General features: G+C 41.3%; 261 protein-coding genes, 1 tRNA gene, 1 pseudogene, 3 riboswitches and 1 other annotated feature (2 of these 267 cut by a window edge). Of the genes and pseudogenes, 213 read left to right on the top strand and 50 right to left on the bottom strand.

Features of this window, described 5'->3' with window-relative positions:
- Both MHI20_RS05725 and MHI20_RS05720 read left to right on the top strand, forming a co-directional pair.
- A protein-coding gene (locus MHI20_RS05725; RefSeq protein ID WP_024718794.1) for an MFS transporter crosses the window boundary here: on the top strand, positions 1–144 show its end. 1,197 nt of this gene lie to the left of the window's left edge; 144 of the gene's 1,341 nt are visible here — the last part of the coding sequence; its start codon lies beyond the left edge, outside the window; it ends in the stop codon at positions 142–144.
- A 128-nt stretch (positions 145–272) separates the two neighbouring features.
- Entirely contained in the window at positions 273–419 is a 147-nt protein-coding gene (locus tag MHI20_RS05720) for a GapA-binding peptide SR1P (RefSeq protein WP_008342524.1), read from the top strand.
- A 104-nt stretch (positions 420–523) separates the two neighbouring features.
- Here MHI20_RS05720 and MHI20_RS05715 read toward each other — a convergent pair whose 3' ends face one another.
- The 3 genes and pseudogenes from MHI20_RS05715 to sigK all read right to left on the bottom strand — a co-directional run bounded on the left by MHI20_RS05715 (position 524) and on the right by sigK (position 2,487).
- Positions 524–1,225 (bottom strand): FadR/GntR family transcriptional regulator, encoded by a 702-nt coding sequence (locus tag MHI20_RS05715; RefSeq protein ID WP_178930350.1) that lies wholly within the window; start codon positions 1,223–1,225, stop codon positions 524–526.
- Positions 1,226–1,449: 224 nt separating this feature from the next.
- Positions 1,450–1,551 (bottom strand): annotated as a pseudogene (locus tag MHI20_RS05710) (RNA polymerase subunit sigma-70); the annotation flags it as partial.
- A gap of 207 nt (positions 1,552–1,758) precedes the next feature.
- Entirely contained in the window at positions 1,759–2,487 is a 729-nt protein-coding gene (sigK, locus tag MHI20_RS05705; RefSeq protein WP_058014952.1) for an RNA polymerase sporulation sigma factor SigK, read from the bottom strand.
- 229 nt (positions 2,488–2,716) lie between these two features.
- On the opposite strand from sigK, the gene MHI20_RS05700 reads away from it, so the two are divergent.
- From MHI20_RS05700 to MHI20_RS05685, 4 genes are all read left to right on the top strand, one after another.
- Positions 2,717–3,838 (top strand): response regulator aspartate phosphatase, encoded by a 1,122-nt coding sequence (locus MHI20_RS05700; protein WP_007501361.1) that lies wholly within the window; start codon positions 2,717–2,719, stop codon positions 3,836–3,838.
- A gap of 166 nt (positions 3,839–4,004) precedes the next feature.
- Positions 4,005–4,745, top strand: a complete 741-nt coding sequence (locus MHI20_RS05695; protein ID WP_035390873.1) for a polysaccharide deacetylase family protein — start codon at positions 4,005–4,007, stop codon at positions 4,743–4,745.
- Between the two features lie 72 nt (positions 4,746–4,817).
- A complete protein-coding gene (locus MHI20_RS05690; protein WP_169476094.1) occupies positions 4,818–5,546 on the top strand; it encodes an SGNH/GDSL hydrolase family protein in 729 nt (242 codons plus the stop codon).
- Between the two features lie 78 nt (positions 5,547–5,624).
- Positions 5,625–5,774 (top strand): hypothetical protein, encoded by a 150-nt coding sequence (locus tag MHI20_RS05685; protein ID WP_003217499.1) that lies wholly within the window; start codon positions 5,625–5,627, stop codon positions 5,772–5,774.
- Positions 5,775–5,910: 136 nt separating this feature from the next.
- On the opposite strand, the gene MHI20_RS05680 is transcribed toward MHI20_RS05685, so the two are convergent.
- Positions 5,911–6,051: a sporulation histidine kinase inhibitor Sda gene (locus MHI20_RS05680; protein ID WP_003217327.1), complete on the bottom strand. Its 141-nt coding sequence runs from the start codon at positions 6,049–6,051 to the stop codon at positions 5,911–5,913.
- Positions 6,052–6,413: 362 nt separating this feature from the next.
- Between MHI20_RS05680 and MHI20_RS05675 the strand changes: the two genes are divergently transcribed.
- Genes MHI20_RS05675 through MHI20_RS05640 form a run of 8 tightly spaced genes read left to right on the top strand, consistent with a single transcriptional unit; the run spans position 6,414 to position 11,431 of the window.
- Positions 6,414–6,935, top strand: a complete 522-nt coding sequence (locus MHI20_RS05675; RefSeq protein ID WP_008356191.1) for a YqeG family HAD IIIA-type phosphatase — start codon at positions 6,414–6,416, stop codon at positions 6,933–6,935.
- A gap of 2 nt (positions 6,936–6,937) precedes the next feature.
- Positions 6,938–8,038 carry a ribosome biogenesis GTPase YqeH gene (gene yqeH, locus MHI20_RS05670; RefSeq protein WP_041091339.1) on the top strand — a complete coding sequence of 367 codons (1,101 nt, stop codon included), beginning with the start codon at positions 6,938–6,940 and terminating at the stop codon, positions 8,036–8,038.
- Positions 8,039–8,059: 21 nt separating this feature from the next.
- Positions 8,060–8,902, top strand: coding sequence for a shikimate dehydrogenase (gene aroE, locus MHI20_RS05665; RefSeq protein ID WP_335350359.1), 843 nt, complete (start codon positions 8,060–8,062; stop codon positions 8,900–8,902).
- Positions 8,896–9,186, top strand: a complete 291-nt coding sequence (gene yhbY / locus MHI20_RS05660; protein ID WP_008342507.1) for a ribosome assembly RNA-binding protein YhbY — start codon at positions 8,896–8,898, stop codon at positions 9,184–9,186. The genes aroE and yhbY overlap by 7 nt, the downstream gene beginning before the upstream one ends.
- 13 nt (positions 9,187–9,199) lie before the next feature.
- Complete coding sequence (locus MHI20_RS05655; RefSeq protein WP_039167215.1) at positions 9,200–9,769, top strand: nicotinate-nucleotide adenylyltransferase; 570 nt, start codon at positions 9,200–9,202, stop codon at positions 9,767–9,769.
- Positions 9,759–10,322: a bis(5'-nucleosyl)-tetraphosphatase (symmetrical) YqeK gene (yqeK, locus tag MHI20_RS05650; protein ID WP_340937110.1), complete on the top strand. Its 564-nt coding sequence runs from the start codon at positions 9,759–9,761 to the stop codon at positions 10,320–10,322. Before MHI20_RS05655 ends, yqeK begins: the two co-directional genes overlap by 11 nt.
- A gap of 12 nt (positions 10,323–10,334) precedes the next feature.
- Complete coding sequence (rsfS, locus tag MHI20_RS05645) at positions 10,335–10,691, top strand: ribosome silencing factor (protein ID WP_008342502.1); 357 nt, start codon at positions 10,335–10,337, stop codon at positions 10,689–10,691.
- Positions 10,688–11,431 (top strand): class I SAM-dependent DNA methyltransferase, encoded by a 744-nt coding sequence (locus tag MHI20_RS05640; RefSeq protein ID WP_144668045.1) that lies wholly within the window; start codon positions 10,688–10,690, stop codon positions 11,429–11,431. The genes rsfS and MHI20_RS05640 overlap by 4 nt, the downstream gene beginning before the upstream one ends.
- 48 nt (positions 11,432–11,479) lie before the next feature.
- Here the strand turns inward: MHI20_RS05640 and comER are convergent, their stop codons facing one another.
- Positions 11,480–12,328: a late competence protein ComER gene (comER, locus tag MHI20_RS05635; RefSeq protein WP_268417192.1), complete on the bottom strand. Its 849-nt coding sequence runs from the start codon at positions 12,326–12,328 to the stop codon at positions 11,480–11,482.
- 90 nt (positions 12,329–12,418) lie between these two features.
- Between comER and MHI20_RS05630 the strand changes: the two genes are divergently transcribed.
- The 3 genes from MHI20_RS05630 to MHI20_RS05620 all read left to right on the top strand — a co-directional run bounded on the left by MHI20_RS05630 (position 12,419) and on the right by MHI20_RS05620 (position 16,003).
- A complete protein-coding gene (locus MHI20_RS05630) occupies positions 12,419–13,048 on the top strand; it encodes a helix-hairpin-helix domain-containing protein (protein ID WP_340937106.1) in 630 nt (209 codons plus the stop codon).
- Between the two features lie 65 nt (positions 13,049–13,113).
- The gene (locus MHI20_RS05625) at positions 13,114–13,683 is read left to right on the top strand and encodes a ComE operon protein 2 (RefSeq protein WP_277687662.1); all 570 of its coding nucleotides are present in this window, start codon (positions 13,114–13,116) and stop codon (positions 13,681–13,683) included.
- A complete protein-coding gene (locus MHI20_RS05620) occupies positions 13,676–16,003 on the top strand; it encodes a DNA internalization-related competence protein ComEC/Rec2 (RefSeq protein WP_340939253.1) in 2,328 nt (775 codons plus the stop codon). The genes MHI20_RS05625 and MHI20_RS05620 overlap by 8 nt, the downstream gene beginning before the upstream one ends.
- Positions 16,004–16,042: 39 nt before the next feature.
- Here MHI20_RS05620 and MHI20_RS05615 read toward each other — a convergent pair whose 3' ends face one another.
- Positions 16,043–16,177 carry a YqzM family protein gene (locus tag MHI20_RS05615; RefSeq protein ID WP_008342491.1) on the bottom strand — a complete coding sequence of 45 codons (135 nt, stop codon included), beginning with the start codon at positions 16,175–16,177 and terminating at the stop codon, positions 16,043–16,045.
- A gap of 238 nt (positions 16,178–16,415) precedes the next feature.
- Between MHI20_RS05615 and holA the strand changes: the two genes are divergently transcribed.
- Positions 16,416–17,435, top strand: a complete 1,020-nt coding sequence (gene holA, locus MHI20_RS05610; protein WP_017358025.1) for a DNA polymerase III subunit delta — start codon at positions 16,416–16,418, stop codon at positions 17,433–17,435.
- Between the two features lie 134 nt (positions 17,436–17,569).
- Here the strand turns inward: holA and rpsT are convergent, their stop codons facing one another.
- A complete protein-coding gene (gene rpsT, locus MHI20_RS05605) occupies positions 17,570–17,836 on the bottom strand; it encodes a 30S ribosomal protein S20 (RefSeq protein WP_008342485.1) in 267 nt (88 codons plus the stop codon).
- Positions 17,837–18,034: 198 nt separating this feature from the next.
- On the opposite strand from rpsT, the gene gpr reads away from it, so the two are divergent.
- The 12 genes from gpr (at position 18,035) to mtaB (ending at position 32,038) form a co-directional block, all read left to right on the top strand.
- Entirely contained in the window at positions 18,035–19,150 is a 1,116-nt protein-coding gene (gpr, locus tag MHI20_RS05600) for a GPR endopeptidase (RefSeq protein WP_008342483.1), read from the top strand.
- A 66-nt stretch (positions 19,151–19,216) separates the two neighbouring features.
- Positions 19,217–20,425 (top strand): stage II sporulation protein P, encoded by a 1,209-nt coding sequence (locus tag MHI20_RS05595; protein WP_340937103.1) that lies wholly within the window; start codon positions 19,217–19,219, stop codon positions 20,423–20,425.
- Between the two features lie 13 nt (positions 20,426–20,438).
- The gene (locus MHI20_RS05590) at positions 20,439–20,771 is read left to right on the top strand and encodes a YqxA family protein (protein WP_268373590.1); all 333 of its coding nucleotides are present in this window, start codon (positions 20,439–20,441) and stop codon (positions 20,769–20,771) included.
- A 165-nt stretch (positions 20,772–20,936) separates the two neighbouring features.
- A complete protein-coding gene (lepA, locus tag MHI20_RS05585) occupies positions 20,937–22,775 on the top strand; it encodes a translation elongation factor 4 (protein WP_008342476.1) in 1,839 nt (612 codons plus the stop codon).
- Positions 22,776–22,889: 114 nt separating this feature from the next.
- On the top strand, positions 22,890–24,029 hold the full coding sequence (gene hemW / locus MHI20_RS05580) for a radical SAM family heme chaperone HemW (protein WP_268360721.1): 1,140 nt from the start codon (positions 22,890–22,892) through the stop codon (positions 24,027–24,029).
- An 81-nt stretch (positions 24,030–24,110) separates the two neighbouring features.
- Complete coding sequence (gene hrcA / locus MHI20_RS05575) at positions 24,111–25,142, top strand: heat-inducible transcriptional repressor HrcA (RefSeq protein ID WP_008342473.1); 1,032 nt, start codon at positions 24,111–24,113, stop codon at positions 25,140–25,142.
- A gap of 63 nt (positions 25,143–25,205) precedes the next feature.
- A complete protein-coding gene (grpE, locus tag MHI20_RS05570) occupies positions 25,206–25,763 on the top strand; it encodes a nucleotide exchange factor GrpE (RefSeq protein WP_008342471.1) in 558 nt (185 codons plus the stop codon).
- A 24-nt stretch (positions 25,764–25,787) separates the two neighbouring features.
- Positions 25,788–27,629 (top strand): molecular chaperone DnaK, encoded by a 1,842-nt coding sequence (dnaK, locus tag MHI20_RS05565; RefSeq protein ID WP_039167239.1) that lies wholly within the window; start codon positions 25,788–25,790, stop codon positions 27,627–27,629.
- Between the two features lie 165 nt (positions 27,630–27,794).
- Entirely contained in the window at positions 27,795–28,928 is a 1,134-nt protein-coding gene (dnaJ, locus tag MHI20_RS05560; protein ID WP_017367628.1) for a molecular chaperone DnaJ, read from the top strand.
- 22 nt (positions 28,929–28,950) lie between these two features.
- The gene (gene prmA / locus MHI20_RS05555) at positions 28,951–29,886 is read left to right on the top strand and encodes a 50S ribosomal protein L11 methyltransferase (RefSeq protein ID WP_017358022.1); all 936 of its coding nucleotides are present in this window, start codon (positions 28,951–28,953) and stop codon (positions 29,884–29,886) included.
- Between the two features lie 23 nt (positions 29,887–29,909).
- Positions 29,910–30,680: a 16S rRNA (uracil(1498)-N(3))-methyltransferase gene (locus MHI20_RS05550; protein WP_035390848.1), complete on the top strand. Its 771-nt coding sequence runs from the start codon at positions 29,910–29,912 to the stop codon at positions 30,678–30,680.
- On the top strand, positions 30,680–32,038 hold the full coding sequence (mtaB, locus tag MHI20_RS05545) for a tRNA (N(6)-L-threonylcarbamoyladenosine(37)-C(2))-methylthiotransferase MtaB (protein ID WP_017367626.1): 1,359 nt from the start codon (positions 30,680–30,682) through the stop codon (positions 32,036–32,038). The genes MHI20_RS05550 and mtaB overlap by 1 nt, the downstream gene beginning before the upstream one ends.
- A 40-nt stretch (positions 32,039–32,078) precedes the next feature.
- Here the strand turns inward: mtaB and MHI20_RS05540 are convergent, their stop codons facing one another.
- Entirely contained in the window at positions 32,079–33,008 is a 930-nt protein-coding gene (locus MHI20_RS05540; RefSeq protein ID WP_039167243.1) for a Na/Pi symporter, read from the bottom strand.
- A gap of 184 nt (positions 33,009–33,192) precedes the next feature.
- Here MHI20_RS05540 and rpsU point away from each other — a divergent pair, with 184 nt between their 5' ends.
- From rpsU to MHI20_RS05415, 25 genes are all read left to right on the top strand, one after another.
- Complete coding sequence (rpsU, locus tag MHI20_RS05535; RefSeq protein ID WP_003152957.1) at positions 33,193–33,366, top strand: 30S ribosomal protein S21; 174 nt, start codon at positions 33,193–33,195, stop codon at positions 33,364–33,366.
- Between the two features lie 14 nt (positions 33,367–33,380).
- Positions 33,381–33,830, top strand: a complete 450-nt coding sequence (locus MHI20_RS05530; protein ID WP_007501319.1) for a GatB/YqeY domain-containing protein — start codon at positions 33,381–33,383, stop codon at positions 33,828–33,830.
- Between the two features lie 141 nt (positions 33,831–33,971).
- Positions 33,972–35,285 carry an NfeD family protein gene (locus MHI20_RS05525; protein ID WP_058336632.1) on the top strand — a complete coding sequence of 438 codons (1,314 nt, stop codon included), beginning with the start codon at positions 33,972–33,974 and terminating at the stop codon, positions 35,283–35,285.
- A gap of 27 nt (positions 35,286–35,312) precedes the next feature.
- Entirely contained in the window at positions 35,313–36,305 is a 993-nt protein-coding gene (gene floA, locus MHI20_RS05520; protein WP_008356247.1) for a flotillin-like protein FloA, read from the top strand.
- 31 nt (positions 36,306–36,336) lie between these two features.
- A complete protein-coding gene (locus tag MHI20_RS05515) occupies positions 36,337–36,834 on the top strand; it encodes a hypothetical protein (protein ID WP_340937092.1) in 498 nt (165 codons plus the stop codon).
- A gap of 206 nt (positions 36,835–37,040) precedes the next feature.
- The gene (gene yqfC, locus MHI20_RS05510) at positions 37,041–37,322 is read left to right on the top strand and encodes a sporulation protein YqfC (RefSeq protein WP_039169927.1); all 282 of its coding nucleotides are present in this window, start codon (positions 37,041–37,043) and stop codon (positions 37,320–37,322) included.
- A gap of 18 nt (positions 37,323–37,340) precedes the next feature.
- Positions 37,341–38,531 carry a sporulation protein YqfD gene (yqfD, locus tag MHI20_RS05505; protein WP_041506935.1) on the top strand — a complete coding sequence of 397 codons (1,191 nt, stop codon included), beginning with the start codon at positions 37,341–37,343 and terminating at the stop codon, positions 38,529–38,531.
- 3 nt (positions 38,532–38,534) lie between these two features.
- Positions 38,535–39,494, top strand: coding sequence for a PhoH family protein (locus MHI20_RS05500; RefSeq protein ID WP_008342419.1), 960 nt, complete (start codon positions 38,535–38,537; stop codon positions 39,492–39,494).
- Between the two features lie 114 nt (positions 39,495–39,608).
- A complete protein-coding gene (locus MHI20_RS05495) occupies positions 39,609–41,720 on the top strand; it encodes an HD family phosphohydrolase (protein ID WP_396466850.1) in 2,112 nt (703 codons plus the stop codon).
- Complete coding sequence (gene ybeY, locus MHI20_RS05490) at positions 41,721–42,200, top strand: rRNA maturation RNase YbeY (protein WP_007501310.1); 480 nt, start codon at positions 41,721–41,723, stop codon at positions 42,198–42,200. It begins immediately after the preceding gene.
- The gene (locus MHI20_RS05485) at positions 42,178–42,564 is read left to right on the top strand and encodes a diacylglycerol kinase family protein (RefSeq protein ID WP_024718818.1); all 387 of its coding nucleotides are present in this window, start codon (positions 42,178–42,180) and stop codon (positions 42,562–42,564) included. Before ybeY ends, MHI20_RS05485 begins: the two co-directional genes overlap by 23 nt.
- A 112-nt stretch (positions 42,565–42,676) precedes the next feature.
- Positions 42,677–43,075 (top strand): cytidine deaminase, encoded by a 399-nt coding sequence (locus MHI20_RS05480; protein WP_008342410.1) that lies wholly within the window; start codon positions 42,677–42,679, stop codon positions 43,073–43,075.
- On the top strand, positions 43,068–43,973 hold the full coding sequence (gene era, locus MHI20_RS05475; protein WP_007501305.1) for a GTPase Era: 906 nt from the start codon (positions 43,068–43,070) through the stop codon (positions 43,971–43,973). The genes MHI20_RS05480 and era overlap by 8 nt, the downstream gene beginning before the upstream one ends.
- Before the next feature lie 147 nt (positions 43,974–44,120).
- A complete protein-coding gene (locus MHI20_RS05470) occupies positions 44,121–44,264 on the top strand; it encodes a YqzL family protein (protein ID WP_008342408.1) in 144 nt (47 codons plus the stop codon).
- 35 nt (positions 44,265–44,299) lie between these two features.
- The gene (gene recO / locus MHI20_RS05465; RefSeq protein WP_008342406.1) at positions 44,300–45,070 is read left to right on the top strand and encodes a DNA repair protein RecO; all 771 of its coding nucleotides are present in this window, start codon (positions 44,300–44,302) and stop codon (positions 45,068–45,070) included.
- Positions 45,071–45,399: 329 nt separating this feature from the next.
- Complete coding sequence (glyQ, locus tag MHI20_RS05460; protein WP_003217487.1) at positions 45,400–46,287, top strand: glycine--tRNA ligase subunit alpha; 888 nt, start codon at positions 45,400–45,402, stop codon at positions 46,285–46,287.
- On the top strand, positions 46,280–48,325 hold the full coding sequence (gene glyS, locus MHI20_RS05455) for a glycine--tRNA ligase subunit beta (RefSeq protein WP_277518756.1): 2,046 nt from the start codon (positions 46,280–46,282) through the stop codon (positions 48,323–48,325). Before glyQ ends, glyS begins: the two co-directional genes overlap by 8 nt.
- A gap of 166 nt (positions 48,326–48,491) precedes the next feature.
- On the top strand, positions 48,492–49,130 hold the full coding sequence (locus MHI20_RS05450; RefSeq protein ID WP_024423017.1) for a helix-turn-helix transcriptional regulator: 639 nt from the start codon (positions 48,492–48,494) through the stop codon (positions 49,128–49,130).
- Positions 49,131–49,155: 25 nt separating this feature from the next.
- Positions 49,156–49,977, top strand: coding sequence for a pyruvate, water dikinase regulatory protein (locus tag MHI20_RS05445; protein WP_008342399.1), 822 nt, complete (start codon positions 49,156–49,158; stop codon positions 49,975–49,977).
- Between the two features lie 261 nt (positions 49,978–50,238).
- The gene (locus MHI20_RS05440) at positions 50,239–50,739 is read left to right on the top strand and encodes a YaiI/YqxD family protein (RefSeq protein ID WP_268373600.1); all 501 of its coding nucleotides are present in this window, start codon (positions 50,239–50,241) and stop codon (positions 50,737–50,739) included.
- A gap of 33 nt (positions 50,740–50,772) precedes the next feature.
- A complete protein-coding gene (dnaG, locus tag MHI20_RS05435; protein ID WP_008342393.1) occupies positions 50,773–52,602 on the top strand; it encodes a DNA primase in 1,830 nt (609 codons plus the stop codon).
- 204 nt (positions 52,603–52,806) lie between these two features.
- On the top strand, positions 52,807–53,928 hold the full coding sequence (gene rpoD / locus MHI20_RS05430) for an RNA polymerase sigma factor RpoD (RefSeq protein WP_008342392.1): 1,122 nt from the start codon (positions 52,807–52,809) through the stop codon (positions 53,926–53,928).
- A 301-nt stretch (positions 53,929–54,229) separates the two neighbouring features.
- Entirely contained in the window at positions 54,230–54,589 is a 360-nt protein-coding gene (gene cccA, locus MHI20_RS05425) for a cytochrome c550 (RefSeq protein WP_008342390.1), read from the top strand.
- Positions 54,590–54,709: 120 nt separating this feature from the next.
- Entirely contained in the window at positions 54,710–55,426 is a 717-nt protein-coding gene (locus MHI20_RS05420) for a tRNA (adenine(22)-N(1))-methyltransferase (protein ID WP_335350351.1), read from the top strand.
- Entirely contained in the window at positions 55,419–56,540 is a 1,122-nt protein-coding gene (locus tag MHI20_RS05415; RefSeq protein ID WP_048001530.1) for a Nif3-like dinuclear metal center hexameric protein, read from the top strand. The genes MHI20_RS05420 and MHI20_RS05415 overlap by 8 nt, the downstream gene beginning before the upstream one ends.
- Before the next feature lie 36 nt (positions 56,541–56,576).
- Here the strand turns inward: MHI20_RS05415 and MHI20_RS05410 are convergent, their stop codons facing one another.
- Together MHI20_RS05410 and vrrA are read right to left on the bottom strand one after the other, a co-directional pair.
- A complete protein-coding gene (locus tag MHI20_RS05410; protein WP_338705561.1) occupies positions 56,577–57,521 on the bottom strand; it encodes a 4-hydroxy-3-methylbut-2-enyl diphosphate reductase in 945 nt (314 codons plus the stop codon).
- 156 nt (positions 57,522–57,677) lie between these two features.
- Positions 57,678–58,391 (bottom strand): VrrA/YqfQ family protein, encoded by a 714-nt coding sequence (gene vrrA, locus MHI20_RS05405; RefSeq protein WP_268418703.1) that lies wholly within the window; start codon positions 58,389–58,391, stop codon positions 57,678–57,680.
- A gap of 155 nt (positions 58,392–58,546) precedes the next feature.
- Between vrrA and MHI20_RS05400 the strand changes: the two genes are divergently transcribed.
- Together MHI20_RS05400 and MHI20_RS05395 are read left to right on the top strand one after the other, a co-directional pair.
- The gene (locus tag MHI20_RS05400; protein ID WP_024718822.1) at positions 58,547–59,866 is read left to right on the top strand and encodes a DEAD/DEAH box helicase; all 1,320 of its coding nucleotides are present in this window, start codon (positions 58,547–58,549) and stop codon (positions 59,864–59,866) included.
- A gap of 9 nt (positions 59,867–59,875) precedes the next feature.
- On the top strand, positions 59,876–60,769 hold the full coding sequence (locus MHI20_RS05395; protein ID WP_017358005.1) for a deoxyribonuclease IV: 894 nt from the start codon (positions 59,876–59,878) through the stop codon (positions 60,767–60,769).
- Between the two features lie 49 nt (positions 60,770–60,818).
- Here MHI20_RS05395 and MHI20_RS05390 read toward each other — a convergent pair whose 3' ends face one another.
- On the bottom strand, positions 60,819–61,073 hold the full coding sequence (locus MHI20_RS05390) for a DUF2624 domain-containing protein (protein ID WP_008342377.1): 255 nt from the start codon (positions 61,071–61,073) through the stop codon (positions 60,819–60,821).
- A 140-nt stretch (positions 61,074–61,213) separates the two neighbouring features.
- On the opposite strand from MHI20_RS05390, the gene MHI20_RS05385 reads away from it, so the two are divergent.
- The 5 genes from MHI20_RS05385 to MHI20_RS05365 all read left to right on the top strand — a co-directional run bounded on the left by MHI20_RS05385 (position 61,214) and on the right by MHI20_RS05365 (position 65,332).
- Positions 61,214–62,095, top strand: a complete 882-nt coding sequence (locus tag MHI20_RS05385; RefSeq protein WP_017367617.1) for a YitT family protein — start codon at positions 61,214–61,216, stop codon at positions 62,093–62,095.
- Positions 62,096–62,230: 135 nt separating this feature from the next.
- The gene (locus MHI20_RS05380; protein ID WP_110487678.1) at positions 62,231–63,007 is read left to right on the top strand and encodes a metal ABC transporter ATP-binding protein; all 777 of its coding nucleotides are present in this window, start codon (positions 62,231–62,233) and stop codon (positions 63,005–63,007) included.
- The gene (locus MHI20_RS05375) at positions 63,007–63,867 is read left to right on the top strand and encodes a metal ABC transporter permease (RefSeq protein WP_007501274.1); all 861 of its coding nucleotides are present in this window, start codon (positions 63,007–63,009) and stop codon (positions 63,865–63,867) included. The genes MHI20_RS05380 and MHI20_RS05375 overlap by 1 nt, the downstream gene beginning before the upstream one ends.
- Complete coding sequence (locus MHI20_RS05370) at positions 63,845–64,273, top strand: Fur family transcriptional regulator (RefSeq protein WP_003217433.1); 429 nt, start codon at positions 63,845–63,847, stop codon at positions 64,271–64,273. Before MHI20_RS05375 ends, MHI20_RS05370 begins: the two co-directional genes overlap by 23 nt.
- Before the next feature lie 141 nt (positions 64,274–64,414).
- Positions 64,415–65,332 carry an ROK family protein gene (locus MHI20_RS05365; protein WP_340937071.1) on the top strand — a complete coding sequence of 306 codons (918 nt, stop codon included), beginning with the start codon at positions 64,415–64,417 and terminating at the stop codon, positions 65,330–65,332.
- A gap of 227 nt (positions 65,333–65,559) precedes the next feature.
- Here the strand turns inward: MHI20_RS05365 and MHI20_RS05360 are convergent, their stop codons facing one another.
- The gene (locus MHI20_RS05360) at positions 65,560–66,138 is read right to left on the bottom strand and encodes a 5' nucleotidase, NT5C type (RefSeq protein ID WP_008342361.1); all 579 of its coding nucleotides are present in this window, start codon (positions 66,136–66,138) and stop codon (positions 65,560–65,562) included.
- Between the two features lie 139 nt (positions 66,139–66,277).
- On the opposite strand from MHI20_RS05360, the gene MHI20_RS05355 reads away from it, so the two are divergent.
- Positions 66,278–66,640, top strand: coding sequence for a DUF308 domain-containing protein (locus tag MHI20_RS05355; RefSeq protein ID WP_008342359.1), 363 nt, complete (start codon positions 66,278–66,280; stop codon positions 66,638–66,640).
- 47 nt (positions 66,641–66,687) lie between these two features.
- Here the strand turns inward: MHI20_RS05355 and ispG are convergent, their stop codons facing one another.
- Both ispG and MHI20_RS05345 read right to left on the bottom strand, forming a co-directional pair.
- The gene (ispG, locus tag MHI20_RS05350) at positions 66,688–67,803 is read right to left on the bottom strand and encodes a flavodoxin-dependent (E)-4-hydroxy-3-methylbut-2-enyl-diphosphate synthase (RefSeq protein WP_008342357.1); all 1,116 of its coding nucleotides are present in this window, start codon (positions 67,801–67,803) and stop codon (positions 66,688–66,690) included.
- Between the two features lie 106 nt (positions 67,804–67,909).
- Positions 67,910–68,212, bottom strand: a complete 303-nt coding sequence (locus tag MHI20_RS05345) for a hypothetical protein (RefSeq protein ID WP_007501268.1) — start codon at positions 68,210–68,212, stop codon at positions 67,910–67,912.
- Between the two features lie 190 nt (positions 68,213–68,402).
- On the opposite strand from MHI20_RS05345, the gene MHI20_RS05340 reads away from it, so the two are divergent.
- On the top strand, positions 68,403–68,948 hold the full coding sequence (locus tag MHI20_RS05340; protein WP_045034379.1) for a GNAT family N-acetyltransferase: 546 nt from the start codon (positions 68,403–68,405) through the stop codon (positions 68,946–68,948).
- Between the two features lie 240 nt (positions 68,949–69,188).
- Here MHI20_RS05340 and MHI20_RS05335 read toward each other — a convergent pair whose 3' ends face one another.
- A complete protein-coding gene (locus tag MHI20_RS05335; RefSeq protein WP_007501266.1) occupies positions 69,189–69,941 on the bottom strand; it encodes a DUF1189 domain-containing protein in 753 nt (250 codons plus the stop codon).
- A gap of 143 nt (positions 69,942–70,084) precedes the next feature.
- Between MHI20_RS05335 and MHI20_RS05330 the strand changes: the two genes are divergently transcribed.
- From MHI20_RS05330 to pstB (MHI20_RS05290), 9 genes are all read left to right on the top strand, one after another.
- A complete protein-coding gene (locus tag MHI20_RS05330) occupies positions 70,085–70,570 on the top strand; it encodes a DUF456 domain-containing protein (RefSeq protein WP_007501265.1) in 486 nt (161 codons plus the stop codon).
- A gap of 183 nt (positions 70,571–70,753) precedes the next feature.
- Entirely contained in the window at positions 70,754–71,362 is a 609-nt protein-coding gene (sodA, locus tag MHI20_RS05325) for a superoxide dismutase SodA (RefSeq protein WP_007501264.1), read from the top strand.
- A gap of 123 nt (positions 71,363–71,485) precedes the next feature.
- Positions 71,486–72,772, top strand: coding sequence for an MFS transporter (locus MHI20_RS05320; protein WP_113767109.1), 1,287 nt, complete (start codon positions 71,486–71,488; stop codon positions 72,770–72,772).
- A 122-nt stretch (positions 72,773–72,894) separates the two neighbouring features.
- Positions 72,895–75,030, top strand: a complete 2,136-nt coding sequence (locus MHI20_RS05315) for a peptidoglycan D,D-transpeptidase FtsI family protein (protein ID WP_017358000.1) — start codon at positions 72,895–72,897, stop codon at positions 75,028–75,030.
- Positions 75,031–75,244: 214 nt separating this feature from the next.
- Positions 75,245–76,162, top strand: a complete 918-nt coding sequence (locus MHI20_RS05310; RefSeq protein ID WP_017367609.1) for a phosphate ABC transporter substrate-binding protein — start codon at positions 75,245–75,247, stop codon at positions 76,160–76,162.
- A 79-nt stretch (positions 76,163–76,241) separates the two neighbouring features.
- Positions 76,242–77,168: a phosphate ABC transporter permease subunit PstC gene (gene pstC / locus MHI20_RS05305; RefSeq protein ID WP_017357999.1), complete on the top strand. Its 927-nt coding sequence runs from the start codon at positions 76,242–76,244 to the stop codon at positions 77,166–77,168.
- Complete coding sequence (gene pstA / locus MHI20_RS05300; protein WP_007501259.1) at positions 77,168–78,052, top strand: phosphate ABC transporter permease PstA; 885 nt, start codon at positions 77,168–77,170, stop codon at positions 78,050–78,052. The genes pstC and pstA overlap by 1 nt, the downstream gene beginning before the upstream one ends.
- A 23-nt stretch (positions 78,053–78,075) precedes the next feature.
- Complete coding sequence (pstB, locus tag MHI20_RS05295) at positions 78,076–78,888, top strand: phosphate ABC transporter ATP-binding protein PstB (RefSeq protein ID WP_007501258.1); 813 nt, start codon at positions 78,076–78,078, stop codon at positions 78,886–78,888.
- 15 nt (positions 78,889–78,903) lie between these two features.
- The gene (gene pstB / locus MHI20_RS05290; protein ID WP_017367606.1) at positions 78,904–79,686 is read left to right on the top strand and encodes a phosphate ABC transporter ATP-binding protein PstB; all 783 of its coding nucleotides are present in this window, start codon (positions 78,904–78,906) and stop codon (positions 79,684–79,686) included.
- 44 nt (positions 79,687–79,730) lie between these two features.
- On the opposite strand, the gene MHI20_RS05285 is transcribed toward pstB (MHI20_RS05290), so the two are convergent.
- Both MHI20_RS05285 and MHI20_RS05280 read right to left on the bottom strand, forming a co-directional pair.
- Positions 79,731–80,231, bottom strand: coding sequence for an endolytic transglycosylase MltG (locus MHI20_RS05285; protein ID WP_008342335.1), 501 nt, complete (start codon positions 80,229–80,231; stop codon positions 79,731–79,733).
- Positions 80,228–80,575 (bottom strand): hypothetical protein, encoded by a 348-nt coding sequence (locus MHI20_RS05280; RefSeq protein WP_003217285.1) that lies wholly within the window; start codon positions 80,573–80,575, stop codon positions 80,228–80,230. Before MHI20_RS05280 ends, MHI20_RS05285 begins: the two co-directional genes overlap by 4 nt.
- 451 nt (positions 80,576–81,026) lie before the next feature.
- Between MHI20_RS05280 and rpmG the strand changes: the two genes are divergently transcribed.
- The 11 genes from rpmG to MHI20_RS05225 all read left to right on the top strand — a co-directional run bounded on the left by rpmG (position 81,027) and on the right by MHI20_RS05225 (position 90,790).
- Positions 81,027–81,176: a 50S ribosomal protein L33 gene (rpmG, locus tag MHI20_RS05275; protein ID WP_008360061.1), complete on the top strand. Its 150-nt coding sequence runs from the start codon at positions 81,027–81,029 to the stop codon at positions 81,174–81,176.
- Between the two features lie 49 nt (positions 81,177–81,225).
- Positions 81,226–81,786: a 5-formyltetrahydrofolate cyclo-ligase gene (locus MHI20_RS05270; protein ID WP_110487388.1), complete on the top strand. Its 561-nt coding sequence runs from the start codon at positions 81,226–81,228 to the stop codon at positions 81,784–81,786.
- 84 nt (positions 81,787–81,870) lie between these two features.
- Positions 81,871–82,335: a hypothetical protein gene (locus MHI20_RS05265; RefSeq protein ID WP_113767108.1), complete on the top strand. Its 465-nt coding sequence runs from the start codon at positions 81,871–81,873 to the stop codon at positions 82,333–82,335.
- Between the two features lie 100 nt (positions 82,336–82,435).
- The gene (locus tag MHI20_RS05260) at positions 82,436–82,609 is read left to right on the top strand and encodes a hypothetical protein (RefSeq protein ID WP_017367602.1); all 174 of its coding nucleotides are present in this window, start codon (positions 82,436–82,438) and stop codon (positions 82,607–82,609) included.
- Positions 82,610–82,696: 87 nt separating this feature from the next.
- Positions 82,697–84,235: a rhomboid family protein gene (locus tag MHI20_RS05255; RefSeq protein ID WP_045034375.1), complete on the top strand. Its 1,539-nt coding sequence runs from the start codon at positions 82,697–82,699 to the stop codon at positions 84,233–84,235.
- Between the two features lie 70 nt (positions 84,236–84,305).
- A complete protein-coding gene (locus MHI20_RS05250; protein ID WP_008342322.1) occupies positions 84,306–84,509 on the top strand; it encodes a YqgQ family protein in 204 nt (67 codons plus the stop codon).
- 13 nt (positions 84,510–84,522) lie between these two features.
- Complete coding sequence (locus MHI20_RS05245; RefSeq protein ID WP_045034374.1) at positions 84,523–85,476, top strand: ROK family glucokinase; 954 nt, start codon at positions 84,523–84,525, stop codon at positions 85,474–85,476.
- A gap of 212 nt (positions 85,477–85,688) precedes the next feature.
- A complete protein-coding gene (locus tag MHI20_RS05240) occupies positions 85,689–87,608 on the top strand; it encodes an LTA synthase family protein (RefSeq protein ID WP_025207626.1) in 1,920 nt (639 codons plus the stop codon).
- Between the two features lie 84 nt (positions 87,609–87,692).
- Positions 87,693–88,814, top strand: a complete 1,122-nt coding sequence (locus tag MHI20_RS05235) for a M14 family metallopeptidase (RefSeq protein WP_041506951.1) — start codon at positions 87,693–87,695, stop codon at positions 88,812–88,814.
- 330 nt (positions 88,815–89,144) lie between these two features.
- A complete protein-coding gene (locus MHI20_RS05230; protein WP_041506952.1) occupies positions 89,145–90,398 on the top strand; it encodes an MFS transporter in 1,254 nt (417 codons plus the stop codon).
- Positions 90,399–90,475: 77 nt separating this feature from the next.
- A complete protein-coding gene (locus tag MHI20_RS05225) occupies positions 90,476–90,790 on the top strand; it encodes an MTH1187 family thiamine-binding protein (protein ID WP_017367597.1) in 315 nt (104 codons plus the stop codon).
- 24 nt (positions 90,791–90,814) lie between these two features.
- Here the strand turns inward: MHI20_RS05225 and MHI20_RS05220 are convergent, their stop codons facing one another.
- Positions 90,815–90,988, bottom strand: coding sequence for a DUF2759 domain-containing protein (locus MHI20_RS05220; protein WP_003217333.1), 174 nt, complete (start codon positions 90,986–90,988; stop codon positions 90,815–90,817).
- A 160-nt stretch (positions 90,989–91,148) separates the two neighbouring features.
- Here MHI20_RS05220 and MHI20_RS05215 point away from each other — a divergent pair, with 160 nt between their 5' ends.
- The gene (locus MHI20_RS05215; protein WP_017357989.1) at positions 91,149–91,787 is read left to right on the top strand and encodes an MBL fold metallo-hydrolase; all 639 of its coding nucleotides are present in this window, start codon (positions 91,149–91,151) and stop codon (positions 91,785–91,787) included.
- Between the two features lie 48 nt (positions 91,788–91,835).
- On the opposite strand, the gene MHI20_RS05210 is transcribed toward MHI20_RS05215, so the two are convergent.
- Positions 91,836–92,078, bottom strand: coding sequence for a DUF2626 domain-containing protein (locus MHI20_RS05210; RefSeq protein WP_003217440.1), 243 nt, complete (start codon positions 92,076–92,078; stop codon positions 91,836–91,838).
- A gap of 212 nt (positions 92,079–92,290) precedes the next feature.
- Between MHI20_RS05210 and MHI20_RS05205 the strand changes: the two genes are divergently transcribed.
- A complete protein-coding gene (locus MHI20_RS05205; RefSeq protein WP_007501232.1) occupies positions 92,291–92,671 on the top strand; it encodes a Spx/MgsR family RNA polymerase-binding regulatory protein in 381 nt (126 codons plus the stop codon).
- Positions 92,672–92,726: 55 nt separating this feature from the next.
- Here the strand turns inward: MHI20_RS05205 and MHI20_RS05200 are convergent.
- Positions 92,727–92,797, bottom strand: a tRNA-Gln gene (locus MHI20_RS05200).
- Positions 92,798–92,895: 98 nt separating this feature from the next.
- Here MHI20_RS05200 and MHI20_RS05195 point away from each other — a divergent pair.
- The 9 genes from MHI20_RS05195 (at position 92,896) to MHI20_RS05155 (ending at position 98,437) form a co-directional block, all read left to right on the top strand.
- Positions 92,896–93,768 carry an STAS domain-containing protein gene (locus MHI20_RS05195; RefSeq protein ID WP_041506953.1) on the top strand — a complete coding sequence of 291 codons (873 nt, stop codon included), beginning with the start codon at positions 92,896–92,898 and terminating at the stop codon, positions 93,766–93,768.
- A 456-nt stretch (positions 93,769–94,224) separates the two neighbouring features.
- Complete coding sequence (gene comGA, locus MHI20_RS05190) at positions 94,225–95,295, top strand: competence type IV pilus ATPase ComGA (protein ID WP_024718839.1); 1,071 nt, start codon at positions 94,225–94,227, stop codon at positions 95,293–95,295.
- Positions 95,276–96,316, top strand: coding sequence for a competence type IV pilus assembly protein ComGB (gene comGB, locus MHI20_RS05185; protein WP_041506954.1), 1,041 nt, complete (start codon positions 95,276–95,278; stop codon positions 96,314–96,316). The genes comGA and comGB overlap by 20 nt, the downstream gene beginning before the upstream one ends.
- 16 nt (positions 96,317–96,332) lie before the next feature.
- Complete coding sequence (comGC, locus tag MHI20_RS05180) at positions 96,333–96,626, top strand: competence type IV pilus major pilin ComGC (RefSeq protein WP_008342186.1); 294 nt, start codon at positions 96,333–96,335, stop codon at positions 96,624–96,626.
- Positions 96,619–97,065 (top strand): competence type IV pilus minor pilin ComGD, encoded by a 447-nt coding sequence (gene comGD, locus MHI20_RS05175; protein ID WP_041506955.1) that lies wholly within the window; start codon positions 96,619–96,621, stop codon positions 97,063–97,065. The genes comGC and comGD overlap by 8 nt, the downstream gene beginning before the upstream one ends.
- The gene (gene comGE / locus MHI20_RS05170) at positions 97,049–97,363 is read left to right on the top strand and encodes a competence type IV pilus minor pilin ComGE (RefSeq protein WP_041506956.1); all 315 of its coding nucleotides are present in this window, start codon (positions 97,049–97,051) and stop codon (positions 97,361–97,363) included. Before comGD ends, comGE begins: the two co-directional genes overlap by 17 nt.
- Positions 97,305–97,802 (top strand): competence type IV pilus minor pilin ComGF, encoded by a 498-nt coding sequence (gene comGF, locus MHI20_RS05165; RefSeq protein ID WP_041506957.1) that lies wholly within the window; start codon positions 97,305–97,307, stop codon positions 97,800–97,802. The genes comGE and comGF overlap by 59 nt, the downstream gene beginning before the upstream one ends.
- Positions 97,799–98,182 carry a competence type IV pilus minor pilin ComGG gene (locus MHI20_RS05160; protein WP_041506958.1) on the top strand — a complete coding sequence of 128 codons (384 nt, stop codon included), beginning with the start codon at positions 97,799–97,801 and terminating at the stop codon, positions 98,180–98,182. The genes comGF and MHI20_RS05160 overlap by 4 nt, the downstream gene beginning before the upstream one ends.
- Before the next feature lie 60 nt (positions 98,183–98,242).
- Positions 98,243–98,437 (top strand): YqzE family protein, encoded by a 195-nt coding sequence (locus MHI20_RS05155; RefSeq protein ID WP_008342191.1) that lies wholly within the window; start codon positions 98,243–98,245, stop codon positions 98,435–98,437.
- A 34-nt stretch (positions 98,438–98,471) separates the two neighbouring features.
- Here the strand turns inward: MHI20_RS05155 and MHI20_RS05150 are convergent, their stop codons facing one another.
- On the bottom strand, positions 98,472–98,798 hold the full coding sequence (locus MHI20_RS05150; RefSeq protein ID WP_045034370.1) for a DUF3889 domain-containing protein: 327 nt from the start codon (positions 98,796–98,798) through the stop codon (positions 98,472–98,474).
- Between the two features lie 252 nt (positions 98,799–99,050).
- On the opposite strand from MHI20_RS05150, the gene tapA reads away from it, so the two are divergent.
- Genes tapA through tasA form a run of 3 tightly spaced genes read left to right on the top strand, consistent with a single transcriptional unit; the run spans position 99,051 to position 101,059 of the window.
- Complete coding sequence (gene tapA / locus MHI20_RS05145; protein ID WP_146271109.1) at positions 99,051–99,578, top strand: amyloid fiber anchoring/assembly protein TapA; 528 nt, start codon at positions 99,051–99,053, stop codon at positions 99,576–99,578.
- A 49-nt stretch (positions 99,579–99,627) separates the two neighbouring features.
- A complete protein-coding gene (gene sipW, locus MHI20_RS05140; RefSeq protein ID WP_058336655.1) occupies positions 99,628–100,200 on the top strand; it encodes a signal peptidase I SipW in 573 nt (190 codons plus the stop codon).
- Between the two features lie 58 nt (positions 100,201–100,258).
- The gene (tasA, locus tag MHI20_RS05135; protein ID WP_008342195.1) at positions 100,259–101,059 is read left to right on the top strand and encodes a biofilm matrix protein TasA; all 801 of its coding nucleotides are present in this window, start codon (positions 100,259–100,261) and stop codon (positions 101,057–101,059) included.
- 67 nt (positions 101,060–101,126) lie between these two features.
- Here tasA and sinR read toward each other — a convergent pair whose 3' ends face one another.
- The 4 genes from sinR to MHI20_RS05115 all read right to left on the bottom strand — a co-directional run bounded on the left by sinR (position 101,127) and on the right by MHI20_RS05115 (position 104,327).
- Positions 101,127–101,462: a transcriptional regulator SinR gene (gene sinR, locus MHI20_RS05130; protein WP_017357978.1), complete on the bottom strand. Its 336-nt coding sequence runs from the start codon at positions 101,460–101,462 to the stop codon at positions 101,127–101,129.
- Between the two features lie 33 nt (positions 101,463–101,495).
- Complete coding sequence (locus tag MHI20_RS05125) at positions 101,496–101,660, bottom strand: anti-repressor SinI family protein (protein ID WP_008342197.1); 165 nt, start codon at positions 101,658–101,660, stop codon at positions 101,496–101,498.
- Between the two features lie 184 nt (positions 101,661–101,844).
- Positions 101,845–102,642, bottom strand: coding sequence for a YqhG family protein (locus tag MHI20_RS05120; protein ID WP_007501215.1), 798 nt, complete (start codon positions 102,640–102,642; stop codon positions 101,845–101,847).
- 14 nt (positions 102,643–102,656) lie between these two features.
- Positions 102,657–104,327 (bottom strand): DEAD/DEAH box helicase, encoded by a 1,671-nt coding sequence (locus MHI20_RS05115; protein WP_340937043.1) that lies wholly within the window; start codon positions 104,325–104,327, stop codon positions 102,657–102,659.
- A 250-nt stretch (positions 104,328–104,577) separates the two neighbouring features.
- A riboswitch (glycine riboswitch) is annotated at positions 104,578–104,685 on the top strand.
- A gap of 3 nt (positions 104,686–104,688) precedes the next feature.
- Positions 104,689–104,784: riboswitch (glycine riboswitch) on the top strand.
- Between the two features lie 104 nt (positions 104,785–104,888).
- Between MHI20_RS05115 and gcvT the strand changes: the two genes are divergently transcribed.
- Genes gcvT through gcvPB form a run of 3 tightly spaced genes read left to right on the top strand, consistent with a single transcriptional unit; the run spans position 104,889 to position 108,802 of the window.
- A complete protein-coding gene (gcvT, locus tag MHI20_RS05110; RefSeq protein WP_340937041.1) occupies positions 104,889–105,986 on the top strand; it encodes a glycine cleavage system aminomethyltransferase GcvT in 1,098 nt (365 codons plus the stop codon).
- Positions 105,987–106,002: 16 nt separating this feature from the next.
- A complete protein-coding gene (gene gcvPA / locus MHI20_RS05105; RefSeq protein ID WP_338703635.1) occupies positions 106,003–107,349 on the top strand; it encodes an aminomethyl-transferring glycine dehydrogenase subunit GcvPA in 1,347 nt (448 codons plus the stop codon).
- Positions 107,342–108,802 carry an aminomethyl-transferring glycine dehydrogenase subunit GcvPB gene (gene gcvPB / locus MHI20_RS05100; RefSeq protein ID WP_256688506.1) on the top strand — a complete coding sequence of 487 codons (1,461 nt, stop codon included), beginning with the start codon at positions 107,342–107,344 and terminating at the stop codon, positions 108,800–108,802. Before gcvPA ends, gcvPB begins: the two co-directional genes overlap by 8 nt.
- Before the next feature lie 40 nt (positions 108,803–108,842).
- On the opposite strand, the gene MHI20_RS05095 is transcribed toward gcvPB, so the two are convergent.
- Positions 108,843–109,223 (bottom strand): rhodanese-like domain-containing protein, encoded by a 381-nt coding sequence (locus tag MHI20_RS05095; RefSeq protein WP_024718853.1) that lies wholly within the window; start codon positions 109,221–109,223, stop codon positions 108,843–108,845.
- Positions 109,224–109,442: 219 nt separating this feature from the next.
- Between MHI20_RS05095 and MHI20_RS05090 the strand changes: the two genes are divergently transcribed.
- The 3 genes from MHI20_RS05090 to MHI20_RS05080 all read left to right on the top strand — a co-directional run bounded on the left by MHI20_RS05090 (position 109,443) and on the right by MHI20_RS05080 (position 111,980).
- Entirely contained in the window at positions 109,443–110,279 is an 837-nt protein-coding gene (locus tag MHI20_RS05090; RefSeq protein WP_017357972.1) for a lipoate--protein ligase family protein, read from the top strand.
- Positions 110,280–110,364: 85 nt separating this feature from the next.
- Complete coding sequence (mntR, locus tag MHI20_RS05085; RefSeq protein WP_003215946.1) at positions 110,365–110,799, top strand: transcriptional regulator MntR; 435 nt, start codon at positions 110,365–110,367, stop codon at positions 110,797–110,799.
- A 305-nt stretch (positions 110,800–111,104) separates the two neighbouring features.
- Positions 111,105–111,980: a patatin-like phospholipase family protein gene (locus tag MHI20_RS05080; protein ID WP_041091753.1), complete on the top strand. Its 876-nt coding sequence runs from the start codon at positions 111,105–111,107 to the stop codon at positions 111,978–111,980.
- Here the strand turns inward: MHI20_RS05080 and MHI20_RS05075 are convergent.
- Together MHI20_RS05075 and MHI20_RS05070 are read right to left on the bottom strand one after the other, a co-directional pair.
- Positions 111,977–112,372 (bottom strand): SA1362 family protein, encoded by a 396-nt coding sequence (locus MHI20_RS05075; RefSeq protein WP_008342206.1) that lies wholly within the window; start codon positions 112,370–112,372, stop codon positions 111,977–111,979. The genes MHI20_RS05080 and MHI20_RS05075 overlap by 4 nt on opposite strands.
- Before the next feature lie 38 nt (positions 112,373–112,410).
- Positions 112,411–113,367, bottom strand: a complete 957-nt coding sequence (locus MHI20_RS05070; RefSeq protein ID WP_007501199.1) for a DUF1385 domain-containing protein — start codon at positions 113,365–113,367, stop codon at positions 112,411–112,413.
- 221 nt (positions 113,368–113,588) lie between these two features.
- Here MHI20_RS05070 and MHI20_RS05065 point away from each other — a divergent pair, with 221 nt between their 5' ends.
- The 29 genes from MHI20_RS05065 (at position 113,589) to MHI20_RS04925 (ending at position 139,110) form a co-directional block, all read left to right on the top strand.
- Positions 113,589–114,116 (top strand): YqhR family membrane protein, encoded by a 528-nt coding sequence (locus MHI20_RS05065; RefSeq protein WP_057079319.1) that lies wholly within the window; start codon positions 113,589–113,591, stop codon positions 114,114–114,116.
- 109 nt (positions 114,117–114,225) lie between these two features.
- Positions 114,226–114,669, top strand: a complete 444-nt coding sequence (gene aroQ / locus MHI20_RS05060; RefSeq protein ID WP_007501195.1) for a type II 3-dehydroquinate dehydratase — start codon at positions 114,226–114,228, stop codon at positions 114,667–114,669.
- Complete coding sequence (locus tag MHI20_RS05055) at positions 114,666–115,727, top strand: M24 family metallopeptidase (RefSeq protein WP_007501193.1); 1,062 nt, start codon at positions 114,666–114,668, stop codon at positions 115,725–115,727. Before aroQ ends, MHI20_RS05055 begins: the two co-directional genes overlap by 4 nt.
- 25 nt (positions 115,728–115,752) lie before the next feature.
- A complete protein-coding gene (efp, locus tag MHI20_RS05050; protein ID WP_007501192.1) occupies positions 115,753–116,310 on the top strand; it encodes an elongation factor P in 558 nt (185 codons plus the stop codon).
- A 375-nt stretch (positions 116,311–116,685) separates the two neighbouring features.
- Positions 116,686–116,967: a YqhV family protein gene (locus MHI20_RS05045; protein ID WP_017367580.1), complete on the top strand. Its 282-nt coding sequence runs from the start codon at positions 116,686–116,688 to the stop codon at positions 116,965–116,967.
- Positions 116,968–117,033: 66 nt separating this feature from the next.
- Positions 117,034–117,957 (top strand): stage III sporulation protein AA, encoded by a 924-nt coding sequence (gene spoIIIAA, locus MHI20_RS05040; protein ID WP_024718857.1) that lies wholly within the window; start codon positions 117,034–117,036, stop codon positions 117,955–117,957.
- Complete coding sequence (gene spoIIIAB / locus MHI20_RS05035; protein WP_340937024.1) at positions 117,951–118,466, top strand: stage III sporulation protein SpoIIIAB; 516 nt, start codon at positions 117,951–117,953, stop codon at positions 118,464–118,466. The genes spoIIIAA and spoIIIAB overlap by 7 nt, the downstream gene beginning before the upstream one ends.
- A 19-nt stretch (positions 118,467–118,485) precedes the next feature.
- Complete coding sequence (spoIIIAC, locus tag MHI20_RS05030) at positions 118,486–118,692, top strand: stage III sporulation protein AC (RefSeq protein WP_003153142.1); 207 nt, start codon at positions 118,486–118,488, stop codon at positions 118,690–118,692.
- Entirely contained in the window at positions 118,689–119,102 is a 414-nt protein-coding gene (spoIIIAD, locus tag MHI20_RS05025; RefSeq protein ID WP_087978339.1) for a stage III sporulation protein AD, read from the top strand. Before spoIIIAC ends, spoIIIAD begins: the two co-directional genes overlap by 4 nt.
- Positions 119,103–119,121: 19 nt before the next feature.
- Entirely contained in the window at positions 119,122–120,315 is a 1,194-nt protein-coding gene (gene spoIIIAE, locus MHI20_RS05020; RefSeq protein ID WP_017357967.1) for a stage III sporulation protein AE, read from the top strand.
- A 14-nt stretch (positions 120,316–120,329) separates the two neighbouring features.
- Complete coding sequence (gene spoIIIAF / locus MHI20_RS05015; RefSeq protein WP_340937023.1) at positions 120,330–120,962, top strand: stage III sporulation protein AF; 633 nt, start codon at positions 120,330–120,332, stop codon at positions 120,960–120,962.
- A 28-nt stretch (positions 120,963–120,990) separates the two neighbouring features.
- Positions 120,991–121,626, top strand: coding sequence for a stage III sporulation protein AG (gene spoIIIAG / locus MHI20_RS05010; protein ID WP_370539206.1), 636 nt, complete (start codon positions 120,991–120,993; stop codon positions 121,624–121,626).
- Positions 121,626–122,258, top strand: a complete 633-nt coding sequence (locus MHI20_RS05005; protein WP_340939237.1) for a SpoIIIAH-like family protein — start codon at positions 121,626–121,628, stop codon at positions 122,256–122,258. Before spoIIIAG ends, MHI20_RS05005 begins: the two co-directional genes overlap by 1 nt.
- Positions 122,259–122,452: 194 nt before the next feature.
- Positions 122,453–122,935: an acetyl-CoA carboxylase biotin carboxyl carrier protein gene (accB, locus tag MHI20_RS05000; protein WP_340937020.1), complete on the top strand. Its 483-nt coding sequence runs from the start codon at positions 122,453–122,455 to the stop codon at positions 122,933–122,935.
- An 11-nt stretch (positions 122,936–122,946) separates the two neighbouring features.
- On the top strand, positions 122,947–124,296 hold the full coding sequence (gene accC, locus MHI20_RS04995) for an acetyl-CoA carboxylase biotin carboxylase subunit (protein ID WP_024718863.1): 1,350 nt from the start codon (positions 122,947–122,949) through the stop codon (positions 124,294–124,296).
- 25 nt (positions 124,297–124,321) lie between these two features.
- On the top strand, positions 124,322–124,729 hold the full coding sequence (locus MHI20_RS04990; RefSeq protein WP_017357965.1) for an Asp23/Gls24 family envelope stress response protein: 408 nt from the start codon (positions 124,322–124,324) through the stop codon (positions 124,727–124,729).
- Positions 124,730–124,938: 209 nt separating this feature from the next.
- The gene (gene nusB, locus MHI20_RS04985) at positions 124,939–125,334 is read left to right on the top strand and encodes a transcription antitermination factor NusB (protein ID WP_012010530.1); all 396 of its coding nucleotides are present in this window, start codon (positions 124,939–124,941) and stop codon (positions 125,332–125,334) included.
- A gap of 11 nt (positions 125,335–125,345) precedes the next feature.
- The gene (folD, locus tag MHI20_RS04980; protein WP_340937018.1) at positions 125,346–126,197 is read left to right on the top strand and encodes a bifunctional methylenetetrahydrofolate dehydrogenase/methenyltetrahydrofolate cyclohydrolase FolD; all 852 of its coding nucleotides are present in this window, start codon (positions 125,346–125,348) and stop codon (positions 126,195–126,197) included.
- Between the two features lie 70 nt (positions 126,198–126,267).
- Positions 126,268–127,626, top strand: a complete 1,359-nt coding sequence (gene xseA / locus MHI20_RS04975) for an exodeoxyribonuclease VII large subunit (protein WP_024718864.1) — start codon at positions 126,268–126,270, stop codon at positions 127,624–127,626.
- Positions 127,610–127,870: an exodeoxyribonuclease VII small subunit gene (locus tag MHI20_RS04970; RefSeq protein WP_003215880.1), complete on the top strand. Its 261-nt coding sequence runs from the start codon at positions 127,610–127,612 to the stop codon at positions 127,868–127,870. Before xseA ends, MHI20_RS04970 begins: the two co-directional genes overlap by 17 nt.
- Positions 127,854–128,750, top strand: coding sequence for a polyprenyl synthetase family protein (locus tag MHI20_RS04965; RefSeq protein WP_414642589.1), 897 nt, complete (start codon positions 127,854–127,856; stop codon positions 128,748–128,750). The genes MHI20_RS04970 and MHI20_RS04965 overlap by 17 nt, the downstream gene beginning before the upstream one ends.
- Before the next feature lie 151 nt (positions 128,751–128,901).
- The gene (gene dxs / locus MHI20_RS04960) at positions 128,902–130,803 is read left to right on the top strand and encodes a 1-deoxy-D-xylulose-5-phosphate synthase (RefSeq protein ID WP_007501165.1); all 1,902 of its coding nucleotides are present in this window, start codon (positions 128,902–128,904) and stop codon (positions 130,801–130,803) included.
- Positions 130,800–131,654, top strand: coding sequence for a TlyA family RNA methyltransferase (locus MHI20_RS04955; RefSeq protein WP_144668104.1), 855 nt, complete (start codon positions 130,800–130,802; stop codon positions 131,652–131,654). Before dxs ends, MHI20_RS04955 begins: the two co-directional genes overlap by 4 nt.
- A gap of 161 nt (positions 131,655–131,815) precedes the next feature.
- Entirely contained in the window at positions 131,816–132,265 is a 450-nt protein-coding gene (gene ahrC, locus MHI20_RS04950; protein WP_007501163.1) for a transcriptional regulator AhrC/ArgR, read from the top strand.
- A gap of 34 nt (positions 132,266–132,299) precedes the next feature.
- On the top strand, positions 132,300–134,033 hold the full coding sequence (gene recN / locus MHI20_RS04945) for a DNA repair protein RecN (RefSeq protein WP_058336661.1): 1,734 nt from the start codon (positions 132,300–132,302) through the stop codon (positions 134,031–134,033).
- Positions 134,034–134,231: 198 nt separating this feature from the next.
- The gene (gene spoIVB, locus MHI20_RS04940; protein ID WP_007501161.1) at positions 134,232–135,509 is read left to right on the top strand and encodes a SpoIVB peptidase; all 1,278 of its coding nucleotides are present in this window, start codon (positions 134,232–134,234) and stop codon (positions 135,507–135,509) included.
- 283 nt (positions 135,510–135,792) lie between these two features.
- The gene (gene spo0A / locus MHI20_RS04935) at positions 135,793–136,596 is read left to right on the top strand and encodes a sporulation transcription factor Spo0A (protein WP_008342226.1); all 804 of its coding nucleotides are present in this window, start codon (positions 135,793–135,795) and stop codon (positions 136,594–136,596) included.
- Positions 136,597–137,045: 449 nt separating this feature from the next.
- Positions 137,046–138,146 (top strand): Rap family tetratricopeptide repeat protein, encoded by a 1,101-nt coding sequence (locus tag MHI20_RS04930; RefSeq protein WP_024718885.1) that lies wholly within the window; start codon positions 137,046–137,048, stop codon positions 138,144–138,146.
- A gap of 226 nt (positions 138,147–138,372) precedes the next feature.
- Positions 138,373–139,110 carry a glycerophosphodiester phosphodiesterase gene (locus MHI20_RS04925; RefSeq protein ID WP_113767106.1) on the top strand — a complete coding sequence of 246 codons (738 nt, stop codon included), beginning with the start codon at positions 138,373–138,375 and terminating at the stop codon, positions 139,108–139,110.
- A 33-nt stretch (positions 139,111–139,143) separates the two neighbouring features.
- Here MHI20_RS04925 and MHI20_RS04920 read toward each other — a convergent pair whose 3' ends face one another.
- The gene (locus MHI20_RS04920) at positions 139,144–139,380 is read right to left on the bottom strand and encodes a DUF2627 domain-containing protein (RefSeq protein ID WP_017357960.1); all 237 of its coding nucleotides are present in this window, start codon (positions 139,378–139,380) and stop codon (positions 139,144–139,146) included.
- A gap of 149 nt (positions 139,381–139,529) precedes the next feature.
- Between MHI20_RS04920 and MHI20_RS04915 the strand changes: the two genes are divergently transcribed.
- The 9 genes from MHI20_RS04915 (at position 139,530) to MHI20_RS04875 (ending at position 149,954) form a co-directional block, all read left to right on the top strand.
- On the top strand, positions 139,530–141,602 hold the full coding sequence (locus MHI20_RS04915) for a sigma-54 interaction domain-containing protein (RefSeq protein WP_144668106.1): 2,073 nt from the start codon (positions 139,530–139,532) through the stop codon (positions 141,600–141,602).
- A 125-nt stretch (positions 141,603–141,727) separates the two neighbouring features.
- The gene (gene yqiS, locus MHI20_RS04910; protein WP_035702808.1) at positions 141,728–142,621 is read left to right on the top strand and encodes a phosphate butyryltransferase; all 894 of its coding nucleotides are present in this window, start codon (positions 141,728–141,730) and stop codon (positions 142,619–142,621) included.
- 25 nt (positions 142,622–142,646) lie between these two features.
- Entirely contained in the window at positions 142,647–143,741 is a 1,095-nt protein-coding gene (gene bcd / locus MHI20_RS04905) for a branched-chain amino acid dehydrogenase (protein ID WP_007501155.1), read from the top strand.
- A 33-nt stretch (positions 143,742–143,774) separates the two neighbouring features.
- Positions 143,775–144,896, top strand: a complete 1,122-nt coding sequence (buk, locus tag MHI20_RS04900) for a butyrate kinase (RefSeq protein ID WP_412836547.1) — start codon at positions 143,775–143,777, stop codon at positions 144,894–144,896.
- Complete coding sequence (gene lpdA, locus MHI20_RS04895; RefSeq protein WP_113767104.1) at positions 144,886–146,310, top strand: dihydrolipoyl dehydrogenase; 1,425 nt, start codon at positions 144,886–144,888, stop codon at positions 146,308–146,310. The genes buk and lpdA overlap by 11 nt, the downstream gene beginning before the upstream one ends.
- 17 nt (positions 146,311–146,327) lie before the next feature.
- Positions 146,328–147,320 (top strand): thiamine pyrophosphate-dependent dehydrogenase E1 component subunit alpha, encoded by a 993-nt coding sequence (locus MHI20_RS04890; RefSeq protein WP_039165916.1) that lies wholly within the window; start codon positions 146,328–146,330, stop codon positions 147,318–147,320.
- 12 nt (positions 147,321–147,332) lie between these two features.
- On the top strand, positions 147,333–148,316 hold the full coding sequence (locus MHI20_RS04885) for an alpha-ketoacid dehydrogenase subunit beta (RefSeq protein WP_007501148.1): 984 nt from the start codon (positions 147,333–147,335) through the stop codon (positions 148,314–148,316).
- A 19-nt stretch (positions 148,317–148,335) separates the two neighbouring features.
- A complete protein-coding gene (locus MHI20_RS04880; protein WP_340936998.1) occupies positions 148,336–149,592 on the top strand; it encodes a dihydrolipoamide acetyltransferase family protein in 1,257 nt (418 codons plus the stop codon).
- A gap of 68 nt (positions 149,593–149,660) precedes the next feature.
- Positions 149,661–149,954: a YesK family protein gene (locus MHI20_RS04875; protein WP_008342236.1), complete on the top strand. Its 294-nt coding sequence runs from the start codon at positions 149,661–149,663 to the stop codon at positions 149,952–149,954.
- A gap of 14 nt (positions 149,955–149,968) precedes the next feature.
- Here MHI20_RS04875 and MHI20_RS04870 read toward each other — a convergent pair whose 3' ends face one another.
- Entirely contained in the window at positions 149,969–150,862 is an 894-nt protein-coding gene (locus MHI20_RS04870; protein ID WP_058336666.1) for a YegS/Rv2252/BmrU family lipid kinase, read from the bottom strand.
- A 167-nt stretch (positions 150,863–151,029) separates the two neighbouring features.
- Here MHI20_RS04870 and MHI20_RS04865 point away from each other — a divergent pair, with 167 nt between their 5' ends.
- The 6 genes from MHI20_RS04865 (at position 151,030) to MHI20_RS04840 (ending at position 155,550) form a co-directional block, all read left to right on the top strand.
- On the top strand, positions 151,030–151,467 hold the full coding sequence (locus MHI20_RS04865) for a BrxA/BrxB family bacilliredoxin (protein ID WP_007501138.1): 438 nt from the start codon (positions 151,030–151,032) through the stop codon (positions 151,465–151,467).
- A gap of 196 nt (positions 151,468–151,663) precedes the next feature.
- A complete protein-coding gene (locus MHI20_RS04860) occupies positions 151,664–152,428 on the top strand; it encodes a transporter substrate-binding domain-containing protein (protein WP_008342238.1) in 765 nt (254 codons plus the stop codon).
- Between the two features lie 126 nt (positions 152,429–152,554).
- Positions 152,555–153,208, top strand: a complete 654-nt coding sequence (locus tag MHI20_RS04855; protein ID WP_008342239.1) for an amino acid ABC transporter permease — start codon at positions 152,555–152,557, stop codon at positions 153,206–153,208.
- A complete protein-coding gene (locus tag MHI20_RS04850; RefSeq protein WP_008342240.1) occupies positions 153,201–153,923 on the top strand; it encodes an amino acid ABC transporter ATP-binding protein in 723 nt (240 codons plus the stop codon). The genes MHI20_RS04855 and MHI20_RS04850 overlap by 8 nt, the downstream gene beginning before the upstream one ends.
- Before the next feature lie 111 nt (positions 153,924–154,034).
- Complete coding sequence (locus tag MHI20_RS04845; protein ID WP_007501130.1) at positions 154,035–154,988, top strand: aromatic acid exporter family protein; 954 nt, start codon at positions 154,035–154,037, stop codon at positions 154,986–154,988.
- 52 nt (positions 154,989–155,040) lie between these two features.
- Entirely contained in the window at positions 155,041–155,550 is a 510-nt protein-coding gene (locus MHI20_RS04840) for a L,D-transpeptidase (RefSeq protein WP_024718897.1), read from the top strand.
- Between the two features lie 39 nt (positions 155,551–155,589).
- Here the strand turns inward: MHI20_RS04840 and prli42 are convergent, their stop codons facing one another.
- Positions 155,590–155,682 (bottom strand): stressosome-associated protein Prli42, encoded by a 93-nt coding sequence (prli42, locus tag MHI20_RS04835; RefSeq protein WP_017357951.1) that lies wholly within the window; start codon positions 155,680–155,682, stop codon positions 155,590–155,592.
- Positions 155,683–155,783: 101 nt separating this feature from the next.
- Here prli42 and mce point away from each other — a divergent pair, with 101 nt between their 5' ends.
- The 4 genes from mce to MHI20_RS04815 are packed head-to-tail and all read left to right on the top strand — an operon-like array spanning position 155,784 to position 159,279.
- A complete protein-coding gene (mce, locus tag MHI20_RS04830) occupies positions 155,784–156,206 on the top strand; it encodes a methylmalonyl-CoA epimerase (protein ID WP_024718898.1) in 423 nt (140 codons plus the stop codon).
- Positions 156,199–157,662 carry an acyl-CoA carboxylase subunit beta gene (locus MHI20_RS04825; RefSeq protein WP_024718899.1) on the top strand — a complete coding sequence of 488 codons (1,464 nt, stop codon included), beginning with the start codon at positions 156,199–156,201 and terminating at the stop codon, positions 157,660–157,662. The genes mce and MHI20_RS04825 overlap by 8 nt, the downstream gene beginning before the upstream one ends.
- A gap of 16 nt (positions 157,663–157,678) precedes the next feature.
- The gene (locus MHI20_RS04820; protein ID WP_024718900.1) at positions 157,679–158,800 is read left to right on the top strand and encodes a tripeptidase T; all 1,122 of its coding nucleotides are present in this window, start codon (positions 157,679–157,681) and stop codon (positions 158,798–158,800) included.
- A gap of 14 nt (positions 158,801–158,814) precedes the next feature.
- Positions 158,815–159,279 carry a chemotaxis protein CheW gene (locus MHI20_RS04815; protein ID WP_024718901.1) on the top strand — a complete coding sequence of 155 codons (465 nt, stop codon included), beginning with the start codon at positions 158,815–158,817 and terminating at the stop codon, positions 159,277–159,279.
- Positions 159,280–159,405: 126 nt separating this feature from the next.
- On the opposite strand, the gene MHI20_RS04810 is transcribed toward MHI20_RS04815, so the two are convergent.
- The gene (locus MHI20_RS04810; protein WP_007501121.1) at positions 159,406–160,224 is read right to left on the bottom strand and encodes a membrane protein insertase YidC; all 819 of its coding nucleotides are present in this window, start codon (positions 160,222–160,224) and stop codon (positions 159,406–159,408) included.
- Positions 160,225–160,249: 25 nt separating this feature from the next.
- Complete coding sequence (locus MHI20_RS04805; protein WP_008342247.1) at positions 160,250–160,531, bottom strand: hypothetical protein; 282 nt, start codon at positions 160,529–160,531, stop codon at positions 160,250–160,252.
- Positions 160,532–160,651: 120 nt separating this feature from the next.
- On the opposite strand from MHI20_RS04805, the gene MHI20_RS04800 reads away from it, so the two are divergent.
- The 9 genes from MHI20_RS04800 (at position 160,652) to MHI20_RS04760 (ending at position 170,205) form a co-directional block, all read left to right on the top strand.
- Positions 160,652–161,908, top strand: a complete 1,257-nt coding sequence (locus MHI20_RS04800) for a DNA polymerase IV (RefSeq protein ID WP_007501120.1) — start codon at positions 160,652–160,654, stop codon at positions 161,906–161,908.
- A 98-nt stretch (positions 161,909–162,006) separates the two neighbouring features.
- A complete protein-coding gene (gndA, locus tag MHI20_RS04795) occupies positions 162,007–163,416 on the top strand; it encodes an NADP-dependent phosphogluconate dehydrogenase (RefSeq protein ID WP_025207592.1) in 1,410 nt (469 codons plus the stop codon).
- Between the two features lie 258 nt (positions 163,417–163,674).
- The gene (locus MHI20_RS04790; protein ID WP_201297802.1) at positions 163,675–164,520 is read left to right on the top strand and encodes a GRP family sugar transporter; all 846 of its coding nucleotides are present in this window, start codon (positions 163,675–163,677) and stop codon (positions 164,518–164,520) included.
- A 13-nt stretch (positions 164,521–164,533) separates the two neighbouring features.
- Complete coding sequence (locus MHI20_RS04785) at positions 164,534–165,319, top strand: SDR family oxidoreductase (protein ID WP_340936982.1); 786 nt, start codon at positions 164,534–164,536, stop codon at positions 165,317–165,319.
- 578 nt (positions 165,320–165,897) lie between these two features.
- Complete coding sequence (locus MHI20_RS04780) at positions 165,898–166,209, top strand: PTS sugar transporter subunit IIB (protein ID WP_017367558.1); 312 nt, start codon at positions 165,898–165,900, stop codon at positions 166,207–166,209.
- A gap of 3 nt (positions 166,210–166,212) precedes the next feature.
- A complete protein-coding gene (locus MHI20_RS04775; protein WP_017357943.1) occupies positions 166,213–166,545 on the top strand; it encodes a PTS lactose/cellobiose transporter subunit IIA in 333 nt (110 codons plus the stop codon).
- Between the two features lie 25 nt (positions 166,546–166,570).
- Positions 166,571–167,917 carry a PTS cellobiose transporter subunit IIC gene (gene celB / locus MHI20_RS04770; protein ID WP_277518713.1) on the top strand — a complete coding sequence of 449 codons (1,347 nt, stop codon included), beginning with the start codon at positions 166,571–166,573 and terminating at the stop codon, positions 167,915–167,917.
- Positions 167,901–169,307 (top strand): glycoside hydrolase family 1 protein, encoded by a 1,407-nt coding sequence (locus MHI20_RS04765; protein ID WP_277518712.1) that lies wholly within the window; start codon positions 167,901–167,903, stop codon positions 169,305–169,307. Before celB ends, MHI20_RS04765 begins: the two co-directional genes overlap by 17 nt.
- A 175-nt stretch (positions 169,308–169,482) precedes the next feature.
- A complete protein-coding gene (locus MHI20_RS04760; protein WP_008342268.1) occupies positions 169,483–170,205 on the top strand; it encodes a GntR family transcriptional regulator in 723 nt (240 codons plus the stop codon).
- Positions 170,206–170,255: 50 nt separating this feature from the next.
- Here the strand turns inward: MHI20_RS04760 and zwf are convergent, their stop codons facing one another.
- Positions 170,256–171,731 (bottom strand): glucose-6-phosphate dehydrogenase, encoded by a 1,476-nt coding sequence (gene zwf / locus MHI20_RS04755; RefSeq protein WP_058336671.1) that lies wholly within the window; start codon positions 171,729–171,731, stop codon positions 170,256–170,258.
- 222 nt (positions 171,732–171,953) lie between these two features.
- Between zwf and rnz the strand changes: the two genes are divergently transcribed.
- Both rnz and MHI20_RS04745 read left to right on the top strand, forming a co-directional pair.
- Complete coding sequence (gene rnz, locus MHI20_RS04750; protein ID WP_041091778.1) at positions 171,954–172,883, top strand: ribonuclease Z; 930 nt, start codon at positions 171,954–171,956, stop codon at positions 172,881–172,883.
- Positions 172,884–173,022: 139 nt separating this feature from the next.
- On the top strand, positions 173,023–174,330 hold the full coding sequence (locus MHI20_RS04745; protein ID WP_039165881.1) for an aminotransferase class I/II-fold pyridoxal phosphate-dependent enzyme: 1,308 nt from the start codon (positions 173,023–173,025) through the stop codon (positions 174,328–174,330).
- 44 nt (positions 174,331–174,374) lie between these two features.
- Here MHI20_RS04745 and MHI20_RS04740 read toward each other — a convergent pair whose 3' ends face one another.
- On the bottom strand, positions 174,375–175,139 hold the full coding sequence (locus MHI20_RS04740; protein ID WP_041091946.1) for an alpha/beta fold hydrolase: 765 nt from the start codon (positions 175,137–175,139) through the stop codon (positions 174,375–174,377).
- Positions 175,140–175,258: 119 nt separating this feature from the next.
- A complete protein-coding gene (gene namA, locus MHI20_RS04735; RefSeq protein WP_024718910.1) occupies positions 175,259–176,275 on the bottom strand; it encodes an NADPH dehydrogenase NamA in 1,017 nt (338 codons plus the stop codon).
- A 140-nt stretch (positions 176,276–176,415) separates the two neighbouring features.
- On the opposite strand from namA, the gene MHI20_RS04730 reads away from it, so the two are divergent.
- Together MHI20_RS04730 and MHI20_RS04725 are read left to right on the top strand one after the other, a co-directional pair.
- A complete protein-coding gene (locus MHI20_RS04730; protein WP_340936969.1) occupies positions 176,416–178,029 on the top strand; it encodes a M20/M25/M40 family metallo-hydrolase in 1,614 nt (537 codons plus the stop codon).
- A 117-nt stretch (positions 178,030–178,146) separates the two neighbouring features.
- Positions 178,147–178,638: a DinB family protein gene (locus MHI20_RS04725; protein ID WP_340936968.1), complete on the top strand. Its 492-nt coding sequence runs from the start codon at positions 178,147–178,149 to the stop codon at positions 178,636–178,638.
- A 35-nt stretch (positions 178,639–178,673) separates the two neighbouring features.
- Here the strand turns inward: MHI20_RS04725 and proC are convergent, their stop codons facing one another.
- Positions 178,674–179,501, bottom strand: a complete 828-nt coding sequence (proC, locus tag MHI20_RS04720; protein ID WP_340936966.1) for a pyrroline-5-carboxylate reductase — start codon at positions 179,499–179,501, stop codon at positions 178,674–178,676.
- 41 nt (positions 179,502–179,542) lie between these two features.
- Positions 179,543–179,754: a binding site (T-box leader), on the bottom strand.
- Between the two features lie 168 nt (positions 179,755–179,922).
- On the opposite strand from proC, the gene MHI20_RS04715 reads away from it, so the two are divergent.
- Both MHI20_RS04715 and MHI20_RS04710 read left to right on the top strand, forming a co-directional pair.
- Entirely contained in the window at positions 179,923–180,885 is a 963-nt protein-coding gene (locus MHI20_RS04715; RefSeq protein WP_327872545.1) for an MBL fold metallo-hydrolase, read from the top strand.
- Positions 180,886–181,662, top strand: a complete 777-nt coding sequence (locus tag MHI20_RS04710; RefSeq protein ID WP_007501086.1) for an SDR family NAD(P)-dependent oxidoreductase — start codon at positions 180,886–180,888, stop codon at positions 181,660–181,662.
- Positions 181,663–181,678: 16 nt separating this feature from the next.
- Here the strand turns inward: MHI20_RS04710 and MHI20_RS04705 are convergent, their stop codons facing one another.
- Both MHI20_RS04705 and MHI20_RS04700 read right to left on the bottom strand, forming a co-directional pair.
- Complete coding sequence (locus MHI20_RS04705; RefSeq protein ID WP_231947209.1) at positions 181,679–182,101, bottom strand: VOC family protein; 423 nt, start codon at positions 182,099–182,101, stop codon at positions 181,679–181,681.
- An 8-nt stretch (positions 182,102–182,109) separates the two neighbouring features.
- On the bottom strand, positions 182,110–183,438 hold the full coding sequence (locus MHI20_RS04700) for a CoA-disulfide reductase (protein ID WP_340936957.1): 1,329 nt from the start codon (positions 183,436–183,438) through the stop codon (positions 182,110–182,112).
- A 188-nt stretch (positions 183,439–183,626) separates the two neighbouring features.
- On the opposite strand from MHI20_RS04700, the gene coaA reads away from it, so the two are divergent.
- A complete protein-coding gene (gene coaA / locus MHI20_RS04695; RefSeq protein ID WP_008342294.1) occupies positions 183,627–184,586 on the top strand; it encodes a type I pantothenate kinase in 960 nt (319 codons plus the stop codon).
- A 29-nt stretch (positions 184,587–184,615) separates the two neighbouring features.
- On the opposite strand, the gene MHI20_RS04690 is transcribed toward coaA, so the two are convergent.
- The 4 genes from MHI20_RS04690 to MHI20_RS04675 form a co-directional block, all read right to left on the bottom strand.
- The gene (locus MHI20_RS04690) at positions 184,616–185,851 is read right to left on the bottom strand and encodes an MDR family MFS transporter (protein ID WP_008343828.1); all 1,236 of its coding nucleotides are present in this window, start codon (positions 185,849–185,851) and stop codon (positions 184,616–184,618) included.
- Positions 185,852–186,082: 231 nt separating this feature from the next.
- Complete coding sequence (locus tag MHI20_RS04685; protein ID WP_017367544.1) at positions 186,083–186,427, bottom strand: YolD-like family protein; 345 nt, start codon at positions 186,425–186,427, stop codon at positions 186,083–186,085.
- A 15-nt stretch (positions 186,428–186,442) separates the two neighbouring features.
- Positions 186,443–187,675: a DNA polymerase IV gene (locus tag MHI20_RS04680; RefSeq protein WP_073414018.1), complete on the bottom strand. Its 1,233-nt coding sequence runs from the start codon at positions 187,673–187,675 to the stop codon at positions 186,443–186,445.
- 141 nt (positions 187,676–187,816) lie between these two features.
- A complete protein-coding gene (locus MHI20_RS04675; protein WP_024718948.1) occupies positions 187,817–188,266 on the bottom strand; it encodes a YfmQ family protein in 450 nt (149 codons plus the stop codon).
- A gap of 282 nt (positions 188,267–188,548) precedes the next feature.
- Here MHI20_RS04675 and MHI20_RS04670 point away from each other — a divergent pair, with 282 nt between their 5' ends.
- Together MHI20_RS04670 and MHI20_RS04665 are read left to right on the top strand one after the other, a co-directional pair.
- Positions 188,549–189,028, top strand: coding sequence for a GNAT family N-acetyltransferase (locus MHI20_RS04670; protein WP_007501073.1), 480 nt, complete (start codon positions 188,549–188,551; stop codon positions 189,026–189,028).
- Positions 189,025–189,999: a bifunctional GNAT family N-acetyltransferase/GrpB family protein gene (locus tag MHI20_RS04665; protein WP_340936949.1), complete on the top strand. Its 975-nt coding sequence runs from the start codon at positions 189,025–189,027 to the stop codon at positions 189,997–189,999. The genes MHI20_RS04670 and MHI20_RS04665 overlap by 4 nt, the downstream gene beginning before the upstream one ends.
- Positions 190,000–190,016: 17 nt before the next feature.
- Here the strand turns inward: MHI20_RS04665 and MHI20_RS04660 are convergent, their stop codons facing one another.
- Positions 190,017–190,724, bottom strand: a complete 708-nt coding sequence (locus MHI20_RS04660; protein ID WP_340936948.1) for an expansin EXLX1 family cellulose-binding protein — start codon at positions 190,722–190,724, stop codon at positions 190,017–190,019.
- A 212-nt stretch (positions 190,725–190,936) separates the two neighbouring features.
- On the opposite strand from MHI20_RS04660, the gene MHI20_RS04655 reads away from it, so the two are divergent.
- The 3 genes from MHI20_RS04655 to MHI20_RS04645 all read left to right on the top strand — a co-directional run bounded on the left by MHI20_RS04655 (position 190,937) and on the right by MHI20_RS04645 (position 193,078).
- Positions 190,937–191,263 (top strand): iron-sulfur cluster biosynthesis family protein, encoded by a 327-nt coding sequence (locus tag MHI20_RS04655; protein ID WP_340936947.1) that lies wholly within the window; start codon positions 190,937–190,939, stop codon positions 191,261–191,263.
- A 12-nt stretch (positions 191,264–191,275) separates the two neighbouring features.
- Entirely contained in the window at positions 191,276–191,515 is a 240-nt protein-coding gene (locus MHI20_RS04650; RefSeq protein WP_008343836.1) for a YqkC family protein, read from the top strand.
- 300 nt (positions 191,516–191,815) lie between these two features.
- Positions 191,816–193,078, top strand: coding sequence for a response regulator aspartate phosphatase (locus MHI20_RS04645; RefSeq protein WP_025207573.1), 1,263 nt, complete (start codon positions 191,816–191,818; stop codon positions 193,076–193,078).
- A 24-nt stretch (positions 193,079–193,102) separates the two neighbouring features.
- Here MHI20_RS04645 and MHI20_RS04640 read toward each other — a convergent pair whose 3' ends face one another.
- On the bottom strand, positions 193,103–194,032 hold the full coding sequence (locus MHI20_RS04640; protein WP_025207572.1) for an alpha/beta hydrolase: 930 nt from the start codon (positions 194,030–194,032) through the stop codon (positions 193,103–193,105).
- Between the two features lie 119 nt (positions 194,033–194,151).
- On the opposite strand from MHI20_RS04640, the gene MHI20_RS04635 reads away from it, so the two are divergent.
- Positions 194,152–194,376 (top strand): YqkE family protein, encoded by a 225-nt coding sequence (locus tag MHI20_RS04635; protein WP_041091974.1) that lies wholly within the window; start codon positions 194,152–194,154, stop codon positions 194,374–194,376.
- A 175-nt stretch (positions 194,377–194,551) separates the two neighbouring features.
- On the opposite strand, the gene MHI20_RS04630 is transcribed toward MHI20_RS04635, so the two are convergent.
- The gene (locus MHI20_RS04630) at positions 194,552–195,478 is read right to left on the bottom strand and encodes an aldo/keto reductase (RefSeq protein ID WP_268356526.1); all 927 of its coding nucleotides are present in this window, start codon (positions 195,476–195,478) and stop codon (positions 194,552–194,554) included.
- A 168-nt stretch (positions 195,479–195,646) separates the two neighbouring features.
- Here MHI20_RS04630 and MHI20_RS04625 point away from each other — a divergent pair, with 168 nt between their 5' ends.
- From MHI20_RS04625 to lysA, 22 genes are all read left to right on the top strand, one after another.
- Positions 195,647–196,204: an NUDIX hydrolase gene (locus MHI20_RS04625; protein WP_340936938.1), complete on the top strand. Its 558-nt coding sequence runs from the start codon at positions 195,647–195,649 to the stop codon at positions 196,202–196,204.
- Positions 196,201–197,382, top strand: coding sequence for a TIGR00375 family protein (locus MHI20_RS04620; RefSeq protein WP_268360833.1), 1,182 nt, complete (start codon positions 196,201–196,203; stop codon positions 197,380–197,382). Before MHI20_RS04625 ends, MHI20_RS04620 begins: the two co-directional genes overlap by 4 nt.
- On the top strand, positions 197,369–197,821 hold the full coding sequence (locus tag MHI20_RS04615; RefSeq protein ID WP_008343848.1) for a GNAT family N-acetyltransferase: 453 nt from the start codon (positions 197,369–197,371) through the stop codon (positions 197,819–197,821). The genes MHI20_RS04620 and MHI20_RS04615 overlap by 14 nt, the downstream gene beginning before the upstream one ends.
- Positions 197,822–198,426: 605 nt before the next feature.
- Complete coding sequence (locus tag MHI20_RS04605; RefSeq protein ID WP_024718936.1) at positions 198,427–199,557, top strand: S8 family peptidase; 1,131 nt, start codon at positions 198,427–198,429, stop codon at positions 199,555–199,557.
- 116 nt (positions 199,558–199,673) lie between these two features.
- Positions 199,674–200,318, top strand: coding sequence for a stage II sporulation protein M (spoIIM, locus tag MHI20_RS04600; RefSeq protein WP_017367532.1), 645 nt, complete (start codon positions 199,674–199,676; stop codon positions 200,316–200,318).
- Between the two features lie 121 nt (positions 200,319–200,439).
- The gene (gene fur, locus MHI20_RS04595; protein ID WP_003215577.1) at positions 200,440–200,892 is read left to right on the top strand and encodes a ferric iron uptake transcriptional regulator; all 453 of its coding nucleotides are present in this window, start codon (positions 200,440–200,442) and stop codon (positions 200,890–200,892) included.
- A 117-nt stretch (positions 200,893–201,009) separates the two neighbouring features.
- Positions 201,010–201,237, top strand: coding sequence for a YqzK family protein (locus MHI20_RS04590; protein ID WP_024718934.1), 228 nt, complete (start codon positions 201,010–201,012; stop codon positions 201,235–201,237).
- Positions 201,238–201,243: 6 nt separating this feature from the next.
- Entirely contained in the window at positions 201,244–202,134 is an 891-nt protein-coding gene (xerD, locus tag MHI20_RS04585; protein WP_007501057.1) for a site-specific tyrosine recombinase XerD, read from the top strand.
- A 153-nt stretch (positions 202,135–202,287) separates the two neighbouring features.
- Positions 202,288–203,472 (top strand): phosphopentomutase, encoded by a 1,185-nt coding sequence (gene deoB / locus MHI20_RS04580; RefSeq protein WP_058214176.1) that lies wholly within the window; start codon positions 202,288–202,290, stop codon positions 203,470–203,472.
- A gap of 11 nt (positions 203,473–203,483) precedes the next feature.
- A complete protein-coding gene (locus tag MHI20_RS04575) occupies positions 203,484–204,296 on the top strand; it encodes a purine-nucleoside phosphorylase (protein ID WP_019743098.1) in 813 nt (270 codons plus the stop codon).
- A gap of 158 nt (positions 204,297–204,454) precedes the next feature.
- Entirely contained in the window at positions 204,455–205,609 is a 1,155-nt protein-coding gene (locus MHI20_RS04570; protein ID WP_201297801.1) for a D-alanyl-D-alanine carboxypeptidase family protein, read from the top strand.
- Positions 205,610–205,766: 157 nt separating this feature from the next.
- Entirely contained in the window at positions 205,767–206,120 is a 354-nt protein-coding gene (gene spoIIAA, locus MHI20_RS04565; protein WP_008344431.1) for an anti-sigma F factor antagonist, read from the top strand.
- Positions 206,117–206,557, top strand: a complete 441-nt coding sequence (spoIIAB, locus tag MHI20_RS04560; protein ID WP_007501052.1) for an anti-sigma F factor — start codon at positions 206,117–206,119, stop codon at positions 206,555–206,557. The genes spoIIAA and spoIIAB overlap by 4 nt, the downstream gene beginning before the upstream one ends.
- Before the next feature lie 12 nt (positions 206,558–206,569).
- Complete coding sequence (sigF, locus tag MHI20_RS04555) at positions 206,570–207,337, top strand: RNA polymerase sporulation sigma factor SigF (RefSeq protein ID WP_007501051.1); 768 nt, start codon at positions 206,570–206,572, stop codon at positions 207,335–207,337.
- A 114-nt stretch (positions 207,338–207,451) separates the two neighbouring features.
- A complete protein-coding gene (locus MHI20_RS04550; RefSeq protein ID WP_024718931.1) occupies positions 207,452–208,072 on the top strand; it encodes a stage V sporulation protein AA in 621 nt (206 codons plus the stop codon).
- Positions 208,062–208,478 carry a stage V sporulation protein AB gene (locus MHI20_RS04545; RefSeq protein WP_007501049.1) on the top strand — a complete coding sequence of 139 codons (417 nt, stop codon included), beginning with the start codon at positions 208,062–208,064 and terminating at the stop codon, positions 208,476–208,478. Before MHI20_RS04550 ends, MHI20_RS04545 begins: the two co-directional genes overlap by 11 nt.
- Before the next feature lie 20 nt (positions 208,479–208,498).
- Positions 208,499–208,951, top strand: coding sequence for a stage V sporulation protein AC (gene spoVAC / locus MHI20_RS04540; RefSeq protein WP_024718929.1), 453 nt, complete (start codon positions 208,499–208,501; stop codon positions 208,949–208,951).
- A 12-nt stretch (positions 208,952–208,963) separates the two neighbouring features.
- Entirely contained in the window at positions 208,964–209,980 is a 1,017-nt protein-coding gene (spoVAD, locus tag MHI20_RS04535; RefSeq protein WP_024718928.1) for a stage V sporulation protein AD, read from the top strand.
- On the top strand, positions 209,980–210,330 hold the full coding sequence (spoVAE, locus tag MHI20_RS04530; protein ID WP_007501045.1) for a stage V sporulation protein AE: 351 nt from the start codon (positions 209,980–209,982) through the stop codon (positions 210,328–210,330). The genes spoVAD and spoVAE overlap by 1 nt, the downstream gene beginning before the upstream one ends.
- A 6-nt stretch (positions 210,331–210,336) precedes the next feature.
- Complete coding sequence (locus MHI20_RS04525) at positions 210,337–210,945, top strand: stage V sporulation protein AE (RefSeq protein ID WP_226650633.1); 609 nt, start codon at positions 210,337–210,339, stop codon at positions 210,943–210,945.
- Positions 210,899–212,371 (top strand): spore germination protein, encoded by a 1,473-nt coding sequence (locus MHI20_RS04520; protein WP_007501043.1) that lies wholly within the window; start codon positions 210,899–210,901, stop codon positions 212,369–212,371. Before MHI20_RS04525 ends, MHI20_RS04520 begins: the two co-directional genes overlap by 47 nt.
- 115 nt (positions 212,372–212,486) lie before the next feature.
- Positions 212,487–213,812: a diaminopimelate decarboxylase gene (gene lysA / locus MHI20_RS04515; RefSeq protein WP_024718927.1), complete on the top strand. Its 1,326-nt coding sequence runs from the start codon at positions 212,487–212,489 to the stop codon at positions 213,810–213,812.
- Between the two features lie 40 nt (positions 213,813–213,852).
- Here lysA and MHI20_RS04510 read toward each other — a convergent pair whose 3' ends face one another.
- Complete coding sequence (locus MHI20_RS04510; protein ID WP_008344446.1) at positions 213,853–214,737, bottom strand: DUF1002 domain-containing protein; 885 nt, start codon at positions 214,735–214,737, stop codon at positions 213,853–213,855.
- Positions 214,738–215,058: 321 nt separating this feature from the next.
- Between MHI20_RS04510 and MHI20_RS04505 the strand changes: the two genes are divergently transcribed.
- Positions 215,059–215,496 (top strand): peptidylprolyl isomerase, encoded by a 438-nt coding sequence (locus MHI20_RS04505; RefSeq protein ID WP_007501040.1) that lies wholly within the window; start codon positions 215,059–215,061, stop codon positions 215,494–215,496.
- 30 nt (positions 215,497–215,526) lie between these two features.
- Here the strand turns inward: MHI20_RS04505 and MHI20_RS04500 are convergent, their stop codons facing one another.
- Positions 215,527–216,789: an MFS transporter gene (locus MHI20_RS04500; protein ID WP_340939228.1), complete on the bottom strand. Its 1,263-nt coding sequence runs from the start codon at positions 216,787–216,789 to the stop codon at positions 215,527–215,529.
- 250 nt (positions 216,790–217,039) lie between these two features.
- Between MHI20_RS04500 and MHI20_RS04495 the strand changes: the two genes are divergently transcribed.
- The 7 genes from MHI20_RS04495 (at position 217,040) to MHI20_RS04465 (ending at position 221,388) form a co-directional block, all read left to right on the top strand.
- Positions 217,040–217,621, top strand: a complete 582-nt coding sequence (locus MHI20_RS04495) for a TetR/AcrR family transcriptional regulator (protein ID WP_017367527.1) — start codon at positions 217,040–217,042, stop codon at positions 217,619–217,621.
- 200 nt (positions 217,622–217,821) lie between these two features.
- Positions 217,822–218,058: a DUF2164 domain-containing protein gene (locus MHI20_RS04490; protein WP_017359788.1), complete on the top strand. Its 237-nt coding sequence runs from the start codon at positions 217,822–217,824 to the stop codon at positions 218,056–218,058.
- Positions 218,059–218,292: 234 nt separating this feature from the next.
- On the top strand, positions 218,293–218,637 hold the full coding sequence (locus tag MHI20_RS04485) for a hypothetical protein (protein WP_008344451.1): 345 nt from the start codon (positions 218,293–218,295) through the stop codon (positions 218,635–218,637).
- A gap of 113 nt (positions 218,638–218,750) precedes the next feature.
- A riboswitch (FMN riboswitch) is annotated at positions 218,751–218,892 on the top strand.
- A 252-nt stretch (positions 218,893–219,144) separates the two neighbouring features.
- A complete protein-coding gene (gene ribE / locus MHI20_RS04480) occupies positions 219,145–219,795 on the top strand; it encodes a riboflavin synthase (RefSeq protein ID WP_138278694.1) in 651 nt (216 codons plus the stop codon).
- 11 nt (positions 219,796–219,806) lie between these two features.
- A complete protein-coding gene (ribB, locus tag MHI20_RS04475; protein ID WP_017359786.1) occupies positions 219,807–220,430 on the top strand; it encodes a 3,4-dihydroxy-2-butanone-4-phosphate synthase in 624 nt (207 codons plus the stop codon).
- 26 nt (positions 220,431–220,456) lie between these two features.
- On the top strand, positions 220,457–220,921 hold the full coding sequence (ribH, locus tag MHI20_RS04470) for a 6,7-dimethyl-8-ribityllumazine synthase (protein WP_007501031.1): 465 nt from the start codon (positions 220,457–220,459) through the stop codon (positions 220,919–220,921).
- A 113-nt stretch (positions 220,922–221,034) separates the two neighbouring features.
- A complete protein-coding gene (locus tag MHI20_RS04465) occupies positions 221,035–221,388 on the top strand; it encodes a GNAT family N-acetyltransferase (protein WP_039165807.1) in 354 nt (117 codons plus the stop codon).
- Between the two features lie 24 nt (positions 221,389–221,412).
- On the opposite strand, the gene MHI20_RS04460 is transcribed toward MHI20_RS04465, so the two are convergent.
- Together MHI20_RS04460 and MHI20_RS04455 are read right to left on the bottom strand one after the other, a co-directional pair.
- On the bottom strand, positions 221,413–221,937 hold the full coding sequence (locus MHI20_RS04460) for a DUF309 domain-containing protein (RefSeq protein ID WP_039165804.1): 525 nt from the start codon (positions 221,935–221,937) through the stop codon (positions 221,413–221,415).
- Between the two features lie 88 nt (positions 221,938–222,025).
- Positions 222,026–222,118, bottom strand: a complete 93-nt coding sequence (locus MHI20_RS04455) for a YjcZ family sporulation protein (RefSeq protein ID WP_008359694.1) — start codon at positions 222,116–222,118, stop codon at positions 222,026–222,028.
- Between the two features lie 210 nt (positions 222,119–222,328).
- Here MHI20_RS04455 and MHI20_RS04450 point away from each other — a divergent pair, with 210 nt between their 5' ends.
- The 9 genes from MHI20_RS04450 to resB form a co-directional block, all read left to right on the top strand.
- The gene (locus MHI20_RS04450) at positions 222,329–223,087 is read left to right on the top strand and encodes a segregation/condensation protein A (protein WP_007501021.1); all 759 of its coding nucleotides are present in this window, start codon (positions 222,329–222,331) and stop codon (positions 223,085–223,087) included.
- Complete coding sequence (gene scpB, locus MHI20_RS04445) at positions 223,077–223,670, top strand: SMC-Scp complex subunit ScpB (protein ID WP_008344462.1); 594 nt, start codon at positions 223,077–223,079, stop codon at positions 223,668–223,670. The genes MHI20_RS04450 and scpB overlap by 11 nt, the downstream gene beginning before the upstream one ends.
- A 113-nt stretch (positions 223,671–223,783) precedes the next feature.
- Entirely contained in the window at positions 223,784–224,263 is a 480-nt protein-coding gene (locus tag MHI20_RS04440; RefSeq protein ID WP_024718922.1) for a YpuI family protein, read from the top strand.
- 110 nt (positions 224,264–224,373) lie between these two features.
- Positions 224,374–225,525 (top strand): D-alanyl-D-alanine carboxypeptidase family protein, encoded by a 1,152-nt coding sequence (locus MHI20_RS04435; RefSeq protein ID WP_017367523.1) that lies wholly within the window; start codon positions 224,374–224,376, stop codon positions 225,523–225,525.
- Positions 225,513–226,100 carry a nucleoside recognition domain-containing protein gene (locus MHI20_RS04430; RefSeq protein WP_007501015.1) on the top strand — a complete coding sequence of 196 codons (588 nt, stop codon included), beginning with the start codon at positions 225,513–225,515 and terminating at the stop codon, positions 226,098–226,100. Before MHI20_RS04435 ends, MHI20_RS04430 begins: the two co-directional genes overlap by 13 nt.
- Before the next feature lie 4 nt (positions 226,101–226,104).
- Positions 226,105–226,641 (top strand): spore maturation protein, encoded by a 537-nt coding sequence (locus MHI20_RS04425; RefSeq protein WP_017359781.1) that lies wholly within the window; start codon positions 226,105–226,107, stop codon positions 226,639–226,641.
- Between the two features lie 134 nt (positions 226,642–226,775).
- Positions 226,776–227,510, top strand: coding sequence for a 23S rRNA pseudouridine(2605) synthase RluB (gene rluB / locus MHI20_RS04420; protein ID WP_008344472.1), 735 nt, complete (start codon positions 226,776–226,778; stop codon positions 227,508–227,510).
- A 90-nt stretch (positions 227,511–227,600) separates the two neighbouring features.
- Positions 227,601–228,131, top strand: coding sequence for a thiol-disulfide oxidoreductase ResA (gene resA, locus MHI20_RS04415; RefSeq protein WP_017359780.1), 531 nt, complete (start codon positions 227,601–227,603; stop codon positions 228,129–228,131).
- A gap of 1 nt (position 228,132) precedes the next feature.
- Positions 228,133–228,799, top strand: the start of a protein-coding gene (gene resB, locus MHI20_RS04410) for a cytochrome c biogenesis protein ResB (protein WP_335352591.1). The gene runs 1,013 nt beyond the window's last position; only the first 667 of its 1,680 coding nucleotides appear in the window; its start codon is at positions 228,133–228,135; its stop codon lies off the right edge, out of view.

Here is a 228,799-nt window from a genome sequence, read left to right as displayed (position 1 = left end):
GGTTCTTTTCACATCAGTATGATTTTTTTAGGTATTAGTATGATACTGGCTTCTTTTATTATTGTGTTTTTAGTTAAACAGTCAGGAAAAGCACTAGTTGTAAAAGCAAGTACAGAAAAATCCAGTATAGAAAAGTCTATTTAAACGAGGGTCATAAAAAAACTATGATGGAAGTAGTAAGGGGAAATATTGTGGTGATTTAGCTGTCAGGAGAAGTTCTGAAAGAAAACGAGACAATACATGAGGATAAAACGATTGGAGCTGAAATTTTCATGGAAAAAGAGACAAATGTACCACAAAATACGATCGTTTGCCGGGAGTGTGGAGAAATCATTGACATCGCTTATGGCTCTGAAGGGGTTAAAGTCTTATACGGAATATGCGAAGGGTGCCGAGCATCGGAAAATAAACGAACTTAAAAAGACAAAGACGCATAACAGCAAGGCTTCTACTTGTTGTATGCGTCTTATTTTTCGATTAAATAAAAAGAAGCTTCTCATATCGTATTTGGAAGTGGAAGATCCTAGCTTTTCCAATATCGATCATATAGGTTTTGCATGTGGGCAGTCATACGTTTCACAGCTTCTGCTGCGTTCCGTTCTTCGAGTGCTTCTATAATCAGTTTATGCTCCTGAAAGTTGACCTCACGATAGTCAGAACGGGTAACGGTTCGATCACGTATAAACCTCCACATTTCCTGCTGCTTCATAGCATTCGTAATGGAAGACATAAAGGTAATGAATAAATCATTATGTGACGCTTTTGCAATTCCCATATGTAGCTGCTCGTCAGTTGCCGGGACGTATACACCTGAATGTGTTTCTTCTTCCATTTTTTTGATGGTTTGTTTCAGTTCTAAAATATCTTCGTCAGTCGCTCTCAAAGCAGCAAAATGAATAATTAAAGGCTCGATATGCATTCTAGCTTCCACGATATCCTCAGGTGATGCCGATGTCATAGAGATGGACCCTTCATTGTGTATGGTCGTACTCTTAACGAAAACACCTTCTCCTTGACGTGAATAAATAATACCATTCATTTCCAGTGCGCTGAGGGCTTGTCTAACAGGTGCGCGGCTGACACCAAATTGTTCGCATAATTCCCTTTCTGAAGGAAGTTTATCTCCTATTTGAAAAGAGCCTAACTGTATTTCAGAAAGGATCTGATTATAAATTTGTATGTATAATTTTTTATTGGAAACTGGATTGAATGTAATAGAAATCACCCCTCTTTATTTGTCATACAAGTATATTAATTATATACTTTTCAGATTTGAAGGGCAAAAAAATATACCGAAACCATATTTAAAATTAAAAGATAATCCATAAATGGTAAGAGCCTAAACAAATAAAAACAGACCTTATAAGGCCTGTTCTGTTGCAAAATGTTTTCTATTAAAATTCCCTGCTCATTTCGCCTTCTCTTTCTTTAACTTCAAACCGGACCGGTCATGTAGAGCTGAATGGTATCAGTCACATCTTCATTTTCAGATGTTAAGAAGGCAATTAATGAAATTTCGTTGCCTTCTTTAGCCTGACTGATGTCATGCAATGGAGATTGTCATAAATGTACAACACAAATATGGCTGATAGTCAGTTCTAGATGCAGTTTCTTATACAGCGTATCAACGAGAAGCTTGAATAGAGGCATAAAAAGCAATGCAGAGAGACAGTAGTATAGAGCTAAAATAAAAAAACAGACCTAATGCGGTCTGTTTTTTATCACACAAAATGAAGTGGTTCTTTTACATCTTTCAAATCACTTCCCCTTCTCCCGCTTCCGTTTCTCCTTCTCCGCTCGGTAAAACTCATGAAACATCTTCATCAGCGCTCGCTTCTCAATCCGGGACACATAGCTCCGCGATATTCCGAGCTCCTTGGCTATTTCCCGCTGCGTTTTTTCTTTCTTTAAATCAAGGCCGAACCGGCCGACGATGACTTCTTTTTCCCGGCCGTCGAGAATGTCGATATATTCTTTTACTTTTTCAAGCTCCATGTTGAGCTGAATGGTATCAATCACGTCTTCATTTTCTGATTTTAAGACGTCAATTAATGAAATTTCGTTGCCTTCTTTATCCTGACCGATGGGGTCATGCAGAGAGACGTCCTTTTTTGTTTTTTTGAGTGCGCGTAAATGCATCAGGATTTCGTTCTCGATACACCGCGCCGCATATGTTGCCAGCTTTGTTCCTTTTCCAGAGGAATAGCTTTCGATGGCTTTAATGAGTCCGATCGTCCCGATGGAGATGAGGTCTTCAGCGTCTTCCCCGGTATTTTCAAATTTCTTGACAATATGGGCGACGAGCCGAAGGTTATGTTCAATCAGCATGTTTCTTGCGTGTTCATCGCCCTCTGCCATAAGGGCTAAGTATTTTTTTTCATCATCTCCCGAAAGGGGTTGTGGAAAGGCATTGTTTTTGACATAGGACACTAAAAACACCAATTCTTTGACCATCAATCCCATCGCTGTAAATACTCCTGCCACGATTTTCACCTCCACCATGTTTAGGCCGTTGCCTATATCCTCAAATGTATGTGAAGGAAGGATTGTCTGTGTCTGTACGATGAAAAAATCATCTTTTTCGAAAGAAACGTGCTTATGCGTATGTTTTTGCTGCACCTCTCATATGTTTGCGGTTTCTTTGCGGTGCTTGGCGGTCTAGAAGCGTGCTAAAATATGTAATATTAGACCGAAAAGGAAGGGGTTTTTTCGGAACATGGGGAAGGTTCTTTCTTCACATGTCGGTATGAAAATTAATGAATGGTATCGAATGATACGGCAGTTCAGTGTTCCAGATGCGGAAATCTTGAAAGCGGAAGTAGAAGCGGAAATTGAACGTATGGAAGAGGACCAGCATTTACTGATTTATTATCAGCTCATGTGTTTTCGGCACCAAATTATGCTCGACTATATACACCCTTCAAAATATCAACCTTTCTCAGTATCTAACCTTGTCGATAAAATCGAAAATTCCAATCATGAGTTATCTGATATGCTGCATTATTACCATGCATTTTTTCGTGGCATGCATGAGTTTAGTCAAAAAGAATATTTGGAGGCCGTCAAATATTATCGCATGGCAGAAAAACAGCTGTCTATGGTATTTGATGATATTGAGCAGGCCGAGTTTCATTTTAAGGTAGCAGAAGCCTACTATATAATGAAACAAACGCATGTCTCCATGCACCATATTTTAAAAGCGCTTGAAATATACGATCAGCATGATGCATATTCCATTCGCATTATTCAGTGCCTCTTTGTCATCTCGGGAAATTATCAAGATTTAAAACGTAAAGATCGAGCACTGCCTCACTTGAAAAAGGCGAAACAACTCGCATCCGAAATTGACCACCCGCGCATCTATAGCTCAGCACTCTATAATTTAGGGAAATGTTACGGGGAGTTAGGATATCGAGAAGAAGCAGAACGATATTTAACCGAATCGGCTGACCTCGCCAAAAAAGAGCTGCTTCCCACGCTGCCTCATACACTTTATACACTGGCCAAGCTACTTTTTAGACAAAATGAGCAGACTGAAGCAAGGCGCATATTAGAGGATGGGAAATTGGCCGCAAAGAAGCATGAAGACCAGCTGTTCTGTCATATGTTTGAGTATCTGGATGCTTTATATGTTCAGGAAATCAATGAAGAACAACTGCAAAAAACCATTGATTATTTGGAAAAACTTAGCCTATACTCTTATATAGAGGATATCTCACTAGAAATTGCGACAGCCTTAGAAACCTCTCAACAATACCAGAAGTCCAACCAGTATTATCAAAAATTGTTATGGGCTCAAAATCAAATCCAAGAAGGAGAGTGTCTGTATGAATTCTAAGCAACGTTCGACAGTTGAAGAGAGAAACCAAACGTGAGACAAAAAGCGGGCCTGATGGGCCGGCTTTTTTTATGTGAAAAAGAAGCGTAGACGTTCACGAAACTTGAATGAATTCGTCAGAAAGCGGGCAATTTAATGTGTAATGATGTTCTGTGGAGGCGGTCTGATGAAAGGGTTGCATATCTTGTTATGTATATTGGTAATATGCGCTTTTGTTCCTGGTAACATAGAGGCGCGTACATTAAAAAGAATCGACCTAGAAAAAACGGGACGAGCCTTTTGGGACATGAGAGAGGAACGGAAAAAGATTGCGTTAACCTTTGATGATGGGCCTCATCCGGTATACACAAATCAAATACTAGATGTACTGAGAGAGCATGAAGTGAATGCCAGCTTTTTTGTCATCGGAAGCCGTATTCATGCATATCCCCTGCTCGCAGAGCGGATTGTGAGCGAAGGAAATGAGCTTGGCAATCACACGATGAACCATACGTATTTTGACCTTTTGTCATCGAAAGAAATCAAGCAAGAATTAAAAGAATCAGCGGCTCATATCGCTTCTCTCCAGCCTGGTGGACCCTTATTATTTCGTCCTCCTGGCGGGCGCTTGACGATGAAGTCATTCCGCATTCTTTCTAAGCAAGGATACGATGTCGTGATGTGGTCCTTTACGCAAGATCCGAAGGACTGGTCTAGGCCAGGTACACACAAAATTGCCAGCCGTATTATTGAGAATATTCAGGGCGGTGATATCATCCTTTTACATGATGGCGGAGGAAATCGTAAGCAGACAGTAGAAGCGCTGAAACAAGTCGTACCTGAACTAAAGAAAAGGGGCTATGAGTTTGTGAAAGTAAGCGAACTGGTGCACCATAACAGAGATTATCTGCCGGTTCAATTACAATAAGAAAACAGTCATTCATTGAAACCAAAAGTCTTGTCGTTTACTATATGAAGAGGGCTTTTGGAGGTGAATGTTGTGAAGAAATTTGTTTTCCTTTTCATCCTGTTATGTGTTGCTGCTGGGTGCTCAAAACCAGTGCAGGAAAGCGTGATTGCATTTGGTGACAGTAACACAAGAGGATCGAACTGGGATTTTCGAGATTATCCCACATCTGAAAAATGGGTGAATCTCATGAAAAACGTCGAGCGTGGCCAAATCAAGGTACAGAATGCCGGGATTGGCGGGCAGACAACAGAAGATGCGAAGCTTCGCTTTGAGCAGGATATTTTAAAACAAAAACCAACTTACGTCCTCATCATGTTCGGTACAAATGATGCGGCGATTCTAGACGGGAAACATCCCCGTGTGACCAAAAAACGATTTAAAGAAAACTTATCCTACTTCATTTCTGAAAGTAGGAAAGAGGGAATTACCCCGATCCTCATGACGTGCGTGCCTGTGGTGGAAGGAGGCAAAAAGGGCTTGTATTATTATTCTAGATATAAGTCATCTTATTTTGCTGAGAGAGGCGGGGCGAGAGCTTGGCAAAACTCATACAATGACATCACAAGACAAGTAGCTGAAAAACAGCAAGTGCCGCTTGTCGACAATTGGAAAGCGTTCATCCGAGAAGCGGGTGAAGATAGTGACAACGCCTTGATTCAGTCTGGCCTCATTGACCCTTCTGGCAATCATATGACACCAAAAGGGGCAAGAATCATTTATAACGAAATCAAAGAGCGTGATGTCATTAAACATTTTTAAATGCAGGCCATCTGCCTAAACAAGACGATCCATCCAGCATAGTCTAACAGTATATCTTCTTAGAAGGAGGTAACTGATATGTGGGGATGTCCTTATCCTTACCCTGCGTGTTCGCCTTATCCAGCTCAAGGAGCAGGAATCGGTTACGCTTTTCTTGTTGTGTTCCTTGTCGTCATTTTGGTCGTAGGTGGAGGGTTATGGTTTTGGAATGAACAGCCTTGCAAATAAGACACCTCTTCTTTGATCAGAAGGGGTGTTTTTTACGGAAAATAGTAGTAAGCCTATAGCGCAAGTGATATAATATCAGTCACCTGAGTTTAAAAAAGGAGAGTGCTCGGGAGGCATGGTTCCTGGATATATGGAATTAAGAGGAAACAGAGAGCATATGCCCGAGCGAACGTCTTTTCATTTCTGTCTCAATTAATTCAATGAAGTCGCGATTTAAGTTCATTTCATTTGCTTTATAATACGATTCTATAAGTAAATCATCTGACAGCTTTTTCATACTAGAAACCCATATGATGGGAAAAACACCTCCCCTGAAAAAGTTGGCATAAAACTTGAGGAAAAGACATATCATCATAGGTTGATCGAATGTCTTTGAAGTACCTTTAATCTACCATGAATGGGAAACAAGAACAATCGTTCTGTTATCCACATGGTTAAGTGGATAACTTGTGGGTAGAGTGTTTATAATTGAATGAAAGCATGATGAAATATAGGTGGATAATGTGTGTAAAATTATCCACACCTGTTGAAGGTCCTCATCATATGTCGAAAACTTTTTCATTGTATTCGATAGACAGACAAATTGTGATTTGATTCGACACAATCGCTGAAAAACCAATGGAAGAAAGGGTGCAAATTGTGCTAAAGAAGTATTTCTTACCGGATGAATTTGTGAAAAGTATTTTCCACATTTCGCCGCAAAAACTAAAAGAACGAAATGTAAAAGGAATTATTACGGATTTAGATAACACACTAGTAGAATGGGATCGTCCTAGTGCGACCCCGCGTTTAATTGAATGGTTTCAAGAGATGAAAGATCACGGGATACAGGTGACGATTGTATCGAACAATAATGAAAAAAGGGTCAAGCTTTTTTCTGAGCCTGTTCATATCCCGTTTATTTATAAAGCGAGAAAACCGATGGGAAGAGCCTTTAATAAGGCCGTCGCTGATATGCAATTGAAGAAAGAAGATGTGGTTGTCATTGGCGATCAGCTTATGACAGATGTGCTTGGCGGAAACAGGCATGGCTTCCATACCATTTTGGTTGTACCTGTTGCGGCATCGGACGGATTTTTCACGAAGTTTAACAGGCAGATTGAACGTAGAATTTTAGGAGCCTTAAAGCGTAAGGGCCACATTCAGTGGGAGGAAGAGTAATAATGGAAAAGGTTGTTTGTATTGGCTGCGGTGTAGCCATTCAGACGGAAGATAAAGATCAATTAGGATATGCGCCGGCAGCATCTCTATTGAAAGAAGATGTGATCTGTCAGCGCTGTTTTAGGTTAAAGAACTACAATGAAATTCAGGATGTATCTTTAACAGAAGACGACTTTTTAAATATTTTACACAGCATTGGCGAGACTGATTCTCTGATCGTCAAGGTCGTTGATATTTTTGACTTTAACGGAAGCTGGATTAATGGACTGAGCCGTATTGTTGGGGGTAATCCCATTTTACTTGTCGGCAACAAGGTAGATATTTTACCGAAATCCGTGAAAAAAGACCGTCTTGTTCAATGGATGAAGCGGGAAGCAAAAGAAAATGGGCTCAATCCGATCGATGTGTTTTTAATCAGTGCGAGCAGAGGACAAGGTGTGCCTGAGGTCATGGAGGCCATTGATCATTACCGTGAGGGCAGAAATGTCTATGTTGTCGGCTGTACAAATGTTGGGAAATCAACATTTATTAACCGCATTATCAAAGAGGTGTCTGGAGAAGAGAATGTGATCACCACATCCCAATACCCAGGGACAACACTTGATGCGATTGAAATCCCGCTTGATGACGGGTCTGCTTTATTCGATACACCGGGGATCATCAACCGCCATCAAATGGCGCACTATGTCGGCAAAAATGACTTAAAGATTTTAACGCCGAAAAAAGAATTGAAACCGAGAACGTTCCAGTTAAATGAAGCTCAAACGCTTTACTTTGGCGGACTGGCTCGATTTGATTATGTAAAAGGCGGCAGAACATCCTTTGTTTGCTACATGCCTAATGAACTCAACATTCACAGGACAAAGATGGAGAATGCAGATGAGTTATATGAAAAGCATGCAGGTGAGCTGCTTTCACCGCCATCAAAAGAGGGAATGGAAGATTTCCCGCCGCTCGTTCCGCACACTTTCACCATCGATCAGCCAAAAATGGACATTGTCTTTTCAGGATTAGGCTGGGTGACGGCGAATGATGCTGGGAAACAAATCAAAGTGTATGCGCCAAAAGGCGTGCACGTGTTTATGAGACGTTCGTTAATTTAAATGTTCAGAGGGGGAGAGACCTTGAAACCTTTATACGGAGTAATCGGTAACCCTGTTGGCCATTCAATGTCTCCAGATATTCATAATGCAGCATTAAAGGATGCTGGAATTGATGGACATTATCATGGCTTTCAAGTAGAAGAAAACGACCTGAAAGATGCCATTAGTGGTATGAAAGCCTTAGGAATCAGCGGCTTTAACGTCACTGTTCCGCACAAGGTAGACATCATGCAGTACCTTGACAAAATTGATGTGACAGCTGAACGCCTGCGTGCCGTCAATACAGTTCGCCTCGAAAATGGTCAGCTCGTTGGGTACAATACAGATGGAGAGGGTTTTCTTCATTCATTGCTTGAAGCCTTGGATCAGCCGTTATCAGAGCTGTCATTTCTCCTGCTTGGTGCTGGTGGAGCAGCAAGAGCGATTTACACGACAATTGCTGAGTATGCACCGAAACAATTTGATATCGCCAACCGCACCATTGAAAAAGCTGAGGCTTTAATTGAAAGTGCCGATGGGAAAATCACATCTCATGCCATTACATTAAATACAGCAGAAGAGCGGCTTGGGGAATATGATGTCATCATCCATACGACCTCGATTGGTATGTATCCGAATGTTGAAGAAACCCCCATTTCTTTAGCGAACGCAAAAAAAACAGCGGTCGTTTGTGATATTGTGTATAATCCAATAGAAACAAAGCTGCTAAGCGAAGCAGCCGGGTTAGGTTTGAAAACAGTCGATGGCGTCGGCATGTTTGTTGGTCAGGCGGTAAGAGCCTTTGAACTGTGGACGGGCATTACACCTGACGCCCGAAAAATGAAGTCAATTGTCATAGAGAAATTAGGAGGAACACCATGTTAAAAGGTAAGCAAAAACGTTTTTTACGTGCGCAAGCACATCATTTATCACCTATTTTTCAAGTTGGAAAAGGCGGGGTAAATGACAATATGGTCAAGCAAATTTCCGAGGCGCTTGAAGCAAGAGAACTTTTGAAAGTCAGCGTATTGCAAAACTGCGACGAGGACAAAACAGAGGTTGCAAAAGCACTTGTAAAAGGTGCAAAAGCTGAACTCGTTCAAACGATCGGAAATGTGATTGTCCTTTATAAGGAATCAAAGGAAAATAAACAAATTAAGCTGCCGTAAAGGTGGATATGATATGAAAAAAATAGGATTGTTCGGTGGTACGTTTGATCCCCCGCATAATGGGCATTTGCTGATGGCAAGTGAGGTGCGTTTCCAAGTAGGGCTTGATGAAATTTGGTTTATCCCAAATCACCAGCCCCCTCATAAAACGGGCCGAAAACGAGCAGAGAGTCATCACCGCGTAAAAATGGTGGAAAAAGCGATTCAGACAAATCCTCATTTTCGAGTTGAGCTTATTGAAATGGAGCGGGAGGGCCCATCTTATACAGTAGATACGGTTGAGCTGTTAAAGAAGCGCCATCCTGAAGATGAGTTCTTTTTTATGATTGGAGCGGACATGGTCGAGTATTTGCCAAAATGGCACAGAATCGATGATTTGCTTCAGATGATCACCTTTATTGGGATGAAAAGACCAGGTTATGAAGGAAGTACGGCGTATCCTCTTTTGTTTGCAGATGTTCCGGCTTTTGATGTATCATCGACATTGATTAGGCAGCGAATGAAGCAGGGGAAACCTGTTGATTATTTGATTCCGAAAGCGGTTGAGTGTTATATAAAGGAGCATCATTTATATGAATCGTGAAGAAGCTTTAAACTGTGTCAAACAGCAGTTAACAGAGCATAGATATACACATACAATTGGGGTAATGGAGACGGCCTTTTCATTAGCTGAACGTTTTGGTGCAGATGTGAAAAAAGCAGAGGTCGCGGCTATTTTCCACGATTATGCTAAATTTAGACCGAAAGAAGAAATGAAGGGCATCATCCAGCAAGAACAGATGAACCCTCTATTGCTTAAATATTCATCTGAGCTTTGGCATGCCCCAGTTGGTGCCTATTTGGTCAAAAAAGAAGTTGGAATTGACGACCAAGATATTTTAACAGCCATTGAATTCCATACATCCGGCAGACCGAACATGACATTGCTTGAAAAAGTGATTTATGTCGCCGACTATATAGAGCCAGGACGCCATTTTCCTGGTGTGGAGGAAGTAAGAGAGTTAGCAGAGCAGGATTTGGACCTTGCCTTGATTCAATCTTTAAAAAACACCGTCAGCTTTTTAATGAAAAAGAATCAGCCAGTTTTCCCAGATACACTTGCTACTTATAACTCACTTGTGCAAAAGAACAACTAAGGAGGAATTTTGATGGATGCATCATCAATTTTAAACATCGCAGCAGGAGCGTGCGATGATAAACGGGCAGAGGACATTATCGCCCTGAATATGCAAGGGATCTCACTTGTTGCAGATTATTTTCTCATTTGTCACGGGAATTCTGACAAACAAGTACAGGCCATTGCAAGAGAAGTGAAACACCTTGCAGAAGAAGGCGGCATCGAAGTTAAAAAGATGGAGGGCTTTGACGAAGCAAGATGGGTCTTGATTGATTTAGGAGATGTCATTGCTCATGTGTTCCACAAAGAGGAAAGAGGATACTATAACTTAGAGAAGCTTTGGGGAGATGCGCCGAGAGAAACGCTTTCGCTTGGCATTAACTCATGATTTATCAAGGGTTTGCAGGTGTGTATGATGAGCTCATGACACATGCCCCTTATGATGAATGGGTTCAGTGGATACAGCGGTATATTAAGCCGAATAGTGCCATTATCGATGTAGGTTGTGGAACTGGAGAGATCTCTCTTCGGTTAGCTGCAAAAGGCCACATGGTCACAGGAATTGACCTAAGTGAAGAGATGCTGGCATTTGCGCAGCAAAAAGCACAGGCTCATAAGCAGTCTATTCAATTTTTACATCAAGATATGAGAGAGCTTGAGGGGTTTGAACAAACCTTTCAAGCAGCGGTTATTTGCTGTGATTCTTTGAATTATCTAAAAAACGAAAATGACGTCAAAAAAACCTTTAAAAACATGTTTCAGCTTTTAGAGACAGGTGGGGTTTTATTATTTGATGTTCATACCCCTTATAAAATGGAAGAGGTATTTCCTGGCTCTACTTATGCCGATCAAGATGAAGAAATCAGCTACATTTGGCAGAGTGATAAAGGGGATGACCCATATTCGGTTATTCATGATTTAAGCTTTTTTGTAAAAGACGGAGACGTGTATGAGCGTTATGATGAAACGCACGAACAACGTACATTTCCTTTTGAGACATATGCAGCGTTCCTTGAGTCCGCTGGCTTTGAACAGATTGAAGTGACCGCTGATTTTACAAATGAAGCACCTCAAGAATGTGCAGAAAGATATTTTATTTCAGCGAAGAAACCAAAAACCATCGTTTAATGGACGATGGTTTTTTTAAAACCCTTTTTTCGCTTGTTGCGAACATGTTTAATTTCTGAGATCATCAGTAAACACACTCGGTGGGTATTGATGCGCAACCGCTTCTACATCCTCATCGAACTTGTCATGAGTGTTCTGGAAAAGCTGATGGAACATATCTTGAACACCTGCTTCAAGTGCTTTAATGCCCTCGCCGGTGACGCCGCCTTTTACACACACCTTCTCTTGCAGTGTAGGCAGGGTATACACCCTTTTTTCAATCAAACGGCCAAGTCCTACAAGCATATCTTCTGATAAGGTGGTGGCTTCTTCTTTTGAAATATCCGTTTCTTCAACAGCGGCTTCAATCATTTTCTGAACAAGAAAGCTAATAAAGGCAGGACCGCAGCTGACAATATCTGAGGCTGCCCGTGTGATTGAATGATGAATTTCTATTGGTGTTGAAATGCGGGAAGCGAGTTGTCTGAGCGCTGCTTTTGTCGCGACATTGCATGATGAACCAAATGTTAAAAGTGATGCGCCTGATAATGCGCGGTTGGTGATGCTTGGGATCAGTCTGGCTGTTTGACAAGGAACAATGTCTTGAAGCTGTTCAGGATGAACCGGACTTGTAATGATGACAATGGTTTGCTGTTCTTTTAAAAGTGGGCTCAGCTCTTTTAAAAGCGGATAAATATCAAGTGGTTTGACACAAACAAAGATGAAATCTTTATCTGTTACAGCTCCTGAAAGCTGTTTCGTCACTTCGACCTCTGGGTGATTCTTTTTTATATTGAACGCTTTTTCGATGGTCCGATTTGTAATGGTGATGGATGAGGGATTGACTGCTTTTGATTCAATAAATGCCTCAGTAAGTATGGTACCCATGTTTCCTGTACCGATTAACCCTATATTCAAACGTTCTCCCTCCTTAGACGCATAGGATCTGTTATCTTCTAAACAGTATGTGAAGTAGCGTGAAAATATGATTGAAAGAAGCGTGAACAAGTGAAGCAGCTCATTTCGTTGAAAAAATACAGTCTTTATCTGATAGCGGGAATCATCATCCTTATCATCATCTGTTTCTGCTTTTTAGTAGGAAAAGAGAAAGGCAGCGCCGAGCCAAGTGTATTGAAAGAACAACATGAAACGCGGGTCACATTAGAAGAAAAACAAGAGAGTGCAGAAAAAGAGCCAACATCCATCGTAGTAGAGGTCAAAGGAGCTGTACGGAAGCCGGGCGTTTATGCATTTATGGCTGAGGACAGAGTTGAAGAAGCGATTAAAAGAGCAGGTGGTTTTACGAGCAAGGCAGATACAGTTGACATCAATCAAGCAGCAAAATTAGAGGACAGTATGATGATTTATGTACGAAAGAAGGGGGAAGGTGACAAGCAGGGACAAACAGCAGCGGCTAATACGCCGCCGGGAAATGAACAGAGTCAAGGGGTGAATGTCAATCAAGCTGATACAGCGGAATTGCAGACCATTAACGGAATAGGCCCAGCCAAAGCGGACGCCATCATTGCGTATAGAGAAGAACATGGAGAATTTCAGCAAATTGAAGATTTGCGGAATATTTCGGGTTTTGGAGAGAAGACCATTGAACGACTAAAAAATCAACTGACGGTTAAGTAGAATTGACGGTATAGAAGAAAGGCATGTACACTTAATACCATACATCATTCTGGAGGGATCAGCTCGTGGAGAGAATTTCATGGAATCAATATTTTATGGCTCAAAGCCATTTGCTTGCTTTGCGAAGCACCTGTGAGCGGCTAGCTGTTGGGGCAACGATCGTAAGAGACAAGCGCATCATTGCAGGTGGATATAATGGATCCATTGCCGGCGACGTACATTGTGCAGATGTAGGATGCTATGTGATAGATCATCACTGCGTTCGTACAATCCATGCGGAGATGAACGCTATTTTACAATGTGCCAAATTTGGTGCACCAACGGCTGATGCTGAAATATATGTGACGCATTTTCCTTGCTTGCAGTGCTGTAAAGCGATTATTCAAGCAGGTATTCGAACAGTGTATTATTCGAAGGATTATAAAAATCATCCATATGCTGTTGATTTATTTGAACAGGCCGGAGTTCAAACAGAACAGGTTGAACTAGATGAGATGATTATTGACTTAAAAAACCAAGAAAAATTAGCCTTTGTTGCGGATTTAATAGGCAAACTAAGTGAATCAGGACTTAGCGAAACAGAAATTCGTCAAATGCATGAAAAGGCGAATCAATTATTTACTTCCTATGTTTAAGTATTTGCCGTTCGGGGCGATTTCAGCAGCTGCTGGAATTGCTCTGGCCGCGTATCATCTTCATTTGTATTTTCTCCTTTTTCTTCTTGTATGTCTTCTTTTCAGTCTGCTGAAAAAAACACCCCAGCTCTTTCTAATGGTCAGTTTGTGTGGAATGATCTATATGCTCATTTTTATGGTGCATCAGTCTTTTGAAACGGATCATCCTGTACAAGAAAAAGCATTTTCTGATTCGATTGTGATTGAAACGATTCCGAAAATAGATGGCAATCGCTTTTCAGCGACTGTTTCATCAGAGAATCGTCGACTAGCGGCATTTTATACGATTCAAACGGAGCGTGAAAAAGAAGCGCTAAAAGATGTTGGGCCAGGTATGAGCTGTCATATGACAGGTGAGATGCGGTTGCCCAAACATGCAACCATACCGAATGGCTTTCAATATGATCAATTTCTAAAAACAAAAGGCATTGATGCTATTTTCCTAACGCAGTCTATGAAAAGCTGCACGAAACATGACAGCCCTTCACATTATCTTTCATCTATTAGGCAGAAGGGGTTGAAATTTCTAGAAGATCACGTTCCGAAGAGTTCTGTTGGGATTGTGCAGGCACTTATTTTTGGCGATCGTGATTTAATAGACCCTGATACATTAAGAGATTATCAAATGCTTGGCATCATTCATTTATTAGCCATTTCAGGACTTCATGTTCAAACATTGCTCGCTTGTCTATTTTGGTGTCTACTCCGCGCTGGCGTGACAAGAGAGACAGCGCGTATTCTTTTATTATCCTTTTTGCCGGTTTATGCTTGTTTAACAGGTGCTGCACCGTCTGTGTTAAGAGCCTGTCTCATGGCTGGAATTTATTTAGTCATCACAAGCCTGCCAAAAGAAATGAAACAGCCTTCTGCGGTCGTGTTAAGTGCAGCGTTCTTGCTTTTATTAGCCATTCAACCACTTTATATATTTGATGTCGGTTTTCAACTGTCATTTGTGGTGACCTTATTTATTTTGCTATCCACTAGTATTTTATCAAAAGCAAAAAGTTCGGTGATGCAGTTATTCCTCATTTCCTTGATTGCACAGCTTGCTTCGCTTCCTGTTCTTTTATATTATTTTCAACAATTTTCCTTGCTGAGTGTTCCTTTAAATATGATGTTTGTTCCTTTTTATACAATGGTTGTCATGCCTCTGTCCTTATTCTTTTTTCTTTTATCTATCATTTATCTTCCGCTTGGACAAACACTGTTTCAGTTGCTTGATTGGGTGATCCAGTTTAGTCATCAATTGTCTGCACATATGGCTACTTACGATGGTCTTACTCTCATTTTTATGAAATCGACATGGTGGCATGTGCTCCTAGAGGTTTCCTCCATTGTTTTTCTATTCATTGTGATGGAATGTAAAACTTCTATCAAATCTTATCTTGTGCCTATTTTGATTCTCGTTTGTGTGCTGGCTGTACACTATTTCACGCCGAATTTTCTTCAAAAAGGAGAGGTCACAATGTTAGATGTAGGACAAGGGGATAGTTTGTTTATTCAGCTACCTTATCGAACTGGGCATATATTAGTCGATACAGGAGGCAGACTTTCTTTTGAAGAAGAGCCATGGAAAAAAAGACGTAAAGTATCTACAATTGGGGATCAAACGCTTATTCCATTTCTGCATTCTAAAGGCATAGCAAAACTTGATGTCCTCATCCTTACCCATGCAGATCAAGATCATATGGGAGAAGCGATGCGGTTAATAAAGCGAAATAAAGTCAAGCGCCTTGCAATCCCAAAAGGCTTTGCTCGAAATCCAGAGGATGCGCAGCTTTTAAAGGAAGCGGCTGATCAAAGGATTCCTGTAGATGAGTTGGAAAGAGGGGATCAGCTGAGAATTGGAGGACAAAAATTTGACGTTCTGCATCCCGCACGTGACCAGGTGACGAGTAAAAATAATGATTCACTGGTCCTCACCTTTACGCTTGGCGGCAAGCGTTTTATGCTGACTGGGGATCTTGAACAAGAAGGGGAACGAGACATCATTCAAGCTTACCCCAAGCTACGAGCGGATGTCTTGAAGGTTGGGCATCACGGGAGTAAAGGATCAACAAGTGAAGAATGGCTTCAGCATTTGAACCCGTCATATGCACTGATTTCAGCAGGTGAACGAAATCGGTATCACCATCCTCATCAAGAAGTTTTGAAAAAATTAAATGAGCATCAAACAAAGGTGTATCGTACAGATATCGATGGAAGTGTGACCTATGAATTTCTTGAAGAGGATGGAACATTTTACGCTCATCCTCCATATGATATCTTACAAAATCAATAAAAAAACTGCCAAAACGGCAGTCATCTTGCATTCATGTAGTTAAGATCCAACGAGGTGTATCACTGTTGCCAAAATAAACATTGAGGCGAAAAATCCGAATGTGACGATAAAACCAACAGCTGAGTCGGTCACATCATTCCGCTTGCTTTGAACATTCTTTTCAAATTCATTCATTTTCATCCCTCCTGGCTATTTTTAGTATACTTGAACTCATTTGGAATTGCTAGAAGGTAAAGTAACCGTTTTCCATTTTCATGATCATTTTGTGAATATCGTCTGACTGTAAGCTGACCCGGGAGCTTACGTGAGACGTTTACTATAAATGAGGAGGCGGCACTTTCAGCTTCCTCTTTACTAATGTCTCTACACGCTTTAGGATAGAGGAGGAAGTGAAAGAGAGGGATTTAAGCGAATGGTCTTTGAAGTATGGAACAATTTAAAAAAAGGGGATATCCATCCCGTTTATTGCTTATATGGAAAAGAAACGTATTTACTTCAAGAGACAGCTGCAAAATTGAGACAAGCTGTCGTCGACGAAGAAACAAAGGATTTTAATTACTCTGTCTTCGATATGGAAGAGGTGCCGCTTGAGCAGGCTGTGACGGACGCAGAAACATTTCCGTTTATGGGAGAGCGGCGTCTCGTTGTGATCAAAAACCCTTATTTCCTCACTGCAGAAAAGAAAAAAGAAAAGATCGAGCATCAGCTTTCTGTGTTAGAAGCTTATTTAGAAAAGCCAGCACCCTACACGATTCTCGTGTTATTAGCACCATATGAAAAACTGGACGAACGTAAGAAAATCACCAAATTGTTAAAAAAGAAAGCGGCTGTGGTTGAGGCGAAAGAGTTAAATCCGAAAGAAACAACGGATTTCACCATCACGCTGGTGAAAACAGAAGGAAAAACAATCTCGGCTGAAGCGGCAGAACAGCTTGTCATGTTATGTGGCGGGAGCCTGTCCTCACTTTTTCAAGAGGTTCGAAAGCTAAGTACATATATTGGGCAGCGAGAGGAAATTGAGCTGGCGGATGTCAATCAGCTCGTTGCACGAAGTTTGGAGCAGAATATTTTCGAACTGATTAACCAAATCGTGAACAGGCGCCGGTCTGAAGCGATGCAAATGTTTTATGACCTCCTAAAGCAAAATGAGGAACCCATTAAAATATTGGCACTCATTTCAAATCAATTTCGGTTGATATTGCAGACAAAGTACTTTGCTCAACAGGGATACGGGCAAAAACAAATTGCGTCAAACCTGAAAGTCCACCCTTTTCGGGTCAAACTCGCGATGGATCAGGCAAGACTGTTTTCAGAAGAAGAGCTAAAGTACATCGTCAAAGAGCTCTCCACGATTGATTATGAAATGAAAACGGGTAAAAAGGACAAGCAGCTATTATTAGAATTGTTCCTGCTTCGGTTATTAGGGGCTTGAACATAAAAAAACGACCTTCTCAAAAGAGGGTCGTTTTTGTTTAGATGTATAATTGCCAGTCTGTCCTTATGGCTGAGCCGTTCAGGACGGACGTACAGTTAAACAGGTGCCTCATCACTGAGGCGTTGCAAACATTATGCAGAAAGTCCGTTTACTTGTTTCGCAAGTCTTGATTTGTAACGCGCAGCTGCGTTTTTGTGTACAAGACCAGTTTTAACGGCTTTGTCAATGCGTTTTGCAGCAGAAGAAAGAGCAGCTTTTGCTTGCTCAGCATCGTTGTTAGCTACAGAAACTTCAACTTGTTTAATCGCAGTACGCATCGCAGACTTGATTGTTGCGTTGTGTGCACGGCGTTCGTTATTCGTTTTTGTACGTTTGATCGCTGATTTAATATTTGGCATGTGTTTCACCTCCTAAGATACAACCTAAACACAATTGTCTTAAGGTTAAATCTTCACAATAGAACAAATTGTATTCTATCAAACACACCTTTAGAATGCAATATAAATGTAAAGTATTTTTCGTTGATGAAGCGCTCGAATGTTTCTTGAAAGAGATGGAAAGACTACTGTTAATTACTTGATGGAAGGAGCCTTTTCATGAAGAAACAGAAACTCGATTTAAGCGCTTATCAAATCCGGACCGATTTGGCCGTTGAAACAAAAGAGATACTAGAACAAGAGAACGATCCGAATGTGGTCAAAAAGGACGGTATTCAAGGAATTGTTGAGAAGGAGAAGGAAGAGCACGGCATCCGCATCCGCACTGTGGAGATTACGACAGAAGGAGAAGAGTTGACCGGAAAAAAGGCAGGGACATACTTGACGCTTGAGGCGCAAGGAATTCGGGAGAAAGACTCTGAGATGCAAGAAAAAGTGGTCGAAGTTTTTGCCCATCATTTTGCTCAGTTTCTAAAAGATCACGGCATTCAGGCAGATGCGAGCTGTCTTGTCGTAGGACTCGGAAACTGGAATGTCACGCCTGATGCTTTAGGGCCGCTCACAGTTGAGAATTTGCTGGTGACACGCCATTTATTTGAATTACAGCCTGAGAATGTGCAGGAAGGCTATCGCCCGGTGTCTTCACTATCGCCTGGAGTCATGGGACTGACTGGTATAGAAACAAGTGACATTATACAAGGTGTCATTGAACGATCTAAACCAGATTTTGTGATCGCCATCGATGCACTAGCTGCACGTGCAGTAGAACGGGTGAATACAACGATTCAAATTTCTGATACAGGTATACATCCAGGATCGGGTGTCGGAAATAAACGAAAAGAATTAAGCAAAGAGACCTTGGGGATTCCAGTCATTGCCATTGGTGTACCGACAGTGGTCGATGCAGTGACGATCGCAAGTGACACGATTGATTACGTGTTAAAGCATTTTGGTAGAGAACTGAAAGATGATAGACCTTCCCGATCTTTAGTACCAGCGGGTCTGACATTTGGGAAGAAAAAAGTGCTGAATGAAGAAGATTTGCCAGATGATGAAACGCGTCAATCCTTTTTAGGAATCGTCGGAACGCTTCCTGAAGAAGAAAAAAGACAGTTGATCCATGAAGTGCTTGCGCCGCTTGGACAAAATCTAATGGTCACACCGAAGGAAGTGGATACATTCATTGATGACATGGCGAACGTACTCGCCAATGGGTTAAATACAGCACTTCATCAAAAAATCTCTCAAGACAACATGGGTTCCTATAATCATTAATCAGTTCTACTTTCTCTAGCTCGCTCATAGTGTAATTACTAGAAAGCGTGCTGGAGGGAGTAAATCATGAAAAAAAGACCTCGCCGTCCTCGACAATTGGTCGTTGCGATTAATGGAACAAAAGTAGTGAAGAGTATTTTTTTGTTTATTGTCTCTCTGGTGGTTGTGTTTGTCATGTCAGGGGCTTTGACGTCTTTAAAACCTGAGCTTAGGCCTCAAGCATCATTATATGGTGTGGCAGATGAGCTGTCAGGTGCATTCTTTGCAACTCTAATGGGGATGGAAAATCAATATTTTGCCTCAGCAGTCCCTGAAGATCAAAAAGGCTTTCATTTCTCCGGGCTGTCACTCAAACTTGCCACAAGTATCAATTTAGAAGACCCCCGCAGTTTTCTAGGAAGAGAGCTGCCAGGCTTTGAACATTTTGATACAAAAATCATCCTAGCAGGTGAAGGTACAGACTATACGAATATGCCAATGGAATCGCCGCCTCCAAGTGAAGTCATCAAAGATGAAAAAGAAGCAAATCTAGCTGAGCTGGACAAGCTTGATGAAGATGAACCGAAAACGCCTGCAAAAGAGCCGGACCAGTCGACAGGAAAACGAAAAGCTGTGTACATTTATCACACACATAATACGGAATCATATTTACCATTTTTAAAAGGAGAAACAAACCCAAACAATGCGCGCCACTCAAAAGTGAACGTCACCCTTGTCGGGGAGATGTTTGGTAAAGCGCTCGATCAGCAAGGAATCGGCAACACAGTGGATAAAACAGAAATTGAAAAAAGACTGCTGAAAAAAGGGTTGAAGTACCCACAATCGTATAATGAATCCAGATTGGTTGTAAAAGAAGCTCTCGCTAAAAATGATGACCTAGATTACTTAATCGATATTCACCGGGATTCAAGAAGAAAGAAAGATACGACAGTAGAAATCAAAGGCAAGAAATATGCGAGAATCGCGTTTGTTGTAGGGAAGAAGAATCAAAGTTATGAGAAAAACTTAAAGCTGGCGACAGAGTTCCATCATTTGATGGAGAAAAAATATAAAGGACTTAGTGTCGGTGTGTTTGCCAAAGGAGAAATTGGTGATAATGGAATCTATAATCAAGATTTATCTGACAAAGCCCTTCTATTAGAATTTGGCGGTGTGGATAATAATATGGAAGAACTGAAAAACGCATCCAATGCAGCAGCTGATGTGTTCAGTGGAATTTTCTGGGACGCAGAAAAGGTAGACGGCAAAGCAAAGGATGAGAAAAAACGGTCTTAAGGTGGTGGAGGACATGGGCTCATTTATCGGAAAAACCATTGTTTTATCGCTCGTATTGCTATTCGGTGTCTTTTTAGGAATGCAGCAAGCCAATAATGGCATGTTGCAAATGAAAGGGTATCATGATCCGCAATTAAAAGGGGCCTTCACTGTCCAAACGAATGATGATCAAGAAAAAGAAGCTTCTATCCTCGGAACAGCTGTCACACAAAAAGACTTAGCAGAAAAGCAAAAGCAGCTAGAAGAAATGGAGAGCTTTAATGCCTTCTCTAAGGCCGGAAAAGCATTATCAGATGGTATGACGCATGCAGCCCGTACACTTTATGATTGGGTGAATGGTAAATAAACTGTTGCAAGCATCATGTTGGATGTTATTTCATAAGATATCACACCTTTTCGTGAAAGCCGCTAACCGATGAGCGGCTTTTCTTGATTTCGATTGAATCTTTACAGCCCTATTGATATAATCTAACCTAGCGCAACCCGCGTTTTATAGTAGGAGTGATAGATTGTGACAGATAAAGAAAAACGATTAGAACGGCAATCAAGAATTCGAAATTTCTCCATTATCGCCCATATTGACCATGGGAAATCCACATTGGCTGACCGTATTTTGGAAAAAACAGCGGCGATTACGCAACGAGAAATGAAAGAACAATTACTTGATTCCATGGACTTAGAGCGTGAACGCGGCATTACGATCAAATTAAACTCTGTCCAGCTGAAATATCAGGCGAAGGATGGAGAAGAATATATAATGCACCTGATTGATACACCAGGGCATGTCGACTTCACCTATGAGGTATCTCGAAGCCTAGCTGCCTGTGAAGGTGCAATTCTTGTGGTGGATGCAGCACAAGGCATTGAAGCACAGACACTTGCGAACGTTTATTTAGCTCTTGATAACAACTTAGAAATCCTGCCGATCATTAACAAAATTGATCTGCCGAGTGCAGAACCTGAACGTGTAAGACAAGAAATTGAAGATGTCATCGGGTTGGATGCATCTGAAGCTGTTCTTACCTCTGCTAAGGCGGGCATCGGGATCGAGGATATTTTAGAACAAATCGTCGAAAAGGTGCCGGCACCAGCTGGAGATCCAGAAGCACCACTTCAAGCCCTCATTTTTGATTCTCTCTACGATGCGTATCGTGGCGTCATTGCTTACATACGAATTGTCGAAGGAACCGTCAAACCGGGTCAAAAAATCAAGATGATGGCGACAGGCAAAGAATTTGAAGTGCTTGAAGTCGGCGTATTTACACCGAAAGCAATGCCAACAGACGAACTCACTGTTGGAGATGTTGGCTATTTAACAGCTGCTATTAAAAATGTTGGCGATACACGTGTAGGGGATACGATCACAAGTGCGGTAAACCCTGCGAAAGAAGCTCTACCTGGATATAGAAAGCTGAACCCAATGGTGTACTGCGGCCTTTATCCAATTGACACAGCGAAATATAACGACTTGCGTGAAGCGTTAGAAAAGCTTGAATTAAACGATTCTTCACTTCAATATGAGGCAGAGACATCCCAAGCACTGGGCTTCGGTTTCCGCTGCGGCTTCCTTGGCATGCTTCATATGGAAATCATCCAAGAACGGATTGAGCGTGAATTTAAAATCGACCTTATTACGACAGCGCCAAGTGTTATTTACGATGTGTATATGACAGACGGAGAAAAAATCGTCGTAGATAACCCGTCCAATTTGCCTGATCCGCAAAAGATTGAGCGAATTGAAGAGCCATACGTGAAGGCAACAATGATGGTGCCAAATGATTATGTTGGTTCTGTGATGGAGCTTTGCCAAGGAAAGCGCGGCAATTTCATTGATATGCAATATCTTGATGCAAACCGCGTGAGCATTGTGTACGAAATTCCTCTGGCAGAGATCGTATACGAATTCTTTGATCAATTAAAGTCCAATACAAAAGGGTATGCATCCTTTGATTACGAGCTGATCGGCTATCGCCCATCCACTCTAGTGAAAATGGATATCATGCTTAATGGCGAAAAAATCGATGCGCTTTCCTTTATTGTTCACCGCGATTATGCATATGAACGCGGAAAGATCATTGTAGAAAAGCTGAAAGAATTGATTCCGCGCCAGCACTTTGAAGTACCAGTTCAGGCAGCGATCGGTCAAAAGATTGTTGCTCGGTCTACCATTAAAGCAATGCGCAAGAACGTACTAGCGAAGTGTTATGGTGGAGATATTTCCCGGAAAAGAAAGCTTCTTGAGAAGCAAAAAGAAGGGAAAAAGCGCATGAAGCAAGTGGGTTCTGTAGAAGTCCCACAAGAAGCATTTATGGCCGTGCTGAAAATGGACGACAGCACACCGAAAAAATAACATCCTCAAGGCAACCTGCTTTACAATGCTCGCCTTGACGTTTATAGTCGAAAACAAACGAAGAGGCCGCAGCGATAAACTGCGGCTCTTTACCTGTAAAGAAGGTGTCAACAAATGAAAGCAGCATACATTCACATTCCATTTTGTGAGCACATTTGTCACTATTGTGATTTTAATAAATTTTTCATTAAAACCCAGCCGGTCGATGAATACTTAGCCGCTCTTGAAAAAGAAATGCAGCACACGATCGATCAAAAAGGGGAGCAAGAACTAAAGACGATCTTTATTGGCGGGGGAACCCCGACATCACTGACAACCAGCCAGTTAGATCAGCTTATGGACAGCATTCACCGCGTATTAAAACCAACCAAAAACTTAATCGAGTTTGCAGTAGAAGCAAACCCAGACGAACTATCGCTTGAGAAATTGAATGTCTTAAAATCAGCAGGCGTTAATCGGCTGAGCTTTGGTGTTCAAACATTTGAAGATGACCTGCTCAAAAAAATCGGACGGGTTCATCAAAAGAAAGATGTTCTCACATCTTTCGAGCGAGCAAGAGCAGTTGGGTTTGACAACATTAGTCTTGATCTTATGTTTGGTTTGCCTCATCAAGAGAAGCATCATGTCATGCATTCACTAGAGACCGCTTTTTCATTAGGTGCAGAACATTATTCGGTTTATTCGCTGATTGTCGAGCCAAAGACGGTCTTTTACAATTTGATGCAAAAAGGGAAACTGCATTTACCACCGCAAGAACGTGAGGCTGAAATGTATGAGCTCGTCATGGATGAAATGGAGCGGCACGGACTCAAACAATATGAGATTAGCAATTACGCCAAACCAGGTTTTGAAAGCCAGCATAACCTCACCTATTGGAGCAACGAAGATTACTTTGGTTTTGGCGCAGGAGCGCACGGGTATGTAGATGGCGTCCGCAATGTGAACGCTGGACCAGTGAAGCATTACTTAGAGCTCATTGAACAAACAGGGTTTCCATATAAGGAAACGCATCAGGTGACAAAAGCAGAACAGATCGAAGAAGAAATGTTCTTAGGTTTGCGGAAAATTGAAGGCGTGAAAAGTGCTCACTTTCAAGCGAAATTTGGAGCATCACCAGAAGAACTCTTTCCCGCCGTTCTTGAAGAATTAGCAGAAAAAGGTCTCATTGAACAGGATGAGATTGGCATTCGTTTAACAAGAAAAGGAAAATTGTTAGGGAATGAAGTATTTCAAGCGTTTCTCGGTGAGTTATAATTGACATTTTAATTTGAGTTTGGTAATTTTGTTTATACAATTAGCACTCGTTGAAAGAGAGTGCTAACAGGGGTGATGATGATGTTAACAAATCGTCAGCTTTTGATTCTACAAGTCATTATTAATGACTTTATTCGTTCGGCGCAGCCAGTTGGATCAAGGACTCTTTCCAAAAAAGAAGACATTACATTCAGCTCTGCGACGATTAGAAACGAAATGGCTGATTTGGAGGAACTCGGTTTTATTGAAAAGACCCATTCTTCATCAGGAAGAATTCCTTCCGAAAAAGGATATCGTTATTATGTAGATCATTTGCTCTCTCCGCGAAAACTGTCATCTAAAGAGCTTGTGCTCATCCAGTCAGTATTTCAGGAGAAAATTTTTGAGCTGGAAAAAACAGTTCAAAAATCGGCGGAAATTTTATCAGATCTCACAAACTACACATCGATTGTCCTTGGTCCAAAGCTAAGTGAAAATCGATTGAAGCAAATTCAGCTTGTCCCTGTCCAGCCTAATAAAGCAGTAGCGATTATGATTACAGACAGCGGGCATGTTGAAAACAAAACCATCACCTTCTCTGAGCATCTTGATGTCTCCGATATTGAGAAGCTGATGAATATTTTAAACAGCCGCTTAGCCGGAGTCCCGATGGATCAGCTGAAGGACAGGATGTATAAAGAAGTAGTGATGCTCCTTCGCACGCATTTAAAAGACTATGATCATATTTTAGATGCGCTTGGTAACACATTCACTTCAACACAAAATGAATCAAAACTTTTCTTTGGCGGGAAGATTAATATGTTGAACCAGCCAGAGTTTCATGACATTGACCGCATTCGTTCACTCATGATGCTGATTGAACAAAAGAACGATGTCATGCAGCTGTTTCATCCAAATCAGCAAGGAATCACCATTAAAATCGGTTCAGAAAACAATTTGGAAGCAATGGAGAACTGCAGTTTAATCACAGCAACTTATGCGATTGATCAAAAATCACTCGGCTCCATCGCTGTCATTGGTCCAACCCGTATGGATTACGGGCGAGTCGTTAGTCTTTTGCATCATGTATCAAAAGACTTGTCAAACGCACTTTCCAATTTGTATGATGAGTAGGGTGATAAAAGGTGGGGGCACAGCCCCTTCGTATAATTGAATCTTTTGAGGGAGGTGAACACAATGTCAGAAGAAAAACAGACACCTGAGCAAGCAGCAGAGGTTGAAGCACAAGAAGAAGCAGTTCAAGCAGAAACTGAGGAAGTAAAGCACGATGAACAGTCTGCCTTCCAAGAGAAGATTGATGAATTGCAGCAGCTTCTAGATGAAAAAGAAAACAAAATTCTGCGTGTTCAAGCAGATTTTGAAAACTATAAACGCCGTGCTCGAACTGAAGTGGAGACCGTGCAAAAATATCGTTCTCAACATGTTGTCAGCGACCTTCTCCCAGCTCTCGACAACTTTGAAAGAGCGCTTGGAATCGATCCAGACAATGAGCAGACGAAAAGTTTGTTAGAAGGTATGCAAATGGTTTACCGCCAGCTGGTAGAAGCGTTGAAAAATGAAGGCGTTGAACCAATTGAAGCTGTCGGCAAAGAGTTCGATCCAAACCTTCATCAAGCCGTCATGCAAGTTGAAGATGAAAACTACGATTCAAACATCGTTGTAGAAGAATTGCAAAAGGGCTATAAACTCAAAGACCGAGTTATTCGTCCATCAATGGTAAAAGTAAATCAATAACTACATAATGGGAGGTCATCGAATATGAGTAAAATCATTGGTATTGACTTAGGAACAACAAACTCATGTGTTGCAGTACTCGAAGGCGGCGAGCCAAAAGTTATTGCAAACGCTGAAGGAGCACGTACAACACCATCTGTTGTCGCTTTTAAAAATGGAGAGCGCCAAGTAGGTGAAGTAGCAAAACGTCAATCAATTACAAACCCAAACACTATCATGTCTGTTAAAAGACATATGGGTACAGATTATAAAGTAGAAGTTGAGGGCAAGAACTACACGCCGCAGGAAATCTCTGCAATCATCCTTCAACACCTTAAATCTTACGCTGAAGCTTATCTTGGCGAAGAAGTAACAAAAGCGGTTATTACAGTTCCTGCTTACTTCAACGATGCAGAGCGCCAAGCAACAAAAGATGCTGGTAAAATTGCTGGTCTTGAAGTAGAACGTATCATCAACGAACCAACAGCAGCTGCACTTGCTTATGGTTTAGATAAAACAGATGAAGATCAAACGATTCTTGTATATGACCTTGGTGGCGGTACATTTGACGTATCAGTCCTTGAGCTTGGAGACGGCGTCTTTGAAGTACGCTCAACTGCTGGGGACAACCGTCTAGGTGGAGACGATTTTGACCAAGTCATCATCGATCATCTAGTGGCTGAGTTCAAAAAAGAAAACGGCATTGATCTTTCTAAAGATAAAATGGCGCTTCAGCGTTTAAAAGATGCTGCTGAAAAAGCGAAAAAAGATCTTTCTGGTGTATCTTCTACACAAATCTCACTGCCATTTATCACAGCTGGAGATGCAGGTCCTCTTCACCTAGAATTAACGCTAACGCGTGCTAAATTCGAAGAGCTTTCTGCAGACCTTGTAGAGCGTACAATGACACCTGTACGTCAATCACTGAAAGATGCTGGTCTATCTGCTAGCGAGATTGATAAAGTTATCCTTGTTGGTGGATCAACTCGTATTCCTGCAGTACAAGAAGCAATCAAAAAAGAAACAGGTAAAGAGCCTCATAAAGGCGTAAACCCTGATGAAGTGGTTGCACTTGGTGCGGCAATTCAAGGTGGAGTTATCACAGGAGATGTCAAAGATGTTGTTCTTCTTGACGTCACACCACTTTCTTTAGGAATTGAAACAATGGGCGGCGTATTCACAAAGCTGATTGAACGTAATACAACCATTCCAACAAGTAAATCTCAAGTATTCTCAACGGCTGCTGACAACCAAACTGCTGTAGACATTCACGTCTTACAAGGTGAGCGTCCAATGGCAGCAGACAACAAAACATTAGGTCGTTTCCAATTGACTGACATTCCACCAGCACCACGCGGCGTACCACAAATCGAAGTATCTTTTGATATCGATAAAAACGGTATCGTCAACGTACGTGCGAAAGATATGGGTACTGGAAAAGAACAAAACATCACAATCAAATCTTCTTCAGGTCTTTCTGATGATGAGATCGAAAAAATGGTCAAAGAAGCAGAAGAAAATGCTGAAGCAGATGCGAAGAAAAAAGAAGAAATCGAAGTGCGCAATGAAGCAGATCAATTAGTGTTTACAACAGAAAAAACATTAAAAGATCTTGAAGGCAAAATCGATGAAGAGCAAGTGAAAAAAGCGAATGAAGCAAAAGATGCGCTAAAAGCTGCGATCGAAAAAGGCGAGCTTGAAGACATCAAAGCGAAAAAAGATGAGCTGCAAACAATCGTTCAAGAACTAACGACAAAGCTCTATGAAGAAGCTGCAAAACAAGCACAAGCTCAGCAAGAAGGCGGCGCTGAAGGTGCTCAAAAAGCAGATGACAATGTAGTGGATGCAGAATACGAAGAAGTAAACGACGATCAAGAGAAAAAATAATCACCTTTACTTTTGAAAAAGACTGCTGAAACGTACTCGTCAGAAAGTCAAAGTCAGGATCTCTTGACTTTGACTTTTTTCTTTTCAACGATGAAAAGGAATTGAAAAAGATCAATTTAAAATGATACAATCGTATTTATGTGAGAAAATCGGGAGTGTGAAGAGATGAGTAAGCGTGATTACTATGAAGTGCTTGGCGTGAGTAAGAGCGCCTCAAAGGACGAAATCAAAAAGGCATACCGCAAGCTTTCAAAAAAGTATCACCCTGATATTAATAAAGAAGCTGGCTCAGATGAGAAATTTAAAGAAGTAAAAGAAGCCTATGAAACCCTTTCTGACGATCAAAAACGTTCACATTATGACCAGTTCGGTCACACCGATCCAAACCAAGGATTTGGTGGCGGCGGATTTGGCGGTGGAGGAGACTTTGGCGGCTTCGGCGGATTTGATGACATCTTCTCTAGTATTTTTGGCGGCGGAGCCAGAAGAAGAGATCCAAATGCACCGCGTCAAGGAGCGGACCTTCAATATACAATGACCCTTTCATTTGAAGAAGCGGCATTTGGGAAAGAAGCAACGATCGAGATTCCCCGCGAAGAATCATGTGAAACGTGTCATGGATCAGGTGCAAAACCTGGAACACAGGCGAAGACATGCTCACATTGCGGCGGGTCAGGTCAACTAAATGTCGAGCAATCCACGCCATTTGGTAAAGTAGTCAACCGCAGAGTATGTAACTACTGTAGCGGAACTGGTAAACAAATTGAACATAAGTGTTCAACATGTGGTGGATCTGGTAAAGTGCGTAAGCGTAAGAAAATCAATGTGACGATCCCAGCAGGTGTGGACGATGGTCAGCAGCTTAGAGTATCTGGTCAAGGTGAACCAGGTGTAAATGGAGGACCTCCAGGCGATCTATTTGTTGTTTTCCATGTGAGGGCACATGAATTCTTCGAACGAGATGGAGATGACATCTACTGCGAAATGCCGCTTACCTTTGCGCAGGCTGCACTAGGTGATGAAATTGAAGTGCCGACATTACATGGGAAAGTCAAATTAAAAGTTCCTGCGGGCACACAAACGGGCACGAAGTTTAGACTCAAAGGAAAAGGTGTAAAAAATGTACGCGGTTATGGTCAAGGCGATCAGCATATCGTTGTACGCGTCGTAACACCGACGAATTTAACTGAAAATCAAAAAGATATCATTAGAAAATTTGCTGAAGTGAGCGGAAATAAACCGGACGAACAAGAAATGAGCTTTTTCGATAAGGTGAAACGCGCATTTAAAGGCGAGTAAGACGGATAAGGAGTTGGTAGTATTGAAGTGGTCAGAAATTAGCGTCCATACAACAAATGAAGCGGTGGAACCGATCACCAATATTTTGCATGAAGCAGGTGCAAGCGGTGTCGTGATTGAGGACCCGCTTGATTTAGTCAAGGAACGTGAAAATGTATACGGTGAGATCTACCAGCTCGATCCGAATGATTATCCTGAGGAAGGGGTCATCGTCAAAGCCTACCTTCCGATGAATAGCTTTTTGATGGAAACGGTAGATGAGATCAAAGAAGCCATCAATAATCTTCTTCTATACGATATTGACCTTGGACGAAATACACTGTCAATTTGTGAAGTAAACGAAGAAGAATGGGCGACTGCATGGAAGAAATACTATCATCCTGTGAAAATCTCTGAGAAATTTACCATCGTCCCAACATGGGAAGAGTACACACCCGTTCATTCTGATGAATTGATCATCGAAATGGACCCTGGAATGGCATTTGGAACCGGTACACATCCAACAACGGTTCTTTGCATTCAGGCGCTTGAGCGCTATGTGAAGGAAAACGACACGGTGATTGACGTTGGAACAGGATCTGGCATTTTAAGTGTTGCTGCTGCAATGCTCGGTGCAAAAGACATTCATGCATTTGATCTCGACACCGTTGCAGTGGAAAGTGCAAAGCAGAACATCGAATTAAATGGTGTGAGCGAGCAAGTAACGGTAAAACAAAATAATTTACTTGATGGGATTTCAGGTGAACGCGATGTGATTGTGGCCAACATCCTCGCAGAGGTCATCATGCGCTTTACAGATCAAGCGTATGATCTATTGAAGAAAGACGGTTACTTTATTACATCAGGCATTATCGGACAAAAGAAATTACAAGTCAAAACTGCTTTAGAAGAAGCCGGTTTTGAGATTGTTGAAGTGCTGTCAATGGAAGATTGGGTCAGCATAATAGCGAAAAAATAAAGCGAGTAGGTGTCAGGACACGTATGCAACGATATTTTATCGACCTCACAAAAGAAGAAGTGACGGAAAAGGGAAACATCGTCATAAAGGGTGAAGATGTTCATCACCTTGCAAACGTCATGCGGATGAAAGCAGGGGAGGACATCCTTTGCTTAACGACAGACGGCTTTGAAGCGCTCAGTAAAATTGATACAATAACAAAGGAAGAAGTGATTTGTCACTTGGAAGGCTGGACGAATCAGAATCGAGAACTTCCGATCAAGGTGACGATTGCAAGCGGTCTGCCAAAAGGGGATAAGCTTGAATGGATTATCCAAAAAGGCACCGAGCTTGGCGCAAGTGCTTTTATTCCGTTTCAAGCGACTCGTTCGATTACAAAACTTGACCAAAAAAAGTCATTAAAAAAACGAGATCGCTGGGAAAAAATTGCGAAAGAAGCTGCCGAGCAGTCTTACCGGAATATCATTCCGCGCGTTCATCCAGTATCAACATTTAAAGAGCTGATTCAACTGGCCGGTGAATTCGATAAATGTGTCGTTGCATACGAAGAATCATCGAAAGAAGGCGAGCAAAGCCGGTTTCAAACGGTGCTCCAACAGATGAAGGGCGGACAAACCTTATTAGTGGTTTTTGGTCCAGAAGGCGGTTTAGCAGAAAAGGAGATTGAAGAACTTGAAGCGCATGGTGCAGTCATTTGCGGGCTTGGACCACGCATTTTAAGAACAGAAACAGCTCCTCTTTATGCGCTTTCTGCTATATCTTATCAAACAGAGTTATTAAGAGGTGAATCATGATGGGAACAGTAGCGTTCCATACACTTGGCTGTAAGGTCAATCACTACGAAACAGAAGCCATCTGGCAGCTGTTTAAAGAAGCTGGCTATGAAAGAAAAGACTATGAATCAAAAGCAGACGTATATGTCATTAATACATGTACCGTCACCAATACAGGCGATAAAAAAAGCCGCCAAGTCATTAGAAGAGCCATTCGTCATAATCCGGATGGTGTCATTTGTGTAACAGGCTGTTACGCACAAACGTCTCCGGCAGAAATCATGGCGATTCCTGGTGTTGATATTGTGGTTGGCACACAAGACAGGCATAAACTGCTTGGTTATATTGAAGAATACAGAAGAGAAAGACAGCCGATCAACGGAGTTGGCAATATCATGAAAGCACGGGTCTTTGAAGAACTAGATGTTCCTGCGTTTACTGACAGAACACGTGCTTCATTAAAAATCCAAGAAGGCTGTAACAATTTCTGTACATTCTGCATTATCCCTTGGGCTCGCGGATTACTGCGTTCTCGCGATCCAGAAGAAGTCATCAATCAAGCGCAGCAGCTTGTCGATGCTGGCTACAAAGAAATTGTATTAACAGGTATTCATACAGGTGGATACGGTGAAGATTTAAAGGATTATAACTTTGCTAAGCTTCTGAAAGAATTAGATGAACGTGTGGCGGGATTAAAACGAATCCGCATTTCATCCATTGAAGCAAGTCAAATTACAGACGAAGTGATTGAAGTGCTCGATCAGTCAGATAAAATTGTGAGACACTTGCACATTCCGCTTCAATCTGGCTCTAATACTGTACTGAAAAGAATGCGCCGTAAATACACAATGGAATTCTTTGCAGAGCGTTTAACGAAGCTCAAAAAAGCATTGCCAGGTCTTGCTGTCACTTCAGATGTGATCGTTGGATTCCCAGGAGAAACAGAAGAAGAATTTATGGAGACATACAATTTTGTCAAAGACCATCAATTCTCTGAGCTCCATGTGTTCCCTTACAGCAAACGGACAGGTACGCCTGCTGCAAGAATGGAAGATCAAGTAGATGAGAATGTGAAAAACGAACGCGTTCACCGCCTCATTGCTCTTTCTGATCAGCTTGCGAAAGAATATGCATCGGCATATGAAGGCGACGTCTTAGAGATTATTCCAGAAGAATCCTTCAAAGAACAAGACGGAACGCACAATCTGTATGTAGGATATACTGATAACTACATGAAGGTCGTATTTGAAGGAACAGAGGACATGATCGGCCGTTTGGTAAAAGTGAAGATTACAAAAGCAGGTTATCCTTATAACGAAGGACAGTTCGTCCGTATAAGTGATGACGTGCAGACGGATCAAGTGAGAATGACCTCATAATGAATGAAAAACCGGCAGCCATTAGGCAAGCCGGTTTCTTTTATGTTGACTGATTTGGAAGAAGGAACAAAATCAAGGCGTGAAAAGGGCGGATGAACGGGAAAAAGAGGAGAGAACTTGCAACATTAAACAGCAGACTAAAGTGCGCAATCTGCTGGGCAGGAGAGCTTGCTAAAAGTGCAACAAACTCTGTGATAAAGGTGAGAAAAGGAAGACATAAAAGAACACCTAGAACATTAAACACGACGTGTGCATACGCGGTTTGGCGGGCTGCATAACCGCCAGAGATAGCAGCCATCACGGCAGTAATACATGTTCCGATATTGGACCCTAAAACAAAGCTGATGCCTTCTTTTAGGGCGACAGTCCCTTCATTCATAAATCCCATCAAAATACCGATACATACAGAACTTGAATGAACAATGGCCGTGAACACTGTACCAGAGAGAAGAGCTGTCCAATCGGAATGCTGCATCATTTCAAGGAAACGCAGTGTCTCTGGCTGACTGGTCATCATACCTGCAATTTTTGAAAAACCTTGAATACAAAAAAAGATCATGCCAAGCCCAAATAAACTTTTTCCTGCATATCGAAAAGACTTCCTGCCCAAAATGATACATAAAAGACCAGCTGCAATCAGAACCCACATAAACACGTCCATCTTAATGGCAATAAATTCTGTCGTAAATGTTGAGCCGATATTCGTTCCAAGAATCATGGGTATGGATTTTTTAAACGTGAGAATGCCTGTACTCACAAAGCCGATAACGATGACCATAAACGCCGAACTGCTTTGAAGAACCCCTGTAAACACAATACTGACCAAGAATGCTTTGACTGGATGATCTGTAAAGAGAAGAAGTGATTTCTCAATACGAGACGACGTGAGTGCCATTAATCCTTTCCTAAGCAAACCCATTGCCCATAAAAAAATGAAAATAAGTGCACAAAAATAAATGATCGCCATCATAGAAAAGTCCTCCTCTTACCAATGAATATATGGACTTGTCTACCTGCTCATGACGAAAATATATTTCCAAATCACTTAGTTGACCTCAACCTAGGCTTATATTATAATGTCTAGGTACATGTTTTGCATATGTATATCTTTTTTTAATGCAGTCGATTGGTGTATTCGGAGGGAGGGAAAGAGAATGTCAAAAACGGTCGTTAGAAAAAACGAATCGCTTGAAGATGCTCTTCGTCGCTTTAAACGCAGTGTATCCAAAACTGGAACATTGCAAGAAGCAAGAAAGCGTGAATTTTATGAAAAGCCTAGCGTAAAGCGTAAGAAAAAGTCTGAAGCTGCTAGAAAACGTAAATTCTAAAGAGGGTGGATTTTATGAGTCTTCTTGAGCAATTAAATTCTGATATGAAGCTTTTTATGAAAAACCGAGAGAAAGACAAGCTTATTGTCATTCGTATGGTAAAGGCTTCACTGCAAAATGAAGCAATAAAGCTTAAGAAAGACAGTTTGACCGGAGATGAGGAACTAACCGTCCTTTCCCGCGAGATTAAGCAACGTAAAGACTCCCTCCATGAATTTTCGAAAGCTAATCGCTTAGATTTAGTAGATAAAGTTCAAAAAGAGATTGACATTTTAGACGTTTATTTACCTGAACAGCTTTCTGAAGAAGAACTGCAGGCGGTTGTGAAAGAAACAATCGCCGAAACTGGTGCTTCATCGAAAGCTGATATGGGTAAAGTGATGAGCGCTATTATGCCAAAAGTAAAAGGTAAAGCTGATGGTGCTGTGATTAACAGACTTGTCAGCGAGCAACTGTCTCAATAAAAAAGTATCCTTCTCATGTTAGAAGGGTACTTTTTTTATGCCTCCATAAACCTGTCATATAAAAATGAAACCTATGATACATTTGTAACGTATGTAAAGGAACGGTAAAATGAAAGAAAGAGAGGGGGGATCACCAAATAGATGAAAAAAATGAAAATTTCTATTGCTCTCTTCAGTTGTTTTATAATATGCTTGTTATTAGGGGTTCAATTGACCGCGAAATCAGCAGATCAGAAAGTTCATGTTATCCCAATTGAAGATACAGTAGAAAAAGGACTTTCTAAATTCATTGAACGATCATTTGAGCAGGCAAAGTCGGAACGGGCGAAGCACATCATTCTCGACATCAATACACCAGGTGGTGCAGTCGATGCGGCGCTTGAAATAGCCGATACCATTCGTGCATCCGACATCCCAGTGACAGCGTTTGTGAATCATAGAGCGCTTTCAGCCGGGGCATTCATTGCCCTAAATGCCGATCAAATTTATATGACCCCAAACGGAAAGATGGGGGCTGCTGCGATCATTGACGGTGAAGGCAACGCTGCCGATCAAAAATCTGAATCTCTATGGCTTGCTGAAATGAGTGACGCTGCTGAAAAGCAGGGGCGTGATCCAAAATATGCTCTTGCGATGGCAGATGTAGATATAGACGCAAAAGAAGCTGGTGCACCAAAAGGAGAACTGCTGACCTTTAACACAGATCGGGCGCTTCAGTTCGGTTATGCAGAAGGAGAAGCGAAAAATATGGATGACTTGCTTCAGAAGCTGAACTTAGCAGGTGCCTCTGTTCAATACGATGAAGTGAGCTTTGCTGAAAAGGTGGCGCGTTTTCTCACGCATCCGATCGTCATTCCTATCCTTTTATCCATCGCGAGCTTAGGATTAATTGTTGAATTATATTCTCCCGGCTTTGGGGTCCCAGGCACCATGGGAGTCACAGCGCTTCTTCTATTCTTTTATGGTCATCTCGTGGCAGGTTTTGCAGGATATGAGACATTGTTCCTGTTTTTGGCAGGGATTGTGTTGATCATTCTGGAATTATTTTTGCCAGGGGGAATCGTGGGTGTCATTGGACTAATCTGTGTCGTTGTCAGCTTATTTTTAGCAGCTGGAAGCTTTACAGAAATGGCGATTTCCATCTTGATTGCCACTGCTGTTTCAATCATAGCAGTTATTTTATTGACAAAGGTGTTGGGGAAACGTATGAAATTTTTTAAAAAGTTCATTTTAACCGATTCAACCAATAAAGAAAGTGGTTATGTCTCAAATGAAACAAGAGATGATCTTGTAGGACAAATCGCAGTGACAGCAACAGCACTTCGTCCATCTGGTACGATTGTATTCGGAGACGAGCGCATTGATGTTGTGTCAGAAGGTGCTTTTATCGATAAGGATGAACAAGTAAAAATTGTGAAAGCGGAAGGCTCACGCATTGTCGTGAGGAAAGTATAGATATACTGATTTTATAGGAGGAATAAAATGGATCCATCTACTTTACTATTATTCGTGATTATCGCAGCAGGTTTGATCGTTCTATCGATCTTCTTCACCTTTGTACCGGTGATGCTGTGGATTTCTGCCCTAGCGGCTGGCGTAAGAGTGAGCATTTTTACACTTGTAGGAATGAGGCTTCGCCGAGTGATTCCAAACCGAGTGGTCAACCCGCTCATCAAAGCGCATAAAGCAGGTCTTGATGCGACGATTAACCAATTAGAAAGCCACTATCTTGCAGGTGGTAACGTAGACCGCGTGATCAACGCACTGATCGCAGCTCAGCGTGCGAATATCGAATTGAACTTTGCTCGCTGTGCGGCAATCGACCTAGCAGGCCGTGACGTACTTGAAGCTGTCCAAATGAGTGTAAACCCTAAAGTCATTGAAACACCATTTATCTCAGGTGTTGCGATGGACGGGATTGAAGTAAAAGCAAAAGCACGTATTACAGTTCGTGCAAACATTGACAGACTTGTCGGTGGTGCAGGGGAAGAAACGATCATTGCTCGTGTAGGTGAAGGGATTGTTTCGACAATCGGTTCATCAGATAATCATAAAAAGGTTCTTGAAAATCCTGATATGATTTCTCAAACGGTTCTTGGTAAAGGATTAGATTCAGGTACAGCATTTGAAATTCTCTCGATTGATATCGCAGATGTTGATATCGGTAAGAACATCGGGGCAATTCTGCAGACAGACCAAGCAGAAGCCGACAAAAACATTGCACAGGCGAAAGCAGAAGAACGCCGCGCGATGGCTGTTGCACAAGAACAAGAAATGCGTGCGAGAGTTGAAGAAATGCGCGCGAAAGTAGTAGAAGCAGAGGCGGAAGTACCACTTGCAATGGCCGAAGCACTACGTGAAGGTAATATTGGAGTTATGGACTACATGAACATTAAGAATATCGATGCTGATACGGATATGAGAGATTCATTTGGCAAAATGACAAAAGGTCCATCTGATAATGAAAACAAATAAGCATCCTCTCACGCTTTAAGGAGGGAGCCCATTGGACATTCTATTTGAAAATCCGCTATTAATCGCGATTATCATCGGTATCATTTCTGCGGTTTTTGGGAAAATCGGTAAACAAGAGGAGAACGAACAAAAGAACCAGCAAAACAAACCGGCTCCTCAGCATAAACCAGTGCCGCAAAAGCAAACAAAACAAACAAGTCCAGATCCGGTCGTAACGGACCAACTTGACGATTTTGGCGATGTACATGATCATGGCGGGATGAAGAAACAAGGTTCACAATCCTTACAGGATCGTTATACCGCTACACTTGCCGAAATGGAAGAAAGAAAAAGCGAGCTGAATAAAGAGTTTCAATCGCTTGAAAGAGAACTTACAAGGCCAAAAGCAGCATCTGCTGGAATGAAGCCGAAAATGATTGAGAAACTCAACCAAGATACGGTCGTTCAAGGGATGATCCTTGGTGAAGTATTTGGAGAGCCTCGTGCCAAAAAGCCGCATCGAACGATGAAACGACCATATAAAAGATAAAGAAGTAAGCCCCCTCATCCTTAAGGGGGCTTTTTTGTTGTGTAATGGAGACTTTTCTTAGTCAAAATGATGAAACGGCTGTTTTACGGGATTCATTAGCATGATATGAACCGCTGAGGAATAGGATGATATAGAGGCTTTCTCATCAGTCTCACCATCTTTCAGTTTGATCTCATACACATGAGGTGGGAAGGGGTTCTTATTGAATGGGAAAAAGAAAAAATCGACTTAAAGCATGGCTGACAAGAACACTTGAAATCCCTCCGGACGTGATGATGGATCTTCCCCGTATTACGATGGTTGGCAGAATCCATATTTACATAGAGAACCATAAAGGGCTTTTACTTTTCAGTGATCAAGAGGTAAGGCTGATGCTCAAGCAAGGACAGTGCATTATTTCAGGAAAAGACTTTGTGATTAAAACGATTTTGCCAGAAGAGATCTTATTAGAGGGGAAAATCGATGAGGTCCGTTATATTGATTCTTAACTGACGGAGGGGAGAAACGTGAAGAACAAATGGTTTGCTTATTTTATTGGCAGAGTGGAAGTGGAGATAAGAGGAAGCGGTATTGAGCGGTTAATCAATGAGTGCACGAGACAGGGGATCACAATTTTTCAAGTGAGCCGCCGTCAAGACAGCGTGCGCTTATTTATTCGCCTCTCAGATGTACATGCCTTTAGAAAAGTGCGCAGACATCATGAGGTGAAATGTTCATTTCATCAAAAGAAAGGATTCCCGTTTCTTCTTTTATGGTCGAGAAGAAATATTGGATTCACCCTCGGGATGGCTTTTTTCCTAGTGACGATATTGGCTCTTTCAAATATGGTGTGGAAAATTGAGATTAAAGGTGCGAATCCAGAAACAGAACACCAAATGAGAAAGCATCTGGACGAAATAGGGGTACAAAAAGGGCGTTTTCAGTTTCTTATGGGGACACCTGAAAAAATACAAAAGTCATTGACGACCAATATTCAGAGCATTACATGGGTCGGAGTTGAACTGAACGGAACGACGTTTCAAATGAAAGTGGTCGAAAAAAATGAACCTGAAAAGGAGAAATATACGAGTCCTCAGCACATCGTTGCCAAGAAAAAGGCGGTCATCACGAGAATGTATGTAGAAAAGGGGGAACCGCTTGCCCAGGTCGATGAACATGTGAAAAAAGGGCAGATGCTCGTCTCAGGTTTAATTGGGAGTGAAGATCAGAAAAAAACGGTCGGAGCCAAAGCGAAAATATATGGTGAAACATGGTACCGATCTGAAGTTTCTGTCCCTCTCCGAACATCTTTTGATGTCTTTACGGGTAAAATGAAGACAAAGCACAAGCTATCCTTGTTTGGAGGCTCCATCCCATTTTGGGGATTTTCCTTTAAAAAAGATGATTTTCAGCAGCCGAAAACAGAAAAAGAAGTTCACCCGCTTCATTTTTTGAATATGCAACTACCGTTCTCCTATGAAAAGGAAATCACACGAGAAAGTGAAAAAATAAATCGAGAATACACAAATAAAGAAGCGGTTCAAGCAGGGATTAAAATGGGTAAAAAAGAATTAGAAGAAAAGCTAGGTCAAACAGGTGAGGTGAAAAGTGAAAAAGTTTTGCACGAGACAACAGGGAATGGTAAAGTTAAGTTAATCATCCTTTACCAAGTAATAGAAGATATTGTTCAACCAACACCTATTGTTCAGGGAGACTAGAGAATGACAGAACATTTACTTGAGATTCAACAAAAATTGGATAGCCCAAACGAAGCCATTGCTTTATTTGGCAATCAAGATGCTTATCTGAAACTGATGGAAAACGAGCTGAATGTCTCCATTATCACACGTGGAGAGAAAGTGTATGTTTCTGGTCAGGAAGCATCGAGAGATACTGTGAGCCGTTTGATAACATCTCTCTTACATCTCATTCGTAAAGGAATTGAGATTTCTGAACGGGATGTCGTCTATGCCATTAAAATGGCGCAAAAAGACAAGCTCAATTATTTTGAAAATATGTATGAAGATGAAATTACGAAAAATGCCAAAGGAAAGTCGATCAGAGTCAAAACGATCGGCCAGCGTGAATATGCTGCGGCAATGAAAAAAGATGATCTGGTCTTTGGGATTGGACCTGCTGGTACAGGTAAAACGTATTTGGCAGTGGTCAACGCCGTACATGCCCTGAAAAATGGACATGTCAAACGGATTATCCTGACAAGACCAGCTGTTGAAGCAGGAGAAAGTCTTGGCTTTTTGCCAGGAGATTTAAAAGAAAAAGTCGATCCTTATTTAAGACCGCTATATGATGCTTTGCACGATGTGCTTGGTAGTGATCATACGGAACGTTTAATTGAGCGAGGTGTCATTGAAATTGCCCCTCTTGCCTATATGAGAGGGCGGACGCTTGATGATGCATTTGTGATTTTAGATGAAGCGCAGAATACAACGCCAGCTCAAATGAAAATGTTTTTGACGAGACTAGGCTTTGGTTCTAAAATGGTCATTACAGGAGATATTACACAAATTGATCTGCCTAAAGGTATGCAGTCAGGTCTTGCGGCTGCAAAGGACATGCTTGCTGAGATCAAGGGTATCTCATTCATTGAATTAGATCAGACAGATGTGGTCAGACACCCGCTTGTGGCGAAGATCATTGGAGCATACGAAAAGCAAAAATGAACTGAGTGACCCGATCGCCTTAATCGGGTCATTTTGTTTCGATCGTGGTTTAAAGTAAAAAAGGAGGTACTTTCCTTGAGAAAGAATCAGAAAGGCAGTAAGCGCAAAAGGCTGCTGTCTAAAAAAGAACCTCAGAAAATGGAGCGCTCACGCTATTTAAACGTACTGCTATACGCTGGTTTAGCAGCCATCATGTTTGTGGTGCTCTTCTTCCATGTAAAGCCTGAATCGCTCGACCTAGATTTGTTTTCAGTGAGCGAACAGACCATCTATTCTCCGTCTACCGTTGATGACCAAGAAGCAACAGAAGAAAAGAAACAAGAAGCAACGGATCAAGTAGAAGACCAATATACACTCAAAAAAGCGTATTCTGATAATCGTGTTGACCTCATTTCATCCCTCTTTGAAGCCATTAAAGAAGAGAAGAAAGCAGCTGATGACAAAGAGAACCCGCCAACAGATCAAGAGATGGTGAAGCGTGTAAAAGAGAAACTCACAACCGATATGCAGGAAGCTGTTTCGGATCAATCGATTAAAGCACTGCTCCAAGCAAGTGACGAAAACCTTTCTTTTACAAAGGACTCCATCATCACAGTGGTCAATTCTCTCATGAGTAAAGAAATCACAGCTTCTAAGCTGCAAGATGAAAAGAAACAAGTGAAAGCAGAGCTTGAAAACAATTCGATTCCGTCAAAATATTTAAATGCAGCGAAAGAAATTGGTGAATTTGCGATTATTCCAAACTATGTATTTGACCCGGTGGCAACAGAGAAGAAAAGACAAGAAGCAGCTGATAATATCCAGCCAGTTCAAATCAAGCAAGGGCAAATTTTAGTGGAAGAAGGCGAGCTCATTGACCGTGAAGTGTATCGTAAATTAGAACTGACGGGTCTTTTAAACAGTTCCAATTTGTTTAAGCCTGTAAGCGGTCTTATCATCTTAATCGGTCTCTTCTTAGCGGCGATTGTCCACTCACTGGAATCGAGGAAAAAGTCGCTCGTCCATAAGAATAAATCGTTACTGCTGTACTCGCTCATTTTCACCATTATTTTAATCATCATGGAAGTATTCAGTCTCTTCCAGGAAACGAAGTATACGACCATAGGCTATGTCGTGCCTGTTGCACTTGGTACGATGCTGATTAAGCTGCTGATCAATGAGCGGCTGGCAATCTTCTCCGGCCTTGTATTTGCCCTTTGCGGCAGTATGATGTTTAATCAAGGAGTAACAGGTGTCTTTAACTATGTCATCTGTGCTTATTATCTAATAAGCGGGATGGCAGGAATTTTATTTTTGAGAAAACATAATGCGAGATCGAAAATTTTGCAGGCGGGGCTTTGGGTAGCTTTGGTGAATGTACTTGTCGTGCTGTCCATTACGCTGATTCAAAATTCTTCTCCATCAGGGCTTGAAATAGGTGTGAACCTCATCATGGCGATTGTGTCAGGGTTTGCATCGGCTATTCTGGTTATTGGGTTAATGCCAGTCTTTGAGAGCATGTTTGGCATTCTTTCGACCATGAAGCTTATTGAATTATCGAACCCGAATCATCCGCTGCTGAAAAAGATCTTAACAGAGACGCCAGGTACATATCATCATAGTGTCATGGTGGCGAATTTAGCGGATGCTGCATGTGAAGCAGTCGGTGCAAATGGATTGTTAGCGAGGGTTGGAGCTTATTATCATGACATTGGAAAAACGAAAAGACCCCAATACTTTATTGAAAACCAAATGAACATTGATAATCCGCACGACAAGCTTTCTCCTCAGCTGAGCAAGAATATTATTATTGCCCATACGACAGATGGTGCTGAAATGCTGAGAGAAAAGAAGTTTCCAGAGGAACTTGTGGACATTGCAGAACAGCATCACGGAAAGTCCCTGCTGAAGTTCTTTTACTATAAGGCAAAAGAACGGGATGATCAGGTGACAGAAGAAGAATTTCGTTATCCTGGTCCAAAACCGCAATCGAAAGAAGCGGCCATTATTTCTGTAGCTGACAGCGTGGAAGCGGCGGTTCGTTCGATGCATAATCCAAACCCTGAGCGGATTGAAAAGCTTGTGAAGGGCATTATTTCAGATAAGATGCAGGATGGACAATTTAGTGAATGTGATCTGACATTTAAAGAATTAAATATTATTAGCCAAACAATTTGTACAACATTAAAGGGGATTTTCCATTCTCGGATTGAATATCCAGATGCCCCGAAGCAGAAGGTGAAGTAAATGACATTGTTAATCGATTTAATAGATGAAACAGGACAAGTATCGAAAGAGCAGCTTGAAGAAGTGGAAAAACTTCTTCAATTTGCTGCGGATGCTCTTGAAGTAAAAGATCAAGCAGAAGTATCAGTATCGATCGTTTCAAATGAAGAAATTCATCAAATTAATAAAGAATACCGAGGAAAAGATGCACCAACAGATGTAATTTCATTTGCCCTTGAGGAAGAAGGCGAAGGGGAAATTGAAATCATTGGAGCTGATGACATTCCGCCTGTACTTGGTGACATTATCATTAGTGTTGATCGTACGAAAGAGCAAGCAGAGGAATATGGACATTCCTTCATGAGAGAGCTAGGATTTTTAACGATTCATGGTTTTCTTCATTTGCTTGGTTATGATCATATGACAGAAGAAGATGAAAAAGAAATGTTCGCCAAACAGACAAAAATCTTGGATGATTATGGCCTTTCGAGATCATCGTAAGAAGCGAACGCCGCTTGTCCGTTTTTTTCGGAGTTTTTATTATGCATTTAGAGGAATATGGCGAACTTTCTTGAATGAACGGAATTTTCGGTTTCACACAGTCGCAGCCATCATCGTGGTGATTTGCGGCTTTTGGTTTCACATTCATCCGGTTGAATGGATGATCATTCTGCTTTTATGCGGCGGGATGTTTGCGTTAGAACTTGTGAATACAGCAATTGAACATACAGTAGATCTTTTCACAGAAGAGAAGCATCCTCTTGCTGAGAGAGCGAAGGACGCGGCAGCAGGCGCTGTTTGCGTTTACGCCGCCATTTCGGTTATGATTGGGTTGATGATCTTCTTACCGAAGATCATGCAATAGAACAATATTACTATTTATTAACATTTTTAGAAATGGGCGTGAAAATGTCACGTGAATTATGTAAAATATAAATGTGACAGTGGTACCATTTCTTCTGAAAGTGGGAACTAGAATGAACAAACAAGAGTTGATTTCAGAAGCAGTCAAAGCAAGAGATTTTGCATATGTACCCTATTCTAAATTCAAAGTCGGTGCAGCATTATTATCGCATGACGGAAAAGTGTATGGCGGCTGCAATATTGAAAATGCAGCATATGGTATGTGTAATTGTGCGGAAAGAACAGCACTTTTTAAAGCTTACTCAGAGGGCATCACATCTTTTCAAATGCTTGCAGTAGTGGCTGATACAGATCGACCTGTTTCACCATGCGGCGCATGCAGACAGGTCATTTCAGAGCTATGTGCACCTGATATGCCAGTGATTCTAACGAACTTAAAAGGACATATATACGAAACGACAGTAAACGAACTATTGCCAGGCGCATTTTCACCGGAGGATTTAAATGACTAACGAAAGCTTCAAATCAGGATTTGTATCAATTATTGGAAGACCAAATGTAGGGAAATCGACCTTTCTTAATCGTGTGATTGGGCAAAAAATTGCGATTATGAGTGATAAGCCCCAAACGACTCGAAACAAAGTGCAAGGTGTTCTGACAACAAACACGTCACAAACGATTTTTATCGATACACCAGGAATTCATAAACCGAAGCACAAACTTGGCGATTTTATGATGAGGGTGGCTCAAAATACACTCAAGGAAGTCGACCTGATCTTGTTTATGATCAACGCACAGGAAGGCTATGGAAAAGGTGATGAATTCATCATTGAACGACTAAAGCAAACATCGACACCGGTGTTCCTTGTCGTCAATAAAATTGACCAAATTCATCCGGATGAACTGTTCCTTTTAATTGATGAATACCGCACACGTTACCCATTTAAGGAAATTGTGCCAATTTCAGCACTTGAAGGCAACAACATTGATACGCTTCTTCAGCAAATTGAAGGTTATCTTCCAGAAGGCCCTCAATTTTATCCGGCAGATCAAGTAACAGATCACCCAGAGCGATTTATTATTTCTGAATTAATTCGTGAAAAAGTGCTGCATTTAACGAGAGAAGAGATCCCTCACAGTATTGCGGTTGCGATTGAATCGATCAAGCCAGATGAAAACGGCAAGATTCATGTTGCAGCGACCATCGTCGTAGAACGTGATTCACAAAAAGGGATTGTGATTGGTAAGCGCGGCAGCTTATTAAAAGAAGTGGGACAAAAAGCGCGCAGAGACATTGAAGCACTTTTAGGCTCAAAGGTGTATTTAGAGCTTTGGGTAAAAGTGCAGAAGGACTGGCGTAATAAATCCACACATCTTCGTGATTTCGGATTTAGAGAAGACGAATATTAAAAACCGATACAGTTGTTAGTAGATCTGACAATGGTGCGGTTCGATTAGTAAAAATTGTTTATCATGAAATGGAGGTAGCCTGGTCAAGATAAAGTTAATATGTTGGATGTAGCGTTGCTGCTTCTAATAAAGAAAGGTGGGGTTTTTATGTTGAATTTTACATGGAACGTATTTTCACAAACAGGAAGCGTTGACACGTATCTGCTTTTCAAAGAGTTAGAAAAGGAGAACCTGGAAAGACCCGATGTACTTGAAGAAGAAATAGCACGACTTGATTTTCCAATCTTATAATTCTTGACCCCCTCCAACGCTCGGAGTGTAGACAAATGCTCATTAAAAGTGAAGGAATCGTCCTTAGAACAACAGATTATGGCGAAACAAACAAAATTGTCACGCTGCTCACTAGAGAACATGGGAAAATTGGTGTGATGGCAAGGGGCGCTAAGAAATCGAACAGCCGCCTGTCAGCCATAAGCCAGCCGTTTTTATACGGAACCTTCCTGATCCAATCATCAACAGGACTTGGAACGCTCCAGCAAGGTGAAATGATGGAAAGCATGCGAACCATTCGGGAAGATTTATTTCTGACCGCATATGCCGCATATATGACAGAATTACTTGATAAAGGAACAGAAGAAAAGAAGCCAAACCCTTACTTGTTTGAACTTCTTCTTCAATCTTTACGCCATCTCAATGAAGGCACAGATGCTGATATTATTTTATTTATCGTAGAGGTTAAAATGCTGTCAGTGATGGGGTTGAAGCCTGAACTGGACCAATGTGTACACTGCGGTCAAAAAGAAGGGCAGTTCCACTTCTCAATTAGAGATAACGGATTCATCTGTAAGCAATGCTTTTCTAAAGATCCATATAAACTGCCCTTATCCCCAGCAGCAGCAAGACTGCTCCGTTTGTTTCATTATTTTGATTTATCAAGGCTTGGTCAGGTTGACGTGAAACCACAAACGAAACAAGAAATTCGTCAAGTGCTCGATCATTATTATGAAGAGTATTCAGGTCTTTATTTAAAATCAAAAAAATTCATGAATCAAATGGAATCCATGAAAAAGCTAATGGACGGTGAAAACAAAAGTTGACATCTCTCGTGACTTTTTGTAAGATCATCTAAGATCAAATATGTTGCATTGACAGAAAGAAGTACTTACGTATCAGCCATAAAAGCGACCTTAGGGCGGTGTGAGCTAAGGATGGACACGTAACGAAAGGCATTCTTGAGCAACGTAAAACAAAGCGGCTGGGTGCTACGACACCAGCAAATAGGGTGGAACCGCGGGAAAAACTCTCGTCCCTATGTTTGCAAGGAACCTTGTGAGCATAGAGACGGGAGTTTTTGTGTTTTGCAAAAAGGTTCTAGGCCCCACCGCCATACATAGCGGATGGTGTAAAAAAGATGGAGGTGCGATCATTGAATATTCAAGACATGATTTTGACGCTGCAAAAGCATTGGTCAAATGAAGGCTGCGTATTAATGCAGGCATATGACACAGAAAAAGGTGCTGGAACGATGAGTCCATACACGTTCCTCAGAAGCATTGGGCCAGAGCCATGGAAGGTAGCCTATGTAGAACCTTCAAGACGCCCGGCTGACGGCAGATATGGAGAAAACCCAAACAGATTGTATCAACATCATCAATTTCAAGTGATCATTAAGCCATCACCTGACAATATTCAAGAACTGTATCTGGAATCATTGAAGGCGCTTGGCATTGACCCGCTGAAACATGATATTCGTTTTGTTGAAGACAACTGGGAAAACCCATCTCTTGGCTGCGCAGGACTTGGCTGGGAAGTTTGGCTTGATGGAATGGAAATTACGCAATTTACGTATTTCCAGCAAGTCGGCGGTTTAGAATGTAAGCCAGTTTCTGTTGAAATCACATACGGAATTGAGCGTCTTGCTTCTTACATCCAGGACAAAGAAAATGTATTTGATCTTGAATGGACAGATGGCTTTACTGTAAGAGATTTATTCTTAATGGCTGAATACGAGCATTCTGTGTATACGTTTGAAACATCTAATACGGATATGCTGTTCGATTTATTTACAACATATGAAAAAGAAGCACATAGCCAAATGGACAAAGGGCTTGTTCACCCAGCATATGATTATGTACTCAAATGTTCTCACACATTTAACCTGCTTGATGCCAAAGGCGCAATTTCTGTGACTGAGCGAACAGGCTATATCGGAAGAGTACGTCAGTTAGCGAGAAAAGTAGCCAAAACATATTACGAAGAACGAGAAAAACTAGGATTCCCTATGCTAAAAGAGGAGGCGGCTTCTCATGAATAAACAAGATGTATTACTTGAAATCGGCTTAGAAGAGATGCCGGCTCGTTTCATGCCAGAAAGCACAAAGCAGCTAGGTGACAAAGTAAAAGCTTGGTTCGTAGCGCAAAATATTTCATTCGAAGACGTTGCTTTATATAATTCACCAAGACGTCTAGCTGTACTCGTCAAAGGTGTTGCAGAAAAACAAGAGGACATCAAAGAAGAAGCAAAAGGACCGGCTAAAAAGATTGCTCAAGATGCTGAAGGCAATTGGACAAAAGCTGCCGAAGGTTTTGCCCGCGGGCAAGGCGCATCAACTGATGATCTGTATTTCAAAGACATCAAAGGTGTAGATTATGTTCATGTCCAAAAGTTTCAAGAAGGTAAGCAAGTCAAAGACCTTCTTCCAGCATTGGGGGACATTGCCGCTTCATTGAGTTTTCCAAAGAACATGAGATGGGGAAGCGAGGATTTACGCTATATCCGTCCAATTAAATGGATTGTTTGTTTATTTGGTCAAGAGATCATTCCTGTCGAAATTGCAGGAGTGAAAAGCGGACGGGAGACTAGAGGACATCGTTTCCTAGGGACGACAGCCAGCATTGACACACCAGCTTCTTATGAGCAAACATTAAGAGATCAATTTGTCATTGTTGATTCAGATAAAAGAAAACAATTAATTACTGAGCAATTACATGCCCTTTCTTCCGAAAAAGGCTGGGTCATTCCAGTTGATCCTGAGCTTCTAGAAGAAGTGAACGATCTCGTTGAATATCCAACCGTTCTATTTGGTTCTTTTGAAGAAGAATTTCTTGCGCTGCCAGAAGAAGTGCTTGTTACGACAATGAAAGAGCATCAGCGTTATTTCCCTGTGAAAAATGAACAAGGGGAATTACTGCCGCACTTTATTACGGTCAGAAACGGGAACAGTGAGGCACTTGAAAATGTGGCAAGAGGGAACGAAAAGGTCCTTCGTGCACGTTTATCAGATGCGGCATTTTTCTATAAAGAAGACGAAAAACTTGTCATTGAAGACAACATTCAAAAGCTTGATAAAGTCGTATTCCATGAGAAACTTGGCACGATTGGCGACAAGCTGAAAAGAGTAACAGACATTGCCGTCCGCCTTGCTAGTCATGTGGGTGCAGATGAAGAAACGTCTAAACGCGCTGCAAGAGCAGCCAGTATTTCTAAATTTGACCTTGTGACTCAGATGGTCTATGAATTCCCAGAACTGCAAGGAATCATGGGTGAAAAATATGCTAGAGCACTTGGCGAACATGAAGAAGTGGCAAAGAGTATCAACGAGCACTATATGCCGCGTTTTGCCGGTGACGATGCGCCGTCAACACTTATTGGGGCGATTGTTGCAGTGGCAGATAAGCTAGATTCTATTTGTTCATTCTTCTCAATTGATGTCATTCCAACAGGCTCTCAAGATCCTTATGGATTAAGAAGACAAGCGAGCGGTATCGTTCAAATCCTGCTCGACCGCCAATGGAATCTTTCATTTAAAGAGCTTTTAGCACTAGCTCAAGTAGATGCAAAACATGAAGCGGCTCTCATTGAATTTTTAACACACCGTTTGAAATATGTTCTTCAAGCAGAACATATCCGTCATGACGTGGTGGAAGCAGTCCTTGATGTTGAAAATATTGAACCATATGCGGTTGTGAAAAAAGCGGCTGTTCTTGAAGAGAGCGTGAAACAGGAGAGTTTCAAAGAAACGGCTGAGGCACTAGGCCGCGTCATTTCAATCAGTAAAAAAGGGGAAGACGCACAGATTCAGCCTGAACTGTTTGAAAATGAACACGAACAAAAGCTATTTGAAGCGTATCAGCAAGCGGAAAAAGCCGTCAACGAGTATATGGCAAAAGGTCAGTACCAATCAGCACTTGAAGCGCTAGATACATTAAAAGCACCAATTGTTCATTATTTCGACCATACCATGGTTCATGCGGATGATGAAAAACTGAAACAAAATCGTTTGGCACAAATGGTCAAACTTGCAAAAGTCATTCAATCATTTGCGAATATGAACAATTTAATTGTAAAATAAATACCTAAGAACGGTTGCCTTTTTCGAAGGGCAATCGTTTTTTACTCATTTAATTCACGGTTTTTGAGTGGATTTTTGTTTCATTCGGACGAAGATGCGCTATAATATGATGAGTTATGAAATTGATATACATAAAGTAAGGATTCGCTCTCTCTATTTAAAGGTGGTGAGTACAATCGAGTTAAATAAACGGCAAGAGCAGATTTTACAGATTGTCAAAGAGAATGGTCCGATCACTGGAGAGCATATCGCCGATCGGCTGAACTTAACAAGGGCTACCCTCAGACCGGATTTAGCCATTTTAACGATGTCTGGCTTTTTAGAAGCAAGACCAAGGGTCGGCTACTTTTTTACAGGCAAAACAGGCACGCAGCTTCTGGCAGATAAGCTGAAAAAACTTCAAGTGAAAGATTTTCAGTCCATTCCGGTCGTGATACACGAGAATGTTTCGGTTTATGATGCGATTTGTACGATGTTTTTAGAGGATGTGGGCACATTATTCGTTGTGGACGATCACTCTATTTTAACAGGCGTGTTATCAAGAAAAGACCTCCTTCGAGCAAGTATTGGGAAACAAGAGCTTCCATCTATACCTGTCCATATTATTATGACAAGAATGCCGAACATTACCGTTTGCCGCAAAGAAGATTTTATTATGGATGTGGCCAAGCACTTGATTGAAAAGCAAATAGATGCACTTCCTGTTATAAAAGATACGGATAAAGGCTTTGAAGTGGTCGGCAGAATTACGAAAACAAACATGACGAAAATACTTGTTAGCTTATCAGAGAACGAAATTATCTAATTACAGAAGACTGCGAGGGGATGTTATGAGTAATCGCGTAATTTTTGTTGTATCAGATTCAGTAGGAGAAACGGCAGAGCTCGTGGTCAAAGCGGCACTTAGCCAATTTGATGGCGGCTCATCCGACCATTCAAATATTAGAAGAATCCCATATGTAGAGGATGTCGGTACGATTAAAGAAGTGATTTCATTGGCGAAAGCAGATAATGGGATCGTTTGCTTTACTCTTGTTGTGCCAGAAATGCGCCAATTCTTAATAGAAGAAGCAGAAGCGAATGGCGTCGTGTACTATGACATTATCGGTCCACTTATTGATAAAATGGAGACGGCATATGGAAATGAAGCGAAACATGAGCCAGGTCGTGTACGTCAATTAGATGAGGACTATTTTAAAAAGGTAGAAGCCATTGAGTTCGCTGTGAAATATGATGATGGGCGGGACCCAAGAGGTATTCTAAAAGCTGATATTGTGCTGATTGGTGTATCGCGTACGTCTAAGACACCACTTTCTCAATACTTAGCACATAAACGCTTGAAGGTAGCAAACGTTCCGATAGTTCCTGAAGTTGATCCGCCAGAGGAGTTATTCTCAGTTGATCCCAAAAAATGCATCGGCCTGAAAATTAGTCCAGACAAACTAAATCATATCCGTAAAGAACGTTTAAAATCACTCGGTTTAAATGACCGTGCCATTTATGCGAATATCGAGCGGATTAAAGAGGAACTAGAATATTTTGAAAAAGTGGTTGACCGCATTAACTGTCAAGTTGTGGATGTATCGAATAAAGCAGTTGAGGAGACAGCAAATGTCATTCATCAAATGCTGACCAAAAGAGGTTCCGAATAAACTCAGGATGCTCCTCCTGGGTTTTTCCTATGGTGGGAAACGGGTAAACAAAAACAATGGCATATTTGCTGCATTTGTATTATAATAAAAAATTGTGATAAAATGATTGATTTTAGGTTTAAGTTAAGTCAAGAACGAATAAACTAATATTGGCAGAAGTCAAGTGATTCTGAACATAACTTTTCGACAAAATGAGTTTTACTGTTGATTGCTTTATGGGGGAAAAGTATGGTCTTTTTGCTTCTCTAAAGCAGGAATAAGGTGGAGGGATGGAGAATTAGTCACCTGAATGAACGTAAAAAAGAAAGGACGATTTATGTCGATGCAGATGCTTGTCCTGTAAAAGACGAAATCCTTTCTGTCGCATCTCAAATTCAAGTACCTGTGACTTTCATTGCTTCATATGAGCATTTTCAAACCAAACGATCACCACTTGAAGATTGGCGGTTTGTTGATACACATAAGGAAGCAGCAGATTTAGTCATTGCGAACTTAGCTGTCAAGCACGATATTGTTGTCACCCAGGATATTGGTCTGGCCTCCTTACTGCTTCCAAGACAAGTCATTGTTCTGTCTGAAAGAGGACGAATGTACACAAACGAAACAATTGATTTTGATTTGGAACGCAGGCATGTTTCCAGTAAACAGCGAAGAAAAGGTGTATACGGAAAAGGTCCCAAAAAGCTTTTAGAAGAGGATAAAAAGCGATTTATTGCCCAACTACAAAAAATCCTGTCGAATCATGAAGGATTTTTGAATTAAAAGGCGAATAATGTACGACGGAGTGTTATTAGGATGAGCAAACGTATACCAGATGAACTTTTGGAGCAAATCCAAAAAAACGCAGACATTGTCGAAGTGATTGGAGAATACGTACAGCTTAGAAAACAAGGTCGGAATTACTTCGGTCTTTGTCCATTCCATGGTGAAAATACTCCTTCATTCTCTGTTTCAGCAGATAAGCAAATCTTCCATTGTTTTGGCTGTGGTGCAGGAGGCAATGTATTTTCGTTCCTCAGACAAATGGAAGGCTACTCATTTATTGAAGCCGTTTCACATGTTGCTGATAAGTACCATATTGATTTGCCGGATCATGTAGCGAATGCGCAGATCAGTTCCTCACAGCAAGAGGATACAGCAGATCATAAAATGATTGAGGCGCATGAGCTTCTTAAGAAATTTTACCACCATTTGCTGGTAAATACAAAGGAAGGTCAAAACGCACTCGATTATTTAAGGTCTAGGGGCTTTACGGATGAAACAATTGCCAAGTTTGAGATCGGGTATGCTCTCGACTCGTGGGATTTCGTGACCAAGTTTTTAGAAAAACGAGGGTTTGATCCTGCGATGATGGAGAAGGCTGGTCTTTTGATTCAACGAGAAAACGGCACAGGTTTTTTTGACCGCTTTAGAGATCGTGTCATGTTTCCAATTCATGATCATCACGGGACGGTCGTCGCTTTTTCTGGAAGATCACTTGGTGATCAGCAGCCAAAGTATATGAATAGTCCTGAAACGCCACTTTTTCATAAAAGTAAGCTGCTTTATCACTTTCATGACGCGCGTATGCATATTAGAAAACGCGAACGTGCAGTCCTTTTCGAAGGATTTGCTGACGTCATCTCGGCTGTCACAAGTGGTGTTGGCGAAAGTGTTGCAACAATGGGTACGTCTTTAACAGAAGAGCACGTAAAGCTTCTTAGGCGGAACGTTGAAGAGATCATTTTATGTTATGACTCTGACACGGCCGGGTATGAAGCGACCATGAAAGCATCAGATTTGCTTGGAAAAAGAGGATGTAAAGTTCGCGTTGCCATGATACCAGATGGACTTGATCCAGATGATTACATTCGTAAATATGGCGGCGAGAAATTTAGGAATGACATCATAGATGCAAGTGTGACATTAATGACATTTAAGATGAATTTTTTCCGAAGGGGAAAGAATTTGTCTGACGAAGGAGACCGCCTGACTTACATGAAGCAGGTTCTCCGAGAAATTAGCCGATTAAACGGTTCCTTGGAACAAGAGATTTACATGAAGCAGCTGGCTGGGGAGTTCTCCATTTCACTTGACTCATTAAAGGAGCAATTGGAGCTTTTTGAAAAGCAGCAGCGACAAGAGGCCAAGAGCTCGCAAGAAGAAAATGGACTTGAAAAGCGGCGTGCACATCTGTCAACACAGGTAAGACGAAAACGTCTAAGGCCGGCATATGAAAACGCAGAGCGAATGCTCCTTGCACATATGTTGAAAAATGATGACGTGATCCGAAAAGTGCTTGATAGGATAGGGTTTGAATTTAATATAGATTCGCACAGAGCGCTGGCAACATACATTTATGCATTGTATGAAGAAGGCAAGGAGCCGACCCCGCAGCATCTGATGAACCGTATAGAAGATGATGTGATCAATCAGCTCCTGACGGATATATTCATGATTCAAGTTGGAGACGAACTAAGTGAAGCTGAATTAAGTGATTATGTAAAAAAAGTGTTGAATCATCGGAATTTGTCAATGATAAAGGAAAAAGAACTAGAACGTGCAGAGGCGGAGAGGCAAAAAGATTTCTTCAAAGCGGCAACACTTGCAAAAGAAATTATTCAGTTGAACCGTTCGCTGAAGTAATACGTCTACTATTTATGACAAGACTTACGGCTGGCAATGAATCCTTTAATGGGAGGAGCATAAGACCGCAAGCATCTTGCCTTCATCATTATTTATTTTTATTCCTATTTGCTCATTCTGTTTGATAGAGAGAGAAAGGCAGAGCAGAAGCAAATCGCAAGTTACTTTAGAATTCGTTGCAAGCTTTGGAAGGAGGGATCCATAATGGCTGATAAACAAGCCCACGAAACTGAAACTGAATTAACCTTTGAACAGGTGAGAGATAAGCTCACTGAAACGGGTAAAAAACGGGGCGTTTTAACATACGAAGAAATTGCAGAGCGTATGTCTAGCTTTGAAATTGAATCAGACCAGATGGATGAATACTATGAATACTTAGGCGAACAGGGTGTAGAACTCATCAGTGAAAATGAAGAGACTGAAGACCCAAATGTTCAGCAGCTGGCTAAGGCAGAAGAGGAATTTGACCTGAATGATTTAAGCGTACCACCAGGTGTCAAAATTAATGATCCTGTTCGTATGTACTTAAAAGAGATCGGGCGCGTCAATTTGCTATCTGCTAAAGAAGAGATTACGTATGCTCAAAAGATTGAAGAAGGCGATGAGGAATCAAAAAGAAGATTAGCGGAAGCGAACCTTCGTCTCGTTGTCAGCATTGCGAAACGTTATGTTGGTCGTGGTATGCTGTTCCTTGACTTGATTCAAGAAGGAAACATGGGGCTCATGAAGGCGGTTGAGAAGTTTGATTACCGCAAAGGATACAAATTCTCAACGTATGCGACTTGGTGGATTAGACAGGCGATCACACGTGCGATTGCCGATCAGGCGAGAACAATCCGGATCCCGGTTCATATGGTGGAAACCATTAATAAATTAATCCGTGTTCAAAGACAGCTTCTACAAGATCTAGGTAGAGAACCAACGCCAGAAGAAATTGCGGAAGACATGGATTTAACACCAGAGAAAGTAAGAGAAATTCTTAAAATTGCGCAAGAGCCAGTATCTTTAGAAACACCTATTGGTGAGGAAGATGACTCGCATCTTGGTGATTTTATCGAAGACCAAGAGGCGACTTCTCCATCAGACCATGCTGCCTATGAGCTCTTAAAAGAGCAGCTTGAAGATGTATTAGATACGCTAACGGACCGTGAAGAAAATGTGCTGAGACTGCGTTTCGGACTAGATGACGGAAGAACACGCACATTAGAAGAGGTAGGAAAGGTGTTTGGCGTAACAAGAGAGCGTATTCGCCAAATTGAAGCGAAAGCTCTTCGTAAATTAAGACACCCAAGCAGAAGTAAACGATTAAAAGACTTCTTAGAATAGAAACCGGACGGATCTTGAGAGAGATCCGTTCTTTCTTCATCAAAATGAAAACGCTTTTTTGATCTGATTATATTTTACTGAATAACAAATGAATTTGCAACGTTCTTAGAGAAAAGATGTATAAAAAATACATCTAAATGTGCTGAAGGCTTCTTTTCTCATTTTGAATCATTTTTGTCTAATCTGTGAACTTGACCAAAGTTTTGTATCATAATTCGTTTACTTTTTGTAAAATTAAAGTAGAATTAGAATTGTTTGCATAGTCTCAAAGGGGTTTTTCACAAAGGGGAGGATGAAAGAAATGAAACGGAATCCACTTATACCATTCTTATTGATTGCCATTTTAGGTATTGGACTCACTTTTTTCTTATCAATGAAGGGGCTGAAAGATGAAGACAAAATTGCCTCTGGGGGCAAAGAGCAAAAGCAAGAAGAGACCGCAAATGCAACGCCGGAAGAATTGTATAAGCAGAACTGTATTAGCTGTCATGGGGAAAACTACGAAGGTGGCGCTGGTCCTGCATTAAAAGGTGTTGGCGACAAGCTTGAAGTAGCAGACATCAAGAAGAAAATTCAAGAAGGCGGAAATGGGATGCCGGGCGGGCTAATCCCGAATGAAAAGCTCGATGAAATGTCAGAATGGGTATCCAAAATTAAATAATAAAGCGCAAAAAGCTCTTTTTCATCAGAAGAGCTTTTTTCATTTGAAAACGACTTTTAAAAAGTCCATAATTTATATAAGATAGACAAGTATGAACATTAAAGAAAAGTAGTGATATGGATGAATGAAATGAATTTGTCAAAACGATTAAAAAGAGTCGCAGACTTTTTACCAAAAGAGGCGGTCTTTGCTGATATCGGCTCAGATCATGCCTATTTGCCATGTTATGCGATATTACATCATAAAGCATTGAAAGCCATTGCTGGTGAAATTACTGATGGACCGCTTCAATCTGCGAAGCAGCAAGTACATAGGCTTGAATTAGATGAGCAGATTTCAGTCAGAAAAGGAAATGGCCTTGAAGTGATTGAAAAAGGCGAGGTGAATGCTGTTACAATTGCAGGAATGGGCGGGGCACTCATTGCAAGCATTCTAAATGAAGGTAAACACAAGCTCACAGGGCAGGAGCGGCTTATTCTTCAGCCTAATATTCATGCCCACCATATTCGTTTATGGCTCTATCAAGAGGGGTATGAACTGATGGCTGAAGTGATTTTAGAAGAGGATGGCAAAATATACGAAATCATCATTGCCGAAACAGGAGACAAAGATAAAGCTTATGAAGGCATGTCGATTGAAACAGGCATGCTCGTTGGTCCGTTTCTTGCCAAAGAGCAAAATGATGTCTTCCGGCGCAAATGGATGAATGAGCTTCAGCACATGGAGCATATAGAAGGCCAGATTCAACAAGCAGCGCAGACGGAAGAGAACAGAGAACGTCTCAAAGAGCTGAATGCGAAAATAAAAATTCTAAAGGAGGTTTTGACTGTTGGCTAAAACAGTGAACGGGCATGAAATCATCCAATTATTTGAGCAATTTTCACCAAAGGCATATGCGGTGGAAGGTGATAAAATCGGGCTCCAGATTGGAACGCTGAATAAAAAAGTGACCAATGTCATGATCACCTTAGATGTATTAGAAAATGTGGTAGATGAGGCAATTGAGCGGAAGGTGGATCTCATTATTGCCCACCATCCGCCAATTTTCCGTCCATTAAAACATGTGGCGACAGATCAGCCGGCAGGACGGATCATTGAGAAATGCATCAAACATGATATTGCGGTGTATGTAGCACATACAAACCTGGATGTGGCTGATGGAGGAGTCAATGACTTGCTTGCAGAGGCTTTAGAGCTCGGGGAAACAAAAGTGCTAGTTCCAACATACGAAGATCCAATTAAGCAGCTAGCCTTGTATGTTCCAGTGGAATTTGAAGAGGCCATCAGGACGGCTTTAGGAAATGCGGGAGCTGGCCATATTGGCAACTACAGTCATTGCGCTTTTTCAAATGAAGGGACAGGCAGTTTTCTACCATCAGAAGAAGCTGTGCCATTTATTGGTGAGACGGGTAAATTGGAATTTGTGAAAGAAGTACGAATCGAAACCATTTTCCCAGCAAGTATTGAAAAACAAGTGATTCGTGAAATGATCAAAGCACACCCTTATGAAGAAGTGGCTTACAGTGTACACACGACAGATCTTCCTCCTATTCAAAAAGGCCTTGGTCGTATTGGTGAATTAAAAGAACCTATGACACTTAAAGACTTCACTCAATTTGTGAAAACGAAGTTAGATGTGAATGGAGCACGTTTTGTAGGAGATCAGGAAGCGGTCGTGAAAAAAGTAGCTGTGCTTGGAGGAGACGGAAATAAATATATCCATCAAGCGAAAAGAATGGGTGCAGATGTGTACGTGACTGGCGACCTTTATTTCCATGTCGCTCACGATGCCATGATGCTCGGACTGAATGTAGTGGACCCAGGTCATTACGCAGAAAAGATCATGAAAGAGGGCGTGAAGACAAAGCTAGAATCGCTATGTACAGATAAAAAATATGATGTGCAGTTCTTTGTATCAGAATCAAACACAAACCCGTTTCAATTTGTGTAAACAAAAACGTCAGAGCATAGCAGCTCTGACGTTTTTTTATTTCTTTGTTTTCACGCGAGGTAATATCTTAGAAAGAGGAACCGTCCGTTCAATTTTCCATGTTGATTCATCATCAGGTTCGTAGTTTTCTAAGAAACGAATGACTTCTTTTGTAATAGGTGTAGGTGTGGAAGCACCTGCAGTAACGGCAACGGTTTTTACCCCTTGGAGCCATTCAAGCTTTAGCTCACTTAGATCACCAATTCGGTAAGCCTGCGTTCCTGCAATCTCCATTGACACTTGCGCCAGACGATTTGAGTTATTGCTTTTTGGATCGCCGACCACAATGGTCAGATCGGCTTGGCCTGCTTGTTGTGACACAGCTTCCTGACGTACCTGTGTCGCAAGGCAGATCTCTTGATGGTACTCGACGTGAGGATATTTTTCTTTAATGAGCTCCATCAGATCATGAACATCCCACTGAGACATTGTCGTCTGATTGGTGATGAGCAGTTTATCTGACGTTAAATCGAGCGCTTTAATATCAGCTTCTGTTTCGACAAGGTGCACTTTGTCAGGTGCAACACCGACGGCTCCTTCTGGCTCAGGGTGACCCTTTTTCCCGATATAAATAATGTCATATCCATCAGCTGTTTTTTCTGAAATGAGTTCATGTGTTTTCATGACATCTGGACAGGTCGCATCAATGGCGACAAGGCCTTTTTCTTCTGCAATTTGACGGACTTCAGGAGATACGCCGTGAGCGGTGAAAATCACTGTGCCACTTTCAACCTGTTTTAAAATATCCAGACGGTTTGGTCCGTCCAGTGTGTATATTCCATCTTCTTCGAAGGCATCTGTGACATGTTTGTTGTGCACAATCATACCTAATATATAAATTGGGCGTGGCAAGTTTTTATCAAGTGCGGCATTTTTAGCAATGACCATTGCATCTACAACGCCATAGCAATAGCCACGCGGCGAAATTTTAATTACATTCATTTATTCGTCCTCCTGTAGGGAAGTGCTGCTAGAGAAGAACAATATAAAAAGCCGTGAAAAACGGCTTTTGATCATTCTCTTCCTTCATTATAGCCAAAGTAAGCGCATATATCAAAGATTGTTATACATGGGAAACACTTCGCCTTTAAAAGATCACTAGACATATAGTTTCGGAATGGAACTGCCCGATCTTTTTTTCGGTTTTGCTTCAGGAGCAGCTGATGTGTGTACAGTGGTTTTTTTGACAAGGATGTCCTCTGGTTCTTCTTCATTTCCTTCTTCTATTTCATCATCAACTGGTTCGTGCGGAACGTCTGTTTCTGCAGTGATTTCTTTTGGTTCTTCGTCTGCATCATTCGTATTTGTTTCATCGTCATCCGCACTGCCAAGCTGGCTATAGAGTTTAATCATGGCAGGCAAATTTCTGACTAAAGGACCGTATTGCTGAATCATAGGCGTGAATTGCTGCGCCATTCCGAGTACTTTTTGAACATTTCCTAACATGCTTGAAAGGTTCGCAGGGTTTGCGAAGCTCTGGATTCCTTGTAATCCCGCACCACCTCCAGCGCCGGAGATCCCTGCTCCTCCAGCTCCAGGAAGAAATTTTGCCAGCATGCCCTTAATTCCGGCTCCGCCGCCTAGTGCACGGCTTTCGCCTCCAGGAATGCCACCCATCCCGCGTAGACCGCCGCCTTGTACAGACGGAGAGCGAGGCATCATTTGTTGAAATTGGTTGCCTTGCCCTTGAAAAGGCTGTTCGATCGGAGCCTGCTGTCTCCGTTGAAAAATTCCGGGCTGTCCGCCATTTCCAAGGTGCCGGCGTGAGGGGCGATGCGGCTGAAAATCGCCCATAGGCCTTTGCCCTAACATACTTGTACCTCCCTTACTGCATTCTCTTTCTCTTCATAGGTTATGCAGGGAAGTATCATTTGGTTTCCTGTGAGAAAAGCGGACATGGTTTTTTTGCGGAAAATCAGCTATAATGAGGAGATGAGCAAAAAGGCATTGCCTTAAGGAGTGAAAACATGAAAGAAACGAAATTTACGACATATGAATTAAAGTCTTTTATTATAGATGCTATTCATGAACTGGGCTTTTATGAGCCGACTGATATTCAAAAAAGAATCATACCTGCTGTTTTAAAAGGTGAAAGCGTGATTGGACAGTCTCAAACAGGGACAGGGAAAACCCATGCGTATTTATTGCCGCTTATTCATTCAATTGATCCAAGCAAAGAGCAAGTACAAGTGGTCATTACTGCACCAACACGAGAATTAGCGAATCAAATTTTTAAAGAAGCACAAACGATCTTAAAAAATACGCCTCCAGAAGAAGAAATCAAGGCAAAGCTTTACATTGGCGGAACGGACAAGCAGAAATCCATTCAAAAGCTAAAGAATCAGCCGCACTTAGTGGTCGGCACTCCTGGACGTATTGCTGATCTTATTCATGAGCAAGCGCTGAATGTGTACAAAGCAACATCTCTTGTCATTGATGAAGCCGACCTTATGCTGGATATGGGCTTTTTAGAAGATGTGGATCGTATTGGTTCACAAATGCCAGAACAGTTGCAAATGCTCGTGTTCTCAGCAACTATTCCAGAAAAATTAAAACCTTTCCTCAAAAAATATATGGATAATCCGAAATATGCACATGTTGAACCGAAACGCATTACGGCTGAAAACATTCAGCATATTTTAGTTCCATCTAAACAACGTGATAAATTAAAATTACTTCATGAAATGGTGACGAATGTACAGCCTTATTTAGGGATCATCTTTGCCAATACGAAATCAACTGTTGATGAAATTGCCTCATTCCTACAGGAAAAAGGAATGAAAATTGGGGTACTTCATGGTGGTTTAACGCCTCGTGAACGTAAAAAAGTGATGAAACAAATTGAAGATTTGGAGTTCACATATATTGTGGCATCTGATCTTGCTGCCCGCGGGATTGATATTAAGGGCGTCAGCCACGTGATTAACTATGAGCTCCCATCCGATCTTGATTTTTATGTTCACCGTGTGGGAAGAACGGCTCGCGCTGGTTCATCTGGCATTGCAATGACCATTTATGATCTTGCTGATGAGGATGCACTCGTTCAAATTGAAAAAATGGGTGTTGTGTTTGAAAACAAAACGATTGTTCATGGCGAATGGCGAGATGCAGATGATCGTTTGAAGCGTCAAAGACGTAAAAAAGCACCAAATGAAATTGAAGAAAAAGCAAAACGTCTTGTCAGAAAACCGAAAGCCGTCAAACCTGGATATAAAAAGAAAATGACACGTGAGATGGATAAGATCAAAAGACAAGAACGTAGAAAGTCAAAGCGTAACGGAAAGTAGGGGGACACATTGTTGAAGATTGGATCACATGTATCCATGAGCGGAAAACATATGCTACTTGCAGCGAGTGAGGAAGCTGCCTCTTATGGTTCAAATACTTTTATGATTTATACAGGTGCACCACAAAATACGCGCCGTAAAAAAATTGAAGATCTCAATATTGAAGCTGGACAAGCGCATATGAAAGAGCATGGTATGACAGATATCGTCGTTCATGCACCGTATATTATCAATATTGGGAACACAGTGAATCCAGCGACATTTGAGCTTGGAGTGGACTTCCTTCGCTCTGAGATAGAGCGTACAGAAGCGCTAGGTGCAAGACAAATTGTTCTTCATCCGGGTGCGCATGTTGGAGCAGGTGCAGATGCTGGAATTCAAAAAATCATTGAAGGTCTCAATGAAGTCATTGTGAAGGGGCAGGAGGTTCAAATTGCGCTGGAAACAATGGCAGGAAAAGGATCAGAGTGCGGAAGAAGCTTTGAAGAGCTTGCCCAAATTATTGACGGTGTGACACATAACGAAGCACTTTCTGTTTGCTTTGATACGTGTCACACGCACGATGCAGGTTATCCCATTGTGAGTGATTTTGATGGAGTATTAGAAGAATTTGATCGAATTGTCGGGATCGACCGAATCAAAGTTCTTCATATTAATGACAGTAAAAATGTACAAGGCGCAAGAAAAGACCGACATGAAAATATCGGTTTTGGAGAAATTGGTTTTGATGCCCTGAGCTATATCGTTCATCATCCACAGCTTCAAGATGTGCCGAAGATTCTAGAAACGCCTTATGTAGGTGAAGATAAAAAGAACAAGAAACCACCTTATAAATTCGAAATTGCGATGCTGAAAGAAAAGCAATTTGATGAAGGTTTACTAGATAAGATTACGGGTCAATAAAAAGTGCATGCAATGTGATGAGGTGCCGCTAAATGCGGCCCTTTTTTGCCTAATTTGTGAATTGATTAAACAGATCATTGACGGTCTGTGCTGTCTGTTTAGACGTAATCGCTTCCACTTGCTTAAGCAGCCGGTTGCGCTCTGCATCATTAAAAATATTGACGTTTTTCCCATTCATGAGTTTGGCGACCTCTGCAGCCTGATTGGATGTTAAGCTGACCCCATACTGTTTCGCATACCTTAACAAGTCATTTGCTGTGATCTGATTCAGACGCTGCAACACAATTTTTTGAATTAAAATCAATTCCATTCCTCCCCTCTGTATCAATGTATGGGCGAAAACGGAAAATGTGCAAAAAATTTTATTTTACTCTGTGAAATGATAAAATAGTAAAGTGAATAAAATGTTCATTGAAAACTAAACATGTGTAGAAGGGAGAACGTATGGCAAATAGTAAACAGCATAAAAAGGAATCAGTGCCTCATTTTATTTTGAGAATTTTTCTGATTCTAGTAGGAGCTGCATGTGCAGCAGTCAGCATTGAATTATTTTTAGTGCCAAACAATATTATTGATGGAGGCATCATCGGTATTTCGCTTATTTTGGATTATCTTTTTACGGATAACCCATTCATTAATTTTGCGACGATTGTTGTCATTTTAAATATTCCATTTATGATATCAGGATACAAACATATTGGGAAAACCTTTTTGGTTTCCACTGTGATTGGGATTGTCAGCTTGGCCGTGATTGAATCTTCACTTCATCATGTAGAAGCATTTACGACGCAGCCGATTTTAGCTACTGTATTTGGAGGGCTGTTACTCGGGTTTGGCGTTGGGCTTGTGATACGGAATGGAGGCTCAATGGACGGAACGGAAATCTTAGGAATTCTTCTGACGAAAAAAATTCCTTTCTCCGTCGGTGAGTTTGTCATGATCGTCAATGTGTTCATTTTTATTTGGGCGGGCTTTGTCTTCGGACCGGAGCAAGCTATGTATTCTGTCATGACATATTATTTGGCAATGAAAACAATTGATGCTGTTATTCAAGGGCTTGATGAAACAAAAGCGGTCATTATCGTTTCGGATTATTATGATGAAATTTCAGATGCGATCCTTCATCGTCTCGGCAGGGGAACCACCAAACTTAGAGGAAAAGGCGGCTATACCGATGAAGAAAAAGATGTCATTTACGCCGTCGTGACAAGACTTGAAATTACGAAGCTGAAATCTATCGTGTTTGAAATTGATGGTCAAGCCTTTATTACGATTATGGATACGCATGAAACAAAAGGCGGTAAATTCAAAACAGCCATTCATTAGCTTTTATTTTACTTTTTTATCTTTCTTTTATATAATGAAATGTATGTATGGACAAAGAAAATGGCTTTTGCCATTTTCTTTTTGTTGTATAAATCGTAATCATTCTTTTTATATTGGATTAAAGGTGGAAGATTTATGGCAAAGCCAATTATTGAAATGAAGGACATTTCGTATTCATATGGACAGCGAAATGTCATCGATCACATTCATTTAACAGTAGAGGAAGGAAACTTTCTAGCACTTGTTGGACCGAATGGATCTGGTAAAACAACCTTATTAAAATGCCTGCTTGGCTTGATTAAACCCCAGCAGGGAGAATTGAAGCTCTTTGGCACACCTGCTCAAAAATTTAAAGACTGGGATCAAATTGGATTTGTTTCTCAAAAGGCGAATAGCTTTAATACAGGTTTTCCTGCTTCTGTATACGAGGTCGTGGCAAGTGGTTTAACGGCGAAGATTGGTTTATTCAAACGCATGAGTAAGCAGGATAAGCTTCAAGTAGATGAGGCCATACGTTCAGTTGGTATACAAAACTTAAAACATCAAAACATTGGTGAGCTTTCAGGCGGTCAGCAGCAGCGTACATTTATTGCCCGTGCACTCGTCAGTCAGCCGAAGCTGCTTATTTTAGATGAGCCGACTGTGGGTGTAGACCAAAGAACAGTAGAGGGCTTTTATCAGCTGTTAGAAACATTGAACAAAGAAAAAGGAATGTCTTTAATTCTCGTTACACATGATGTAGGAACCGTTTCTGACAAAGTCACGCATGTGGCTTGTTTAAATCAGACACTTCATTTTCATGGAGATGCGGAAACGTTTGATTCGATGGATGATCAGGCGCTTTCTCAGTTTTACGGACATGACATTCAAGTGATTCATCACGATCATCACCATCATGGGGGACATGAATAATGCTATTTCCATTTTTTCATTATGAATTTTTACAAAATGCGTTTATCGCAGGTATGCTGATCGGCTTTATTGCGCCCTTACTTGGTGTATTTATTGTCGTGAGAAGGCTCTCTCTCATCGCAGATGCGCTTAGTCACGTGTCACTTGCTGGGATAGCGGCAAGTTTATTCCTTGATAAAAAGTTTGGACTTTTGACAGGGGTTAGCCCGCTTTACTTAGGAATGGCTTTTTCTGTGGCTGGCTCATTGTTTATCGAACGTCTGCGCTCTGTGTATAAACATTATCAGGAGCTGGCGATTCCCATTATTTTATCAGGTGGTATTGGGATCTCTGTTATTTTCATTTCACTTGCAAATGGTTTTAATACAGATTTGTTCAGTTATTTGTTCGGAAGTGTCAGTGCGGTTTCAAGACTCGATCTCTGGATTATTGTTGGGATCTCACTTGTCGTTGTATTAGTGGTTGTGCTCTTGTATAAAGAATTGTTTTTGCTTTCTTTTGATGAAGAACATGCGAAGGCTTCTGGTATTTCAGCTAAGTGGATTCATTTTATTTTTATTTTAGTCGTTGCACTTGTCATCGCAGCATCGATGCGTATTGTCGGTACACTCCTAGTGTCCGCACTCATGACACTGCCTGTTGCGGCAAGTATTCGGATTGCCAAAGGATTTAAACAGGCGATTTTCCTTTCCATCTTATTTGGGGAATTGTCTGTTATGGTCGGCTTGATTTTAAGTTATTATCTTGATTTAGCGCCGGGTGGAACCATTGTGATGTTGTCTATTTTGATTTTAATCGGGTGTATTAGTATTGGGAAATTCAGAAGGGGGAATCATCATGAACGTACAAGAAGCGCTTGATTTATTAAAGGAAAAAGGCTATAAATATACAAGCAAACGTGAAGATATGCTTCAATTGTTTTCTGATTCTGATAAATACTTGACCGCTAAAAATGTATTAACAGCTTTAAGTGAAGATTACCCAGGGCTTAGTTTTGATACGATTTATCGAAACCTGTCTTTATATGAAGATCTTGGGATATTAGAGACAACGGAATTATCAGGGGAGAAACTGTTCCGTTTTAAATGTTCGTTTTCCCATCATCATCATCACTTTATTTGTTTGACGTGTGGTAAAACAAAGGAAATCGACGCTTGCCCTATGGACAAGCTTGATGCTGATCTAGAGGATTATCACATTAGCGGACATAAATTTGAAATTTACGGAACGTGTCCTTCTTGCGAACCGAAAGAAGTTCATTCATGAAAGAAGCCAGCCGATGGGCTGGCTTTTTGTTTTGCGATCTTGAAAACGTTTTACAAAGGATAGCTGTTTCATTAAAATGAGAACAATAGATCATCTATAGAAGCAGATTTGAGTCTTTAGAAATAGGGGGAGTGGTCAAAGGTGGCACATTATGTTGTTTTCGATGTAGGCGGAACAAAAACAAAGCATGGGGTCATGGATCGAAATGGTGAGCTGATCACGAGCGGCGACTACGAAACAAACTGCCGACAGCTTGAGCCGTTTTTAGAGGACATGGAGAACGTGGTGAAAGAGTATCAAAGGACTTGGGATATCAAAGGGATTGCGATGAGTCTTCCGGGTTTTGTTGACAGTCAAACGGGTTATACGGAATTTGCAGGAGCGATTATTGCTTTAAATGGTCAAAATGTCAAAACGCTTTTGGAAGAAAAAACATCACTTCGTGTAGAAGTAGAAAATGATGCGAACTGTGCAGCTCTGGCTGAAAAATTTAGTGGTCATGCGAAAGAGTGTGACAGCTTTATATGTATGACGCTTGGGACTGGTGTCGGCGGTGGTATTTTTGCTGGTGGCGAGCTTGTGCGCGGTGCCTCTTTTCGCGGCGGTGAATTTGGTATGATGCTGACAGAAACAGAAAATGGTCAGTTTACCACACTCAACAGCAGTGCTTCGACAGCTGGATTGATACGAAGCTACAAAGAGCAGCAGGGCATTCCACAAAGTCAGCAAATCGACGGTCAAGAAATCTTTGAAAAAGCCAAGCATGATCCGGCCATTGAGAAGATGATCGATCAGTGGTACAAACGAATCGCAATTGGTATTTACAATGTGGCAACAGTTCTCAATCCAGAGAAAATCCTCATTGGCGGGGGCGTGAGTGCAAGGCCCGATTTGATTCCAAACATTGAGAAACATTTACATACTTTGCATGCATGGAAAAACATACAGGTGACACTGGAAACGTGCTATTACTTCAATCAGGCAGGTATGATGGGTGCACTTTATCATTTTTTAATAAAAGAAGGACATCATCGTACAATCAAAAAGTCGATACATTAAACGGATCGGCTTCAGCGTGTAGACAAACCGTCGCATTCTTTGTCAGTCCTGCGTGCTGGTGCTCACGAATGTCAAATTCGCTCCGCGCCAGTACTCGTCCTTCCTAGGGCTGCAAAGGTTTTCTATCACGCTGAAACGAAGACAAAGGGCTAAAATCAAGTTCATTTTAGCCCTTTGTCAACAATCTGAAGCCGATACATTAAAAACGTATCGGCTTTTGATCTGTTTTAGTAAGCAGTTTGCAGTCGCTTTTCATACTGTTTGATCCATTGGGATGCTTCTTGCCAGTTATTAACGCGAATGATCCGTTCATCAATTGGCATTTGATTATACGGTGAGTTAAACAGAATCACTGGAATGTCAGCTTCTTTTGCAATCATTGTGGCATTGCCATGGTGATCTTCAAAAAACACATCGATCTTATGTTTTTGAACAGCTTCCACCTTATGATGTCCGCCAACAAGCTCGATATCGTCGTAATGGACATGATTCTCCTCAAACCATTTGTAGGTGATGTCTGAGTGATGCTGCCTTCTGGCTGTGATATAAATCAATTGATGATGATGTTTCATTTGATTGAGGATTTCTTTTGCACCCTCGGCAGGCTTTGCCTGTTTATAAATAAGAGGCTCATACTCATTCATCCAGCCCCAAAATTCTTCATTTGAAATCTTTAAAAGCTTCGTCAAATCATATTCCGTCATATCATCTAGTGTGATGTCACATTGAAACGACTCATTTAAGTAGGGGACAAAGGTGTCCTGCGCCGTGACTGTGCCATCGATATCAATTCCTAAACGTAACATGCCCACACTCCTCATATTTATCCTCTTAAAGTGTAACATAATCAATTCACAATTCCAGCAAGTTTTAGCAAACATGAAACAGACATTTTTGCTCATACTAAAAAAGCTCCTTTCTATTAACCAAAAGGGGGAATTGATCATGGAAAGAGACGAAGATTTCAGAAGAAATGATCGTGAAATCGACACACACTTTAGTAATGATGATGGCTATTTAGAGGAAACAGCTGCTGAAATTGCAGAGCCATATCAAGCATCAAGAGATCGTGAAGACAGAAGAGAACGTGACCATGTAGGTGACGATTCAGGCAGTAAGGGGATAGGCTATACAGCACTCGCGATTGCGATTATCTCATTATTTGTCTTGCCGGTGCTATTAGGCGTAGCGGCAATCGTCGTTGGTTATATTGCAAGAAGAAAAGGAGCACATGCGCTTGGCGCGTGGTCAATCGGGATCGGAATCGTTTCCGTCATCCTCGGCATCTTTATCACCCCGTTCTTTTAACAGGACAGGAACAGAAAACGCCTGACAGTGATGTCAGGCGTTCTTTGTTATGCGTTCGCTTGTTTTGCTTTTTCAGCTTCCATTTTTGCATAATGTTCTTCAGCGATTTTATCGATTTCTTTTTTCAGTTCTTCGACCATTGTTTCTTCTGGCACTTTCCGAACGATTTCACCTTTGCGGAATAAGAGGCCTTCACCTCTAGCGCCAGCGATGCCGATATCAGCTTCACGCGCTTCACCCGGACCGTTTACAGCACATCCGAGAACAGCTACTTTGATTGGTGCTTTAATTTTAGAAATATATTCTTCGACTTCATTTGCAATGCTAATGAGGTCAATTTCAATTCGTCCACAAGTTGGACATGAGATGAGTGTTGCTGCATTAGATGCAAGGCCAAATGATTTTAATAATTCACGTGCCACTTTGACCTCTTCGACCGGGTCAGCACTTAATGAAATACGGAGTGTGTTACCAATCCCCATATTCAAGATTGCGCCAAGACCAGCTGCACTTTTGACCGTACCTGCAAATAACGTACCTGATTCTGTAATCCCAAGATGAAGAGGATAATCAAAGGCTTTTGCTGCTTTTTCGTATGCCTCAATCGCAAGGTTTACATCAGATGCTTTCATACTGACAATGATGTCATGAAAGTCTAGGTCTTCTAAAATTTTAATGTGATGCAGTGCACTTTCAACCATACCATCTGCGGTTGGATAGCCGTATTTATCAAGAATCTTTTTCTCGAGCGAACCGGCGTTTACCCCAATACGAATTGGAATGCCTTTTTCTTTTGCCGCTTTCACAACAGCTTCGACTTTTTCTCGTCTTCCGATGTTTCCTGGGTTGATACGAATTTTGTCTGCACCTGCTTCAATGGCTTTCAGTGCAAGCTTATAGTCAAAATGAATGTCGACAACAAGGGGGATGTTGATTTGTTTTTTAATGTCCGCAATCGCATTTGCTGCACGCTCATCTGGGCATGCGACACGCACGATTTGACAGCCAGCTTCTTCTAAACGTTTAATTTCAGCTACTGTCGCTTCGACATCATGTGTTTTGGTTGTCGCCATACTTTGAATGACGACTTCATTGTTTCCACCTATAGTTAAAGGTCCCACTTTGACGGGACGCGTTTTTGTACGATGTGTGACTTCACTCACTTGTCAATCGCTCCTTAGTGTACATGCAATTCGTTTGCAGTGTACGACGTGTTTTACATCTCATATTGTAACAGTCTCTTTGTATGAATGACAAGGAATTAACGTTTTATCTCTTATAGACCGGAAACTTGTATGTGCTGCCTGCCCGAATTTCGTTCGCTTTGACGCCTTGATTCAGTGCTTCAAAGTCTTCGATCACTTCATCTAATGGCTTACTTGTATGCACGATAGAGACGACGGTTTGTCCTTGTTTAACAGTGACAGTTTTATATGCCTGTTTTTCAGCTGTTTGAAAGGCGCTGGCGGGAACAGCAGGGCCTTCCTGAACGGGGATCGTTCCATTTTTTAAATCAAAAAAGATAATAAAGAGGACAAACAAACTGACTAGTAAAAAAATAATTCGCCGCATTTTACTCACCGCTTTTAAGAGTTTACTTCAGATTATGCATGTCCCTGAGTTGATAGAACAAAAAAGAGTGAAAAAGCTAGGAAGGGTGGTTCTAGTGAGTTCTAGTAAGACTTGTAAGTGAAAAAAGTTTGGAAAAAGCAATCCTAAGCCCTTTCTTTATTATGATAAAATCAAAACAGGGGGAGAGTATATGAAGAAAATCAGTCAGCATATATATGTAAGAACACTAACAGAAAGTGATGCAGAAGCACTATTAACACTTGAACGAGAAAACCGCACTTATTTTCAGCAATTTACTCCTTTGGTTCAGGATGATTTTTTTACTGTACCTCGTCAAAAGGAACGGATTAACCGCAGTATGCAAAGGCGTGCAAAAGATGAAGCCTATATGCACGGTATTTTCTTAAATGAAACAGATGCATTAATTGGAACGATCTCACTCAATTCTGTTGAAAGAGGACCAATTCAAGGGGCTTTGCTTGGATATGTACTTGATGAAAAGCAAGGCGGGAAGGGGTATATGACAGAGGCGATTCGTTTGATTATCGATTATGCCTTTTATGAACTGTACCTTCACCGCATTGAGGCTGGCGTAAAACCATCTAACATTGGTTCCATTCGTGTGCTTGAGAAGACAGGGTTTGAAAATGAGGGACTTCATCGTAAAAAAGTAAAGATCAATGATAAGTGGGAGGATCACTATTTGTTTGCGATCATCCATCCAGATGAGTCATAGGGTCAAAACAAATATAAAAGCTCCCCAAAATGAGGGAGCTTACAGCGTGTAGACAAACCCTCGCATTCTTTGTCAGTCCTGCGCGCTGGTACTCACGAATGACAAATTCGCTCCGTAAAAGTAGCTGTCCTTCCTAGACTGCAAAGGTTTTCTATCACGCTGAAAAGAAGACAAAGGGCTAAAATCAACAACATTTTAGCCTTTTGTCAACAATCTGAAAGCTCCTCAAAATGAGGGAGCTTATTTTTTTGCAGGTATTTCTTTAACGACAAGATATAAGAAAATAAAGTTAATCACCCAATTTAATAAAAATGAGTTCGCAACCGGCGTGTTTAATGCACTCATGATGGCGAAAAAGACGGTTGTTAATGTGAGTGAATAGGCAGAGAGCTTCCAAAGCATTTGAAAGGACAGCTCTTTTTGCTGCATTCGTTTAATAAATGTGCCAAGCATGGCTAGGAATGTTGCGCTGATGAACATGAGAGCAGCAGTAGATAGGTACAGCAGGACACAAATGACAGGGATAATGATCGCTTGATTCTGGTTTGTGACGCTGGCAAGTTCATCTTTTGTGAGTGTTCCGCCAAGCAGCTGGTATGGAATATCTGTCATTTGTCCGTCAATGGCAATCACTGCTTTTTCTTTCAATAACGCAATGGCTGTTTGTTTTGATTCAAGCTCACTTGATTTTATTTTTTCAGCGGGATCAAAGATAATCGTGATGCCATTTTCTTCTTTTTCGATCGGCGTGCTTTGATCCGCTTGAAGCGTTCCTTTTTCAATGGAAAAGTCGGGTAAATCTTTTTTAATCACATGTTGAAATCCTGACATCGCATTTGAAATCTCTTGGCTCATATGATAGCCCTGGGGGACAGCTGCGATGATCGAAAGGATAAAGATGAATAAAATGGCCTTTCCAATCCCAGTAAAACGTGCTCTGGCAATATCTTTTGGTGAATAAATTCCTTTTAACAATAAACTAAATACGTTCAACCGATTCACTTCCTACATTCTTTTCTATTTCTCACATTGTATCAATGTCTATCCATCCAGTACAAGTACGGCCTTCATTACTGGTTAAGATAGAAGGAATGAGGCATAATGTATACAGCATATAAAAAGGAGGCGGCAGCGGATTGGACGTGCTGTATTGGATTTTGATCGGCTGTGCATTTATCATTGCGTTTGTGGGACTTGTCTATCCAATCATTCCTAGTGTGGTTTTCATGGTTCTTGGGTTTATTTTATATGGGCTCTTTTTTAGCTTTGAGAAATTGACGCTCACCTTTTGGCTCATTCAAGCCATGTTTACAGCTGTGTTATTTGCCGCAGATTATGTCTCCAATCTGATTGGGGTGAAACGCTTTGGCGGCAGCCGGGCGGCCATTTGGGGAAGTACCATTGGGCTTTTAGCCGGTCCTTTTGTGATTCCGATTGCTGGAATTATCATTGGTCCATTTATCGGCAGTGTCATCGCAGAGCTGCTCGTTCATCAAAAAGATCTGAAGACAAGTGTGAAAGTTGGGCTTGGCTCATTAATTGGTTTTGTGTCAGGCGTATTTGCAAAAGGGTTGATTCAAGCACTGATGCTGGGAATCTTTTTGTTTTATGTGCTTCGCTAAATGGAAAATCGGTGTTTAAAACTCTTTCTGAAGGGTTAAATACAAAATAAACACTGAAATGTTTCAGATCATGAGCAATAACGTTGAAACAAGCCGTTTCTTTTGATACTCTTTGATTAGGGTGAATTGCTTGCTTACTAAGGAAGCATTTCAGTACATACATTTCTAAGGAGGAATTTAACCATGGCTTTTAAACTTCCAGAATTACCATATGCTTACGATGCATTAGAACCACATATCGACAAGGAAACAATGACGATTCACCACACAAAACACCACAACACTTATGTAACAAACTTAAACAAAGCAATCGAAGGTGTATCAGCTCTTGAAGATCAATCAATTGAAGAGCTAGTGGCTAACTTGAACTCTGTGCCTGAAAACATTCGTACAGCTGTACGTAACAATGGCGGAGGACATGCGAACCACTCATTATTCTGGACGCTTCTTTCACCAAACGGTGGCGGCGCACCAACTGGTGAACTTGCAGATGCGATCGAAAAAGAATTAGGCGGATTTGAAAAATTCAAATCTGATTTCGCTGCAGCAGCTGCAGGACGCTTTGGTTCTGGTTGGGCATGGCTTGTTGTGAACAATGGCAAACTTGAAATCACAAGCACACCAAACCAAGATTCTCCTTTAACTGAAGGAAAAACACCAATCCTAGGACTAGACGTTTGGGAGCATGCTTACTACCTAAACTACCAAAACCGTCGTCCTGATTACATTTCAGCATTCTGGAATGTTGTGAACTGGGATGAAGTGGCTCGCCTTTACAGCGAAGCTAAATAAATGATTTGATTTGAAAAGACCTGCTTCTCTCTGAGAGCGGGTCTTTTTATATTTTCCCTCCTTTTTTTACATATCTGCCTTTTGATGAGACAGACTATTGTGTAGAAAAGGAGAATGAATGATATGAGCAGATTAAAGAAAATGTTCGGGGACATGGATGTCACAAGAGATTTATTGCTCCTCCTCACGATTGGCGGATTATACGCACTTGCGATTGCGCTTTCGAATACGTTTGTGAACGTGTATTTATGGAAACAGTCTGGGCGATTTACAGATCTTGCGATTTATAACTTGGCGATAGTTGTCCTTCAGCCCATTACCTTTTTATTTGCTGGTCGGCTCGCTAAAAAAATAGATCGTGCATTTGTCCTTCGTTTCGGTGTCATCTTCTTAGCCGCTTTTTACTTAATTGTTCTCATGGCAGGAGAGCAAGCGGCAGCTCGGCTCGTGTTACTAGGCAGTGTGCTTGGAATCGGCTATGGTTTTTACTGGCTTGCCTTTAACGTGCTCACTTTTGAGATCACTGAACCTGAAACAAGGGATTTCTTTAATGGATTTTTAGGAGTGCTTACCTCTACAGCCGGTATGATTGGGCCGCTCATTGCAGGAATTGTGATTTCTCAATTAACGGATGATACAGGCTATACAGTGATTTTCACTTTATCGCTTTTTTTGTTTTCACTAGCGGTGGTGATGAGTTTTTTCCTCAAGAGGAGACAATCAAAAGGAAAATTTATCATTAAGCAAATTTGGAAAGAGCGCCATGCGGACGAGAATTGGCGTAAGATCACAACTGCTCACTTTTTTCAGGGGCTCCGTGAAGGCGTGTTTGTCTTTTTAATCAGTGTCTTTGTGTTTATTGCAACAAACAGTGAGCTTGCTTTAGGCACATTTGGTCTAGTCAATTCAGGTGTTGCCTTTTTTGCCTATTTTTTTGCTACTCGTTTGATTAAGAAAAAATGGCGCAAAAAAGCGATTATGCTTGGCGGGCTTATTTTATACGGCGCTTTATTTTTAATCGTCTTTCACTTGTCCTATGTATCACTGCTTATGTACGCAGTAGCCATTGCGATCGGCTACCCGCTTCTGCTAGTTCCGTATGTCTCTTTAACTTACGATGTCATCGGTCATGCCAGATATGCAAGAAAAGCCCGAATTGAATATATTGTCGTCAGAGAACTATTTTTAAATGCAGGGCGTATTTGTTCGATTGTCTTTTTTCTTTTATCTGTCACCTTACTGGGCGATCGGCTTGGAATTCCTGCTTCACTTGTCGTACTCGGAGCGGGGCACACCCTTATTTATTATTTTGTAAAGGACATTCATTTAAAAGAGAAAACAGCTGATATAGAAGAGGCTGACGGTCAAAAGCCTGTTTCTCAAACGAACCTTATGAAGGGAGAAAGGTAAAATTTCTTACCAATGGAACATCAAATTTCTAGATAAATGATAGAAAAACCGCTAAAATGATGATGGCACCTTTTATACACAAAAAGGGGTGCCATTTCTTTCTTGATAGAAAAGGTGATGTGATGAGAAACAAGAAAAACAAAAAAGACGCGAAGGAAGGGCGCAAAACACTTCCGATCCGGCTGAATTTATTATTTTTAGCTGCGTTCATTATTTTTACCGGTGTTGTGGTCAGACTCGGTTTTGTGCAGATTGTGAATGGAGAAGATTATAAAAAGCAGGCAGAAAAACAAGAAGACGTAAATGTCAGCTCATCTGCTCCGCGCGGAAAAATTTATGATCGAAATTATAACACGATTGTCAGCAATAAAGCGCTAAATGCCATTACATATACGAGAACCTCGACGACTTCACAAGAAGAGCGGCTCAAAGTGGCAACAAAATTAGCGGATATGATTCACGTAAGTACGAAGAAAATCACAGATCGTGATAAAAAAGATTTCTGGATCTTAACCCATCCGAATGAAGCGAAAAAGCTTGTTCAAAAAGAAGCCGATTTAAAGGGTGACGATAAGGTCTCTGATGATAAACTATACGAGCTCCAGCTGAAACGCATCACAGACAAGGAATTAAATCAACTGACGAAAAAAGATTTGCAAGTGCTTGCGATTAAAAGACAAATGGATGCAGGCTATGCACTTACGCCTCAATTCATTAAAAACGAAGATGTTAAACCAAGTGAAATTGCTTACGTCTCTGAGCATTTGGACGAGCTGCCAGGTGTAGATGTCACAACAGATTGGTCACGCAGCTATCCTTATAAAGGACTGCTTCGCAGTATGCTCGGCAGTGTGTCTTCAAGTGATGAAGGTCTTCCGTCGTCACTGCTTGAACATTATCTATCACTCGGCTACAGCCGAAATGATCGTGTAGGAAAAAGCTATCTTGAATATCAATATGAAGATGTCCTGCAAGGTCAAAAAGAAAAAGAACAAAGTACAACGGATAAAGAAGGCAATGTCACAAGCTCTAAAGTGTTAACAGAAGGAAAGAGCGGGAAAGACCTTGTGCTGACGATTGATATTCAGCTGCAAAAAGCGGTGGAAAAAATCATCGAAAAGAACTTGAAAAGTGCGAAGCAAAGAGGCGGCACAGAACTTCTTGATCGTGCGTTTGTTGTCATGATGGACCCGAGAAATGGGGAAGTGCTCTCGATTGCGGGTAAACAGATTACCAATAAGAATGGGACATACAAATTTGATGACTATGCACTAGGAACGATGACATCATCATATGCGATGGGATCAGCAGTAAAAGGGGCAACTGTACTGACAGGTTATAAAACAGGCGTCCTTCACATTGGAAGCACCCAATACGATGAACCGCTCTATATCGCTCAGTCACCGCCGAAAAAATCCTATCAAAATATGGGACTCATTAATGATTTAACCGCACTAGAACGTTCATCAAACGTGTATATGTTTAAAACAGCGATTGCAATCGGGAAAGGGGAATATCGTAAGAATCAGCCGCTCCCAATTGATACAAAGGCGTTTGATACGTTCCGTTACAATTTTAGTAAATTTGGTCTTGGAGTGGAGACAGGTATTGACCTGCCAAACGAAGCAACTGGCTATCGTGGAACGTCTACACAATCCGGTCTTTTACTTGACTATGCGATTGGACAATATGACACGTTTACACCGCTACAAATGGCGCAATACGTCTCAACGATTGCCAATGGCGGCTATCGTTTACGTCCTCAGCTCGTAAAAGAAGTGAGAGAGCCAGATCCGCAAAGAGGCATTGGGGCTGTAACGGAGTCCGTCAAGCCGGATGTACTGAATAAGCTCGATATGACAAGTGATGAGATCAAACGCGTACAGCAAGGATTCAAGCTTGTGATGCAGAACCCAAGAGGGACAGCATATTCGAACTTTGGCAACAAAAAATACAATCCAGCTGGCAAAACAGGGACCGCTCAATCATTCTATGACGGCCCGATTAAAAGCAAACGAGGCACACCGACGTATAACACAACACTTGTTGCGTATGCGCCTGCTGATAATCCAGAAGTAGCGATTTCAGTTGTCGTGCCTTGGGTGTATCAAGATTACAACCAGCGCTATCCGATTACAAATGATATTGGTGAACAAGTATTAGACAAGTACTTTGAACTGAAATCGAAACAGGAAAGCAATGATACACAAGCGAAGAACAAAAACAAAATTGAAAATGAAGCAGAAACAAATAACTAGACCTATTCTAGGTAAAAACGCTCACTTTTTGTGGGCGTTTTTTTATATTTTCTTCAAACTTTTCGATATAAATTGACAAAAATCATAAAAAACCCCGCAATTTCTCTACAAATCTTCGACATTTACAAAACCTTAACATTCCATTTAAACGAAATTAATAAAGAACCTTTAATGTATTACTCGTAGGACAAATTATTCAGGGGGTATTCTTGAAATGAAAAAGAACAAATTATGGCTGCTTACTTTCCTTACTATCGCATTGTTAGCATTCGTCACAGCATGCGGAAACAGCAGCTCAAGCGGAGATTCAAAAGACAGTAAAGGAAATGCTTCAAACAAAGATGAGGCATCAGGTTCCATTACCATCTCAGGATCATCTGCGATGCAGCCTTTAGTTCTTGCGGCAGCAGAAAAATTCATGGATAAACATCCAAAAGCCGATATTCAAGTACAAGCCGGCGGTTCAGGAACAGGACTTTCTCAAGTATCAGAAGGATCTGTACAAATTGGTAACTCAGATGTATTCGCAGAAGAGAAAGACGGAATCGACGCAAAAGCTTTAAAAGACCACAAAGTAGCAGTTGTTGGAATGGCGGCAGCTGTTAACCCTGAAGTTGGTGTCAAAGACATCACAAAGGACGAATTGAAAAAAATCTTCACTGGTAAAATCAAAAACTGGAAAGAGCTTGGCGGGAAAGACCAAAAAATCACACTTGTGAACAGACCAGACTCATCAGGAACTCGTGCAACATTTGTGAAATATGCACTTGACGGCGCGACACCTGCAGAAGGAATCACAGAGGATTCTTCAAACACAGTGAAAAAGTTGATTGCAGAAACACCAGGTGCGATTGGGTACCTAGCATTCTCTTATTTAACAGATGACAAAATTACACCGCTTAGCATTGATGGTGTGAAACCAGAAGAAAGCAATGTAGAAAGCGGTAAATATACAATTTGGGCATATGAGCACTCTTATACAAAAGGTGAGCCAGAAGGTTTAGCAAAACAATTTTTAGATTACTTGATGAGTGACGAAGTACAAAAAGAAATTGTTAAAGACCAAGGCTACATCTCAGTCTCTAATATGAAAGTAGAAAGAGACGCAACAGGCAAACAAACAGATAAGTAAGAGGTCTTGAATTGATGATGAAGGAAAAGTGGAGCTTTTCACTTTTCCTTTTATGACATTCATAGGAGTGTAGAAAAAGATGAAACAGATAGAACATACAGAAGCGAGCGATCGACTGATCAGCTCGAAAAAAAATAGGCAAATGGATGAAGTAAGAGGAAGTATTTTGGTGAAATTTTGCGCATTCTTAATGATTGCTGTATCAATTGCCATCACGATCTTCCTTGGTATTAAGGGTTTACAATCTTTCATCGTAAATGGTGTAAGCCCAATTGAGTTCTTAACCAGTATCAATTGGAACCCTACAGCGGAAAATCCGCAATACGGCGCATTTCCATTTATCTTTGGATCAATCGCTGTCACGCTTCTATCAGCACTCATAGCAGCACCGCTAGGCATTGCAGGAGCGATCTTTATGACAGAAATTGCACCTGCATGGGGACGGAAAATTCTCCAGCCAGTGATTGAACTGCTTGTAGGGATTCCATCCGTTGTTTACGGATTCATAGGTCTTACAGTATTGGTGCCGTTTATTGGACACTTCAAGTCAAGCGGTTCAGGGCACAGTGTTTTAGCAGGAACGATTGTCCTGTCTATTATGATTCTGCCAACTGTTACATCCATTGCAACTGACGCAATGGCTTCACTTCCAAAAAGTTTACGTGAAGGATCGTATGCATTAGGCGCAACAAGATGGCAAACGATCAGACGTGTTCTTGTACCGGCAGCGCTTCCGACATTAATGACAGCGGTCGTACTTGGAATGGCAAGAGCATTTGGAGAAGCCCTTGCCGTTCAGATGGTCATTGGAAACACGCGTAATCTACCAGAAAGTATTATGGACACAGCTGGTACATTAACAACCATTATTACGTTAAACATGGGACATACAACGTATGGAAGTGTTGAAAACAATACACTTTGGTCAATGGGACTTGTCCTTCTAGTTGTATCATTTATGTTCATACTCATTATCAGATACTTGTCATCTAGGAGGAAGATTTAATGAATAGCAAAATGACCGATCGTTTTGCCACAATCGTTTTTGGATTATGTGCCGCCATTATTACGGCGATACTTGTTGGCTTGTTTTCTTATATCATCTTCAACGGTGCCAAAGAATTAAATTTTGACTTTTTGACTACCCGCTCAAGTGCGATTGGCTCTGGTGGCGGTATTAGGGATCAGCTGTTTAACTCGTTTTACATTTTATTTATTACAATGCTGTTTACCGTGCCTCTTGGCGTGGGCGGCGGGGTGTACATGGCAGAATATGCACCTCAAAACAAAGTGACTGATTTTATTCGTACATGTATTGAAGTGTTATCGTCTCTGCCTTCAATTGTCATCGGTATGTTTGGTTTGCTGATGTTTGTTAATTTAACAGGATGGGGCTATACGATCATCGGAGGAGCCCTTGCGCTAACTGTCTTTAATCTGCCAGTGATGGTCAGGGTGACAGAAGATGCACTTCGATCTGTACCGAAGGATCAAAAGGAAGCATCGCTTGCGCTCGGTGTGACAAAGTGGCATACAGTGAAGACGGTTCTGATCCCAGGTGCGATTCCATCCATTATTACCGGAGCGATTTTAGCATCGGGAAGAGTTTTCGGTGAGGCGGCTGCTCTTCTTTTCACAGCAGGTCTTTCAACACCGCGTCTTGATTTTACAAACTGGAGTCCTTTCTCCGATACGTCACCACTCAATATTTTTAGACCGGCAGAAACATTAGCCGTTCATATATGGAACGTCAATACACAGGGGATTATTCCAGATGCAGAGGCCATTGCAAATGGTGCATCAGCCGTACTTGTGCTCTCTGTATTAGTATTCAACTTAGCAGCTAGATGGCTTGGTTCATTTATTCATAAGAAGCTTACGTCAAAATAAATAGTGAGAGGTGTGAAGGGGAAATGGTTCAAATGCTAGCAGAAAAAAAAGAGATTGCAGCAAAAAAGGCTCCACTTCAAGCGGAACAGATTCTACAGGTGCAGGATTTAAGTATTTATTATGGTGAAAAAAGAGCAGTCAATCAAATTTCATTTGAAATTGAAAAAAATGCAATCACTGCATTAATCGGCCCATCGGGGTGCGGAAAATCGACTTTTTTACGCAGCATTAACCGCATGAACGACCTAATTCCAGGTGCACGAAGTGAAGGGGCGATCATGTACGAAGGATTAAATATTTTGGATGACCGTATTAATGTGGTGAATTTAAGAAGAGAAATCGGGATGGTCTTCCAAAAGCCAAATCCATTTCCTAAATCCATCTACAACAACATTACGCATGCGTTAAAATATGCGGGTGAAAAAAGGAAATCAGTGCTTGATGATGCGGTAGAAGAAAGTTTAACAAAGGCAGCGCTATGGGATGAGGTCAAAGATCGCTTGCACCGCTCTGCCTTATCATTATCAGGCGGCCAGCAGCAGCGTCTCTGTATTGCACGTACCCTTGCGATGAAACCTAGCGTGCTTTTATTAGATGAACCGGCTTCTGCCTTAGACCCGATCTCAAATGCAAAAATTGAAGAGCTATTATCGGAATTAAAACATGATTATTCGATTGTCATTGTCACACACAATATGCAGCAAGCGTTACGTGTATCTGATCATACAGCCTTTTTCCTGAACGGTGATCTAGTGGAATACGATGCGACTGAACGTATCTTTACACGTCCTGCGCAGCAAAAAACAGAAGACTATATTAATGGTCGATTTGGATAAGGCGGGTGGATTTTGATGAATGCAGTAGCAACTGAAACAGCTAAAAAAGAAGTGTTTCGTGTGAATGATATGAACCTTTGGTACGGACAGCATCATGCACTGAAGCATATTGATTTAGACATTAAAGAGCATGAGGTCACAGCGATTATCGGTCCGTCCGGCTGCGGAAAGTCAACATTTATAAAGACCTTAAATCTCATGGTCAAAACAGTGCCAGGTGTGAAAATCACCGGGGATATGATGTATAACGGTGACAATATTTTAAAAGGCCGTGTCGATCTAGTGGAACTGCGTAAAAACGTCGGGATGGTCTTTCAAAAAGGAAACCCATTCCCTCAATCTATCTTTGATAATGTCGTCTACGGGCCAAGAATTCACGGGGTGAAGAGCAAGCAGCAATTGAAAGAAATCGCTGAAAAAGCGCTTCGTGATGTTGCCCTTTGGGATGAAGTGAAAGATCGATTAAGTGCGCCTGCATTAGGTCTTTCCGGCGGTCAGCAGCAGCGTCTTTGTATCGCAAGAGCCATTGCCACAAGCCCGGATATTCTATTAATGGATGAACCAACATCTGCGCTTGATCCTGTTTCAACATTAAAGATTGAAGAATTAATCATGAAACTGAAAGAGAAATATACGATTGCCATTGTGACGCATAATATGCAGCAAGCGGCAAGGGTATCAGACCGAACAGCGTTCTTTTTGATGGGCGAGCTTGTTGAGGTCAATGATACGAATGTGATGTTCTCAGAGCCAAATGATCAAAGAACAAATGATTATATATCAGGACGATTTGGATAATCAAAAACCCCCTGAAGGTCAATGCCGCCAGGGGGTTTTTGATGTTATTTTGTTAAGGCTTTGACGATTTGTTTGAATGTCATACCTGTTTTTAAATTGAATTTGCCGGCACGAATTTCTTTATGGTAGCCTGCGTCTATCACGTAATCATTAAAATCTTTAGACGAGTTGATGATTCCGTCCTTTTCAAGCATGTCTGAAACATCACTTGTGCTCATACCGTTTTTAATCACGAATTTAACCGTTTTGCCTTTTGGCTTGTCCGTTGTTTGTTTATCGTTCTGAGAATCGCCGTCTTCATTTGCTTTCAGCGCTTTTTCTTTATAATCAAGAAGTTGTTGATATGTTTCACGGCTGACGGAGACTTCTTTTTTAGAGTCTAAGTAATTTTTCACGTCAGTGTCTGTCACTTTCGCTGCGAGGGTTTCTTTTGTTGTAGAATCAGCTGCCGCTTCATCTTTTCCAGTAAGGAAAAAGACGATCGCCAGAACACCGGTTGCAAGAATCATACCTGCTGCAAACGTTTGGATGCTTTTTTTCGTCATACAAGCACCCTCTCGTTGTCTTTAATGATCATGTTCACATCTTCTACAGATACATGCTCAGCGCGCGCAATCGCCTCAGGAGACATGCCATTTTGATGCTTTGAAATGATTTGTCTTGCAATAGATGGATCAATTTCTGAATGCTTGCGGACAACGATGTTTGTTTCAAGCAATTCTTCTTCAAGAACCTTCATTTTCTTTTTCAGTTTATAGATTTCTTGCATTGCAGATAGTTGAAGTGTTTCAAGTTCCTGTTCGACTTCTTTAATCGGCTCTCTTTGAAAATATGAGAATGCGATCAGTACAATACTGACAACAAGCAATCCGATAATTGCAATTTCCATGTTTCATCACCTTTTATTCATATTTTAATGCTGAAAGCCAAAAAAGGCTCTCATGATTGTTTCAGACAGTTTTCGACCCTTCTTTTTTATACCATAAAAAAGCTAGTTTCAAAAGGAATTGCTGAAAAAATCACCTTTTTTTCATCATTTTTCTTTTTATAGGGAAACCAAGTATGAAAACCTTGCCCGCTGTTAAAATAAAAGAAGACGGATCAGATGAAAAAAAGCTGTGGTCCAAAGAGGGGGTTCTCACGTATACAGTACGACAAAGAACGTGTTTTTATAGGGGAGAAGGCGATTTTTCATCACATGACCAGACAATATGGATCAGGATGCGGGTGGAATGCATTGAAAAATGAAATTGGTGAAAAAACATTCTAGCATTCCTTAGCTAGAAGTGGTATTATAGTTAGGTCTGAATGTGAATTGATTTTAGTTTGGAGGGAAAAACATGCGCGTAAATATTACTCTAGCTTGCACTGAATGCGGTGAGCGTAACTATATTACTAAAAAGAATAAGCGAAACAATCCAGATCGCGTTGAATTCAAAAAGTATTGCTCACGTGATAAAAAACAAACTTTACATCGTGAAACAAAGTAAGCAGCAGGGAATTTTCCTGCTGTTTTTTTATGATGGGAGATGAACCTGTATGAAAAAGGAGCTCCGCCTTCAAACATTGGCCATGCTTGATCAGATAAGCGCTGAAGAGTTCAATCGCTACGCCGCTCTAATTCATGAACACGTGCTGCAGCTGTCAGAATGGAAACAGGCGAAAACGATTGCTTTGACTATGTCTAGGGGAAAAGAAATACCGACAATGCCTCTGATTGAAAAAGCGTGGGAAGAAGGAAAAACAGTTTGTATTCCCACCTGTTTTCCGAAAACAAAAGAGATGGTGTTTTATGAATATACACCTGAAACAAAGATGACATCCAGCTACTTTGGACTATTGGAGCCAGACCCTCTTGAGTCTACAGCTGTTCATAAAGAAGCCATTGATTTGATCATTGTCCCTGGGGTGTGCTTCGATCAACGTGGTTACCGGATTGGGTTTGGTGGGGGCTATTATGATCGCTACTTAGCGGACTACCACGGCGTAACCATTGCCCTTTGTTTGTCTTTACAGCAGACGAGGCATATTCAGGCTGAAGCGCACGACATACCGGTATCTATGATTGTCAGTGAAAAAGGTACGTTATATCAAAAGTGAAAGCCCGCTCATTGTCCAAAAACGGGCTTTTTGTGTTGAGCTCGTTTCATTAGCTCAGGGCATTTTAGCTAGTAGGAGTCATATATGAAAAAATTTCGAGGAAAGAAAAGATACTTCCGTAATTTGTGGGAGGAAGTGAATACTTTTGACTTACAACTCGATCATGATTATTGGTTCAATTTTTTTCATACCCATCTTGATTTTTGGGGTGTTGGGAAAAATAGCTTGAAAATAAGAAGAGAGCATATTAAAGCTCATGTCGCCTTGTACAATAGAACACTCAAGCTGCTTGAAGGTTTTGAAAAGCCATATCAAACATGGATTAGTATTTACGAACAAGATCCTGCATTAGACGCAGTATATATCCATACACCAAATCCAAACGACCTCAACTTTCCGCACAAGATCGAAGAGTTAGAGTGGAATGGTAAACTGCCTCATACGTTCAAGGATTTGATTGACCTTCAACAATTTGATGTATCTTATCTTCAAACAGAGTATGGAGAAGAGTTTTATATTCAATCAAAAGAACAAGGGATTAGGCTGTGAAAACTGACTAATAAAAGACGCCATTGTCAGTGATAAAAATGATGGTTTATGCATAAACAAATCCTATTTAAGCCACGATACGAACATAGGAGGGAATATGATGAATAAAATGATTTGGAGCATTGTGTTCACACTGTTTGCATTCGTTCTTGTGCAAAATCGTTATCGGCTCATGAATTTGATCTTAGGTCAAAACCAAGTGCGTCACTTTTTTATTAAATGGCTGATGAAAATCCCATATTTTCGGACGAAATTTATTCGCCAAGCATTCTAATCCCGCAAAAGCCGGGATTTTTTTTGTTGAGAAATGCGTATAAGAGTAATTCTTGCTATAATAATGTAAAAAATGGAGCGCGAATGAATGAATGTCATAGATAGTCTATTTTGGCGAGTGATTGATGAACTCAGACAAAAAGGATACGAGATGATTCAAAGTCCGTACCCAGAAGATGAAATCTTTTTTGAAGCACCACGAAACTCAGGATATGATCTCATCCGTCTCTATAGAAGAGATGTGAATTTTAGACAGGAGATCGTTCGAGATATGGAAGAGCAGGCCTTTCGGATGAATCAGTTGAGAGAAGCCATGCGTAAACGTTCTCTTCATCTCCTGCAACTACAATTTACAGCTGACCATCCAGTAGATGATTGGGAAGACATAAACGGTCAACCGCAAAAACAACAAAAGGTGACGGTGACACCTGTTTTACTGAATGAAGAAACCCTTCAAAACGATGGACACGAGCTGCAAAAATGGCTGAATACATCACTCTCGATTGATGTAGAAGAGGCGAAGGCAGATACAGCCGAAGATGTAATGCAGCTTAAAATGAACGTGCTTCAGGCATTTCAAGATCAGGAAAAGCAACGTGAACGAGAACGGGCCGTTTTTCAAAATGGCAGACCGATATTTACCTACTTGTTAATCGCAGTTCAAGTGGTGATGTTTCTTTTACTCGAATTATCTGGTGGAAGTACCAATACAGCCACTTTAACAGCATTTGGTGCGAAGAATAATGTGCTGATACTAGAGGGTGAATGGTGGCGTTTTGTGACACCTATGTTTTTACACATTGGTTTGACGCATTTACTCTTTAATACATTTGCTCTTTGGTCCGTTGGAGCAGCTGTTGAGAGAATTTATGGTTCAGGAAGATTTTTGCTGATTTATTTAGTTTCCGGCATCTTTGGCTCCATAGCGAGCTTTGTGTTTAATACAGCCATCGCAGCAGGAGCATCAGGTGCGATCTTTGGCTGTTTAGGCGCATTGTTATATTTAGCGATCTCTAACCGGAAGCTCTTCTTTCGTACGATGGGGACAAATATTATCGTGATTATCCTCATCAACTTAGGGATAGGTTTCACTGTATCAGGGATTGATAATGCAGGGCATCTTGGGGGGCTCGCTGGGGGATTTTTAGCCGCTTTAGCGGTCCGTCTTCCTAAACAGTTTCAGCCTGTCAAAATGCTTCTTGCTAGTCTTCTTCTCCTCCTTATTGGCGGCTTTGGATTGTATACAGGGTTTCATTCAGACGATCAAAAAGAAGCGGCGGCAACTAGCGAGGCAGCGAGTTTATTTGATGAAAAGAACTATAGCGAAGCAAGTCAGCGTCTAGAGGAATATGTAAAGCAAAAGGATGCCTCAGCTGAAGCACTTCATATATATGCGCTTTCCGAAGCGCAGCTTGGACATCTTGACAAGGCCATTGAGTATTTGCAAAAGTCGCTTGAAAAAGATCCAAATGAGCCGAATAAATTGTATCACTTATCGTTGTTGTATGTAGAAAAAGGCGAGACAGCGGAAGCAGACGACTTCATCGAAAAAGCATTAAAACAAGATCCGCAAAATGACCAATTTTTAAAGTTGAAACAATATATTGAAAACACTCAAACACGTTGAATGACTTGACTGAAAGCGTATTTATGAATACGCTTATCCTATCTGTTGATTTAGAGAAATGGTGAAAATAATGAAAACGTTATATGATGTACAGCAGCTGCTCATGAGATTTGGAAATTACGTGTATTTCGGAGATCGTGAAGTGGAATTAGAATTTATGGCAGATGAATTGAAGGAAATGTACACATCGGGCATCATCGATCGAACTGAATGGTCAAACGCAATGACCATCCTTCAAATGGAACTAGCCAAATTAAATCGAAAAACAATGTGAAGGTGGAGGACATATGACAGGGGATTGGTTTGTAGGAGTTGATCTTGGCGGTACGACAATTAAGCTTGCGTTTATTAATCTTTATGGTGAAATTCAGCATAAGTGGGAGATTCCTACGGATAAATCTGGGCAGACAATTACAGTCGACATTGCCAAGTCAATTGATCATAAACTAGTTGAGATCAGCATGCCGAAATCAGCCCTAATTGGGATCGGTATGGGGGCACCTGGACCAGTGGATAAAGTATCCGGAATTGTCTATAAAACAACGAATCTGGGCTGGACAAACTATCCCTTGAAAGACCATTTAGAGGCAGAGACAGGACTTCCATCTGTCATCGAAAATGATGCGAACATTGCTGCACTCGGTGAAATGTGGAAGGGTGCAGGTGATGGCGCCAAAAACATCCTGATGGTTACACTGGGCACAGGGGTTGGCGGCGGTATTATTGTCAATGGAGAAGTGGTTCAAGGCGAAACAGGTGCTGGTGGAGAAATTGGCCATATTTGTGCCGTTCCATTTCAAGGAGCACCATGTAACTGCGGGAGAACAGGCTGTATTGAAACCATTGCGTCTGCCACAGGGATCGTCCGAATCGCAAAGGATACATTACAAACAAAGAGCCATACATCATCACTTGGCTCACTTACTTCGCTCTCTGCAAAGGATGTATTTGAGGCAGCAGAAAACGGAGACGAACTTGGGATGCATGTCGTAGATGAAGTAACAACCCATCTTGGTCTTGTCCTTGCGAATCTAGCCAGTGCCTTAAACCCAACAAAAATCGTCATTGGCGGCGGTGTATCTAAAGCGGGCGAGCTTCTTCGCAGTAAAGTAGAGCGTGTCGTCAAACATCATGCCTTCCCGCCATGTGCTGAGGATGTTGAAGTGGTGATTGCCTCACTAGGAAACGATGCAGGCGTGATCGGCGGTGCATGGATGGCAAAAAACAAGTGGCTGTTTTGAACAAAAATGTCATAATGATGTCATTTTTATTAAAATCAGCGATAGATAGGCATGAAATTGAATGTTTAGCATATTCATAAGTTTGTCATGGGGAAAAAGACATTGATTTTCCAGCATAGACAGGATAAGATATACTTTAGTTATTTTTGAAGAAGCACCAATAATTGGGGATGTCCCTAACCTGAGTGCGTTTTTAGCATAAGGAGGTTACAATGCGAAAGAAAAGATTAAAGGCGATTTCATTTTTACTGATTGCGACTTTGTTAATGTGGGTGAAAACCTATGTTATCTATAAATCTAGTTTTAATATCAAAATTGAAAATTTCATGCAGGAATTTATCCTGTTTATTAATCCGCTTAGCTTTCTCTTGTTTATCTTCGGTATCGGTTTATTCTTTAAAGAAAAAAATCGCAATCGATATATCATCGTGACGAGTTTTGTTCTGACATTTATTTTATTAGCTAACATTGTATTTTATCGATTCTACAGTGATTTTCTAACTATCCCCGTCCTATTTCAAACAAACAATATGGGTGACCTCGGGTCAAGTATTACCTCTTTAATTGAACCAGTTGATTTTCTGATGTTTGTTGATATCATCATTTTAATTTGGCTCTATAAAAAACAGCCTTCCTTTAGAACAGATGTAACGATTTCACGTAAGGGACGTGCAGCTTATTATTTATTTGTGGCAGCCACTTTCTTTTTTAACCTTGGTTTGGCTGAAACAGAAAGACCAGAGCTGTTAACTCGTTCATTTGACCGTGAGATGCTAGTGAAAAACATCAGCTTATATAACTTCCATATTTATGATGGGGTTCTGCAATCGAAGCAATCCGCTCAGCGAGCACTTGCCGACAGCAATAGCTTAACTGAAATTGAAAACTATGTAAGCGCAAATCAAACAGACCGTAATGAAAAGACGTTTGGTCAAGCAAAAGGACGAAATGTCATTTTAGTATCGCTTGAGTCTACTCAGAGCTTTGTGATCAATGAAAAATTGAATGGGAAAGAGATCACGCCGTTCTTAAACAAATTGATCAAGAAAAGCTACAATTTCAGTAATTTCTATCATCAAACGGGTCAAGGGAAAACATCGGACTCCGAGTTTATTGTTGATAATTCACTCTATCCGCTTGGAAGAGGAGCTGTATTTTTCACAAATCCAAGCAACGAGTTCAAAGCCGCACCTGAGTTGTTAAAAGAGGAAGGCTATCATTCTTCTGTTATTCATGCGAATAACAAAAGTTTCTGGAACCGTGACCTGATCTATGACAGCTTTGGCTACGACAAATTTTTTGATATTAAATCATTCGATGTAAATGAAGAAAATTCAGTTGGCTGGGGACTAAAAGATGGTCCGTTTTTTGAGCAGTCAGTAGATTTAATGAAAACGATCCCGCAACCGTTCTATACGAGATTGATTACATTAACGAACCATTTTCCATTTGACTTAGATGAAGAAGATAAGCTCATTGATGAATATGACTCAAAGAGCAAAACGTTGAACAAATACTTCCCTACAGTGCGTTATCAAGATGAGGCACTAAAGCTTTTCTTTAAAAAAATGAAGGAAGCAGGGTTATACGATAATTCCATTTTTGTGTTATATGGTGATCACTACGGGATTTCTGAAAACCATAACGAAGCAATGGGACAATTCTTAAACAAAGACATTACACCTTTTGAAGAAGTTCAGCTTCAAAAAGTACCATTTGTTGTACACATTCCTGGTATCACGGATAAACATCCAAAAGAGATTGATACAGTTGGCGGGCAAGTAGATATCCGTCCAACAGTCATGAACCTTCTAGGAATCGATACAAGCAAGCAAATTCAATTTGGTCATGACCTATTATCAAAAGATACAAATGACTTCACAGTGCTTCGAGATGGAAGTTTTATTACGAAGGACAGTGTTTTTACAGCTGGTGTGTGCTACAACAAAGAAACGGGTGAGCCGAGAGAAGATGAGTCTGGTTGTCAGTCTTATGAAGAAAAGGCAAAACAAGAGCTTCAATTCTCTGATCAAATTATCTATGGAGATCTCCTTAGATTTTATGACCGAAACAACTCGGACCATTCACCATCTAAAAAAGAAGATGACACTGAGCTAAAAAAGGCGTCTTAATTTAAAAGAAAACCTCTGCTATTTACATGCAGAGGTTTTCTTTTTTTACTTACTGGTTCATATAGTGTAAGAGGAGGGATGTAAATGAAAAAGTCGTTTGGCACAATTGAATGGCATCTGGATGAGGCAAGGAAGGAGGATGTGGCAAAGCAGCTTGGTATAGGGAAAGAAGCTTTCCGTTTGTCCAATCAGTCAAATACGGAGCACCTCCTTTTACCGGGGTATAGACTTCCAGAAGGGACCCATTCATTTCAATCGGTAGGTGATGTGCAAAGCTTCATTGCGCCTTACCGGCTCCAGCAATCAGATGATTGGATCAGCGGAACATTTGAATATGATAGCGCTCACTTAGAACGAGAGCTTCAATATTTGAAAGCTGTTTTTCCTTTTCTTCAGATGAGTGTGATTGGTCAATCAGTGCTTGATACGCCCATTTATGAAATCCGTACGGAGCCTGTACAACATTTACATTCCATACATGTTAATGCCTCTTTTCATGCAAATGAATGGATCACGACCTCCGTTTTATTAAAATGGCTTAAATCACTTTGTTTAGCGGCATCGGACCCAGTGCAAGCAAGACATCACGAAGCGGTTCGTATATTGCAGACCACTGCTTTGTCTATTGTCCCGATGGTAAATCCAGACGGTGTTGATTTGGTTCGCAATGGTCCAGAATCTTTAGGGTTGTGCCGTGAGGAGTTCGCACCGCTAAATGGTGGATTTTCCGATTATCGAGAATGGAAGGCGAATATTCGAGGAATTGATTTAAACAATCAATTTCCTGCTTATTGGGAAATCGAATATTATCGTAATAAGCCGAAGGCACCGTCTTATAGGGATTTCCCAGGGCATCAGCCGTTAACAGAACCAGAAGCGAAAGCAATGGCACATCTCGCCTTACGAAAACGCTTTGACCGGTTAATTGCCCTTCATACACAAGGAGAAGAGATATACTGGGGTTTTCTTGGCCACGAACCGGCCATTTCAAAAGAGACGGTCGAACGGTTAGAACGGGTGAGCGGTTACAAAGCGATTCAATATCTTGATAGCTATGCAGGTTATCGAGATTGGTTTATTTATCAATGTAAAAGTGAGGGCTATACGGTGGAACTTGGGCGAGGAAAGAACCCGCTTTCTATGAGTCAATTTGATTCGATCTATGAAAAAACAAAGCGGTTATTGTGGGAAGCATGTAAGTATTAAAAGCACCTAATCGGTGCTTTCAGCGTGTAGACAAACCCTCGCATTCTTTGTCAGTCCTGCGTGCCGGTGCTCACGAATGTGAAATTCACTCCGCGTCAGTACTCGTCCTTCCTAGGGTTGCAAAGGTTTTCTATCACGCTGAAAAGAAGACAAAGGGCTAAAATTAAGTTCATTTTCGCCCTTTGTCAACAATCATTTAATACGTTCAAACCAATCAATTTCTTATGGTCAATAAAAACCGTGCTGATGTGATTGACGAGAGCATCCCTGTAAGCTATTGTGAAAGAGTGGATGTAAAAAAAAGGATATGAATTAGGGAGATGTCGATGATTGAATGCTCAAAGGCTGTGGAAACGGAATTTTACTTATCTATTTGTTTCTAAAATGTGTAAAATTACTGCTGATAGTTTATCTTTTAACACCATTTTGTGGCTTTTAGTGCTAGGGGGAAAAGGAGCAATTGGAACAGCATTTTTTATTGCCGTTAGTTTTGTCCCTCAAGCCATTATTGGGCCGTTTATTACCCCAATGATGAAGCCGCATCAATTGAAATTTTGGATGTGCTTTGCTGATTTAACTCGGGCGGCGATTATTCTTGTGATTGTGGTGAGTTACTTTTATGATTTTTCTCCTTTGGCACTCATCATTGGCGGTATGCTGCTGCATTCAGCGACTGGTGGTTCCTATGAACCAGCTTCGGTGTCCATTATTCCAAAGCTTGTGCATGAAGATGTGATACAAAAGGCGAATGCAACCATTCAATCAGCCAGTCATGTGGTCAGGCTTGTGACTGTGACGATTTGTGGTGTCATGATTGCATTTGTAGGGGTAGGATATACAATGCTTGTGATTATTCCTCTTTACCTCATGTCCGCTTTGCTGGTTTTGCTGATTACATATAAAACGGAAGCGATCATGGATAAAGGAAAAAAAGGATTATCATACGGAAAACGATTAATAAGAGGATTTTCACTTGTGAAAAGTCATCATATTTTGTTTCCATTAGCCATTTTTTGTGTCTGCTCCAATTTTGCTGCGGCACCGTGGGAGGCATTGTCGGTTATTTATTTAACAGAAGATTTACATAGTGGACCAGTAGTATATTCATTCATCAAAGTGACCACGGCATTAGGTGCATTTTTGATGGGATTCGTTTTAACAAAGGTGAAAGTGAATCGATACGGTCTGTTGTTTATCGGGGCAGGGATCGTTGATGGAATTGCATTTTTCATTACAGGGATGAATGCCTTATTACCACTTGTGTTTATATCTGCATTTGCCTTAGGTGCAGCCATCAGTGCAGTCAATGTACCTGAACATACAATGATTCAATTGTCAGTAAAAGCGGAGGATCAGCCACAAGTGTATGCGATTATTAACATGATCTCTTATTTAATGATACCGTTAGGCGCTCTCATTGGTGGTTATATGGCGACGTTATTCGGTTCAGGTTATGTCATTGCAGCAGGAGGACTGATAGAGGCTATTTCAGGTATATGCTTGCTCCTTTTCACAAATATTGGGAAGGTAGAGAGAGCAGATTTGACGATAGAACGGGACAAACCAAGCTTACACGCCACATGATCATGGCATTTTTGAATCGCGATGGGTTACAATGAGAACGAGAAAGAAATAGGATGTCATTGAAAGGAGCAAGAACCATGGCGATAGCAGATGTCACCATCATTCCAATAGGCACTGAGACACCAAGCGTGAGTGCATATGTAGCAGACGTACAAAGATTGTTAGAGGGCTTTCAACAAGAAGGGAAAATCAAATATCAGCTCACACCAATGAATACATTAATTGAAGGGGAGCTATCCGTTTTATTTGAGGTCATTCAGCGTATTCATGAAGCTCCATTTGAAAAGGGTTTACACCGAGTAGCAACCAATATCCGCATAGATGACAGAAGAGATCAAACGACCACCCTTTCAAGCAAATTAGAAAGCGTGAATAAACATTTGAATCAATAGAAAAAGCCTGCTAATTGCAGGCTTTTAATGTGCAGTTGGATAACCGCTATAGATGATGGTCATGACGGTAAACCATCCAAAAACCAAAAATGTGGCGCCAGCGAAAGCAATGGCCAGTACGTTCACTTTTTTGAGTGAGCGATAGATGCCGAGAGCGGCTAAAATCGTGACTAGACCAAAAATAATGACGAGCATCATATGAAAGTCCCCCTTTGTCATCAATCCCCTTGATTTCCTTTCTTTTCATTTTAACCGTTTTCATAAAGCTTGTCGAGTACATTCAAGTTGACGATTGTTTGAATTTTTATTGAATAGCCTTCATAATAAAAAAGAATGAAAAAAGTAGTAGGTGATGAAAATGAATTGGAGAAGAATGCCGCTAGGCTATGTGCAAGCGAACGCATATATTTGGAAAAATGAACAGGGAGAATGTTTAATTTTTGATCCAGGCGGCGAAGCGCAAAAGCTAATTTCTTATGTGAAAGAAAAACAGCTGAAACCACTTGCTGTCTTATTGACACATGCCCATTTTGATCATATTGGTGCAGCAGATGAGGTGCGTCAAGAATGGGGAATTCCGCTTTATGTCCATGAAAAGGAAAAAGAATGGCTGACAAATGCTCAGCTAAACGGTTCAGCTCGACTAATTGGTAACGGAATTACGGTCAAAGAAGCTGAACAATTGATTACGTCAGAAGGACCTCTTCAAATTGGATCGTTTACATTAGAAATGTTCCACACACCAGGTCATTCACCTGGCAGTGTGTCTTACTATTCAGCGGAAGAGGGATTTGTCATTTCTGGTGATACTTTATTCCAAGGCGGTATCGGGAGAACTGATTTAACGGGCGGTAATCAAGACGTGCTGCTTCAATCGATACATGACAAATTGTTGTCATTGCCCGAATCAACTCTTGTGTTAAGTGGACATGGCGAGGAAACAACTGTGCTTACAGAACAGGAGCAAAATCCGTTTATCAATGGGTTTTCTTTATAATAGCACGCACGAAAAAAGCATCTCTTTCAAAGGAGATGCTTTTTTCTATTAATGTCCGGTACCGGGAACCATGATGAAAATCGAATAATATGTAAATCCGGCAAAGAAAATCGTCAAGTACGCTCCGAAAATGTAAATATACATTCTTTCGGATAAATTCAAGTAGGATAAAAATACAAAAAGAACGGTTTGACCGAAGAACAGCAAGGATGCATCTTTCATATGTCCTAAATAGAACATGACAGCAAAAATACCCGTCCAAAACCCAAGAACGCGGAACATGCGATTCATTTCTTTCCCTCCCCTTAAAAAACCCCTTTGATTCATATTATAGCTGATGATCACTTGTTATGTAAACATTTACATTTTTGACAACGTGTGAACATTCATTCTTTCGTTAGAAAAAATTTTTTTGAAAAAGTGATGAAAAAGTGTTTATGCCTAAATGCATGAGGGTACTTAGTCCATAAGAGAAAAGGTTAACGACCTAAGGAGGAAGACTAATGAGTGACATTACTTTTTATTCATACCCAAGCTGCACGTCTTGCCGCAAAACAAAACATTGGTTAAAGGCGAATCAAATTGATTTTAAAGAGCGTCACCTTTTCAGAGAAACGCCAACACTAGACGAATTGAAAAAAATCCTGTCCTTAACAACAGAAGGAATGGATGAAATTTTAGCTACTCGAAGCCAAGCTTTTAAAAGCTTAAATTTAAATATTAATGATCTAAAAGTAAATGAGGTACTTCAGCTTCTCATTGAAAAACCAAAGCTGCTCCGGAGACCTATTATCATTGATGGAAATAAATTAGTGGTCGGCTATAATCCAGGGGAACTCATGAAAATTTCAAAAAAGAAAGCGATTCATCAATCGGTTTCCTAATCAAAAACGAAGATCAGCTGAATGATGTTTCAGCCGTCTTCGTTTTTGTGCTGAACTGGGCTAGCTGGGTTCGAACCAACGATCACGGAGTCAAAGTCCATTGCCTTACCACTTGGCTATAGCCCAATATGAAACGTGTAATGCTATTGTTCACCATCTGCGGTCATTTATACATAAAAGTTGGTTGTCACTAGTTGTAAGTGAAAAAGGAGCGAACGACAGAAATGAAAAATGAAAAATCTGAGCAATTATATGAATTTATTCTTAAAGAAGCCCCTGTCATGACCGAAGAATGGCTGAAAACAAGAACAGAAGAAGGCTCATTATATTCCAAACATGCTTCAGAGGAGACAGAAAAGAAGCTGAAAGAACAAAACACAGCATTTATCCAAACGATTGCAGCAACGTTAGTCACGCTATCAGATAAAGTAGAAGACCATCTAAAAAAGTGGTCAGTTGATATTGCCCGCGATCGAGCTGTTCATGAAGTACCTTTATATGAAATCATCGGACAATTTAAGGTGTTCCGCCACATTTTTTGTTCCAGAATTGAGACCTTTACACAACATACGGAGCTTGAAGTGACACTCAAAGATGTGTGCGATTGGAATCAGCATTTTCACGCCACATTTGATGACATGATTGCACGTTTATCAGAAGAGTATGACCGCGTGACAATCAATCAGCTTAATGCACAAAGAGAAATGATTCAAGAGCTTAGTGCGCCTGTTATTCCAGTTTCAAAAGAGATCGGTATTTTGCCGCTGATTGGTGAAATTGATACGTACAGGGCGAAAATCATTTTGGAATCAGTACTAGAACAGGCATCTAGACTGCGTCTAACCCATTTATTTATTGATATATCTGGCGTTCCCGTTGTTGATACGATGGTTGCTTATCAGCTGTTTAAAGTGGTTGATAGTGCGAAGTTGCTAGGAATTGAGACGATTATATCAGGCATTCGCCCAGAAATCGCTCAAACTGTAGTGAAACTCGGCATTGATTTCTCAAAAGTAAATACTGAACACAGCCTTGCAAAAGCTTTAGAAAAAAGAGGCTTTCGTATCTTTGAAGAGCAGCAGCAAGAAGCAACGTGAACCAAAAAAAGTTACTAGTAAAAGTAACGGGTCCGTTGACAAGGAGAAACAATATAATGAGCATATGAATGAGATGACCAATTCGCATACAGATTTGGTCTCTTTTTTTACCCATAAATCAGACACGAAAGGATATTCTTTATCTTCAAATCAGTAATCTATTAAGGAGGATTAAATTTGGAGACACCTCCTTGTAACAGATCATCCATAATGAAAGAACCAAATGAAATGATCATAAAAAGAGGTGCCAATAGCACTTCTTTTTTATTTTCTCCTCTGAACGGAACCCGTTGTTGTAAAAGTCAAATTTTTTGATATGTGCTTCTGTTATTTATAGATGAAATACACCTCAAATTGAACATTTTCACACCTTTTCAGTCATGAAAACCATGAAATACGCTTTTGTCAGGCACGTTGCGCCATCATACAATATGGTCACTGAAAGGAGTGAACCACTTGTATGGTATTGAATATTTGGGGCAAGAGCTGCTAGAAGAGGCGTGCCGCATGAGAGCATCTGATGTGCATATTGTTCCGAGAGAAAAGGAAGCTTCAGTCTCTTTTCGTGTAGACGCTGACCTCATTCAGCAGCGGATCATTGACAAAAAGAGCGGAGAGCGGCTCATTGCTCATTTCAAATTTTTATCTTCTATGGATATTGGTGAAAGAAGGAGACCACAAAATGGATCATTGGCTGTGATGCTAAGACGCGGTCAAGTGTTTGTTCGGCTCTCTACACTACCAACTGTAAATGATGAAAGTCTAGTGATTCGGATTTTACCGCAGGATCATGTGCCGAAAACAAAGTATTTGTCACTGTTCCCGAAGGCTTCAGCGAGATTATTATCGTTTCTGAATCATTCGCATGGGCTCATTTTATTTACAGGACCAACAAATTCAGGGAAAACGACAACACTTTATTCATTGATTCAGTTTGCCAAAAAACATTTTAATCGGAATATTATTACCCTTGAAGATCCTGTGGAAACAAGAAATGAAGAAGTGTTGCAGGTTCAAGTAAATGAAAAAGCTGGTATCACGTATGCGGCAGGTTTACGCGCTATTTTAAGACATGATCCAGATATGATTGTGCTTGGAGAAATAAGAGATGCAGAAACAGCGAGAACAGCTATTAGAGCAGCTTTGACAGGTCATTTAGTCATGAGCACACTGCACGCAAAGAATGCAAAAGGAGCTCTTTATCGAATGCTCGAATTTGGTGTGACGATGAATGAACTCGAACAAACAATGGTTGCCATTGCTGCTCAGCGGTTAATCGAACTCGCATGTCCATTTTGCGGCGAAACGTGTGAGCTTTATTGCAAACTAAATCGGCCAGTCAGACGAACAAATGTATTTGAATTGCTTTACGGAAAGGAGCTTGGTGAGTGTATCAAAGAGGCAAAAGGAGAATACGCTCATTCGTCATACGAAACACTGCAAAGGTTAATTCGGAAAGGAGTGGCACTCGGCTATTTATCAAAAAGCACATATCATCGCTGGGTTTATGAAGAAGCGAACCTCTAAAGCATGGTCTAAAAAAGAACAAGCTGAATTCTTATCGAAACTGGCTCAATTGATTCAAGCTGGATATACATTGGTTGAGGCATTAACGATGGTGAATATTCAGTTATCAAAAAAACAGCAACAGCGATTAACGCCAGGCATTCAGTGGCTGCTTGAAGGGGAGCCTTTTTACGTTGTACTTGAGCGACTTCATTTTCAGCGGGAAGCCGTCGCTATTCTTTGTTTTTCAGAGAAACATGGCAGCCTAGCGCGAGCTCTTGAACAAAGCGCCCGTTTTCTAGAGAAAAAAATCATGCAGGTTGACACATTCAAGCGTATGTTACGATATCCGATTTTTCTTATGTTTACGGTTTTTGTTGTGCTCATCATTGTTCAGCAAATGATCGTCCCTCAATTTTCTTTATTATATTCATCTATGAATACAAGCATGACATGGCTGATTCAAGGGATGTTTGGCCTCTTCCAATTCCTACACGCTTTGCTGCTCATGATCGGTTGTATATGTATCTGTCTTTTTGGATATTATGAGCTCTTTTTTAAGAAAAAATCGACCCTTGAGAAACTGAAAGTCATCAGCAGGCTACCGGTGGTATTTAAAGGGGTGCAGCTGATGCATACGTATCTTTTTTCCCTTCAGCTAAGCGGACTTCTTCAAGCTGGGTTATCGATTTACGAAAGTTTGCAAGCTTTTAAACAGCAGACCTATTTACCCTTCCTTCAAGAAATGTCTGAACAAATGATAGGGGAGTTAAGAAAAGGTGAGAGTATGGAACATCAAATAAGCCGGTCTCCTTTTTTCGAAAGGCATTTTGCGGCTGTCATTAAGCATGGGGAAGCAAGTGGGATGCTAGCAAGAGAGATGTACACATATAGTCAATTTCTTTTAGAGAATGCAGAATTAAAAATTGAAAAATGGGTTTCATGGCTGCAACCTGTCATCTATGGCTTAACAGCATTTCTTATACTCATTGTGTATTTATCTATTCTTTTACCAATGTATCAACTAATGGAACAAGTGTGAAAAGGAGGACTAAGGCATGAATGATAAAGGATTTACACTGTTAGAAATGTTAATTGTCATGCTTGTGATCTCCATTCTTTTATTGATCACCATTCCAAATATCACTCGGCATCATCAAAGCATTCAAGCAAAGGGCTGTGAAGGGCTGAAATCAATGGTGAGTACACAGGTAATGGCATATGAATTAGAGCATGACGGCAAGACGCCATCTTTAGCTGAATTAGAAAAAGAAGGCTATGTCAAAAAAGGATTAACTTGTCCGAATGGAAAAGCAATTTTCATTCAAAACGGCGATGTGAAAAATGAATAAATCGCTTTTCCAGGAGAAAGGATTTACACTCATTGAACAGCTCTTGATCGTCATGATTTTCTCTATCTTATTATCGATAATAGGTGGAAAAGTGCCCAATATATTAGAAAGTGCTGAAGCAAAAAAGCAAGTGAACTTGCTAAAACAAGATCTTCAATTGGCATCTTATACTGCATTTATTAAAAAAACACGAGTAACTGTTGAGTTTCACCCGCACGATGTATCTTATCAAGTCATCGAACAGAATAGTGAGCAGATCATTACTTCTAATCCACACAAAAAAGGCACCATCAAGCAATCTACATTTCAAAAAGGCCTTCACTTTAATAAAAACGGACATCCAAATAGCGGCGGTTCTCTCATTGTTCAATTTGGCAGTCAAATATATAAACTCACGATTTACTTAGGGAGCGGGCGGATTCATGTTCAGAAACAATAAAGGATTTAGTACGTTTGAGATGCTCTTTTCTTGCCACCTCTTTCTATTTGCTGCTCTTGTGCTCGTGCCATCCTTTGAAAAACTGACAATTGGGAAAGAAGAATTAAGGGCTAAACTGGAAGCTTATCAAATCTTACACGAGTATATGAATAAAGCTTTTATAGAAGGTCAAAATGAATCAAGTCCAAAGAAACGAGGCGAGATCACATATGAATTCATTTGGGGTCAGGAGAAGGGATGTGTTTCATACAAAGTACAAAAAAAGAAGACGCTTTGCTTTCGACATTTGGAGCGATGAACAAGGCTTTACACTCGCTCAAGCAATATGGCAATTGCAGCTATTTTTGCTGCTTTCTTTTGGCTGCATGCTGCTTTTATCAATTGTTGAAAAAGCTCATCCGTTTGCAGAAATCAACAAATTTTCGCAAATGGAGTGGAAACAAACGGTCCTGCAATTAGAGGAGGAGCTAAATTGTGCTGTCGCTGTAAGAGCGGTGAAAAATGGAACAGCACTGGAGTATATTTCAAATCAAGGGCGAGTGGTGACGATTGAGCCGTATCAAGAGATGCTTCGTAAACGAACGGATCAGGCAGGTCATCTCCCTTTATTACAAAAGGTGAAACAATTCTATGTAAGAACAAAAGAGCAAACCACCACTCTCCAAGTCACAGATGTATTTGGTCAAGTACATGAAGCTGTTTTTTTCACTTACAAAGGAGTGATTCCTAAAACGTGAAAAGAGAAGACGGGTTTATTTATCCCCACGTACTTACTGTCATACTTTTATTTTTATTGATTCTAGGCTCGATGACCATTGGGTTTCAAAAAGAGTTGAAAAGTGCAGAGCTCACGATTTCTTTTTATCAAAAACAGCAGTTATTTCGAATGGGACTAAATGAAGCTGCAAACAAATTAAATCGTATTTGTGATCAGCCATTGAGCCCAATTGTCACAGAAGAAGGTCGAGTGACGTTGAAGCGAATTGGGTGCGATGACAGAAAAAAGCTAGTCCGCCTCTTGGTTAACATCGAGACAAAGGGTGGTGTAACTGATGAGCGAGAACTAGAGATGAATAAGGAGACAGGAGAAATCAATCAATGGATCAGCACTTATTAGCGAGTGTATAAAACGGTACTCTTCTTGGTAACACTTTAAGGAAGAAGAGGTGAGTGTTCGATGAAGACAAATGATTATGTAAAATATATGACGCAGGAAATCATTAAATATATGAATACACCACGTGACGAGCGGAAAGAACATAAACAGGAAAAAATGGAGACAAAACCACCATTTTCTCAGCGTTTATTCGGTGTTCTGCCTTTTGGCTTCTCAATGATGCTAAAAAAACGTCAACGTCATCGACAAAAGTAAAAAGCCGCCAGCAGGCGGTTTTTTTCATGCCATTTTAGCTGTATTCTTCCACAACAATGACTTTATTGACCTTGTTCGAGTAAGGGTTATAGGAAATGGTGACATATACCCCAAATTCTTTGGCCTGATCTTTCAACGTAATATGATATTGCTTCACGGATTCTTTCTCCCGGTGCCGATCCCACACTTTTTGTTTGAATAAAACATGTGCTAACGGATACCGTTTTTTTGCTTCTTTGACTGCCCTTATTTCCCATTGATCTGCGGCAGCAGTGATTCCTTTTGCCTCAGCTAGATGGGCGCTTTGGATTAAAGGGCTTAACAGTAAACTGAGCATGATCATGATTCTTCCATATTTCAACTAACATCACCTCACCAATTATTATCCTGACCAAATCCTGCACTTTTATGTAAATTTTTAAGAAGTACAAATGTCACAGAAAAAAATATTGAATATGGCGAAAGAATGAGAAAATGGAAGAATTTTCTCGGTAATGTTCTTGTTTAAGAACAAAATGGACTAATTTGACGTTTTGGATTTTATAGGTAATTCCTTATACTGAGTGTAATCGTTCTTTTTAAAGAACAATTGTTCAAGGAGTTGAAAGATTCAATGAAACAGCCGCTCTTTGTACTATTTTGTGCTATTTGTTTGATTTTCACTTCTTTTTTTATTACGTCTACTAACGCTTCTTTTAACGATGTCGAGCATTCGAATTTTGTCATGAAAACATGTGAAAATTTCGAAGAGACAGATCAGCATTGCCAGCCAAAGAAATGGGATAGAAGTCATTTGAAACTGATCGATCAAACGATCATTGAGGGGACAGTCTGTGCGCCTCAAAAGCTGAGCATGTCACTAAAAAATATTGGACAACCCATCGCGCACTCTGAATGGAAGTGGGAACTACATAAAGTAGAGAGTGTTCAGATGCCATTACAAGATGGCCATGTTATTGAAAAAGGTGCTATACAGTCCCTCTCATCAGAAGAAATGACGACTGTCACGGCAGTTAAAGCAAAAACAAATGGAATCTATGTGTTTAAAATCTATTATCCTAAAGGGTTTGGTGGTTCTGAAAAGCCATTCTTTACGTCTCAACATATGCAGCTTTCGAATTGTCAAGAAAAGGCGTCCTAAATAGGGTTTGCCTGCTGAATGAAACATGATATGTAAAGGGGAGAAAGGTATGAAAAAGTGGATGAAAATGTCTGGGAGTATTCTTTACGCGCTGGTCTTCACGATGATGATTGTGTGTATTATTGTCGTGTTGTCATCAAGGACAACAGGCGGAGATCCTCAGATCTTTGGTTATGAGTTCAAGCAAGTATTATCTGGATCAATGGAACCGGAATTTTCGACTGGTTCATTGATTATTGTGAAACATGTCACCTCACCTGAAACACTCAAAAAAGGGGATATTATTACGTTTCAAACGAAGCAAGACCAATCCTTTGTGACTCACCGCATTGTTGGGGTGAAAGGAAAAGGAGTAAATAAAGCCTTTGAGACAAAAGGAGACCACAATATGTATCAAGACGGCACGCTCGTCAAAGCGAATCAAGTGACTGCGCAGTATACGGGCGTGAACATTCCTTATGCAGGAAAGCTTCTTTCGTATGCAGGAACTTCTGCTGGGACCGCTCTTTTGCTCATTATTCCAGGGGTGATGCTGCTTGTTTATTCAACCATTCATTTTGTTGGTGCTGCCAAACATCGAAGACATACGGCTGAGTTACACATGTCAGAGGAACAAGCATAAATTTTCGTTTGTAACCTAAATCAGGTTTCAATAAAACAATTTATTAGGGGGTTCAATCATGGCAATGAAAAAATCAATTCGTTTAGGTGTTTTATCGGGAGCGTTAGGTCTTGCTTTAATTGGCGGGGGAACGTGGGCTGCATTTAATGATGTTGAGACGGCAAACGCGGTCTACTCTACAGGAGAGCTGAATCTATCTGCAAAAGAGAATTCCGGCGCCATCAACCTTGCGAACATAAAACCCGGTGACCGTATAAAGAAGGAATTTAATTTTGAAAATAAAGGGTCTCTTGCAATTAATCAAGTGCTGATGAGTCTTGATTATAGCCAGTTTCAAGATGGAACATCAGCGAAGAATGGCGGGAAGAATACAGCTGAAGAATTCCTCAGCCAATTTCAGGTGAGTGTTCTAACGGTTGGAGCCGAAGGTGGGAATGGATACCCGAAAAATATTATTTTAGACCATGCAAACCTGCTTGACCTGCATCTATTAACGTCAAAGCAGGATCAGACCGCATTTGAAAAGCTTCGTCATGCCGTCGATGAGAAGTTTTTACATGAAAGTGGTAAAATTAATGTTGCCACTGTTGATGGATCAACAGCTCCAGAGTATGACGGCATTCCAAAGAATCCGTTTGATTACGATAAAATGGAAATGATCATTGAATTTGTCAATGACCAGACGAAGGATAAAGCGGGTAACTATATCCAAAATAAATACCAAGGCGATGCGATTCAAGTTGATCTTTCCTTCGAAGCGACTCAGTGGAATGGTTTAACGATCAATCCAAAAAAGCATACGGATGAAAAAGGCTACGTGAAAGAAAACGAAAAAGCACACAGCGAAGATAAAAAATAAAGTCAGTCTTTAGACTGATAACAAGATCTGCATAGCAATTGGAGGAGTATGCGCTAAAATATGCGCATTACTCCTCTTCTTGCTTTTTTTTCCAGATTTGATAATCTAAAAATTCACGAAATTGCTTTTTCGAAACCCCTGATGTCATTGCATCTCGAACTAGTTTTTCCCATTCACTATCTAATTGACCATCGTATTCGGTTTCATCATTTTCGTTTAACAGTGTATGAACCGAGACGTCCAGAACAGCGGAGACTTTTTCAAGAAATTGAATGGAGGGGTTTGTTTGCAAGTTTCTTTCTATTGAACTTAAATAAGACTTCGCTACCCCAGCCTTTTCGGCCAGTTCTGATAGTGAGTAGCCTTTTTCATTGCGGTATTGTTTAATACGCTGGCCAATCAATGTCATCACCTTCCTTTCGATATTATAGCACATTCAGAAAGGTTTGATAGAATGACTTCTTGCCATAGGGGGAGACTCAGAGGACTTTTCGCGTGATTTGAGAAAATGACGGACTTCTTCTACTGTTAGTCCTGCTTTGCGCGCTTCGCGTAATAATTGAACCCATTCACTGTCTAATAACTTCGTTTTCTTTTCCATACAAATACCCTCCTAAAATACTGAATCGTGTATTTCAGGCACTTAACGCATGAAATGGAAAAACACAGGTGATAAGACTTCATAGATTGCTTGCGTCATGTTTCCGCCCAATACAAACAGACAAACGTTGCTTTTGATTGATCGAAAATTTGATATCACATGAAAGGGAGGGAGACTCGCTAAGTCAGCCTCCTCTTTTTTGCTGTAAGTAAAAAAGTCCGCCATTTTCAATCGTAAGACTGATTTTTGGTTCGTATAAAGTTTTAAGTGCTTGTCTTTCTATTTCATATTCTACAGATGTGTCTGAAGTCCCTTCATAAAATTGGTTTAAAAGTTCCGAGTCTTCTTTCCACTTTTGAACAGCTCTTACCGCCCAATCATCCGGCTCTTCATTGGCATAACGTTCCATCAGGCTGTAAAGCCGTTTGACGCCGCTCTCTGGCTTAATCATCGTACTCATTGTGAAGCAATAATCAGGAATTTGAGACGATAGCTCACGCGCTTCCAGCTTCTCTTGAAATTGTTCGATGACTTCTCCGCGTATTAGATGCAGTCCAAGAGACAGCAGTTTGTCTTTTTTACGGTCTGCCAGATAGGATATTTTGACATTGAGACCAAGCCACGGCTCCAGTGCGATCTGGCTGTTTGTGAGCGGTCTGACTTTTTCGTACAGCCGAATAAAACGGCCTTGCTGTTTCACAACCTCGAATATTTGGAATAAACGAGGGGAGCCGAAGTGGACAAATTCTCCTTCGACCGAGTCATCAGCTTTTTTTTGATCGGTGATCAAAGTCAATTGCCGCGGCTCAGGTACGCCTCCCGTTTTTTCGAGCCAATGCCAATAAAAAGGACGGTTCATGATCAATTTATCCATTTCGATTGTCAGCTGTACGGTTAGGTGCCCTGCACTTTCTTCAAGTATGTCGCATTGATTTGCCTGAAAGAAACGGAGAAGAAATGTGTGAATCTCGCGCTGCTCCATTGGTCAACTCTCCTTTATGAACCTTGCTGTCTTTCTTCTAAAAGCGGTGTTTGTGCTTCTGTTAAATAGGAAGCAAATTGGGTTAATTTCTTTTTCATGTCTACGTCAGACTCGTGTTGGAAGAGAATTTGATGCAATTCTGTTTCAGCATCTTGGATATCAATTCGGGTTAAAATATCATCTAGATCACCAATGACGTTTTCAAACAGCTGAATTTTTTCATATAAAAGTTTTAAAATATGTTCTTCGACTGTCCCGCTAGTTGCCATATTGTAAATGTGGACATCCCGCTCTTGACCGAGCCGGTGAATACGTCCAATTCTTTGTTCCAAGCGCATTGGGTTCCACGGAAGGTCGTAGTTGATGATTTGGTTGCAAAACTGAAGGTTGATCCCTTCGCCGCCTGCTTCTGTCGCAATGAGCACTTGCGCCCGCTCTCTAAATAAATCTTTCATCCAGTCTTTTTTACTCCGTTTAAACCCGCCTCGAAAAGGAACCGAACTGATGCCGTTTTGTTGGAGAAACCATTGTAAATAAATTTGTGTCGCACGGTATTCAGTGAAGATAATGACTTTTTCATTTAATTGTTGAATGAGTTTAACGACTTCAAGTGCTTTAGAATTTTGTTCTACCTGGTTGATTTTCTCCATGATGTGCATCATCGCAGAAGCACCTAGAATGTGTTTTTCCTCTTCTTTCATTTTTTTAATGGTCATATAGACGGCCTCACGACTCGAACAGCATTCTCGTTCTAAGGTCATAATTGAAAACATGTGCTTCGTATAGGAAGGGTTTTCTTTTAACTTACAAATTTCATCATATAGTGCTTGTTCTGTCGGGGAGAAATCAATAGAAATCGTCTTTACATGCCGCTTTGACCATTCGATGCCAGTGTCTTGTCGCCGGTTCCGAATCATCACTTTATTGACTAACTGTTTTAGCCGGTCATGGTCCTCAAGTTGAAGGTCTTTTTTGGCAAAGAGGTCTTTAAACTGTGTTTCATTACCTAAATGGCCTGGCTTCAACAGAGAAACGAGATTAAAAATTTCTCCTATTCGATTTTGGATAGGTGTGGCTGTGAGCAGCAGGCAGAACTTTTTATTCAAATTTCTCACAAACTCATAGTTTTTCGTTTTGTTGTTTTTCAGTTTGTGTGCTTCATCAATAATGACCATATCGTAGGAGATGGATAAGATCGTGTCTCGATGTGGCTGTCTTTTGGCTGTATCAATTGAGGAAACCACAACATCGCACTGCTCCCACACATAGCTCTTCTTTTGCTCGACAGCATCTATGTAAAATTTCGTTCGCAGTTCTTGTACCCATTGGGACACAAGGGAGGCGGGTACGAGAATGAGAATCTTCTTGGCAAGTCCGCGAATCATGTATTCTTTGATAATCAGTCCTGCTTCAACGGTTTTTCCAAGACCCACTTCATCTGCTAAAATGGCTTTCCCATTCATCTCTTCTACGACTCTTCTAGCGACTTCGAGCTGGTGTTTTAAAGGAGTAAATGCAGGCAGGTGCGCAGGTGCTTGCAGTCCTTCAAATGAATCAATGGCTGTCACTTTTTGTACTTGTGCTGCTAAACGGTACATATCCCAATTCGCCCAGGGACCGTCTGCTGTAAGCCGCTTTTGAAATTCACTTGCCCATTTTTGATCAAATATCGTTTGAATATTCAATGTGACCGCCTGCCTTTCTGGTAGAGTGATGATAAAATCGTTCTGTTTTTAAACGCTTCATTTTTTCATAGCGATTTAAAAGATGTTATATATCAATAAAAGCGAACGATAATGAATGATTATTTTAAAAATGTTAATGATTTTTCTGTTGCTCTTCATCCATTTCTAATGGTAGGATGTTGGTAAGTGATCTAGAGAATAAGTCACCCATTTTGATAGTATGTCCAATAAAGGTGAAGAATATGAGCGGATGATGGTATGGGGAGAGACCTAGCGGTTATTTTGTACTGACAGGCGCCGAAGGAGCAAGCTGAATTGGTTCAGTGAATCTCTCAGGCAAAAGTACTCTTACCGGACGCAACTCTGGAGAGTGTTTGCGCAGCGATTTTTAGCAAACCACCAAAGGGGAAAACGCACAATGATGTTGTGCTGTAAACTTTCAGGTGCAAGGACAGAGACTTCTTTTTGATAAAAGGGAGCGCTCTGTCCTTTTTTGCTGTGATTTTTTTCTGAAAATTCAGCTTGTGATGTGCACTGTAAGAAAAAAGGGGGAAACGATTGATGTTGAAACGAACACCGCTTTTTCATGCGTATGAAACGTTTGGCGCAAAAACCATTGACTTCGGGGGCTGGGAATTACCTGTCCAATTTTCTTCCATTAAAGAAGAACATGAAGCTGTTCGAACAAAAGCAGGGCTGTTTGACGTGTCTCACATGGGTGAGGTGGAAGTCACAGGTCAGGGAGCCCTTCCTTTTTTACAAAGGTTATTAACCAATGATCTGTCAAAGCTGACAGACGGTAAGGCACTATATACAGCCATGTGTTATGAAGATGGCGGAACGGTGGATGATCTGCTTGTCTACCAAAAAGAAAAGAACAACTATTTGCTTGTGATCAATGCTTCAAATATTGAAAAAGATGTGGAGTGGCTGCTGAAACAGCAAGGTGAGGAAGACGTTTTCATTAAAAATGTCTCTGATCAAACCGCCTTGTTAGCCCTTCAAGGACCTCTTGCTGCTGACATCATCAAAGATGTTGCGGATGAAGAGGTAACATCACTGAAGCCATTTACGTTTTTATCAAAAGCGATAATTGCGCAAAAAGAGGTGCTTGTATCAAGAACCGGCTACACAGGAGAAGATGGCTTTGAAATCTACTGCCAGTCAGAAGATGCTGTTCACCTTTGGACCGCTTTATTAGAAGCCGGACTGCCGAAAGGACTGATCCCATGTGGACTCGGTGCACGTGACACCTTAAGATTTGAAGCAAGACTCCCGCTTTATGGCCAAGAGCTCACGAAGGATATTTCTCCTTTAGAAGGCGGCATTGGTTTTGCTGTTAAAACGGATAAAGAAGCAGATTTTATCGGAAAAGATGCACTTAAAAAACAAAAAGAAGAAGGACCGAAGCGAAAGCTTGTCGGGATTGAAATGATAGATAAGGGGATTCCGCGGACAGACTATCCGGTCTTCTCAGGAGATAAGCAGATTGGTGTAGTCACAACCGGTACACAATCTCCAACATTAAAGAAAAATATTGGGCTTGCCTTGATTGAAACATCAGAGGCGCAGCTTGGGACAGAAGTGGAAGTGCAAGTTCGTAAAAAACGTCTAAAAGCCAAAATCGTCGCTACACCATTTTATAAAAGAGCCAAATAACGAGGAGGAATAGAGGATGAAGCACAGGTATTTGCCGCAAACAGAGCAAGATCAAAAAGAAATGCTGGATGTCATCGGTGTTCAGTCAATTGATGAGCTTTTCTCAGATATCCCAGAGAAAGTCAGATTCAAAGGTGCGTACAACATCAAAGAAGCCGCATCTGAAACAGAGCTAGTGCGGGAATTGTCTCGTCTTGCTGCAAAAAATAAAGATACAGTGGCTTATGCCTCGTTTTTAGGTGCTGGTGTGTATGATCATTACCAGCCTGTGATTGTCGACCATGTGATTTCACGTTCTGAATTTTATACAGCGTACACACCTTATCAGCCTGAAATTTCTCAAGGTGAATTGCAAGCAATCTTTGAATTTCAAACAATGATCGCTGAGCTGACTGGCATGGATCTTGCCAACTCCTCGATGTATGATGGCGGAACGGCATTAGCTGAAGCGGCGATGCTGGCAGCAGGACATACAAAAAAGAAAAAGATTGTGGTATCTGAGACGGTTCATCCTGAATCAAGAGCGGTGCTGAAAACATATGCGAAAGGACAGCATATTGAAGTCGTCGAGGTACCTGCGCGAAAAGGTCAGACCGATCTAGCTGCATTAGAAGAAGCCGTCTGCGACGAAACAGCAGCGGTCCTTGTACAATACCCAAACTTCTTCGGTGTTGTTGAACCATTAAAGGACATTGAACCGATTGCGCATAAAGGGAAAAGTTTATTCGTCGTCTCAAGTAACCCGCTTGCACTTGGTTTACTGACACCACCAGGAAAGCTTGGGGCAGATATTGTCGTTGGTGATGCGCAGCCATTTGGCATTCCAGCTGCATTTGGCGGACCTCATTGTGGATATTTCGCTGTGACGAAAAAATTAATGCGGAAAGTGCCGGGGCGTTTAGTCGGGCAAACAGAAGACGAGAACGGGGTGCGAGGATTTGTGCTGACCCTTCAAGCGCGCGAGCAGCATATCCGAAGAGACAAAGCGACTTCAAATATTTGTTCAAACCAAGCATTAAATGCGTTAGCCGCTTCTGTTGCGATGACGGCGCTTGGGAAAACAGGCATCAAAGACATTGCCTATCAAAACGTACAAAAGGCCCATTATGCCAAGACGCAGGCAGAAAAACATGGGTTACAGGCTGAAATAGAGGGTGCTCATTTTAATGAATTTGTGTTGAAACTGAATGAACCTGTGAAAGAAGCGAATGAGCGATTGCTTAAAAAAGGAATCATCGGCGGATATGACTTGGGACGGGATTATCCAGAGCTTCAGCAGCATATGCTCGTCGCTGTGACAGAACTAAGAACAAAAGAAGAAATTGATACGTTCATCAAGGAATTGGGGGATCGTCATGAATAAACAAGATCAGCCGCTTATTTTTGAATTATCCAAAGAAGGAAGAATTGGTTACAGCCTGCCTGATTTAGACGTACCTGAGGAGAAGCTCCCAAATTTATTTGATGAAACGTATATCCGCCATGAAGATGCGGAGCTGCCAGAGGTTTCTGAACTGGATATTATGCGTCACTACACAGCATTATCTAGGCGTAATCACGGGGTCGATTCTGGCTTTTATCCTCTAGGCTCTTGTACGATGAAATATAATCCAAAGATTAACGAAAAGGTGGCACGTCTTGCAGGTTTCTCGAACGTGCATCCACTTCAAGAGGCAGACACTGTGCAAGGTGCATTAGAGTTACTTTATGATTTAGGTGACCATTTAGAAGAAATTACAGGAATGGACGCCGTGACATTACAGCCTGCGGCAGGAGCACATGGCGAATGGACGGGGCTCATGATGATTCGTGCATACCATGAAGCAAGAGGAGATCTTAAACGAACAAAAGTCATCGTGCCTGATTCTGCTCATGGAACAAATCCCGCATCTGCAACAGTAGCAGGATTTGAAACGATTACGGTGGCATCTAATGAACATGGGCTTGTCGATTTAGACGACCTGCGCCGTGTTGTCAATGAAGAAACGGCGGCTCTCATGCTCACAAATCCAAATACACTCGGCCTTTTTGAAGAAAATATTTTAGAAATGGCTGAAATCGTCCACGGAGCAGGCGGGAAGCTTTATTATGATGGAGCGAACTTAAATGCTGTATTAAGCAGAGCAAGACCGGGGGATATGGGATTTGATGTGGTTCACTTAAATCTTCATAAAACCTTTACAGGTCCACACGGAGGAGGAGGCCCTGGTTCAGGTCCAGTTGGCGTGAAAAAGGATTTGATTCCATATTTGCCAAAGCCAGTGCTTGTGAAGAAAGAAGGTCGTTATTTCTTTGATTACGATCGTCCAGAATCCATCGGCCGTGTGAAACCGTTCTATGGCAACTTTGGCATCAATGTCAGAGCGTATGCGTATATCCGCTCTATGGGACCAGACGGCTTAAAGGCTGTAACGGATCATGCGGTGTTGAATGCAAACTATATGATGCGCCGCTTATGTGCTCATTATGATTTGCCATTTGACCGCCACTGTAAGCATGAATTTGTCCTTTCAGGTAAACGTCAAAAGAAACTAGGTGTGCGGACACTTGATATTGCCAAACGATTACTTGATTTTGGCTATCATCCGCCAACGATTTACTTCCCGCTAAATGTAGAGGAATGTATCATGATTGAACCAACTGAAACAGAATCAAAAGAAACCCTTGATGCATTTATTGAAGCGATGATTCAAATTGCAAAAGAAGCGGAAGAGAACCCAGAAATCGTACAGGAAGCACCACATACAACCGTTGTGAAACGAATGGATGAAACAAAGGCTGCACGGAATCCAGTGCTGGTTTTTGAAAGAAAATAAAAAGACTCATGGGGGCATTTAGCTCCCAGAGTCTTTTTTGTTAGTTCTTTGTTTTAATGCGGCCGCCCCATTTTTTAAAGCCGCCCTTTAAATTATAAATCTCACGACAGCCATTTTTACGTAACGTTTGAGCAGCTTTTCCGCTTCTCAAATTATTTTGGCAATAGAGATAAACAGGCTTGTCAGGGCGTATTTCATTTTTGCGCTGCTTTAATTGTGAAAGGGGAATGTTTCTTGCGCCTAAAATATGTCCACCTTCAAACTCATTTGGTTCTCTCACATCAATGAGTTGGGCTTTGCGGTAACCTTTGATAAATTCTGCTTCCGTCAGCGTTTTCATTATGCGCTGCTGATAAATGTAACTGCCGATGGAATAAAGAACGAAAAGTCCACAAAGTGAGAGGACGATATAGTTGAATATTGGCAATACGACTCGACTCCTTCTTGAGCATCAGCACAGTCACCTGTCTGATGGTACGTTTTAGACAAATACTATTATAGTAAAGCAAAAGAAACTTGTCATCATAAATGGTAAGAATTATTTTCAATTCCTTCCCTATTTGATAGACTGATGAAGAGAGAAAATCGGTGGTCACCACCATTATCTAACATTGACTACGTAAAAGAGAAGGGATTTTATATGCAAAAAGAGAAATGGTGTTTCATTGATACAGGAAACCAAGACCCTGCCTTTAACATGGCCATGGACGAAGCCTTGCTTTATTGGCATAGCGAGAAGCTGATCCCGCCTGTGATCCGTTTTTATGGTTGGAATCCAGCGACATTATCTGTTGGATATTTTCAACATGTTGAAAAAGAAATCAACATGGAAGCGGTTGAGCGCTATGGTCTTGGATTTGTCCGCAGGCCTACAGGAGGTCGCGGCGTTCTTCATGATCAGGAATTGACTTACAGTGTGATCGTGTCAGAAGAGCACCCAGAGATGCCGGCGACGGTGACAGAGGCATACCGCGTCATTTCAGAAGGGATTTTAGAGGGCTTTAAAGAACTGGGACTCGATGCGTATTTTGCCATTCCTCGTACAGAAAAAGAAAAAGAAAGCTTAAAAAATCCAAGATCGTCTGTATGTTTTGATGCGCCTTCATGGTACGAGCTTGTCGTAGAAGGCAGAAAAGTAGCAGGCAGTGCGCAAACAAGACAAAAAGGTGTGATCCTCCAGCATGGCTCGATTTTAATTGATCTTGATGAGGACAAATTGTTTGATTTATTTCTGTATCCAAACGACCGGGTGAGAGAGCGGATGCAGCGTAGCTTTAAAAACAAAGCGGTGGCGATCAATGAAATTTCAGATCGAACATGTACGATAGACGATGCGCGTGTTGCATTTAAACGAGGGTTTGAAAAAGGATTAAATATCGAGCTTGTGCCTTATGAGCTGACAGATGAAGAGTTGGCATTTGTTCATCACCTCGCCAAAACGAAATACGCCACAGATGATTGGAATTACAAGCGTTAAGACGAAGGACTCTTCTTGTTTTTTAATGGGCGATGGTGTAGAATTGTTATGATTATTAAGTAAAGGTGCATTTTGGAGGGGTTTTATGACTACACCTAGTATGGAAGATTATATTGAACAAATTTATATGCTGATAGAAGAAAAAGGATATGCAAGAGTATCTGATATTGCAGAAGCCCTCGCTGTCCATCCCTCCTCTGTAACAAAAATGGTTCAGAAGCTAGATAAAGATGAATACCTCATTTATGAGAAATATCGTGGTCTAATTTTAACCCCGAAAGGCAAAAAAATTGGAAAACGTCTCGTATACAGACATGAACTGCTAGAGCAATTTTTAAGAATCATTGGTGTAGATGAAGAGAAAATTTATGATGATGTAGAAGGTATTGAGCATCATCTCAGCTGGAACAGCATTGACCGCATCGGCGACCTCGTCCAATTCTTTGAAGAAAACGATGAGCGATCCGTTCAGCTGAAAGCGATTCAAAAGAAAAACGAACAAACAAATCAAGAATCTTAAGAAAAAGGACACCTGGCGAAGGGTGTCCTTTTAAATTGTTGACAAAGGGGTAAAATGTACTTTATTTTAGCTCTTTGTCTTCTTTTCAGCGTGAAAGAAAACCTTTGCAGTCTAGGAAGGACGAGCATCGGAGCGGAGCGAATTTGACATTCGTGAGCACCGGAGCGCAGGACTGACACCGAATGCGAGGGTTTGTCTACACGCTGAAAGGACACCTGGCGAAGGGTGTCCTTTTTGAATATAGTTCTAATGAAAGGCAAATGCTCCTACACTATTAATAGTGTGACAGAAAAGGGGGCTCCTTGATGAAGATAGATGGTGTGTTCTCAGGTGGAGGCATTAAGGGTGCAGCACTTGCAGGCGCCTATGAAGCGCTTGAAGCAAGAGGATTTCAATTTGTCCGTCTCGCTGGAACAAGTGCGGGAGCGATCATTGCTTCACTCATCGCAGCGGGTTTTACGAGTCAGGAGATTCGGGAGCTGTTAGACGAAATGGATGAGCATCAATTGCTTGATCGAAGGTGTCAATTCATCCCGTTTAAAATGCTCAGGTGGGTGTCTATTTATTGGCGTCTTGGCCTTTACAAAGGTGACCGTCTAGAAAAATGGCTGACGGACGTGTTAAAACGAAAAGGCGTCACCGTATTCGGGGATCTGAAAAAAGATACGCTCAAAATCGTCGCTTCTGATTTAACAAATGGCAAAATCCTTGTCCTTCCAGATGACCTTCCTTCCTATGGGTTAAATCCAGAACGGTTTTCTGTCGCCAGAGCCATTCGGATGAGCTGCAGTCTGCCGTATTTTTTCGAACCTGTCAAACTGAGGTCTTCAAAAGGAATTTGTACCATCGTGGATGGCGGCGTGCTCAGCAACTTTCCGATTTGGCTTTTTGCTGAAGAGAAAAAAAGACCGTTTGTCGGTGTCACATTAACGCCAAACGAAAAAGAACGCCCTCAACATTCCATCCGCAATGCGTTTGAACTGTTTGGCGCTCTATTTGAAACGATGCGTGGTGCTCATGACGAAAGACATATTGCCACAAAACACGAACGTCATATTATTTTTATCCCTGTAGAACACGTCATTGCCACTGATTTTCATCTCATGACAGAAAAGAAAAAGGCGCTCGTCGATCTAGGCAGACAGAAGGCCGAGCAATTTTTAAAGAGCTGGACATTTTAAAATAAGGCGCGATTTTTCTTTTTGTTTTTCTTGCCTTCAATGACTGTCAAATGTGTTTGGCTTTTCTTTTTGAGAAGGACGGGCTTAGACTTGTGGTCAGTCGGCACGCTTCGCAAATGAGTGACCCGGTTTTTCATCTGGCTTTTCGTTTTTGGTTTAGGCTGCTGGTAGCGACGTTTTGATTGTTTGACTGCTTTACGATAAAGATTTCCTTCTGTTCCAGTTCTTCGATTCATCAGCCATCTAAATAGGAAAAACATAACCGCTCCAATGATCACAACTGATAGCAGCATTGTAAAGAGTCTGCTTGGATTCGTTGTGAGTAAATACACAAATCCCAAAACACCTAAAGCGAAAATAATGGTAAAAGCAGGATGTACTCGGCGATTCATAACTGTCCACCTCCGAAAGAATTTACCGGATTTATAAACTAGATCACTTGATGAGCAGAATCTGATGCTTGTTTCGCAGATGCTTCCTCTAAACGAAGAAGTTCATTAAAACTTGCAATGGCTACCTCGACTTGATCATCAGAGGGTTCTTTTGTTGTGAGCAATTGCAGCCAAAGGCCAGGATAGCCAAGCACTTTAAGCACTGGCACGTCACGGAGTTTGTTTGTGAGCTGAAGCACTTCAAATGAAATGCCCAGAACAACCGGAATAAGCGCCAAGCGATTCAGAACTCTCACCCATAAAGGATCTGTCGGTACGAGTAAATAGACGAACATGCCGACAATGACAGTGAATAAAATAAAGCTGCTGCCGCATCGATAATGCAGGCGAGATTGGCTTTGGACATTTTCCACTGTGATGTCAAGATTCTGTTCATAGCAGTTTATGACTTTATGTTCTGCCCCATGATATTGAAATACCCTTTTAATTAAAGGGGTCATGGAAATAAAGTAAATATAGCCTAATAACAGGATCAATTTAAAGAACGTTTCCACTGCAATTTGTGCGAAGTTTCCAGAAAACACCGGACGCACAAGTTCGGCTAAAAAGACAGGCACTAAAGTAAAGACAAATTTACTAAAAAGAAGAGAGAGAACTCCGATCACCGCAATGCCAAAGATCATTGATAATTTCGAGCTTTTTTGTTCTTTTTCAAGAGAATGATCTTCAGAAGGATCTAAGTCATAGCGCTCGCTGGAGAAGTTTAAGTGCTTACTGCCGTTTGCGCTTGCTTCAACAAGTGCAGCAACACCCCTGACAAAAGGGATTTTCTTAAGAAAGGCGGTTCGTTTATTGGAGGTTCGGGGAAGCTTTAAAAACTCAATGGACTGATCCTTACGCCGGATCGCTGTCACATAGTTCTTTTTACCTCCGAACATCACACCTTCCACAACTGCCTGCCCTCCATATGCTGGAGGTTTTGTTTGATTGGACATATTTCATCAACCTGCCTGTTTCCTGTAATTTACATGCATTTCCTTATACCTTTATTGTACAGGAAAAGAGGGGAAATCACTAGCTCACAGGTCGATTATCTACTAGAATTCTATCTACCTCTTTTTAGCCAGTATACCCTGTTATAAAAATTTTACACTCTCGCACGGAAATCCTTTTTTTTCATGACATTTTGGACATACTACTTGCTGGAGGTGTTCATATGAAACGTGATGAAAAGAAAAACCAAGAAGAAAAAAACCAATCAGTACAAACGTCTTCAATGGTGGCAAGGGCAGCAGCCACAGGTTTTGCCGGCGGAGTTTTTTGGGGCTTTATCGGATTTCTGACCCATATGTTTCATTTTTCAGAGGTGAGTCCAAATATGCTGTTGCAGCCATTTGTGCTTGGTGAATGGAAAAAAGGCGGACTTGGTACATTTATGAGTATTGTACTTTTAGGGATTTTATCTATTGGAGCAGCCTTTATTTATTATGGACTGCTCAAACGGATCAAAGGTTTTTGGATGGGGCTGATCTATGGCGCGATTTTATGGCTGCTTGTTTTTTATGTATTTAATCCTATATTCCCCGATGTGAAGCAAGTGCAAGATTTGCAGCAAAGCACCATTGTGACGACATTTTGCCTATATATTTTATATGGCATGTTTGTCGGATACAGTATTTCATTTGAATACAATGAATTAACGAGTCAGAAGCTTGCAAGGGCACTCGGGAAAAAGACAGAATAAAGTGTAAATCCACCATTCATATGATAAAATTATTTTTGGAAACGAAAGGTTTCTAAGGAAAAAGAAACAGACATCGATATAGAGTGAATTAGGGTGAAGGAGTGGTCATATGCCTCATTTTCTAGTGCTGAATGGGCCCAACTTAAATAGGCTCGGCAAGAGAGAGCCAGGAGTTTATGGAAGTAAAACACTAACAGATTTAGAAACGGATTTGTTTCAGTTTGCAGAAAGAGCAAATATTCAATTAACGTTCTTTCAATCGAATCACGAGGGAGATCTGGTCGATGCGCTCCATGAAGCAGAAGATCAGTACGATGGCGTCGTGTTTAACCCGGGTGCTTTTACCCACTATAGCTATGCACTGAGAGATGCCATTGCAAGTATTACGTTACCTGTCATCGAAGTACATATCACAAATGTTCATAAGAGAGAGGAATTCCGCCATCATTCGGTTCTTGCTCCAGTATGCCAAGGTCAAATCGTTGGACTTGGTTTAGAAGGATATAAATTGGCGATTCGTTATTTAGTCAGTGAAGGGGGAGCAGTATCATGAAACTTGAAAAACTAAGAAAACTTTTAGCCGAATTAGACATAGATGGTTTAGTGATTACGAGCAGCTTTAATTTACATTATATGACGAGTTTTACTGGATCAGCCGGTCTTGCCATCGTTTCAAAGGATCGAGCCGCCTTTATTACGGATTTCCGTTACACGGAGCAAGCCAAGGATCAAGTAAAGGGCTATGACATCATTGAACATAAAGGAAACATTGTGGAAACTGCTGTCCAAACGGCAAACGAATTTGGGGTGAAACGTCTTGGTTTTGAACAAAACCATATGACATTTGCCACCTACCAGCAGTACTCGGGGAAAGCAAGCGGTATCGAGCTTGTTCCAGTCTCGGAATCAGTTGAAAAGTTGCGCTTGATTAAGTCTAATGAAGAGATTAAGATATTAGAGGAAGCTGCGAAGATTGCAGATCATGCCTTTGATCATATTCTCACGTACATCAAGCCGGGCCTGACAGAAATTGCGGTCATGAACGAGCTTGAATTTTTCATGAGAAAAGAAGGGGCAGAAGGATCTTCATTCGATATGATTGTTGCCTCTGGCGTTCGTTCAAGCCTGCCACACGGGAGAGCGAGCGAAAAGGTGATTGAATCTGGCGACTTGGTGACACTGGATTTCGGTGCCTACTATAAAGGCTATTGTTCAGACATGACAAGAACCATTGCTGTAGGAACACCAAGCGACAAATTAAAGGAAATTTATCATATCGTATTAGAAGCAGAAAACGCTGGTGTGGATAAAATCAAGCCAGGCTTAACAGGAAAAGAAGCTGATCGCATCACACGAGACATCATTGAAAAGTATGGCTACGGTCAATACTTCGGGCATTCGACTGGACATGGTCTTGGTATGGAAGTACATGAAGCACCTGGCCTTTCCTCACGCTCAGATGTCGTGTTAGAAGAGGGAATGGTTGTGACAGTTGAACCAGGCATTTACTTGCCGGATGTCGGCGGCGTGAGAATTGAGGATGATATTGTCCTGACAGCTGACGGCAATAAACGATTGACCCACTCACCGAAAGAACTTATCATATTATGATGGTGAAATGTAGGAGGATGACAAAATGATTTCAGTAAACGATTTTCGTACAGGCCTGACAATTGAAGTGGACGGCGGTATTTGGCGTGTAGTGGATTTCCAACACGTAAAACCAGGAAAAGGCGCAGCGTTTGTCCGTTCGAAACTGCGTAACCTGCGTACAGGTGCGATTCAAGAGAAAACATTCCGTGCGGGTGAAAAAGTAGCGAAAGCTCAAATTGAAACAAAAACAATGCAATATTTATATGCAAATGGCGATCAGCATGTATTCATGGATACAAGCTCATACGAACAACTTGAACTAAGCGAAGCGCAAATCAAAGATGAGCTGAAATATTTGCTTGAAAATATGTCTGTTCAAATCGTCATGTACGGTGATGAAACACTTGGAGTAGAACTTCCAAACACTGTAGAACTAGAAGTAGTAGAAACAGAGCCTGGTATTAAAGGTGATACGACATCAGGTGGATCAAAACCTGCAAAAACAGAAACTGGTTTAATCGTGAACGTTCCTTTCTTTGTGAACCAAGGTGATAAACTAGTGATCAATACATCTGACGGTTCATACGTTTCAAGAGCGTAATGAACGGAGAGAGACTGTAAACCTCGTGTTTACAGTCTCAGCGTGTAGGCAAACCCTCGCATTCTTTGTCAGTCCTGCGTGCTGGTGCTCACGAATGTCAAATTCGCTCCGCGCCAGTACTCGTTCTTCCTAGACTGCAAAGGTTTTCTATCACGCTGAAAAGAAGACAAAGGGATAAAATCAAGTTCATTTTATCCCTTTGTCAACTATCTGAGACTGTAAACCTCGTGTTTACAGTCTTTTTTTATTTGAAAAATAGGACGCCTCGTTATGACACCCCTTACTCTATTCTCTCATCCATCTCTCTTCCTTTTGAAAAACAAGACTACTTCTAGCTAGTGAAGCATATAGTGTAAAAAAAGCTGGAGGTTCTATATGAAACAATTTCTCCCGGGTATACACCCATCAGTCGCTGCCATGGCAGGGATGAGGTTTTTATCTGCCGCGATTGAACTGACGGCCGCCATCCTCATTTTAGTGACAAATGATGTGCGTAAAGCGGTTGTCATCAATAGTATATTAGCGATCATCGGGCCGCTCATTTTTATTATTACGATGACGATTGGAATCTACCAAATTGCAGGGCAGTTATCCTATGCGAAGCTTGTGTTTATTTTCATTGGTGTCGTATTTATTCTTGTTGGAATTTATAAGTGAAATGGCTTGGCATAATTAACGGCATGCATCATACATTTTAGAGAAGAAAAAAAGGAGGGGAATTCGTTGCGGAGTTTGTTGGATATTCTCCCGCACTCAATTGGACAAGAACTCAGCATGTTAAAAGAAGCAGAGTGGGCGCAAATAGAAGAAATCCGCATTCGCACCGATCGCCCAATTGAGCTGATGCAAGGAGGAAAACCCCGCTTTCTTTCCTATTATACAACAGGTGAAGATGCGGCTCAGCTATTAGGCAGGCTCAGTAATTACAGCATGTACACACTGGAGGAAGAGTTAAAACAGGGCTATATCACCATATCTGGCGGACATCGGGTTGGGCTTGCTGGAAAGGTCATCGTCGAAAATGGATTCGTCAAAGGCTTAAGAGATATTTCTTCATTTAATATTCGTATCGCAAAAGAGAAGATCGGAATTGCTCTGCCGTTTCTCCCTTATTTATATGAAAAACATTGGTGTAACACACTGATTATAGGTCCGCCGCAAACCGGGAAAACGACATTGCTGCGTGATCTAGCCCGTCTTGTCAGTACAGGAACAACAGCCATTTCTCCTAGAAAAACAGGGATTGTAGATGAACGCTCTGAAATCGCAGGTTGTATAAGAGGAGTGCCGCAGCATTCTTTTGGGCACCGGATTGATGTACTTGATGCGTGCCCAAAGGCTGAAGGGTTAATGATGATGATCAGATCCATGAGCCCAGAAGTCATCATTGTCGATGAAATCGGAAAAAGTGAAGATGTACAGGCACTGTTAGAAGCAATCCATGCTGGAGTCACCATTATCGTCTCAGCTCATGGGTATTCTCTTGAAGACTTATCTAAACGGCCATCATTTGAACCGTTATGGCAGCTTCGTGTGTTTGATCGATATGTGGAATTAAATAGAGAAAAAGGGCCTGGCACGATCGGACGGATATTTGACCAAGAGGGACAAGAGCTGAAGCGGAGGCGGGGAGTGGACGTATGTTAAAGCTTATTGGTGCTATTTTCATTGTTGCGGCTACGACATGGGGAGGATTCGAGTTTGCGAAGCGGTACAGTGATCGGCCAAAGCAAATCCGCCAGCTCCGGTTTGCACTCCAATCTCTTGAAGCTGAAATTATGTATGGTCAAACACCTTTAGCTAGAGCTGCTGAGCAAATTGCGTCCCAAGTAGGACCGCCTGTGAATCGGCTATTTGAACAATTTGCAGAAAAACTCAACGTCGGAACCTTTTCTGCGAGGCATGCATGGAATGAAAGTCTAGAGGATGTATGGAAAAAAACCGTATTAAAAAAAGGCGAATATGAGGCGCTGAAGCACTTTGGAGAAACCCTTGGTCAGCATGATGTGACGGCTCAACAAAAATATATCAAGCTAGCTTTAGGCCATTTGGAATCAGAGGAAAAAGAAGCTGAAGTTGCCCAAGCGAAAAATGAAAAAATGGTGAGAAGTCTTGGTTTTCTAAGTGGGTTACTACTGATTCTGTTATTGATGTGAGAGGAAGGGAGTCGAGAGCATGGGCGTTGATGTAAACGTCATTTTCCAAATTGCGGGAGTGGGTATCGTCGTGGCTTTTCTCCATACGATTTTAGATCAAATGGGGAAAAAAGAGTACGCACAGTGGGTCACACTGCTTGGATTTATCTACATTTTATTTATGGTTGCTACCATTGTGGATGATTTGTTTAAGAAGATTAAAGCCGTATTTCTATTTCAAGGATAGGGGAGGGCTTACAAATCGAAATTATTCAAATTGTTGGACTTGGTTTAATCGCTACTTTTCTAGCATTAATCGTCAAAGAACAAAAGCCAACCTTTGCCTTTATGCTTGTTGTGTTTACTGGGTGTGTCATTTTCCTTTATTTAATCGATCAAATCTATGCCATTATCTCCATGATTGAAAAAATTGCAGCAAGTGCAGGCGTCAATATGAAATACGTTGAAACCATTTTGAAAATCATTGGCATTGCCTATATTGCAGAATTTGGTGCCCAGCTCACAAAGGATGCTGGACAAGGCGCCATCGCTTCAAAAATAGAGCTTGGCGGCAAGATTCTTATTTTGGTCATGGCGGTACCGATTTTAACGGTCATCATTGAGACGATCCTAGGTATGATCCCGTCCATGACTTGATGGAAAAGAGGTGATGATGATGAAACGGGTGACAGCTGTGCTGGGGTTTATGATGTTCTTTTGGATGATCGTTCCGTATGCAGGTGCAGAAGAAAGTGTGCCTTTATCAAGTGAAGAACCGGTCGCAGAAGAAGTTGCGGGTGGACAGGCTGATGCCTTAGAGCTTCATTCTATCAGTGACTTTTGGGAAACGATATTGGACGAGTATGGCGGCTTTCTGCCTGAAAGCCAAAAAGGTACTGTGAAGGAAATGATCGATGGCGATAAAGAGCTGTCTCCCCAAACGTGGCTGAAGGCTTTTGTTCATTATCTGTTTCATGAGCTGATTGCCAATGGAAAGCTCTTAGGCACACTTATATTACTTACCATCTTTTGTTCGCTTTTGCAGCTTTTGCAAAATGCGTTTGAACAAAGCACTGTTAGTAAAGTTGCATACGCTCTTGTTTATATGGTGCTTATCATTATTGCATTAAACAGTTTTCATGTTGCGATCTCTTATGCAACAGAAGCCATTCAAACGATGACTAGTTTTATTCTTGCTCTTATTCCTCTTTTATTAGCACTTATTGCCTCATCAGGCGGGCTTGTCTCAGCCGGATTCTTTCATCCTGTGATTTTGTTTTTAATGAACACGAGCGGTGTTTTTATTCAATATGTCGTTCTTCCGCTCATCTTTTTATCAGCGATCTTGAGCATAGTCAGTACATTGACCGAACAATACAAAGTGACCCAGCTTGCCCAGCTGTTAAGAAATGTCGCCATTGGGGGGCTCGCTGTTTTTTTAACTGTATTCCTCGGCGTCATTTCTGTACAGGGGGCATCTGCTGCTATCACTGATGGAATCGCTCTTCGCACAGCCAAGTTTATTACCGGAAATTTCATCCCTGTCCTTGGCAGAATGTTTACTGATGCGACAGATACCGTTATCAGCGCCTCTGTGCTGCTGAAAAATACGGTTGGCCTTGTAGGCGTCGCCATTTTGATTTCAATTGCGGCTTTCCCAGCGATTAAAGTGCTGTCGCTCGCTCTGATTTATAAACTGGCCGCTGCGATTCTTCAGCCTTTAGGGGGCGGGCCGATTATTAGCTGCCTTGATGTCATTTCAAAAAGTGTTCTTTATATATTTGCTGCATTAGCTGTTGTATCGCTTATGTTCTTTTTAAGCATTACCGTTATCATCACAGCTGGCAACCTCACCATGATGATGAAGTAAGGAGGGGACACCATTTGAGTTTTCTCACAGAATGGATCACAAGTATTATCCTATTTATTTTATTTGCGATTGTGATTGATCTTTTGCTTCCCAATTCAAGCATGCAGAAGTATGCAAAAATGGTCGTCAGCTTATTGTTAATTATCGTGATGCTCAATCCGATCTTTGCGTTATTCCGGGCAGATCCGGACCAAATTTTCTCAGAAATCATGAAAGGGAAGGACCAAGCGCAATCAGAAGAAATAAAAAATCAGATGAATTTAGAAAAAAAAGAAATACAAGCTTCACAGCGTGCATATATTTTAAAGCAAATGGCTGTCCAACTAGAAAAAAGCGCAAAGGAGCCACTGGAGAAGGAGAGCTATGAAATGAAACACGTAGAAGTGTTGGCAGATGAGGAGCACCTTGATCAGAATATGGAGGCAGATCAATTTCGCATCAAAGCAGTCCTTGTCCCGCTCACAGGTGATGCTGTAGAAACGGTGGCAAAGGTCGACATTGATCTTTCCAGGCAAAAGGAGGAAAGCGCCGAGACGTCAGCAAAAGAGATGGCGAGGGTGAAAGAGACGCTTGCAGATGTTTGGAATACACGGCCTGAACACATTGCGCTCAACATTGAGGGAGGTGACGCAGCAGATCATGAATAACAAGGACTGGAGACAAAAACTGAAATCAATGTTCCAAGCACCTGAAAAAGGTGAAGGGAAACCAAAATTAACGAAGCACCATTACTTACTGCTTGTCTTCATCATCGGCGTGTCATTCATGTTAGTCAGTCAAATTCTGTCACCGCCATCAAGCAAACAAGAGGCTGCTGTTCCTGCGTCTAAAAAAACATCCTCAGAAGAGCAGGCGGTGTTCAAACCATCCTCTTCAGGTAAGTCAAACAACTCGATAGAGGATGTTGAACAAGAATACGAAAATCAGCTGAAAGAAATTTTAGAAACGATCATTGGTGTTGAGGATGTTTCCATCGTGGTAAATGTAGACGCAACTTCTTTAAAAGTGTTTGAAAAAAACAAATCCAATAAAAGCACTACGACCGAGGAAACAGACAAAGAAGGCGGTGTGCGAAGTGTCACGGATCAAACAAAAGAAGAAGAGATTGTCATTATTAAAAATGGCAATGAAGAAACACCTGTTGTTGTCCAAACGAAAAAGCCAGACATTCGAGGTGTCCTCGTTGTTGCTCAAGGAGTAGACAACGTTCAAATAAAGAAAACCATCATTGAAGCGGTTACACGAGTGCTTGATGTACCGAGCCATAGAGTGGCTGTCGCCCCTAAAAAAATCAAGGAGGATTCGGAATGATGTTAAAAAAACAAACGGTTTGGCTATTAACGATGCTAAGTTTAGTTGTCGTATTAAGTGTGTACTATATCATGTCCCCACAAGGTGAGAATGCTGTGACAGTAGAAGATACAAAATCAAAAGGAATGGAAGAGAAAAAGGCTGAGCCAGAAAAAGGGACTGATAAAGGAACCGAAAAGAATGCAGAAGAGAAATCAACTGACAAAGAAACCAATGCGAAACAAGAAGATGTTGAAACAAGTGGAAAAGAAGGAAAGGCTGTTTCAGAGCAGACCGACGATGAACTTTTCACAACCTACAGACTTGAACTTGAAGATAAGCGCAGCAAGCAGCGTGAAGAGTATAACGAAATCGTGTCTAGCGATGATGCAACAGCGCAAGAAAAAAGTGAAGCTTATGATCAAATGACAGCGCTTAGTGAGGCAGAAGGAACAGAGCGCCAGCTGGAGACATTAATTAAAACAAAAGGATATAAAGATGCGCTCGTCAGTGCAGAAGGAGATAAAGTGAACATCACGGTTCGTTCTGATAAAAAATCAAAGTCCCAAGCAGCAGATATTATTGATTTGGTCACAAAAGAAATGAGAGGGCTTGATAACGTAGCCGTCACTTTTGAGCCATCGAATCAATAAAAAATGCACAAGCGCCCTTTTCTGAAAAGGGCGTTTTTTCATGCGGGTTGACGCCCTTTTTCAGGTGCTTGCGCGAGGTGTCTCATCACATTAATAGTTGAATTCAACGAAATCCTCCTGTAAGATGGTTATAGTATGTACTTTTAGTACTAGCCTATAAAAAAAGATAAATCCATACATAGGGGTGCAAATCCATGTTAAAAATTGAAGATATTCATGAACTAATTAAATTAATTGACGAATCAACAATTGATGAATTTACGTACGAAAATGAAGGTGCAAAAATCAAGTTAAAGAAAAATAAAGAAGTCGTTCAGCAAGTTGCGGCACAAGCACCAGTGGCTCCTGTCCAAGCAGCTCCAGCTCAACAAGCTCCTAAAGCACAAGCTCCAGCTCAGACCGAAGCCCCTGCACAAGAGGGAGCCGCGTCTGAAAACCTGCATAAAATCACATCCCCAATGGTTGGCACATTTTACGCTTCTTCTTCACCAGAAGCAGATCCGTATGTGACAACAGGTTCTAAAGTGAAGGAAAACTCAGTTGTATGTATCGTTGAAGCGATGAAACTGTTTAATGAAATCGAAGCAGAAGTAAAAGGCGAAATCGTCGAAGTATTAGCTGAAAACGGTCAGCTTGTAGAATTCGGACAACCCCTCTTTCTAGTGAAAGCAGAGTAAGGAGTACGATCATGATTAAAAAGCTATTAATTGCAAACAGAGGAGAAATCGCAGTTAGAATCATCCGTGCTTGTAAAGAGCTTGGAATTGAAACAGTTGCGGTATTTTCTGAAGCGGATCGTGATGCGCTGCATGTTCAAATGGCTGATGAAGCATATTGCATCGGACCGACTGCTTCAAAAGATAGTTATTTAAATGTGACAAATATTGTCAGTGTCGCAAAACTAACAGGTACAGATGCCATCCATCCAGGATATGGTTTCCTTGCTGAAAATGCAGACTTTGCAGAGCTTTGCGAGGAATGTAATGTCATCTTTGTTGGACCAACTGCGTCAGCAATTTCCAAAATGGGAACGAAAGATGTGGCAAGAGAAACAATGAAGCAAGCTGGAGTTCCAATTGTCCCTGGTTCTCAAGGAATTGTAAAAGATCTTGATGATGCTGTTTCAACAGCAGCTAGTATTGGGTATCCTGTCATTATTAAAGCAACTGCAGGCGGCGGTGGTAAAGGTATCCGTGTGGCTCGCACAGAAGAAGAGCTCATTAACGGTGTCACCATCACGCAGCAGGAAGCAGCACAAAACTTCGGGAACCCAGGTGTCTATTTGGAGAAATTCATTGAAGACTTTAGACACGTTGAAATTCAAGTCCTTGCTGATCAGCATGGGAATACCATTCACTTAGGTGAACGTGATTGTTCTATCCAAAGAAGAATGCAAAAGCTTCTGGAAGAAACGCCATCACCTGCACTAAATGCAGATATTCGTGAGCAAATGGGTGAAGCTGCCGTAAAAGCAGCCGAAGCTGTTGAATACACAGGTGCTGGAACGGTTGAATTCATTTACGATTATAATGAAGAGAAGTTTTACTTCATGGAAATGAATACACGTATCCAAGTAGAGCATCCTGTAACGGAAATGGTCACTGGTGTTGATTTGATCAAAGAACAGATCAAAGTAGCTTCAGGTGAAAAGCTTTCCCTTACGCAAGAGGATGTCGTATACGAAGGCTGGGCGATTGAATGTCGTATTAATGCAGAGAACCCTGAGAAAAACTTCATGCCTTCTGCTGGTGAAATTAAAATGTACCTCCCGCCAGGCGGTTTAGGAGTACGTATTGATTCTGCCGCTTATCCTGGTTATGTGATTCCGCCATATTACGATAGTATGATTGCGAAAGTGATCACATATGGTAAAACGAGAGAAGAAGCAATTGCAAGAATGAAACGTGCGCTTCAAGAATTCGTCATTGAAGGAGTCTACACAACGATTCCATTCCACCTCAGATTACTAGAGCACGAAACATTTGTGAGCGGTAATTTTAATACGAAGTTTTTAGAAACGTATCAAATTATGAAATAATAACAGCTTTCGGAGGTGAATGATCGTGTCAGAAAACAATTTGCTTGAAATGAACCTTGATGAAGATCAATTGGGAAAAGTGCAAATTGCGCCAGAAGTGATTGAAGTCATTGCTGGGATCGCTGCATCAGAGGTCGAAGGAATTGCGGAAATGCGCGGCAACTTCGCTGCTGATGTGGCAGAACGCTTTGGGAAGAAGAATCACCGTAAAGGTGTGAAAGTAGATGTCTCTGATGAAGGCATCACAATTGATGTGTATTGTGTGGTTGAATTTGGCCTATCCATTCCAAAGGTATCCACTGCTGTTCAAGAAAATATCCGTCAAACCCTTTTAAACATGACGGCCTTAACGATTAATGAAATCAACATTCATGTCGTCGGCATTCAATTTGATACAAAAACAGCTGAAGCTGAAGTTGATCAAGAAATGTAAAAAGGGTTGAAGTGAAACCAAGGAGGCATTGCCTCTTTGGTTTTTTAAAGCCCATTTTTGGGAAAATTCCACATGATGATTACGTCACGCATGGAGTGATTCGTTTTTCGTCACAGCTCGCATGGATCTTGGTGCGACTGCGGTCAAAATATGTTATGATCTCTGTATGGCTTAACGACAAGCGGATAAAGTGGTTAAAGGAGTAAATAATGAAAAGAAGAACTGCAAGAGAAAAGGCGCTACAAACATTATTTCAAATTGATGTCAGCAATATTGATCCGAAAGAGGCCATTACACATGCGCTGGATGAACAAGAATCAGATCCTTTTTTCGAGGAACTGGTTTTCGGTGTGCTCGAACAAAAGGACAAGCTCGATGACATGATTTCACAGCATCTTGTGAATTGGAAACTTGATCGTATTGCGAACGTAGACAGAGCCATTTTAAGGCTGTCTGTGTACGAAATGGTATATCAAGAAGATATCCCGGTGAGTGTTTCAATGAATGAAGCCATTGAACTGGCTAAATTGTTCGGTGACGATAAGGCGCCGAAATTTGTAAATGGTGTACTTTCAAACATTAAAAACGACCTAAAGCAGCAATAGGAGGATTCGACATGACAGCAACAATCATCGATGGGAAAGAAACAGCAAAAGAAAAGCGTGAACAATTAGCAAAAGAAGTAGAAGAGCTAAAACAAAAAGGAGTCACACCTGGTCTTGCCGTTATTCTAATCGGTGATGATCCGGCTTCACTTTCTTACGTACGCGGGAAGAAAAAAGCAGCAGAAGCCATGGGCATGCATTTCCAGCTTGATCATTTAGATGCTTCTTTAACAGAAGAGGAATTGCTAAAGATGATTGATCAGTACAATGCGAATGATCAATTCCACGGAATTCTTGTTCAGCTTCCACTGCCAAAACATATTTCTGAAAAAGCCGTCATTGAATGCATTTCACCAGAGAAAGACGTAGATGGTTTTCATCCGCTGAATATCGGGAAAATGCTACTTGGGGAAGACACATTCCTCCCTTGCACACCAGCAGGTATTGTTGAATTATTGAACAAAACAGGTGTGGATCTCTCTGGCAAAGAAGTGGTCGTTGTAGGACGAAGCAATATCGTCGGCAAACCAGTTGGACAATTGCTATTAAACGAAAATGCAACCGTCACCTACTGTCATTCAAGAACGGCGAACATTTCAGAACATACGTTAAAAGCGGACATTTTAGTTGTTGCCGTCGGTCGAGCAAACTTTATTAAAGCTGACCAAATTAAAGAAGGCGCTATTGTCATTGATGTAGGAGTCAATCGTCTAGAAACAGGGAAACTTGTAGGGGACGTTGACTTTGAAGCAGCAAAAGAAAAAGCTTCTTACATCACACCAGTCCCTGGCGGAGTGGGTCCAATGACAATTACGATGCTTGCACACAATACGGTTAAATCAGCAAAACGTACATTATCATAAGCTTGATCCATTCATCCACCTGCGTGCTGCCGGTGGATGAATGTGCGTTTTTGAAGAGGAGGAATACGTCATGAGTGAAAAAGCCTTTGTGACGGTCACAGCCCTTACAAAATACATAAAAAGAAAATTTGATGTTGACCCTCATTTAGAAGATATTTGGATCAAAGGTGAGTTATCAAATGTGAAGATTCATTCAAGAGGTCATGTTTATTTCACCTTAAAGGACGAAAATGCACGTATGCAAGCTGTTATGTTCCAGCGCTCCGCGTCCAAGCTGCCTTTTTCACCAAAGAGCGGAATGAAAGTGTTCGTACGTGGCGGAATTCAAGTCTACGAACCGAGCGGAAGCTATCAATTATATGCAAAAGAAATGCAGCCTGATGGTGTTGGTGCTCTTCATCTTGCCTATGAAGAGCTGAAGAAGAAACTAGCAAGTGAAGGCTTATTTGATGAGCGCTATAAAAAAACAATTCCTGAATATCCAGAGGTTGTTGGTGTCATTACATCCCCAACAGGAGCAGCTGTTCGAGATGTCATTACCACGATCAATCGGCGCTATCAGCAGGCCAAGATCATTGTGCTTCCGGCATTAGTCCAAGGAGAAAATGCTCCGCGTTCGATTGTGGAACGGATTAAAGAAGCCAATGAAAAACAACTTTGTGATGTCTTGATTGTCGGGAGAGGCGGAGGATCGATTGAAGAACTTTGGGCCTTTAATGAAGAAGCAGTCGCAAGAGCGATCTTCGCATCAGACATTCCAATCATTTCTGCAGTTGGGCACGAAACAGACTTTACCATTAGTGATTTCACTGCAGACATGAGAGCACCCACACCAACAGGAGCAGCAGAACTAGCTGTTCCAAGCACCGCTGATTTAATTGAACGAATCAAATCAATCGACATTCGGTTAACAAGAGCAGTAAAAAATCGAACGTCACAAGCAAAAGACCGTCTTGTGGCACTTCAATCCTCTTATGCTTTCCGTTTTCCAAAACGATTACAAGAGCAAAAAGAGCAGCAATTCGATATGGTATTTGATCGTTTTCAAAAACAGCTGACAAGACAAATGGAACAAAAACGCAGTCAACTTGACCGCCAAACATATAGACTGAAGCCGCTTCATCCAAAAGAGCAGCTGCTTCAGGCGAAAAAACGTCACGCCAATGAAACAGAACAGCTCGTTCGGAGCATGAATGTGCAAATGAAAACAATTCATTCGCAGTTCCAATCGGTTCTTGGTAAACTAAATGCATTAAATCCGCTTCAAGTCATGGAAAGAGGCTATAGTTTAGCTTATAAAGAAGATGAGCTCATTAAAAGTGTGAATCAAGTAGAAACGAAGGATCAACTGACGATTACAATGAAGGATGGACGTCTGATTTGTGAGGTTATTGAGAAGGAGGGCAATCATCATGACAGAATCAAATAAACAAAAAGAAGAACAAATGACATTTGAAGAGGCCATGAAAGGACTTGAAGAGATTGTGGGAAAGCTCGAAGAAGGCGATGTACCGCTAGAACAAGCTATCCACTATTTCCAAGAGGGTATGACGCTCTCAAAACTTTGCCATGAAAAATTACAGCATGTTGAAAAGCAAATGGATTTCATTTTAAAAGAGGACGGTGAACTGGCTCCTTTTTCTGTGAAGGAGGCAGATGCTGGTGACAAGTAACTTAAACGAATTTTTAACAACACGAAAACAAGCAATTGAAGACTATTTATTTACATATGTGCAGGAATTGGCTATTCCAGAAGAGCTGAAATCTTCTATGCTTTATTCTCTGAAAGCTGGCGGAAAAAGACTACGTCCTGTGCTTGTTCTTGCTCTTTTAAATGCGTATGGAAAAAGGGAAGAAGAGGGTATACCAGTAGGTTGTGCAGTGGAAATGATTCATACGTATTCCTTGATACATGATGATCTTCCTTGTATGGACGATGATGATCTGCGCAGAGGAAAGCCGACCAACCATAAAGTATACGGCGAGGCAACAGCTGTTCTTGCAGGTGATGCGCTGCTCACTGAAAGCTTCCGTCTCATTACATCGCAATTATCTGACGATGTACCTGCTGATCAAAAGCTTCGAATCATCGATGAACTTGTTACATCAGCAGGTGCACTCGGAATGGTTGGCGGGCAATTTGATGATATGGAAGCAGAACAGAAACAAATCTCTCTTTCTGAATTAGAATCGATTCATGCCCGCAAAACAGGAAAGCTACTCACCTTTAGTGTGGTTGCTGGTGCGATACTGGCAGGTGCATCTGATGATGAGATCGAAAAGCTGAGAGAATTCAGCTATCATATTGGCATTGCTTTTCAAATCCGTGATGATATTTTAGATCTTGAAGGCAGCGAAGAGAAAATAGGAAAGCGGATCGGCTCCGATACAGCAAATGAAAAGTCGACATATCCTTCTTTATTAACGCTTTCAGGAGCAAAAGAAAAGTTGGATGAACATATCACTCGTGCGAAAGAAATTGTCTCAAATCTTGAGTTGGAGCAAAACTTGCTGCATGATTTATGCGATCTGATTGCCTCACGAGATCACTAAAAACAGCCTAGATTTGAGGGTCCTCGAGCAATTGTGGTAAACTGTAAACAGTTTATCATGATGAGACAACTCTTATTCCTGAATTGGTTTTCATAGGAATAAGGCATTATATATGTAGATAGAAATTTTGTTGAAAGCGAGTTGATCCTGATTGGATCTTTTATCAATAAAAAATCCAACGTTTCTAAAAGGAATGTCAAATGCAGAATTAGAGGAGCTGAGTGCGGACATTCGCACGTTTTTAATTGAGTCGTTAGCGAACTCTGGTGGGCACATTGGTCCAAACCTTGGTGTCGTTGAACTTACTGTTGCACTTCACAAAGTATTTGACAGCCCGAAAGACAAATTTCTTTGGGATGTTGGACATCAGTCTTACGTTCACAAGCTGTTAACTGGAAGAGGCGCCGAGTTTGATACACTTCGTCAATATAAAGGGCTCTGCGGTTTCCCCAAACGAAATGAAAGTGAACATGATGTTTGGGAGACTGGACACAGTTCAACCTCATTATCTGGTGCAATGGGAATGGCGGCAGCGCGTGACATTAAAGGAACAGATGAATACATTCTCCCGATTATCGGCGATGGTGCACTAACCGGCGGTATGGCGTTAGAAGCACTGAACCATATCGGGGATGAAAAAAAAGACATGATTGTGATCTTAAACGACAATGAAATGAGTATTGCGCCAAACGTTGGTGCGATCCATACAATGCTTGGCAGACTACGTACAGCTGGTAAATACCAATGGGTAAAGGACGAGCTTGAATATTTATTCAAGCGTATCCCAGCAGTAGGTGGGAAGCTTGCTGCAACAGCAGAACGTATCAAGGACAGTCTGAAATATTTGCTTGTCTCTGGTATGTTCTTTGAGGAAATGGGCTTTACTTACTTAGGACCAGTAGATGGACATTCCTATGAAGATTTGTTTGAGAATCTTGAATACGCAAAGAAAACAAAAGGCCCGGTTCTCCTTCATGTCATCACGAAAAAAGGAAAAGGCTATAAGCCGGCCGAATCTGATAAGATCGGCACATGGCACGGAACAGGCCCATACAAAATCGACACAGGTGACTTTGTAAAACCGACAGCAGCTGCACCGTCATGGAGTGGTCTCGTCAGTGAAACCGTCAGAAAGCTTGCACGGGAAGATGAGCGGATTGTCGCGATTACACCTGCAATGCCTGTTGGCTCAAAGCTTGAAGGGTTTGCAAAAGAATTCCCTGAGCGAATGTTTGATGTTGGAATTGCAGAGCAGCATGCTGCAACAATGGCAGCCGGACTTGCTACACAGGACATGAAGCCATTTTTAGCGATTTATTCAACGTTCCTTCAAAGAGCCTATGATCAAGTGCTGCATGATATTTGCCGTCAAAATCTCAATGTGTTCATTGGAATTGACCGTGCAGGTCTTGTCGGTGCAGATGGAGAAACACATCAAGGTGTGTTTGACATTGCTTTTATGCGTCATATGCCGAATATGGTTCTCATGATGCCAAAGGATGAAAATGAAGGACAGCATATGGTCAACACAGCCATTCAATATGATGATGGTCCAATCGCCATGCGCTTCCCGCGTGGAAATGGACTAGGCGTCAAAATGGATGAACAGCTGAAAACCATTCCAATTGGTTCTTGGGAAGTTCTTCGTCCTGGGAAAGATGCTGTCATTTTAACATTCGGTACAACCATTAAAATGGCGCTGCAGGCAGCAGAAGAACTGCAAAAAGAAGGAAAATCAATCCGTGTTGTCAATGCACGTTTCATTAAGCCTCTTGATGAAGGCATGTTAAATGAGATACTGTCTGAAGGTTTGCCAATTTTAACAATAGAAGAAGCGGTGCTTCAGGGTGGATTTGGCAGCAGCGTATTAGAATATATTCACGACAAAAAAGCGTCTCATATAAAAGTAGAACGTATGGGCATTCCAGATGAATTTATTGAGCATGGAAGTGTCGATGCGCTACTTGAGGAAATTGGACTGACGAAAACACAGGTTGCTGAAACGTTACGTGACCTGCTTCCCGCAGCACCAAGAAAAGGAATTGGATCATGACATCAAAGAAAGAACGACTTGACGTTTTATTAGTCGAACAAGGACTAATGGAAACGAGAGAGAAAGCAAAACGCGCCATTATGGCAGGGATCGTTTACTCAAATGAAAACCGTTTGGATAAGCCAGGAGAAAAAATCGCTCGTGATACCCCGCTGACTGTGAAGGGGAATCCGCTGAAATATGTCAGCCGAGGTGGGCTAAAGCTCGAAAAGGCACTTCAGGAATTTGATTTAACCGTTGAAGGAAAGCTTTTAATTGATATCGGCTCATCAACAGGGGGATTTACAGATTGCGCACTCCAAAATGGAGCAGTCAAATCCTATGCTGTGGATGTTGGTTACAATCAGCTTGCGTGGAAATTACGACAGGATGATCGGGTGATCGTCATGGAACGCACCAACTTCCGCCATTCTGTTCCGGCAGATTTCACCGAAGGATTACCAGAGGTTGCATCTATTGATGTATCATTTATCTCGCTCAAACTCATTCTTCCCGCATTAAAGCATATTCTTATCCCAGGCGGCGACTGTATTGCGCTAGTGAAGCCGCAGTTTGAAGCGGGCAGAGAGCTTGTTGGAAAAAAAGGCATTGTGCGAGAACCTTCTGTACATCTTGGTGTGCTAGAAGAAATGAATCAATTTGCTGCAAAAGAAGGCTATGATGTAAAGAATGTTTCGTTTTCACCGATTACAGGCGGAGATGGAAATATCGAATTTCTCCTCCACTTGGTCCTGCATCTCGATCAAGAAGAGAATACGGCACTTCCAGTATCTGAACTTGAAAAAGTCGTCAAAGAAGCCCATGCCGTATTGAAAGAAAAGAAAAACAGTCCTGAGCCAGCTGACACATGAATTATTGAAACAAAAGGAATAATAGCTCGCTATTATTCCTTTTTACATGGTCAAAAGATCAGAATTGACGGTTTCTCACGTAATGCTTGTTTTTTGAAGTGTGCATCATATAACATAGAACGTAAAGACAAACTGAGATTCTAACGCCTAGGGGGGTCAAAATGAACAAAGGTCAAAGACATATTAAGATTAGAGAAATTATCGCAAGCCAAGAAATCGAAACACAAGACGAATTAGTCGATATTTTGAAAGCGGATGGATATAACATCACACAGGCGACCGTATCAAGAGATATCAAAGAACTGCATTTAGTCAAAGTGCCAACAAATAATGGAACATATAAATACAGCCTTCCTGCAGATCAGCGGTTTAACCCGCTATCAAAATTAAAGCGTTCCTTAATGGACGCATTTATTAAAATGGATGCTGCCAGTCATTTAATCGTTCTAAAAACAATGCCTGGGAACGCTCAAGCCATCGGTGCTTTAATGGATAATTTAGATTGGGAAGAAATTATGGGAACCATTTGTGGGGATGATACCATCTTAATCATTTGCCGCACGCCAGACGATACGGATACCGTTTCGTCCAAAATTTTAGAGCTTCTATAAAGAGATCAGGTTTACAAAAAGAGGTGTCAAATGAGTGTTAGCAGAACTAACCATTAAAAACTTTGCAATCATTGAGGAGTTAACGGTTTCGTTTGAAAAAGGACTCACAGTTCTAACAGGGGAAACAGGTGCCGGAAAATCAATCATGATTGACGCTGTCTCACTTCTCGTAGGGGGAAGAGGATCATCCGAATTTGTCCGTTATGGCGAAAAAAAAGCAGAGCTGGAAGGTCTTTTTCTTGTACCTGCAGATCATCCTGTATTTGCCCTTTGCGAGGAGCAAGGAATTGATGCATCTGATGAAATGATGATTCTTCGCCGTGATATCAATCAAAGCGGGAAAAGCATTTGCCGCATTAATGGTAAGCTTGTCACCATCTCGCTTTTAAGAGAAGTTGGCCGGCTTTTGCTTGATATACATGGACAGCACGATAATCAGCTGTTAATGGAGGATGAAAATCATTTGCATTTGCTTGATCAATTTGGAGCAGAAGAAATTGCACCTGCTCTCTCGCAGTATCAAGAAGCGTATGATCAATATATGAAGACGGCGCAAAAACTCAAACAGCTGTCTGAAAATGAACAAGAAATGGTTCACCGGTTAGACTTATTGCAATTTCAGCTGGAAGAGATTGAAGCGGCACAATTAGAGCCTGGGGAAGATGAGAAGCTTCAAGAGGAACGTCATCAAATCAGCAATTTTGAAAAAATCTTTTCCTCGCTTCAAAACGCATATAATGCTCTGCGTAATGAGCAGGGAGGACTTGATTGGGTTGGGATGGCTTCAAGCGAGCTTGAGCAAGTTTCTGAGATCAACGACGATCTGAAAACACTCTCTGAGCAAGTGTCAAACTCCTATTATTTATTAGAAGATTCTACTTTTCAAATGCGCAGCATGCTTGATCAATTAGAATTTGACCCAGCCCGTCTTGATTTTATTGAGTCTAGGCTAAATGAGATGAAGCAGCTGAAGCGAAAGTACGGCACAACCGTTGAGGAAATTTTAGAATATGCGGCTAAGATTGAAGAGGAGATAGACCAAATCCAAAATCGAGACAGCCATTTGCAGACACTAAAAAACAAACTTGATGCGATAAGCCGGGATGCATTGCTTGAAGCGCTTAACGTGTCAGAGCTCCGTAAAAAATGGGCGAAAAAACTGGCGAAGCACATTCAAGCTGAATTGAAGGATTTATATATGGAGAAGTCTTCTTTTGATACCGCTTTTACGATTCGATATGCACCTTTTGGCAGTACGGACTGCCCGCTTTTAGATGGAAAACCCGTACAGCTCGGGAAAAATGGCATAGATCAAGCTCAATTTGTCATTTCTACAAATCCGGGTGAACCGATGAAATCTTTGTCAAAAGTAGCATCTGGAGGAGAAATTTCACGTGTCATGCTGGCAGTGAAAAGTATTTTCTCAGCGAAACAAGAAGTGACGTCCATTATATTTGATGAAGTGGATACGGGTGTTAGCGGCAGAGTCGCACAAGCCATTGCTGAAAAAATTTATAAAGTAGCAGCAGGCTCACAAGTACTCTGTATTACCCATCTGCCGCAAGTTGCAGCAATGGCTGATACACATCTTTTTATTTCTAAACGCGCTAAAGCTGGTAGAACAATGACGAACGTCAAACCACTCAGTGATGATGAAAAAGTGAGTGAAATTGGCCGAATGATTGCTGGTGTAGAAGTCACTGAGCTCACAAAACAGCATGCAAAAGAATTACTGCACCAAGCAAATGATGTCAAAACGACAGGGTAGCTGAAAAAACAGCTGCCTTTTTTATATTGTCTCATATTCGCCGTATATACGCATGAAATCATCTTTTTCTTTTATCAATTTATCCAATCATTTTCTAAAGGTGTCGGTTATAAATCCTCGCTAAGAAGGCAAAAGTAAAGATGTAGCCAAAACATTAATGTTCTGGTGTGGGTAAGGAGCGAGGAGAGTGAAAAATGAATGCCCGAAAAGATGAGAAAAGCCATTGGTGTGATTCTCCTTGTTTCTTTAATAAGTACAGGGTTTATGAGCATAGTGAAGGAATATATCAGCATTCCAACAACTGTCGCAGTATTTGAACACGAGAAGCATTCGATTGATACATCCATTGAAGCGTCAGCCAATGCTTCTTCACCAGCCTTTAGTCTTTCAGAGAAAAAAAATCAACTTGAAGTAACGGGACAAAAGGCGGGAAAAGCCGAAATTGTTTATGATTTTAAAGGATTTCCTATTAAGAAAACAAAAGTCGATGTTCTTCCCGAATTAAAAGTCATTCCTGGAGGACAATCCATTGGCGTCAAACTCCATTCTGTCGGAGTTCTCGTTGTCGGTTTTCATCAAATCACAACAGCAGACGGCAAAAAATCACCAGGTGAAGCTGCAGGCATTCAATCAGGGGATATGATCATTGAGATCAATGGTCAGAAAATGGAGAAGATGAATGACCTCACCCCATTTATTCAGAAAGCCGGAAAAACGGGGGAAACCCTTCATTTACTCATAAAAAGAGACCATAAAACCTTTCAAACGACATTAACACCCGCCAAAGATGCAAGTGAAGGTACTTATCGAATCGGTCTTTATATTCGTGATTCCGCAGCAGGAATCGGGACGATGACCTTCTTTGAACCATCTTCTAAAAAATATGGCGCCCTTGGGCATGTGATTTCTGACATGGATACAAAAAAACCAATCGTGGTCGACAATGGTGAAATTGTCAGATCAACTGTCACATCCATTGAAAAAGGGACAGGAGGCAACCCTGGAGAAAAATTGGCCAGGTTTTCTTCTGAAAGAAAAACGATAGGTGATATTTCACGTAACAGTCCATTCGGTATATTTGGTACGTTAACCGAAAAACTTGAAAATCATGTAGCAGACAAACCACTTCCAGTCGCATTATCAAATGAAGTAAAAGAAGGTCCAGCCGAAATATTAACGGTTGTGGACCATGATAAAGTAGAGAAATTTGATATTAAAATCGTCAGCACAACACCGCAAAAATTCCCGGCAACAAAAGGAATGGTGCTTAAAGTAACAGATGAACGCTTATTAAGCAAAACGGGCGGGATCGTTCAAGGAATGAGCGGAAGTCCGATCATCCAAAATGGTAAAGTCATTGGAGCGGTCACTCACGTGTTCGTCAATGACCCGACAAGCGGATACGGCGTACACATTGAATGGATGCTGTCAGAAGCAGGAATTGATCTTTATCAAAAAAACAAAAAAGCAAGCTGATGAAAAACTGCCGCGAATCTTCCGGCAGTTTTTTTCTACCCTTTCTTTCTCTTCCATCATGTTATAAAATAAGGAAAAAGAGATTTTTCGACAAAATGGAAAACAGTGTGTTGTCAAATTGCAATAATCGTCGATTCATTAAGAAAAACGTAGAAAAAGCTAGATAATGCTCTATTATTCGGAAAATTAAACTTTTTTAAAGGGGATAGCATGGTTTTGTCGAATTGAACACTCAGAAGAGAAATGCAAAAGACTAAGGAATCGACATTGGGGAGGAAAGAACGTGGAGAAAATTAAAGTGTGTGTAGCTGATGACAATCGAGAACTTGTTGGCCTTTTGACAGAGTATATTGAGGGACAGGAAGATATGGAAGTACTTGGCGTGGCGTATAATGGTCAGGAATGTCTGACATTATTTAAAGATAAAGAGCCCGACGTTCTCCTCTTAGATATTATCATGCCTCATTTAGACGGTCTTGCTGTACTGGAACGCCTCCGTGAAAACAATGAAATGACCAAACAGCCAAGTGTCATTATGCTGACGGCTTTCGGACAAGAAGACGTAACAAAAAAAGCAGTCGATTTGGGCGCATCCTATTTCATTTTGAAACCATTCGATATGGAAAACCTCGTAGGTCATATTCGTCAAGTCAGTGGAAACGGCACACAAGTCAGCCATCGATCTTCATCTATCCAAAACAGTGTCCTTCGCAGCAAACCTGAACCGAAACGTAAGAACTTAGATGCGAGCATTACGACGATTATTCATGAGATTGGCGTGCCAGCTCATATTAAAGGCTATTTATACTTAAGAGAAGCCATTTCGATGGTGTACAATGATATTGAACTACTCGGCAGTATTACAAAAGTATTGTACCCAGACATTGCAAAGAAATTTAACACGACAGCCAGCAGGGTAGAACGAGCGATTCGTCATGCCATTGAAGTGGCTTGGAGCAGAGGGAATATTGACTCCATTTCGTCACTCTTTGGCTACACAGTCAGCATGTCAAAAGCCAAACCGACCAATTCCGAATTTATTGCCATGGTGGCTGATCGTCTGCGTTTAGAGCATAGAGCAAGCTAAGTCACCTTCCATAAAAAAACGTTTCTTCAATGAGGCGTTTTTTTATTTTCGTAAAATATTGCTAAAAAATGGTTATGTTGATAAAATCATCTTTAATGTTTAAATTGGACAAACGGGTCGCTTTATTTTCAGAATAAAATGAAAAATAAAGCATGAAAGAAATGAATAGGACATAAAATAGTGGTAATCAGCTACGCTAATCAATTGGCTTATAGAAGAAGAAAACGCTCATTCGTAAGAAAAAGGATGAGAGGAAAAGGTCTTATGTAATTAGTAAATAAAGTAAATGAGATCGAAAGTTCTATTTCTATTGACCTGATTGGTTGGCGTTTTAAAGTCACTGGCTTCTTAGAGATTGTGCCATTTGAACTGAATATTCCCATTGTCGAATTTAATAATTTTCACATTCTTTTACTATGCTATAATAATGAAAAGAAGAGGGTGAGGTTATGGGAAAGCTGAAAATCCACTCTGCTGAGGTTGCGAACGAAATTAGCAAGTGGACGAGGGTCATTTCTCAGAATGACCTAGAAAAATCTGCTGTCTATAAAGAGAAAATTCAGAATTTGCTAAAAAATACAGATGAGGATCGAGAAGTTCTTCTTTATTATCAGCTAGTCGACGGCAGACATGAAATGTTACTTGGAAATATTGAAAAAGCCAATCAGATTATGAAAAGTGTCGGAACGCTGGATGAAAAAGCAGATGACATTATTAATTTTTATTTTTACTTTTATAAAGGCCAATATGCTGCCTATGTCAAAAAATATGATGAGGCGATTAGTTTTTATAAGATTGCTGAGCAGCGTCTAAAACGTGTGAATGAAGATCTTGAAGTAGGAACTTTTCATCATAAAGTCGCTTCCATTTATTACGAACTGAAGCAAAATTTCATTTCCATTAATCATATTAAAAAAGCCATTGATACGTTTAAAGCTCATGAGGAATATACCGCACAGGCGATTGACAGCTTGATTTTGCATGCGAGCAACTGTATAGATTTACTACAATTTGATGAAGCTGAGGAAAAGTACCAAGAGGCACTTGAGAAAAGTAAGCGCATTAACAATGAAGTGCTGATTGGGAAGTGCTATCACAATTTAGCGGTTCTTTATTACGCAAAACCTGATTATGAAAAAAGCGCGCAATACGCCAAAAAAGGGATGGGCATTCAAATTCATCGCGACAATAGCCATTATTTCATCCAATCTTTATATGTTCTCGCAAATGCCTTAGTTCATTTAGGAGATCATGAGGCGAAAGAATATATTAAAGAGGGGATTCAATATAGCTGTGATATCCAAAATAATGAATATATAGTAAAATTTGAAATTTTGGATTTGATGTGCGAAAATAGTGGAGCAGCAGACGTATTCTCTGAAAAATTAGACTACATAGAAAAAAATAGATTATATGTGGAGCTTGAGGATTTGTCTGAACAAATATCGAAATACTTCAAGGAACGAAATGATTATCAAAATGCCATTCGTTTTCTTGAAAAGAAATTCGATGCACAAATACTTCAAAAGAAAGTGGAGGTTATCTTATGAAAAAGTTGTTGTTAGGTGTAACAATCGTTACAGCAGTCGCAGTTGTTTCTTCCCTTTTTGCTCTTGACGCAGAGACGACAGAGCAAGCCATCAGAGCGATTACGTGATCGAATTTACCTGTCAACCTCTTCTCTCTTATTAGAAGAGGTTTTTTTATGTGCTCAAACTGGAAAAACGAAAAAAGACACGTCATAATATAGGTAATCATCATATTTAGAGGTGGCATATGACGAAAATTTTTGCACATAGAGGCTTTAAAGGAAACTATCCAGAGAACACCATGATTGCCTTTGAGCACGCACTCCATTCTGGAGCGGATGGGATTGAGCTTGATGTTCAGCTCACCAAAGACGGCAGACTAGCTGTCATTCACGATGAAAAGCTGAACCGAACGACCAATATGAAAGGGTTAGTGAAAGACTATACATATGAAGAGTTAAAAAGAGGAGATGCCAGTCATTCTTTCTATGAAGAAACGGGTGCGGTCACCATTCCTCTTTTAGAAGAAGTATTAGAGCTAGTGACGCAAAGATCATCCTTTATGATCAACATCGAATTAAAAAATTCTATTTATCGATATCCAGGGATTGAAGAAAAAGTAAAAGAGCAAATTGAGCACTTTCAAATAGAGGATCGAGTGCTTGTCTCATCATTTCATCACGGCAGCTTAGCTCTTTTTCACAAGCTGATGCCGCACATTGAACTGGCGGTCCTCACAATGGATGTGATTCATCAGCCGGACATGTATTTAAAAACAATCCCGGCAAAGGGCTACCATCCGAATATAAAGGGCGCTGGGGTGACGAAAGAAGTAGTAGCCGCTCTCCATGCGGACCAACAAGTGATTAGACCGTTTACTGTAAACAGTGAGAAGCAAATAAAAAATATGTTGAGATTGGGTGTTGATGGAATCTTTACTGATTTTCCTGATCGAGCCGTCAAAATAAGAGAAGAAATGAAATAAAGACCCGCTATCAATAGCGGGTCTTTTTCATGATTACCTTTGCTTAAAACGAGTTGTTACTTTATTTCGTTTACGGTCCCTATATAAAATAAATCCTGCAACAACGTAAAGACCTCCCCCTAAAAATAACAACCCTGCAATTCCTTGCAGCCATAAATATGGAAATGGTGCAATGATGATGCCGAAAACAGTGTCACGCAGCAGCTTAATGCCAAGTGCTGCAAAGGCTCCAGGTATTAAAATAATCACTAATGCCAGTATTCTCCCCATCAAATGTCCCCTTAAACGTCATTTACTTCCATTGTCTAATTCAAAAAATATTTTGTCAAGAAAGGAAAACGTGGTAATATAGGTGTTGTGCAATTTTTTGCAACGGAAAAATATGGTGTGCAAAATTTTTCATATAAAGGGGTAACGGGATGCAGAGAGTCTTGATTGTCGGTGCAGGACAAGGTGGATCAGCACTGCTTGAAACATTGCTGAAAACAAATACGGTTCAAATCATTGCGATCGCCGACCTTGATCTCGAGGCACCGGGGATGGATGAAGCGAAAAAGAATGGAATTGAGACGACGACGGATTGGAAAGAATACATAAAAGATGACATTGATATCATCATTGAAACCACAGGCAGTTCTGCTGTACTGAAAGAATTAATTGAACAAAAACCAGAGCATGCTGTGATTGTGCCAAGCTCGATGGCATACGTCATTTCAGAATTAATGGCAGAGAAACAACAGCTTATTCAAATATTGAAGGAACAAACCTATAAACATGACCGCATTTTTAATGCAACGAATGATGGCATGATTTTTATTAATATGGATGAAGAAGTGGTCCTGTTTAATCGATCGGCTGCCAAAATGGTGGGGTGTTCGCAAAAGGATGCGATTGGCCGTCACATTCGAGAAGTGATTCCGAACACGAAACTTCCCGATATATTAAGGTCAAGGGAGCCAGAATTTAACCAAAAGCAATTTTTGAATCAGCAAATTCAAATTGTGACCACCCGTCTGCCGATTATTGATGACGCGGGGAGAATGTTAGGTGCTTTATCGATCTTTAAAGACATTACAGATGCGGTGGAGCTTGCGGAGGAAGTAACGAACCTCAAAGAAGTAAGAACGATGCTTGAGGCTATTATTCAATCATCAGATGAAGCCATATCGGTTGTCGATGAGCAGGGGAAAGGTATTTTGATCAACCGTGCTTATACGAAAATGACCGGTTTAACGGATAAAGAGGTCGTGGGTAAACCAGCAGGAGCTGATATTTCCGAAGGGGAAAGCATGCACTTAAAGGTGCTTGAAACAAGAAGACCAGTTCGAGGCGTCAGAATGAAGGTTGGTCCAAATAAAAAAGATGTCATCGTCAATGTAGCACCTGTTATTGTTGACGGCATTCTAAAAGGCAGTGTCGGGGTCATTCACGATGTATCCGAAATTCAATCATTGACGAATGAATTAAATAAAGCAAGACAGCTCATCCGAACACTTGAAGCAAAGTACACATTTGAAGACATTATTGGAGAAAGTGAACAAATGCTTGTCGCACTTGAGCAGGCAAAGCTGGGCGCAAAAACGCCGGCAACCATTTTACTCCGCGGAGAATCAGGTACTGGGAAAGAGCTGTTTGCGCATGCCATTCACAATGAAAGTGATCGCAAGTACAACCGCTTTGTCCGTGTCAACTGTGCTGCCTTATCAGAAACTCTTTTAGAGTCAGAACTGTTTGGCTACGAGGAAGGAGCGTTTTCTGGTGCAAGGCGTGGCGGGAAAAAAGGGCTGTTTGAAGAAGCCAATCACGGCAGTATCTTTTTAGATGAAATCGGTGAAATGACGCCAAGTACCCAAGCGAAATTGCTGCGTGTCATGCAGGAAAAAGAAATTGTTCGGGTAGGCGGAACGAAAGCGATACCGGTTGATGTGCGTGTGATCACAGCGACAAATGTCAATATTGAAAAGGCGATGGCAGAAGGAAAGTTCAGAGAGGATTTATATTATCGAATGAACAGATACCCGATATCGATCCCACCGCTCAGGCAGCGTCTCGAAGATATTGAATCATTAAGTAAACGCCTCATCCAGAAGATCAATTTAGACTATGGGCGAAACGTCAGCGGCTTAACAGATCGTGCGCTTAATAGACTTCGATCATATAGCTGGCCAGGCAACGTGAGAGAGCTTGAAAATGTGCTTGGACGAGCGATGATCTTTTTGAATCCGCAAGAAGAATGGATCGATGAAGCGCATATCGCCTTCATGGAGTCAGACGATCATGAGGAAAAAGAGCAGCAGGAACTGGCTGTTAGTCAATTTGAGGGGGAGACGCTCTCGGATGCTGTAGAAGCATTTGAAGCGCAGTTGATCAAACAAACCCTTGAAAAACATCAATTCAATCGCACAAAAACAGCGAAAACGTTAGGGATCAGCATTCGAAATCTTTACTATAAAATGGATAAGTATCAGCTTGCAAAAGATAGCATGCAGTAACATGCACGTAACCTGCAAGAAATTGCATAATTTCTTTGCAAAAAGGCTTATTTTTCACACATTTCAAGCTGGCACGGAACTTGCATATAAAAAGAGGAACCGAGCACAAGGAAAGGTGGGCAAGTATGAAGCTTGACGATCTGATTATCAAAGCCTCGCAGCTGCAGAATAAAACAGCGGCTGTGGCTCATGCAGAAGACGAAGAAGTGCTTCATGCCATCAAAATGGCAATCGAACGAAAAGTCGCTCGCTTCCTGCTGGTTGGAAACAAACGCAACCTAAAGGAGCTAGTCAAACAGCATGAGATTAATGAAGACTGGATAGATATTATTCATTCAGATTCACCCGAAGAATCTGCCAAAATTGCCGTTCAGGCAGTAAGTGAAAATCATGCAGATATTCTCATGAAGGGTCATGTCCCGACAGCCATACTGTTAAAAGCTGTCCTAAATAAAGAATATGGGCTTCGGACAGCGAGTGTCCTTTCACATGTTGCAGCCTTCGAAGTACCTGGCTTTGACCGTTTTATCTATGTGACGGACTCTGCGATGAACATTGCGCCTGATTTAAATATGCTGAAAGAAATTACGGTGAATTCCGTTCAAGTCGCACAAGCTGTCGGAAATGATATGCCAAAAGTGGCTGTATTATCAGCGGTAGAAGTCGTAAACCCAGCGATGGATTCGACGCTCACAGCTGCAAGCCTTGCGCAAATGAATCGAAGAGGTCAAATTTCTGGCTGTCTGATTGATGGGCCGCTTGCTTTAGATAATGCCATTTCTCAAACGGCAGCTTCTCATAAAAATATTACGAGTGATGTGGCTGGTCATGCAGATATTTTGCTTGTGCCAACCATTGAAGCAGGCAACATTCTTTATAAATCTCTCATCTACTTTGCTCATGCAAAAGTGGGAGCTGTGGTGGCAGGAGCGAAAGCACCGATTGCTTTAACAAGCCGGTCTGATTCAGCTGAAAGCAAGCTCTATTCAATTGCACTTGCCATCTGTACATCTAATTAAGCGAAAGTATTAGGAGGAATAGAAAATGGAACTTTTTAAATATATGGAACGATACGATTATGAACAGCTTGTATTTTGTCAGGATGAACAGTCTGGTTTAAAAGCCATCATTGCCATTCATGATACAACACTTGGGCCGGCACTCGGCGGAACAAGAATGTGGACATATGAAAATGAAGAAGCAGCTATCGAAGATGCCTTGCGTCTTGCAAGAGGTATGACTTATAAAAATGCGGCGGCAGGGCTTAACCTTGGCGGCGGTAAAACGGTCATCATCGGTGATCCGAGAAAAGACAAGAATGAAGAAATGTTCCGTGCTTTTGGCCGTTACATTCAAGGATTAAATGGCCGTTATATCACCGCTGAAGATGTCGGTACAACGGTAGAAGATATGGATCTTATCCATGAAGAAACAGACTTTGTCACAGGCATCTCTCCTGCATTTGGTTCTTCAGGAAATCCATCTCCAGTGACTGCTTACGGTGTATATAAAGGGATGAAAGCAGCTGCAAAAGCAGCATTCGGTACAGATTCATTAGAAGGAAAAACAATTGCCGTTCAAGGTGTTGGAAACGTGGCTTACAACCTATGTAAACACCTGCATGAAGAAGGCGCACAGCTCATCGTCACTGATATCAACAAAGACTCAGTTCAGCGAGCTGTAGAAGACTTCGGTGCAAAAGCGGTAGACCCTGATGATATTTATGATCAAGAATGTGATATTTACGCACCATGTGCACTCGGTGCAACCATTAACGATGTGACAATTCCTAAATTAAAGGCAAAAGTCATCGCAGGTGCAGCGAATAACCAGCTGAGAGAAACACATCATGGAGATCTTATTCATGAAATGGGCATTGTGTATGCACCGGATTATGTGATCAATGCAGGCGGTGTGATTAACGTTGCAGATGAGCTTTATGGCTATAATGCAGATCGTGCAATGAAAAAAGTAGAAGGCATTTACCAAAACATTGAGCGAGTGATTGAAATCTCTAACCGTGATGCCATTCCAACTTATAAAGCGGCAGACCGATTGGCTGAAGAGCGAATTGAAAGAATGCGCAAATCAAGAAGCCAATTCCTGCAAAATGGTCAACATATTTTAAGTCGTCGCTAAATGGATGAATGAGTTGAAACGGAGGTTTTGTTTTTGCTGACAAAAGAATGGCGTATTCTCACTATTAATCCTGGCTCTACTTCAACAAAAATCGGTGTGTTTCATAATGAACGATCTATTTTTGAAACGACATTAAGACATACAGATGAGGAAATCAAGCAATTTCCTCATATCATTGATCAATTTTCATTCCGTAAAGAAACCATTTTGAAAACACTGCATGAACAGGGGATGAACATCTCAAAGTTTGATGCAGTTTGCGCACGCGGTGGTCTTCTTCGTCCGATTGAAGGTGGCACATATGAAGTAAACGAGCAAATGGTTGAAGATCTAAAAGAAGGGTATGCTGGCCAGCACGCCTCTAATCTAGGCGGAATTATTGCCCGAGAAATTGCACTTGGCCTTAACATCCCAGCTTTTATTGTTGATCCCGTAGTCGTAGATGAACTGCAGCCGATTGCTCGTATTTCAGGACTGCCAACAATTGAGCGGAAAAGCATTTTTCATGCGTTAAATCAAAAAGCAGTCGCAAGAAAAACGGCTGCTTCGTTTGGAAAGCGTTACGAAGATTTGAACATGATCATTACCCATATGGGCGGTGGAATTACGATTGGTGTACATCAAAAAGGAAAAGTCATTGATGTGAATAACGGTCTTCATGGCGAGGGTCCTTTCAGCCCAGAGCGGGCAGGTACTCTTCCAACAGGTGACCTTGTTAATTTATGCTTTTCTGGTGAATATTCGCAAGAGGAAATGCTCAAACGTATTATTGGCGAAGGCGGTCTTGCGGGCTATCTTGGTACGACAGATGCAGTAAAAGTAGAGCGCATGATTGAAGCAGGCGATGAGCGTGCGGCGCTTATTTATGAAGCGATGTGCTATCAAATTGCCAAAGAAATCGGTGCGGCTAGTGCGGTTTTAAAAGGAGCTGTTGACGTCATTGTGTTAACAGGTGGCCTTGCGTACAGCAAACGAATTACGTCAAGCATTAGAGGATACATTGACTGGATTTCAGATGTTGTTGTGTACCCAGGTGAAAATGAATTGCAATCCTTAGCAGAAGGGGCGCTTCGCATTTTAAAAGAAGAAGAATCACCAAAAGAATACCCAAATGATCAAAAGGCGGAGAAAGGAGTGACAAGTCATGGCAACTGAATATGACCTCGTCATTCTTGGTGGAGGCACAGGTGGCTATGTAGCGGCCATTCGTGCCTCTCAACTTGGATTGAAAACAGCAGTCGTAGAAAAATCAAAGCTCGGTGGAACATGTCTTCATAAAGGCTGTATCCCATCTAAAGCGCTTCTTAGAAGTGCAGAAGTCTATCAAACGGTCAAACGTGCCGCTGATTTTGGCGTTGAAGCAAGCGGAATTGCCTTACAATTTGCCAACGTACAAAAAAGAAAAACAGAGATTGTCGACAAATTAGCAGGCGGCGTCAAACACTTAATGAAACAAGGGAAAATTGATGTATACGAAGGAATAGGCCGTATCCTAGGCCCTTCGATCTTTTCGCCAATGCCAGGCACCATCTCGGTAGAAATGGCGAATGGCGATGAAAATGAAATGCTGATTCCAAAGCAGGTCATCATTGCGACTGGGTCAAGACCGCGCGTCCTGCCTGGGCTTGAAGCGGATGGAACACACATCCTTACATCAGACGAAGCACTTGAATTGCAAGAACTCCCTCAGTCCATGCTGATTGTCGGCGGAGGCGTAATTGGGATCGAATGGGCTTCCATGCTTAACGATTTTGGCGTAAAAGTCACAGTAATCGAATTTGCAGATCGCATTTTGCCAACAGAGGATCAAGATATTTCTAAAGAAATGGAAAAGCTTTTAACGAAAAAGGGCATCACCTTAGTGACAAATGCGAAGGTTCTGCCAGATACTGCCGAAAAGCACGAGAATCTCGTCAAGATCCAAGTCGAACAAGGTGGAGACACTCAGTCGTTTGAAGCAGAGAAACTGCTTCTCTCAGTTGGCCGAGTGCCAAACGTGGAAGGCATAGGACTTGAAAACACGGACATCCAGACAGAAAAGCAAGGCATTGTCGTGAATGAGCATTATCAAACGAAAGAGTCGCATATTTACGCAATAGGTGATGTCATTGGCGGTCTTCAGCTGGCGCATGTCGCATCACATGAAGGCATGATTGCAGTGGAACATATGGCTGGTCAAGATCCAAAGCCACTTGATGAAACGCTCGTGTCTAAATGTGTTTACTCTCACCCAGAAACCGCTAGTGTTGGACTGACTGAACAGGCGGCAAAAGAGCAAGGCTACGAAGTCAAGATTGGGAAGTTTCCCTTCATGGCCATCGGAAAAGCGCTTGTATTTGGAGAGTCTGATGGATTTGTCAAAATCATTGCTGACCAAAAGACAGATGATATCTTAGGGATTCATATGATTGGTCCTCATGTAACAGATATGATATCTGAAGCTGGATTAGCCAAAGTACTAGATGCAACTCCGTGGGAAGTGGGACAGACGATCCACCCGCACCCAACCTTGTCAGAAGCAATTGGCGAGGCAGCACTGGCTGTTGACGGAAAGGCGATCCATTTTTAATCAAGGAGGGAAACATGATGAGTAACATGCGTCATCAGGAATTAGGATTATCAGATGAACAAGCGATTGACATATATAGAACCATGCTTTTAGCAAGAAAAATTGATGAACGGATGTGGCTTTTAAACCGTTCTGGAAAAATTCCATTCGTCATCTCTTGTCAAGGACAGGAAGCGCAGCAAGTCGGTGCCGCTTTTGCCCTCAATAGGGAAGAGGATTACGTTTTACCTTATTACCGTGATATGGGGGTTGTCCTTGCATTCGGGATGACGGCGAAAGATTTAATGATGTCTGGTTTTGCGAAAAAAGACGATCCAAGCTCAGGCGGGAGACAGATGCCAGGTCATTTTGGGCAAAGATCAAACCGAATTGTGACTGGATCATCACCTGTGACAACACAGGTTCCTCATGCGGTTGGAATCGCACTTGCCGGGCGTCTAGAGCAAAAGAATTTTGTTAGCTTTGTCACGTTCGGTGAAGGCTCTTCAAACCAAGGGGACTTCCACGAAGGCGCCAACTTTGCTGCGGTGCATAAGCTGCCTGTTATATTCATGTGTGAAAACAATAAGTATGCGATTTCTGTCCCGTATGACAAACAAGTGGCATGTGAGCGTATTTCAGATCGTGCAATAGGGTACGGAATGCCTGGAGTGACGGTTGATGGAAATGATCCGCTTGAAGTGTATGCAGCGGTCAAAGAAGCGAGAGACCGTGCGGCAAGAGGCGAAGGCCCAACATTGATCGAAACCATTTCTTACCGGTTAACTGCGCATTCAAGTGATGACGATGATTCTAGCTATCGAGAAAAAGAAGAAGTGCTCGAAGCAAGAAAGAAAGATCCGCTCATTCAATATGAAACGTACTTAATCGAAGGAAATGTCATGACTTCTGAAATGAAAGAAGAGATGACAAAAGAAATCATGCAAATCGTAAACGAAGCCACTGATGAAGCGGAAAACGCAGCTTATGCCGATGCAGAAAGCGCACTTCGTTACGTGTATGCGGAGTAAGGGGGAAGAAAAATGCCTGTTATGTCATATATAGACGCTATCACATTAGCGATGAAAGAAGAAATGGAGCGAGATCCGAAAGTGTTTGTGCTCGGAGAGGATGTCGGGAAAAAAGGCGGCGTATTTAAAGCAACAGCGGGTCTTTACGAGCAATTTGGAGAAGCGCGCGTCATGGATACACCTCTTGCCGAATCAGCGATTGCAGGTGTAGGTATTGGGGCTGCTATGTATGGAATGCGTCCGATCGCGGAGATGCAATTTGCGGATTTTATTATGCCAGCCATCAACCAAATCATTTCAGAGGCTGCAAAAATTAGATATCGTTCCAATAATGATTGGAGCTGCCCAATGGTCATTCGTGCTCCTTACGGGGGCGGCGTACACGGGGCGCTTTATCATTCACAATCGGTCGAAGCCATTTTTGCCAATCAGCCAGGCTTAAAGATTGTGATGCCTTCTACACCTTATGATGTCAAAGGGTTGTTAAAAGCCGCAGTGCGTGATCCAGATCCTGTATTGTTCTTTGAACACAAACGTGCATACCGTCTCATTAAAGGAGAAGTGCCTGAAGAGGATTATACGCTCCCTATTGGAAAAGCGGATGTGAAACGAGAAGGCGATGACATTACGGTCATTACATATGGCCTTTGTGTTCATTTTGCCCTCCAAGCAGCAGAGCGCCTTGCGAAGGACGGAATTTCTGCTCATATTCTTGATTTACGTACAGTGTACCCGCTTGATCAAGAAGCGATTATTGAAGCGGCATCAAAAACAGGGAAAGTACTCTTGTTAACAGAAGATACAAAAGAAGGAAGCATCATGAGTGAAGTAGCTGCCATCATTTCAGAGCACTGCTTGTTTGATTTAGATGCGCCTATTAAACGTCTAGCAGGACCTGATATCCCTGCAATGCCTTATGCACCGACAATGGAGAAATTCTTCATGGTTAATCCGGATAAGGTAGAAGCTGAAATGAGAGAACTAGCGGCGTTTTAAGAAAGAGGAGGGTTTCAAAGTGGCAACTGAACAAATGAAAATGCCTCAGCTTGGTGAAAGTGTAACAGAAGGAACCATTAGCAAATGGCTCGTTTCACCTGGCGATCATGTGAATAAATACGATCCGATTGCGGAAGTCATGACAGATAAAGTAAATGCAGAGGTTCCGTCATCCTTTACAGGAACAATCACTAAACTAGCGGCTGCAGAGGGTGATACACTTCAAGTAGGAGAAGTGTTTTGTGAAATTGAAGTAGAAGGCAGTGCGCAGCAGAGTGCGAAAATAGAAGAGGCGCCTGCGCAAGATGAAGCACCAGAACCTGACCAAACAAATGTGGATCAGAGTCAAAAGAAACGATACTCTCCGGCAGTCCTGCGTTTAGCAGATGAGCACGGAATTGATTTAGCGACTGTTCAAGGAACGGGAGCTGGCGGCAGAATCACAAGGAAAGATTTGCTGAAGCTTATCGAAAGTGGAGGCGTAAAAGAAACGGCAGCACCTGTGAGTGAAGGTACGGGTCAAACAGAACCTGCGCAACCGTCACAAGCAAAAGCGGCTCCTTCCATCTCTTCAATGCCTGGAGATGTTGAACTGCCGGTCACGCCGATTAGACAGGCGATTGCCGCAAACATGCTAAGAAGCAAGCATGAAATTCCACATGCCTGGACGATGATGGAAGTGGATGTGACAAACCTTGTGACAAGAAGAAATCAGCTGAAAGATCAATTCAAAGCAAAAGAAGGCTTTAATTTGACGTTCTTTGCGTTCTTTGTCAAAGCAGTGGCTCAGGCCTTAAAAGAATTCCCTGAAATGAACAGCATGTGGGCTGGTGATAAAATTGTTCAAAAGAAAGCGATCAATGTCTCCATTGCTGTTGCGACAGATGACGCTCTTTTTGTCCCAGTGATTAAAGATGCGGATGAGAAAACGATTAAGGGAATCGCCAAAGAAATTCATGAACTTGCTTTCAAGGTCAGACAAGGCAAACTGAAGCAAAGTGACATGGAAGGCGGCACTTTCACTGTGAACAACACAGGATCATTTGGTTCGGTTCAATCAATGGGAATTATTAACTATCCGCAAGCAGCCATTTTACAAGTAGAATCTATTGTAAAGCGCCCGATGATTGTAAATGGAATGATTGCCGCAAGAGATATGGTGAATCTTTGTCTTTCATTAGATCATAGAGTACTCGATGGTCTTGTATGCGGTAGATTCCTGCAAAGAATCAAACAAATTCTTGAAGGCATTGACGAAGAGACGTCCGTCTATTAAGCTCATTTATATGTCCCCTTCTCACAATGAGAGGGGGATTTCCATATCAATCAGAAAGGAGCGATGAGATGTCTGGACTAGATTTTTTTGCTTTTCTTACGATCGGTCTGATGTTTATCACAGCCATTGCGTTCGCTTTTCTTCGGTATATTTCCAAATCACGCAATCATCCTGAACGCTTACTGCTCATCATATCGATCGTTTCAATCATTCAAATCGCCTATTGCTTGTTGATGATAGGAGGATTTAAAGGAGTCGCCAATAGTTTATTAGGCATTTCCCTTCTGATAGGTACACTGCTAGGGTATGCACTTGAATATTTATACAGACGTTATATCAAAAAAACGCCCGCATCGAAATGATGCAGGCGTTTTCTTTATTCTGCTGGAACGATAAAGGTCAAATGCTGTTTTAATACTTCAAGGGAAGAAGGAGCGGTCATGTATACTTCACCATCTGTATCTGCATCCATTTCCTCTTTAGTATGAATATGAATGCGGGATGCTTGTATAAGAGACAGGTCCCCTTTAAAATCTTCTAGCTCTTCGCGGTTCATTGAAAAAATCTCTTTTAAAGCAGAGAAACTCGTATTTCTGCAAATTAAAATTTCGGCTTTTCCATCATCAATTGAAGCATTTGGCAGATCTAATTTATTTGTACCGATAAAGTGCCCATTCATGACAAGGACAATCACAGCTTCTTCTTCCCAGTTTTCCTCTTCGGTTTCAATGCGTACGTAGAAAGGTTCTGTCTGCTGAAGGGTTCGAAGAGCGCTCGTGAAGTAGCTGATTTTTCCGAGGACAGCTTTTTCTTTATCATTAATATTGTTTGAGGTATCTGCGATGAGACCAATCCCCCAAAAATTTAAAAGGTATCGATCCTCTGCTTTGATTAAATCGACCTTTTTTTCAGTGCCATCTATCACCATTTGAGCGGCCTTTGGCATCTGCTGAGGGATGCCCAGCGTTCTAGAAAAGTCATTGCACGTCCCGCCAGGTAAGATCGCTACAGTCGGCCTTTTTTCTAAACCGCCAATTCCATTCATACATTCATGGACGGTTCCGTCTCCGCCTAGTATAATCAGCAATTCAACCGACTCATCCATCTCACGGCAGAAATGATAGGCATCATTCGGCTGTTTTGTAGGCTTAAGGATGAGTTCATCAATATGTAAAGAAAGAAGAGGCACTGTTTGACCTAGTGTTTTTTCCATGTTTTTTTGTCCAGCATTTCCGTTATAAATGAGTATCGCTTTTTTGAATTGTGCCATCACGCAGTTCTCCCTTTCATCACTTTACTATCACTTTTCCCCAATTCCACAGGTCATAAACGACGTTTGAAAAAAGTGAAGGGGGCGAAACAAGACATTTGCCCGCCGGCGTTTTCCTTGTTATGATGTAGTTAAAATGGTTTGGTACGTAGAAGGAGTGGACGGTTATGAATATTGATTTTAATTTATTTATGAATGATATTGTGAAACAAGCACGAGAAGAGATTAAACAGGCAGGTTATACGGAACTGACTACAGCTGAAGAAGTCGATGAAGCACTGACGAAAAAAGGAACGACACTTGTCATGGTGAATTCAGTGTGCGGCTGTGCAGGCGGTATTGCTAGACCAGCGGCTGGTTATTCTGTTCATTACGATAAGCGTCCAGATCAATTGCTCACAGTGTTTGCTGGACAGGACAAAGAAGCAACCGCAAGAGCACGTGAATACTTTGAAGGCTTCCCGCCATCTTCACCATCATTTGCTCTATTAAAAGACGGGAAAATCATTAAAATGGTCGAACGTCACGAAATCGAAGGACATGAACCGATGGAAGTGGTGTCAAAACTTCAAGCCGCTTTCGATGAGTATTGCGAAGAAGTGTAACATGTTACTTTTGAATGAATCATTTAGAGGCAGTCCGGTCTTTTGATCGGTCTGTTTTTTTGTTTTATATGACATACGAATCAAAATAATTTTAGCAAAATACTATTGCATATCAAAAAGAAAGTGTTTAAAATACATTATAGTGAATAAATATTCAAATCTACTCATGATTTTAAATACTAGGAGGCATTATCATATGAAAAAGTGGTTATTATTACTTATGACAGCTGGTCTTGCAGCTGCACTAGCAGCATGCGGAACTTCTTCTAATAATTCAAACGCATCAGGAGACGACAAAACACTCATTATGGCGACTTCAGCAGATTATCCGCCATTTGAATCAAAAGACGGTGATAAAATTATCGGTTTTGATGTCGACCTTGCTACAGCTCTAGCGAAAAAGAACGGCTACAAGCTAGAAATTCAAGATATGGACTTTGCAAGCCTCGTGTCAGCACTTAAAACAAATAAAGCTGATATTGTGCTTGCAGGCATGACACCTACTGAAAAGCGTAAAAAACAAGTTGATTTCTCAGATGTTTACTACAATGCTGAAAACTTGGTTGTATCAAAAAAATCTAGCGGTATAAAAACAGAGAAAGATTTAAAAGACAAAACGGTTGGCGTTCAATTAGGTTCTATCCAGCAAGATGAAGCAAACGGATTGCAAAAGAAATATAACTTAACGGTTGAAGATCGTAATAAAATCTCTGATATCATTCAAGAAATTAAAGCAGGCCGTTTTGATGCAGCCATTATTGAAGATAAAGTAGCGGCTGGCTACTTGAAAAAGGAAAAAGATTTCCAAGCATTTGGATTGAATAGCTCAAACGAAGGTTCAGCCATTGCATTCAAAAAAAATAGCGACTTAACAGCGAAATTCAATAAATCATTAAAAGAAATGAAGGATAATGGCGAACTTGATAAACTCATTAAAAAATGGTTTGCTGATGAAAAGTAAGTCAGGAAAAGGATCAGCGTCATTCATGAAAATCAAGTAGAAAGCGCTGAAAAGTTCAACATGTGTTGAACTTTTTTCCTGTTTATTCTTTGATTTTATCTGAAGGAAAAAAAGGAGAATATCATGATGGATTTTAAAGATGTAATACCTCAGATGCCCTTTATTTTAGAAGGTCTTAAAGTAACGCTTTCTATTGTTGTGGTATCACTGTTCCTTGGTTTTATTTTAGGAATCTTATTAACGCTCTGTAAAATTAGTGTGTTTAAGCCGCTTATCTGGCTAGCCGATTTTTATACGTCAATCTTCCGAGGCACACCGCTTGTGCTTCAGCTTTTGATTATTTATTTTGGTCTTCCCCAGCTGCTCGGCTTTCAAATTGATCAATACTGGGCTGCTGTAGCCGCCTTTTCACTAAACTCGGCGGCGTACGTTTCTGAGATCATTCGTGCGGGAATCAATGCCATTGATAAAGGGCAAAAAGAAGCAGCCGTTGCTTTAGGTATCCCGTATGCTAAAATGATGAAGGACTTATTGCTTCCGCAAGCATTCAAAAATATTTCCCCAGCACTAGTGAACGAAACGATTACACTGACAAAAGAATCAGCGATTGTCACAGTCATTGGACTGGGCGATGTCATGAGACGAGCCTATCAAGCAGGTGCCGTCACCTATAACTATCTTGAACCGCTTATTTTTGCGGGTCTCATCTATTATGTCATCGTGCTTATTCTTACCTTCGTCGGCAAATCGGTGGAAAGGAAGTTAAAATCAAATGATTAAAATAGAGAAACTCACAAAATCTTTCGGTAAAAATGAAGTGTTGAAAGGGATTGATACCACGATTAAAGAAGGCGAAGTGGTAGCTGTCATCGGGCCGTCTGGTTCAGGAAAATCAACATTTCTTCGCTGTATTAACTTACTTGAAAAGCCGACTTCTGGAGTGATTACGATTCAGGGGACGGAAATTACCAATCCAAAAACAAATGCACTAAAAGTGCGCGAGAATATTGGTATGGTGTTTCAACATTTTCACTTATTCCCGCACAAAACAGTGCTAGAAAATATTACGTATGCGCCGATGAATGTAAAGAACCAATCGAAGGAAGACAGCATCAAGCAGGCAGAGGATCTTTTAAAAAAGGTAGGACTTTTAGAGAAAAAAGATGATTATCCGAACCGGCTGTCAGGTGGTCAAAAGCAGCGTGTCGCCATTGCACGTGCCCTTGCGATGACACCAGACATCATGCTTTTTGACGAGCCGACGTCTGCTCTTGATCCAGAAATGGTAAAGGAAGTATTAGAGGTCATGAAAGAGCTCGCTCAATCTGGGATGACGCTGATGATCGTCACACATGAAATGGGCTTTGCAAAAGAAGTGGCAGACCGTGTGATCTTTATGGATGATGGGAAAATTGTAGAGGATGCAAATCCTGTAGAATTCTTTGAATCTCCGTCTTCACAGCGTGCTCAAGATTTCTTACAAAAAATATTATAATGAAAAAAACGAGGGGGAGACTTAACATCTCCTTCTTTTTTTGATTATAATGGGGAAAGTAAAAAAAGTTCATCATTTCACAAAAGTAGACAGAAAAGAGTGAATCACATCATGTTTAAAATCGGCTACCGAACGCTGAAAACAGCATTAGGAACAGCTCTAGCCATTTATATTGCACAAATGCTCGGTCTGCAAAACTATTCAGCTGCCGGCATTATTACGATCCTTTGTATTCAGGTGACGAAAAAAAGGTCACTCCTCGCATCGGGGGCTCGCTTTGCCGCATGCAGTCTTGCCATCTTATTTTCTTATTTGTTTTTTGATCTGATTGGGTATCATCCTTTCGTCATTGGACTGATGCTGCTCGTCTTTATTCCAACAACGGTCTTGCTTCGGATTAAAGAAGGAATTGTCACAAGTTCAGTGATCATCCTTCATTTGTATATGTCTGGAGGCATTACGCTTCATCTCATCTGGAATGAGCTTTTACTCATCACCATTGGTGTAGGGGTCGCACTCATTATGAACCTGTATATGCCTAGCGTTGATAAAAAGCTGAAACAATACAGTGAACAAATTGAAGCGAATTTTGCGAAAATCTTTGAAGAAATCGAGCAATATTTAATGACCGGAAAACAAGACTGGACAGGAAAAGAAATTCCAGAGACGCATCAATTGATTAAAGAAGCGAAAGCTCTTGCATACCGTGATGTTGAAAATCATGTCTTAAGACATGAAAATCTGTATTATCATTATTTCAACATGAGACAAAAGCAATTTGAAATCATTGAGCGGGTGCTTCCGAAAATTACCTCCATTTCTGTTACAACGGAGCATGGGCAAATCATTGCAGAATATATTAGAGATTTACGAGAACATATTCACCCAGGGAACACGGCGCATAAGTTCTTAAGACGCCTGATTGATATGAAAGAAGAGTTCGATGCACTGCCGCTTCCGCAAACACGTGAAGAATTTGAAGCTAGAGCCGCACTCTTTCATTTTCTCGGGGAAATGGAACAATATTTGGTACTGAAAAGCTATTTTAAAGGGATGAAAGAATAAAGACGCATGAGTTCCTCCTTCATTGGTCAATCTAATGAAAAAGGAGGAGCCTATGCGTCTTTTATTTTATACTGTGCTGACCATGTCCCTTTCACCCATCTGGCCGCTCGGGCAAAACCCGCTTCCAGGAGATCCGTATGTCATTATTAATAAACAAACGAACGAGCTTGCGTATATTGATCATGGGAAAATTCAAAAAGTCTACCCGGCTTCTACTGGCAAAACAGCTGATTTAACGCCAGAAGGTGAATTTACGATTATAATCAAAGCGAAAGATCCTTATTACAGAAGAAAAAATATTGAAGGCGGCGCGAAGAATAACCCACTCGGCCGAAGGTGGATTGGATTTGATGCGCGAGGAACCGACGGGAGAACCTATGGCATTCATGGAACAAGTGATGAGACATCGATAGGGAAATTTATTACGGCAGGCTGTGTACGTCTTCATAATCAAGATGTAGAACGGCTATTTGATCAGATTCCAGTTGGTACAAAGGTATGGATCACGACATCAAGCGATGCATTTGAGAAACTGGCCAAAGACAAACAGGCCATTCGTTAAAAAACGAATCACCTGCTTGTCTGCTTTTTTATCAACACTTTATAAAAAGGCTGCCGCTCCTGCTAAAAGTGAAGAAATTAACAGTAAGCTAATCATGAGCAATACCATAAATTTCATGAATTTCTGAGACATATCGCACCCCTATAATCAAATGTTTTTGCGACGAGCGCACCTTTCTTTATTCTAGCTCGTTTTTACGCAGGCGACAAGTGATGTACAAAGGAAGTGAACGGATGAATCAAATCGATCATATAGCCATTGCCGTTTTTTCTATTCAAAAAACAGCACGTACGTTCTCCAATCTGTTTAACTGGGAATTTTCAGACATAGAAGTACTTCCGAATCAAGGGGTCAAAGTATCTTTTGCTTCCCTAGGTGATCTGCACATTGAGTTGATTGAACCGATGTCGGATCACAGCACATTACATACCTTTTTAATAAAAAGAGGAGAGGGGCTTCATCATATTGCATTAAAGTCAGGTGACATTCAGGCTGATCTCAGTCAACTTGACGAGCTCGGTGTACAGCTCATTCAAAAGGGCGCACAAAATGGTGCGAACGGAAAGCGCATTGCGTTTATTTCACCAAAAGAAACGTCAGGTGTGCTAATTGAATTGTGTGAGCCTTTGAAAGGAGAGAAACAGGAAGATGCATGAATCGTTCAATGACTTGTCTGAATGGCGCCAGAAAGCTTTAAGGGGCGGCGGTGAAAAACGAGCAGCGGCTCACCGAAACAAAGGAAAGCTGACTGTTCGTCAGCGGCTTCATGAACTTCTTGATGAAGGCAGCTTTATGGAAATCCAGTCATTTGCTAAAGGCTGCCGCTCAGAACATTTAGGGGATGGCGTTGTCACTGGGACGGGACTGATTCATGGGAGACAAGTAGGCGTTTATGCACAAGATGCGACCGTGTACGGGGGTTCGCTAGGGGACATGCATGCGAAAAAAATAGCGGCTTTAATGGATTTGGCTGCTAAAAATCAAATGCCTGTTATCGGTCTAAAAGACTCAGGTGGTGCGAGAATTCAAGAGGGTGTGGTATCATTAGAGGGATACGGTCAGATTTTTAAACGGAATGTGCTGTACTCTGGTCAAATTCCGCAAATATCCGTTATTTTAGGCTCCTGTGCGGGAGGTGCAGTATATTCACCTGCATTGACGGATTTTGTATTCATGACGGAGCAAACAGCTCATATGTTTTTAACTGGTCCGAAAGTGATAGAAAAAGCAACAGGGGAGACGGTCTGTCCTGACCGGCTTGGAGGTGCAGCAGTTCAGCATCAAACAAGCGGGAATGTGCACTATACAGGGAAAGATGAGAGAGACGTGTTAAAAGCAGTTCGAACGCTTTTAACGTACATACCAACGAAACGACGGCCTGTCATTCATCGTAAGGTCCAAAAGCATGATGCGAGCGATCTTGGGAACATCTTGCCAAAGGAGCCATCACGTACTTATGATGTCAAACAAGTGGTGACAGCGATCACCGACCACGGCTCATTTTTTGAAACGCAGCGTTGTTTCTCCAAAAATATCGTCACAGGTTTTGCCAGATTACAAGGGTCTTCCATTGGTCTTGTAGCCAATCAGCCTAAGGTGCTGGCAGGAAGCCTTGACCTCGATGCTGCTGATAAAGCGGCTCGATTTATTCGATTTTGCGATGCATTTCATATTCCCATTTTAACCCTTGTGGACGTTCCTGGATTTTTGCCAGGTGAGAAAGCTGAGCATGCAGGCATTATCCGCCACGGCGCAAAGCTTCTGTATGCGTACGCTGAGGCGACCGTTCCAAAGATCACTGTGATTTTGCGAAAGGCGTTTGGCGGTGCATACGTTGCGATGAATAGTAAGGGCTTAGGTGCTGACTTTGTGTATGCATGGCCAGAGGCAGAAATTGATGTCATGGGAAAATCGTTTGCAGACGAAATTGTTCATCCTGCTTTGCGTGAGGTGGACAATGAACCTAGTGTCATGAAGGCAGCACAATTAGGATTAATCGACGATATTTTAATGCCAGATGAAACGAGAGAGCGGCTCATTCGCTCATTTGACCTGCTTCGCAGTAAGGAAGAAGATAGACCGTTAAAAAAGCATGGAAACATGCCGCTATAAGAGGAGGAACATCATCATGATCAATGAGAAACGCTTATTAGACGAATTTTTAGAACTTGTTCAAATCGATTCAGAAACGAAACATGAAGAAAAAATTGTTGAAGTCCTAAAAGAGAAATTTACTGGTTTAGGGCTTAATGTAGTTGAAGATGATTCAAAAGAGACAACCGGCCATGGAGCAGGCAATCTTATTTGCACACTTGAAGGGAATCAAGAGGCAGATACGATTTATTTTACTTCTCATATGGATACAGTTGTACCAGGTAATGGTGTTAAGCCAGTCATTGAAGACGGCTATGTCAAGACAGATGGCACAACCATTCTTGGTGCTGACGATAAAACAGGGCTTGCTGCAATGTTTGAAGCGATCCGTGTCCTAAAAGAGAAAAATGTACCGCATGGCAAGATTGAATTTGTCATTACAGCTGGTGAAGAATCAGGACTTGTAGGAGCAAAAGCGTTAGATCCGAAACTGATGACAGCAAAATATGGTTATGCGCTTGATTCAGATGGCAAGGTCGGTACCATCATCGTGGCTGCGCCAACACAGGCGAAAGTACGTGCAACCATTTACGGAAAAACAGCTCACGCAGGTGTGGCACCTGAAAAAGGCGTCTCTGCGATTACGATTGCATCAAAAGCGATCGCGAGCATGCCGCTTGGCCGTATTGATGAAGAAACAACGGCGAATATCGGCCGCTTTGAAGGCGGAACACAAACGAATATTGTCTGTGATCAAGTGGATATTTTGGCAGAGGCACGTTCTTTAGAACCGGCAAAAATGGAAGAGCAAGTAGCGAAAATGAAAGAAGCCTTTGAAAAAACCGCTAAAGAAATGGGCGGAAGTGCCGATGTACAAATTGACATCATGTATCCAGGCTTTAAATTCTCACACGGCGATCAAGTCGTTGAAGTGGCGAAAAAAGCGGCTGCGAAAATTGGCCGTCCTTCAGAACTACAGACAAGCGGGGGAGGCAGTGATGCAAACGTCATTGCTGGAAACGGCATCCCGACCGTCAACCTAGCTGTTGGATATGAAGATATTCATACGAAAAATGAAAAAATGCCGATTGAAGAATTAGTCAAGACAGCTGAAATGGTTCTCGCCATTATCGAAGAAACGACAAATCCATCGTAAAGGCAGGAGACTCTGTGAGCACGCAAAAGATCATTATTTTCCAAGTGGGACAAGAGGATTTTGGTATCAGCGTAGAACATATACGCTCAATTGAGAAGGTCCCTTATTTACAAGAAGTATCGAACCTTCCAAAAGAGATTAAAGGACTCATGTCGTTAAGAGGAGAGGTCATTCCAGTCAGTGACACAGGTGTCATGCTGCACGGAAAACCTCTGGATGTAACCGAACAGTCTAAGGTTCTACTATTTGAATTAAACGATCAAATGATTGGCTGCCTTGTTTCTGATGCAAAAGATATCATTGATATCGAGCTAAGTGAGATCAAGCCATTTCATATGAACACAAAAGCATCTGAATATTTCTTCGGCGTCGTTGAGAGAGAGAGCAAGATGATTTTACAAGTGGACCCTAATAAGTTTCTAGGGAAAATTGAGGATCTTGATCAATTGCCTGAGCGATTGAAAGAGGAATTAGCATAAACAAAGGCCCCTTATCCATGGATAAGGGGTCATTTTGCGTGCCGGAGCTCACGCATCTTTTATTTGTTGCGCTCTACAGAAGACAAATAAAGCCCCCTTATCATGTTCGGGTAAGGGGGCTATCATTTATTCAGCTGCTGGGTTAATTGAATCGTTTGCCGCAGCTTTTGTTTTTGATTTTTGGTACATCACATTTAAAATAATCGTTTGAATGGTGAGTAAAAGTCCACTTGTCATCCAATATAAAGGAAGAGCAGCGGGAGCATTAATTGATAGAAACAGCATCATGACTGGGAAAATCATGCCCATGATTTTTGCTTGTTTCAGTGCGGCTTCTGTTTGGGTGCCTGATTGCTTTGCGAATTTTTGTGTGACATAAAATTGCAAGAAATACATGGCCCCTGCAAAGATCGCCACCAAAAGATCAGTTTGTCCTAAGTTAAACCATAAGAACGAATGTGTTGCGATCTCAGGTGTTGAGCGGATTGCTGAGTAAAAGCCAAGAACAATTGGGATTTGAATCAGCATCGGCAGACAGCCCATTGCCAGCGGGTTCACATTGTTGTCTTTATATACTTTCATCATTTCCATTTGCAGTTCTTTTTGTTTTTCAGGTTCTTTCGTTTTTTTCAATTTGCTTTGTATTTGGTCAATCTGAGGTTTAACGAGTGCCATTTTCTCTTGCATCACTCTCTGCTTTTTAAATTGGTTTGCAAAAAGTGGGAAAATAAGCAGCCGGACAATCAATGTCACGAACATAATAGATAAACCGTAGTCATCATGGAAAAAGTTCGCAAGCCAGATAATCAACTCAGAAAAAGGCTGAACAAAATAATGATGGAAAAACCCATCAGAGCTTGTATTTGTTTGCGCACTTGCAGCAAATGCCGGTGACGCTACCATCATCAAAAATAAAGTCGTACAAATAGTCAATAAACGTTTCAATTCGTTTCCTCCTCAATAATAAAATCTAATAAGAGAGAGGAAGCGAATGGTCTTCATCATCATTTGATGATCTTTTCATTCGAATGACTTTACTAATCCAAGTTGTAATGCGATCATATATGATAAACAGAAAGTCTGTTCGATTCAAACAAGATGCATCCAACTCTTCTAAACGATGTCCTCCGAGGTGCTCGTTCATTCGGCAGTCTTTTAATAAGAAGGCAATGCCGATGGCGGTCAGCGCTGGAAGAATAATCGTAAAGAATTCAACAAGGAAAAAGACTTCATTGAATGTATCAATAATCATGATTATCACATCCATTTCATTACTCACAGTGTACTATACACCATATGAAATGTCTAATGGAACAAACAGGTGAAATCACGGTGAAGTGAAGGAAAGTAGATCACCTAAGGAGGCAAGCGAATGGCTGATTCTCAAAAGAAGGGGCGAATCATTTTTCATATTGATATGAATAGTTTTTATGCATCGGTAGAAATGGCGTATGATCCTTCTTTGAGAGGGAAACCTTTAGCCATTAGCGGAAATGCAAAAGAGCGCAAAGGGATAGTTGTGACCTGCAGCTACGAGGCAAGAGCACTCGGGGTGAAGCCGCCGATGCCACTCTGGGAAGCGAAGCGGCTATGTCCGGGACTGATTGTGCGTACACCCAACTTCGACCGGTACCGCAGCTCCTCACAAGAAATGTTTACCATACTAAGAGAATATAGTGACTTAGTTGAACCCGTTTCAATTGATGAAGGCTATATTGATTTAACCGATACACCTTATGCTGAGCATGCCGTGAAAACCGCTCATGATATTCAAACGAGGCTCGTAGAAGAGCTCATGCTTCCTTCGAGTATTGGCATTGCACCAAATAAATTTCTAGCGAAGATGGCGTCTAATTGGAAAAAGCCAATGGGCATTACCATTTTGCGTAAACGAGATGTCCCGACAATGCTCTGGCCGCTCCCTGCAGGTGACATGCATGGGGTTGGACAGAAAACGGCAGATAAGCTGAAAACCATCGGAATTCATACAATTGAAGATTTAGCGAAAGCGAATGAATATGCGCTAAAAGAGTTATTAGGCATCAATGGACCGAGGTTAAAGCAAAAGGCAAACGGAGAGCATGACGGCATTGTCGACCCAGAAAGAATATACGAATTTAAATCTGTCGGCAATTCTTCCACTCTTCCTCACGATTCTGATGATACAGATGAACTCGTCTCATTAATAGAGAAACTGTCGCAATCGGTGAGTGCCAGATTACGAAGAAAAGAAGTGATGGCAAACCGGCTGCTCATTATGATTCGGTATGCAAGCTGGAAAAATATCACACGGAGCGTCACACTCACGAATCCTACTGATCGAAAGGAAGATCTATTTGAGGCGGCAAAGCAGCTATTCCTAAAGCATTGGAATGACCAGCCAGTAAGACTTTTAGGCGTGACGGGGACCGATCTTGTGGAACGAAAATCAGCCGTCAAGCAACTTGATTTATTCTCTTATACAGAAGATGCAAAAGACGAACCGCTCCAATCTCTTTTAGACGGACTGAAAGAAAAATACGGTAAACCACTCATTCAAAGAGGAGTGACCATTAAGGAAAAAGAGAGCAAAACAAGTGGTACAAGTTTTAATAAAGACTTTTTTCAGGACGAAAGAGGAAATGACTAGCCTGAAAACTTGATAAAAGAGGTGATGTTGTGGTAATTTCAAAGGGTACATCATTTCAGCAGTAATCAATATAGTGTGTTAGAAGGGACGTCAGAATTATGTCAAAACAACAAATCGGTGTCGTTGGACTAGCCGTTATGGGGAAAAACCTTGCCCTAAATATTGAAAGCCGCGGTTTCTCCGTGTCCGTTTATAACAGATCTAGCAGCAAAACAGAAGAGTTTCTTCAAGAATCACAAGGGAAAAACGTTGTAGGCACATACAGCATTGAAGAATTTGTTCAATCGCTTGAAACGCCGCGTAAAATTCTTTTAATGGTAAAAGCGGGTGCAGCAACAGATGCAACCATTCAATCATTACTGCCTCACCTAGAGAAAGGTGACATTTTAATTGATGGTGGAAATACATATTACAAGGATACACAAAGACGTAACCAAGAGCTTGCAGAAAGTGGTATTCACTTCATTGGTACAGGTGTTTCTGGCGGTGAAGAAGGCGCACTTAAAGGTCCTTCTATCATGCCTGGCGGTCAAAAAGAAGCGCACGAGCTAGTGAAACCAATTTTAGAAGCCATCTCTGCGAAAGTAGATGGTGAACCTTGTACAACGTATATCGGTCCAGATGGAGCAGGACATTATGTCAAAATGGTTCATAACGGTATCGAGTACGGAGACATGCAATTGATCTCTGAATCATACTTTATCTTGAAGCATGTCGCTGGTTTATCAGCAGGGGAGCTTCATGAAGTATTCTCAGAGTGGAATAAAGGCGAACTTGACAGCTACTTAATCGAAATCACAGCTGACATTTTCACAAAAGTGGATGAGGAAACGAACCAGCCGCTAGTAGATGTCATCTTAGATAAAGCTGGCCAAAAAGGAACTGGAAAATGGACAAGCCAAAGCTCACTTGATTTAGGTGTCCCGCTTCCAATCATTACGGAGTCTGTTTTCGCTCGTTTTATTTCTGCGATGAAAGATGAGCGTGTGGAAGCAAGTCAATTAATTCAAGGGCCTGAGCCAACTCAATCAGCTGAAGATAAACAAGCATTAATCGAAGCTGTTAGAAAAGCTCTCTTCATGAGTAAAATCTGCTCATATGCACAAGGTTTTGCGCAAATGAAAGCAGCGTCTGATGAGTATAACTGGGATTTGAAATACGGTGAAATTGCGATGATCTTCCGTGGTGGATGTATCATTCGTGCAGCCTTCCTGCAGCAAATCAAAGAAGCATATGACCGTAACCCTGAATTGAAAAACCTATTACTTGATCCTTACTTCAAGGATATCGTAGAAAGCTATCAATCATCACTTCGTAAAGTGATTTCACTTGCAGTAGAACAAGGTGTTCCTGTTCCTTCATTCTCAAGTGCACTTGCTTACTTTGATAGCTATCGTACAGCTGTCCTTCCAGCTAACTTAATTCAAGCACAGCGTGACTACTTCGGCGCACATACGTATGAGCGCACAGATAAAGAAGGCGTCTTCCATACTGAATGGATGAAATAAGTATAAAACCTCAAAAGACCTTACCTTGGTAAGGTCTTAGATTGTTGACAAAGGGCTAAAATGAACTTGATTTTAGCCCTTTGTCTTCTTTTAAGCGTGATAGAAAACCTTTGCACGCAGGACTGAACCGAATGCGAGGGTTTGTCTACACGCTGTGACCTTACCTTTGGTAAGGTCTTTTTTGTGTTTACATCTATTCGGCTAAAAATCCGAAAAAGAGGGATGCTAAGTAAAAAAGAACAGAAAGTAGGGATAGAAGTGGGCATTTTATATGCACTTCTCCCAGCGATATTTTGGGGAAGTATTGTTCTCATCAGTGTCAAACTTGGCGGGAATGCCTATCAGCAAACACTCGGCATTACCCTCGGCGCTTTTTTGTTTTCAATCGGCGCCTATTTGATCAAAATGCCGGAACTGACACCGCTTATTTTTGCGGTTTCCGTTATCTCTGGGATCTTTTGGAGTATTGGGCAAATGAATCAGCTTTCAAGTGTCGCCTTTTTAGGGGTGTCAAAGGCTGTTCCTTTATCAACGGGTATGCAGCTTGTGAGCACGACATTATTTGGTGTCATCGTTTTCAAAGAATGGCAGACCATGACGGTCATACTTATTGGTTCTTGTGCCATTTTATTTATTATTGCTGGCGTTGTCATGACATCCCTCGGTCAAAGAAAGAGTGGCGGGAACGAAGGCGGCAATTTTAAAAAGGGAATCATCATTTTGCTCATCTCAACCGTAGGCTACGTCGGATATGTCGTCATTTTAAGATGGTTTCATATAGATGGCTGGTCTGCGCTCGTTCCGCAATCTGTCGGCATGCTGCTTTCATCGTTAGCGATTAGTCTAAAGCAAGACCCGTTTAGCAAATATACGTTCAGAAATATCATTGCTGGTCTTGTGTGGTCGACAGGAAATCTAGGGCTTCTTTTGGCGATTCCACTCATTGGCGTAGCAGTAAGTTTTTCCATGTCTCAAACAGGAATTGTCATCTCGACTTTAGGCGGTATTTATTTATTAAAAGAGAAAGCATCTAAAACAAGCTTTGTCATTGCAGGCTGCTTGATGATTATCGCAGGCGGTGTGTTGCTAGGTTTTACAAAATAGGAGGTTTAAGCGAATGTATCCAGATTTGGAAGGGAAAACAGTTCTCATCACAGGAGCAGGTACAGGGATAGGTCAGGCGATGGCGCGCCGGTTTGGACAAGAAAAAGCCAATGTAGTGATCAATTATTTCTCAGATAAAGAAAACCCGGACGACACGATTGCTGAGATTCAAAAAAGTGGCGGACAGGCTGTCAAAATTCAAGGGGATGTATCAAAAGAAGAGGATATGAAGGCGATGATTGATCAAGCTGTCAATACATATGGCAGTCTTGATGTCATGATCAATAATGCAGGAACTGAAAATGAAGTTCCTTCAACTGAAATGACGCTAGATAACTGGAACAAAGTGATGTCCACCAATTTAACAGGTATGTTTTTAGGATGCCGTGATGCATTAAAGTATATGACAGAACACGGGATCGAGGGGTCGATTATTAATATGTCGTCGGTCCATCAGCAAATTCCGTGGCCTCATTTTGTCCATTATGCAGCAAGTAAAGGAGGCGCCAAGCTTTTGACGGAAACGCTGGCACTAGAATATGCCCCTAAAAAAATTCGCGTAAACAGCATTGCACCAGGCGCAATTGATACCCCGATCAATGCCGAAAAATTTGATGATCCAGCATTGAAAAAGGGAGTCATTGAGCTGATACCGATTGGTTATATCGGAAAACCGGAAGAAGTGGCAGCATGTGCTGTCTGGCTTGCATCAAAAGAGGCGAGCTATGTGACAGGGTTGACGTTATATGTAGACGGCGGTATGACCAAGTACCCTGGATTCCAAGCAGGAAAAGGATAATCGTGATGATCACGGGCTGGGCTCAGAGGATAACACAACACCAAATTATGATCTAGTATGTGCATGTGAAGACTAGTGAAAAGCGTGTGTATAAACATTCACACGCTTTTATCCGTTTATACGCCCTATTCAAATATGCTCGTTTCTTTTACAGGCTTTACACAAATTTTGATTGCAAAGATATGAATAGATTCGAAAAGTAGCAGCAAAAGACGTTTACCTATCCATCAAATTGAGTGGGAATAGCATCTGTTTCCATCTCGGGGCAGTTACTTCTCATGATTTATGGGTTTTTGAATGAGCTAAGTCATTAGCACTTATTTTAACAAAGTTCTCAAAGACTGTCTTCTGAAGAAGAAGCTACTTTATGGTTCATTCGGAGAGTATTTTTTAAAAGAAAAGGGGTCTCGTTCATATCTGGATGAGATCTCTTTTGTTCTGAAAGCTTGATGTGAGTATTGATACGGTCATTTTTAAAATAAAATACATACATATAAAATTAAATGTCTAGACATTTAAAAATAAAAATATATAATATTAACTGGAAGCGCTTTTATTACAACAATGGGGTGAGAGAAATGAAACGTATTTTATTAGCATGCAGTTCAGGTATGTCTACGAGTTTACTAGTCACAAAGATGAAGGCACATGCTGAGTCTATAGGGGAGGAAGCAGAGATTTGGGCAGTCGGACAAGACCAAGCGAAAAAAGAAATGGCACATGCCGATGTTGTATTAATTGGACCGCAAATGAGCTTTTTAAAAGGGGATCTTCAAAAAGAAGCTCAAAAATATGGGATTGAAGTAGAGGTCATCGATATGCAGGCGTATGGGCTAGCAGATGGACAAAAAGCGTATGAACAAGCGGTTTCATTGATGGGGGAATCTTAAAGGATGGAAAAGAAAACACTCGAAGGACTCACGGAAGAACAAATCAGTTTTCAATTGATCTTACACAGCGGAAATGCACGAAGCAAATTGCTTCAATCTCTTAAACAATTTAGAGAAGGTCATGAAACAGTAGCATCTGACCTTCTCAAAGAAGCGGAAGATGACTTGCGGAATGCACATGATATCCATTTTCAGATGGTACAGCAAGAGGCAAGCGGAGAAACGATTTCATTCTCCTTGCTGCTCATGCATGCCGAAGATCATTTCATGTCAACGATGACAATAAAAGAGCTTGTGGGAGAGCTCTTACCGATATTGCAATCACTGAAACAATAAAGGGTGTAAACAAGGGGGGAAACCAATGTTTGATAAAATAAGTGCGATTTTGGTTCCGATTGCTGGGAGATTGAACAATAATCGCTATCTAGGGGTATTAAGGGATGCCTTTATGCTTGCGTTCCCATTAACAATTTTTGGTTCCATCATGGTCGTATTAATGAATTTGCCATTTTTAGATAAGATCATGAGTCAAACAGCACTGGAAGGTGTTCAGTCTGCACTGAATATTGCACCTAGTGCGACCATCAGCATTATGAGTGTGTTTGTTGTATTTGGGATTGGCTACTATTTATCGAAAAGCTATGATGTGGAAGCTGTCTTTGGCGGTGTGATCGCTTTAGCCTCTTTTCTACTCCTTACGCCATTTTTACTAGAACAAGAGGGCGGTGCATCCATTGCAGGCGTCATCCCAGTCGATCGTTTAGGCGCAAAGGGAATGTTTCTTGGAATGATCACAGGCTTTTTGTCGGCTGAAATTTATCGCTATTTTGTCCAAAAGAAATTTGTCATTAATATGCCGCAAGGGGTTCCGCCAGCTGTTTCTAAGTCTTTTGCTGCACTTATCCCGGCTACTTTGACACTCACAACCTTTTTACTGATCAATATCATCATTACACAAGGGTTCAAAACCAACATGCATGACTTGATTTACAATGCGATTCAGGCGCCGCTTGTCGGACTTGGAAGCGGTATCATTCCGACCTTGATCGCTATTTTCTTTATACAAATTCTTTGGTTCTTTGGGCTCCACGGCCAAATTATTATCAACTCTGTCATGGACCCGATTTGGAATACATTGTCCATTCAAAATCTAGAAAGCTACACAAAAACAGGTGAGGTTCCGAACATCATCAGCAAGCAGTTTATCGAAATCTATACAGTGGGTATGGGTGGAACCGGTATGACGCTAGCTGTTGTGTTTACGATTTTAATCTTTCTTAAAAGTAAGCAATTGAAACAAGTAGCAAAGCTCGGCTTAGGACCAGGTTTATTTAACGTCAATGAACCCATTATCTTCGGTTTACCGATTGTGATGAATCCGCTTATTCTCATTCCGTGGATTTTGGCGCCAATGGTGATTACTTGTATTTCTTATTTTGCGATGGCCACAGGTATTGTGCCGCCTCCGACAGGCGTGAATATTCCTTGGACAGTCCCGATCTTTATTAGCGGAGTCATGGCAACAAATTCATTAGCGGGCGGTCTGCTTCAGCTGTTTAATTTAATGATTGTGTTTGTCATTTGGTTCCCGTTCCTAAAATTTATTGATCGTATGAATGTGAAAAATGAAAAAATAGTCCCGACAGAAAAAACGAAACAAACAAACATCAAAGGTGAAGGAGACTCAATACATGTCGATGGAAACTAACAGTCAATCATATACATTTCCAGAAGGTTTCTGGTGGGGATCTTCTGCCTCTGCTACGCAAACAGAAGGCAGTTATCCAGGTGATGGAAAGGGGCCGAACATTTGGGATCACTGGTTTGAAAAAGAGCCGAATCGTTTTTTTCAGGGCGTCGGTCCAGATGTAACCTCTCAATTTTATCGTAAATACAAAGAGGATATCCGACTCATGAAGGAGATTGGGCACAACTCGTTTCGTCTATCTATTTCATGGTCACGCCTTTTACCTGAGGGAAAAGGGGCTGTTAATGAAGAAGCTGTGGCTTTTTACAATGATGTGATCAATGAACTGATAGCGAGTGACATTGAACCGTTTGTGAACTTGTATCATTTTGATATGCCAATGGCGTTGCAGGAGACGGGAGGATGGGTAAACAGGCAGGTCGTAGACGATTATGTCAGCTATGCGACATTGTGTTTTCAGCTATTTGGCGACCGGGTGAAAAAATGGTTTACCCATAATGAGCCGATTGTCCCTGTAGAGGGTGGATATATGTATAGCTTCCATTATCCGAACGAAGTTGATTTCCAAAAGGCAGTGCAAGTTGGATTTCATGAGATTTTATCAAATGCTAAGGCCATTGCGGCTTATAAAGAGATGAAGCAGGATGGGAAAATAGGCATTATCCTGAACCTTACTCCTTCGTATCCGCGAAGCCAGAATCCGCGGGATGTCGAAGCAGCTGAGATGGCTGACGCCTTCTTTAACCGGTCCTTCCTAGATCCAGCAGTGAAAGGACATTTCCCTGAAAAGCTGGTGGACGTGTTAAAGAAAGAAGGATTGATGCCGGCTATGGAGGAAGGAGACCTTGAACTCATTCAAGAGAACACGATCGACCTTCTCGGCATCAACTATTATCAGCCAAGAAGAGTGAAAGCAAAGGAACATATGCCTCACCCTGATGCACCATTTATGCCAGATCATTATTTCGATTCTTTTGAAATGCCGGGCAGAAAAATGAATGTGTACCGCGGCTGGGAAATCTATGAAAAGGGTATTTACGATATATTGAAAAAAGTCCAGACAGACTATGGGAATATTGAATGCTTTATTTCTGAAAATGGAATGGGTGTTGAAGGAGAAGAGCGGTTTCAGGATGAAGAAGGAATGATTCATGACGATTACCGCATTGATTTTATTTCTGAGCATCTTAAATGGGTGCATCAAGCCATTCAAGAAGGAAGTCATGTAAAAGGCTATCATCTGTGGACGTTTATGGATAATTGGTCATGGTCGAATGCCTATAAAAATCGCTATGGATTTGTCTCAGTGGACCTTGAGGAAGACGGGAAACGTACCATCAAAAAAAGTGGCTATTGGTTTCAATCGGTTTCAGAGAATAATGGTTTCTAATCAAGATACTTGCTCTTTCCTTGAAAAGGGCAAGTATTTTTCTTATGTAAAGATGAAAGGGGTGAAATGAAAGTGGCTCGAACCTTTTAAGCGCACTAGGCTTAGTGTAGAATGAGAGGAAGGCTAGAAAGCGCTATAATAGGATATGAAAAAACAAGTCAGTTGGTGGTGTGAGATGACAAAGTACGAACTCATTTCAGAAGAAATTAGAAAAAGAATAGGAACAGCATATTATCCAGAAGATCAACCCATTCCAGATGAAAACTCGCTTGCCGCTGAATTTAAATGCAGCAGAATGACGATGAAGCGTGCGCTCGATCTTTTAGTGGCGGAAGGTCTGCTCTTTAGAAAAAGAGGTCATGGCACATTTATTGTGAAGGCAGCACTAAATCAAGGTGCGATCAACGTATCAGGTCATGAAAATAAAGGGTTCACGAAAGTGATGGCAGATAAAAACGTGACGAGCCAAATCATTCGCTTTGATGTGCATTTTCCAAGTGAAGAGGTGGCAGCTCATTTATCCATTGACTCAAGCACACCTGTCTATGACATTATTCGGCTCCGTTTGGTAGAAGAAGAGCCATATGTATTAGAAAAAACCTTTATGCCTGTCAATGTCATTAAGGGAATAGATGAAGAGGTTTTATTGGGTTCCATCTATAGCTACATTACAAACACACTGCAATTAAAAGTAGCAGGAGCGCACAAAAAAATTAGAGCGGCTAAATCAGATCAGCTTGATCAGCAATATTTAGGCTGTGACCCTACGGATCCGGTGCTAGAAGTGGAGCAGGTGGCTTATTTAAACACAGGTCGGCCGTTTGAATATTCCTTTAGCCATCATCGCTATGATAAATTTGATTTTTCAACAGTTGAAATTACGAAAACACGACTTTAAAAAAAGAGCAGAACCCCCTCAATCGGGAGACTGCTCTTTTTTTGTTGATTTTATATATTCCACCAGTGATATCCATCTTTTTCAAGAAGCTGATCTGCTTCTTTTGGTCCCATAGAACCAGCAGGATAATTTGGTTTTAACGTTTTGGTTTCAGCCCATTTTTCTGAAATTGGATCAACAAAGTTCCAAGACAGTGCTACTTCATCCCAGTGGGCAAAGTTTGTTGCGTCACCTAGCAAACAGTCATGAATTAGCTTTTCATACGCTTCTGGTGTATTCATGATGTCGTTGTAATTTGTTTGATAGTCAAGCTTAATTGGTTTAGCATACGTTCCGCCATCAAGCTTGCGAGCATTCAGGTGAAGGGTGATGCCTTCGTCTGGCTGAATGTGAATCACAAGTAAGTTTGGATGCATGGAATTCCCGTTTCCGTAGTACAGGTTCATCGGAATGTCTTTAAATTGCACCACGATTTGAGTGGATTTCTTTTCTAGACGTTTTCCTGTACGAATGTAAAATGGTACCCCGGCCCATCTGAAGTTATCGATGAGAAGTTTCCCTGCAACAAATGTTTCTGTGTTGGAGTTTGGGTCCACATTATGCTCTTCAAGATAGGAAGGAACCATATTGCCATCAATCGTTCCTGCATCATACTGTCCGCGGACAAAGAATTGATCCACTTCATCTTTCGAGAATGGACGAAGCGCACGCAATGCTTTCCGTTTTTCGCTACGGATTTCCTCTGTATTGAGCTTAATCGGTGGCTCCATGGCTAGTAGTGCAACCATTTGAAGCATATGGTTTTGTACCATATCTCTCAGTGCACCAGAACTCTCGTAATATCTCGCACGGTCTTCGACACCTAATGATTCACTCGATGTGATTTGAATGTTTGAAATATAGCGGTTTGTCCAAAGCGGTTCAAAGATCGCATTCGCAAAACGAATTACCTCAATGTTTTGCACCATCTGTTTACCAAGATAGTGGTCAATACGATAAATTTGATCCTCTGTAAATGCATCTCGGATCTCTTCATTTAATGTTTTGGCACTAGGCAGGTCATGACCAAACGGTTTTTCAATAACAAGTCGAGACCATCCAGTCGTTTCTGATACGCCTTCACTTTTTAAAAACTTCGCAATGGTTCCGAAGAATTCTGGTGCCATCGCTAAATAGAACATCCGGTTATTCGGGATACTGTATGTATCTTCAAGACCAGAAAGAAGCGTGTTCAGTGCTTGATAGGAAGCAGGGCTTGAGACATCAAAATCATGGTAATAGAAATGAGAAATAAATTCCTCTGCTTTTGCTTCTGCATCATCAGAAGAGACCGATTCTTTTACCACAGCTCTTAGGTCTTCATGAGACCAAGGACGACGTCCAACACCTACAACGGCGAATTGATCTCCAAGCTTTCCGCTATGATAAAGTCTATGTATAGAAGGGTAGAGCTTGCGTTTTGCAAGGTCTCCTGTTGCGCCAAAAATGACAATGACTGCTTTTGGATAGTTAGTTTCTGTATTCACGAAAAGTACCTCACTTTATTCGTAGCATTGTTGTAAAAACCGAGAATGTATGTACATTTTCTTTATTTTAAAGGTTCATTGTTCGTAAAGCAAACATTTGATTCGACTTTTTCTGCCCGAGTTTGACTTTTTTCAAAAATTCCGCTGAATTCACATTTATCCTGTCTTCATGTATTCTATATGAATGAAGAGATTGTATACCGGCTGTAGGAGGAAATCGTAATGGAACTGCTCTTTTTAGGAACAGGTGCAGGCATTCCTGCAAAAACAAGAAACGTCACTTGCACTGCGCTGAAGCTTTTAGAAGAGAGAAAAGCCGTGTGGCTTTTTGATTGCGGAGAAGCGACGCAGCATCAAATATTACATACAACGATTAAACCAAGAAAAATTGAGAAGATCTTTATCACGCATATGCACGGTGATCATGTATATGGTCTCCCGGGTCTGCTTGGCAGCAGGTCCTTTCAAGGCGGAGAGGATGAATTGACGATATATGGTCCAAGCGGCATTAAAGCTTTTGTAAATGCGACACTTTCAGCGACACAAACGCATTTGACTTATCCGCTGCATATCATAGAAATAGAGGAAGGGATCGTTTTTGAAGATGAGACCTTTCAAGTAGAAGCAAGACGAGTGTCTCATGGGATCCCAGCTTACGGTTATCGGGTCGTGGAAAAAGATGTACCGGGTGCACTAAAAGCCGAAGACCTAAAAAAAATCGGTGTAAAACCTGGACCTTTGTATCAGAAGTTGAAAAATGGGGAAACCGTTACACTCGAAGATGGAAGAATGATTGATGGAACCGATTATTTGGAACCCCCTAAAAAAGGGAGAATCGTTGCATTTTCAGGAGATACCCGTTTGTGCGAGAATATAACAAGGCTTGCCAAGAATGCGGATGTGTTAGTCCATGAAGCAACATTTGGGAAAGAAGATGCAGAACTAGCCTATAATTATTATCACAGTACGACAGAACAGGCAGCAAAAACAGCGCAGGAAGCAGGCGCAAAAAGACTGATTTTGACCCATATTAGTGCACGGTACCAAGGGGAAGAGTCGCTGAAACAATTACTCAAAGAAGCCCGCGATATATTCCCGCTGACTGAAGCTGCACATGATTTCTTTTCTTTTCCTATTGACCGTACCCTGTAAAAATTGGATGAATCGTCAAAAAAAGTTGTGTGATTTTTTTGATATTTATGATGACGCTCTTTTTCAGGTAGTGGTAAAATGGTGAAGAAAAAACAAATGACGAATTACACTATGAAGAATACGGGAGGCACAATCAAAGATGAGCGGTTTTACAGCGTTAAGTGAAGCAGAATTAAATGACCTATATGCAGCACGACAAAAAGAATATGAAACGTACAAAAGTAAAAACTTACACTTAGACATGTCTAGAGGGAAACCTTCACCAAAACAGCTCGATTTATCTATGGGCATGCTCGATGTCGTGACATCAAAGGATGCAATGACAGCTGAGGATGGTACAGATGTGCGAAACTATGGCGGCTTGACAGGCCTTCCTGAAACAAAGAAATTTTTTGCAAGTGTGCTCAATCTGAAGCCAGAACAAATCATCATTGGCGGTAATTCTAGTCTGAATATGATGCATGACACAATTGCACGTGCTATGACTCACGGCGTATATGGCAGCAAAACACCTTGGGGAGAGCTTCCAAAGGTAAAATTCCTTGCACCAAGCCCAGGATATGATCGTCATTTTGCCATTTGTGAGCATTTTAACATAGAGATGATTACGGTAGATATGAAGTCGGATGGACCTGACATGGATCAGGTGGAAAAATTGGTTGCAGAAGATGAAGCCATCAAAGGGATTTGGTGTGTACCGAAATATAGTAACCCTGACGGCATTACGTATTCAGATGAGGTTGTTGACCGTCTTGCTTCCATGCAGACTAAAGCAGACGACTTCCGTATTTTTTGGGATGATGCCTATGCAGTCCACCATCTAACAGATACGCCTGATACGTTAAAAGATATTTTTCAAGCAGTAGACAAAGCAGGACATGCAAACCGTGTGTTTATGTTCGCCTCTACTTCTAAAATTACGTTCCCAGGCTCGGGTGTTGCACTGATGGCATCTAGTCAGGACAACGTCAGCTTTATTCAAAAGCAGCTATCAGTTCAAACCATTGGGCCAGATAAAATCAATCAATTAAGACACCTTCGTTTCTTCAAGAATCCAGAAGGATTGAAGGAACATATGAAAAAGCATGCAGCGATTATTAAGCCGAAATTTGACCTCGTTCTTTCGATCCTTGATGAAAAGCTTGGTGGAACAGGCATCGCTGAGTGGCACAAACCAAATGGCGGATATTTTATTAGCTTAAATACACTCGATCATTGTGCAAAAGCTGTTGTGCAAAAAGCGAAAGAAGCCGGTGTGACACTAACGGGTGCAGGTGCGACATATCCTTATGGAAACGACCCGCTTGATCGTAACATCCGTATTGCGCCAACGTTCCCAACGCTTGAAGAACTAGAGCAGGCGATTGACATCTTTACGTTATGCGTTCAGCTTGTCAGCATTGAAAAGCTGCTGTCTGAGAAAAGTCAATCAGCACCAACGGTATAATGAAAAAACTCCTTGACTGATGTCCGGTCAAGGAGTTTTTGTTTTTAGTTAGCTGTTTGATAATAAGAGACAGGCTGTTTTGCTGCACACCATACATCATAAATCGCAAGCTGCACAATATGTGGTTCATCGTGATGAATATAGTGCGAGCTGTTCTGCGCCTGAATCCATCCGCTTTGGGATGATAATGTGAGCATTCGTTTATGAAGCCTGAGCCAAGCTTCATGTGCTGGATGAAACAAGCGGCTTTTGCCTGATGAAATGACAAGAAGGGGCATCATCCCATAATGCGTTTGCTCCTCTTTGATCGTACGCAGCATTTGCTCAAAGTCCTCATGTGTACATTCTGCTGTGAACTGCGCCATATATGAAGTGCGTTCTTCCTTTGATAAGAGTGGCAGAATGACCTGCTCTTGCTCCTCACTTGCTGGGTCTAGAAGGACCATACCGATAACATCTTCTTTTCTGCGGCTTGCCCATAAGCGGCTGACAAGAGAGCCAAATGAGTGCGCCACAATGAGAAATGGCGGCTGAATATTGGCTTGATGTAAGAGTGTATCTAAATCATCCGCAAGATCATGCAAAGTTCTTCCTTCTTTGCTTTCACTGCTTTTTCCATTACCTAAACGGTCATATAAGAAAACACCAAGCTCTGGGTCAATATCACGAGCGATATTCGCCCACGTATCGCCTGAAATTCCATATCCTGCTTCAAAAATAATGGTGGCTTGCTTTTTTCCTTGACGATGCCTTGTATAAAAGTGATGTCCATCTATATGATACGTTCTTTCAATCAATGCCGAGTTCATTCTTCCATCTCCTCTAAGTGGTTCTTTAGCTAAAAGACGGCACAAAAGGCAAAGATGTTTCTCTTAAAAACAAAAAAGATGCCTATTTCAAAAAATAGACACCTTTTTGCTTAAAGATGTTACCAAGCGCGATCGTATTGGCGCGGGCTTTCGATGGATGTACGAAGCTCTTTAGCGGCTGTTTTTGGGAAATACGGATCCCGTAAAAATTCTCTGCCGATAAAGATCAAGTCAGCACGCTGATTTTGTAAAATTTCTTCGGCCTGTACACCAGATGTGATCATACCAACAGCGGCTGTTTGGATGCCGGCACCTTCTCTTATTTTCTCAGCAAAGGTGACTTGGTAGCCGGGGAATGTTTTAATACTGGCTTGCACCACAGCGCCTGAGCTCACATCAATTAGATCGACTCCTTGCTCTTTCAGCCATGCGGCAATGCCAATATAATCTGCAATATCTAGTCCCTTTGTTGTGTAATCAGAAGCGGATACACGGACAAATAATGGTCCATCCCACACTTCATTGACTGCATCAACAACTTCTCTCAAGAAGCGATAACGATTTTCTGGTGAACCGCCATATTCATCTGTCCGGTGATTGGCAAGCGGTGAGAGAAATTCGTTAATCAAATAGCCATGCGCACCATGAATCTCAATGATGTCAAATCCAGCTTTCTTGGCGCGGACAGCGGCATCTTGAAACGCCTGAACGGTGTCTTTTATTTGATCGATAGACATCTCAAGAGGTGTTTTAGATTGTTCGTCAAATGGAATGCTGGATGGAGCAAGAATGTCACCATCTAGCTCAGCCTTGCGTCCTGCATGGGCTAGCTGGATGGCCGTTTTTGTTCCGTACGCTTTGATTTGTTCGTTTAATGAGGCAAATCCTTCAATGTGCTCATCACTCCAAATTCCGAGGTCCTGATCACTAATTCTTCCCTCAGGTGAAACAGCACTTGCCTCGACCATAATTAATCCGGCCTGACCTTGCGCACGGGAAATATAATGTGCAAAGTGGAAAGGCTGTAATTTTCCATCACGGTCATAGGATGAATACATACACATCGGGGACATGACGATGCGGTTTTTGAGTGTGACACCTTTTAATGTCCAAGGTGAAAAAAGCTTTGTTTCCAATTACCTTCGCCTCCTCATAGAATGGTATAGCCGATTATAACAGTCATTCAAACATTCGTCATAAAAGGTGCTCAAATCATATAGCTTTTGAACATGATTTTGTATAATGAAAGATATGGACATCAAAGGGGGATAAACGGATGAAATGGCAAACGGAAAGTGAACTAAAGGAGCTACTCACAGCTCTGATGCAGTATGAAAGCATATCTGGTACAACGGGAGAAGTCGCATTAGCGGAATATTTATATTACTTGCTGAGGGAGCGGCCATATTTTGAGCAGCATCCTGATCACTTGGCTTTGCATCCAATGAAAGATGGCCGGTATTTTTTAACGGCACTTGTCAAACGAAGTACGCTGCCACGTACTGTTTTACTCCTGAGCCATTTTGATGTCGTCGATACAGAGGATTACGGAGAATTTCAAAATATGGCGTGTAAGCCCGAAGAGTTAATGGCGTCCTTTTCTCAAAAAAGTGCACTTCTTCCAAAAAGGGCAAGAGAGGATTTAGCTTCAGGTGACTGGCTGTTTGGACGAGGGTCCATGGATATGAAAGCAGGCCTGACTGTTCAGCTTTCCATGCTGGAAAGAGCGATGGCGGGGAGGTTTGAAGGAAATATTCTGCTCGTCACAGTGCCAGATGAAGAAGTGAATTCACAGGGGATGCTGGAGGCTGTTCCGAAACTAAAGGAACTCAAGGAGACGTATGACCTTGAGTATACCGCGTGTTTAAACAGTGAGCCGATGTTTGAAAAGTATCCCGGGGATGCGCACCAATACATCTATACAGGTAGTATAGGGAAGGTACTTGCGGGATTTTTCTGCAAAGGAATTGAAACACATGTAGGTGAGCCCTTCTCAGGATTAAATGCAAATTTTATGGTATCTGAATTAAACAGGCTGTTAGAACTGAATAGTGATTATTGTGAGGAAGTAGATGGTGAAGTGACACCGCCTCCGACCAATTTGATGCAAAAGGATTTGAAAGAAGCTTACTCTGTTCAAACGCCTCACACGGCTGTTTCTTTATTTAATGTGCTGATGATGAACCGCTCTAGTGAAGAGCTTCACGGGCTCCTCTATGAAACTGCGAAACAAGCAGCAGCCCAAATCGAAGCCAATCTCAAACAGAAAACCGCTGCATTTCAACGCTTTAAACATTTTACACCCATCGATACAAACATCACGGTGTTAACGTATCATGAGCTGTACGAAAAAGCTGCTGAACGATCCGGCAAGCAGGAGGTCGAACGAATTGTCAACTACGCCTTTGCCAACCGGGGTGAGCTTGGGGATCGTGATTTTTCAACCAAAATTGTATCAGAACTGACGACCCTTTGTAAGGAAGATGGAGCACTGATTGTGTTGTTTTATAGTCCGCCATTTTACCCATCTGTTTCTTCAACAAACGATCTGCATATTCAAACGACCTTAAAGAAGATTCAAAGAGAAGCAAAAGAGATTTATGGAATCGAAGTAGAAGAAGTCAAATATTTTCCTGGTTTATCTGATTTAAGCTACTTACAGCTTGAAAATCAAGATATAGACGATTATACAGCCAACATGCCGCTATACCAAAAAGGCTACTCGTTACCACAAGGAGAAAAAGAAGCTCTTAACGTTCCTGTCATCAACGTTGGTCCATTAGGAAAGGATGCGCACAAATGGACAGAACGGCTGCATGTCCCATTCTCTTTTGGCGTTTTGCCGTCGCTCTTAGAATCAACAATTCAAGCTTTATTAGAAAAGAATTAAGTGAAAGCCCTATCGCCATGATAGGGCTTTTCTTTTTGATTTTAATCACCTTCTGTCTAAAGAAATAGAGTATGATATAGAATGATACTTACATATATTTGAAGGGGGATTGTGAGAGTGAAAACAGGAGTACTAACAAAAACAGAGATCATGACATCACTTCATGAGAGTTTGCGTAAGCTTGAGGAGTTATTATGGACATGTGATGAGGCTACATTAGATGAATCTTTTGGGGAAGGCAAGTGGTCGATTAAACAAATTGTTGGACATTTGTATGATACAGAAGAAGTCTGGTCAGAGCGGATAGAGCAGGCAATATTAAATGAGCACACGCTTTTCGCATCATATGATCCAGAGATATATGTGAAGGGAAGAGCTTATGAAACGTATACCGCACAAGAGGTCAGTGCATTGATCGAGCGCTTAAAAGAGAGCAGAAACAAAACACTACAACTATTAGAAAAGGATACATGGGCTTTTTCAGGTCTCCATCCTGAAGAAGGGATGATGACAGTCCAAATATTAGCTGAAACCATTGCTTTACATGAAATTCATCACCTCGATCAAATCAAAGCCATTATGTCCATGAGAGCATCGAGTGATAGATGAAAAGCACCTGTCATCAAGGCAGGTGCTTTGCTCTCTTACTTATACGTACTCGCTGAAAACATATCGTTTAATTCTGCTGCGCGTTTTGTCGCTGTTTTCACACAATCGACAATCGCTTCTTCAAATTGATAGGAAGCAAGGGTATTCAGTCCTGCTTCTGTCGTTCCACCTTCGCTCGTAATTTCTTTGCGCAATTCAGTAGGTTCCTTACCGCTATCCTGAAGCATATTTGCAGCGCCTGCAATCATTTGACAAATGAGCAATTTCGCTGTCTCTTGGTCCATCCCAAGTTCCGATGCACCTCGCTCCATTCCTTCAATCAAATGATAAATAAAGGCAGGACCGCTGCCTGCAATGGCTGTGACCGCATTCAGCTGTGATTCATCTAAAACCGTCACATGACCGATCGTTTCAAACAGCTGAACTGCTTTTTCCTTTTGCGCCTCTGTGACTTCATCACTGACAGCAATACCAGTAGCGGATTGTTGTATGGCTGCTGATGTATTTGGCATCGCACGAACCACCGCCGTTTTTGCGCCAGCATAATGCTGAATGGTTTCAATAGAAATGCCCGCTAAAATAGAAATAATCAGCTGTCCATTTAAATGGGGCCTTACTTCAGAAATGCCACTTTCCGCATCTTTTGGTTTTAAAGCAAACACCAGCATATCGGCTTCTTCATAAATAAAGGAACGCGCGAAATCTGTTTTGACTCCATAACGTGCATTTAATTCTTCTAATCGTTTTTCATTTGTTTTATTTGTGACAATGATATCTTCATTTGACATAATGCCGCTCTTTAAAAGACCTTTAATCATAGACTCGGCCATTGAGCCTGCACCAATAAATCCAATTTTACTCATAAGCTGCTCCTCCTTGTAGAAAATAAAAAAACCTCTCGTCTGCAAAGGACGAAAGGTTTTTCGCGGTACCACCCTCAATTAGCATGCAATGTTGCATACTCAGCTCTAGTCCCTTAACGCGGGAAACGTTTAGGTTTGCCTAACAGCTCAAAGGGCAGGTTCAGCAAATAAGAGGATGGTGAAGTCTTACAGCCGGCGGACCTCACTCTCTTGCATCGTTATTTTGCTTACTAATCCTTGTCATCGCGCATCTTATATTTGTTGTTCATTATGCAACGATGGACAAGTTTGTGTCAATAGGGAGAGATAAAAAAATTGACCATCTAAACCGCATGACAGTCTGCCCTTTGCAAGATACAATGAATAAAGAGAGTGAGTTCAGATGATCTATGAGTCAAAAATCAGGAGATGACGTATAAAAGTGAAAGAAGAAATGATTCAATTATCCATCCCTACACCGTTTGCGGTGGGGGATGTCCATGCATATGTATTAAAAGGCGATACCGTGACCTTAGTCGATTGCGGACCGATGACACAAGAGGCACAGCATGCCTTTGTCACGCAATTAAAGGAACATCATTTATCAATAGATGATATTGATCAAGTGGTTTTGACACATCATCATGCAGATCATGTCGGTCTTTTAGATCTGATGAAATCCCATGTCCGTGTCATCGGACACGAGTTGAATGAGCCCTATATTAGTCAGGATGCAGCGTTTAAACAGCGTCAAATCCATTTTATGAATGATTTTTTTCAGCAGTTAGGTGTGCCGCTTCGTCAAGGTGAGTGTGAAAGAATTGTGAGGCAGTCTTATACATATTCATGTACGGCACATGTCGATGACGTCATAAAAGAAGGCGATCGTTTGAAGGGACATGAGCACTTCCAAGTGCTAGAGACACCGGGACATGCACAATCTCATCTTTCTTTTTTAGATGAAACAACAGGGAATTTCATCGGCGGTGATCTGCTGCTTACGACCATTTCTTCCAATCCGTTAATGGAAGCGCCAATGAAAGGAACAGAACGTCAAAAATCGCTGCTTCAATATAAAGCATCACTCGAGCGTTTATTGCATTTGCCCATTCAGGCGATTTATCCAGGGCATGGCCAGCTCATTACCTCTCATCACGAATTGATCGAAGAAAGATTTAAAAAACAGGAAAAACGGGCAAATACGATGTATCAGCTGCTTCAACGAAAGGAAATGACCGCCTTTCATCTTTGTCGCACCCTATTTCCGGGCCTGTATGAAGAAGCATTATTTCTGACAATGTCTGAGACAGTCGGACAGCTTGATGTGCTTTTAGCGGCTGGACATATTGAAGAAGTGCAAAAAGACGGAATCCTCTACTATCGAGCAAATGAAGGAGTGAAATAAATGGGGCGACTAACAGGAAAGAGAATATGGATTACAGGTGCTTCAGGCGGTATTGGTGAAAAGATGGCGTACTTGGCAGCAGCCGAAGGAGCAGAAATCATTGTGTCGGCAAGGCGAATTGAAAAGCTCACAGGTGTAAAAGAAAAGATTATAAGTGCTGGCGGCGTATGTCACATCGTTCAGCTTGATGTCAGTCAGCTTGAGGACATTGATCAAGCCTATCAACAAGTGGGTGCTGTTGATATTTTGGTGAACAATGCCGGCTTTGGTGTGTTCGATCTCGTCGAAGACGCATCCATTGAGGAAATGGTGTCGATGTTTGAGGTCAATGTCTTTGGTTTAATTGCCTGCACAAAAAAGGTCCTTCCTGAGATGAAACAAAGAGGGAAGGGACATATTATCAATATAGCGTCACAGGCAGGAAAAATTGCCACCCCTAAATCCGCCATCTATTCCGCATCAAAACATGCGGTTCTCGGATTTTCAAACAGCCTCAGAATGGAGCTGGCAGACAGCGGGATTCATGTCACAACCGTCAATCCAGGACCGATTGCCACAGACTTCTTTACCATTGCAGATCGCAGTGGTGAATATGTGAAAAATGTTGATTTTATGATGCTCAGTGCTGACAAGGTAGCAGGGAAGGTCGTATCCGCCATGATGACAAAAAAAAGAGAGATTAATTTACCAGGATGGATGAATGCTGGCAGTAAATTGTATCAATTATTCCCGTTTTTATTTGAAAAAGCAGCACGTAAAGCGATGATGAAAAAATAACAAAAAAAGAAACCGGTCACAGGCTGGTTTCTTTTTTTGTTTGATGGGGCTTAATATTGGTGACGCCAAAGACATTGCCATCAACATCTTCAAAGCTAAAACCGCCTAAGTCTGGGTCAGCTAATATTTGAATATCCGATACGGTCACTTCATGCTCGCTTAAATACTGGTGAAAGTTTTTTAAATCCTTCACAAATAGATCAATCATACTATGCCGAACTCCTGTAAAAGAGTTCATAAAGTAGATTCGTTTCTCGTGTTTTGTTTTGACGAGATAAAAAGAAGGTCCCTCGCCATGGGTAAAAGTGAGCATGGCGGCTTCTTCTGATTGATGTAGAACGATCATCTCTAAAATCTGTTCATACCAAGAGACAGCCCGGGGGATATCAGTCACAGGAATTTCAATCGTAGCAATTTGTTGAATGGTCAATGGCTTCACTCCTTTTTCTATATTCGTCTTGCCGCTTGCTGAAGTGGATCCCATACACTGTTAAAAGGAGGGGCATAGCTAATATCTAAATCTTCAAGGTCTGTCACAGTCAGCCCTTGATAAAGAGCAGTTGCCATGACATCAATTCGTTTATCAACACCTTCTTTACCGATGATTTGTGTGCCAAGCAAGGTGTGATCATCGCTTCTGTAAATCAGTTTCACTTTTATTTTCTCTGCATCTGGGTAATATCCAGCGTGGTCAGTGCTGTCGATGGTGATGGTGGAGAAAGGAAGGCCCGCGTCTTTTGCTTCTTTCTCTGACAAACCTGTTCGTCCCGCCGTCACGTCCATAAATTTCATCACCGCTGTGCCGGTTACGCCTTGAAACGCACGGTTTGTTCCTGTCATATGAAAGCCTGCGATTCTTCCTTGTTTATTTGCTGTCGTGCCGAGCGGAATATAGTCCAGTTCCTTTTTGATACGGTGGTAGGTCGCTGCGCAGTCACCAGCCGCATAGATATCTTGTACATTGGTCTGCATGTATTCATTCACAACAACTGCACCATTTTGAAGACGCTGAATTCCTGTGCTGTCTAAAAAGGATGTTTGCGGAGTGACGCCAACGGCAATGATGACCATATCTGTTTCAATGGTCTGTTTGTCTGTTTGAACAGCTGTTACATGTGTCTTGCCCTTTAACTTTTGCACTGTTTCACCAAGTACCACGTGAATACTTTGATTGTCTGCTTCTTCTTTCAGATACTTTGCCATATCGGGATCAAAGCCTGGGCCAAGTGTTGCACCCCGCTGAATGATATGAACGTCTTTGCCTAGCCCTTTTAAATTTTCTGCCATTTCTAAGCCGATATATCCTCCGCCGATGATCGTGATATGTGTGACGTCTTTTTTTAGATTGTCTAAAATAGACAGCGCATGCGGGATTGTTTTTAATACGTGGACACCTTCTAATGAATGACTGTCTAGATCAAGTGTGACGGGGCTTGCTCCTGTCGCAATTAACAGGCGGTCATACGTTTCTGTAAAGGGCTTTTTTGTTTTAGAATGAATACCCGATACTGTTTTTTGCTCCGGGTCAATTGAGGTCACTTCGTGTAAGCATCTGGCATCAATTCCGTATTTGTCACGAAAAGTGTCAGCGCTACGTGCGATGAGTTTTCTGTGATGATCAATGAGACCGCCGATCAAGTAGGGGAGTCCGCACTGTCCATATGAGAAAATCTCTCCTTTTTCAAAAGCTACAATTTGTGCGTCTGGATCCTCTCTATATATTTGCATAGCGCAGCTCATTCCTGCTGCATCTCCGCCAATCATCACATATTTCATTTGGTGTGCTCCCTTCTATCTATCAAACTGAATACTCTTATTTACCCTCATTTTCCTTTATTTAATGCTTTTTTTTCGCAAAAGAAGCAAACTTTCGTTGAAAAATAAAGACAGCGCCTTCATTTTAAGCTACAATCGGATTATCGTCTTTTTGGTTATGAGTTTAGTTTAGATTGGTGGGAAAGACTTTGGGTGACGAACGACTAGATTTTAATACACTATATACACGCCATACGAGAGAGGCATGGGCCGCTCTTGGAGAATATATGCCGGTATCTGTTTCAGAAGAAGAAGTGAGAGCACTTCAAGGATTAAACGACTACTTATCGCTAGAAGAAGTGCGAGATATTTACATACCGCTTATTCGGTTTCTGACATTACATGTCTTTGCAGAAAAACAAAAAAATCAGCATGTCAATGCTTTTTTAAACTACCCGCATCATGCGAAAATCCCTTTTTTAATTGGGATTGCAGGAAGTGTGGCCGTCGGAAAAAGCACGACAGCACGTATTATTGAAACGCTTTTATCAAGGCTTGGAGATGGGCTGAAGGTGAGTCTTGTAACAACGGACGGCTTTTTGTATCCTCAAAAAGAGTTAAAAGATCGGGGGCTGATGGAAAAGAAAGGCTTCCCGGAAAGCTATGATGTTAAAGCGCTACTTTCGTTTTTAAATGAATTAAAATCAGGGAAACAAACTGTGCATGCACCTGTATATTCACATCTGACCTATGACCGTCTTGAAGGGGTGTATGAAACAGTAGAAGATGCAGATATTGTCATCATTGAAGGGATCAATGTGTTGCAATCACCGGCACTGGATGATCTGAAGGATGAGCCGCGCGTGTTTGTATCAGATTACTTCGATTTTTCGATTTATGTAGATGCCGCTGAGACGCAAATTCAATGCTGGTATAAAGAACGGTTCCGTTTGCTGCGGGAAACAGCCTTCCAAGACCCTGAATCCTTCTTTCATCAATACAAAGATTTGACGGATGAAGAAGCAGATCAGATGGCAAGCACGATTTGGAATACAGTGAACCGGCCTAATTTATATGAAAATATTTTGCCGACAAAATATAGAGCCGATTTGATTTTAAAAAAAGGCGATCAGCATAAGGTGGAAGAGATCGCCATCCGCAGGGTATAAAGAAAACCGCTCAATTGAGAGCGGTTTTTTTAATGACCTCCACTTACTTTCACAGCCACGGCAGCCGCCGTTCGTTTTTTTAGGCGGTAGTATCCGATGAGTAAAAACGGAACGCCTGCAGCGGTGACAATCGCCAAGACTGAAAAAATAGAAAGGGGATGGGCTGCGCCAAATAAGTCAATACACAATCCTCCGACAAACGGTCCGACGACGCTGCCGAGCTGAGAAAACCCCATTGCGCCGAAGTATGATCCTTTCACTTCAGGTTTTGCAATATTGTCTACAAACAGATCCATCATCGCAAAGAGCAGCACTTCACCAATCGTAAACACGACAATGATAAAAGCAAGCGTACCGAGACTTTGTGAAAAAGCAATGGCAAATAAACTGCCTGCTAGAAGCACGTTCCCAGTCGTTAATGACAAAATCGTTGAATAGCGCTTAGCGATCATAATCAGCGGGTACTGAACGACAATGACAACCACTGCGTTTAAGGATAAAAGATACCCAAACAGTTTAGGACCATCCTCAATCATAGGGGATGCCGATAAATATTGAGGCAGTGTTGAGCTTAGGTGTGAATAGCCAAATGAACATAAAGTAACGCCAATGAGGATGATGCTAAAGACCGTATCTTTCTGAATAATGGAAAGAGCTTTTTTGACGCCGATTTGTTTGGTGCTTTCTGGAGCAGCCACTGGATGCTTTTGAAATTGCCATGCCAGTGTTAACCCGTACAACAAGTAAATGAGGGCAGCGACGAGAAATGGAAAAGTCGTTTTTGATGACCCGAGATATAAGCCAAGCAGCGGGCCGAAAATGACACCAATGTTAATGGCCGTATACCGTAAGTTAAAGACAAACAACCGAATGCTCGATGGGGTGACATCGGATAAGAGTGCTTTAGACGTTGGTTCAAACAGCGCCCGGCACAGTCCATTTAAAGCATTCATAAAAAAGAAGACCCAAATGGCATCTGCAAACGCGAAGCCAACAAAGACAAGTGTCCAGCCAAAGATGGATAAAAGCATGACCTTTTTTCTGCCAATTCGGTCGGAAACATAGCCGCCGTAAAAACTCGCAACAATCCCAATAAGAGAGCTGACGGCAATGATCAATCCAGCTGAAGAGGCTGAGGCGCCTTTGACTTGTGTCAAATAAACGGCTAAAAAGGGAATGCTCATGGATGTCGCCATTCGGCCAAATATCGTGCCGATGATGATCGTCCAACTAAGTGGATGTAAAGTGCGTAAGTTATTTTTCATGCTGTGTCTCCCCTGAGTTTGTAAGATGTTCCAATCATACATGAAAAATTGTGCAAATTAAATACACAATTTGATGGAGGAGTCATCCGTCAAATGACAGAGAAGCTTGAACCGTTCCGTTCATTCGAAGAGCATATGCCTCGTTTTCAAGGTTTTAAGCCTTGATGGGTCATAATTTTTTCGGAAAAACGAAGCGTGTTTTTCAATGATCATGTTTTCGTTTTGCGAAAATCAATTGAGATCGATGGCAATAATTTGATGTAAGGAAAGGTTTAGAACATCTTCGTCATTCACGATTTTCATTTGGCGTGTTTCATAATGAATGGCTTTCACCCAGCCCCAAAACTGTGCTTTCATGCCTGATGAGACATATGTCACGCAAATCGCTTGATCCTCGGTAATCGACTGTGTGATCAAAACATTCATTTCCTCTAGTTGATCGGAGCTGAGCGGTAGAGGTGTATATTCTTTTTTCTTTCGTTTTTGAGCAAGTAGTTGCTCCCGGTGCTCTGGTAGCATCATTCGGCTTGATTCCCACATGATGTTGTATCCAGGTGTTAATTTATTGGGATTCATGCTTGTTCGCCTCCGTTATTTGTAATGCCCGCCAATTTTTTCGGCGCGGTGATATACCTGCCCTGCGCTTGTCAGTGACGAAGCATGTAATAATGCCGCAGGTCCATATTTCAGATGGATTTCATCAAATACTTTGCTGAGTTGATCTTTCTTCAAATGATGATCAAATAAAGTCAGCTGATAGTGGCTGTCAGGCTGCAGCTGTGAGAGGGTAATGCCTACACTGCGAATGGGCTGGCCATCCCAGTGCTGCTGGCATAGCTGAATCGCTGCCTCTGCAATATCTGAGCCATACTGTGTCGGTGAATGAAGCTTCATTTGTCGATGAAAGCCTGTTGGATGTGAAAAATCAGCCCCTCTTACACCAACAGACACCGTTTGACCGAGATAATGCTTAAAACGTGCCCGCCTAGCGACTTCCTCACTCAATTCAAGAAGAGCGACTTTGATCTCCTCAAAAGATGCGTAATCACGGGGAAGGGTCATATGATGCCCAACGGCTTTTTGCTGATCATGTGTGTGAATAGTGACTGGGGAGGGATCGTGTCCTAAAGCTGTTCGCTGCAGAAGCTCCCCATTGATTCCCCAGCGTTTTTTTAATCGGTCTAACGGATAAGTAGCAAGTGTGCCAATAGTACTGATGCCCATTCGTTTCAAATGATGCTCCATTCGTTTGCCGACGCCAAATAATTTTCCAATTGGAAGCGGCCATAAATCAGCAGCAACCCGGTCGGCACTCAGTTCATAGATGCCGGATGTGTTTTTTTTGGCAAAATGGTCACAGGCCATTTTAGCGAGCACTTTATTAGGGCCGATGCCCACACGTGCGTAAATGCCAGTCTGGTTCATAATCGTTGTTTGTATATGTTGAGCGATCTCATGTGGAGAGCCGAATAGTGTAAGACTGCCTGTAATATCAAGAAACTGTTCATCAATGGAATATGGCTCGACAAGGTCTGTGTATTGTTCAAGCAGTTCTGTAATCATGACCGAAACATCGAGATAGCGCTGCATACGTGGACGTACAACCACTGCTTCAGGACATTTCTCCTGTGCTTCCCATAACCTTGATGCATTTTGTACGCCACGTTTCTTCGCGAGAGGGCAGGCTGCCAGGACGACTCCGCTTCTTCGTTCTGGATCTCCAGAGACAATGAGCGGCACATTCTCCAAATGAGGCGCCTCCACCTTCTCAACTGATGCATAAAATGACTGCATATCCACAAGCAGAATGGCTCGTTCATTCATTGTACTTCACCTCTTAGAACGTATGTTCTGTATCTATTGTAAACAACATGAGGTGAAATTCATACTGGTAAATCATTCAAAAGCTGTCCATACAAAAAAGACGAAGTGGTGAACACTTCGTCTCGTCTGCTGCAACGATTGTTAGGCATGTGCCATGTTGTGGAATGTTTGGAGCGGTTCAGAACGCAGACGATAAGCCATCAGCTTTTTCTTTGGCTTATGTGTAAACTGCCGAACCACATCCACATGGTCATCATAATGGAACAGATAAAGGGTGACATCATGCTTCCCATGCTTTGTTTGCATAGTAAGCGGCGCTGGCCCTTCATTCGGATGAAGAAAGCGTTCTTCATCACCAGGGTAAATATAATAGCGTTCAATAAAGATCGCATCATTAAAATGTTGAATGATTTCAGATGCTCGCTGCTCATCAAGCGAACGACCTTGAAAAGTAATATTTGTTTGCTCACTTGTTACTTTAGCATGTACGGCGTAGCGGCTAAAAAGGCGCTCAACAACACCAGAAGGCAAAGAGGTGACAAGCAGCTTTAAAAGACTAAATACAACAAGCGAAATAACAACCCAAACCAATCTCATCATCTCCAATAAACATTTGTACCATTTCCTATATGAACCATCTTAACATAACAAATGAATGAAACTTTCGCACAAAAAGTGAACTTTTTGAAATAAGTGTGAAGATTTAAAAGGAGATGACGGCTGAAAGACGAAGAACCAACAAGTGAATATGAAAAAAGACAGGCATACTGTCTTTACAACCATTTGATCAGACAGTAGACTATTGAAACAATCGCATTTTTGAGAAAAAACGAATCAAAGGAAAGCCAAAATGGAAAAAGGGGCGAGGCCATCATGATACGTCAAGTGAAACCGTCAGATTTTTACGCAGTCACATCCGTCATTCAAAGCTGGTGGGGAGGCAGAGATTTGCGTGCAAAATTGCCAAAGCTCTTTTTTGAACATTTCCAGCAAACAAGTTTTGTTGTCGTTGAAAAGGGAGAGCTGATCGGCTTTTTGGTTGGTTTTTTATCGCAATCTCATTCGGATGAAGCCTATATTCACTTTGTTGGCGTCCACCCAGATCACCGTAAATTAAAGATAGGTAAAATCCTCTATCAAGCTTTTTATGAAGCGGCTGAAAAGGAAGGAAGAACAACAATTAAAGCTGTCACAGCTCCTATCAATAAAGTCTCCATTGCTTACCATACAAAACTCGGGTTTCAGATAGAAAAGGGAGATAAAACAGTAGATGGCATCTCAGTCTTTTCAGATTACGATGGCATTCATGAAGACCGTGTGTTATTTGTGAAGAAGCTGGAGGCAATGAAATGATTGTTCATTTAGATCACACAATAAGTGATGTAGCAAAGCAGATTTTACATATTCAACTAGTTGCATACCAACAAGAAGCTGAACAAATTGGCTATGCTGATCTTCCGCCATTAAAAGAGACCATTCAAGATGTCATGAAAGCAAAAGAGCAATTTATTGGTTTTGAGCAACATGATCTCTTATTAGGCGTAGTTTCATATGAAGAGCTAAAAGATTGTCTGACCATAAGTCGATTGGCTGTGCATCCCAAAGCGCTAAAACAGGGCATTGGAACAAGACTCATGTCCACAATCATGGAAAAGAATGTTCCGATAGAACTGACCACAGGGCAGGAAAACACCCCTGCAAAAAGGCTATATGAAAAATTAGGGTTTTTTGAAACAAATGTCATTCATGTGGCAAAAGAGCTCACCCTATCAAAAATGAAATGGACACCGCGACGCAAGGTTGAGGTTGTCGAATTCAAAAAAGAATGGCATGAAGAATTCCGTCAAGAAAAGCAGCGACTCAAGCAAATCATTCAAAAGATCTGGATAGAAGGATATCATATTGGCAGTACGTCAGTTACAGGACTTGTTGCCAAACCAATTATAGATATATTAATAGAAGTAAGCGATATAGAAGAGATTGATAGAAAAAAAGAGAGATTTGAACACCTTGGATACGAAGCGCTCGGTGAAAATGGTATAAAAGGGAGACGCTTTTTTCAAAAGGGTGGCTTGAATCGTACGCATCATGTCCATGTGTATGAAAGGAATCATCCTGATGTGAAAAGACATTTATTGTTTCGAAATTACTTAAGACTCCACCCAGAACGAGCTGAAGCGTATGCGTCTGTCAAGGAACAATTAGCAAAGCAGTATCCGGAAGATATACAAAGCTATATGGCGGGAAAGAATGAAATCATAAAAGAAATAGAAAATGAGGCATATCGCTGGGATAAAAAAGGAAGAGAGGGAGCTCTTAAATAAGCTGCCTCTTCTCCTCGTTAATTAGGAAGTTGAACATTGCCTTTTACAATATAGGCCTGTGAAGCAGCAGTAGATGGAAGAGCGGGTAATTGATCCTTTACTATGACTCCGCGGATATCTGTGATTCGAACAGGAAGAGATGTAGACCCCATATGAAAGCCAAGGAAATGGTTGTAGTCTGTCTTTTCCATGTTCACCCATTGTCCATCTTTATAATATTCCATTTTCATAATCGGGTATTTATGATTGCGCACTTGAATCGCAGCCCACCACTCACTGCTACCTTCCTTTATTCTGTAAGCTACATTTCCGCTAATCGGTGCTTTTATAATTTTCCAACTAATTGGGATTTTTCCGTCTGCCATATTGCCAATTTTGGCAAAGGCATTAGGAGAAAGATCAAGAGCTCCTTTTGCTCCTTCTGGATATTTATCGGTTACATACACAACGGTCTTTCCTTTTGGCCCCGTTACTTCAAGGTAAGCCCCTGCAAGTGCCGCATTTACCCCTTTATAGTTATAGTCATGGGGATTTAAAGCTGTAATTTCCATGTCAGAGGGAATAGGATCTAATAAAGCGGCGCCCCCTGAGTAACCAGATCCTGTATAAGTCGCATAGCTTTCTCGTACTTCATCAAGGATAGATGCCGCTTTCATGTTGGGCATAGTGAAACTCAACATCAATATCAGCGCCCCGATAAAGCAGAGAGATAATCTTTTTTTCACGATCTAAAACCTCCTGTTTCTTCTTTTAAAATTGATAGCGTCATCAGTATAATTCTAAAAAACAGGATGCAGAAAGAGCCAATAGATAGATATAATCCTAGTGAGAAGAGCGTGTATTTCAAAGAGTATGACTTTCGGATTTAGTCGTGTGTCATGTTTTATGGTGTTTTATGTGTTACAATGTAAGCATCAATTTAAAAAGGATGTTCGCCATGTATATTCACATCACAGAACTGGCTAAAATGTATATAGAAAAACAGCAAACAGGAAACGGAACGAAGGAATTACTGCTTCGCTACGATTCAGAAGGTTGTGGCTGTGCAGTGAGTGGCGTACCGATGCTTTGGTTAACAAGTGAAAGAACAGGTGAATGGGAACCACTTAAAAATAGCCAACATTTAAAACTATATATACACACAGCACAAAAGGTGTTTTTTGACGAGGAAATGACGATTGATTTTAATGAAAAAGCCAATACACTTATGTTGAAAAGTCCTCAACAAATACTCAGCCCGAGAATGGGTATACTTGTAAAGTAAGGTGGAAACGTAGTGGATCAAAAGCTGAAAGTGATACAAAATACGGCACAAAATAAAACGTGGGTGTCGTTTTTAAATAATAATCATCCATATAGCCTTTTGCACTGGTCAATCGGTGGAATGGATTCAGTAAAAAAGGACGTCTGGCTTCTCCAAGATGAAGTCACATTTGAAACGGAAGAATTTCCAACGCTTGAATTAGCAGTCAGTTGGATAAAAGAGAATATGGAACACGTAACAGATGTGTTATAAGCCCTTTGCTGAAGAGGGCTTTTTTTGTGCCATCATCATCTCATCAAACAGGAGAACTGTCTAATTTGAAAAATGAGATTTTTCAACGATAAAAAGTCATTTTTAACAAATATTTCGACAAAATGAGAAAAATAGAAAGAGAAAAATAGAGACTGTAAATGCCGAAAAATCGGCAATGAAAGCGGTTATTGCGGGATACCGAAAACTTTACGAAAAACGACATTTCATATTTCTTCCATTCGAGGAAATATGATAGAATACAACATGTATCGTACATGAGGAGGGAGGTGCTAAGGTGAATTGAAGCTCAAGCTGTCATCGCCTCAGGTTGGAATCAAAATAAACGAATGGTATAGGCAGATTTGCGGATTTCATGTCATGAAAGCAGAGAAGCTAAAGGCCGAGATCGAGCAGGAAATCCTTGAGATGGAGCAAGATCAGAACTTGCTGCTTTTTTACCAGCTGATGGATTTTCGACATAAGGTCATGCTTGAATATTTTGAACCGGCAAAAAAAGCCTCGAATGATGAGGAGATTAAGAAGCTTCTAGAAACAATTGAACATTCGCAGAACAAATTAACAGATATGCTTGAATATTATGTTCATTTTTTTACAGGGATGTTTGAATTTGAACAGAGAAACTATTTGAGCGCCATTGCTTATTACCGTTCCGCAGAAAAAAAGCTCAATCTCATATCAGATGATATAGAAAGAGCAGAATTTTATTTTAAATTAGCAGAAATATACTACCACATGAAACAAACCCACTTTTCGATGCACTATGCTTTGCAAGCGTTAGATACGTACTCTGCCTACAGAACGTACACGCTGAGAATCATCCACTGTGAATTTGTCATCGGTGCAAACTATGATGATTTGAAATGCTATGAACATGCATTGCCCTACTTTAAAAATGCTCTAAAGCGAGCACGCTCAATTGGAAACCCTCGAGTCATAGGTTCGGCCCTTTTCAACTTAGGTAACTGCTATTACCAAATGAACGATCTTGCTACAGCAAGTCGCTATCTCAAAGACTCTCTTGAAGTGTTTGAAAAGGAGAATTTAACCCATCTGAATCGCTCTCTAGACCCACTATTTATGCTGACCCAAATCCTGTTTAAACAAAAACAAATAGAAGAGTCGTTAACCCTCTATCAACAAGGTATTATGAAAGCCTGTGAATTAGAAGATGAAATTTACATCTGCAAGTTTCAGTTTTTAAAAGCATTATACGTTGATGCAGAAATAAAAATCATAGACGATACATTAGATTTGTTGGAGGACAAGCGTTTATACCCAGATATTGAGGAACTGGCACTTGATGCGGCTCATTATTATAATGAGCTTGGATTATTTGAAGTTTCTACCCGGTATTACGAAAGGAAAATTCAAGCCATATCAAAAATTCAAAATGGAGGTCATTTATATGAAAATGAGTTTGATAGTTCTTTTATTGGCAGCAACTGCAGGGTTATCGGTCATGAGTCAGCAGCAATCGGAAGAGAGCCATATGGAGCTGGCGGGCAGACACCATACAACAGTGGTGACTATCGTATAAGTTAGCAAAAAGAGGAGACGAACGGCTGTTCATTCTCCTCTTTCATTTTGATTGAATTGAAATGCTTCCAGAAATGCTTCGACCTCTTGTTCATAGACTTCCTTATTGTCACTATAAGACATCGCATGCGCACCATGTGGCGCAATAAATAGCCGTTTATCACCTTTTTTGCGTGCGTATAACTGCTCGCTTTGCTCACAAGGGATATAGTCATCATGGAGGCTATGAATAAAAAGAATAGGTTCTTTCACCTGATCAATTACATCAAGTGGAGAAACTTGCCGAATGCTGTATCCGTCCCGCCATTTCAACACTTGATCACTTAGTGGAAGAATCCACTGTCCTGAAAGACGAAAATCTGTTTTTAATCGATATAGAAGCTGATCCTCAAAGGAAGCAAAAGGACAATCAGCGATGTAAAAATTGGCGTTTGCATCCGGTTTTGCAGCATATAATAAAGTTGTGACTGCGCCCATCGATTCTCCGTGTATCCCAATGATTGCTTTTTCCCCAAGCCTTTTTCTCAGCCACTTGACGACTCGAGCCAAATCTTCTTTTTCATAATATCCATAGCTCGTTGTTTTTCCGCCGCTCATCCCATGTCTTCTATGATCATAAAGCAGCACATTCCATCCAAGCTTTTGGAATAATTTCATATACTTCACGGAATTGATCAAACTGACTGTAACCCCGTGACAAAGAACGATGGTGCGTGTTGTATGAGGGAGCGGTACAAAATAGCCATGAAGATCATAACCAAATGTTGAAGGAATACAAACTTTCTCTTTTTGCAGCTGTTGAAACTCCTCGTGATGATAGTGCCCTTCATCTGATTCTCGTTTGATGAGCTCTTCATCCGTTAATTTTCGTATATACATCATTTTATTGGTAAAAAAAATGCCGATTGCAGCGAGTGGAAATAATACCAAGGCGAGTATAGCGAGCCATTTCTTCTTCAAGCTGATTCTTCCTTTCCGAAGGGTTTCTATGAAGATCATACCACATGTTGGGAGTTTGGCGTGACTCTTGCTGAGCAAATAAAACGGATGATACACTAAAGCAAAAGGAGAGAGGCACAGTGAAAAAGAGCAATCAAGATCAAGCAAAGCTAAAGGACGGCATAAAGGATGATGTGAAACAGCAGCTCCTTCAAATGAAGCAGAATCTGGCCGCCGAGACAGAAAAAAGAGAAGAACAAAAACGACAAGACCTCCTTCGGCAACAGAAAGAAAAAGAAAAAAATAAAAGCTTCTCAGAGCTGCTAGATGAAAGTCATTTAGACTGGAGAAAGTATAAAAGTTAAAAAAGGGAGCTACGATGCTCCCTTTTTTATGTTATATCATTGAGATGAATACATACTACATGAGCCTAAGAGAAAACACGTCTGACTCCCTCGTATCACTTCATTTCAGAATCGCACCAATAGGGTTGTACATTAAAACAAAACATAAGTGGCAAGCTGTTCTTCCATTTGTATTCTATTGATTCAAACGATGCGCCTCATACACAGACTGTTTTGTGAAATATGACAAAGCTTTAACTTCTTGGTCGCTTAATGAACGTGCATTTGCCGCTGCCACATTTTCTTTTAACTGTTTCACCGAGCTTGCGCCAAAAACAACAGAGCTGACTGCAGAATGCTTGAGCAAGTATTGAATGGACAGCTCTGTCAGTGATAGGTCATAAGCGACTTTCTTTAACGAAGGAATGATTTGCTGGAGCTCTTCAAATGAATATTCAAGATACCCGTTCTTTTGAATCGCCGCACTTGCTTGCGAAAGGGGTTTTTCAGTTAATAATCCTTTTGCTAAAGGACCTCTTGCCACGACACTAATGCTTTGTTCTTCAAGAAGAGAGAACCATTCTTCTGGGCGACGATCGAGTAAACTATATTGCATCATCACACTCACGATATTTGATTTTTTGGCGTATTCTTTAATGACATTCGGACGGATCGACGATATGCCGTAATAGCGAATGACACCTTCTTCAACCAATTCTTCAAATGCCTCGATGGTTTCGTCAATTGGATCGTCAATTGTGCCGCCATGCAATTGATATAAATCAATATAATCTGTTTGAAGTCGTTTCAGGCTTTGTTTCACTGCTTCTTTTATATATGCTTTTGAAGGATCCCAGTCCCAGCCAGGTTTGCCTTTTTCAAAGCGGTTGCCGCCTTTTGTGGCCAAAATCAGATCTTGGCGTCTGTTCTTAATGGCTTCCCCGACGATTTCCTCATTTGTTCCAAAATCATATAAATCAGCTGTATCCAAATAGTTAATCCCAAGATCAATGGCTTCATCTAATAAAGAGAGCGCTTTTTCTTTTTCAGTCCCAAGGGACATACATCCTAGTGCCGCCTCACTAACCAAGAGATCAGAGGTGCCAATTCGTCTTTTTTTCAATTCAATCACACTCCTATCCTTTCACATTAAGTGAAACAATTCTGGAATTCAAGCTAGGTGATTTCAAAAGGCGCATTGAAGCAGGCATCCGCATTTTGGCTTCTCCTAAAACATCTATGTTAAAATGAATGAAGTAAAAAGTGAAAGTAGAACGAGGAGCTGACAAAATTGAAGGACTTTGAAGAAAAAACATTATCGTCAAAAACATTATATAACGGAAAAATCATTGACTTGGTTCTTGAAGATGTAGAATTGCCGAACGGAAAACCAGGCAAACGCGAGATCATTAAACATCCAGGTGCAGTAGCAGTCATTGCACGTACAGACGAAAATAAAATCATTTTGGTCAAACAATACCGTAAAGCACTGGAGAGAGCCATCGTTGAGATCCCGGCTGGAAAATTAGAAAAAGGAGAAGAGCCGGCACATACAGCACTGAGAGAATTGGAAGAAGAGACAGGCTATACATCTCAGGAGCTCCAAAAGCTGACCGCCTTTTATACATCACCAGGGTTTGCGGATGAAATTGTTCATATCTACCTTGCCGATCAGCTGGTCCCGCTTGAAGAGAAACGAGAGCTGGATGAGGATGAATTTGTCGAAGTGATGGAAGTTTCATTAGAAGAAGCGCTGCACCTCATCGAAAAACAGCATATTTATGATGCAAAAACAGCCTATGCCATTCAATACTTACAATTGCAAGAGGTACTTAAGTCTACAAAATGAGGGAATTCTTTGCAGATATCCATATTCATATTGGTCGAACAAGAACAGGCAGGGCTGTCAAAATTACAGGTGCAAGGTCACTGACCATTGACCAAATTCTCATTGAAGCGTCTCAAAGTAAAGGGATGGGGATGATTGGTGTGATTGATGCACAATCTCCTGAAGTACTAGAAGAATTGATAGAAGGTGTAGAGGAAGGCACGTACACTGAACTAAGCGATGGCGGTTTATCATTTGGAAAGACCGTTTTGCTTTTAGGCAGTGAGCTAGAAATCAATGATGACCAATCAAAAGGTCCGATTCATGTGCTTGCCTTTATGCCCACGCTTCGTAAAATGTCTGAGTTTTCCGCATGGCTTTCTCTTCATATGAAAAATGTGCATTTGAGTTCACAGCGGTTATATGTGGATGGGAGAACGCTTCAGCATAAGGTGAAGGAACTAGGGGGATTATTTATTCCTGCCCATATTTTTACGCCGCATAAAAGTTTATACGGCAAAGGGGTCAATACGTCTTTAACCGAAGTATTCGATCCAGAACTCATTGATGCTGTTGAGCTTGGCCTTAGCTGTGATACGTCTATGGCCTCCCAGCTAAGTGAGCTAAACCGCTATCCTTTTTTAACAAATTCAGATGCCCATTCTTTAGGGAAAATTGCGCGGGAATATACTAAGATCCGAATGGATCATGCCTCCTTTGCTGAATTCGAGCTAGCGCTTCAAGGAAAAGATGGCAGAAACATCACTGGAAATTATGGGCTCGCTCCGCGGCTCGGAAAGTATTATCATACGACTTGTGAGAAATGCGGAGTAAGACCTGACAGTCAGGAGCAAGAACAGTGCGAAGCATGCGGCCATACCCGAATGACAAAAGGGGTGAGTGAGCGGTTAAAGGAGCTTGCTGACCAAGAAAGTGACAAAGGAATAAGACCTCCTTATGTTCACCAGCTTCCCCTTCAATTTATTCCAGGTGTTGGAGCCAAAACGTTAGAAAAGTTAAAAGCTGTCTTTCATACAGAGATGAATATTCTTCATCAAGCAACAGAACAAGAATTAAAAGCGGTCCTGCCTGAGAAAACAGCCGATTACATCATCAAAGCAAGAAGAGGTGAAGTTGGACTGATCGCTGGCGGAGGCGGGGTCTACGGTAAGGTGGATATCAATCATGAATCAACTTAAATGGACATGTCACACATTTGAACAACTGTCTAAAGAAGACCTTTACCTGATTTTAATGGAAAGAGTGAATGTGTTTGTTGTAGAACAAACATGTCCTTATCCTGAAATTGATCATCGTGATCAAGAGGCGCTGCATGTAATCGCCAAAGAGAACGGCACGATTGTGGCTTATTGCCGCATTTTCCAAAGCGGGATCATGTACAAAGAGGCATCCATTGGCCGTGTCCTTGTGACGAAGACCGGCCGAAAAAAGGGTTACGGGAAGATCCTGCTCGATCAGGCGATAAAAAAGCTCAGTGAATTAGGCGAAACAAAGATTAAAATCCAAGCACAGGCTTATTTGAAATCGTTCTACGAATCGTTTGGCTTCGAAGCTGTCTCAGATTGTTATGATGAGGATGGAATTCCGCATCTTGATATGGTGAGAAAAGAAAGATAGGCGTGTATACGTCTATTTCAGCGTGTAGACAAACCCTCGCATTCTTTGTCAGCCCTGCGCTCCGGTGCTCACGAATGTCAAATTCGCTCCGCGCCAGTGCTCGTCCTTCCTAGACTGCAAAGGTTTTCTATCACGCTGAAAAGAAGACAAAAGGCTAAAATCAAGTACATTTTAGCCTTTTGTCAACAATTTGAGATAGACGTGTATACGTCTATCTTTTTTAGGTTCTTTCATGTATCATAACGACAACGAAAGGGGTTTTGCGAAATGGGAAAAAGCAAAGCAAAGCAAAGAAAAAGAGAGAACACCTTCAAAGGCAGCACAGTCGAAATCCAGAACAATCGAGAGGAAATATACCGCATTTTAGTACACACGAAAGAAAGACAAAAACAAAACAAGAAGCCTTGCAGCATATGATGAAAAAACATAAAGGTAGGAATGCTTATGATCGCTATGAACAGGATCATAAGCATTTTTATTTTGCTTTTTTGTGACAAGTAGATCAAATAATTGGAAAAATTTTAAAAAATAGGACAAACGGTCGTTTCTTTTTGTCTAAAAATGTAGTTAAATGACAAAAAGAAATGAAAGGGAGAGTGGGTATCGTGAAGGTCAAATCATTTGGAGCAGGGCTTTGTATGGCAAGTATGCTGCTGGCATCGATGACATTCGGCGCATCAGATGTATCTGCAAAGGATCAAGCAAAAAAAGAGTATATGATCGGTTTTTCTTCTTCCGTTCAAGACAAAACACAAAAACAGCTTGTTGAAAAAGCTGGCGGTCATGTGAAAGAATCAATAGATAAAATAGATATGATGAAAGTTTCGTTGAACGAAGCATCAAAAGAAAAACTACATCAAGCAAAAGAAGTTACTTTTATTGAGGAAGACCAAAAAGCAAAAACAAGCGGTCAAAGCGTCCCTTATGGTATCAAAAGCATTAAAGCACAAAAGGTACATAAACGAGGATATGCCGGACAGAATGTCAAAGTAGCTGTTCTTGACAGTGGAATTGACGGCAAGCATGAAGATTTACATGTAACTGGTGGTGTCAGCTTTGTTCCAACAGAGTCCGATCCGCTCGTTGACCCGCATGAACACGGAACCCACGTTGCAGGCACGATCGCAGCATTAGATAATAAGGTAGGCGTCGTTGGTGTGGCACCAAAAGCTTCGATCTATGCGGTGAAAGTGGCAGATGAAAATGGTGACGGCTACTATAGCTGGATCATTAAAGGCATTGAATGGGCGATTGAGAATGAGATGGATGTCATCAATATTAGTATGGGGGGAGCAAGTGAATCGGAGGCGCTGAAAGAAGCGGTCGATCGAGCATATGACAACGGGATTCTCATTGTCGCATCTGCAGGAAATGCTGGGAGCTACGGGTCACTTAATACGATAGATTACCCGGCCAAATACAGCTCTGTCATGGCAGTCGCATCAGTGGATCAACGAAAGCAAAGAGCCTTTGATTCCTCTGTTGGGGAGGAAGTGGAAGTATCAGCACCAGGTGTTTCAACATTAAGTACCATTCCTCATAACGAATATGGATATAAGAGTGGAACGTCTATGGCATCACCTCATGTAGCTGGTGCTGCGGCAGTCATTCTATCAAAACATCCGAATCTCACAAATGATGAATTGCGTGAAAGGCTGACAAAAACGGCAACAAAACTTGGCGAACCTTTTTATTATGGGGCTGGGCTTGTGAACGTACAAAAAGCTGCACGATAAAGGAAACGAGAAAGCAGTGTGCAGCTGCTTTCTCGTTTTTTCTTTTCATAAAACTGTCATGTTTCGTCTGCTCTCTCATAGAATCTAGTAACCTTTACTATTTGGGAGGAAGGCGCATGCGGAAAAAGTCTTGGAAAGAACATCTTCTTCAGCACGTGAAAGATCATTTATCAATTTATTTGTTTGTTTCTGTACTATTTTTAATGGGCGTCATTTTTGGAGCCATTATCGTCAATAGTATGACAATGAGTCAGAAAGAGGATTTATTCTACTATTTAAATCAATTTTTTGGTCAACTGACGAATGAGAAAGCAGCAGAATCAAAAGAAATGTTTTTGCAAAGCTTTTTGCATCATATGAAATATTTGGGCCTCATGTGGATACTCGGAATTTCCATCATTGGCCTGCCGCTTATTTTTCTTATGATCTTTCTAAAAGGGATTGTAGTTGGGTTTACTGTCGGTTTTTTGGTCAATCAAATGGGGCTTAGCGGTTTTTTTCTTTCTTTTGTCTCGGTGCTTCCTCAAAATATCTTGCTCATTCCTGCGTATTTAGTGATCGGAACTTGTGCGATTGCGTTCTCCATTCGTTTAATTGGTCAGCTTTTTATGAAAAAAACCATCAGTCAAGCGCCAATCCATTGGTTTGGCCGGTATGCTTCTGTTCTACTGATGATTTTAACCCTCGCTGCTCTTTCGTCCTTTTTTGAATCATACTTATCATTTATGCTGATGAAAAAGCTGGCAGGTGTTCTGTTTTGATGATTTTATAATTGTTATTAAATAATAATCAATTTATTTATCAATTTAAAATGATTATAGTTGGCTCTCTGCACATCATTTGATATAATGATCAAGTAATGTGGCGTAGGAGGGAAAGTCAATGGAAAATCGGATTGATCGAATTAAGAAACAGCTTCATTCTTCCAGCTATAAGCTCACGCCACAGCGTGAAGCAACAGTAAGAGTACTGCTTGAGAATGAAGAAGACCATTTAAGTGCAGAAGATGTATACCTCCTCGTAAAAGAGAAGTCTCCTGAAATTGGTCTTGCTACTGTTTATCGGACGTTAGAATTGCTTACTGAACTGAAAGTTGTTGATAAAATTAACTTTGGAGACGGCGTTTCGCGATATGATCTTCGCAAAGAAGGAGCCGCTCACTTCCATCACCATCTTGTCTGTATGGAATGCGGAACAGTCGATGAGATAGAAGATGATTTATTAGAAGATGTTGAAGAAATTATTGAACGCGACTGGAAATTTAAAATTAAGGATCATAGATTGACATTCCATGGTATTTGCCACCGGTGTCATGATGATGAATCCGGCAAATAATCCGAATTGGAACCTTTTCATTCAAAATGAAAAGGTTTTTTGCATGTTCGCTGTATATTCCTTGTCCCACCTGGCATATGCTGAAGTAATGAGAACACGAGAAAGGACATGAAGAACATGCGAAAATGGCTCAAAACAACAGGTGAAGTAATGAAAGTATTTATCTTATTCACTGGTTTTACCGTCCTGTTCTATTATGCTATGATATGGATAAATTCAGAATATGAAAGCTATCATCGTTATGATAAACCAGAAGGTGCAGCGATAAAAGTGATGGAAATGGATCAGCCGAAACAAGACAGGTGGCAGGATCGATTGATTTATTTTTATCAAAACGGGGAGTAGAAACCATTGAAGGATCAATTATCCGACTTTATTCATTTTATGACAGTAGAGAGAGGACTCTCTGAAAATACCATTGTCTCTTATAAAAGAGATTTACAGAACTATTTGTCTTTTTTAATGACGCATGAACAATTGACAGATGTAAAAGACGTCACACGCCTTCATATTATTCATTATTTAAAACAGTTAAAAGACGAGGGGAAATCGAGTAAAACGTCCGTCCGTCATCTATCATCGATACGCTCCTTTCATCAATTTTTGCTCCGTGAAAAAGTGACAACAGATGACCCGTCATGGAACATTGAATCACAAAAAACAGAGCGGAAATTACCGAAAGTTCTATCATTAGATGAGGTAGAAAAGCTGCTCGATACACCTAAGCAGCAAACACCATTTGACTACCGTGACAAAGCCATGCTCGAACTTTTATATGCAACAGGTATTCGCGTAAGTGAAATGCTTGATCTGACTCTTGCAGATGTGCATCTGACCATGGGGTTTATCCGCTGTTTTGGAAAAGGAAGAAAAGAGCGAATCGTGCCTATTGGTGAAGCTGCTGCAAGTGCGATTGAAGTGTATATAGAAAAAGGCAGAAACAAGCTGCTCAAAAAACAGCCGGCCGATGCCTTGTTTCTGAATCATCACGGAAAAAAAATGTCGCGGCAGGGCTTTTGGAAGAACTTAAAGAAACGAGCCATAGAAGCAGGTATTCAAAAAGAACTGACGCCTCATACGCTCAGACATTCATTTGCGACACATTTGCTTGAAAACGGTGCGGATCTTAGAGCCGTACAGGAAATGCTCGGACATGCCGATATTTCTACTACACAAATTTACACACATGTCACAAAAACAAGATTAAAAGACGTGTATCACAAATTCCATCCAAGGGCATAAGTAAAGCATGGCACGGTGAACGTGTATCATGCTTTTTTATGTTTGGACCGTTTATGGTTGTCAATTGACTTGAAAACGGTTTATACTTGAGATGTCTGACCTCTCCAGTTGTGAAAGGTGAAAGGACAAGAATATTGAAGGAGGCGCTTTTTTATGCCTGATTATCAGTATAAACGTATTTTCCTCATTGTGATGGATTCAGTAGGGATCGGGGAAGCACCTGATGCTGCTGATTTTAATGATGTAGGTGCAGATACACTTGGACATATTGCTGAAAAAATGAACGGGCTTCATATGCCGAATATGGCGAAGCTTGGGCTAAGTCATATTAAAGAAATTAAAGGAATTCCAGCGGACGAAAAACCGCTTGCGTATTATGGGAAAATGCAAGAAGCATCCAACGGTAAAGACACAATGACAGGGCATTGGGAAATCATGGGTCTGTACATCGACACACCATTTAAAGTCTTTCCAGACGGCTTTCCAGATGAACTGTTAAATGAATTAAAAGAAAAAACAGGGCGCGGCATCATTGGAAATAAACCAGCGTCTGGTACAGAAATTCTAGATGAGCTTGGCGAAGAGCACATGAAAACAGGCGATTTAATCGTTTATACTTCAGCAGATTCTGTGCTGCAAATTGCTGCACACGAAGAAGTTGTGCCATTAGACGAACTTTACCGCATTTGCGAAATCGCACGTGAACTGACTTTAGATGAAAAATATATGGTAGGGCGCATCATCGCTCGTCCATTTGTCGGAGAGCCGGGGGCATTTGTTAGAACACCAAATCGTCATGACTATGCATTAAAACCATTCGACCGTACCGTCATGAATGAATTGAAAGATAATGGACTTGATGTCATTGCGATCGGAAAAATCTCTGATATTTATGATGGTGAAGGAATCACCTCTTCACTCAGAACGAAATCCAACATGGATGGAATGGACAAGCTAGTGGAGACGTTGAAAACAGACTTTACTGGGCTGAGCTTCTTAAATCTTGTCGACTTTGATGCGCTTTATGGACATAGAAGAGATCCAGAAGGCTACGGTAAGGCACTAGAGGAATTTGACGCACGTCTACCTGAAGTGTTTGATCTATTAAAAGAGGATGATCTGCTTGTGATCACAGCAGATCACGGAAATGACCCGGTTCATCACGGAACAGATCATACAAGAGAATACGTTCCGCTTATTGCTTACAGCAAAAAGCATCAAGAGGCGAATGAGCTGCCAACAGCGAAAACATTTGCTGATCTTGGGGCAACGGTAGCAGATAATTTTAAATCAACGCTGCCAAAATACGGAACAAGCTTTTTATCTAAACTCAAATAGGGGGAAATCACGTGGGAGCACAGTTTTCAGAAGCGGCGGCATATATTAAACAAGCATCGACATATGTACCAACAGTTGGATTAATTTTAGGTTCAGGTCTTGGCATTTTAGCCGATGAGATTGAAAATCCAATCAAATTGAAATATGAAGATATTCCTGGATTCCCTGTTTCAACAGTAGAAGGGCATGCAGGCCAGCTCGTCATTGGAACGCTGAAAGGCACGGTCGTTTGTGCCATGCAAGGACGTTTCCATTACTATGAAGGGTATGATATGAAGCAGGTGACATTTCCTGTCCGTGTGATGAAAGAAATCGGCATTGAAACATGTATTGTGACAAATGCAGCGGGCGGTGTGAATACGTCCTTCCATCCTGGCGATCTTATGTTGATTACAGATCATATCAATATGATGGGAACCAATCCGTTAATTGGACCAAACGACAGTCAAGGGGTTCGTTTCCCTGATATGTCTGCACCATATGATAAAGATTTGTTGGCACTTGCAGAGAAAACGGCTAAACATTTAGGCATATCTGTGCAGCAAGGGGTTTATGCAGGAATGACAGGCCCTTCATATGAAACACCGGCAGAGGTTCGTTTCCTCAGAACGCTTGGCGCTGATGCAGTCGGTATGTCGACTGTGCCAGAAGTGATTGTGGCACGTCATGCAGGCATAAAAGTACTTGGTATTTCATGCATCTCTAATGCGGCTTCAGGTATTTTAGATCAGCCGCTTTCTCATGATGAAGTGATCGAAGTGACGGAAAAAGTGAAAGCAAGTTTCCTTGATTTAGTGAAAGAAGTTGTCAAACAACTCTCATAGATCGTGTGAAAAAGCCTTCTGTTCATAAACAGAGGGCTTTTTTTTATGGCAATCAAACGATCTCTGAATAAAACAGCCTTTATGAGGAAAAAATAGAAAGGATTACGATAATGGAGGTCTGCCACTTGAAACGTCATATATGTGCATTGTTTACTTTAATGATCCTTATCTCAATGGTTTCACCATCAGCGATGGCAAAAGAAAAGATTGAAAAGCCAGGAGAAAAACAAACATCAGAATTGGCGCATGAAGCCAAATCAGCAATTTTAATGGAACGTGACACGGGAAAAGTGCTTTACAACAAAAACAGTGATGAAAAGCTTGCCCCTGCAAGTATGACCAAAATCATGACGATGCTTCTCATCATGGAAGCGATGGATCAAGGGAAATTAAAAATGACTGATAAAGTAAGAACGAGCGATCACGCAGCATCTATGGGAGGCTCACAAATTTTCCTTGAACCGGGAGAAGAAATGACGGTTAAAGACATGCTAAAAGGCATTGCGATTGCGTCAGGAAACGATGCTTCAGTTGCCATGGCAGAACATATTGCTGGATCTGAAGAACAGTTTGTTGAGCAAATGAACAAAAAGGCAAAAGAGCTTGGGCTCACCTCGACGGTCTTTCAAAATCCAACAGGACTTCCTGAAAAAGATCATTACAGCACGGCTCATGATATGGCAAAAATGGCGAAAGAGCTGTTGAAATATGAAGAGATCACCAAGTTCACAGGTGTATACGAAGACTATCTTCGTCAGAACACGGATAAAAAATTCTGGCTTGTGAATACAAACCGTCTCATTAAATTTTATCCAGGTGTGGATGGGGTGAAAACAGGGTTTACAGGCGAGGCGAAATACTGTCTAACTGCATCCGCTAAAAAAGGCAACATGCGCGTGATTGCTGTTGTATTCGGCGCAAGTACACCAAAAGACAGAAATGCTCAAGTCGTCAAAATGCTGGATTACGCCTTTAGTCAATATACAACGCATCCTCTGTACAAGCGTGGTCAAGATGTAGCAGAGATCAAAGTGAGCAAAGGGAAAAAGAAAAAAATTCAGCTTGTCACGTCTGAACCAATTTCTCTTCTAACGAAAAAAGGCGAAAATGTCGATCAGATCAAAAAAGAAATTAAATTAACTCAAGATGTCACAGCCCCATTTTCAAAAGGAACGAAACTTGGCACCATCATCTTGAAAAAAGATGGAAAAGTGCTTCATGAAAGTCCTGTTGAAGCGAAAGAAGATATGGAAAAAGCCGGTGTTTGGACGTTCTTCAAACGGGCTATGGCCGAATTTGTTAAATGGAAGTAAAAGGTGAAAGACTGCTGCAACTGGCAGTCTTTTTTGCTATGAACGAAAAGAACATCTAAATGTGACGAATGATCACTAGTTTTGTCATGGTGAAGGATTTGCATGTGAAGAAAGAGAAACATTCTTTATCCGAAAATAGAGCAAGGAGGAAGAAAAGATGAGCCTTGGTATTGATTTTCAAATAAAAGAGAGCGTACTTTGCATTCGGTTGACAGGGGAGCTTGATCATCACTCCGCAGAGACATTGAGACAAAAGGTGACGAATTATTTGGAAACAGAGGACATTCGCCACATCGTGCTGAATTTAGCTGATTTATCGTTTATGGACAGCTCTGGGCTCGGAGTGATTTTAGGAAGATACAAAGAAATTAAACAGCTTGGCGGTGAAATGGTCGTCTGTGCGATCTCGCCAGCGGTGAACCGTTTATTTGATATGTCCGGCTTGTTTAAAATTATTCGTATGGAGCCTTCAGAGCAAACTGCGCTGCAAACATTGGGGGTGGCATCATGACAAATGAAATGAATCTGACTTTTTCTGCTTTAAGTCAAAACGAATCCTTTGCGAGAGTAACGGTGGCAGCATTCATCGCTCAGCTCGATCCAACATTAGATGAGCTAACAGAAATCAAAACCGTTGTATCAGAGGCGGTCACGAACTCGATCATTCACGGGTATGACGGGAATCCAGACGGCAAGGTGCACATTAGTGTCACGCTGGATGACCATATTGTGTATCTGACGATTCGAGACGAAGGCATGGGCATTTCAGATCTTGAGGAAGCAAGGCAGCCGCTTTTTACGACGAAACCAGACTTAGAGCGCTCCGGGATGGGCTTTACGATCATGGAGAACTTTATGGATGATGTCATGGTGGACTCATCTCCAGAAATGGGCACAACAATCCGCTTAACAAAGCATCTATCAAAAAGCAAAGCGCTTTGTAATTAAGGAGCTGCTCATATGGATGTGGAGGTAAAAAAGCAAGCAAAAAAAGCACAGCTGTCTAATGATGAAGTGAAACAGCTCATCAAAAAAAGCCAAGACGGAGATCAACAAGCAAGAGACCTCCTCGTAGAAAAAAACATGCGTCTTGTTTGGTCCGTTGTTCAGCGCTTTTTAAATAGAGGATATGAACCAGATGATCTGTTCCAAATAGGCTGTATTGGCCTGCTGAAATCTGTTGACAAATTTGATTTGTCTTATGATGTGAAGTTTTCGACCTATGCCGTTCCAATGATCATTGGTGAAATTCAGCGTTTCATTCGTGATGATGGAACCGTCAAAGTCAGCAGGTCATTAAAGGAACTTGGAAATAAAATCAGGCGGGCAAGGGACGAATTGTCTAAATCTCATGGCAGAATGCCGACTGTTCAGGAAATCGCTGAATATCTGGACATCACTCCTGAGGATGTCGTTCTTGCTCAAGAAGCGGTCCGCTCACCATCATCTATTCATGAAACCGTGTATGAAAATGACGGCGATCCGATTACGTTGCTCGATCAAATTGCCGATCATTCAGAAGAAAGATGGTTTGATAAAATTGCGCTAAAAGAGGCGATTAAAGAATTAGAAGAGCGGGAGAAACTGATTGTCTATTTAAGGTATTATAAAGACCAAACACAATCAGAAGTAGCAGAAAGACTCGGAATTTCCCAAGTGCAAGTCTCACGGCTTGAAAAGAAGATTTTAAAACAAATCCAAATGCAAATGGATCAAAAAGACAGCTAGCCAATTCGGCTGGCTTTTTTTGTGTGGTAATTACCGGTAAATCAAGTTCTTTCAGTATGAGAACCATTTTTCACCACATACTATTTTTAACCCATCGTATAGGAAGTGACTTGGATGGACGGACAAATCTTTATTCGGCTGCGCCATCGGATTAAGACTGGTAATGATCAGCTTATTTATTTAGAGGATATCGCCCAAATCACTGGAGATGACAGTGCTGTGCAAAAGCTGAGCAAAATGCCGATATACCATGTCAGCAAAAAGGATCGTCACATCGTTGTGTTAGATATCATGCATGTGGTCAAAACGATCAAAAAAACATGGCCTGACATTGACATTCAAACGGTCGGAGGCTCAGAAGCCATTGTTGAAATAGACACAGGCAAACGCCAGCTGTCCCCCGTATTATTCGTGTTTGTATGGCTCCTCTTATTTGTCGGAGCGGCCCTTGCCATCATGAATTTCCATGAGGATGTTAGTATGCGGCTTGTTCATATCCGCCTTTACGAGATGATTACTGGAAACACGGTTGAGCATCCGTATTTATTACAAATTCCATATAGCTTTGGACTCGGTTTTGGCATGATTTTATTTTTCAATCATGTGTTTAAAAAGCGTTTAAACGAAGAGCCAAGCCCGCTTGAAGTGGAAATGTTTAAATATCAGCTCGATCTTGATCATTATGTCGCACTCAATGAAAACAAAGAAACATTGAAAGATATCCATGATCGGTAAATGGCTTTTTGTGGTGCTTGTTGGGCTCGGCGGCGGTTTAACGGTAGGGGCAGGATTCGTGGCGTTTCTCACAGTGCTTGGTATTATCCCTCGATTAATGCAATTAACGAAAACGCAGCGTTTTATTCAAGGATATGAGGCTGCCGTGATAAGTGGAGCGGTCGTTGGCGGCTGGGCTACTTTAAGTCAAGTCCATTTGCATTTATCCAAATGGCTGGCGCTACCGATCGGTCTGTTATCTGGCATTTTTGTCGGCATGCTTGCTGCCGCACTCACTGAAGTGTTAAATGTACTTCCTATCTTAACGAAAAGAATTGGAATGGACGGCAAAATTGTGCTGCTGCTCATGGCCATCGTCTTAGGAAAGGTGTTTGGCTCACTATTTCATTGGCTTATTTATATTTAAAAATGTGGAGGGAACAACACGTGTCAAGTTTAAAAGAGAACTATCCATCTAAAGTGAAAACGTATCAGCCGAAACCTCCTTATGTACTGAACTGCATCAAGGCTTTTCTTGTCGGCGGTTTGATTTGTGCGATAGGCGAGGGATTGCAAAATTTCTATATTACTTTTTTTGATTTTAATGAGAAGACAGCAGGGAATCCAACGGTGGCGACCCTTATTTTAATTTCTTCTATTTTAACTGGTATTGGTATTTACGATAAAATCGGCCAGTTTGCTGGAGCGGGATCAGCTGTCCCGGTGACAGGATTTGCAAACAGCATGACAAGTGCGGCTCTTGAGCATAAAAGTGAAGGGCTTGTGTTAGGTGTAGCGACCAACATGTTTAAACTGGCTGGGAATGTCATTGTGTTTGGTGTCGTCTCGGCATATGTCGTAGGGATTATTCGATACGTCTTGGAAAAGATGTTTTCGTAGGAGGAATAAAACGTGAAACTAACAGGTAAGCAATCTTGGGTATTTGAACACAAGCTATATGTGAATGCGGAAGGAACAGCTGCAGGACCGAAAGAAAAAGAAGGCCCAATCGGTCATCTCATTGATAAAACCTATGATGAAATGCACTGTTATCAAAAGAACTGGGAAATGGCTGAAAGGCAGCTCATGGATGATGCCATATCAATGGCCTTATCAAAAGCGAATTTGCAAAAAAGTGATATTGACCTTTTGCTGGCAGGAGATTTACTGAACCAAAACGTGACAGCCAACTATGTGGCAAGAGAACTCAAAATCCCGTTTCTTTGTTTATTTGGTGCCTGCTCCACATCTATGGAATCAGTCGCCATTGCCTCAGCGTTAATAGATGGTGGGTTTGCCAATAGAGCACTTGCTGCGACAAGCAGTCACAATGCGACGGCAGAGCGGCAATTCCGTAATCCAACAGAATATGGCGGGCAAAAACCAGATACAGCCACAAGTACAGTGACAGGGAGCGGTGCTGTCGTCATCAGCCAAGAACCTTCCCAAATTCAAATTACAAGTGCCACTGTCGGACGGGTGATGGATCTTGGGATTACAGATCCATTCGATATGGGTTCGGCTATGGCGCCTGCAGCGGCAGACACAATCAAACAACATTTAGAAGACTTAGGAAGAACAGTAGATGATTATGATCTCATCCTAACAGGAGATCTATCTGGAATTGGATCGCCTATTTTAAAGGATCTTCTGAAAGAAGATGGCATTCAGCTTGGACGGAAGCATGATGATTGCGGATTAATCATATACACACCTGATCAAAATGTATTCGCTGGAGGCAGCGGCTGTGCCTGCTCAGCTGTCGTGACATTCAGTCACATCTTTCAAGAAATGAAAGCAGGGAATTTGCAAAGAGTATTGGTTGTAGCAACCGGGGCGCTTCTCAGCCCAATGATGGTTCAGCAAAAAGAGACCATTCCAACCATTGCGCACGGAGTTGTATTTGAGCGTGCAGGAGGAGAAAGCTAATGGATTATTTGATTGCTTTTGTTGCAGGCGGACTGATTTGCGTAATCGGCCAGCTTTTACTTGATGTACTGAAACTCACACCGGCACATGTCATGACGACCTTTGTTGTGGCGGGGACGATTTTAGACGGGTTTGGTATTTATGATAAATTTATTGAATTTGCAGGAGCGGGTGCTACCGTCCCTATCGTAAGCTTTGGTCATAGCTTGCTTCATGGGGCGATGCATCAGGCCGATGTCCACGGATTTATTGGAATCGGAATTGGGATTTTTGAGTTAACCTCTGCTGGAATATCAGCTGCGATTTTATTTTCATTTATCATTGCACTTATCTTTAAACCGAAAGGATAACCTAATATGGGGCAAAGACGCAAAGTCATTTTAGTGACAGACGGAGATATATATGCTGCCAAAACGATTGAGCTTGTCGCAAAGAAAGTCGGCGGAAGATGTATTTCCAGCTCAAAAGGGAATCCGAGCAAACGAACAGGACCAGAACTGGTCCAGATGATTTTAAAAACGCCGTATGACCCAGTGTTTGTCATGTTTGATGATTCTGGCTTAACAGGTGAAGGAACAGGGGAGGCGGCTATGAAGCACGTAGCACGTCACCCTGAAATTGAAGTGATTGGCGCCATTGCAGTGGCATCTAAAACCCATCAAGCGGAATGGACAAAGGTACATGTCTCCATTGACCGGGAAGGTGAACTGACAGAATACGGCGTTGACAAACATGGACTTCCAGAAATGGAACCACACAAAATGAGTGGAGATACAGTGTATTGTCTCGATTCACTACAGCTTCCGATTGTTGTCGGCATTGGAGATATTGGCAAGATGGGACGGAAAGATGATCTAAGCAAAGGGTCCCCCATCACAATGAAGGCAGTCGAATTAATTTTAGAAAGGAGCGGTTTCCATGAAGAAAGACAAGGTGCACGTGTACCGAGATCCGAAGAAAAATGAAGATTTTTTCAAAGACAATGTCGGGATGGGTCTCAGCTTTGACCTTGGCGTTCGGAAAATTTATGTCCATGATCAGGAAATCCAGCTTTACTATGTAAATGGATTATGTGATACACAATATGTGATCTATTTATTAAAAGAACTGATTGAAATCAATGACAACGAACCTGAATCAGATGATCTTGCACGTGTGGTAGAAAACCGTCTTGTCAATCAGCAAGTCTCAAAAGTTGAAACGCTTGATGAAGCAGTGGATCAAGTGTTGTCTGGACTTGTGGCAGTCGTTGTCGAAGGTGAAAATTACGCATTTATTATTGACGTCAGGAGCTACCCTGGCAGAATGCCGGAGGAACCGGATACAGAAAAGGTTGTCAGAGGTGCAAGAGACGGCTTTGTTGAAAACATCATTGTGAACACAGCACTCATTCGCAGAAGAGTGCGGGATGAAAAACTGCGATACAAAATGCTTAAAGTAGGCGAGCGTTCTAAAGCAGACGTCTGTGTTTGTTATATTGAAGACATAGCTGACCCTGATCTTGTTGATATTATCGAAAAAGAAGTGTCTGGGATTAAAGTTGACGGACTGACGATGTCTGATAAAACAATAGAAGAATTTATCATTAAGCAAGGATATAATCCCTTCCCGCTTGTGCGATACACCGAGCGCCCAGATGTAGCCGCTAACCATATATTAGAAGGGCATGTCATCATCATTACGGATACATCTCCTAGTGTCATCATTACACCAACCACTATTTTTCATCACGTTCAACATGCTGAAGAATACCGCCAGGCGCCAGCAGTTGGGACTTTTTTAAGATGGGTGCGTTTTTTAGGCATCTTATGTTCTACTTTTCTTTTGCCGATCTGGTTTCTTTTTATTCTAGAACCGAATCTTCTGCCAGACAATCTAAGCTATATTGGATTTAACAAACCCTCCCATATCCCTGTTATTCTCCAAGTATTCCTTGCTGATTTTGGGGTGGAATTTTTACGAATGGCGGCCATCCATACGCCGACCGCCTTGTCGACTGCTATGGGTTTGATTGCAGCCGTCTTAATTGGACAAATTGCAATTGATGTCGGTTTATTTACACCAGAGGTCATATTATACGTCTCGCTAGCAGCCATCGGCACATTCACCACTCCAAGTTATGAACTGAGTGTCGCTAATAAAATCATCCGACTGATCATATTAGCACTAGTAGCGATCTTTAAGCTGAATGGATTAATCATCGGTTTTACGCTGTTACTTATTTATTTAACATCCATTCGTTCCTTACAGACGCCTTATATGTGGCCGTTCATTCCTTTTAATGGAAAGGCTTTGTGGCAAGTGCTCATTCGGACGTCTGTTCCTGGCTCAAAAGTAAGGCCAAGCATCGTTCACCCTCAGAACAGATCAAAAATTCCGCCAAATTCTTAACGCTCGTTGAAAGTGGCTGAAGATTGTGATATTGTATTTTTAACTTTGAGAAACGGCAAAAGGCAGCTTGTGCAGCTGTCTTTTTTCAGCCGAGGCGGAGAAAGAGGGAATGACATTGTATTTACACGGCACTTGCAGACAAAATGAACTCGGACATTTAGAAATTGGTGGTGTTGATGCCGTTTCTTTAGCTGAAACGTATGGGACACCACTTTATGTATATGATGTGGCTTTAATACGGGAGCGTGCAAAAAGCTTTCAGAAAGCATTTATTGAAGAAGAACTAAAGGCTCAGGTGGCATATGCGAGTAAGGCTTTTTCTTCTATTGCCATGTTCCAGCTGGCAAAAGAAGAAGGCTTATCACTTGATGTCGTTTCAGGCGGGGAGCTGCACACAGCCATTTGTGCCGGGTTTCCAGTAGAAAAAATTCATTTCCATGGTAACAACAAAAGCAGAGAAGAATTAAAGATGGCATTAGCGCATGGAATCGGTTGTATTGTTGTTGATAATTTCTATGAAATCAACCTCATTGAACAGCTTGGGCAAGAGCTGTCAAAACAGGTGAAAGTACTCCTCCGCATCACGCCGGGCGTTGAAGCACATACGCATGACTATATTACAACAGGTCAAGAAGATTCAAAATTCGGTTTTGATCTTCATAATGGACAAGCAGACGAAGCGGTCAAACAAGTACTTGAATCAGAAGTGATCGAGCTTTTAGGTGTCCACTGCCATATCGGCTCTCAAATCTTTGATACAGCTGGTTTTGTCCTTGCGGCAGATAAAATTTTCTTGAAGCTAGATGAATGGAGAGAATCTTTTGGATTTATTTCCACAGTGCTGAACTTAGGCGGAGGCTTTGGCATCCGTTACACAGAAGAGGACGAACCACTTCCAGCAACTGAATACGTGGAGAAAATTATTCAAGCGGTGAAAGAAAATGTAGCCCGCTATGAGTTTAAGATGCCTGAAATTTGGATTGAGCCAGGCCGCTCACTTGTTGGAGATGCGGGAACCACTCTTTATACGATTGGTTCATCAAAACATGTACCTGGCATTCGCGATTATGTAGCCATTGACGGCGGAATGAGTGATAACATTCGACCTGCTTTATATCAAGCAAAATATGAAGCAGCGAGCGCCAATAAAATGAGTCAAACGCATGATCAAACTGTGTCCATTGCAGGGAAATGCTGTGAAAGTGGAGATATGCTCATTTGGGATATTGATCTGCCAGAGTTATCACAGGGAGACTTGTTAGCTGTCTTTTGTACAGGAGCTTATGGCTACAGCATGTCAAACAACTATAACCGCATCCCTCGCCCGGCTGTAGTATTTGTAGAAGATGGGGAAGCGCAGCTTGTCGTTGAGCGTGAGACATATGAGGACATTGTCAAATTGGATTTACCTTATCAATCAAAAGTGAAATCATCGACTTAAAAAAAGCTGCCTGATCATCAGGCAGCTTTTTCTATGACATTTATTTTCCACCAGTAAATACAGAGACGATCGCGTTCCAAATAGAGACAAAGAAATCCCAAATCTTCTGTAGAAGGTTTTTCCCTTCATCTGATTCTATGAATTTTGTAATCTTGTCTTTTGCTTTATCAATTTGAGATCCGACTTGTTTCCAATCGATATTGATATTTTTCATCTTATCAAAGAGAGAGACAAGTTGATCTTTTTGGTCTTGCGTTAGATTTAAGTTCAAATCAGAAGCGGCTTGATCTACTTTTTCTTCCACTTCTTTTGTTGTTTTAGGAACTCCATTTTTGGCAATGTCATCTTTGATTTTTGCAATCAGGGCAGAAGCATTGTCTTTTCCAATAGAGTCTCCCAGTTTAGATGTTGTTACAAGTTCTTCGTTTGCCACCTGTTTCACATCTTCAGGAATGGCTTTGTCGCTTGACACTTCATAGGCTTTTAATAGACCTGTCAGTGCTGCTGTACCAGATACTTCAAACGGCGCCGTCACGACAACCTTTGCATCTTTCACGCCTGCGGTCATTAAAGCATTTAAATACATCTCATCTGTAATGGTCTTAATGTTATGTGTATCCACGGTCAGACCCGTACCTGATTTTTCAATGGTGATGGATGAAGATGATAATGCTCTCGTCCCGATAGAAGAACGAGGGATATACTTTCCTAAATATTCGTGCTCTTCTTTATTGGTTACTTCAATTTTTGTCGCATTTTCAGGTGGATTCAACTCGTCAAGCACCTTCTGGCGATCAGCCGGTGTTAAGTCTTGCCCGAGTGTGACGATGACATCGCCGACAGCTGCATCCGCTAAGCTGACTTTTGGCGCACCAATCAGTAAAAGGAGCGCTGCCATCATACCAAGCATTGTTTTTTTAAACATGTTGACCTCCTTCAAGTCGAAAGCGTTTCTCGATGGTGAGAAACTCATCTTTTGAGTACATGATTTGAATCGTACTCCATCATATAGACGTAACAAATCAGTCTGACGTTTCAATTTTCTTTTAAAGATGTTTGAAACCTCCAATATGATGAAGTGATTTGCTCAGTCTATGATCATTTCCTTAGGAGAAAAGGATCAAGCTCTTTTATTTTATCAATGATGGCAAAAGAGGTAAATCACATTCGACAAGCAGGGGATGTTTAACATCACCGAAAATGTGCTATAATGAGCGTTGTTTAACCTGAAAGGAGAATGTGAAAAATGGCGAAAAAAGGATACATACAATTAACGAATGGAAAGAAAATTGAGTTTGAACTTTACCCAGAGGCTGCTCCAGGTACAGTAGCAAACTTTGAAAAATTAGCGAATGAAGGCTTCTACGATGGATTGAAATTCCACCGCGTGATCCCAGGGTTCGTAAGCCAAGGCGGCGATCCAAACGGTAATGGAACTGGAGGACCTGGTTACACAATTAAATGTGAAACAGAAGGAAACCCTCATCAGCACGAGAGAGGTTCATTATCAATGGCACACGCTGGTAAAGACACTGGCGGCAGCCAATTCTTTATCGTACATGACCCACAGCCGCACTTAAACGGTGTTCACACTGTTTTTGGCAAAGTAACATCTGGTATCGAAGCTGTTCTTGATATGGAACAAGGACAAGGCATGGAAAAAGTCGAAGTGATCGATGCTTAATCCAAAACACCGCTTAATTGCGGTGTTTTTTTATTTTACATCTGATGTTCCTGTGATCTGTGCCGTGAAGCGGTAGGTGATCATCCAATATAAAAGGGCTAAGGCGCTGATAGAGGCTCCAAATAGACATACCCCATTCCAGCCAGAGTTTGCGTATATGTTAGTTGATACAATAGAACCGAGCGCACTGCCGAGGGAATAAAAAATCATATAAGCAGCAGTCAGCCGGCTTCTCGCCTCAGGCCGGACCATGAAAATCATACTTTGATTGGTCACATGAACGGCCTGCACAGATAGGTCAAGAATGACTATACCAACGATTAATAAAATGAGGGAATATTCAGTGAAAAAAATAAAACACCATGAAAAGAGTAATAGGACAAGGGCGATGCACGTTGTTAACTGTCCTAAGCCTCGATCAGCAAGGCTTCCAGCTCGAGCGGCACCTAATGCTCCGGCAACTCCAGCAAGGCCAAATGCACCAATTGCTGTATGTGACAGATTGTATGGGGTAGTGCTGAGAGGCAGTACAAGTGAAGTCCACAGCGTGCCAAACAGAACAAAGATCAGAAAACCCAGTACGCCACGAATACGTAGAATTCGTTCTTGTCTGAACAATATAAACATTGAAGCGAGCAAGTTCACATAGGATATGGAGACTCTCTTTCTGTCAGCACGCGGAAGATACCGGTACAACACGCCAGTTATGATCAGCATCATCACGCCGGAAACGAGATAGACTGATCTCCAGCCGGCGAGATCGGTTAGTACACCAGCAAACGTTCGTGCGAGAAGAATACCAATCACAATTCCACTTTGAACCAAGCCCACTATGCGACCACGTTCTTCAGGAGCGGCCCATGTCGCTGCGAATGCGACGAGTACCTGAGTGACTACAGCGAGCAGTCCTACCGCAGCTAGTCCTATGAACAGGACGGTGGCGGTAGGGGCGATACCGACTAGAATGAGAGATAACACGGATACTAGCATTTGAGCTACGATGAGCCGCCGTTGGTTGAACAGATCACCAAGTGGTACGATCAGTAGCAGTCCTAGCGCATAACAAAGCTGAGTAATCGTAATGACCATACCAACGGATGAATAGCTGATACCAAACTCGGCTGCGAGGGAGTCTAATAATGGCTGTGCAAAGTATATGTTTGCAACTGCCATCCCTGAGGCTGTCGAAAACAGTAGAGCCATATTGCGAGTCATCGTTGATCGGGTGTTTATTTGTAAATGAGTCGTTTCCAGATCAGAATGTTCAACGGCATTCATTTTTTCTTTTTTCATGCATGTCATCAGCTCATTTTATACCAAAAAGTATAATATACTTTTTGGTATAAAATGATTCCTGTTAAGGATAACCAGAGAAACGTTTTAAAGTCAAGATGATGTAGTGAAGATCTTGAGAGGGGCAGTCGATTTGACAATGATACGTCAATAAAATAAAATGATAATGTACCGATGAGTAAAAAATCCTTATAAGAAATAGATGATTGATTTAGTGAAGAGGTTTTTATGATAGAAATGAGGGTTGATGATGGTTCGACAACGGGAATTTGATGAGGAAAAAGCATTAGATGAGGCCTTGTTGCTTTTTTGGGAGAAGGGGTACAGAGCCACTACATTAAGCGACTTAACTGCAAAGATGGGAATACAGCGACCAAGCTTATACTCAGCGTTCGGTGATAAAGAGGAATTGTTTGAAGCAGCATTACGCAAATATACAACTCAGCATGCTGCCCACATTCGAACCAAACTTCAAAACAATCTATCTGCAAAGGAAGCATTTCATACATTATTTGCTGAATTAGTAGAAGAGGAATATGGACATGGGCCGAGTAAAGGGTGCTTCTGCATCAATACAATAGTCGAGCTTGCCCCCCATGAAGAGAAATTTGAAATTCTCACAAGAGAGCATCAGATGTATCTTTCGGTCATTTTTGAAGAAAAAATTGTACAAGGTATTCGCTCGGGTGAGCTCGAAAGCAGTCTGAATGCCAAAGCCTTAGCACAGGCGCTGGTTGTTTCTTTTATTGGACTTACAGTCCTCATGAAATCTCGCCCAGAGCGTTCGTTTGTAGATCATTCTGTAGCGACGATCCTATCCATATTGAAATAAATAGTCTATATAAAGAAAGCGTATTTTGATCAATTGATTAAAACACGCTTTTTCTTTTAGGGTGTGATGGACACGTTTTTGTGATATGATAAGAGAACAAACATTCGTATTTGTGAGTGTCACCATTTGCAGCTCTAAAAATAAGTGAAAGTGCACATCTAAAAAGCGTGTGATTATGCTGTAAGAAAGCAGGAGATACTTTGAAACCATTAACAAAAGAAGAAAAAAATCAGATGATGATTGCCATTCAGCGTTACTTTGCTGAAGAACGAGAAGAGGAGATTGGTGAATTAGCAGCCATCAATATATTAGAATTTATCACAAAGCATCTTGGAAGCTACTATTATAATCAAGGGGTTCGTGACAGCCGAAATATCGCTGTTCAAAGATCTCAATTGTTAGAGGAAGATCTATTCGCATTAGAGAAAAGAATATAATCAAAAAGCTCGTCTTTCTTGTTCACCCTGCTAACAGATAAAGAGGAAAAAAGACCCCCTTAATAAAGAACGCATATTCGTATCATATGTAATGATGAAAAGGTGGAACCAAAAGTCCATTTGAATCGTTATATAAGTAACCATTGATGAAAATCAGCTTTTTTGGTTTTATTTCATCAAAAGAAGGAATAGAACATACAAATAGGCGAAGTGCAGATGATGGAGGTTCTAAATATGGGGAAAATCAAATTAAAAATCGCAATCTTATTTGTTTTACTGCTTTGTTTAGGCGCAGGTTATTTATACATGAATGGCATGAAAATTGAAGATGTGCCAACAGCCATTGGCGAAAGTTTAACGAATAATGATAAAGATTACACAATCTATGAATATACCATTACAAAAATTGATGGTGATGAGTATTACGGTCAAGCCAAAAATGGCACGAAAATCATTTTTAATGGAAAGAAATTTGAAGATGATGTGGCCGATCTGAAAAAAGGCGATCGTATTAAAGCATACTTTAGTAATGAAAAAAGAATAGACGGTCTTATAAAAGTAGTAAAAGTCGTCAATTAACAAGTCTCCTTTCCTATAGGGAGGCTTTTTTTATGAACAGGTGATAAATCTTGATTGTTGCATTTGACCACAAGGATCGCTATAATAGCCCCTAAGGACAGCTAAATATCGATTGTATCCTTCGGGGCAGGGTGAAAATCCCGACCGACGGTAATAAAGCAAATGCTTTACAGCCCGTGACCCGTTAATTTATTAACGGTTGATTCAGTGAGAAGCTGAAGCCGACAGTGAAAGTCTGGATGGGAGAAGGATAACGAAAGCTATGTATGAACAAAAAATATGTGTTGATCATAGTTTTATTTCTAATGCAAAAAAACCAAAGCCCCGGAATTTTTCCGGGGCTTTCTGTATGTCAATATAGTCATCGCATGCAGTGTTTATTAGGTGATCCCTCATTTACCTTGTATGGACCATAAAAAGCGACGAAGGTGTTCAATCGATCACATGTCCCAAACATCGCTTTGTCATAAAGTGAGAAATACAAAAGAAAGAGAAAGGGAGGATCACATGTTTACGGGGATTATTGAAGAAGTGGGTACAGTCCAGTCATTGAGCAAAAGATCCGCAGATGCCATGGAAATTATCATCAAGTGCAGTCGTGTACTAGAAGATGTTCACCTAGGCGATAGTATCGCCATCAATGGCGTTTGTCTCACTGTCACAAGCTTCACAAAAGAACAGTTTGCGGCAGATGTGATGCCTGAGACGGTCAAAGCGACATCACTTGATCAGCTTGCGCCAGGTAGCCAAGTGAATTTAGAGCGAGCGATGTCATCAAATGGACGATTCGGCGGTCATTTTGTTTCAGGTCATGTTGATGGAACGGCTGTGATTACCCGTGTAGAAAAGAAGAGTAATGCCATTTACTATGATTTGAAAATGGACAAGACCCTCACAGATATGCTCACAAAAAAGGGATCGATCGCAATAGACGGCGTCAGCTTGACTATTTTCGATTTGCGAGATGCTCATGTGACAGTTTCTATCATTCCACATACGCTTGAAGGAACTATTTTCCCGACTAAAACTATGGGGGATGTAGTAAATATTGAATGTGACATGATCGGTAAATACATTTATCGCTTTTTAACAAAAGAGCAAAACGAAAAGCAGCCATCACGATTAACCCCATCATTTTTAAAAGAGCACGGATTCTAGGAGGCGATTGTATGTATCATTCAGTTGATGAGGCAGTAAATGCCCTGAAACGAGGAGAAATCATTATCGTAGTAGATGATGAAGACAGAGAAAATGAAGGAGACTTTGTGGCACTTGCTGAGCATGCAACGCCGGAAGTCATTAACTTCATGGCTTTACATGGAAGAGGTCTTATTTGCACACCAGTTCATGCCTCGATTGCGAAACACTTGGATCTGCATCCCATGGTCGAGCGAAATACGGATGCACATCATACAGCATTTACAGTGAGCATCGACCATACGTCAACGACAACTGGTATAAGTGCTTTTGAGCGCTCAACGACCATATTGGCCATGTTAAATAAAGAGTCAAAACCAGAAGATTTTGCCCGACCAGGTCATGTTTTCCCTCTTATTGCGAAAGAGGGAGGCGTAGTAGAAAGACCAGGTCATACAGAAGCGGCCGTTGATCTTGCTAAACTTGCGGGTTCAGTGCCAGCGGGTGTCATATGTGAAATTATGAATGCAGATGGAACCATGGCCCGCGTACCCGAACTACAAAAAATTCAAAAAGAACACGATTTAAAGATGCTGACGATTGAAGCATTGCAGGCATATATAAACAAGCAAACAACGACAATGAAAACAAAATAAAAATCACAAAAAAGGATGATGAACATATGAATACAATACAAGGTAATGTAGTAGCAGAAGGATTAAAGTTTGGAATCGTCGTCGCTAGATTTAATGATTTTATTACAAGCAAACTGCTAGATGGAGCAGAAGATACATTGCTCAGACACGGAGCAAACGGTGACGATATTGATGTCGTGTGGGTGCCGGGGGCTTTTGAAATTCCGTATATGGCAAAAAAACTAGCAGAAACAAAAAAATATGATGCAGTCATTACACTTGGAACCGTGATTCGCGGGGCAACATCACATTACGATTATGTTTGTAATGAAGCGGCTAAAGGAATCGCACAAAGTGCCATCTCAACAGGGGTGCCGATTATCTTTGGTGTACTGACAACAGAATCTATTGAACAAGCCATTGAAAGAGCCGGTACAAAGGCTGGAAATAAAGGCAGTGAATCGGCTGCAGCGGCTATTGAAATGGCCAACCTAAATCGAACGTTTCGTTAATTTGATGAAAAAGAGTTTAAAAACCGCCTAAAAGTGTTTATAATGTGTGATGAGCAAGTGATTCATAAGACATTTGCTGTAAAATAGGATAATTTTAATATTGAGGGGTATATATGTTAATTCGTTACAAGAGGTCTTTTGAAAAAATTGCCATGGGACTCCTGTCCTTTATGCCGGGTGAGAAAGACGTCAAACAGCTTCAGCAGACGATAAAGTCGTATGAAATGGATGAAGATCGGCAGCTGTTCCTTTGGAAAGATGGCGAGGATATCGTCGGTGCGATTGGTGTGCTGAAAACAGACGACCACGTACAAATCGAACATATTAGTGTCAATCCGTCCCATCGTGACCAAGGCATCGGCAAGGAAATGGTATTAGCCGTGGAAGAAGTATTCAAAACGAAAACACTCATTCCAAATGAATTAACGCAAGGCTTCTTTCATAAGTGTCACAATGAAACAAACTAAATATCACACATGTAAAAGCAGAGGTTATATGCCTCTGCTTTTTTTACGTTCCATCTGCTTTTCACGTTCAAGCAATACGTCTGTCCGATCACGCAGTCTATGCTTTTCAATTAAGAATGTATGGGATAAGTTGCTCTCCTGTCCGAAGGTTAAGCCTTCTTTTTCCGCCATCTCTTGGCATAAAGAAAGAAGCGTTTCATCTCGGATTGGCAGCATCACACTTTCGTAGGGCGTGTCTTCATCGATTTTCTTTTTCAGTGTTCTCAGCAGTAAAAGAAATGCCTCTTCATCAAGACCTAATTCTGTTAGTACGTTCCGGTCCGAATCTAATATATGAAGGCTGTTTGAAATCAGCCGTTTTGCTCCTTTTCCATTTCCTCGTCTTTGATGATACAAAGCAACAGCAAGCTGAATGAGACCCACCCAGTACTTTTTGCGCTGATGAGGAGGATCTTCTTTCCAAAATTCTTCAAGAATTTCATGACACTCAAAATAATCTCTTGTCGTATGAAATTCATGTAAAAAAGCCACGTACGCTTTAGGATACACAGCGGTCATCTCCTTTTCCACTATCAGTCTAACATACCGAAAAGAAAAGAAGAAAGAGCGCCCCTTTATGAAAGGACGCTCTGTTTCTTTAATAAACCCAAGCCGCGCCAACGATGATCAGCAAGATGAACAGCACAACAATAAGCGCAAATCCTCCGCCGAAGTAATAACCATCTCCCATAATGTTACGGCCTCCTTTTTCATCAGTTCTGATTACAATGGTATTCTATGTATAAATGCCCTCATTGGTATGGGCGAATCCACTGTTTTTCTTTTTTTGCCTGCTGCCTCATGGTCGAAATTATATTGGACGAGAGCTTTATGGTGTCTTATACTAAAGGTTAGCCGATGAAAACGGTACTTAGAAGACAGTAGAAATGGTGAGAAAAGAATGCTGGAATATCAGGTGAAAATAGATTCGTTTGAGGGTCCTTTGGACTTGCTTTTACATTTAATTAACCGTTTGGAAATTGATATTTATGATATTCCCGTCGCTAAAATTACGGAGCAGTATTTATTATATGTCCACACGATGAGGGAGCTTGAACTGGATGTTGCAAGTGAGTATTTGGTGATGGCTGCAACTCTCCTCAGCATTAAAAGCAGAATGCTTCTTCCAAAACAAGAGGAAGAGCTGTTTGATGAAGACCTGATGGAAGAAGAAGAGGACCCTCGTGATGAGCTGATTGGCAAATTAATTGAATACCGCAAGTATAAAAATGCAGCGCAAGAACTGAAGGAACGTGAAGAAGAGCGGCAAAACGCCTTCACAAAACCACCAAGTGATTTAAGTGAATTTGCAAAAGAAGCAGAAGCGAAGGACACAAACTTACACGTCACGGTGTATGATATGTTAGGTGCGTTTCAAAAGGTATTGAACCGCAAAAAAATAACAAAACCAGCACCATCAAAGATTACAAGACAAGAAATCCCGATTGAAGACAAAATGAATGAGATTATGAACCATTTAAGAAAAACAAAAAAGCGAACCAATTTCATGACTTTATTTCAACATGATCAAAAGGAACACCTTGTCGTGACGTTTCTTGCTGTTCTCGAATTGATGAAAAGCCATCAAATCATGCTGGAGCAGGAAGGAAACTTTGAAGATATTTATATCATAGGGAGTGAAACGATTCATGACGCTTGATATCGTGAATTGGAAAGCCATCTTAGAAGCGCTGCTATATGCAGCAGGTGACGAAGGCTTAACAAGAAAACAGCTCATGTCTGTTCTTGAAGTTGATGAGGCAGCGTTGCTTGATATTATGTCTGCCGTAAAGGAAGAATATCAAAAACAAGAACGAGGGATTGAGCTTATTGAATATGCAGATTCATATATGCTGCTGACGAAAAAAGAATACAGCGTATATTTAAAAAAATTAGTAGAGACACCATCGAAAGGTTTGTCACAGGCAGCGCTAGAAGTGCTCGCCATTGTCTCGTATAAACAACCGATTACACGCAGCGAAGTCGAGGAGATCAGAGGCGTTAAATCAGAACGAGTGCTGCATAGTTTAGTTGCCAAAGCACTGCTCTGTGAAGTAGGACGTGCCGATGGACCGGGACGAGCGATCCTTTATGGGACAACACCTACCTTTTTAGAGCAATTTGGTTTAAAAGCCTTAGATGAATTGCCGCCACTTCCAGAGAATGTGGAAGCAGATGGGGTGCAAGAAGAGGCTGATCTCTTTTTTGAAAACTTCAATCAAACATTTGAAGAGATAAAATAGTTCAAAATAAGGAAAAATGTATGATAAAATATAAAAAAGATTTTAGGTCTAAAATCTTCGTTTGAAAGATAAAATGGTGACAAAGCCATGAGGGGAAGGTAAACACGAAACAAATGGCACATATGAATGTAAAGGCTCAAGTTGATCAAGCAGGCGTTTTCTTATCAAAGGTTGCAGTTGAAGTGAATGATTTTCTGAACGAAGCTACCTTATCAAGCTTGAAACGATTAAACCCGGAAGCGGAAGCCTATTATTGTGACATATTAAGTACATTGCGGAAGCTTGCAGTTTATAGCGAGGATGCCGCGGCGGTTTGTAGGAAAATCAGGCAGCAGCAGACATTCCCGCAGCAAGCCGCACAGCAGACGCTTCATCGTATTTATCATCAATGTATTGAAGAATTTTTTACACCAAAAAAGGATACATGGTATGAAAATAGCCGTTCAGCCTACACAGGAAAAAGCTGCATTGTTTTCCATCATGAAGTATCGGCTGAGGTCAAACGTTTGTTTTCTTCATTAGAAAAAGATTTTTTAACGATGAGAGAAGAGCTGGAATATACAACATCTCATCAGCAAATGAAAATGGTATAAAGAAGACAAGGCAACTCTCACATGAGAGTTGCTTTTTTTTATGGACGAGGCATCATAACTTTTTCAGCCGCGCATACACTTGTACAAAACGGACAAGGACGTGAATGAACATGCCCTATTTAAAAATTGGAACAGCAGTCCTTCTTCTATTAACACTCTTACTGCCTTTTTCCTCACACGCTCAAGCAGACGTCTCATTATCGGTGAGTGCGAGAAGCGCCATTTTAATAGATGGACAGTCAGGCAGAGTCCTATTTGGAAAGGACGAGCACGAAAAAAGAAGAATCGCCAGTATCACAAAAATTATGACGGCTGTATTAGCCATTGAATCAGGAAAAATGAACGACATGGTCAAAGTGTCAAAACGTGCGATTCAAGCGGAAGGTTCTTCGATTTATTTAAAGGAAGGACAGAAGGTGAGTTTAGAAGACTTGACATACGGGCTCATGCTGCGCTCTGGAAATGATGCAGCTGTTGCCATTGCAGAACATGTTGGCGGCAGCTTAGAAGGCTTTATTTTTATGATGAACCAAAAGGCCTCTGAACTAGGCATGGAGAATACGAATTTTCAAAATCCGCATGGACTCGATGATCATAAAAACCATTATTCATCAGCTTATGATATGGCGATCTTAACGAAGTACGCCATGAAGCATCAGCAATATCAAAAAATTGCCGGTACCACCTTTTATAAAGCAAAAACAATCGAGGGTTATTGGAAAAATAAAAACAAGCTGCTCACGGGTTTGTATCAATATTCGACTGGAGGGAAGACAGGATATACAAAACTTGCAAAACGCACACTTGTCTCCACAGCTGCAAAAGGAGATGCTGCGCTCATTGCTGTGACGATTAATGCACCGGATGACTGGAAGGATCATATCTCAATGTTTGAGTATGCATTTGATCACTATAAAACGTATGTGCTTGCTGAAAAAGGCAGGCTCGCTTCGTTAAAAGGGACTTTTTACGAAAAAAAAGCGTTTATTAAGCGGGATGTGGACTATTTACTAAATGAGGATGAGAAAAAACTAGTGGAAATCGAAACGGAAATGCTGACGCCTGAAAAGAAATGGGAGAAAAACAAAGAAGCGATCCCAGATGTAGTAGGGAAAATGACGTTCTTACTGGATGGTCAGGTAATTGAGCAAGTCCCGATTTTTTATGAAAACAAACGCAACCGAATGCCCCAAAAAAGCTTTCAAGAAATGTTTAAGTCTGTCTTTCAGACATCGATAGGCGGATCTTCATGGTCAATCTGATTTGGGTATTCCTCACGGTCATCGGTCTTGTCTATGCAATGTTTAACGGAACGATGCATGAAGTGAATGAAGCGGTCTTTAAAGGATCAAAAGAAGCGGTCACCATTTCAATTGGGTTGATTAGTGTTCTTGTATTCTGGCTAGGATTGATGAAGATCGCAGAAGAAGCGGGGTTGTTACATTTCTTTAGTAAATTATGCCGGCCCTTTATCTCAAAACTATTTCCTGAGATTCCTGCGAATCATCCAGCGATGGGGTATATTCTGTCCAATCTCATGGCAAATTTCTTTGGCCTTGGGAACGCCGCTACACCACTTGGGATTAAGGCGATGGAGCAGATGAAAGCATTAAATGGCGGAAAAAATGAGGCGAGCCGATCTATGATCACTTTTTTAGCAGTCAATACATCTTCTATCACACTTGTGCCAACGACTGTCATTGCCATTCGTATGACCTATGGCGCAGATCAGCCAACAGATATTGTAGGCCCAACCATTTTGGCGACACTTATTTCAGGTATCGGTGCGATTATGATTGATCGCTATTTCCACTATCGCAGAAGCAGGCGGGGGTGATCTTGTGGCATTTATTAACTGGCTGTCACTTGCTTTGATTCCACTGATCATCGCAGGAATATTGATTGCAGGGACGATTAAAAAAGTACCGACGTACGAAACATTTGTAGAAGGCGGGAAAGAAGGCATTCAAATTGCCTTTTCAATTATTCCGTATTTAGTCGGTATGCTTGTCGCCATTACGATTTTCCGAGCATCAGGTGCCCTTGATTTTGTCATGGAATTATTGAAACCTGTGTTTACAGCGATTGGTGTTCCTACAGAAGTGGTGCCGCTTGCGCTTATTCGTCCTATATCAGGAACAGCGGCGCTTGGTATGACATCAGACTTAATTGCGACTTATGGTCCAGACTCTTTTATCGGCAAGCTTGCCGCCGTTATGCAAGGGTCAACGGATACGACCCTTTATATTTTAACCGTCTATTTTGGAGCAGTTGGTATTAAAAAAATGGGAGATGCACTGAAAGTGGGGCTGCTTGCAGACCTGATTGGGATCATTGCATCAATTATTATCGTCAGTTTGTTATTTAGCGGCGCCTAATCAGGTGCTTTTTTTATTTCGTGGATGGAAAATAGCTTTTTTGTTGAAATTAGACAGATGAAACGCTTATTTTTCCACGAATGCTTGTTTGTTTCAATCCAAGCAAGTAAGATAGTACATGAGGTGAAAGACAAATGGAACGTTTACAGAAAGTAATTGCCCATGCCGGCGTCGCTTCTAGACGAAAGGCTGAAGAATTAATTAAAGAAGGACGAGTTACCGTTAATGGTGAAACAGTGACAGAGCTCGGAGTAAAGGTGGGCTCTTCAGATAAAATTGAAGTCAATGGCTTAAAGCTTGAAAGAGAAGAACCGGTTTACTTTATGCTTTATAAACCGCGCGGCGTCATTTCAGCTGCCGAGGATGATAAAGGACGCAAAGTCGTGACAGACTTCTTTGATGATGTTCCGCAGCGTCTGTATCCGATCGGCCGGTTGGATTATGATACGAGCGGTTTAATTTTGATTACAAATGATGGCGAATTTGCCCATAAGCTCATGCATCCGAAATATCAAATTGATAAAACGTATGCAGCGAAACTAAAAGGCATCCCTTCAAAAGAATTGCTTAGAAAGTTAGAAAAAGGAATCATGTTAGACCATAAAAAAACAGCACCTGCCCGTGCCAAAATGCTCTCGATTGATAAACGAAAGCAAACATGTATTGTGCAATTAACCATTCATGAAGGCAGAAACAGACAGGTTCGCCGCATGTTTGAAGCAATCGGTCACGACGTTTTAAAACTCAAAAGAGAGCAATATGCTTTCCTTCATATTGAAGGCATGAGACCAGGAGATCGCAGAGAATTGACGCCGCATGAAGTAAAACGCCTAAGAGCGATTGCGGATCATGGGAAAAGCGCTTTTTAATTTTCACATAAACTTCAAAAAATGAAGAAGCATCAAAAGAAGGAGAATGCTATAATTTACCTGAATGTCTATGGGGAAGGGGTACTTCAGATGAAGAAAAGACGATTTTTCATACGGACGGGCATTCTCCTCGTGATGCTTGCTGCACTATGTTATACGATGTATAACTCAGTATTTGCCAAACAGGATCAAATCAAAGAAGGATCTATTGCGCCGAACTTTGTCCTTCAATCGGTAGATGGGGAACGGATTGAATTAAAGGACTTAAAAGGCAAAGGCGTCTTTCTCAATTTTTGGGGTACATGGTGCGGTCCATGTAAGCAGGAATTCCCTTATATGGCAAATCAGTATGAAGTGTTCAAGGATCGCGGTGTCGAAATTGTTGCCGTGAATGTGGGGGAATCCAATATTGCTGTGAAGAACTTTATGGATGCTTATGGCGTGAATTTTCCTGTTGCCATGGACAAAGATCGTCAAGTGACAGAGGCATATGATATTACGCCACTGCCAACCACATTTTTAATTAATCCTGAAGGCAAAGTAATCAAAGTCATAAAGGGGACGATGACAGAACGTAATGTCTATGAATATATGAATTTGATTAAACCAAAGGGGTCATAGAATGAAAGAGGTAAAGTGCGAGTGTGGACATATTAATCCAATCGGTACTGTTCTATGTGAATCATGCGGGAATCCCATTTCAGTAAAAGAGAAAAATTCATCAAAACTGCTTGATATGAGATATGACGGCAGTGCAAGACGCTCGCAAACATACAACAAAACGATTGTTGATAAAGTATGGAACTTTTTTTCTTCCGTAAAAGTGGGTGTGTGGCTCATTGTCATCACACTGTTAGCTTCTTCGCTAGGAACTATTTTTCCGCAGGAGCGGTTTATTCCGCCAGGTGCATCAGCTTCCACTTATTATGAGGAGCAATATGGGTCGTTTGGCAAGTTATATTACATCCTTGGATTCCATGATCTTTATAATTCTTGGTGGTTTTTAGCCCTTGTCGCATCTATCGGAATTTCCCTTGTGATTTGCAGCCTTGATCGAGTGATTCCACTTTATCGCGCACTCAAAAATCAAGGGGTTGTCAAAAAAGAAGGCTTTATGAGAAGGCAGCGTCTTTTCAGCGAAACAAATCAAACATTAGATCAACATACATATGAAGGCATCGTTAGTAAAATGAAACAAAAGCGTTACCGCGTACGAGAAGAAGATGGACATATTTTAGCTGAAAAAGGCCGCTTTTCCCGCTGGGGACCTTACATCAATCATATTGGAT

Origin of the sequence: Bacillus sp. FSL K6-1106 (assembly GCF_038005245.1) — a bacterium.
GTDB classification, from domain to species: Bacteria; Bacillota; Bacilli; order Bacillales; family Bacillaceae; genus Bacillus; species Bacillus altitudinis.
This window is presented reverse-complemented; position numbering and strand designations above follow the sequence as displayed.

Excerpts from the sequence above, each read along its gene's own strand:
- MHI20_RS04955 (WP_144668104.1), top strand. The coding sequence starts at position 130,800 with ATGACATCAAAGAAAGAACGACTTGACGTTTTATTAGTCGAACAAGGA.
- MHI20_RS04870 (WP_058336666.1), bottom strand. The coding sequence starts at position 150,862 with ATGGCACAATTCAAAAAAGCGATACTCATTTATAACGGAAATGCTGGA.
- ribH (WP_007501031.1), top strand. The coding sequence starts at position 220,457 with ATGAATACAATACAAGGTAATGTAGTAGCAGAAGGATTAAAGTTTGGA.
- gcvPA (WP_338703635.1), top strand. The coding sequence starts at position 106,003 with ATGAAGCACAGGTATTTGCCGCAAACAGAGCAAGATCAAAAAGAAATG.
- MHI20_RS05310 (WP_017367609.1), top strand. The coding sequence starts at position 75,245 with ATGAAAAAGAACAAATTATGGCTGCTTACTTTCCTTACTATCGCATTG.
- yqiS (WP_035702808.1), top strand. The coding sequence starts at position 141,728 with ATGAAGCTTGACGATCTGATTATCAAAGCCTCGCAGCTGCAGAATAAA.
- MHI20_RS05420 (WP_335350351.1), top strand. The coding sequence starts at position 54,710 with ATGAATGAAATGAATTTGTCAAAACGATTAAAAAGAGTCGCAGACTTT.
- bcd (WP_007501155.1), top strand. The coding sequence starts at position 142,647 with ATGGAACTTTTTAAATATATGGAACGATACGATTATGAACAGCTTGTA.
- MHI20_RS05615 (WP_008342491.1), bottom strand. The coding sequence starts at position 16,177 with ATGAATGAATTTGAAAAGAATGTTCAAAGCAAGCGGAATGATGTGACC.
- gcvT (WP_340937041.1), top strand. The coding sequence starts at position 104,889 with ATGTTGAAACGAACACCGCTTTTTCATGCGTATGAAACGTTTGGCGCA.
- yhbY (WP_008342507.1), top strand. The coding sequence starts at position 8,896 with ATGTTAAAAGGTAAGCAAAAACGTTTTTTACGTGCGCAAGCACATCAT.
- ribB (WP_017359786.1), top strand. The coding sequence starts at position 219,807 with ATGTATCATTCAGTTGATGAGGCAGTAAATGCCCTGAAACGAGGAGAA.
- sipW (WP_058336655.1), top strand. The coding sequence starts at position 99,628 with ATGAAAAAGTGGATGAAAATGTCTGGGAGTATTCTTTACGCGCTGGTC.
- MHI20_RS04860 (WP_008342238.1), top strand. The coding sequence starts at position 151,664 with ATGAAAAAGTGGTTATTATTACTTATGACAGCTGGTCTTGCAGCTGCA.
- MHI20_RS05265 (WP_113767108.1), top strand. The coding sequence starts at position 81,871 with ATGAAAAAATTTCGAGGAAAGAAAAGATACTTCCGTAATTTGTGGGAG.
- MHI20_RS04615 (WP_008343848.1), top strand. The coding sequence starts at position 197,369 with ATGAATCAACTTAAATGGACATGTCACACATTTGAACAACTGTCTAAA.
- gcvPB (WP_256688506.1), top strand. The coding sequence starts at position 107,342 with ATGAATAAACAAGATCAGCCGCTTATTTTTGAATTATCCAAAGAAGGA.
- MHI20_RS04760 (WP_008342268.1), top strand. The coding sequence starts at position 169,483 with ATGACAAAGTACGAACTCATTTCAGAAGAAATTAGAAAAAGAATAGGA.
- MHI20_RS04730 (WP_340936969.1), top strand. The coding sequence starts at position 176,416 with ATGAAATGGCAAACGGAAAGTGAACTAAAGGAGCTACTCACAGCTCTG.
- celB (WP_277518713.1), top strand. The coding sequence starts at position 166,571 with ATGTTTGATAAAATAAGTGCGATTTTGGTTCCGATTGCTGGGAGATTG.
- MHI20_RS04670 (WP_007501073.1), top strand. The coding sequence starts at position 188,549 with ATGATACGTCAAGTGAAACCGTCAGATTTTTACGCAGTCACATCCGTC.
- MHI20_RS04435 (WP_017367523.1), top strand. The coding sequence starts at position 224,374 with ATGCCCTATTTAAAAATTGGAACAGCAGTCCTTCTTCTATTAACACTC.
- MHI20_RS04930 (WP_024718885.1), top strand. The coding sequence starts at position 137,046 with ATGGGAAAGCTGAAAATCCACTCTGCTGAGGTTGCGAACGAAATTAGC.
- MHI20_RS05225 (WP_017367597.1), top strand. The coding sequence starts at position 90,476 with ATGGCGATAGCAGATGTCACCATCATTCCAATAGGCACTGAGACACCA.
- MHI20_RS04500 (WP_340939228.1), bottom strand. The coding sequence starts at position 216,789 with ATGAAAAAAGAAAAAATGAATGCCGTTGAACATTCTGATCTGGAAACG.
- MHI20_RS04825 (WP_024718899.1), top strand. The coding sequence starts at position 156,199 with ATGCATGAATCGTTCAATGACTTGTCTGAATGGCGCCAGAAAGCTTTA.
- MHI20_RS05700 (WP_007501361.1), top strand. The coding sequence starts at position 2,717 with ATGGGGAAGGTTCTTTCTTCACATGTCGGTATGAAAATTAATGAATGG.
- MHI20_RS05400 (WP_024718822.1), top strand. The coding sequence starts at position 58,547 with ATGAAAGAAACGAAATTTACGACATATGAATTAAAGTCTTTTATTATA.
- MHI20_RS05345 (WP_007501268.1), bottom strand. The coding sequence starts at position 68,212 with ATGCGGCGAATTATTTTTTTACTAGTCAGTTTGTTTGTCCTCTTTATT.
- rpsU (WP_003152957.1), top strand. The coding sequence starts at position 33,193 with ATGTCAAAAACGGTCGTTAGAAAAAACGAATCGCTTGAAGATGCTCTT.
- MHI20_RS05485 (WP_024718818.1), top strand. The coding sequence starts at position 42,178 with ATGGCCTTTCGAGATCATCGTAAGAAGCGAACGCCGCTTGTCCGTTTT.
- tapA (WP_146271109.1), top strand. The coding sequence starts at position 99,051 with ATGAAACAGCCGCTCTTTGTACTATTTTGTGCTATTTGTTTGATTTTC.
- MHI20_RS05410 (WP_338705561.1), bottom strand. The coding sequence starts at position 57,521 with ATGAATGTAATTAAAATTTCGCCGCGTGGCTATTGCTATGGCGTTGTA.
- rpoD (WP_008342392.1), top strand. The coding sequence starts at position 52,807 with ATGGCTGATAAACAAGCCCACGAAACTGAAACTGAATTAACCTTTGAA.
- spoVAE (WP_007501045.1), top strand. The coding sequence starts at position 209,980 with ATGGATTATTTGATTGCTTTTGTTGCAGGCGGACTGATTTGCGTAATC.
- accC (WP_024718863.1), top strand. The coding sequence starts at position 122,947 with ATGATTAAAAAGCTATTAATTGCAAACAGAGGAGAAATCGCAGTTAGA.
- MHI20_RS04840 (WP_024718897.1), top strand. The coding sequence starts at position 155,041 with ATGCGTCTTTTATTTTATACTGTGCTGACCATGTCCCTTTCACCCATC.
- accB (WP_340937020.1), top strand. The coding sequence starts at position 122,453 with ATGTTAAAAATTGAAGATATTCATGAACTAATTAAATTAATTGACGAA.
- MHI20_RS05270 (WP_110487388.1), top strand. The coding sequence starts at position 81,226 with ATGAAAAAGGAGCTCCGCCTTCAAACATTGGCCATGCTTGATCAGATA.
- yqfC (WP_039169927.1), top strand. The coding sequence starts at position 37,041 with ATGGGAAAAAGAAAAAATCGACTTAAAGCATGGCTGACAAGAACACTT.
- MHI20_RS04570 (WP_201297801.1), top strand. The coding sequence starts at position 204,455 with ATGATCCTTATCTCAATGGTTTCACCATCAGCGATGGCAAAAGAAAAG.
- spoIIIAB (WP_340937024.1), top strand. The coding sequence starts at position 117,951 with ATGTTAAAGCTTATTGGTGCTATTTTCATTGTTGCGGCTACGACATGG.
- rluB (WP_008344472.1), top strand. The coding sequence starts at position 226,776 with ATGGAACGTTTACAGAAAGTAATTGCCCATGCCGGCGTCGCTTCTAGA.
- MHI20_RS04775 (WP_017357943.1), top strand. The coding sequence starts at position 166,213 with ATGGAAAAGAAAACACTCGAAGGACTCACGGAAGAACAAATCAGTTTT.
- MHI20_RS05340 (WP_045034379.1), top strand. The coding sequence starts at position 68,403 with ATGAAGAAAATCAGTCAGCATATATATGTAAGAACACTAACAGAAAGT.
- MHI20_RS05125 (WP_008342197.1), bottom strand. The coding sequence starts at position 101,660 with ATGGAAAAGAAAACGAAGTTATTAGACAGTGAATGGGTTCAATTATTA.
- MHI20_RS05120 (WP_007501215.1), bottom strand. The coding sequence starts at position 102,642 with ATGGAGCAGCGCGAGATTCACACATTTCTTCTCCGTTTCTTTCAGGCA.
- MHI20_RS04855 (WP_008342239.1), top strand. The coding sequence starts at position 152,555 with ATGGATTTTAAAGATGTAATACCTCAGATGCCCTTTATTTTAGAAGGT.
- MHI20_RS04845 (WP_007501130.1), top strand. The coding sequence starts at position 154,035 with ATGTTTAAAATCGGCTACCGAACGCTGAAAACAGCATTAGGAACAGCT.
- MHI20_RS05250 (WP_008342322.1), top strand. The coding sequence starts at position 84,306 with ATGAAAACGTTATATGATGTACAGCAGCTGCTCATGAGATTTGGAAAT.
- MHI20_RS04885 (WP_007501148.1), top strand. The coding sequence starts at position 147,333 with ATGCCTGTTATGTCATATATAGACGCTATCACATTAGCGATGAAAGAA.
- MHI20_RS05315 (WP_017358000.1), top strand. The coding sequence starts at position 72,895 with ATGAGAAACAAGAAAAACAAAAAAGACGCGAAGGAAGGGCGCAAAACA.
- MHI20_RS04545 (WP_007501049.1), top strand. The coding sequence starts at position 208,062 with ATGATCGGTAAATGGCTTTTTGTGGTGCTTGTTGGGCTCGGCGGCGGT.
- dnaK (WP_039167239.1), top strand. The coding sequence starts at position 25,788 with ATGAGTAAAATCATTGGTATTGACTTAGGAACAACAAACTCATGTGTT.
- MHI20_RS05360 (WP_008342361.1), bottom strand. The coding sequence starts at position 66,138 with ATGTTACGTTTAGGAATTGATATCGATGGCACAGTCACGGCGCAGGAC.
- pstB (WP_007501258.1), top strand. The coding sequence starts at position 78,076 with ATGGTTCAAATGCTAGCAGAAAAAAAAGAGATTGCAGCAAAAAAGGCT.
- pstB (WP_017367606.1), top strand. The coding sequence starts at position 78,904 with ATGAATGCAGTAGCAACTGAAACAGCTAAAAAAGAAGTGTTTCGTGTG.
- gndA (WP_025207592.1), top strand. The coding sequence starts at position 162,007 with ATGTCAAAACAACAAATCGGTGTCGTTGGACTAGCCGTTATGGGGAAA.
- MHI20_RS05380 (WP_110487678.1), top strand. The coding sequence starts at position 62,231 with ATGGCAAAGCCAATTATTGAAATGAAGGACATTTCGTATTCATATGGA.
- folD (WP_340937018.1), top strand. The coding sequence starts at position 125,346 with ATGACAGCAACAATCATCGATGGGAAAGAAACAGCAAAAGAAAAGCGT.
- MHI20_RS04700 (WP_340936957.1), bottom strand. The coding sequence starts at position 183,438 with ATGAAATATGTGATGATTGGCGGAGATGCAGCAGGAATGAGCTGCGCT.
- spoIIM (WP_017367532.1), top strand. The coding sequence starts at position 199,674 with ATGCGGAAAAAGTCTTGGAAAGAACATCTTCTTCAGCACGTGAAAGAT.
- MHI20_RS05320 (WP_113767109.1), top strand. The coding sequence starts at position 71,486 with ATGAGCAGATTAAAGAAAATGTTCGGGGACATGGATGTCACAAGAGAT.
- MHI20_RS04710 (WP_007501086.1), top strand. The coding sequence starts at position 180,886 with ATGGGGCGACTAACAGGAAAGAGAATATGGATTACAGGTGCTTCAGGC.
- MHI20_RS05210 (WP_003217440.1), bottom strand. The coding sequence starts at position 92,078 with ATGAATCGCATGTTCCGCGTTCTTGGGTTTTGGACGGGTATTTTTGCT.
- MHI20_RS05215 (WP_017357989.1), top strand. The coding sequence starts at position 91,149 with ATGAATTGGAGAAGAATGCCGCTAGGCTATGTGCAAGCGAACGCATAT.
- mtaB (WP_017367626.1), top strand. The coding sequence starts at position 30,680 with ATGGGAACAGTAGCGTTCCATACACTTGGCTGTAAGGTCAATCACTAC.
- MHI20_RS04875 (WP_008342236.1), top strand. The coding sequence starts at position 149,661 with ATGTCTGGACTAGATTTTTTTGCTTTTCTTACGATCGGTCTGATGTTT.
- hemW (WP_268360721.1), top strand. The coding sequence starts at position 22,890 with ATGAAAGCAGCATACATTCACATTCCATTTTGTGAGCACATTTGTCAC.
- prli42 (WP_017357951.1), bottom strand. The coding sequence starts at position 155,682 with ATGTCTCAGAAATTCATGAAATTTATGGTATTGCTCATGATTAGCTTA.
- MHI20_RS05205 (WP_007501232.1), top strand. The coding sequence starts at position 92,291 with ATGAGTGACATTACTTTTTATTCATACCCAAGCTGCACGTCTTGCCGC.
- MHI20_RS05260 (WP_017367602.1), top strand. The coding sequence starts at position 82,436 with ATGAATAAAATGATTTGGAGCATTGTGTTCACACTGTTTGCATTCGTT.
- MHI20_RS05240 (WP_025207626.1), top strand. The coding sequence starts at position 85,689 with ATGCGAAAGAAAAGATTAAAGGCGATTTCATTTTTACTGATTGCGACT.
- MHI20_RS05720 (WP_008342524.1), top strand. The coding sequence starts at position 273 with ATGGAAAAAGAGACAAATGTACCACAAAATACGATCGTTTGCCGGGAG.
- fur (WP_003215577.1), top strand. The coding sequence starts at position 200,440 with ATGGAAAATCGGATTGATCGAATTAAGAAACAGCTTCATTCTTCCAGC.
- MHI20_RS05055 (WP_007501193.1), top strand. The coding sequence starts at position 114,666 with ATGAAACTTGAAAAACTAAGAAAACTTTTAGCCGAATTAGACATAGAT.
- nusB (WP_012010530.1), top strand. The coding sequence starts at position 124,939 with ATGAAAAGAAGAACTGCAAGAGAAAAGGCGCTACAAACATTATTTCAA.
- MHI20_RS05370 (WP_003217433.1), top strand. The coding sequence starts at position 63,845 with ATGAACGTACAAGAAGCGCTTGATTTATTAAAGGAAAAAGGCTATAAA.
- MHI20_RS05195 (WP_041506953.1), top strand. The coding sequence starts at position 92,896 with ATGAAAAATGAAAAATCTGAGCAATTATATGAATTTATTCTTAAAGAA.
- MHI20_RS04520 (WP_007501043.1), top strand. The coding sequence starts at position 210,899 with ATGAAGAAAGACAAGGTGCACGTGTACCGAGATCCGAAGAAAAATGAA.
- MHI20_RS05070 (WP_007501199.1), bottom strand. The coding sequence starts at position 113,367 with ATGTCCAATCAAACAAAACCTCCAGCATATGGAGGGCAGGCAGTTGTG.
- pstC (WP_017357999.1), top strand. The coding sequence starts at position 76,242 with ATGAAACAGATAGAACATACAGAAGCGAGCGATCGACTGATCAGCTCG.
- MHI20_RS04525 (WP_226650633.1), top strand. The coding sequence starts at position 210,337 with ATGGGGCAAAGACGCAAAGTCATTTTAGTGACAGACGGAGATATATAT.
- MHI20_RS04505 (WP_007501040.1), top strand. The coding sequence starts at position 215,059 with ATGGCGAAAAAAGGATACATACAATTAACGAATGGAAAGAAAATTGAG.
- MHI20_RS05065 (WP_057079319.1), top strand. The coding sequence starts at position 113,589 with ATGAAACGTGATGAAAAGAAAAACCAAGAAGAAAAAAACCAATCAGTA.
- MHI20_RS05285 (WP_008342335.1), bottom strand. The coding sequence starts at position 80,231 with ATGACGAAAAAAAGCATCCAAACGTTTGCAGCAGGTATGATTCTTGCA.
- MHI20_RS05245 (WP_045034374.1), top strand. The coding sequence starts at position 84,523 with ATGACAGGGGATTGGTTTGTAGGAGTTGATCTTGGCGGTACGACAATT.
- MHI20_RS04430 (WP_007501015.1), top strand. The coding sequence starts at position 225,513 with ATGGTCAATCTGATTTGGGTATTCCTCACGGTCATCGGTCTTGTCTAT.
- comGB (WP_041506954.1), top strand. The coding sequence starts at position 95,276 with ATGAAGAAGCGAACCTCTAAAGCATGGTCTAAAAAAGAACAAGCTGAA.
- glyS (WP_277518756.1), top strand. The coding sequence starts at position 46,280 with ATGAATAAACAAGATGTATTACTTGAAATCGGCTTAGAAGAGATGCCG.
- MHI20_RS05355 (WP_008342359.1), top strand. The coding sequence starts at position 66,278 with ATGGAAAGAGACGAAGATTTCAGAAGAAATGATCGTGAAATCGACACA.
- MHI20_RS05255 (WP_045034375.1), top strand. The coding sequence starts at position 82,697 with ATGAATGTCATAGATAGTCTATTTTGGCGAGTGATTGATGAACTCAGA.
- sodA (WP_007501264.1), top strand. The coding sequence starts at position 70,754 with ATGGCTTTTAAACTTCCAGAATTACCATATGCTTACGATGCATTAGAA.
- MHI20_RS05445 (WP_008342399.1), top strand. The coding sequence starts at position 49,156 with ATGAGTAATCGCGTAATTTTTGTTGTATCAGATTCAGTAGGAGAAACG.
- MHI20_RS05090 (WP_017357972.1), top strand. The coding sequence starts at position 109,443 with ATGCAAAAAGAGAAATGGTGTTTCATTGATACAGGAAACCAAGACCCT.
- MHI20_RS05500 (WP_008342419.1), top strand. The coding sequence starts at position 38,535 with ATGACAGAACATTTACTTGAGATTCAACAAAAATTGGATAGCCCAAAC.
- MHI20_RS04620 (WP_268360833.1), top strand. The coding sequence starts at position 196,201 with ATGAGGGAATTCTTTGCAGATATCCATATTCATATTGGTCGAACAAGA.
- hrcA (WP_008342473.1), top strand. The coding sequence starts at position 24,111 with ATGTTAACAAATCGTCAGCTTTTGATTCTACAAGTCATTATTAATGAC.
- MHI20_RS04455 (WP_008359694.1), bottom strand. The coding sequence starts at position 222,118 with ATGGGAGATGGTTATTACTTCGGCGGAGGATTTGCGCTTATTGTTGTG.
- MHI20_RS05590 (WP_268373590.1), top strand. The coding sequence starts at position 20,439 with ATGGGCTCATTTATCGGAAAAACCATTGTTTTATCGCTCGTATTGCTA.
- rsfS (WP_008342502.1), top strand. The coding sequence starts at position 10,335 with ATGGATGCATCATCAATTTTAAACATCGCAGCAGGAGCGTGCGATGAT.
- grpE (WP_008342471.1), top strand. The coding sequence starts at position 25,206 with ATGTCAGAAGAAAAACAGACACCTGAGCAAGCAGCAGAGGTTGAAGCA.
- MHI20_RS04495 (WP_017367527.1), top strand. The coding sequence starts at position 217,040 with ATGGTTCGACAACGGGAATTTGATGAGGAAAAAGCATTAGATGAGGCC.
- MHI20_RS05525 (WP_058336632.1), top strand. The coding sequence starts at position 33,972 with ATGAAAAAAATGAAAATTTCTATTGCTCTCTTCAGTTGTTTTATAATA.
- MHI20_RS05005 (WP_340939237.1), top strand. The coding sequence starts at position 121,626 with ATGTTAAAAAAACAAACGGTTTGGCTATTAACGATGCTAAGTTTAGTT.
- MHI20_RS04890 (WP_039165916.1), top strand. The coding sequence starts at position 146,328 with ATGAGTAACATGCGTCATCAGGAATTAGGATTATCAGATGAACAAGCG.
- resA (WP_017359780.1), top strand. The coding sequence starts at position 227,601 with ATGAAGAAAAGACGATTTTTCATACGGACGGGCATTCTCCTCGTGATG.
- spoIIIAG (WP_370539206.1), top strand. The coding sequence starts at position 120,991 with ATGTTCCAAGCACCTGAAAAAGGTGAAGGGAAACCAAAATTAACGAAG.
- mce (WP_024718898.1), top strand. The coding sequence starts at position 155,784 with ATGAATCAAATCGATCATATAGCCATTGCCGTTTTTTCTATTCAAAAA.
- dnaG (WP_008342393.1), top strand. The coding sequence starts at position 50,773 with ATGAGCAAACGTATACCAGATGAACTTTTGGAGCAAATCCAAAAAAAC.
- comGC (WP_008342186.1), top strand. The coding sequence starts at position 96,333 with ATGAATGATAAAGGATTTACACTGTTAGAAATGTTAATTGTCATGCTT.
- MHI20_RS04745 (WP_039165881.1), top strand. The coding sequence starts at position 173,023 with ATGAGCGGTTTTACAGCGTTAAGTGAAGCAGAATTAAATGACCTATAT.
- gpr (WP_008342483.1), top strand. The coding sequence starts at position 18,035 with ATGAAGAAACAGAAACTCGATTTAAGCGCTTATCAAATCCGGACCGAT.
- rpmG (WP_008360061.1), top strand. The coding sequence starts at position 81,027 with ATGCGCGTAAATATTACTCTAGCTTGCACTGAATGCGGTGAGCGTAAC.
- MHI20_RS04865 (WP_007501138.1), top strand. The coding sequence starts at position 151,030 with ATGAATATTGATTTTAATTTATTTATGAATGATATTGTGAAACAAGCA.
- ribE (WP_138278694.1), top strand. The coding sequence starts at position 219,145 with ATGTTTACGGGGATTATTGAAGAAGTGGGTACAGTCCAGTCATTGAGC.
- sigF (WP_007501051.1), top strand. The coding sequence starts at position 206,570 with ATGGATGTGGAGGTAAAAAAGCAAGCAAAAAAAGCACAGCTGTCTAAT.
- MHI20_RS04915 (WP_144668106.1), top strand. The coding sequence starts at position 139,530 with ATGCAGAGAGTCTTGATTGTCGGTGCAGGACAAGGTGGATCAGCACTG.
- MHI20_RS05155 (WP_008342191.1), top strand. The coding sequence starts at position 98,243 with ATGAAGACAAATGATTATGTAAAATATATGACGCAGGAAATCATTAAA.
- MHI20_RS04805 (WP_008342247.1), bottom strand. The coding sequence starts at position 160,531 with ATGATTATTGATACATTCAATGAAGTCTTTTTCCTTGTTGAATTCTTT.
- era (WP_007501305.1), top strand. The coding sequence starts at position 43,068 with ATGACTAACGAAAGCTTCAAATCAGGATTTGTATCAATTATTGGAAGA.
- MHI20_RS04765 (WP_277518712.1), top strand. The coding sequence starts at position 167,901 with ATGTCGATGGAAACTAACAGTCAATCATATACATTTCCAGAAGGTTTC.
- MHI20_RS04925 (WP_113767106.1), top strand. The coding sequence starts at position 138,373 with ATGACGAAAATTTTTGCACATAGAGGCTTTAAAGGAAACTATCCAGAG.
- MHI20_RS04510 (WP_008344446.1), bottom strand. The coding sequence starts at position 214,737 with ATGTTTAAAAAAACAATGCTTGGTATGATGGCAGCGCTCCTTTTACTG.
- MHI20_RS04665 (WP_340936949.1), top strand. The coding sequence starts at position 189,025 with ATGATTGTTCATTTAGATCACACAATAAGTGATGTAGCAAAGCAGATT.
- MHI20_RS04965 (WP_414642589.1), top strand. The coding sequence starts at position 127,854 with ATGCTGGTGACAAGTAACTTAAACGAATTTTTAACAACACGAAAACAA.
- MHI20_RS04820 (WP_024718900.1), top strand. The coding sequence starts at position 157,679 with ATGATCAATGAGAAACGCTTATTAGACGAATTTTTAGAACTTGTTCAA.
- spoIIAA (WP_008344431.1), top strand. The coding sequence starts at position 205,767 with ATGAGCCTTGGTATTGATTTTCAAATAAAAGAGAGCGTACTTTGCATT.
- spoIIAB (WP_007501052.1), top strand. The coding sequence starts at position 206,117 with ATGACAAATGAAATGAATCTGACTTTTTCTGCTTTAAGTCAAAACGAA.
- efp (WP_007501192.1), top strand. The coding sequence starts at position 115,753 with ATGATTTCAGTAAACGATTTTCGTACAGGCCTGACAATTGAAGTGGAC.
- spoIIIAE (WP_017357967.1), top strand. The coding sequence starts at position 119,122 with ATGAAACGGGTGACAGCTGTGCTGGGGTTTATGATGTTCTTTTGGATG.
- dnaJ (WP_017367628.1), top strand. The coding sequence starts at position 27,795 with ATGAGTAAGCGTGATTACTATGAAGTGCTTGGCGTGAGTAAGAGCGCC.
- MHI20_RS05385 (WP_017367617.1), top strand. The coding sequence starts at position 61,214 with ATGGCAAATAGTAAACAGCATAAAAAGGAATCAGTGCCTCATTTTATT.
- rnz (WP_041091778.1), top strand. The coding sequence starts at position 171,954 with ATGGAACTGCTCTTTTTAGGAACAGGTGCAGGCATTCCTGCAAAAACA.
- holA (WP_017358025.1), top strand. The coding sequence starts at position 16,416 with ATGGTCTTTGAAGTATGGAACAATTTAAAAAAAGGGGATATCCATCCC.
- mntR (WP_003215946.1), top strand. The coding sequence starts at position 110,365 with ATGACTACACCTAGTATGGAAGATTATATTGAACAAATTTATATGCTG.
- comGD (WP_041506955.1), top strand. The coding sequence starts at position 96,619 with ATGAATAAATCGCTTTTCCAGGAGAAAGGATTTACACTCATTGAACAG.
- recO (WP_008342406.1), top strand. The coding sequence starts at position 44,300 with ATGCTCATTAAAAGTGAAGGAATCGTCCTTAGAACAACAGATTATGGC.
- yqeK (WP_340937110.1), top strand. The coding sequence starts at position 9,759 with ATGAATCGTGAAGAAGCTTTAAACTGTGTCAAACAGCAGTTAACAGAG.
- pstA (WP_007501259.1), top strand. The coding sequence starts at position 77,168 with ATGAATAGCAAAATGACCGATCGTTTTGCCACAATCGTTTTTGGATTA.
- MHI20_RS04970 (WP_003215880.1), top strand. The coding sequence starts at position 127,610 with ATGACAGAATCAAATAAACAAAAAGAAGAACAAATGACATTTGAAGAG.
- MHI20_RS04550 (WP_024718931.1), top strand. The coding sequence starts at position 207,452 with ATGGACGGACAAATCTTTATTCGGCTGCGCCATCGGATTAAGACTGGT.
- MHI20_RS05045 (WP_017367580.1), top strand. The coding sequence starts at position 116,686 with ATGAAACAATTTCTCCCGGGTATACACCCATCAGTCGCTGCCATGGCA.
- MHI20_RS04680 (WP_073414018.1), bottom strand. The coding sequence starts at position 187,675 with ATGAATGAACGAGCCATTCTGCTTGTGGATATGCAGTCATTTTATGCA.
- MHI20_RS04440 (WP_024718922.1), top strand. The coding sequence starts at position 223,784 with ATGGCACATATGAATGTAAAGGCTCAAGTTGATCAAGCAGGCGTTTTC.
- yqeH (WP_041091339.1), top strand. The coding sequence starts at position 6,938 with ATGGAAAAGGTTGTTTGTATTGGCTGCGGTGTAGCCATTCAGACGGAA.
- MHI20_RS05540 (WP_039167243.1), bottom strand. The coding sequence starts at position 33,008 with ATGATGGCGATCATTTATTTTTGTGCACTTATTTTCATTTTTTTATGG.
- MHI20_RS04800 (WP_007501120.1), top strand. The coding sequence starts at position 160,652 with ATGGCTGATTCTCAAAAGAAGGGGCGAATCATTTTTCATATTGATATG.
- MHI20_RS04590 (WP_024718934.1), top strand. The coding sequence starts at position 201,010 with ATGCGAAAATGGCTCAAAACAACAGGTGAAGTAATGAAAGTATTTATC.
- MHI20_RS05655 (WP_039167215.1), top strand. The coding sequence starts at position 9,200 with ATGAAAAAAATAGGATTGTTCGGTGGTACGTTTGATCCCCCGCATAAT.
- MHI20_RS04690 (WP_008343828.1), bottom strand. The coding sequence starts at position 185,851 with ATGAAAAATAACTTACGCACTTTACATCCACTTAGTTGGACGATCATC.
- MHI20_RS04740 (WP_041091946.1), bottom strand. The coding sequence starts at position 175,139 with ATGAACTCGGCATTGATTGAAAGAACGTATCATATAGATGGACATCAC.
- MHI20_RS04920 (WP_017357960.1), bottom strand. The coding sequence starts at position 139,380 with ATGGGGAGAATACTGGCATTAGTGATTATTTTAATACCTGGAGCCTTT.
- MHI20_RS05680 (WP_003217327.1), bottom strand. The coding sequence starts at position 6,051 with ATGAAAAAGCTGTCAGATGATTTACTTATAGAATCGTATTATAAAGCA.
- MHI20_RS04655 (WP_340936947.1), top strand. The coding sequence starts at position 190,937 with ATGTATATTCACATCACAGAACTGGCTAAAATGTATATAGAAAAACAG.
- MHI20_RS04850 (WP_008342240.1), top strand. The coding sequence starts at position 153,201 with ATGATTAAAATAGAGAAACTCACAAAATCTTTCGGTAAAAATGAAGTG.
- MHI20_RS05235 (WP_041506951.1), top strand. The coding sequence starts at position 87,693 with ATGAAAAAGTCGTTTGGCACAATTGAATGGCATCTGGATGAGGCAAGG.
- MHI20_RS05220 (WP_003217333.1), bottom strand. The coding sequence starts at position 90,988 with ATGATGCTCGTCATTATTTTTGGTCTAGTCACGATTTTAGCCGCTCTC.
- MHI20_RS04450 (WP_007501021.1), top strand. The coding sequence starts at position 222,329 with ATGCTGGAATATCAGGTGAAAATAGATTCGTTTGAGGGTCCTTTGGAC.
- MHI20_RS04685 (WP_017367544.1), bottom strand. The coding sequence starts at position 186,427 with ATGAATCCCAATAAATTAACACCTGGATACAACATCATGTGGGAATCA.
- MHI20_RS05080 (WP_041091753.1), top strand. The coding sequence starts at position 111,105 with ATGAAGATAGATGGTGTGTTCTCAGGTGGAGGCATTAAGGGTGCAGCA.
- proC (WP_340936966.1), bottom strand. The coding sequence starts at position 179,501 with ATGAGTAAAATTGGATTTATTGGTGCAGGCTCAATGGCCGAGTCTATG.
- MHI20_RS04785 (WP_340936982.1), top strand. The coding sequence starts at position 164,534 with ATGTATCCAGATTTGGAAGGGAAAACAGTTCTCATCACAGGAGCAGGT.
- ybeY (WP_007501310.1), top strand. The coding sequence starts at position 41,721 with ATGACATTGTTAATCGATTTAATAGATGAAACAGGACAAGTATCGAAA.
- MHI20_RS04465 (WP_039165807.1), top strand. The coding sequence starts at position 221,035 with ATGTTAATTCGTTACAAGAGGTCTTTTGAAAAAATTGCCATGGGACTC.
- MHI20_RS05530 (WP_007501319.1), top strand. The coding sequence starts at position 33,381 with ATGAGTCTTCTTGAGCAATTAAATTCTGATATGAAGCTTTTTATGAAA.
- MHI20_RS05480 (WP_008342410.1), top strand. The coding sequence starts at position 42,677 with ATGAACAAACAAGAGTTGATTTCAGAAGCAGTCAAAGCAAGAGATTTT.
- spoIVB (WP_007501161.1), top strand. The coding sequence starts at position 134,232 with ATGCCCGAAAAGATGAGAAAAGCCATTGGTGTGATTCTCCTTGTTTCT.
- vrrA (WP_268418703.1), bottom strand. The coding sequence starts at position 58,391 with ATGTTAGGGCAAAGGCCTATGGGCGATTTTCAGCCGCATCGCCCCTCA.
- MHI20_RS05470 (WP_008342408.1), top strand. The coding sequence starts at position 44,121 with ATGTTGAATTTTACATGGAACGTATTTTCACAAACAGGAAGCGTTGAC.
- scpB (WP_008344462.1), top strand. The coding sequence starts at position 223,077 with ATGACGCTTGATATCGTGAATTGGAAAGCCATCTTAGAAGCGCTGCTA.
- ahrC (WP_007501163.1), top strand. The coding sequence starts at position 131,816 with ATGAACAAAGGTCAAAGACATATTAAGATTAGAGAAATTATCGCAAGC.
- comGE (WP_041506956.1), top strand. The coding sequence starts at position 97,049 with ATGTTCAGAAACAATAAAGGATTTAGTACGTTTGAGATGCTCTTTTCT.
- MHI20_RS05640 (WP_144668045.1), top strand. The coding sequence starts at position 10,688 with ATGATTTATCAAGGGTTTGCAGGTGTGTATGATGAGCTCATGACACAT.
- MHI20_RS05685 (WP_003217499.1), top strand. The coding sequence starts at position 5,625 with ATGTGGGGATGTCCTTATCCTTACCCTGCGTGTTCGCCTTATCCAGCT.
- lpdA (WP_113767104.1), top strand. The coding sequence starts at position 144,886 with ATGGCAACTGAATATGACCTCGTCATTCTTGGTGGAGGCACAGGTGGC.
- aroQ (WP_007501195.1), top strand. The coding sequence starts at position 114,226 with ATGCCTCATTTTCTAGTGCTGAATGGGCCCAACTTAAATAGGCTCGGC.
- xseA (WP_024718864.1), top strand. The coding sequence starts at position 126,268 with ATGAGTGAAAAAGCCTTTGTGACGGTCACAGCCCTTACAAAATACATA.
- MHI20_RS04485 (WP_008344451.1), top strand. The coding sequence starts at position 218,293 with ATGGGGAAAATCAAATTAAAAATCGCAATCTTATTTGTTTTACTGCTT.
- rpsT (WP_008342485.1), bottom strand. The coding sequence starts at position 17,836 with ATGCCAAATATTAAATCAGCGATCAAACGTACAAAAACGAATAACGAA.
- MHI20_RS05595 (WP_340937103.1), top strand. The coding sequence starts at position 19,217 with ATGAAAAAAAGACCTCGCCGTCCTCGACAATTGGTCGTTGCGATTAAT.
- spoIIIAC (WP_003153142.1), top strand. The coding sequence starts at position 118,486 with ATGGGCGTTGATGTAAACGTCATTTTCCAAATTGCGGGAGTGGGTATC.
- MHI20_RS05620 (WP_340939253.1), top strand. The coding sequence starts at position 13,676 with ATGTTTAAGTATTTGCCGTTCGGGGCGATTTCAGCAGCTGCTGGAATT.
- MHI20_RS05550 (WP_035390848.1), top strand. The coding sequence starts at position 29,910 with ATGCAACGATATTTTATCGACCTCACAAAAGAAGAAGTGACGGAAAAG.
- MHI20_RS05280 (WP_003217285.1), bottom strand. The coding sequence starts at position 80,575 with ATGGAAATTGCAATTATCGGATTGCTTGTTGTCAGTATTGTACTGATC.
- cccA (WP_008342390.1), top strand. The coding sequence starts at position 54,230 with ATGAAACGGAATCCACTTATACCATTCTTATTGATTGCCATTTTAGGT.
- MHI20_RS05375 (WP_007501274.1), top strand. The coding sequence starts at position 63,007 with ATGCTATTTCCATTTTTTCATTATGAATTTTTACAAAATGCGTTTATC.
- tasA (WP_008342195.1), top strand. The coding sequence starts at position 100,259 with ATGGCAATGAAAAAATCAATTCGTTTAGGTGTTTTATCGGGAGCGTTA.
- deoB (WP_058214176.1), top strand. The coding sequence starts at position 202,288 with ATGCCTGATTATCAGTATAAACGTATTTTCCTCATTGTGATGGATTCA.
- MHI20_RS05695 (WP_035390873.1), top strand. The coding sequence starts at position 4,005 with ATGAAAGGGTTGCATATCTTGTTATGTATATTGGTAATATGCGCTTTT.
- floA (WP_008356247.1), top strand. The coding sequence starts at position 35,313 with ATGGATCCATCTACTTTACTATTATTCGTGATTATCGCAGCAGGTTTG.
- MHI20_RS04780 (WP_017367558.1), top strand. The coding sequence starts at position 165,898 with ATGAAACGTATTTTATTAGCATGCAGTTCAGGTATGTCTACGAGTTTA.
- MHI20_RS05075 (WP_008342206.1), bottom strand. The coding sequence starts at position 112,372 with ATGAATCGCCGAGTACATCCTGCTTTTACCATTATTTTCGCTTTAGGT.